Consider the following 230,686-nt stretch of genomic DNA (forward strand, 5'->3'; position numbering starts at 1 on the left):
CTTCCTGCAGGCGTCCGCACAAATTACCTGCGCACACTGTCAAAGAACATTGGGAAGTGGCCTCAGCGCCGTTCCCGTCAGCTTCGTCGTTTCCGTCGAAGCGAGCCGCCCATTATAGCGGACTTTTTCTTGCCGTCAACACCTCATTTCGAGGTGGTTGACGCTGCTTCGTTTCGACCCGAAGGTTTTCTGCGAAGCGAGCCGGCCATATTAGCAGGCTTTTCATCTTCGTCAACCCCTCGTGAAGAGGAAGTTGCCGCCGCTGCACTTCAATCCGCCGTAGCGTCTTTCCGTGTAGCGAGCCGCCCATCATAGCCGGCTTTTCCGTTTCGTCAACACCTTGTGATGTTTCCGATTCGCCCCGTTCGTTGTTGCGATGCTTCGAGAAGCGCCGCCGTCCTGAGCGAGGCCGCGCAGTTTATCGAGACTGTGCAGAAGTGCAAGCACTTTTTGACACTGGCATGACACGGACGTCATCGCGCCCATGCGCCAGGCCTGATTCCACGCACTTTGCGGTGTATCCGGCCTGCTCTCTCTATCAGGGTCATGGGACCGTGCGCCCGCATTGCAGCGACATCGTGCTTTCCAGGCAGGACAACAAGAGCGTTGATAGAGAGCCGACCACGCAAGGTGCTGCGCTATCGATCACCGGCGTGCTCGGTGAGAATGCATGCACTAGATAGAGAGCTCCCAATGTCTCCCTTACGCAGCCTGCTTCGCGATCTGTCCCTGCCTGCGATTGCTGCGGGCTTTGTCACCGTGCTGGTGGGCTTTGCCAGTTCTGCGGTGATCGTGTTCGAGGCGGCGCGTCACCTGGGAGCGGATCAGGCGCAGATCGCCTCGTGGATGTGGGCGCTCGGCATCGGCATGGGCGTGACCTGCATCGGGCTGTCGCTGCGCTACCGGGTGCCGGTGGTGACGGCCTGGTCCACGCCGGGTGCGGCCATGTTGATCGGCAGCGCGGCCGGGGTGCCGTTGCGCGAGGCGATCGGTGCGTTTGTGCTGGCGGCGGTGCTTGGCATGCTGGCCGGCTTCTCGGGGTTATTTGAGAAGGCGATCCGACGCATACCCATCTCGCTGGCCTCGGGCATGCTGGCCGGGGTGTTGTTGCGCTTTGGGCTGGACCTGTTCGTGGCGATGCAGAGCCAGGTGTGGCTGGCGCTGGCGATGCTGGCGGCCTATCTGGCCGGGCGGCGCTGGTTTGTGCGCTATGCGGTGATCGCGACCTTGCTGGTCGGCGTGGCGATTGCGGCCGGCAGCGGGTTGATGCAGTGGAAGAGCGTGCAGCTTGAACTGGCCCGGCCGGTGCTGGTGGTGCCGTCGTTGTCGTGGGCGGCGTTGTTCGGGCTGGCGATTCCGTTGTTCGTGGTCACCATGGCCTCGCAGAACGTGCCGGGCGTGGCGGTGATCCGCGCTTCCGGCTACGCGGTACCGATCTCGCCGACGATCGGCTGGATCGGAGTGGTCAATACGCTGCTGGCACCGTTCGGTGGCTATGCCTTGAACCTGGCGGCCATCACTGCGGCGATCTGCATGGGCCGCGAAGCGCACGAGGATCCGGCGCGGCGTTACACCGCTGCGGTGAGCGCGGGGGTGTTCTATGTGCTGATCGGCGTGTTCGGCGCGACCGTGGCGGCGGTGTTTGCCGCCTTTCCGCGCGAGCTGGTGATGGCCATCGCCGGGATCGCCTTGCTGGGCACGATCGGCAACAGCCTGGCGGCCGCCTTGCAGCAGGACAGCGAGCGCGAAGCGGCCTTGATCACCTTCCTGGTGACCGCATCGGGGCTGACGTTGGGCGGGATCGGCGCCTCGTTCTGGGGCCTGGTGGCCGGAACGATCACCTTGCTGGTGTTGCGACCGCGGGCCTAGGGCAGCGATCAAAACGACGGCGCGCACCGCCAGGCGGGCGGGGCCGGTGCGCGGAGTCCTCAACACTGCGGTATTTCCGCGCCGTCCGCACCCCGCTGGCGACTGCAGGCTACGTTTTGTCAGCCACTGCTGGCCGCGGCAGGCGATTCGGTTGCGGGTTGCGCTTATTCGGGGTCGCGTAGCTGCAGCAGCCAGTGGGCAGTGACGCCATTGGGGCTGGGCAGCGGTTCTAGGTGGAACTGGCGATAGACCGGCGCGCCCCCCTGCGAGCGCAGCGGCAGGGTGACATAGGCGGCGCGCCCTTGCCGCAGCGCGTCTTCGAGCAGCTCCACCTTGGACGGGGCGGCATCGCTGGCCAGCAGGGACAGGATGTCGCAACCGATCAGGTCGGCCACTTCGGTCTGGCTGAGTTCTGCGAAGGCCGGATTGACGAACATCAGCCGGTGCGCGTCCGCGGTGCCGCGTTCGATGATGGCCACACCATCGCGCAGCCGCGAGAGCGAGGCTTCGAGCAAGGTGAAATCCTGCTGGAAGCGCTTGCGCTCCATCAGTTCGATCAGCACGCGCAGGCTGCGCGCCGATTCTAGGTGCAGCGGCGACCAGCGCCGCGCGCGACCGCGCACGGTTTCCTGCCAGAGGTCGAAGCTCTTGCGTGGCGACAAGCGCGAATTGGGAATGTCCTGCAGCTTGGCCAGCTGCGGATTGCCGGCCCATTTGACCTGCTGCACCTGCTCGCGGCGGGTCCACAGCAAGGCGCTGCGCGACTGCGGCATCAGCGGCACGAAAATGAAACCGGCCGCCAGCGGGGCGAGGTCGGCCAGCTCGGGGAACACCTCGCCGATCGCATCCACATGCAGGGCGCCGACTGCATCTTCGCGCAGGGCATCGTGGTGTTCGGATTCGATGTGGTCGCGGATGCGGCGCAGCGCGGCCGCGTCCGGGGTGCTGCCATGCCGGCTGATCTCGCCGCCATGGAAGATCGCCACGCCGTCGGCGTCGACCACGTCCATCAGGTCGGGCGCCATGTCGGCGAGCATTTCCACGGTCATCTGGTCGGCGTCATTGAAGTCGGTGATCAGCTTCTCGCGCACGGTGAGCAGCACCGATTCCATGTGCGCACGCGCCACCGCCTGCAAACCGCCGATGCGCCCGGCCAGCGCGCGGGTCACCGCATCGGTGGCGTCGCGCATGGCGTGGCTGGTGAAGTGCGGGCTGTAGTGGTGGCAGGCGATCAGCCCCCACAGCGCGTCGTTGACAACAATCGAGGAGACCAACGTGGCGGTCACGCCCATGTTGGCCAGGTATTCCAGATGCACCGGGGAGACGCTGCGCAGGCTGACATCGCTCAGGTCCACCGGGGTGCCCAGGCGCGGATGCAGGGTGGGTTCGATCGCCGACGCCCGATAGCCGACGTCGGCGATCTGGCGGACGCGGTTGCGCAGGTACAGCGCGCGCGCCTGGGCCGGGATGTCGGTGGCCGGGTAATGCAGGCCGAGATAGGCATCCAGCTCGGGCTGGCGCGCTTCGGCGATGATGTCGCCATTCCACTCTTCGTCGAAGCGGTACACCATCACCCGGTCGAAGCCGATCATGCTGCGCAGCCCCTTGGCGGCGCGCACGGCGGCTTCGGCGATGCCGGGATCGCGCTCGATGCTGCGCAGCAGCGGCAGCGCTTCGCGCAGGGTGACGTCCATCAGGCGTGCGTCGCGCGGCTCGATTTCCACCAGCCACTGCTCCGGATACAGATGCCAGGCGGCCACCCAGGGGTGGTCGGTGGGTGCTGCACGCAGGGGAAAGCGCACGTCGGCATGCAGCAGATGCTGCGCCTGGTCCTCGACCGCGAATGGCTGCTCGCCGGGCAGTTCCAGCGCTTGCGTGTAGACCATGCCCAGCAGCTCGGCCAGCGGCACACCAAGCAGGTCGGCGGCGGTGGTGCTGGCCTGCACGATGCGGCCGTCGGCCGGCTCGATCACCAGCAGCACGCCGTACGGCTGGATCAGGCCGGGGATATGGATCGGCTCACGTGCACAGACATCCATATCCAGGGGTTCGGTGTGCTGATTCACGGGCGCGGCTCCGCTGCAAGACAGGTATGGAAGTGGGCAAACATGCGCTGCGCACCGTCGATGGCGGACGCGCGCGCGGAAGAGGTGTCCAGGCGTTGATCGAGCATGGCCTGGAACCGGCGCCAGCCAGCCGGGTCGTCGTTGGCCAGTTCGAAATAGCGCAAGGCGTCAGCCAGCGCGGGCTGCTGCTTGCGCAAGGTGCGCGCGATCATCCGCCCGCCGAGCTGCGAGCCTTCGATGACGTAGAGCATGCCCCAGCGCGCGGCATCGTTGCCGGCCGCAGGCGCCGCGATGGGCGCCTGCGGCGGCTGCCCGAGCGTGTGCAGGTCCTCGTGCAGGGCCGGGACGCGGCGGCGGTACTGCCAGCCGGCACCGATCAGGGTGCTGAGCCAGTCGCTCAGCTGGGCTTCGAAACCGGCCAGCAGCGCATGGTGACGGCGCAGGATCAGCGTGTAGGCAGCGCGATCGACCCGCCCCTGCCCCAGCGCCTGCATCAGCGGAACCGTCTCGACCAGGCGGTGGGCGTCCTGCGTGGCGTGGCGCAGCGCGAGCGCGGCCGAGGGCGGAACAGCCAGGGTGTCAGGACACATAATGAGTGGAGGCGGTGCCGCAGCACGGAATGCATCAGCCTAGCAGTGACTGCGCAAATCAGATAAAGCGGGCGCGAGCACAAGCTGAATAGGTTGGCATCATCCCTGTGCCGCGGGGGCCATGCCGGCCCCCCGCCCTGCCCGCCGCCAGGCCATGACCCAGCCTGCGGCAAGCAGAACACCCGCCAGCAACCAGGGTGCGCCGGGCAGATGCAGCGGTGCGCCCGTGCCGATAAACCAGGCGAACACATTGGCAAACAGCAGCGGACCGGCGATACCGGCCAGACTGACCAGGCTGGTCAGCGCGCCCTGCACGCGGCCCTGCGCATCGGCGCCGACCTCGCGGGTGATCAAGGCCTGCGCGGCCGGTGCGGCGATCGCCCAGAACGCACTGATGGGCACGCCGATCAGGAACGCGGTACCGCTGTCGGCCAGCCCGTAGATGACGAAACCGACCACCCCGCAGCCCAGACCCAGCAGCAGCGCACGGCGTTCGCCCAGCCAGCGCACCAGCCGGCCGACCAGCAGCGCATTGACGATGATGCTGCACACGCCGACGCCAGCCAGCACCCAGCTCACCTCGCGCGGGCCCCAGTGGTATTGATAACCGGCGAACAGCACGAAGATGCTGGGATAGACGTAGTGCGCCAGGTTGGCCAGAAACACCACCGAGGCCAAGCCGAACACCTGCGGATAACGGCGCAGCAGCTTGAGTGCGCCGAGCGGGTTGGCATGCGACCAGTCCAGGCGTGGCGTGCGGCGTTCGGCAGGCAAGGATTCGGGCAGCACGAACCAGCCATACAGCACGTTCAGCAGCGCCAGCCCGGCCGCAAACCAGAACGGCCAGCGCAGGCCGATGCTGCCCAGCCAGCCGCCGATCAACGGCCCGGCGACAAAGCCAATACCGAACGCGGCGCCAAGCATGCCGAACGCGCCGGCGCGTTTGTCGGCCGGGGTGACGTCGGCGATGTAGGCATTGGCGGTGGAAAAGCTGGCCGAGCACACCCCGGAGATCACCCGCGCCAGCAGCAGCATCGGCAGGGAATGGGCGACCGCCATCAGGATGAAGTCCAGGCCCAGGCCCAGGCAGGAAAGCAGGATCACCGGGCGACGGCCATAGTGGTCGGACAGGGTGCCCTGCAGCGGCGAGCAGACGAACTGGATGGCGGCGAACAAGAAGCCGAACCAGCCGATCCAGCCGGCGGCGACGGCGTAGTCGCCCCCGGTGAACTGGCGCACCAGATCCGGCAGCACCGGAATGATCACGCCGAATGACAGCACGTCGATCAGCACGGTGATGAAGATGAAGATCAGCGCGGCGCGGCGCCGGCCCGTGGCGGGAGCGGAATCTGCTGGGAGGGACATCGCGCTGCGCAGTGGGGCGAAGCGGCGAGTGTAGCGGTGGACCGGGTGGCGCAGTTGTGGGGATGAGCTGTCGCCTGATACGCCCAAGGTCCCCCTCACTGAAAGCCCCTCTCCTGAGGGGCGAGAAGGCATGGCTTGCGCGCCACTGGCGCGCGTGCCCTGGAGCGCCCGCGCCTCATGCGCGGGCCGGGGCGCCGAGCGCGGGTTGGGATGAGGGTACGGACGAAGCCGCAGGCATTGTGAGGTGACACGAGGCTTCGCCCGCACCCTCGTCCGCCCTCCGGGGCCCCTTCTCCCGGTGGGAGAAGGGAGTCGTCCCTGCCTCCATGTCTGTTCTAGAAAACAGCGTGGGCTTTGCCCGATCGGGAGGCGATTGTCGCACTTACTCGACGCTGATAGTCTGGGTCAGCGTGTGGCTGGCGCCGGGGGCGAGTTCGATGACGTCCGGGCCGGCGTTGGCCGCTTCCAGGCAGACGTAATCGCGCCAGCCCTCGCCCACGTCGGCCATCTTGGCGGCCGCCTCTTGGCCCGGGTTCCAGGCCACCAGCGAGCGGCTGCCCTGGGTGGCGATGACGATGCGGCGGCCGAGCACCGGGTCGGTCAGGGTGTAGCGGCCGCCGGCGTTGGTGTAGATACGGTCGCTGCGGCCGGGGTCGCGTGGGTCGCGCAGGCTCCAATCGCCCTGCTGGCGGTGGGCGGTGGCGTAGTTCTCGTACTTGTCGAGGTAGTCCAGCCCGTCCAGGCCCTGCACGCTGACGGTGAGCGCGTCGCCGACGCGGAAGTAGTTGTGCAGCGCCTGGGTGAAGCGCACCGGGGCCGGGCTGGTGTTTTCGGTGATCAGGCTTTGTTCGAGGGTGCGGCCAATGCGCAGGGTCATGCGCAGGCGCAGCGCCAGGTCGTCGAAGCTGGGCGGGGTCAGCGTGAGCACCAGGGTGCCGTCGTCCTCGCGCCGGCTCTCGGTGAGCTGCCAGGGTACGGTGCGCACGAAGCCATGCGCAGGGACCTCGCCGGTCTGGTCCTGGCGGCCGAAGTACGGCCAGCACACCGGCGCGCCGCCGCGGATCGGGGTGGGCGGCTGCTTGGCGGTGGGCGACAGCCACATCACGTCCTGCCCGCCCTTGGGCACGAACGACAGCAGCTGGCCGCCGAACAGGCTGATGGCGGCAGTGGAGAACGGGGTGTCGATCAACAGCGAGGGAAAGCCGTGGAAGTCGCCTGTGCGCAGGCCGGTGAGGTCGGACATGGGGGGTGCCTTCTGGACGATGGGGGATTGGACGAATGCGGGATAGGCGGCCGGCAGCTTGAACGCCGTGGCGCGGATGGCCGCCGCGCCGGCGACCGGCGGGGCGGCGCGCAGGGCGGTAAGGATGCGTTGGCCGGGGCGGCCGTCGGCCGGCTGCAGGCCCAGGCGGGTCTGCTCGACCTGGATGGCGCGCCGGCTGGCGGTGCCGATCATGCCGTCGGCCTCGCCGATCAGATGGCCGCGCGCCAGCAGCAATTGCTGCAGTTCGCGCCGTTCGGGGCGGCCCAGGCCGGGGTCGTCGGTGGGCCAGGCGGCGACCAGGCCGGCACCACCGCGCAGCCGGTCGGCGAGCAGGGCGATCGACAGCGCGTAGCTTTCGGCGGCGTTGTAGGCGTAGATCGCGTCGTAGTTGCGGAACACCAGGAATGCCGGGCCGGTCGCGCCGGCCGGCAGCAGCAGGGCGGCCGGGGTTTCGGCGGGCAGACCGGCCGGCGCCAGCGCCTTGCCGTCGGTGCCGAGCAGGCCGGCGTCTTGCCAGGCCTGCAGCGGTTGGCGCCGGGTGCGGCCGGCCTTGCTGGCATCGAAGCCGGCGGGCAGGCGGACTTCCATGCCCCAGGGACGGGCGCGCTCCCAGCCGGCCTTGACCAGATAGTTGGCGGTGGAGGCCAGCGCGTCGGGAATGCTGGCGACCAGATCGCGGCGGCCGTCGCCGTCGCCATCCACCGCGATGCGGGCATAGGTCGAGGGCATGAACTGGGTCTGCCCGAAGGCGCCGGCCCAGGAGCCGGTCAAGCCATTCGGCGACAGATCGCCTTGCTGCAGCAGGCCGAGCAAGGCGAGAAATTCGCCACGGAAGAATGGCTGGCGACGGCCCGCGCACGACAGCGTCGCCAGCGAGACCAGCAGCGGGCGCTTGCCGGTGACACGGCCGTAGTCGCTCTCCACGCCCCAGACCGCCACGATGGTGGCCGGATCGACCCCGGTCTGTTCGGACAGGCGGGTAAGCAAATCGCGGTGGGTGGCCAGCATGGCCTGGCCGTCGGCGACACGCTGGCTGTCGACCAGGCTGGCGAGGTAGTCCCAGATCGGGGTGGTGAACTCGGGCTGGGCATCGAGCAGCGGCAACACGCTGGGATCGGGCGCCAGGCCGGCGGTGAAGCGCTGGAAGTCGGCGGCCGCCACGCCCTTGGCGGCGGCCTGGGTCTGCAGGCCGGCCAGGCAGCGGTCGAAGGCCGGATCGGCGCAGGCGATCAGCGGCGCCAGCGCCAACAGCGCAGGCAGGACGCGCCGGGTCGGCATCACGGCGCGATGGCCGGCGTGTGGACGGAGGTCATGCGGTGGAGCGCTCCTGCGGCAGGTCGAGCCGCCGAGGATAGCCAACCTGGCTGGTTGCAGGCGTGCAGGTCGTGATGTTGCGACGGCATCGTGCGCTGCGGTGGTCGGCAGCGACACGCAGGGGTGACTGTGCGGTGCGCACGCTTTTCAGAGGGGTGCGGGGCAGAGGCTATCTAACGCGTGTGGGATGGTGATGATGCGCGCCGATGGAGTGGCATCGGTCCGGCCCGCCTGGCGAAGACACCGCGGCAACCCAGCCGCGCCGATCGCCGCGCCTAGCTGCCGTCGCCGGTGATGCCGGTCAACAGCGACAACGCCGGGCTGGAGGGGCTGGTGTCAGGCATACGTCGGGCGCGCGCGCTGCGCGGGGCGTCGTGGCGGGGGCCGAACCAGATCAGTGCCGTGGCCAGGCACGCCGGCAGCACGATCGCAAATACCACGATGGCCACAAGCACCCACTGCCAGAGATTGAAGGTTGCCATCATCGTGTCCGCCCCGCGGCGAGCTCCGCCGAGGCGGCAAGCTTCCGGGATCGGCTGCGAACGTGGCGTCGAGAAACCGCGCCGGCCCGTGCCGTCCGTCGGGCTGAACAGCTTCATGGTGAGCGTGACCGCTGACCTCGCTCACGCCTGAGCCCGGCTCAGCGCGCGTCGAGGTAATACCAGCGGCCGTCTTCGCGCACGAAGCGGCTGTGTTCGGTCATGCGCACCGCGCTGCCGCCGCCGATACGGTAGCGGGCCAGGAACGCCACCTCGGCGGTGTCGGTGCCGGTCTCGATGGCGCGTTGCACGGTCAGGCCGAGCCAGGTGGTGCGGCCGCCCTCGTCCAGCGACAGCTCGGGTGGGCGCGTGGACGGATGCCAGCTGGCGAGCAGGTACCCCACATCGCGGCGGACGTAGGCGCTGTAGCGCGCACGCATCAAGGTTTCGGCATCGGGCGCAGCGGCGCCGGCATGGTAGTGCCCGCAGCACTGCGCGTAGGTGGCGGCGCGGCCGCAGGGACAGGGATCGTTGGGAGTGGAAGTCGGCATCTGGCGATTGTGCGGGAAGTGGGAAGTGGGAGGCGGGGTTTCTGCGCGTTTATGCTGTCGCCCCGTCGTGCGGAGCACCGCCTTGCTGGAACTGATCCCCACCGAGTTGCCGTGGCTGCTGTGCATCGCTTTTATCGCCGGGCTGGTGGATGCGGCGGTCGGCGGCGGTGGCCTGATCCAGTTGCCGGGATTGTTTGCGACCCTGCCGCAGCAGGCGCCGTCGCTGATTCTGGGCACCAACAAGTTCAGCGCGATGTTCGGCACCGGTGCCTCGGCGTGGCGCTATGCGCGCACTGTGCGCTTTCCGTGGCGACCGGTGCTGTACGCGACGGTGGCGGCGTTTACGTTTTCGTTTCTGGGCGCGACCGCGGTCAGCCTGATGCCCAAGCAGGCAGTGCGGCCGCTGATCCTGGTGCTGCTGATCGCGATGCTGGTCTACACGCTGATCAAGAAGGACTTCGGTGCGCTGCATCGCCCACGCCAGATCGGCCGGCGCGAACTGATCACTGCCTTGGCGATGGGCGCGGCGATCGGGTTCTACGACGGGTTCTTCGGGCCCGGTACCGGCAGTTTCCTGATCTTCCTGTTCATCCGCTTCTTCGGGCTGGACTTTCTGCGCGCCTCGGCCGCGGCCAAGGTGGTGAACCTGGCCACCAACCTGGCGGCGCTGTCGTTCTTCCTGCCCAGCGGCCAGGTGATGCTGGCGATCGGCATCCCGATGGCGGTGGCCAACGTGGCCGGTGCGGTCGCCGGCACGCGGATGGCGCTACGCGGCGGCACGCCGCTGATCCGCACGTTGTTCCTGGTGCTGGTCATCGTGCTGATCGGCAAGATGGGCTGGGATCTGCTGCACGGCGCTTAGAACTCCATACTCAGCGTCGCCGACACGGTGCGCGGTGCGCCGGGAGAGTGGTGGTCTGCTGTCCCCGACCTGCGACGCCTGCGACCGCAGCGCGGTGACGCAGGCATCCAGGTGGCGCGCTCAGCGTTTTCCGCGCGGCTTGCCTGCAGATCCGCGCGTGGGCGCAGGACGCGCCTTGGCCGCGGTTTTGGTTGGCACGGGCTTGGTTAACGCGGGCCTGGCCGCAGTGCGCGCGGCAGTTGTCCTGGTTGCCTTGGTTGCGCCACCCAGCGAAGTGGTGGCGCGCCTGGTCGCTACCGTCGACTTGGCAGCGGGCTTTTTCGGCGCTGCCGCTGTTGTCGCGGCCTTGTTCGGCTGGGGAGTCGGTTTGGCGGACGCGGTCGCGCGCCTGGATGCCGTCCCGGTGTTCGCTGGCGTTTTGGCCGGTTTGGTCGGCGTTGCCGGCTTGCGCGCTGTGCCCGCTGCAGGCGATGCACCCCTGGCTGATGCAGGTTTGGCTGGTGCAGTCTTGGCAGATGCGGCCTTGCCCGCTGCGGTCTTCGCCGCTGCCGACTTGCCTGATCCCGCACGTGCGCTGGCAGCGGCTGTTTTTGATGGCTTCGGCGCGGCTTGAACGGCCGGCGTCGATGCCGGCGCGACCTTGCTGGCGCGCCTGCCCGCCTTGGCCGCCACGTCGTCCTGTGCAGGGACACCCTGAAGTGCCGCGCCCTCAGCGGCAGAGACGGCAGCGGTGCTGTCCATCCGCGTTTCACCCTGCGTCGAAGGCGGTGCATCCTCGGCCTGCGCAGCACTCACCGCCTGTTCCGTCACCGCTGCAGCTACCTCGTCCCCACGCGAGCGCTCGGGCAACTGGAGTCGCTGCGCCTGCTCGTCGTATTCGATCAGCAGCACGCCGGAGTTGTGCCGGCCGCTGATTTCCACAAAGCAGGCACCGCCGATGAACGGCTCCAGCGTCATCACCGATTTCAGCGGCGTGGCCACCACCATCTGGAAACCGAAGTTCTCGAAGATGTTCATCGCCAGCGCGGTGAATTCGTTGTCGGCCTTGTCGAAGGCTTCGTCCAGCACCACCGCGCAGTAGCGCGGCAGTTCGCCGTCTTCGCCACCGAGCTGGTAGCGCAATGCGGCGGCCAGACAGGTAGTTGCCAGCTTCTGGCGCTGACCGCCGGATTTGCCGGCGCCGCTGCGGTAGATCTCCACCTGCGCGCGGGTCTGCGCATCCAGCTCGACACCGATGAATTCCACATGCTGGCGCACGTCCAGCACCTGCTCGCGCCAGCGGCGTGCGTCCGGTTCCTGCGCGCCCAGGCGTGCCACCAACGCGCGCAAGGTGGAAAACTGCGCTTCGGCCAGTGCGCGGTCTTCGGTCTGTTGATGCGACAGCACCGCGCGCAGCTGTTGCTGGAATTCCTGCACCTCGCCCAGGCGACGGTCGCTGACCTCGATGGTCAGCAGCGTGCCGCGATTGAACGGCACCTGCTCCAGACTGGCGTTGACCTCGTCCATGCGCTGCTTGATGCCCTTGTGGGCCTCGGCGGTGTGGCGCTGCAGGGCCAGCAGATTGTTCTTGCTCTGGGTCTGCAGCAGATCGAAGAAGCGGTGCTCGTGGCGCGGCAGGCCATCGCTCTCCAGGCGATCCAGGCGCGCGAGAAAATCGTCGGCACTGGCCAGGCTCACGGTGAAATCGCCGCTGTCCTCCGGCCATTGCTGGCAGTACTTGCGGAAGCAATCGAGTAGCTGCGCGCTGAGTCGGCTGTCGCGGCCCTGGCTCTCGGCCAGTTGCTCGGCCAGGCCACGCTCGACCACGCGGAAATGCGCCTCCAGATTGTCCAGCGACAGCGGTGCCAACGCCGCCAGGCGCTCGCGCAGGCCCTGCAGCTGGGTGGGCGTGAGCGTGGCGGTGCCGGCACGGCTGGCACAGGCAGCGTGCTGCTGTTCGAGCCGGACCCGCTCGCGTGCCAGCTGCGCGCGCTCCAGCCGCACGTCCTCGTAGGTGCGCTTGGCCTGGTCGCGCAAGGTACGTGCGGTCTCGATCGCCTGGCCGAGCGCGCGCAGGCCGCTGTTGCCTTCGCGCAGCTGCTGCAGCTGTTCGTCGATATCGCTCAGGCGCTGCAGCTTGGGGCCGACATCGATCTCGTCCCAGTCGCGCTCCACCAGCGTGTGCGCGGCCAGCTGCCGTTCCTGGTCCTGCTCGCGTTGCTTGCGCAGCGCGGCCACGTCGGCATCGCAGCTGGCGATGCGCTGGGCAAGCGTCTGCGCTTCGCGCTCGAACACCTTGAGCTTGTCGCGGTTGTCGTGGCCCAGCAACCAGCGCTTGCGGTCGTTGACCGCATGGCGGTCGTCCTTTTCGTAACGGTCGCCGGGATGCTTGACCTGCCCTTCGCGGGTGATGGCACGGTCGGCATTACGCAGCGCGGCGGCGTTATCGACGCATTCGTAGTCGAAGCGACGCATCAACTCGTTGCGCAGCCACTCGGTGAAGGCATGCTCGCGCAGCTGCAGCTTGCCCGGCAATGCACGCGCATCCGGCGTGCGCGCATGCAGCGCATCGTTGCGGCGTACCCGGAAATACACCAGCCGCGTGCCGAGCTGGGTGCGGTTGACCCACTCGCTGACCTGCGCGTAATGGCGGTCGTCCACCAGCAGCGACTGCGCAAAACCGCTCAGCACGCGCTCGATCGCGCCGCGCCAGGCAGATTGATCCTCGCGCACCTGCACCAGTTCGCCGACGAACGGCAGCGCCGCTTCGGCAATGCCGGTGTCCTCGCACAGGCGCGCGCGCAAGGCCTGCATCGGTGCCGGCATGCTGGACGGGGCACGCTTCAACGCATCCAGTTCGGCGCGGATCTCGGCAAAGCGCCGCTCATCGTCGCGGCGCACACCCATGCGCTCGGCGATCGCCTCATCCAGCGCGCTGGCGTCGTGCTTGCCGTTCTCGAGCACGGTCTGCGCGTACGCGATCTGCTCGGCAAAGCCGCTGGCGCCTGCGGCCAGGGCGGTGCCGAGCTGGCGGCAGGCCTGTTCGATCTGCACGCGGCGCCGCAGGCGCTCGTCGCGCTCGCGCTCGACCCGGGCGCGCTCGCGTTCGAGTTCCTCGATCTGCTCGCCACCGGCGGCGCGTTGTTCGCGTTCCAGCCCGGCGAGTTTCTGTTCGTGATTGTCCAGCGACTCACGCCGCTGGCCTTCTTCGCCGGCCAGCCCGCGGTCCTGGCTGTCGAGTTCGTGCAGGCGCGTCTCCAGCAAGGCCAGACGCTGCTGTTCGCGATAGCTGTCCACGCCCAGCTGCAGCTCGCGCAACTCGCCGACGCTGTGGCGCAGAGCCATCAGTGCCGCATGGTGCTCGCGTGCCGGGCTGAGCGTTTCCACCTGCCGGCGTGCGGTGACCACCGCATGGTGTGCGCCATCGAGTTCGGCGAAGTCTTCCACCAGCCGGTCGGCCGCCTCGAACGTGCGCGGCTCGTCCAGCATGAAGCCGCGCAGGAACACATTGAGATCGCCCAGGTTCTTGGCCGACTGGGTCTTGTGCAGCAACCGCAACGCCATCTCGTTGCCGATGCCCAGCGCATGCCGAAAGCGCTCTGCGTAGCCGGCGAAACCGTCGAAATGCGCGACCTCCTCGCCAAGACGCGCCTTGAGCCTGCGCAGATCCAGATCGAAGCCATCCAGCTCGCTGGCCACATCGAAGCTGCGCGGCGCGACCATGTAATGGCGGCGCACATCGGCCGCGGCATTGCCGCTGCCGGCGATCCAGAACAGGCGAATCAGGCTGACCGTCTCGCCGTGCGCGTTGCGGTATTCCAGCACCAGCGCCGACCAGGTAGCGCCCTTGCGCAGGTATTGGGTGGCGATCTCGCCCGAGGCGCTGTCCTGCTGATCGGCCCAGGCACCGCGCACATACGACACCAGGCTGCGATCGCGCCCGCTGCGCTCGGCCTCGCGTGCGGCGGCGTTGAAGTCGACGATGCTGGGCGGGGTCAGCAAGGCCGACATCGCATCCAGCAGGGTCGACTTGCCCGACCCGGAGCGCCCGACGAACAGGAAGCCCTTCTCGGCGATCGGCACCTCGGTCAAGCCGTTGAACGTGCCCCAGTTGTGCACCTGCAACCGCCGCATGCGGAACTGCTGCGCGCGCTGCTCGGCAAGCGAATCAGTGAACAGGGACGCGCCCGGCTGCGCCGGCGACAGGTTGGACTGGGAATTCATGGCTCACTCACCAAAACGGGATGACGGGTAACGCTGAAGACGACGTACATCAGGACTGTTTGTAGCGGGGTGTTGCGTGTTGCTGGGCTGGTGGCGGTGCTGTGGTCTGGGAGTGATTCGGTACAGACCCTTCGCGGCCGGGGCCGCTCCTACGGGTGCGGTGGTCTGCGTTGACGTGGGGCGGCGGCGGCCGATAAGGAAGCTGGATGCCTTGCTGCAGCCCGTGGAAAAGTGATCGCGTTCGACCGGGCGTGAGAGCCGATATCCGTCGCACAACGCACGACTACACAAACTCCACGCATCCCGGGCGTCATACATCGGGCATCGCGATCGGCCGTCCGCTCATCCGCCCTTCGGCACCTTCTCCCAATGGGGGAAGGTACTTAGTCGAGCGCAACGTCCCCCTCGCGCAAGCCGCGATACGCCACCACCAGGGCCTGCACGTCTTCGGCCGAGAACAGCAACTTCAGCACCGGCGAGACCTCGTAGCGCTCCTCGCTGCCGCGCAACCGCGACAGCAACTGGTTCTCGCGCATCTTGCCGATCGCCGTCAGCACCCGTCGCGCGAATCCGGCGCGGTCGGTGGACACGTTCTTCTCGTAGACCGACAAGGCCTCCACCAACTGCGCCTCGTCCACCACCGCCCGCTCGCCGCGCGTATCGGCTTCGGCCAGTTGCTGGCGCAGGAACAGCAGCAGCACCGACTCGATAAAGGTCAGCGGCGCGCTGCGCAGCAGGGTCGGCGATTCCAGCTCGGCGGTGTCGGCCTGACGGGTGAAGGCCACCCCGCCCTCGCGGTCCAGCACCAGCTCCAGGAACAGCTCGCACAACACCTGGCGGATCGCCGCCTCGTTGCGCAGCAGCGCAGGCCACAACGCACCGTGGCGTTGCGCATCGATGCTGGGGCCGGCCAGCAGCTGGCACAGCGCGCGCCGCGCGTCGAACGGCAGCGTGCCGGTGTCGCCCAGGAATAGTTCGCCGCGCGGCTGTGCAGGCGATGTCTCCGTCAGCGGCGTGCGGCCGGCATCGACCGACGCGCCACTGTCCTCGTCCGCGTCCAGGCGGGTCTCCTCAGTCCAGTTCATTGCGTTTCTCCCGGGTGAACCACACCAGCGGAATGCGTGCGCGCCGCAGGGCGCCGTCGCCGCCTTCCCATTGCACCGTTTCCATCTGTCCGTCGATCACCACGCCGTGGCGCGTGCCCAGCGACAGGTAACCGATCACGCTGCCCAGGCCCTGCGCGGCCGGGCGCTGCTGCAGCGCATCGCCGATGGTCAGGCGCGGGCGCTGGCCGAGCAGCTCGTGCAGGTCGCGGCGCAGGCTGCGCACGTCGATTTCCGATTGCGCGACCAGATCGCCCACGCTGTCGAGCGAGATGTCTGCCGCGTCGGCAGCCTGCACGCGGCCATCGACCTGGGTCAGGCGCGGGTCGTGCAGGCGCCACTGCGACAGCGAACGCAGGCGGGCAGCGCTCAACGCCTGGGTGTAGCCGGTGGCGGTGGTGGCGTGCAGGCTGTCGCGCAGCTGCAAGGCTTCGCCTTGCGCCTGCTTGAGCAATTGATTGAGCCGGCGCTGCTCCAGATAGCCGCGGCTCTGCACGAAACCGCGCAGGCTGCGGGCGAAGTGCTGCATCACCGTGTGCACCTCACCGCCGCGCTCCAGCAGCGTGCCGGTCAACCCGCGCAGGAAGGCGCGTTCGCGCCGGTCAAGCTTGCGCGCGAAGCCGCGTGCCAGCAGCGCATCCAGCGCCTGATCGAGCTGGCTGCTTTGCTGGGTGTCGTTGAGCAGGCTCCAGAACGCCTCGAAGGTGCGCCCGGCCTCGCTGTCGGCGATCACGTCCACGCCGTTGAACAGCTGCTCCAGCACATCGCCGCGCGCGCCCTCGTCGTCGATGATGCGTTCGCGGAACTGGCGATTGAGCTGTTCGAAATCGTCACGCACGCGATGGAAATCTTCGGCCAGTTCGTCGGAGAGATGGATCAGGTCGCGGGCGCGCTCCAGCGCGCGCTTGCCGTCCAGCGCGGCCACGCGGCCGGAGGCCACGCGTTCGATCTCGGCATCGATGCGCGCGCGTTCTTCGCGCAGGGCGGCCAGGCGCAGCTCCGGGTCGGCTTCGGTCTGGCCCGCCAGCTGCACCAGCTGCTGGATCACCAGCGACAGGCGGCTTTCGGTGGCGCTGCTGCTGCTCTCGCGCAGGCCGACGATGAAGCGGATGGCCTGGGTGGCCGCGCGCGACAACTCGTACTCTTCTTCAGCCGCGCCTTCGGGCAGGCGGCGTTCCAGCCAGCCCTGCGCCAGCCAATGCGCCAGATAGGCCTGCGCGGTACGCGGCAACTCGCGCGAGAGTTCGTCGGCGCGCAGCGCGTCGAGCTGGCGCTGCAGGCGCTCGTGCAGCACGGCCGAGGGCAGGCGGCGTTCGCCGTCCAGCAACACCGTCTGCAGCAGGCCGATCAGCTCCGGCGCGTGGTCGGCGGCCAGCAGTTTCCACACCGGCTGCTCGCGCAATTGGCGATAGCCGGCGATACGTGCCTGGTGCTTCATGGCGACGGCAACGGCTGCCTCAACGCTTGCCGCCCACTTCGATGAACTGCAGGAACTCGGCGCGGGTGCGCGCGTCCTCGCGGAAGCTGCCCAGCATCTTGGAGGTCACCATGCTGACGCCGCGCTTGTGGATGCCGCGGGTGGTCATGCACTCGTGCGAGCCTTCCACCACCACGCCGACGCCGCGCGGTTGCAGCACATCCTGGATGCACTGGGCAATCTGCGCGGTCATCTTTTCCTGCACCTGGAAGCGCCGCGCATAGCTTTCCACCACGCGCGCCAGCTTGCTGATGCCGACCACCTTGCCGCGCGGCAGGTAGCCCACGTGCACCTTGCCGATGATCGGCGCCATGTGGTGCTCGCAGTGGCTTTCATAGGAGATGTCGCGCAGCACGATCAGCTCGTCGTAGCCGGCCACTTCCTCGAAGGTGCGTTCCAGGTATTCGCGCGGTTCCTCGCGGTACCCGCTGAACCAGTCGCCATAGGCTTCGGCAACCCGGCGCGGGGTATCCAGCAGGCCTTCGCGGGCCGGGTCTTCGCCGGCCCAGCGCAGCAGGGTGCGCACGGCATCTTCGGCCTGGGCCTGGGTGACGGGGGAATCGGGCTGGTCGGACTGGCTCATGCGCAGGGTGCACCCAAAGGGGGCGAGCATGGTACCCGAGGACGGGCCGGCGGCCCCAGTGGCGGTTGCGCCGGCTTGCCCGGGTTCAGTGACTATTGATTCATTGTTGAATTGATAGCATCCTATCTATTATGACGAACAGCGTTCTCTCTCCCCGCGCCCAGCTCAGCTCCGGCCTGCTGGTCGCCGCCCGCCAGTGGCAGCGGCTGGCCGACCAGGCATTTGCCGAATTCGGGCTGTCCAGCGCCTGCACCGGGCCGTTGTTGATGATCGGCCGCTCCGGCGGCGGCATCCGCCAGGTGGCGCTGGCCCAGCAACTGGGCATGGAAGGCCCCTCCCTGGTGCGGCTGCTGGACAAGTTGTGCGCGCAGGCGCTGGTGCGCCGCGAGGCCGACAGCAGCGACCGCCGCGCCAACCAGCTGTGGCTCACCGACGCAGGCCAGGCGCTGGTCGGGCGCATCGAGATCCGCCTGGATGCGCTGCGCGCGGAGGTGTTTGGCGCGCTCAGCGAGCCGCAGGTGCAGGTGGTGCTGACCTTGTGGGAGCAGATCGCGCAGGCGCACGCGCGGCTGAGTCAGTCCGACTGAGCCCGCTGTCGGGCGTCGCGCTGCGACGCCGGTTGTGACGTTCCGGATGGCCCGGTGCGCATTGCGAACGGCGCCGGACGTGGTTGTTCCCCCTTGCCCAGGATGTGCCCGATGTACGGCGAATTCAGTCTCTACGGTGTGTTCGTTCCCACCTTGCTGGCGTTGATGACGCTGGCCTACCTGCTCAACAGCGCCATCGGCGCGCTGCTGACCCGGGCCGGTGCGTACCGCCACATCTGGCACCCGGCGCTGTTCAACCTGGCGCTGTACATCGCGCTGCTGGGCGGCCTGTTTTCCCTTACCCGTTGGATGCAATCGTGAAAAAGCTGATCAAGAACGCGGGGCCGGCGCTGTTGACCCTGGCAATGGTGGTGGTGGCAGCCGTGGTGCTGCAGCACCTGTGGCGTTATTACATGGAAGCGCCGTGGACGCGCGATGCGCACGTGGGCGCCGATGTGGTGCAGGTGGCGCCGGATGTGTCCGGGCTGGTGGAGGACGTGGCGGTGGCCGACAACCAGGCGGTGCGGCGCGGGCAGTTGCTGTTCGTGGTGGACCGCGCACGCTATGCGATCGCGCTGGAGCAGGCGCGCGCCGCGCTGGCCGAGCGCCAGGCCACCTTGAGCCAGTTGCGCCGCGAGATCGCGCGCGACCGCAGCCTGCAGGACCTGGTGGCCGCCGAAGATGCCGAGGTACGCCGCTCCAATGTGCAGAAGGCGCAGGCGGCGGTGGCCACCGCGCAATCGGCGGTGGACCTGGCCCAGCTCAACCTGGACCGCACGCAGGTGCGCAGCCCGGCCGACGGCCATGTCAGCGACCGCACCGTACGCGTGGGCGATTACGTCAGCGCCGGGCGCCCGGTGGTGGCGGTGCTGGATACCGGCTCGTTCCGCGTCGATGGCTATTTCGAAGAGACCCGCCTGCAGGGCGTGCATGCCGGCCAGCGCGTGGACGTGCACCTGATGGGCGAGCCGGCCACCTTGCACGGGCATGTGCAGAGCATCGCCGCCGGTATCGAGGACCGTTACCGCAGCGGCAGCGCCGGCGCCTTGCCCAACGTCACGCCGGCGTTCGACTGGGTGCGGCTGGCGCAGCGCATCCCGGTGCGCATCGTGCTGGATCGGGTGCCGGCGCATGTGCAGCTGATCGCCGGGCGCACCGCCACCGTGACCATCCTGCCGGACGCCGTGCGCGACGCCGCCAGCGCGCCTGCCCGCGTGCAGGCCAAGGCCGCGCCATGAACCGCACCGGATTGCGTCCCCTGGGACTGGCCACGCTGCTGGCCGCATTGAGCGCCTGCACCACGGTCGGCCCGAACTACGCGGTGCCGGCGGAGTCGGCCTACCAGCGGCCGGCCGCCAATGCCGCGTTTGGCGACACCGGCAACGACCAGGTGCAGGCCGGCGCGCCGCTGCCGGCACGCTGGTGGGCGTTGTACCAGGACCCGATGCTGGATGGCCTGATCGAACAGGCCTTGCGCGACAACGTCGAGCTGAAGGTGGCCGGTGCCAACCTGCGCCGCGCCGCCGCGGTCTACGAACAGGCGCTGGACGCGGGCGGTTTCGATTACGAGGTGGAGGCCGGCGTCAGCCGCGCGCAGGTCTCGGCCGAGGCCTTCCTGCAGCAGGAAAAGCTGCCGGTGTTCAACCTGGCCGACGGCAAGTTCGGGGTGTCGTATCAGTTCGATCTGTTCGGCAAGCTGCAACGCGGTGCCGAGGCCGCGCAGGCCGACACGCAGGTCGCCCAGGCCGCGATCGACCTGGCGCGCGTCAACGTGGCCGCGCAGGTGGCCGGCAGTTACGTGGAGATCTGCCACGCCAACCACGAGCTGCACGTGGCCGAGCATTCGCTGCAGTTGCAGCAGCGCAGCCGCGACATCACCCAGCGCCTGATCGCTGCCGGCCGAGGCACCCCGCCCGATCTGGCCCGCGCCACCGCGCAGGTGGCGATGCTGGAAGCGGCGCTGCCGCCGCTGCGCGCGCGCCGCCAGGCCGCCGGTTACCAACTGGCCGCGCTGCTCGGCAAGACCCCCGGCGAGGTGCCGGCCGGCGTGGATAGCTGTGCGCACGCGCCGGCCCTGCAGCGCCCGATTCCGATCGGCGACGGCCGCGCGCTGCTGGCGCGTCGCCCGGATGTGCGCCAGGCCGAACGCCGGCTGGCGGCAGCCACCGCGCGCATCGGCGTGGCCACCGCCGAGCTGTATCCGGATATCCGTCTGGGCGGCTCGATCGGTGCCACCGGCCTGCTGGCCGACTTCGGTGAGCCGGCCACGCATGCCTGGTCGTTCGGCCCGCTGATCTCGTGGACGCTGCCATCCGGCGGTGCGCGTGCGCGCGTGCGCGCCACCGAGGCCGGCGCGGACGCGGCGCTGGCGCAGTTCGACAACACCGTGCTGCAGGCGCTGCGCGAGGTGCAGACCGCCTTGTCGCGTTACGCGCAGGATCTGGACCGCCTGCATCTGCTGGAACAGGCGCAGCAACAGGCCGACCTGGCGTCGGCGCAGAACCGGCGCTTGTACCAGGGCGGGCGCACGCCGTATCTGTCCAGCCTGGATGCCGAGCGCACGCTGGCCACCGCCGACATGACGCTGGCCAATGCGCAGGCGCAGGTCTCGCAGGATCAACTGCAGCTGTTCCTGGCGCTGGGCGGCGGCTGGGAAGCGGCCGCCGGCCGCACCGACCCGACTGCCGCGCGATGAGTGCGCTGCTGCGCGATCGCCAGGCCTGGCTGTTTTCGGCCAAGACCTTCGCCGCCTCGATCGCGGCGTTGTACGTGGGGCTGGCCGGCAATCTGTCGCGGCCGTACTGGGCGATGGCCACGGTCTATATCGTCTCCCAGCCGCTGCTCGGCCCCACCCGCGCCAAGGGCGTGTACCGCGTGCTCGGCACCTTGCTGGCCGGCGCGGCCACCCTGGTGATGCTGCCGAACCTGGTGGAGACGCCGCTGCTGCTCAGTGCGGCGATGGCGTTGTGGCTGTCGGCCTGCCTGTTCCTGGCGCTGCTCAATCGCGGCCCGCGCGGTTATGCGTTTTTGCTGGCCGGCTACACCACCGCCTTCATCGGCTTCCCGGCGGTGACCGCGCCGGAGGGCATCTTCGACACCGTGGTGGCGCGCAGCGAGGAGATCATCCTGGGCACGGTGATGGCGGTGCTGTTCGCCGCGCTGGTCTTCCCCGCCTCGGTCAAGCCGATGCTCACCGCGCGCATCGGCAACTGGATGCAGGACGCCGCGCAATGGTGCCGGCAGGTGCTGCAGCGTGGCCCGTCGCAGGCACCGCGCAATCGGCTGGCCGCCGATCTGGTGCAGTTCGAGGCCTTGATCGCCTTCGTGCGCCACGACGACCCACGCCATGCCGGTGCGGTCCCCACGCTGGAACAGCTGCGCGCACGCATGCTGATGCTGCTGCCGGTGCTGTCGTCGATGGCTGATCGGCTGGATGCGTTGCAGCGCGATGGGTCTGCGTTGCCGCTCGCCACCGCCGCGCTGCTGGAGGACGTCGCAGCCTGGGTGGACCAGGGCGAGGACGCACGCAGCGATGCAGACGTCGGCGCCTTGCGCGCGCGCATCGCCGCACTACGCCCGGTGGTGGATCAGGACATCGAGCATCTGCTCCTGGCCAGCCTGCTGCTGCGGCTGGAAGAGCTGCTCGACCTGTGGCAGGACTGCCGCGCGCTGCAGCAGGCGGTGGTGCACGGCACGGCGACGCCGGTGCTGCGCGCGATGCCGGCTGCGGCGAGACCACCTGCAACGGCGGAATCATCCGAACGGGCTGACGCGGCACACGGCGAACCTGCTATGCGTTCGCGCACGCAATCCTCGTTGCTGCAGCGGCTTACCTGGTCACCGCGCAACACAACCGATGCGCCGGCAGCTGCCAGCACCCCCCGCCATATCGATTTCGGTATGGCCGCGTTCTCCGCCCTCAGCGCGGGCTTTGCGCTGATGGCGTACTGCGTGCTGTGGATCGGCATCGGCTGGGAAGGCGGCGGCAACGGCGCGATGATGGCGGCGGTGACTGCCGCATTCTTCGCCGCGCAGGACGACCCGGCGCCGAGCATGCTGTCGTTCCTGACCTGGGCGGTAGTGGCCAGCGTGGTCGCCGGCATCTATCTGTTCGGCATCTTCCCGGCCATCCACGATTTCCCGATGCTGGTGTTGGTGCTGGCGGCGGTGTTCCTGCCGATCGGCGCGTTGCTGCATCGCCCCAAGACCATCCTGATCGCGCTGCCGCTGGTGGTGAACCTCACCGCGCTGCTGAGCCTGCAGAACACCTACAACGCCAATATCCAGAGCTTCGTCAACGCGGCGGTGGCGATGGTGCTGGGGATTGGATTTGCCGTGGTGCTGACGCGCTTGTTCCGCTCGGTGGGCGCCGAATGGAGCGCGCGCCGGCTGGTGCGCCAGGGCTGGCGCACGTTGGCCGATGCCGCCGAGGGCCGCGGCGCGCAGGACCGGCAGCACTTTGCCGCCCGCATGCTGGACCTGCTCGGCCTGCTCGCGCCCCGGCTGGCATTGACGCCGGAAGGCAGCGAGCTGGCCTCGGTGGATATGCTCAACGAAGTGCGCGTGGGCTTGAACATCCTGCAACTGCGCAGCGCGCGGCATGGTTTGCCGCAGCCGAGCGTTGAGGCGGTGAACGCGATCCTGGCCGATGTTGCCGCGCACTACCGGCAACAGATCGCGCACAAGCGCCCGCTGCCTGCGCCGGATGCGCTGCGTGCGCGGCTGGATGCCTCGCTGGCGCGCGTCGGCAAGGTACCGGCGGGTGCGCATCGCGATGAGGCGCTGCTGGGTTTGATCGGCTTGCGTTACAGCGTGTTCGCGCAGACGGCGCTGCATACCCAGGCAAACGCCGGTACTCGTCCGCCCTTGGCCCCTCTCCCTGCGGGGCGATAAGGCACTGCCTGCGCGCCACTGGCCCGCGTGCCCTGGAGCGCCCGCGCTGCTGGCGGGGGTTGGGGTGAGGGGTCGTGTACCAATCCACGACCGCAGGATCGATGCTTCACCTTGCGGCGCGTGGCGACGCGCTCACCACAGTCGACGTGCCAGTCACCGGAGGCGCCCCGCATCCGCCCCTTCGGCGCCCTTCTCCCGACGGGAGAAGGGCAAAGCAGATCAGCGCTTGCGCTGATGCATCGCCGCTTCGTCGTCCAGCCAGTTGCTGCCCTTGTTGGTCAGGAAGAACATGTAGACCACCAACGATACTGCGATCACAGCCGTGGCGTAGATCACGAACTCGCTGACGTGGCCGGTCTTCAACGAGGCCTGGTACAGCAGCGGCGCGGTGCCGCCAAAGGCGGAGTTCGCCAACGCATAGCCCAGGCCCACGCCCAGCGCGCGCACATGGGTGGGGAACAGCTCCGCCTTCACCACCGCATTGATCGAGGTATAGCCGGTCAGGATCACAAAGCCCACGGTGAGGATCGCGAACGCGGTCAGCCAGTCGGTCTGCTTGGGCAGCTCCATCACCAGGAACCAGGTGTAGAGCACCCCGCCGATGCCGAAGAACACCAGCAGGCTCTTGCGCCCGACGATGTCCGACAACCAGCCGCCAACCGGCTGCATCAGCATCAGCACCGTCAGCGCGACCAGGTTGATGATGGTGCCGGCCATCACGTCGCCACCGGCGAACGCGGTCTGGATCATCTTCGGCCCGGTGACCGAATAGGTGTAGAACGCGATCGTGCCGCCGGCGGTGATCAGGAAGCACAGCAGCAGCGGGCGCCACTGGTTGACGAACAGCTCGCGCATCGAGCCCGACGCCTTGGCCTTGCCGGTGCGCGAATCGGCGATGGATTCGGAGCTCAGCGACTCGTCCATGGTCTGGCGCAGCCAGAACACCACCAACGCACCGATGCCGCCCAGGCCGAACGCCACGCGCCAGCCCCACTCGGACACCTGCGGCGCATCGAAGAAATGCAGCATTACCAGCAAGGTGGTCTGCGCCAGCACGTGCCCGCCGACCAGCGTGACGTAATGGAACGAAGACAGGAACCCGCGCCGGCCGGGAATCGCCGCCTCGGACATGTAGGTGGCGCTGGTGCCGTACTCGCCACCGGTGGCAAAGCCCTGCAGCAGGCGCGCCAGCAGCAGGATGATCGGCGCGGCGATGCCGATCGTGGCCACCGTCGGCGTCACCGCGATGACGAACGAGCACAGCGCCATCATCGACACCGAGATGGTCAACGCCAGCCGGCGGCCGTAGCGGTCGGCGAAGCGGCCGAAGTACCACGCACCGATCGGGCGCATCAAAAAGGTCATCGCAAAGATCGCCCACACGAACATCGTGGCGTTCTTGTCTTCCTTGGAGAAGAACTGCGATTCGAAGTAGGTGGCAAACACCGAGTAGACGTAGACGTCGTACCACTCGACCAGATTGCCGGCCGATCCCTTGAGCGTGTTGGACACCGAACGGCGAAGGCTACCGGGGGCTGCGCCAGAACCGGCGGCGATCGGAGACGTTGGGGGTGCGCTCATGCAGTCAGAACCTTGTGGGTGGGACACCCCGGAAGTATAGGTGCGCGCTTGTGTGACGCATGTAAGCATTTCGGCGCATATACAGGCCCGGCAACGGCCGGCAGCGGCGCGCGCTTCAGCCCGCTTCCGACGGTCGTCGGTGTGGTGCTTGCGGCCGCGGGCAACAGCGCAACTGCTGGTTTCTGCCAGTGACGCCCGGCACTCGCTACGGCAGCACCTGCCTGAGCGTCTCGATGAATGCACGCAGCCCGGGGGGAAGCTGTCGATGCCCCGGGTCATACAGCACCAGTCCCGGCACCGCCGGGCACCACGGCTCGCGCACGCGCGTTGACCACCTGGATGCGTCAACATTGCCGGCTTCACTGGCCGCAAGGACGCTTCGGGCGCCGCCGTATGAGCAAGCACCACACCGACATCAGCAAGTTCCTCAGTTTCGTGCTGCGCCACGAACCGCAGGCGATCGGACTCACGCTCGACTCGGAGGGCTGGGCCGAGCTGGACGCGTTGATTGCCGGCGCCCGGGCCCACGGCACCGCGCTCGATCTGGAGCTGATCCAGGCGGTGGTCGCCGGCAGCGACAAGAAACGCTTTGCGCTGTCTGCCGATGGGCAGCAGATCCGCGCAGTGCAGGGGCATTCAACGCCAGCCGTGGACTTGCAGCTCGAAGCCAGGGTGCCGCCCGAGGTGCTGTATCACGGCACCGCCACGCGCTTTCTCGAAGCGATCATGGCCGAGGGCTTGCGCCCCGGCCAGCGCCACCATGTGCATCTGTCCGACAACAGGCAAACCGCCGCATCGGTGGGGCAGCGCTACGGCGAGCCGGTGGTGTTGCAGGTCGACGCCGGGCGCATGCATCGCGACGGCCTGCCGTTCTTCCAGGCCGACAACGGCGTCTGGCTCACCGCGCAGGTTCCGGCAGCGTTCCTGACCCGCCCGCGCTGAGCTAAGGCACGCCGCAGGCCGGCCACCGGCATCGGTGCGCGGTGTCGGCCAGCACCTGGGCCGGCATGGACACGCGCAGACGCCGGACGCATCCCCCTTCACGGCCCCCATGCCGCCCGCCTTGCCAGAATGCCGGCCGCTTGGGGCTGTCGATGGCAGGGGAACCGGAGTTGGATGCATGACATGGATCATCGTGGCCACAGTCGTCACCACGCTGGTGGTGGGGCTGCTGCTGCTCAACTTCGCCACGCCCGAGAAAAAGCTCGAGCACATCCCCAGCCATTGCTACGACGTCGCCGACCCGCAGTTCAAACGCGAGATGTCGGTGTTGCTGGGTCCGGCGATCCTGCCCGGCAACAAGATCCAGGTGCTGCACAACGGCAGCGAGATCTTTCCGGCGATGCTGGCCGCCATCCGCAGCGCGCAGCGCACCATCACCTTCGAAACCTATATCTACTGGTCGGGCGAGATCGGCCGCGAGTTCAGCCAGGCGCTGTCCGAGCGCGCGCGTGCCGGGGTCAAGGTGCGCGTCACCATCGACTGGGGCGGCAGCCTGAAGATGGATGCCTCGCTGGTGCAGGACATGACCGACGCCGGGGTGGAGGTGCATCGCTACCGCCCGCTGACCTGGTACAACCTGCACCGCGTCAATAACCGCACCCATCGCAAGCTGCTGGTGATCGATGGCCGCATCGGCTTCACCGGCGGCGTTGGCGTGGCCGACCAGTGGATGGGCGATGCGCAGGACCCAGAGCACTGGCGCGACTCGCATTACCGCATCGAAGGCCCGGTGGTGGCGCAGGTGCAGGCCGCCTTCAACGACAACTGGATCAAGAGCACCGGCCGCGTGCTCAACGGCGCCGAGTACTACCCCGAGCTGGCACCGGCCGGCGACAGCGACGCGCAGCTGTTCGTGGCTTCGCCGGCCGGCGGCAGCGAGAGCATGCACCTGATGTATCTCATCGCCATCGCCGCGGCGCGCAGCTCCATCGACCTGGCCGCCGCCTACTTCGTGCCGGATGCGCTGATCACCCGCTCGCTGCTGGAAGCGCGTGCGCGCGGCGTGCGCATCCGCGTGCTGCTGCCGGGCAAGCATATCGATGCGGTCTCGGTGCGGCTGGCCTCCAAGGCCAGCTGGGAGCCGCTGCTGCAGGCGGGCATTGCCATCCACGAATTCCTGCCCACCATGCTGCACACCAAGCTGCTGATCATCGACGGCCTGCTGGTCTCGGTGGGCTCGACCAATTTCGACATCCGCTCGTCCCGCCTCAACGACGAGGCCAGCCTGAATGTCTACGACCGTGATCTGGCCGCGCAGATGACCGAGGTGTTCGAGCGCGACCTGCAACGGGCCGAGCTGTACACGCTGGAGCGCTGGCGCACGCGGCCGCTGCGGCAGAAGCTGGGCGAGAAGCTGGTGGTCCCGTTCCGCTCGCAGGTGTAGGCAACGGCCTTCCCCATCTGGCAGTGAGCGCACCCGCGCTCAGCGCTGCACAGCCTGCAGCCGCAGCTGGCGCAGCCGCCACCACAGCCCGCCAACGTGCACCAGCGAGTACAACACCAGCGCCGCGGCAATGCCCAGCGTCAACGGGCTGGCCTGCGAGCCGGCCGCCGCCGCGCCCGCGCTGAAGGCGCCATCGGCCCAGCGCCAGGCCAGGCGCCCGAGCAGCACCAGCGTCAGGCCGCCGCCGATCCACGGATTGGGCGTATACCAGCCGCGCCCTTCCAGCCATTCGGCATGCGTGTAGCGCAGCGACAGCGCGCCCAGCCCAATGCCGATCAGCGTTCCCACGGCGATCCCTGGCCGAACCTGCGGCAAGCCATACACCGCAAACGCCAGCGCTGCTGCCGCAATGAGCAGCACCAACGCACGCACCGCAGTGCCGACCGGTTTCCACGGCTGGCGGCCGAAGCTGCGCCGGATGCGCCGGTAGTAGAGCAAGGCGATGGCCGCCATCGACAGATACGGCGTCAGCGGTGCGATGGCAGCAGCGGGCATGGCGATTCCTTTCCAGGTGAGATGCAGGTGAGGTGACCGACGCAGAATGAAACCGGCCCCCATAACGAACAAGGTGCCAAGTGTCACTTTCTGCGAGCACAGGCGGGTTGCCCGGGCGGCCACCGCCGCGCGCGGCAATCGCGACAGGCGACCGACCTTCGCGCAGGACCGGCCTGCCGGCTACTGCCTGTGAACGCCCCAGCCGCGCGCCAGCCATTGCCACACGCGAAGCGGAGCCGCACGGGTAGACTTGCCGGCAGAGTTCCCCCACCGCAGTGCCATGTCCGCCATCAAGCAAGAAGCCCGCACGCTGATCGACACGCTGCCCGAGACGGCAGGATGGGACGACGTGGTTCGCGTCGTGGACGCCGCCAGCTTCGAGGCCGCCGTGCTGGACGGCATGGCCGCAGCGGATCAGGGCGCCTTTGCCGCGCCGGCAGAGGTGGGCGCACTGTTCGCCAGATGGGGCGTTGATGTTGCGGCGTGACTGGACCGTCCCGGCCGCCAGGCAACTCGCACACGCCCAGGATCACTACCACGCGCTCAACCCGACCGCCGCCGCCGCGATGGCGCGGCAGGTGCTGGAAGCCACCCGCACCCTGGCCGAGCAACCCGGCCGCGGCCGCGCCGGCCGGGTCGCCGGCACCCGCGAATGGGTGGTCAAGCAAACGCCCTATGTGCTGGTCTACCGCGTGCGCGACGACGCGCTGCAGCTGCTGCACGTCCGCCTGCAGACGCAGGACTGGCTGCCGCGCACCGAGCCGCTGATCGAACGCATCGAGCCCTGGATCGCCGCGCTGATCAGCGCCTTGCTGCACGTGCTGATGCTGCTGATCCTGCTGTCGGCCTCCACGCCCACCATGACCCCGCCGCAGGGCTCGGCCAGCGGCGGCCGCACCAAGGTGGATTTTGTCGGCGACACCTCCACGCCCGAACAACCCACGCCCTCGCCGACCCCGACTCCGCCGTCGCAAACGCCCGCGCCCGTGCAACCGCCGCCGGCTGCTTCGCCGGTGCAGTCCACCCTGGTCAAGACCGCCAAGAACCCGATCCCGCCGGCAGGCAACACCCGCCGCGGCGGCCTGGTCGAGCAGCGCCAGACGCAACCGGTGCAGCGCCCCACCCCGCCGCAACCGCCGGCAGAGCCCTCGTCGCCGCCGCAGCGCCGCCCCGAAACCTGGACCGGCCGCCCACCCGGCATGCTCGAAGAACAAGCCGATGCCGCCGAAGACGGCATGTCCAACACGCCCACCATCAGCGAAGGCCGCCGCCGCGACCGCAACAACGCCCAACCCAGCATGGATGTGGGCGGCTACCAGGTCTATTACGAAGTGCGTAGCGAAACCCAGCTGCGCAATTGGCGCGACCAGGGCATGAAGGAAGTGGCCATCATCCTGCCCGGCACCCAGTACCGCATGGTCTGCCCGCTGGAAGTCGCGCTCAAGCGCGGCTCCAGCAAATGCCGCCTGCTGCCGCCGGACTCGCCGGAGCTCAAAGACATCGGCGATGCCCGCGAGGTCATCAACATGATGGAGGTCTACAAGCAAGGCGAGCCGGTATGGCGTGGGCCGGGGCCGTATCGGTGAGTGTTGGGGCCAGGTTGGCCCCTGGTTTCACTTACTGCTTGTGCGGGGATGACTGCTTCGATACCGGGTGACGTTGTGTGAGTGCCTGCACTTTCCTGAAGTGCAAGCAACCTGATTCCTGCGCGAGGGCGACATGCCTTCTTTCACCGTCCGCAATATCCCCGACGACGTGCATCGCGCGATCCGCGCGAGGGCTGCACTGCACGGCCGCAGCACCGAGGCGAACGAGCCGAAGCTGCCTTCGGCGCGTTCGTCGATTACCCGGCGGTTGCAGACATCAGCGCCCCTGGTCTTTGCCCAACTTGGTACCCAGTGCTCCCTTCAACGGCGCCGGATTGCTGGTCACCAGGCAGTTGTAGGTCTTGTCGCTGTTGAGAACCAGCACGGACGACTGCGGCCCCTTGAAGTCCAGCCCGACCGAGAACAGCACATAGGTGTTGGGCAGCGCGCTCGGCCGAAACGCACCGAAGGCATACTCCCCGGACAAGCCCAACGGTGACAGCGGTATCGTCACCGTCATCGGCTGCGTGCCCCCCGGGGATGGCAGCGACGAGGACGCAGACATCATCTTGGACTGCACGTCGATGGAGTACTTGGTGGTGACCGCCGAGCCCAGGTACTTGGAACCCGGTGCGGAAACCTGCTTGCGACAGGCCGCGATGTCTTCGGGCTTCTGATCCTGCTGGCCCGTCTGCAGCGTGGCAAAGACATAGCTCAGCGTGACCGTATCCGCCCCGGTCACCGGTGCGGCAACGGCAGCGTCCATGCACAACGCGGCCACGACGAGTGAGAGGCCGCAGGCCGCAAGCGCACCGCGATAGCTGGTTTTACGTTTCATTTCGGTCGTTCCCTGGTGTGTGATGCAAGGTGTCGGCAGCGGCTGCCGCTTGCGCCTTGAATGGACATTCGCAACGGCACCTGTGCATAACGCCAAGCGGCAGATGATCGATTGCGTACGATGACGACATGCGTCTGTGTGGCAGCACCACACCTACGCCACCCAGCTGGCCACGCCGCTGGTGGGTTCATCGTTGAAGACCAAGGCCTCGCAAACCCGGCAAATCGTCTCAACAACGTCGTTGCGTGATGCAGTTTGGAATTCGGAAGCGAATACGGCGCTGTCCACGGCTCACGTCAAGCATCAGTCGAGGCAAAGCGGCTATTTGAAGCGCTTAGGACTTGTAACTTCCAGTAACGCCAGTAGAAGTGTAGTCGCCTACTTGAAGAGGCGTGGATTGCAGGAATATCTCAATGCATACATTTGGATGTGGCAAAAAATGGATCGCCTGGGCAGCCCTGACGATCCAACTCAGCTATTCATCAACCATGGGAAGCTTGTAGTACGCTGGTATCGTCTGCACGGAGGGAGTGTTGATGTACCAGCCTGCCTGGGAAGGCTCAGGACCGCGCGGACATTCTATTCAAGTGATTGGTTGTATCAGGAGATCGCCATGCCACGCATCGTGCTAAACGGGTGGGCCGCAACGCTTGCACTTACCGGGCTTGCGGTGCTCCCGCTTTCATCCTGCGCCAATGCAGATACTGCACGTACCGCTTCGACACAGGAAGACACCATGAAATCAGGAGCCAGCCCAATGCTTGAAGAGATTTATGCATCAAAAAAGCCCGTTCGATTCGAACAGGTCGACGTTAGTAGCATCGTTTCCAAGTACGTTCCTCTGGGAACAACAAAGTTGGTGGTGCTGGAGACGTTCAGCAAATCTCCAACGTCAAAAATTGTTGAAGACACCCCAGGCAAGGTGGTCGTCAGGGACAATAAGGGGCAGGCAATGCTTGATCCAGATGCACGTTCCGTTGTGATGACTTTTTCTTTGGATGCCGACGGCAAGGTGACACACGTCGACGCCGTCCATATCAAGAATCAGTAAGCCAACGGAGACCATCATGGACGAGAAGATTGAAGTTGGATATCGCAACATCGGGTCTGCGCTGGGCAAGGAGTACCATCACAAATTCCTTCTCTACACAGATAAAGAGGGCAACCAGCACACCATCAGCGGCTGGACCGGCGATGAGCAACCTGGATTGCCGTATGGCCGGATGCACGTTGAGACTAATCTGCCCTACAACCGGGCCAACCCCGATCATCGCGATAATCCGAATGCGGTTGGACAAAAGCAATATCGCGAAGAGATCACACACGGTGCGGACTTGTCGGGAACCTGGGCACGCATGGTCGCCAATGCCAAGAGCAAGGATGACAAGTATCCCTACGATCCCCAGTTGCAAAACTCCAACACGCTGGCCGATAGCGTTCTGCGGGATGTACGCCTTCCGGAACCAAAGAACGATGGCGTTTTCGGCCACTGGGCGCCTGCATCGGGACGACAGCTCGACGAATCGATCCAGCCCTCGGTGCCAGGATTAGGTAACTCAGGACGTACCTCCAGCGCAGGCGGAGCACCCCTCGATCCGCATCAGGAAGCGCGGCTACGCGATGACCCATTGTTCAAGCAAGCCTTGGCGGGGCTCGATAAGCTCGGCCCGGATTCAGGCGTCTACACCAATCAGCAAGACAAGGAACGCATTGCCGGTGCCCTGGCGGTTCAGGCCAAACTCAATCGCCCGCCGCTGCCCGAGATCCAGGACGTTATTCCGAATCACACAAACGGCAATATTTTCGCTACGTACAAGAATCCAGGAAATGACATGGATGTATTACGCACGCACGTAGATAAAGCCGAAGCCGTCAAGCAGCCCTTGGCCGAGAACCTGCAGAAGCTCGAAGTTGCCAATCAACAGACCATGCAAGCGTCTACGCAGGAGGCATCACGCGCAGTGGACCAACCAAGTCATGGTGCGCTTGGAATGCGGTGAACAGAAATTGGGAATGCAGTCGTATCGCCTTGCTCCCGCAGCTCGCCGCCGCGACGCTCTCCGAGCCACAGTTCCAGGCTGCGTGGCGCATCGGCGCTGATCATTTAGATCGCTCATCTACCGGGTCCGGCAGGTCTGGCCGGACTTGGATGCCCAATTGCCTCAACAGCTCGGACATCCGGCCTAGTTGCACAGCGACCTGGCCGCCTGCCGCAAGCCTTCCGCATTGCGGACTGGGCGGATATAGGCGTCGATGTCGGATGCTCGGTCGATTGGGATGCGCATGGCAGTGATCGAATCTAAAGCGGGCTTTAGATTATTCCGGCATTCAACAGGTATAAGCGAAGTCTGAAGCCGACATTAGATTAGCTATCGATTAGGCAGTTACTGGGATGAAACTGACGCTGACTTTCGTTTTGGTTACTTGGGGCTGGCCCAGCTTCACGCTACCGCTCGCGATACCGTGCGGAGTCGGTGTCGCGTCCGGTTGATGATGGGAGCGCTGGAGCGGGCAGATCGGATACGGTGACCAGACCTCGCGTTGGTGGCGCACGGCCGGCCGGGAACTGGCTACAGTCTGCACAGGGCCGTGTGCGCCCAATCCATCCACCTGCGTTCCCAAGGATCTGCATGTCTCTGCATCGTCTTGCCCCCCGCCTGGGTCTGGCCGTTGGCCTGTTGTGCGCCTGCTGCGCGCACGCCGCCGCACCGGCAGCGGCCCATCGCCTGCTGCGCGTCACGCTGGACGGGGCGAGCGACCAGCCCGTGTCCGGGCGCCTGCTGGTCTTCGCCACCCTGGCCAAGGATGCCCAGGCCGCGGCCAAGGATGGCAAGGACGGCAAGGACGGCAAGGTGGAGGAGGTGAGCGTGAACCCGTTCCGCCCGACCGCGGTGGCGGTGGCGGCGCAGGAGGTGACCGCGCTTGCCCCCGGTGCCAGCGTCGAGATCGACCTGGACAACATCGCCTTCCCCAGCGGCTTTTCTGCGTTGCCGGCCGGCGAGTACCTGTTCCAGGCCGTGCTGGATCCGGACCACAGTTACAGCTATGCCGGCCGCGATGGCGGCGACCTGTTGAGCGAGGTCACCGCGGTGACGCAGGGCAAGGGCAAGCCGTTGCCCACGCTGAAGCTCAGCAAGCAGGTGCCCGCGTCGGACGACCCGTGGCAGGTGTCGCCGCGGGCGCCGCAGGCGATCCGCGACGCCATCCCGGAGGCCAGGCTGCATAGCGCGGACGCCTCGCTGGTCAGCCCGTCGCTGAGCGCGTTCTGGGGCCGGCCGGTGTCGCTGCGCGCCCGCGTGCTCACCCCGCCCGGCTACGACGCCAAGGCCGCCACCCGCTATCCCACCGTGTATGTCACCCACGGCTTCGGCGGCAACTACAACCGCTTTGCCGGCAGCATCGCCGCCACCTGGAGCGCGATGGCGGCCAAGCAGATGCCGCCGATGATCTGGGTGTTCCTGGACCAGTCCACGCCCACCGGCACCCACGAGTTCGCCGACTCGGTCAACAACGGCCCCTGGGGCACCGCGCTGACCGAAGAGCTGATCCCCGCGCTCGAACGGCAGTACAAGATGGACGGCAACGCCAAGGGCCGGTTCCTCAACGGGCATTCGTCCGGCGGCTGGGCCACGCTGTGGCTGCAGACGCGCTACCCCAAGCTGTTCGGCGGCACCTGGTCCACCTCGCCCGATTCGAGCGACTTCCACGACTTCACCGGGCCGGATCTGTACGCGCCCAATGCCAACGTCTACCGGCGCCCGGACGGCAGCCAGTTCCCGCTGATCCGCGACCAGGGCAAGGTGGTGGCCGACCTGGAAACCTTCGCCAAGCTCGAACGCGTGTTAGGCCCGTACGGCGGCCAGATGACCTCGTTCGACTGGGTGTTCTCGCCGCGCGGGCCCGACGGCCGCCCGGTGCCGATGTTCGACCGCGACACCGGCAAGGTGGACCCGGCCGTGGTGGCCTACTGGCGCACGCACTACGACATCGCCGCGCGCGTGGCCGCGCAGTGGCCCACGCTCAAGCCGGATCTGGACGGCAAGATCCACCTGATCGTTGGCACCGCCGACACGTTCTATCTGGATGGGGCGGCGCGCAAGTTCCAGGCGGTGCTGGACGGCCTGGGCGCCAAAAGCGACTTCCGCTACCTGGAAGGCCGCACCCACTTCGACCTGTACAAGGAGGGCGAGGACAGCAACGCCTTGATGAAGAAGATTGCCTGGGAGATGTACGCCGTGGCGCGGCCCAAACAGTAAGCGCGCCGGCGCTGCCGATCGGCGTGCCGGCCACCGGCACGCCAGGGCGAGGCGTCACCGGCCCACTGCTCAGGCCGAGCGCTTGGGCAATTCCCACTCCAGCTGCTGCCTGAGCACCAGCAGCAGCACCTTCAGGCTGCCGCTGCGGACCAGGGCGGCCGGCGTCTGGCCGTCAAGCGCGTTCATGGGCTTGCGGAACCAGCCGATCAGCGCCTCGTTGTTGCCGCCGTTCAAGGCCCAGGCATGGCAGACGATCTCGCCCAGGTTCTCGATGCCGGTACTGCCCAGCAGCTTGAGGTGCTCCGGCGTGAAGGCGAACAGCGACAGCACCAGCTCGGCATCGGCGGCCTTGCCGTGGTCGACCGCCATCTGCTGGCTGTGCGCGGTGTTGTAGGCCGCCCCGTGCGCGCGGAAGTCTTCGGCACGCCGCATGCCGGTGAGCAGTGATGCAATGAGGTCGGCGCGTTCCATAAAGCAGTCCAACGGTGTGATAGCGCGCACGCTATCCGCGTCGCCGCCGCTGCTCAATCAGGAGTCTCCTGACAGCGGCGATGGGCGTCAGCGGCCGTTGCATTACGCGCCGGCCGGCCCGTGCGGGGTTGGCGGGCCGGCGGTGGCTTCGGTGGCCGATTCCCGCTTGCGCGCCCGCCTGGAAGCGGCGCCAACTATTGGCAGCGCTTAACGCGGGGATTGCTAGCATCCGGGCGCGTCACTGGCAGCAGCCCGCCTGCAGGGCTGCCGTATTGGAGTGTCATCTCATGAGGAGTTGTCAGATGCCCTGGAAATCCGCCCTCGCCGTGCTTGCCCTGTCCACCGCCGCGCTGCCGGCGCTGGCCCAGTCCGACCGCCAGGTGGTCGAGGACATGCTCACCCGCTCGGCCAATGTCTGCCCCGGCCACAGCACCGACCGCACCGCGCCCACCGTCAAGGCCGTGCCCGTGGGCGCGCTGCGGGTGATGCTGGAACGCGGCCTGGTCATGTGCCCGGACCGCCGCCTGGATGCCGCTGCACCGGCGGTGTTCTACGGCCGCCTGGGCGTGTTCGCCTGGAACCCGGAAGTGCCCGCCGGCAAGACGGTGATCGTCAAGCAGATCGACACCATGACCCGCAACGAGGAATACCCCGCCGAGACGCTGGTGTGGGACGCCAAGGGCACCGCGCTCAAGCAGCAGACCGTGCCGATGTTCGAGCCCAAGCCGGGTGCGGCGGTGTTGTACAAGGTGCGTTGAGGCTGACGCGATTGCACGCGGCGCCCGGTCAAACCCTGGCGCCGCGCTGCCCGCTCGCTTCGGCCGCATCGTCCGGGCCATCGCCACCGAGCCGCTGCTCGTAAATCTCATCGACTACACCGCGCACCGCGCGGGCGGCACTGAAGATGCTTTCGCCCAGAACCGACAGACTGGTGGCGTCCAGCGGCTTGCCGCTGCACACCGCCACCATGTCGCTCTGCGCGGTGATCGTGCGCAGCAGCGTATGGAACTGGTCGATCTGCTGCAGGGTGACGCCGAAGGTGAAGGGCTCTGCGTGCGCTTCTATCTTGGCCGCTGGCCGCACGCGCTGCCGAGTATTGGTCGTAAGGGCTCTCGAAGTGCTCATGCCGTCTGTCCTCGACGTGAGCGGACGGGATGTCCGCAAGGCCACCGTAGCGCGCTTTTTCGGATATCTGAAAACCAGATATTTCGCCTGATTTTTTAGCGCAGCGCAGGTTTGCGTCTCAAGCCGATTTTGTCGGTCCGATCGTCGCGGTGAAGCGCCGAGGCTCGCCGGTGATCGGGTCATCGAATGCCAACGTGTGCGCGAACAACTGCAGCGGCCGCTCCGGATCATCGGGCCGCTGATCTTCCAGCTCTGGATAGAAGCGGTCATGCAGGATCGGCGCGCCCAGCGCGGCCATGTGCACGCGCAACTGGTGCTTGCGCCCAGTGACCGGCTCCAATCGATACGTCCACGTGTCTGCGCCGCGTGCGACCACATCGATCACCGTCTCGCTGTTCGGCTCGCCCACGCCCTCGCGCATGCGGAAGAACGGCTCGCCCGGCTCCAGCCGGCTGCGATGGACATACGGAAACCTCAGCCCCGGCAGCGGTGGCGCGACTGCCAGGTAGTGTTTGCGGATACGTCGCTCGCGGAATAGCGCCTGGTAGATCCCGCGTGTTGCAGGATTCGCCGAGAACAACACCAGTCCGGCAGTGTCACGATCGATGCGGTGCAGCGGCACCAACGCGGGGTTATCGAAATGCCGCACCAGCCGCGTAAGCAACGTCTCGCGCACATACACGCCTGCGGGCACTACCGGCAGAAAGTGCGGCTTGCACGCCACCACCACGTGCGCGTCGGCATGCACCACGGTTTCCGCCGCCGCGACGACGGGCTCATCCGCCACTTCGCGGAAGTAATAGATCTCCGCACCCAATCGATACGGCGCCGACACATCCAGCACCTGCGCATTCGCGTCCAGCACACGCCCACGCGCGAAGCGGTCACGCCACGTGGCCGCATCCACACTCGGGAAACATGCGCATAGCGCCTCCAATACCGTGGCCCAGCTTCCCGTTGGTAGCTGGAACTGGCTGGCGGCCGTGCCATCGAGGATCGGGCGTGTTGAAACCATGGCGACAGCGATGCGCGCTCAAACAGATGGGGTTGGATCGTACCGCCCGCGTGCTTGACTGTTGCACAATCTGCGCAGCGACAGGCGCACTTCATCGGCGAAGAATGACTTTCGGGCGATACGCACAGCGCCGCGTTAGGCAATGCTGCGGCTCTTTGCCAAGAGATGGAACTCGATGCGTCGTCCTACGATCTACGCGGCCGTTGCCTGCCTTGCTGCATTCCTTGCACCGGTTGTCGCCGCGGCGCAGACGCCACCGCCATCATTCACCGCATGTGCCGACGCTGCGGCGCACACACCATTGGCCGGTAGCGAATGCCTGATCACCGACGTGCCGCTGCGTCATGAAGCCGCGGATGCTGGCACGATCGAGCTATTCGTTCGCCGTTTTCCTACGCCGGACCAGAGCAAGCGACGCGGCGAAGTCTGGCTGATTGCGGGCGGGCCGGGCGAAGCCGGCGCATCGCTGTACCCGATGATCAGCACTTACCGGCGCGCCTTTCCCGGCTATGACCTGATCATTCCGGACCATCGCGGCACTGGGCGCTCGGCCCGCCTGTGCCCCGCGCAGGAAGCGCCGCAAAGCGCAGACGGCGTGGGTCTGGCCGGTGCCGAATGGGGCCCGTGCATCGGTGCGCTGTATGCCGATGCGCAACACACCAAGGCCTTCACCATCACCGAAGCGGCGCAAGATCTTGCACTGCTGATCCGCCAGCAACGACGCAAGGGCAAGGTGCTGCTGTACGGCGTGTCCTATGGCACGCAGTTGGCACTGCGCACCCTGCAAGTGGCGCCCATCCCGTTGGATGGGCTGGTGCTGGATGGCCTGGTGCCACCGGAGACTGCCGCGCAATGGGACTTGAGCCACCGCACCGCGGTGGTCGATGCGGTAGGCCGCGCGCTGTTGGACGACGCACACATCGCCACCTATCGCAGCGTGCTCGATCGCAGCGATAGCACCGCATGGCGCACGCAAATCCCCGGCAAAGACCTCAAGCGCTTTCTCGGCATGCTGCTCAACTTCCCCACGCTGCGCGACCGGATCCCCGCGATCATCGACGGCCTTGCCCGTGACGACGCCACGTTGCTCACTGCCACTATCACCGATCTGCAGACATCACTTGCAGCCATGGGCCAAGGCGGCGACAACCAGCCCGCATTGCCGCTGGTCATGCTGATTGCCGCGTCCGAAAACAATGCGCGGCCAACCCTCACCCGCGACACCGTCGCGGCCGAAGCCAAGGACGCCCTGTTCGTCAGCCCCATCCCCGGCCTGCTGGTGGACGCCGGCCTGCCCACCTACCCGCGCGACGCCTGGTTCGGCCGCAGCCCCGCCACCCTGCCACGCACGCTGGTCATTCACGGCACGCTAGATCCCAACACCCCGTACGCCGGCGCGCAGGCGCATGCCGCACTGCTGAAAACGGCAGGCCCGATGACCCTCAGCACCGTTGAGCGTGGCGCGCATCTGCTCGCGTTTGCAGCCCCTGCGTGTTTTGCGAGTGCGGTTGCTGAGTTTGTGGCGGACCGGAACGTTGCTGAGCGCTGTCGTGAGCCTGGGGAATGAGGATGGGCTATAGAACTGCCATCTTATTGCTCAGTATTTAAAGCGCTCCCCGTCTGCGGCCTACGAAGATGCGCTGATAGCGACACAAGCAAACTCAAGCATTGGCACAACGGCGAGCTCTACCGCAACGGAGCACTTAATGCAGCGCAGTTAATGGTAGATAGATAGCAACGCCGGTTGGTTTGCTGACAAACCTTGTTCCAGCGGTTATGTTCGAACCTGGAACGGGGGTTCTTGCATGGGACGCAGAAAGAGGCAGAGCGGGTTCGAAGCGTTGGCCGCATTGCCGTGGCCGGTTGGCTTCGTGATGGGAATCGCTGCATATCTGGTGGTGCGCTATGGCATTGCCTGGTGGTTCTCTCACCAGAGCGGAATGCTGTCGCAGGGCTTCGCCCAGCAATCGAGTGGAATGTTCGCGCCATTGGCGTGGACGCTGCTCGGCGTCTGCTGGCTTGCCGCGCTGTTCTCCTACCTGGGCACACGCAGCCGGCGACGCTTTTTGGAGACGCGCACAACACTGGAGAGCCTGGCCGCTGGCGGCTGGCGCCAGTTCGAACAATTGGTGGGCGAAGCATTTCGCCGCCAGGGCTACAGCGTCGAAGAAACCGGCCTGGGCGGCGCCGACGGCGGCATCGACCTGATCCTGCGCAAGGACGGCCGCCGCACGCTGGTGCAATGCAAACAGTGGAAGCGCCAGCAAGTTGGCGTCAGCGTCGTGCGGGAGATGTACGGCCTGCTCGCTCATCACCAAGCCCACGCAGTAAAGATCGCCTGTATCGGTACCTACACGAAAGATGCGGAGCGCTTTGCCGAAGGCAAGCCGATTGAGTTGATTGGCGGCGAGCAGTTGCTGGAAATGATAGGAGCAGTGCAACAACAAGCCACAGCGCAACCGACCGTCACATCCGCGCGGATTGAGCCTGTCTTTGCTTCACCTGACTCCACTGGCTCCGCGGCCGTTGCCATCCCAAGCTGCCCGCGCTGCAGCAGCGCGCTTGTGCAGGGAACAAATCGGCGCACCGGCGAGAACTTCTTGGGCTGCATCCAGTTCCCGAAGTGCAGGGGAACTTCGTAACTGAATCTGACCCCGTTTTTTCTGTGAGTGCGGAGAATTCCGGCATGAACCGGCGAAACTGGGCAAGTGTTTCCGCGAAGATCACCTCAAAGCTCAGCACCTCTATGAGGTCTGGAGCTTGAAGTTTTGGGTTCAATGCCACGATCCCGCCTTTCTGCATCGATCGACAGGCGACCGCTGACCAAATCGCCTACGTAGTTCTCGTAGTGTTGGTAGTAGCGAGTATCAACTTCCATGTGGACATGAATTGCCTGTGTTGCCTGTTTGCCCTGAACCCCCAACGCCTGCCCATACTCGACTCGATCGCCAGCCTGAACGTGGATCGGGGACATGTGCCGGACACGCAGGATTACGTCGCCACCTTCCCGATCCAGCACATCGACCAAACCCTGACGCGCATCGACAGTACCCACCACACCAGCAACGGGCGACGGGACATCCAAAGCCCTTGAAGCAGGCCCGGGGGACTGCCTGGAGTCTTCAAGGAGGAAGTCCTTCTTTAGCAAAACCTGATCAGGACGAAGGCCATGCGTTTGTCCTGGCTCGGCTACCTCGATTTCTTGGAATTCGCCACCGATCAGCCCCAGCGTTCGACCTCTTTGTCCACCGACAGCGCTACCGTTTTGCAGATTGGCGCCGCGGTTACCGTAAGGATGATGGGTGACCAGATCGTCGAAGTTCTCCACAATCTCGTTGTGGTATTCCTTTTTCTGGTCCCATTCGAGCTGCATGAGTCGATAGGGGATTTGGGGCGTTGCTTCCTGTGCAGCCATGTACCAACTCCTTATCAGTCTCTCAGGTTGATCGCGCGCGTCATGCGCCAACAGCCTTTGCTACGTTTGAACAGGTACGAATCCACTTCATATTCCATGCCGAAAGAGACGGTGTACCCCCCACCCACGCCGGCCTCAATCTTAAAGGGGAATCCGGCGTCGCCTTCCGGCTGCGGATTTGCTTCGCCAGGATCGATGTGATCGAAGACTTTGGCATTCCTGAAATAGCGATATGAGAATAGCTCAAAGCGGGAGGAACCTTTTATTTTCGAGATGTGCGTAAGAGGGGACGAATCAGTCATGTCCTCCACCGTATACGTTGGCACCTCATATTCCAGCGGGTCATCCGTAAAGCGGAGACGCACACTGTCATCTGAAGAATCGGCATAGCGCTCAAGGAACGTTGCGAAATCTTTGGAGGGACAATCAACAGCGACAGATTGCTCGTTATGGCGAGTCTGCTCGCGCTGCGACGCAACCGCCTTGGCGGGCGAAGTGCATCCCGCCATACAAAGACAAAGCACCGCAGCAAAGGCGCTATATGGATTCAAGTGACAGGCACGCATGCTCATCATTCTTCCTTTATTCATGGCCGTGGCATCTGAAAGACTCATCTCGGCAGCTGCTTCAAGACCACCTCAGCTTACCCATAGCTCAAGCCGTTTGGTGATCTTCCATCCTTTCTCGGTGCGCGCGAGCAGATAGAGCATGCCGGTGCCACACCGTCCATGACAACGCTGTTCGGCATATACGAGCGCATGGGATCCATCGACAGGGACTGGCACACTGAGTTGTAGATAGCCGGCCGTTCCTGGGTAGGCTTTATAGAACGCAGGCCAATTGATGTCCGTCAGCACTGCGTTGACATGATCGGTGGATGCCACGTGGACATAGATGCTTTCGGGCAGCCGTACCTGCACCGGAACCGAATTTGCCAGCAATAGGGCCCGTCGCGCCTGTGCTGATACGAACGCGTGTGCAGTCGTGGAGGAAAGTAAGTTTTGATCCAGATTCGAGGCGCACACTTGCCCCGCTGTATCGGCGGCGCAAGTTTGGGTAGATCGATCGAGCAGCACCACCGGTTTACGCTTTGCACGTGCGAGGGGCTCGTCAGACTCTGAGGCAGGAGAATAGACGGGATACCGCTGGTCAGCGACTGCTGCCCAGATCAGGATCACGTCCTGCTTCGATAGAGCTGCAGGCGGCGACGGTGGTGCTGGTTGTTCGGCAGATCGTGCAATGGAGGAAGTGATCGGCTTTGCCAACAGCACGATGGCGAGCAACGGCGCAAAAAGTAAACAAACACGCAGGATGCGAGGCCAGCTTATCCGCCTTGGCGACAGGCCGGCTGATGGCGATGAATGCGCAGCGTGAGTGTCGTTGAAGGAATACTCCTTTGACATTTTTGTACTGTTCCGACTCATGTGGCGGTAGTTGAGAGGTTCAACGGTTGTTCTTCGTCGGGGCTTGGTCGCAACAGGATGTCTTTGCAACGGCTTTGCGAACGTCACCGTGCTCGCGATGGCACCGCTAGCTTCCGCTCGCCCCTGAAGGGTTGGCAAGTCAGATCGGGTTTGACCCGTCATCAGACCGGGCGGAGCGTCGTTGCCAATGACGCATCCGAGACGGCGGCGGTTCTCCCCTTGGAGCATTCCTGGCTCTTGACCCGCCGTACATCCCCCACCCGCCATCCTCGCTCCAGACTCAACTGGAGAACACACGATGATGAAGTGGATGGGTACCGCGCTGGCCGCGGCACTGCTGGTGAGCGGTTGCGCCAAGGAGGAGGGCGAGAAGTTCGTCGGCCACTGGGTCAACGTGCAGACGCAGGAAGAGACGATGGACATCGAGCGCAATGGCGAGACCTTCATGGTCCGCAGCACCACGCCGAAGTTCTTCAGCCGCAAGCCCAAGACCGAGAGCTACCCGGCGGTCTACAAGGACGGCGCGCTGCAGGTCACCAACGATGGCGAGACGGTGAACTTCGCCATCGATGCGACCAACGGCCACCTCAACACTGGTGGCGAGCAGTACCAGCGCGTGCCGGCCAAGTAAGCCCGCCGCTGTCGCCAGCGCCCGCGTGCAGACCTTGCCGGTCGCACGCGGGCGTTTGCGTTTGTGGCCTAGCCGGCCACGCCGAAGGGCTACTGGTGCACGCTGCCTCGCGCAGACGCCGAGCCGGACACACCGCCCGTCGCCCGGCCTTACGCTGCCGCTGCCATTCCACCCCGCGCAAGCCGTACAGTGCGCAGGCACGCCAGGGTCATGGCGCTGCCCGACCGATCAATCCAGCAACTACGAGGGTGTCATGAGCAAGGGGATGGACCAGAAGAAGAGCCAGAAGAAAGAGCCGACCAAGACGCTGAAGGAAAAGCGCGCGGCCAAGCAGGAAAAGAAGGGCAAGTAAGCCGCCCGGCCTGCCAGACGGCAGACGAGGTCAGGCGCAGGCCTGGCCTCGCGGTGTGACGCCGTGCCAACCTCAATGACCCCCCAGGCGTAATGGGTGCTCAGGGTTCTCACGGATGAAGCGATCGACCTCCGACAGCTTGGCTGGGAGAGCAACGCACGGGTGGCTGCGGTAACTGAAGAACCGAAAGCCAGCGCGATACAACCGCTCGACCTTGCGCCATTGCGCCTGGTTGCGGGCCGGGGGTGCCTTGAACGAACGCCCCATCACGCACAGCGCGTTACCGCAGCCAGGACAGGGGGCCACCTGCTCGCGCGGAGCGATCTTGAAACTTCTGCGGCAACCGAAGCAGGCGTGCGCTAGCCGATAGGCGGCGCCGGTGACGGGCGCCTTGGCCACACGCGGCTGACGAGCACCGACGGCATAACGCAATGCGGTGCGATGGGCTTTGTCGGTGGAACTCATTGACGTGCCTCCGGGCCGACCACGGCTGGCTGACGCTGCACGACATACCAAGTACTGCCATCGCATGACGCGGTGCCGGCCCGATGCGTGGCGGGCAGGATCGCTGCGACCTCGGCAGGCAGAGCCAGTTGCCAATCCAGGTTGGGAAAGGCGGCCGGGAAGCTCGTGCCATTCGGATTGGCAGAGTGCGCGTAGATGCCCGTATCCATCGTGTCCTCACTGAGGTCTGCCCACAGTTGCACCGCTGCCCCACGTTGCGCCAGACGTGCTTCCAGGTAGCACAACACGCGCACTGCAACCGCGTTGACCATCTGCCGATGCTCAACACAGGAGTGGCCGCGGCCATTCCAGTCCACATGCGTATGCCACAGGTCGAACCAGCTTTCCGGGTCCAACCGGTCAACCGCTGCACGCGCCTTGGCTTCTGCCCGCACCCAATAGCGCTCCATGCGTTTGCGGCGACGTCGGTCCATCGGTGCGGTCCTGTTTCGGGAGTTGACTCATGCTTCCAACGGCCAGGCGTTGTCGCAAGCAACGCTGCATGCTGCCATGCCGAGCAGCGGCACAGCCAGATCAGATGACGGTCTTGAATTGCCTGCTCAATGCGGCGTGCTGGAAGAAGCCCGGATCAAGCCGCCAACCGCTTGATCCGCGATGGCAGGTCACCCAGCGCGCGGTGTGCTTGTTCGAGCTCGTAATCGGCTTGCAGGCCCAGCCAGAACCGCTCGGTCGTGCCCAGCGCTGCGGCCAGGCGCACGGTGGTGTCGGCGGTGATACCGCGCTTGCCCAGCACGATCTCGTTGATGCGACGCGGCGGTACATCGGTAGCCCGCGCCAGTGCGTTCTGGCTAATGCCCATCGGCTCGAGGAACTCCTCAAGCAGGATTTCGCCAGGGTGGATGTTGGGCAGGACTGTCATGGACAGATGCCTCGTGCTCAGTGGTAATCGACAATGCCGGGACTGGGTTTATGCATCTCCGGCCTTCTTGCCAGCTGCGCCACTGCCCCGCGCACGTGCCATCTTCTTCAACTCTCGCGTAGCGGCGTCGAAATCGCGCTCGACCGCTGAGGGCTCGGCCAGCTTCTGCTGCTTGTGGCGTGCGAATTCAGCCTTACCAAATTCCAGCGCCTGCTCACGGCTGACCCGGCCCGCGTGGGTGAGCACCTCTCGGTCGCTTAGCCGCAAAAAGTCGTCAAGCTTGGCGATCCAGTCGGCCATGGTCATGGGCTTGCGGTTCAGCGCCTGAAGCTCCGCAAATTCCAGATAGGCAGTGACGATGCGATTCAGTACGTCCAGCTCGTCAGGATTTAGATAGCTTTTGGCGACCGTGGCGTCGGACGCACGCGGCGTAGCGCTAACCCAGTTGGTCATCCCGCTATGCGGCTTGCCTGCGTCGGCGCGCTCCATGATCAGCTCGGCGGCAGTGTGTCCGTGCGCAACCCAATGCATCTTGTTCTGCACCGTAGCGAAAAAGCGCTGGCTGGCCTCGGCCGAGGCATCTTAGTCGACGCTGGTGGCGTAGATCTCCAGCACCTTGCGCCAGAACATCTTCTCCGAGGAGCGGATGTCGCGAATCTTGCCGAGCAGGTCTTCAAAGTAGCCGTCATCAGGGCCACGCTTGAGGCGTTCGTCATCGATGGCGAAGCCTTTGACCAGATACTCGGTAAGCCGGGCGGTGGCCCATTGCCGGAACTGCGTACCGCGCGGGGAGCGAACGCGGTAGCCGACGGCCAGGATGGCGTCCAGACTGTAGTGTCTAAGCTACCGGCGAACCTGCCGTTCTCCCTCCTGGCGAACTTGTAAGTAATCCTTACAGGTTGCTGCTTCCTCTAGCTCAGACTCCTCAAAGATCGCTTTAAGGTGCTGAGTGATGTTTTGTGGACTCGTCTGGTAAAGCTCTGCAATCTGCGCCTGGGTCAACCAAACCGAATCGCCTTCCAGACGCACTTGGACGCGCGTTTGCGCATCGTCGGTGCGGTACAGGATCAGCTCAGAGGCAGGGGCATCCTTGTCATCAGTGTTCATGCGATCTCCAAGCGCGTGATGTCATCAGAATAACGAACCCTGCATTGGCGCAAGCGGCGCTGTAGCCATCTTGAGTGCAACTTCAGTGACAGGTACCGCCTGCTGCTGCGCACCCAACCGCCACGCCAGGCCCGAGATGCGCGCGGCGTGCCGGGCCAGTGCGCTGCGGATGACCGCTTCGCTGCCGGCCAGGTGCAGGGCGCGGCGGGCGCGGGTGATGCCGGTGTAGAGCAGTTCGCGGCTGAGCACGCGGGCGTCGCGGGTGGGCAGTTGCAGCCAGACGGTGTCGAATTCGCTGCCCTGGGCCTTGTGCACGGTCATGGCGAAGGCGCTTTCGTGCGCGGGTAGCGCGGCGGGGTGGAAGCCGCGCACCTGGCCGTCGCCGTCGCCTTCGAACCAGGCGACCAACGGGCCTTGGGCACGGCTGGCGGTGCCGCCGGGCTGGCCTGGCCCTGACGAGGGGCCTTCGTCGCTGCGCCCCGAAGAGGGACTCGCGTCGCTTCGCAGGCAGATGCCGACGTCGCCGTTGAACAGGCCGTGGCGGTAGCTGTTTTCGGTGATCAGCAGCAGGCGGCCCTGGAACCAGGGCGAGGCGGCGCCGAGGCGGCGCGCGCCGGAGCCGGTTTCGGCCAGCAGTTGTTCGATACGGGCGTTGAGGCCGCGTGCGCCCTGCGGGCCGGCGCGCACGGCGGTGAGCAGGCGCAGGCGCGCGGCATCGCGCAGAGCGGCGGCCGGGTCTTGCGCGTCGGCCAGTGCGCGCCAGTGCGCGAGCAATGCGTCGCGGCCCAGGGTGAGCGGGTCTTCGCCGTCTTCGTGGAAGTGCACGCCGGCCAGCTCGCCGCTGCGCAGCAGGGCCAGGGCGGTGTCGGCGTCGCCGGCGCGCACGGCGTCGGCCAACGGGGCCAGTGCAAAGTCGTCCGCCTGCCGGTAGCCGCGCAGCAGGTGCACGCGGTGGCCGGCCAGGCCGCCACCCTGGCTGGCGGCGGGCGTGGTGTCGCCGGGCGGGTTGCCGAGCAGCGCTTGCAGCGCCTGTGCGTCCTGCGGCTGCAGGGCATCGCCGGGGCCGGCGGCCTGCAGGATGGCGGCGAGCACGTCGCCGGCTTCCACCGAGGGCAGCTGGTCGGCGTCGCCGAGCAGGATCAGCTGGGTGCCATCGGCCACGGCTTCGACCAGCTTGCACATCAGCGGCAGGTCGACCATGGAGGCTTCGTCTACGACGATCAGGTCCAACGGCAGCGGGTTGTCGGCGTTGTGGCGGAAGTGCGGGGAATCCGGGATGACGCCGAGCAGGCGATGCAGAGTGCTGGCGCCATTGGGCAGCGCATCGGCCAGGGCCGGGTCGATGCCGCCAGCGATGGCGCGCGTGACCGCAAGGCGCAGGCTTTCGGACATGCGCTCGGCGGCACGACCGGTGGGCGCGGCCAGGGCGATGCGCGGGGCCGGGGTGTTGGAGGCGTGTGCCTGGGCGATGCGCAGCAGCAACAGGCGGGCGATGGTGGTGGTCTTACCGGTGCCGGGGCCGCCGGTGACCAGCAGCAGGGTGCGGCGCAGCGCCAGCGCGGCGGCCTGAGCCTGGCTGTCTGGGTGGTGGGATGGAGCCGGTGGGGCCGCACCTTCCTGGTCGACGGATGGCTCGGGCAGGCGCGTGCCCTCACCCGCCCTTCGGGCACCCTCTCCCATGTGGAGAGAGGAAGCCTGGGGGAATAGCTGTGCGAACAGCGGGGCCAGCGTGGCGGCGTCGAAGGGGGGCGGCGACTGGGCGGCGATGCGTTGCAGGCCAAGCGCCAGGCGGCGCTCGTACTCGCGGTAGCGGCGCAGGTAGAGCAGGCCGTGTTCCAGCACCAGCGGGCAGTCGGCGGCGGCGGGATCTTGCGGATTGGGTTGGTCGACCCAGCGCGAGGCGGCCAGGGTGCGTTGCCAATCGCCTGGGTCCGGGAGTGCGGGCGCTGGGCCCTCGCGCGCGTCCAGCAGCATGCCGGCGCGGGCGGGGTCCAGCCCTGCGTGGCCGCTGGTGACGGCCAGCGAGGCGAGTGCGGCGCCGGCCAACACCTGGGGGTCGGTGTCGGGGGCCAAGCGTTGCAGGCTCTGGGCGAAGGCCAGATCCAGCGGGCGCAGGGCGTCGGCCTTGATCAGGGCGTTGAAGAGGGTTGGGTGGTTCATGCGGTGGACGCCTCCCGGGCGCAGGCGCCCTCACCCCACCCTCCGCTACGCGCCCCGGCCCGCGCGGCGTGGCGCAGACACTGCCAGGCACGCGCACCGGTGTGCGCAAGCGGGGTCTGCCCGCCCCGAGGGGAGCCGGGCGTGCGCACAGCGCTGATCGGGCGTGCGGTCTGTTGGGTCATGGCTTGGATGCTTCGGCGGCGGACGTACCCTCACCCCAACCCCCGCTCCGCGCCCCAGCCCGCGCCAGCGGCGCGGGCGCTCCAAGGCACGCGCGCCAGTGGCGCGCAACCAGTGCTTTATCGCCCCGGGGAGAGCGGGGCTTTGGTGCGTCAGCGGTAAGGAGCTGTGCGCTAGCGGGCATCGGGCGTGCCTGGGTTGCTGGATGTCGGCTCCGGGGCGCTGCCGGCGAACAGGGCGTCCAGGGCTTGGACCAGCGCCGGGTCGAAGCGCCAGGCGTGGATGCCGGGCGCGGGCGTGGCGCGGTTGACGGCGTCGGAGTCGAAACCCGAATCGGAGATGGAGCTGGCGCCATTGACGGGGTCGGAATCGGAGGCGGCGCTGGCGCCATTGACGGAGCCGGAGCCGGAGTCGAAACCGGAGTCAGAACCGGAACCGGGGATGGAGCTGGAGTCGGATGCGGGGTTGCGGGTGGCGTCCAGGCCGCGGCAGAACAGGTAGCGCACGCCGCCGAAGTCGCGGGCGTAGTCGTAGCCATCGCCCAGGCGGAAACGCAGCCAGCGGTGCAAGGCGACGGTGTAGATCAGCGCCTGCAATTCGTACTCGCTGTGCGCCATGGCGCGGGCCAGGGCGTCGGCGTCGTAGCTGGGCAGGCGGTTGGACTTGTAGTCGAGCACGTACCAGCGCCCGTCCACGGTGTAGGTGAGGTCGATCAGGCCGGTCATCAGGCCTTCCAGCCGCTGGCGTGCGCCGAAGGCCTGGCGGTCGCTCACCACGCCAAACCGGTGCAGCAACGCGAGCAGCGCATCGACGCGGGTGGGCCGCATGGCGAAGTGGAATTCCATCTCGTTGCGGCGCTGCGGCGCGGGCACGGCGGCCAGGGTGGTGCCTTCGGGCAGGGCCACGGTGAGGGTGTGGCCGATCAGCGCGGTGAGCATGGCCAGGCCGTCGTCCCATTCTTTCTCGACGTAGCCGCCGCGCTGCAGCGCCTCGAGGATGGCGGCGGCCTGGCCCTCGGGTGCGGGCAGGCCGGGGCGCCAGGCCTGCCACGCAGCGAAGTCGCAACGCTCGAACACGTCGTGCATCACCACGCCGAAGCGGTTGCCGGCAAAGCGCGGGTCGAAGGCGTCGACCTCGGCGGCCACCGCAACGGCCTCGCTGCCGGACGGCTCGTCGCTGCCGCCACTGCCGACCACCGTGGCGCTGGCCATCGGGTCGGTGGCGGCGCCGGCATCGGCATTGGCCAGCTGGGTGAAGCTGTAGACCCACCAGTCCGGGGCGATATGCCGCTGTGGCGCGCGCGCGGGCGGCACCTGCGCCTCGACCGGCGGCGGCAGGCGCGGCAGGTTGGTGGGCGGCGTGGACATATCGACCACCACTGCGCCCTCGCCGGCCGTGCCCTGCAGTGCGTCCAGCGCGCGCAGCATGCCGGACAGTGCGGTGCGCTCGTGCTGGTGGAACGGGCCGCTGGCGATCCACAGCGCGTGCTCGGCACGGGTCAGGCCGACGTAGAGCAGGCGTGCGTCTTCGGCGCGTTGTTCCTGCTTCCAGGCCGCTTCGGCGGCGCTCCAGGTCGGGTCGTCTTTATCAGTCTTCCAGTGCAGCTGGCGGCCGAGCTCGGGCGCATGCACCACGCAATGGCGGCCGGCGCCCTTGTCGCTGCGGCCGATGCCGATGTACGGCAGGAACACCAGCGGATATTCCAGGCCCTTGCTCTTGTGCAGGGTGACGATCTGCACGCGGCGCGCGTCCGACTCCAGCCGCAGCTGCTGGGCTTCGTCGTTGTCGTCGGCATTGGCGATGCGGCGCGACAGCCAATCGACCAGGCCGTGCGGGCCGAGTGCGCGGGCGTCGGCCTCCTGCAACAGTTCGGCCAGCTGCAGGTAGTTGGTGAGGCGGCGCTCGCCATCGACCAGGGCGAGCAGGCGTTGCCCGTGCGCGGCGCCCAGGTCGCCGATCAGGGCAAGCGGGCCGCCGCGTTGCCAGCGCTCGCGCCAGTCCAGCGCCTGCTGCTGCCAGCGGCGGTGACGCTCGCCGTCGTGTGCGAGCGCGGCGATGGCGGCGGCGTCCGCGCCGATCAGCACGGTGGCCAGCGCGGCGCGCAGGCGGCTGTCGTCGCCCGGGTCGAGCAAGGCCTGCAACAGGGCCAGCAGCTCCAGCGCTTCGTCGGTGGCGAACAGGCTCTGCTTGCCAGCCGCCACGGCGGGGATGCCCACCGCGCCCAGCGCCTGCTGCATGCGCGTGGCCTCGCCGTGGCTGCGCACCAGCACGGCGATATCGCCGGCCTGCACCAGGCGGCCATTGACGGTGGCGGTGCCATCGCGGCCGCCGGCCAGCCAGCCGCGAATCGCCGCCACGCAGGCGGCGGTGGCCAGCTCGCGGGCGCGGTTGGCGCTCCAGGGTTTGGGCTTTCCTGCTTGCTTGGTTTTTGCCGCTGCCGCGGCAGGTGGCGGCGGCGGGTCCGGGGCGCGCCACAGCGTCAGCGCCGGGGCGGGGCCGCCATCGCGTTGCAGGTCGGCATCCACCCGCTTGGTGCCGGGCCGCACCGGGTGGAAGGCGATGCCATCGGTGAGGAAGGCGTCGGTGTAGCCGGCCTGCGCGTACAGCGCGTCGATGGCCGCCAGCACGCCGGGGCGCGAGCGGAAGTTGTGGCTCAGCGGCGGGGCGAGTTCAGCAGTGACGGCGGCGGCCAGATAGGTGCGCACGTCGCCGCCACGGAAGCCGTAGATGGCCTGCTTGGGGTCGCCGATCAGAAACAGCGCCGGCTCCAGGCCGGTGGCGCGTGCGAGCGCGCCTTCGCCGAACACGTTGGAGAAGATCGCCCACTGGCGGTCGTCGGTGTCCTGGAATTCGTCCACCAGCGCGATGGCGTATTGCGCGCGCAGCCGCGTGACCAGCGCCTGCGCCTGCGCGCCTTCCAGCGCGTGCGCGACGCCATCGACCAGGTCGTCGTAGGTCTGCACGCGGCGCTGGCGCTTGAGCAATGCCAGCCGCGCAATGGCGTCCTCGCGCAGGGCGTGCAGCAGGCAGATGCGGCGACGGCTGCGCCATGCTTCGACACCGGCCAGCGCGGTGAGATAGCCGTCGATCTCGTGGCTCAGCGGCGAGGCCGGGGTGCGATCGACGAACTTCTTGTTGGTGCCGGCGGCCAGTTCCGCGGCGGTGAGTTTGATCAGCTTGGCGTGCGGCGTTGCGTGCATCGATGGTGCGGCGGCGAAGCTGTCGAACCAGTGCCACAACGCTGTTAGCCACTCGGGCTTGTAGCTGACCTTGCTCAGGATGCCGCCGTCGATGGCGGCCATGATGGTGTCGAAAAACGCGCTGCCGTGCGCCTGGAATGCCGCGGCCAGTGCAGTACTGGCGTCCTGCACCGCTTGCAGCAGCGCAGCGGAATCGTCGTTTGTCGTGGCGGCGGCCGGCAGCAGCGTTGGATGGCGCACCAAGGCGCGCAGATCGCTGGCCAATGCATCGGGGCCGCCCGACCACAGCGCGATCAGGTCTTCGGCCATTGCCGCATCGGCGGCGCGCTGGCGCCATAGATCGGCGGCGACTTCGCCGAGCAGTTCGCGGTCGTTTGCGAGCAGTTCCGGTGCGGCGAAAGCCTGGCCGCTTTCCAGCGCATGCTCGCGCAGCACGCGCGCGCAGAAGCCGTGGATGGTGAACACGGCGGCCAGGTCGATTTCTTCCACCGCCTGTTGCAGGCGGCGGCGCAGGGCGGCGGGTGTTTCGGTGCCGGTGGCCAGGTGGGTGGCGAGGATGGCGCGCGTAAGCAGCACATCGGGCGCGTCCTGTAGGAGCGGACCTGGACGCGACGGGTCGTCGGCGAGGTCGGTCGCGGCCTGGGCCGCTTCTACGGGGGCGGTGGGTGTTTCGGTGCCAGGGGCCAGGTGCGTGGCGACAAAGGCGTCGGGCGCGTCCTGTAGGAGCGGCCCTGGCCGCGACGGGTCGTCGGCGAGGTCAGTCGCGGCCGGGGCCGCTCCTACGGGGGCGGTGGGTGTTTCGGTGCCAGGGGCCAGGTGCGTGGCGACAAAGGCGTCGGGCGCGTCCTGTAGGAGCGGACCTGGCCGCGACGGGTCGTCGGTGAGGTCGGTCGCGGCCGGGGCCGCTCCTACGGGGGCGGTGGGTGTTTCGGTGTCAGTGGCCAGGTGCGTGGCGACAAAGGCGTCGGGCGCTTCGTGTAGGAGCGGACCTGGCCGCGACGGGTCGTCGGCGAAGTCAGTCGCGGCCGGGGCCGCTCCTACGGGGGCGTCGGGGACTAGCGTCGCGGCCAGCACCAGGCGCTCGCGGATGCGGCGGCGCAGTTCCTGGGTGGCGGCCTCGGTGAAGGTGACGGCGAGGATCTGGCCGATGCGCAGGCCACGCTCGACCACCAGCCGGGTGAACAGCGTGGCCAGGGTGAAGGTCTTGCCGGTGCCGGCGCTGGCCTCGATCAGGCGTACGCCATGCAGCGGCAGCTGCAGATACGGGTCGGTGACCGGGCTGGCGCTCATTCGGCCTCTTCCTGCGCGCCATGCCAGTGGCGCCAGCTCTCGATCAGACGCTCCGGATCCAGCGTGGCATCGGCGTTGCCGCGCCCGAGCAGGTCGTACACGCGATGGCTGGTGATGGCGAAATCGGCAAAGCGCTGCGCGTCGGCGAACGGGTCGCGGCCGCGGTTGACCAGGCGCAGTTCCGGGCTGTGCGATTCGCTCCAGCCGAAGCTGGACTGCCACTGCCCGGCGGCGTCCTTGATGGCCTTGTCCAGGTCGTCGCTGCGCGCGGCCTGGTGGTATTTCCAGCTGCTGTAGGGCGCGAACGCCAGCGGCGTCTGCAAGCCCTGCCGGTATACCTGCAGCAGCGCAGCCAACGCGCCCTGCGCCTGGGTCTGCGACAGCGGTTCGGCATCGATGGGATGCGGGCCTAAACCGTCTTCGTCTTCGAAGAAGCGCACATACGGCGCGTGCTCGCCGGCGGCGCGCAGCAGGAGCCATTCCAGGCCGTGGCGGATCGCGCTGCGGCCGCTGAGCGCGCCGACCTGCACCCGCCCCACCCCGCTCGCATACCAGCCGGGCACACGGCCGTGCACCTCGGTCTGGCCGATCTGCACCTGCAACCGGCGCGACTGCGCCGGCGCCTCGCCGCGCCAGTGCCGGAATGCCTCGGCATACGGGCGCAGTTGCGCCACCCGCTCATCGAGCTGGCGTCGCCCCAGCGGCCCGGACGGCAGCAACGCGCGCGCGCGCAGACGCTCGTAGAGCCGCTCGGTGTCGCCGGCCAGCGCGGCGTCGAACACATGCTGCTGCAGGCCGTATTGCTCCAGCCCGCGCGTGGGCGCGAGCAGCGGCTCCAGATCGCTGTCTTCGCCGGCCGGATCCGGCAGGCGCATTCCCAGGCGGTGGCGCAGGAACTGCCCGGCCGGGTCGGCGAACAGGCGGCGCAGTTCGTCGATCGACACATTCGTCGGCACTGCGATGTCATCGGCCGGCAACGCACCGGCCACCCAGGGCGCCAGCGGCTGGCGCTGGCCGGTAAGGCTGTCCACCGCAGGGCGCCACTGCCGGCGATAGCTGAAACGGCGCGGGTCGGCGCCGTGATCGCCCGGCGCACCGAAGGCGGCGGCGGCAAACGGCTGCAACGGGTGGTGCACCACCAGCGTGTCGATTGCCGCCGGGTCGGCGTGGTACTGCGCGGCGCTGCCCAGCAACTCGCTGACCAGCACCGACGGTTCGCGCGCGCTGCCGTCGCGCGCATCGGCGCCGAGATAGCTCAGGTAGAACACTTCCTGCGCGGAGGCGAACAACTGCAGGAACAGGAACCTGTCGTCCTCGCGGGTTGAACGGTCGCCGTGCCGGCGACGCTCGGTGCCCAATTCCGCGGTGAGGCGATTGAGCCCGGCGGCCGGGTCGCGGCGCGGGAAGTCGCCATCGTTCATGCCGAGCAGGCAGATCACGCGGAACGGCAGCAAGCGCATCGGCACCATGCGGCCGAAACTGATGCCGCCGGTGAGCAGCGGCGCGCGCGTGTCCGACTCGCCCAGCACTGCAGCAAAATGCGCGCGCACCACTTCGGCCGGCACGCTGCCTGCGTACTCGGCGCGCACCGCATCGCGGGCGAACTGGTCGATCAAGCTACGCAAGCGGTCCAGCGCGCGCTGCGCACGCGGTGCCGAAGGCGCTTTTGGCATCAGCGCCTCCAGCAGGCCGAGCAGCCGCTCGCGCCACTCGACCGGCGTCATCGCCTCGGCCAACACGGATTGGTGGCGTTCGAGCACGCGCAGCAGCTTCAACAAGATATCCAGTGCGGCCAGCGCGCTGCCTTCCAGCTGCGGCCATGGCGCCACACCCTCGATATCGTCGTCGGTGCCGCTGGCATGGCCGAGCAGCAGCCGGTCCAGCGCGAAGCGCCAGGTGTAGGCGTCGTCGCTCGGTGCCTGATGCTGGCGCCGGTGCGCCGCATCCAGCCCCCAGCGCGCGCCGGCCGCATGCAGCCAGCCGCGCAGACGTTCCAGCCCGGCTTCGTCCAGGCCGGCGGCCTCGGCGATCGGCGCACTGGCGAGCAGGTCGAGGATCTCGTGCAGGCCGAAGCGTGCGATCGGCAGGCCGAGCAAGCTCAGGAACACTTCGGCCAGCGGCTCGCTGGCCAACGGGCTGGCGTCGGCCAGCGCGTACGGCAAGGCATCGTCGTTGCCGTGGCTGCCGAACACCGCATCCAGATACGGCACGTACGGGTCGATATTTGGCGACAGCACCGCGATCTCGCGCGGCTGCAGCGGCGGGTCGAAGCGCGCATCGTCGAGCAAGGCGCGCAGCTGGTCGTGCAGCACCTGCAGCTCGCGCAGACGGGTGTGGCAGGCGTGCACCTGCAGGCTGGGGTCGTGCAGATTCACCGCCGGCAACGCGGCAGGCACGCTGGGCGCGCGGCGATGGAACAGGTCGCTCTGCATGCGCCGCAGCAGGCTGTCGCCCAGGCCGCCGTCGGCCAGTGCGCGGCGGCCAGACTCCAATGGGTCGGCGTAGGCGGCGATCTCGGCCAGCGGGTGCACCACCTCGTAGTCGCCGACCAATGCCATGAAGTCACGCCCGGCCGCGCCCCAGGCCTGCAGCAGCGGGTTTTCCTGCACCTGCTCGGCAAACAGCTGCACCGCACCGTCTTCGCGACGGCGCTGCCACAGGGTTTGCAGGTCGCCCCAGTAACCTTGCGTGGGCGTGGGCAGGTAGAAATGCAGCGTGCCCACGCGCGCCTGCGTGGCCAGCACGCGCAGCACGTCGGGCGAAATATTCAAGATGGCGAAGGCGAACAGGCGCCCGGGCAAGCCCTGCGGCAGCGGGCCGTCCGGGCGTGCGTAGCGATCCAGATACTGGCCGATGCGGCGCGCGCGGTATTGCCGGCCGGCGGCGATGCTGCGCCACAGCCGCGCCTGCGGATCATCAGGGTCGGCGCCGCCTTCCCAGCGCAGCAACCAGTCGCGTCGCCAGGCCTGGTACTTCTCGAACACATTGCCCAGCTCGCCGGCCAGCGCCCAGGGCTTGAGCGCATCGCCATCGGACAGATAACCGGCCAGGGGCGCCAACGCCGCGTCGCTGCCCAGATCGGCCTGCAAGGCGGTGTAGAGGCGCCACTGCGTGGTCGCCATGTCCAGGTCGTCGTCGGCCGGGCCAAGATTGCATTCCAGCGCGCGCGCGACGAACTCGCCGGGGGTGAGGAATTCCAGATTGGCCGCCACGCCGTGCTCGGCCGCCAGCGTGGACTGCAGCCAGCGCCGCATCGCCACCTGCGGGATCAGCACCACCTCCGGCTGCAGCAACGGCTGCTCCGGCACCGGCCGGCGCAGCTCCTGTGCGAGCAAGGCAGCCAGCGTATCCAGCGCATTTGAGGGATAGAGGCGGAAATCGGGCGCGGAAGTGGCGTGCATGCGTGTGCGCATTGTGCCGGATGCGGCCGTGCTGCGCTGTTGGCCCAGGGCGGCGCGCAGCGAGTGGCGCCGCTGTTCGGGCCGTACTGGAGTGGGCAGGCGCGCGGCCAACCGTGGCGATGACGGCCGACACGCTGGAGCTACTGCACCCGAATGCAGCAGGCACGAGCGAATTGCCGATTGCCTGCGATGCCGTGCGGCCGCGGCGCTCGGCGATATCGCTGCAAGCCGCCGTCGACCAACGCGCCTCCAGGCGCCGGCACCGCCATGCAATACCCCTGCGGCGGCATCACAAAAAGCGATGGGCCGGGGTCTTCGCCCGGCCCATCGCGTTGGCTTGGAGCATGACGCTGGAGACGATCAGTATTTCTTTTCCAGGTTGATCATCCAGGTCTGATCGTTGTTGCTGTCGCCATCGGTGATGCCGCGGTATTCCAGCCGCGTCGACAGGCCCTGCTCGGTCAGCAACGCCGCGCCGATGCCCACCATCAGGCGGTTGCGATCGAACGCGCTCTGGCCCGCGCGGTAGAACGGCCCACCGTTCAGATCGGCGTAGCTCAGCGTGGCATCGCCGCGGCCCTGGAAGTCGCGCTGATATTCCACGCGCAACTGCGGGGTCAGCCGGCCCCAGGCCACTTCGCGGCGCCATTCCAGGCGCAGGCCCAGGTTGCCGGTGGTGGTGGCCACGTCCATGTCGTCATAGCGCAGCGCGAACGGCGCCACGCCATCTTCGACATAGCCATCCAGCGTGGCGCGCGCCAAATCCACACGCGCATACGGGGTGATCTGCAGCTCGCCGCGTTGCAGGTCCGCACCGGTGGACAGCGAGGCGATCCACTGCTTGCCGTCGCGGTTGCCTTCGGCCATCGAGGCGTCGTCGGTGACATAGCGACGCAGGTCGTAGGACAGCAGCTGGTAGCCGACCAGGGTGTCGAAGAAGAACGCCTTGCCCGGATGGAAGCTGGCATACAACGCCATGGTGTAGGCGGTTGCCTTGGAGTGGCTGCCGTTCCTGCCCACATCGCTGTCGTCGCGGCCCCAACCCAGGCCCGCACCGATCGCCAACGACTGCGCCACCCGGTAATCGGCGCCCACGCTCAGGCCGTCGGTCTGGAAGTCCACGCCGTTGCTGTTGGACTGCTTGTCCAGGCTGCCCGAGCGGATCGCACCACCCACCCACAGCCCCAGATCGCCCTGGCCCTGCGCAGTGCTGGTGCCGCTGCTGGCCACTGCCGGCGCATCGCGGAAGTCGTTGTCGGCCTCCTGCGTGTCCGGGCTGCACGGCTGCGCACTGATGCCGCGGTCGGCCTGGCGGCAATGCGAGGTCGGCTGGAAGCTCACCGCGTTGCTGAAGGTGCTGCCGCCGCGATGGGTGGCTTCCAGACGGCGCTGGAAGTTGTCGATCTGCGCCCGCGCAAAACGCCGCGTGGACTCGGACTGCGCATCGATCAGGCCACGCACTTCCGCATCCACGCTGGGGTCGCGGCGCGGCGCGATGGTAAACACCACGTTGGCCGGCACCGAGGTGGCGAACGCGTTGGACAAGGTGAACTGCACCGTGGCCTGGCCGACGAAGGCCGGGTTCGGGGTGAAGGTCAGCATGAAGGTGGGCGTCTCGGCCATTGCAGCCGCCGCCGGCGACGGGCCCGATGCACGTGCCGCCGCCGCGGTGGCCAGACCACCAACCTGGGTGATGGTGGCGGTACCGGCCGACGCAGGCAGCACCGCAACCACGGCTGCCGCCACGAACGGCCCGCCGGTGGCATTGCGGGTCAGGTCGACCTGCTGCGCCTCGCCCGGCACTGCCGCCGCAGTCACCGACACCGCAACCGGCCGCGCATTGACCGCGATGGTCACGGTGGCCGCCGCCGAGGTGCCGCCGCTGCCGGTGACCGTGTAGCTCACCACATCGGTGCCGACGAAACCGGCGGCCGGCGTGTAGACCAGCTCCAGCCCGTTGACCACGGCGGTGCCGTTGGTCGGCGCAGCGGCAATGGCGATCGTGGTGATGTTGCCGGTGTCGTTGGCGGTCACCGCCACCGTCACCGCAGCATCGGACATGGTGGCCGCCACATCCGCTACCGCCACCGGCGCCGCATCGCTCACCGTGAAGCTGTAGGCCTGGGTGGCGCTGGCATTGCCGGCATCGGCCACCGCGATGGTGAAGGACGAGGTGCCCTGCGTCGTCGGCGTGCCCGACAGCGTGCCGTCGCTGGTCAGCGTCAGGCCGGCCGGCAACGTGCCGCTGGCAATGCTGTAGCGATAGGGCGCAACGCCGCCGCTGGCCGTCAGCACCTGGTTGTACGCGCTGCCGCGCACCGCCGGTGGCAGGGTCGGTTGCGCCAGCACCAGCGTTGCCGCCGCGATCGTGACCGAGTAGTTCTGGCTGGCCTGCACAGCCGGGCTGGGCGTGCTGTCGGTGGCGGTCAGGGTGAAGTTGAAGGTGCCGGACAAGGTCGGCGTGCCACTGAGCGCGCCGGTCGCTGCATCGACAACCACGCCATTGGGCAATGCGCCCGCAGTCAATGCATAGCGGTAAGGCGCGGTGCCGCCGGTGGCCGGCGTGATCGCCGCGGAGTACGCCTGCCCGGCCGTGCCTGCCGGCAAGGTGCTGGCCGGCAACGCCAGGTTCGGGCCGGCCACCGGCAATGCATAGGCCTGCGTGGCGGTGAAGGTGTTCGCGTCGGTCGCGGTCACGGTGACGTTGAAGCTGCCTTCCACCGTGGCGGTGCCCGACAACGTGCCGTTGCTGGCCAGCGTGATGCCGGCCGGCAGGCTGCCCGCGCTGACTGCATAGGTGTACGGCGCGGTGCCGCCGCTGGCGCTCAGGGTCTGGCTGTAGGCGGTGCCGCGGGTGGCGGCCGGCAGCGTGGTGGGCGCGATCACGACCACAGGTGCCGCGATGGTCAGCGTGTAGCTGCGGCTGGCCTGTGCCGCCGGGCTGGGTGTGCTGTCGGACGCGGTCAGGGTGAAGTTGAACGTGCCCGCCACGGTCGGCGTGCCGCTGAGCGCGCCGGTGGCCGCGTCCACCACCACACCTGCCGGCAGGACACCGCCGGTCAATGCATAGCTGTAAGGCGCCGTGCCGCCGGTGGCCGGCGTGATCGCCGCGGAGTACGCCTGCCCGGCCGTGCCTGCCGGCAAGGTGCTGGCCGGCAACGCCAGGTTCGGGCCGGCCACCGTCAATGCATAGGCCTGCGTGGCGGTGAAGGTGTTCGCGTCGGTCGCGGTCACGGTGACGTTGAAGCTGCCTTCCACCGTGGCGGTACCCGACAACGTGCCGTTGCTGGCCAGCGTGATGCCGGCCGGCAGGCTGCCCGCGCTGACTGCATAGGTGTACGGCGCGGTGCCGCCGCTGGCGCTCAGGGTCTGGCTGTAGGCGGTACCGCGGGTGGCGGTCGGCAGCGTAGTGGGCGCGATCACGACCACAGGTGCCGCGATGGTCAGCGTGTAGCTGCGGCTGGCCTGCGCCGCCGGGCTGGGCGTGCTGTCGGACACGGTCAGGGTGAAGTTGAACGTGCCTGCCACGGTCGGCGTGCCGCTGAGCGCGCCGGTGGCCGCGTCCACCACCACACCCGCCGGCAGGACACCGCCGGTCAATGCATAGCTGTAAGGCGCAGTGCCGCCGGTGGCCGGGGTGATCGCCGCGGAGTACACCTGCCCGGCCGTGCCTGCCGGCAAGGTGCTCGCCGGCAAGACCAGATTCGGGCCAGCCACGGTCAGGGTGTAGGCCTGGTTGCCGGTGAAGCTGCCCGCATCGGTCGCGGTCACGGTGACGTTGAAGCTGCCTTCCACCGTGGCGGTACCCGACAGCGTGCCGTTGCTGGCCAGGGTGATGCCTGCCGGCAACGTGCCACTGGCGAGCGCGTAGGTATACGGCGCGGTGCCGCCGCTGGCGCTCAACGTCTGGCTGTAGGCGGTGCCGCGGGTGGCGGCCGGCAGCGCGGACGGCGCGACCACGATCGGCGGCGCAGCGATGGTCAAGGTGTAGCTACGTGTGGCCTGCGACGGCGTGCCTGTGGTGCTGTCGGTGGCGGTTACGCTGAAGCTGAAGCTGCCCACGCTGCTGGGGGTGCCGGTCAGGGCACCGCTGCTGCCGTCGAGCGTGATGCCCGCCGGCAAGGCACCGGCGGTGACGGCGTAGGTGTACGGCGCAACGCCGCCGGTCGCCGGATTGAGCGCACTCGAATAGGCCTGGCCGGCGGTGCCGGCCGGCAGGCTGGTCGCCGGGAAGGTGGTCGTGGCCACGGCCACGGTCAGCGTGTAAGCACGGGCGCCGCTGGTGGGGCTGCCGCCGCTGTCGGTGGCGGTCGCGGTGAAGTTGAAGCCGCCGCTGGCGGTGGGCGTGCCGGACAGCACGCCGCCAGCGCTCAGGCTCAACCCGGCCGGCAACGCACCGGCCGTGATGGCGAAAGTGTGCGGCGCGGTGCCGCCGCTGGCGCTCAGGGTCTGGCTATAGGCGCTGCCCGCGGTCGCCGCCGGCAGCGATGCCGGCCCGACCACCACCACCACATCGTCGTTGACGATGGTGCCGGTACCAGTGGCGCGGGCGATGCTCGCGTTGCTGGCGCCGGACAGGCCGACGCTGAAGGTCTCGTTGGGTTCGACCGCGGTGTCGCCATTGACGGTGATCGCCACGCCCTGCGCGGTAACTCCCGGCGCGAAGGTCAGCGTGCCGGAGCGGGCGGCGTAGTCGCTGCCGGCGGTGGCGGTGCCATCGGCGGTGATGTAATTGACCGACACGGTCTGGCCGCTGGCCGCACTCAGGCTCACCGTGAAGGTGGCCGTGGTGGTGCCGCTGTTGCCTTCATTGACGCTGACGTCGTCGATCGACAGTGCGGGCAGCGCATCGTCGTTGACGATGGTGCCCTGGCCCTGGCCATCGCCCACGCTCGCCCCGGTGACGTTGCTGACGTTGACGAAGAAGGTCTCGTTCGGCTCGCTGAGCGTGTCGCCGTTGACCAGCACGGTGAAGGTGGCGCTGCTGCTGCCGGCGGGAATGGTCTGCCCGGTCAGGCTGGAGGCAACGTAGTCCACGCCGGCAGTGGCGGTGCCGTCGGCGGTGGCGATATCGAAGCTGACGCCGCCGGTGCCCGCCGGCTGGCTGAGCGAGACGGTGAAGGTGGCATTTGTGGTGCCGGCATTGCCCTCGTTCACCGACACGTCGTTGATCGACAGCGTCGGCTGGTCGTCGTTGAGGATGGTGCCGGTGGCGCTATTGGGTGACCCCACGTTATAGCCGGTGCCGCTGGCGAGCGTCAGCACCACGGTCTCGTCCGGTTCGATGGTGGAATCGGCGGTCGGATTGATGGTGATGGTGCCGGTGGTCTGGCCGGCGGCGATCACCAGTGGCGAACTCACGGCCGCGTAATCGGTGCCCGAGGTTGCCGTGCCGCCAACGCTGAAGGCGACCGACACCGCGCTCGGCGCGGCCTGGTCGAGCGTGACGGTGTAGATCAGGTTGGTCGCACCGTCCTCGGCCACGCTGGACGGAGCCACTGCGATCGATGCGTTCGGAAAGTCGTCGTTGACGATGGTGGCGGTGGCGCTGGATGGACTGCCGATGCCATAGCCGCTACCGCTGGCCACGCTGATCACCACCGTCTCGTCGGCCTCAACGGTGGTATCGGCAACCGGGGTGATGGCGAAGCTGGCCGAGGCGGTATTGGCGGGCACCACGATGCTGGCCACCGCGCCCGTGTAGTCGGTGCCGCTGGTGGCGGTGCCGCTGCGGGTAAGGTTGACCGTGGTGGCCGAGCTGCTGGTCTGGCTCAAGGTCACCGTGTAGGTGAACGATGTGCCGCTGTCTTCGTTGGCGCTGGACGGCGAGACCGCGATGCTGGCGCTGATCGCAGGGTTGATGGTGATGTTGAAGACAACCTGGTTGTTGTCCTCGTCCAACAGATAGAACGAGTCCGAGGTCGCACCATCACCGTTGTTGGTATAGGTCACCGTTTGGGTGCCAGGACCAGACTGACCGCTGAGGACGTAGCTGCCATGCGCAGGCGGCACGCCGTCGTCGGTCATACCGGTATTGGACGGACCGTCGCAGTCGCTGACATCGAAGGTCACTGAACCGCCCGCGTTGATGGTGGCGCTTTTCGGGCTTGTGCAATAGGCCGCCAGGGCAACGTGAGAGGTCGCCAACAGCAACAGCGCCAATATCCAGCGCAACAGCGGACGCACGCCACCCACGGCGGCGAAGGTCGTAGACATCATGTTTTCCCCCAAAAAACACGCCACCCCAATGGCATCGGCAACGGTCCTGGTGCCTCGGATCAGCTCAACGCGATGCCTGCGCAGGCATACGGTTGGACTGCGGCGCCATTTAAACAGGAACTGACTGCCAGTTAAAGAATGAAAAATTAATACTTCATCCCAGTTTTGGACGCTGGTGGCTTGTGGTATGCAATCTCGGCAGGTATCAGTACGGCAGTCTCCGACAGTCGGTCGGTGACGTACCTACGTAGGGAGAGCTGCATGAGCGAGTTCTTCATCGGTCAGATCATGCTGACCGGTTTCGCATTTGCGCCGAAGTATTTTGCGCAGTGCAACGGGCAATTGCTGCCGATCAATCAGAACCAGGCCCTGTTCAGTCTGCTCAGCACGCGCTTCGGCGGCGACGGCAAAACCACGTTCGGCTTGCCGGACATGCGTGGGCGCACCCCGATGGGCTATGGGCCGTCGGCGGATCCGAACTGGCAGCCGACCGCCGCTCCCATGGGCCAGGCGGCAGGCGCGGAGACGGTGACGCTGGTGGTGGACAACCTGCCCCCGCACACCCACCTGATGGATTGCAGCAGCGCCAACGGCGACAACCGCACGCCGACCGGCCGCCTGTTCGCGAACAACAGCATGAATGCCGGGACCCCACACGCGTTGTACGGCGCGCCCGGCGCGATGGTGCCGCTGTCGCAGTCCACCGTCGCCAGCAGCGGCGGCAGCCAGGCGCATCCGAATCTGCAGCCGTACACCACGATCAATTTCTGCATCGCGCTGTCCGGCATCTTCCCTTCGCGCAGCTAGGCGCATCCGTATCCGGGGGCGCCGTCGTACGCAGCCTTGCGTACGACGCCCCATCGACCAGGAAGAATTTCATGGGTACTCCCTTCATCGGCGAAATCCGCATGTTCGGCTTCGGCCGCACACCACAGGGTTGGCAGGCGTGCGACGGCTCGCTGTTGCAGATCTCCGACTACGAACCGTTGTATGTCCTGCTCGGCACCGTCTACGGCGGCAATGGCACCAGCACCTTCGCCGTGCCGGATCTGCGCGGCCGCCTGCCGATCCATCAGGGTCAGGGACCGGGCCTGAGCAACTACGTGCTCTCCCAGCGCTCCGGCACCGAGACGGTGACATTGACCGAACCGCAGATGCCGGCGCACACGCACACCGCCCAGGCCACCACCGCGGCAGCGACCGCCACCGCGCCAGCCGGTCTGCTGCCAGGCACAGTCAACGGCAGCCTGTTCTACGCAAGCGACACCACCGGCAGCACCACGCTGGCAATGTCCGCGCAGAGCACCTCGTTCGCCGGCGGCAACCAGCCACACGACAACCTCATGCCGACGCTGACGGTGCAGTACTGCATCGCCACCACAGGCATCTTCCCGCAACAGGCCTGATCCCAGCGCCGCGCCGACATGGCTGCGGCACGCATCCGCTGCATCGAAGGAATCCGCTCATGACCGAACCCTATATCGGCGAAATCCAGTTGTTCGGCTTCGACTACAACCCTTACGGCTGGGCCTTCTGCAACGGCGCCACGCTGCCGATCACGCAGAACACCACGCTGTACTCCCTGCTTGGCGTGGCCTATGGCGGCAACGGCAGCAGCACCTTCCAGTTGCCGAACTTTTCCGCACGCGCCGGTTGCCATCAGGGCGCAGGGCCCGGGCTGACCCCGCACACGCTGGGCAGCAACTTCGGCTCCGTCTCGGAAAGCCTGCTGAGCACGCAGATCCCGATGCACCAACATGGCATCAACGCGTACTCGCAGTCGGACGCGACCAAGAAGACCGGCACGCCGGCCAACGGTGTGGCGCTGTCGTCGCTGAACGTCAACACAGAGCGTCCATTCCTGGCGGTTGCGCCGGACAAACAATTCTCCCCGACCATGTTGCTGCCCACCGGCACCGGCCAGGCGCACGAGAACCGCCAGCCCTATCTGGCAGTGAACTTCTGCATCGCGCTGCAGGGCAACTATCCGGCGTTCAACTGAGCTGCCGTCACCCGGGCGCGTTGCAGAGGCGGCGATGAAGATGCAGTTGGTAACGAGCGCTACCGCTAGTCGGGGCGCGGTGGATCTTGCGCTGCGCCCCGAGCAGCCAGCCGACATCGCGTGGCTGCAGGCGCTTTATGCCAGTACCCGCAGCGACGAGCTGGCACCGGTACCGTGGCCGGAGGCGAGCAAACGTGCCTTTCTTCAGCAGCAGTTTGCGCTGCAGCGCGCGCACTACCAGCAACATTTTGAAGGCGGCGACTTTCTGATCGTCCAGGCCAAGGACCTGCGTATCGGGCGCCTGTATCTGCACCGCGCTGCCACGCAACTTACGCTGGTGGATATCAGCCTGCTGCCGGACTGGCGCGGCCAGGGCATCGGCTCGCAACTGCTCGCCTACGCGCAAGCGATTGCGCGAGAGGCGGGATGCGGACTGTCACTGCATGTGCTGCACTCAAACCCCGCCGCGCAGCGACTGTATGTCCGCCACGGTTTCGTCACGGGCATGAGCAACCAGACGCATCTGCAGATGCACTGGCATTTTCCCCAGCACCGCAGTTGAACGCGCTCAGTTGAAAACGGCCTGATACAGAAACCCGTCGCGCTCGCGCGCCACCGGCACCAGGAAGATGCCGATCTCGCCCAGCCGCGTGTGACGTAACCGATAGGTCTGCTGCGGAAACAGAAATGCCGAGCTGTTGCGGAACAGCAGCGAGAATGGCGCGCGATGCACCGCGTGCGTGGTGGGCAGCGCGCGCGCCTCGACCAGCACGAATGGAACCTCGCCTTCGTTCAATGCAGCCGAGAACGTGTCGTTGACGCTGCCTGCAAAGTGCTCCAGGGTCAGTAAGTCCATTTTGTGCTCATGGTCGGCTGGGAATCCGATCATCCACGTAGGGCATACCTGCGACAACACCTGCGCGTTCGAAGATTGCATTGCGTCATGCATGAGACGGCCTGTTGCATATGCGCCGGCGGTGACGCGTCTGCTGCAGTACAGGCGTCATGCGACAATACTGCACGCGCCGGTTCGGTTATGTTCAGCCGGATGACGGCTACTCTATCGCGTTGGAATTCTGTTAAAGGCTTCGATGACGGCGTCCGCATCCCCTGTCGTGCAGTTGTCCGGTGTCCGCATCGATCGCGGCGGTCGCACGATCCTGCGCGACGTCTCGCTCGATGTGCCGCGCGGCAGCATTACGGCCGTGCTCGGTCCTTCCGGCAGCGGCAAGTCCACCTTGCTGGCCGCACTGACCGGTGAGCTGCGTCCGGTCGCCGGCACGGTCACCCTGTTCGGCAACGCGATCCCGCATGGCAACCGTGCACTGCTGGAGATGCGTCGCAATGTCGGCGTGCTGCTGCAGGGCAATGGCCTGCTGACCGACCTGAGCGTGGCCGACAACGTCGCGCTGCCGCTGCGCACCCACACTCGCCTGCCGGCGCCGGTGCTGCAGCGCCTGGTGCAGATGAAGCTGCATGCGGTGGGCCTGCTGGCCGCCGCCGATGCCTGGCCGCGCGAACTGTCCGGCGGCATGGCGCGGCGTGTGGCGTTGGCGCGGGCGCTGGCACTGGACCCGCCGCTGATGATCTACGACGAACCGCTGACCGGGCTGGACCCGATCGCCTCGGGCGTGATCATGAGCCTGATCCAGCGCCTCAACGACAGCCTTGGCCTGACCAGCATCATCGTCAGTCACCACGTGCACGAAACCCTGCCGATCAGCGACCAGGCCGTGGTCATCGCCAATGGCGGCATTGTGTTCGCCGGCACGCCTGAGCAATTGCAGGACAGCACCGACCCGCTGGTGCAGCAGTTCCTGCATGGCCAGCCGGATGGCCCGATCGCCTTCGATGCGGCGCCGCGGCGCGACCGGAGTGCTGCCTGATGGCCATGGTCGACTCGATCCGCGCCTTCGGCCGCGCCGGGCTGTTCTCGCTGACCGTGCTGCGCGGCTCGGTACCCACGCGCGATTTCATCGCCGAGCTGGTGCGCGAGATCTACAAGGTCGGTGCGCGCTCGCTGCCGATCATCGCCGTCGGCGGCGCCTTCGTCGGCCTGGTGCTGACCCTGCAGGGCTACCGCACGCTGACCACCTATGGTGCGTCGGATGCGCTGTCCACCTTGCTGGGACTGTCGCTGTACCGCGAACTGGCACCGGTGCTGACCGCGCTGTTGTTCATCGGCCGGGCCGGCAGTTCGATCGCGGCCGAACTTGGCCTGATGCGCGCCACCGACCAGATCAAGGCGCTGGAGCTGATGGCCATCGATCCGGTGGCCAAGGCGGTGGCACCGCGCTTCTGGGCGGCGGTGCTGACGGTGCCGTTGCTCACCGGCGTGTTCTGCTCGCTGGCCATCACCGGCGGCTACTTCGAGGCCGTACACGTGTTGGGCATCGACAACGGCACATTCTGGTCGGGGTTGAGCAACAGCGTGGACTTCTGGGACGACTTCGGCGTGGCGATGCTCAAGTCGGCGATCTTCGGCGGCACGGCCGCATTGGTCGCCGCCTATGTGGGCTTCCACGCCGAGCCGACCATCGAAGGCACCTCGATCGCCACCACCCGTGCGGTGGTGAACGCCTCGCTGCTGGTGCTGATGTTCAACTTCGTCCTTTCTGCAATGTTGTTTAGGTGAGTGGAATAACTATGGCCATGCGTGGACCACGACTCGAATTCGCCGTCGGCGCCTTTCTGCTGCTGACCCTGGCCTCGCTGCTGGTGCTGGCGGTGGCCTCGACCAACCAGCGCTGGGGCTTCGGCTCCAGCCAGTACACGCTGACCGCACGCTTCAGCCAGATCGGCCAGCTGCGGGCACAGGCGCCGGTGAAGATCGGCGGCGTGACCATCGGCAAGGTGTCCGACATCAGCCTGGACCCGACCAAGTTCGACTCGGTGGTCACCCTGTCGCTGGACAACAAATACAAGGATCTGCCCGCCGACACCTCCGCCGGCATCTTCACCAGCGGTTTGCTGGGCGAGAGCTATATCGGGCTGCAGCCGGGCGGCGACCCGGAGACGCTCAAGCCGGGCGAAGAAATCGGCTTCACCCAGCCGGCGGTGGATCTGCTGCAGCTGGTCGGCAAGTACATGTTCAGTGGTGGCGGTGGTGGCAGCAATGCCCCGGCCGCCACCGATGGCCAGGCCCCGGCGCCTGCCCAGACCGCTTCTCCCTCTACGGAACCACACCAATGAAGACCACCCTGCTTTCCGCCATCCTGGCCTCGACCCTGCTGGTGTGCGCACCGGCCACCGTGCTGGCGCAGCCGGCTGCCGCCAGCGCGCCTGCGCAGGGCGCGGCGACCAAGACCGTCATCGACAGCAGCACCCGCATCCTGAGCACGCTGGATCAGCGCCGCGCCGAGTTCCGCAGCAACCCGGCCGCCCTGCGCCAGTACATCAATGGCGAATTGAACAAGGCCTTCGACCGCGATTACTCGGCCCGCCTGGTGCTGGGCGTCAACGGCCGTGGCGCCTCCGATGCGGACGTCAAGCTGTTCGCCGATGCGCTGGCCGACAACCTGATGCAGCGTTACGGCACCGCGCTGCTGAACTTCGAAGGCAAGCCGACCTTCCGCGCCAAGTCCGAGAGCGCGCTGCCGGGCAACCGCGGCGTCAAGGTGTCTACCGACCTGCTGCGCGCCGGCAACGACCCGACCCCGGTCGACTACATGATGCGTAACGTCGGTGGCCAGTGGAAGATCTTCGATGTGATGATCGAAGGCATCTCCTACGTGCAGACCTTCAAGACCCAGTTCGACGGCCCGCTGCGCGAGAAGGGCATCGCCAAGGTCGCCGCAGAGCTGCGTAGTGGCAATCTGCAGGTCGGTCCGGCACCGGCCAATGGCAAGTAACAGCTCCGTGCAACGCAATGGCGACACGCTGGTACTCACCGGCGTGCTCGACCGCGACGCGGTCACTGCGGCCTGGCCGCAGGCGATCGCGCAGCTGGACGGCATTCGCACGCTGGACCTGTCGGGTGTACAACGCCTGGACAGTGCCGGCGTGGCGATGCTGGCCGAACTGGCTGCACGTGTGCGCAGCAGCGGTGCCGGTCCTGTCACGGTGGTGGGTGAAGCGTCCGGTCTGGACGAATTGCGTGCCGCCTACCGTTTGTCCCCTACTTTCGATTTCCAGGCCTGAGCGCCACCCCATGACCCAGCTTCGCCCCCTTTCCCTGTTGGCCTGCCTGCTGCTTGGCGCCTGTGCCAGCCATGCTCCAAAGCCCGCACCGCCTGCGGCCGCTGCCGCGCCCGCCCCGGATGCGACGCCCGCGCCGGCACGCGACGATGCCGGTGTGACCGCGCAGCCGGCCGCCGCCGGCTTTGCCGCCCCCGACGCCCTGCCGGCCACCGCGGCGGCGCCTGCCGAGCAGACCAGCGCCGATGCCGGCACGGCCGGTGCCCCTACCTCGGCCGAGGACGACTTCGCTGCGCTCTACGGCCCCACCACCCCGCAGGCCGGCGCCAACGGTGCACCGGCACAGCCCGGTGACGCGCCGTCCTACGATCCGTGGGAGCGCTACAACCGCGGCATGCACCGCTTCAACCTGGCGGTGGACCGCGGCGTGGCGCGTCCGTTGGCCACCGGCTACACCAAGGTGGTGCCGCGTCCGGCCCGCCTGGGCGTGACCAACTTCTTCGACAATCTCGGCACGCCGCTGACCATGGTCAATCAGCTGCTGCAGGGCCACCCGGTGTATGCGGTGCAGTCGCTGGGCCGCTTCGTGATGAATTCCACGCTGGGCGTGGCCGGTCTGTTCGACCCGGCCTCCGCGGCCGGCATTCCGCGCCGCAGCGAGGACTTCGGCCAGACCCTGGGCGTGTGGGGCTGGCGCAATTCGCGCTACTTCGAGTTGCCGCTGTTCGGCCCGCGCACCGTGCGCGATACCTTCGGCCTGGGCGGCGACATTCCGCTGTCGCCGTTGCGCCAGGTCGACGACAGCGGTGCGCGCTTCGCCCTGCAGGGTCTGCAGCTGGTGGATACGCGCTCGCAACTGATGTCGCTGGATTCGCTGCGCGACCAGGCACCGGACGAGTACGCGCTGACCCGCGATGCGTGGATGCAGCGCCGCAACTACCAGATCGTGCGCGATCTGCGCAGCCATCGCGAGAAGGACAACGAGCTGCCCGACTACCTGCGCGAGGACAAGGACAGCACCGTGCCGGTGGATGCGATGCCGATCCCGCAGTGGATCCGTTGATCTGTTGAGCTTGCGGTTTGGATGAATACAAAGCCCGGGAGCGATCCCGGGCTTTTTTGTGCGCTGGTCTTTTACGGCCTTCCGGCTGACGGTGGCGGCTGGGGTAGCTGGAGCACCGTCCGGGCCACGATCTCGCGTGGAGGGAACTCCGCCTGCAAGGCCTTCCCTTAGATGGCGCGGATCACCGGCAATATAAACAGCGATCGCAGCGACGCGGATCAAATCAGTTCGCCACCGCACCAGGTGCTACGCCGCCAGCGCCGCATCCACCGCTGCACGCAGGCGCGCATCGTCTGCCGGCACGTCGGGGGCGAAGCGATCGATGACCTGGCCGTCGCGGCCGATCAGGAATTTCTCGAAGTTCCACAACACGCCCGGTGCCGGGTTGGGTGCGATGCCGTAGCCGGCCAGCTTCTCGCGCATCGGGCCATCGCCGGTGGCTTGCGGGCGGGCGTTGGTCAATGCCTGATACAGCGGATGGGTTTCGGCGCCGGTGACGGCGATCTTGGAGAACATCGGAAAGCTCACGTCGTAGGTGAGCTGGCAGAACTGCGCAATCTCCGCCTCGCTGCCCGGCTCCTGTCCCTTGAAGTCGTTGGCCGGAAAGCCCAGCACTTCCAGCCCCTGTGCCTGCTTGTCGCGATACAGCGCTTGCAGGCCTTCGTACTGCGGGGTCAGTCCGCACTTGGAGGCGACGTTGACCACCAGCAACACCTTGCCGCGATAGTCGGCCAGCGTGGCGGGCTCACCGTCGATGCGGGCCACAGGGATGTCGTACAGCGTCTGGCTCATCGGTGCGTCCTGGACAGGTAGAGCCGAGAGCATAAACCGCCAGGGTGGAGCGAGCGATGCCGCTGGCTCATGGCGCTTGCAGTTATCTGTCGCGACGCGCACGGCCCGATCGGCTGATCGGCCCGTGCGCGCGCTTGACCCTGTTCGCAGCCATCAATCGATGCACAACGCGGCCTGGCCCATGCCGCCGACCACTTCCTGGCGGCAACCGAAGCGGTCGCTGTCGCGCTGGCAGGTGCCGGAGGTCGCGGTGCCGGTCGGCACGATGCTGGTGGCCAGGCAATCGCCGCGGCAGTCGGAGTTGTCACTGCAGGTCTTGCCGGCGTCGGCATACGGCACCACGCAACGCACCGTCTGCATGCGGCCGACCGGACGCAGCTGCCCGCCCTTTGCCGTGCAGTCGGCAGCGTCGGCAGAAACGGCGCGCGGAGCCTGCGGGGCGTCCGCCGCAGCGTCCGACCTGGCCGCCGGGGTATTGCTGCATGCGGTCAACAGCAGCGCGCAGAGCACTGCGTGGATCCATCGGGTTGCCATGTTGAAACTCTCGTCTTGAACCAGGTGGGTACCAGCATCGCGGTGGCGATGTCTGCGCGGCGTGCTCGCTATCGGCGCCGGAGGCCTGCGTTGGTAGGAGCGCACCCGGGCGCGATGAGGCGTTATCGGTAATGCCTGGTCGCGCCCGGGTGCGCTCCTACGTCATGGCGTGTGGCATCGCCTTACGCAACGGATTACTCCTGCTCGTCGTTGCTGTCGTCTTCGCTGCTGCTTCCGGTGTCGTCGCTGCCGGGATCGTCCAGCAACGCTTGGGACTGCTCGCTGGCCAGGGTTTCCACGCCGCGCAGGCGGCGTTCGATGGTGCGGGTCTTGCGGCTGGCTTCGCCCAGGCTCTTGCCGACCGTGCTGATCTGGCGCTCGGCCTTTTCGAGAATGCCGGCGAACTTGCCGAACTCGCTCTTCACCGCGCCCAGCACCTGCCAGACCTCGCTGGAGCGCTTCTCGATCGCCAGCGTGCGGAAGCCCATCTGCAGGCTGTTGAGCAGGGCGGTGAACGTGGTCGGGCCGGCCAGCACCACGCGATGTTCGCGCTGCAGCAGGTCGACCAGGCCGGCGCGACGGATCACTTCGGCGTACAGGCCTTCGGTCGGCAGGAACATCACTGCGAAGTCAGTGGTCTGCGGCGGGCAGACGTACTTGTCGCTGATCGACTTGGCCTGGATGCGGATGGCGCGCTCCAGCTGCGCGGTCGAATTCTTGATCGCGTCCAGGTCGCCCTTTTCCTGCGCATCGATCAGGCGCTCGTAGTCCTCGCGCGGGAACTTGGCATCGACCGGCAGCCACACCACGGTGTCGTCGCCACGCCCCGGCAGGCGGATCGCAAAATCCACCGCTTCGGCGCTGTCGGGCCTGACCCGCACGCTACGCGCGTACTGCTCCATCGTCAGCGTCTGCTCGAGGATGTTCTCCAGCTGCACCTCGCCCCAGCCGCCGCGGTCCTTGACGTTGGTCAGCACGCGCTTGAGATCGCCCACGCCGGTGGCCAGCTGCTGCATTTCGCCCAGGCCGCGCTGCACCTGCTCCAGGCGTTCGGAAACGAGCTTGAAGGAGGCATCCAGGCGCGTATTGAGCGTGGTCTGCAGTTTTTCGTCGACGGTGGCGCGCATCAGTTCGAGCTTGCTGGCGTTGTCGTTCTGCAGGTTGGCCAGCTGTTGTTCCAGCGTGGCGCGCATTTCGCCGATGCGCAGTTCGTTGCGCTGGGTGAGTTCGGTCAGACGTTGGCCCAAGGCCTCGGTGAAGCGCTGCTGCGACTCGCCGGCCTCTTGCCGGCCCTTGCGGGAATCTTCGGCCAGCGCATCGCGCAGGGCGGCCATGTGGGTGTCGGTGCGTGCGATCAGCTCGGTCAGTTGCTGGCCGAACACCTGGATGCGGGTTTCCTGCTGCTGGCCGAAGCCGTCGAGCTGGGTGCGCAATTCGGTCAGCCGCAGCGTCAGCAATTCGCCGGTGCGTTGTTGCGCCAGGGCGCTTTCTTCGCGGGCCTTGCGGGCGTCTTCGCCGAGCGCATCGCGCAACAGGTCCAGGCGCTGGTCGGTGCGCGTGGACAGTTCGGTGAGATTGCGCGCGAAGGTTTCCAGGCGGCTGTCCTGCTGCCGCGCCAGGCCTTCGAGTTGTTCGCGCAATTCGCCGCGGCCGTCGCGCTGCTCGGCGCGCAGCGCCAGCTCCAGGCCGCTGGTGGAAGGACGTCGCAGCAGCGCGATCAGCTGCAACACCAGGACTGCGACGAGCAGTCCGAGAAGGATCAGGGATTCGGATGACATGTGCGCAGTGTAGCCGGGCCGGTCGCAGGGGCTGCGTCAGTGGCTTGCCGGCCGGCGGCGGCTGCAGGGCGCAGTTGGGGGCGCGCGCACTGCGCCAACGCAGCACGTCGGGGCCACTTCGCGCAGATGCCTGCAACCGCTGCGCGAAGCGGGCCAGACACCGCCACGGTGATGGAGTTGCAGGCTGCTCGCAGCGCATTGACCTCAACGTGACCTGCGCATGGCTAGGGTGGGGCTTCGTTCCTGCCAGGCCAGCTGATGACCACTGCCACCAACCAAACCCGTCTGTTCGCGCTGGGCCTGTTCGCGTTTCTCGGCAGCTTTGCGGCAATCGTGTGGTACCTGATGCGGCCGTATGGCACGGCGTATTTCTTCCCGGTGCACTTTTTGATCGGTGCGGCGTTGCCGTTCGGGTTCTATGCGATCGGCGGCACGCGGCTGTGGTTCTGGATCGGGATCGGGGTTACCGCATTGGTGCTGCTGTGGTTCAACTTCTGGGGGCATGATGCCAACGGGGCGGCGCCACGCCTGCTCGACTGGACCCACTTTGCCGCCGGTGCGGTGGGTCTGGTGGGCGCGTGGGCGGTGCAGTTGGTCTATCGCCATGTGCGTCCACCGCATCGCCCGTCGGTTGAGTGAGCGGGATTGTGCGGGGCGGTCGCGTTTGACCAGGGAACGGCGAGGTGTGGCGCGCGCTCACAGCAGGCGGTGGGCGTGCCTGCGCTGCCCTGCCCGCACCGACGCATGACCTCGGACCGATAGCTTTGCTGCAGCGCGTTGGGCGACACTCGGGAATTCTTTGATTCCCGCGAGGTCCGCATGTCGTCTTGGCTCAGGCGCAAATCCATCGATCAGGTCACCGTGCACGAGGCCGGTCGGCAACTGGTCCGCAGCCTGAGTTGGCCGCATCTGATCGCGCTGGGTATCGGCGCGATCGTCGGCACCGGCATCTACACGTTGATCGGGGTGGGCGCGGACAAGGCCGGCCCGGCGGTGCTGCTGTCGTTTGTGGCCGCCGGCATCGTGTGCGCCTGCGCGGCACTGGCGTATGCGGAGATGGCCACGATGATGCCGGCCGCCGGCAGCGCCTACACCTACAGCTACACCGCGCTCGGCGAGAGCATCGCCTGGGTGGTGGGCTGGAGCCTGGTGCTGGAGTACTCGCTGGTGGTGAGTACGGTGGCGGTGGGCTGGTCGGGCTATTTCGTCGGCTTCCTGCAGTGGTTGGGGGTCAACCTGCCGCATGCCCTGGTGGCCGGGCCGCACGCCGGCGGCATCGTCAATCTGCCGGCGGTGGTGATCACCTTCCTGGTGGCCGGCATGCTGATGGCCGGCACCAAGGAAAGCGCCACGCTCAATGCGGTGCTGGTGGTGCTGAAGATCGTGGCGCTGGGTGTGTTCGTGGCGATCGCGTTGCCGGCCTTCGACAGTGCCAACCTGCAGCCGTTCATGCCGTATGGCTTCCCCAAGACCGCGGGCCCGGATGGCGTGGAGCGCGGGGTGATGGCGGCGGCGGCGATCATCTTCTTCGCGTTCTATGGCTTCGATGCGATTTCCACCGCGGCCGAGGAAACCAAGAACCCGGGCCGCGATCTGTCGATCGGCATCGTCGGTTCGATGATCGGCTGCACGCTGATCTATGTGCTGGTGGCGTTGTCGGCGGTGGGCGCGATGAGCTTCACCGTGTTTGGCAAGAGCCCCGAGCCGTTGGCACTGATCATGCGCGAACTCGGCCACGGCAAGGCGGCGTTGGTGATCGGCGCGGTGGCGATCATCGCGCTGCCGACGGTGCTGCTGGCGTTTCTGTACGGGCAGAGCCGCATCTTCTTCGTGATGTCGCGCGATGGCCTGTTGCCGCGCGGCTTGTCCAAGGTCAACGCGCGCACCGGCACACCGGTGGCGATCACCTTGTTCACGGCGGTGCTGGTGGCCGCGTTGGCCGGTGTGGCACGCCTGGATGAAATTGCCGCATTGGCCAACGCCGGCACCCTGGCTGCGTTCACCGCAGTGGCGGCGTGCCTGCTGGTGCTGCGCGTGCGCGAGCCGACGCGTGCGCGGGCTTTCCGCACGCCGCTGGCGTGGGTTGTGGGGCCGGTGGCGATCCTGGGCTGCCTGTACCTGTTCTGGAGCCTGCCCAGCACCACGCAGGGCTGGTTCCTGGTCTGGAACGTATTGGGCGTGGTGGTGTATGTGGCCTATGGGCGGCGGAATAGCCGGTTGGCGAAGGTTGGCTAGTTCCATCTCCCATCGGGAGAAGGTGGCCCGAGGGGCCGGATGAGGGGCGCCCCAGATATCTTTCAGTGCCATGCCTGACGAACGCGTCGCCACGCGCCTTCAAGCTTGAATCGTCGATGGGAAAGTCCTGGCGGTAGCCGTCCCGTGCTGCACGACGGCTTGCGGATGCACGCTGACCACTGCCTTCTCCCATCGGGAGAAGGTGGCCCGAGGGGCTGGATGAGGGGACGGGCGACGCCTGGTGTTATCCAACTTGGTCAGGGGCTCCGCTCCCTACCCTCACCCCACCCACGCTCCGCGCCCCGGCCCACGCATGCGGCGCGGGCGCTCCCAGGCACGCGCGCCAGTGGCGCGCAAGCTGTGCCTTATCGCCCCGCAGGAGAGGGGCTTTAGCTCATGCTCCGGCGACGTCAGGGCTTTCCCTCGCACTCCCCGCAACCCGGGGAGGAGCGTTGGCTCAAGGCGTGGCTGCAGGCGTGGCGCAGAACGAGGTTGGGAGTGCATCCGCCTGCGTGCCCCAGCCCTGGGTCGGGGGCTGCCTGGTCAGCGCGAACGACAGCGTGCCGCCCTGCTGCAGCTGGGCCCAGTCCAGGAACACCTGCCGCTGCGGTGTGCCGTTGAAACGCACGCTGTCCACGTATTGCAGCGCGCGGCCGTCGGCGCCGGGGGCGTCGATGCGCAGGCGCTTGCCGTTGCCCAGGTCCAGCGTGGCCCGCTTGAAGCGTGGGGCATGCAGCAGGAACTGCCCGCTGCCCGGCACCGCCGGATACAGGCCCAGGGCACTGAACAGGTACCAGGCCGACATCGTGCCGAGGTCGTCGTTGCCGGTGACGCCGTTGGGCGCATTGGTGAACAGCTGCTGGGCGGCGCGCACCACGGTGGCGGTCTTCCACGGCTGGCCGATCAACGTGTACATCCACGGGGCGTGCAGGTCCGGCTCGTTGTTGGGGTTGTAGCGGTACTGGTTGTAGTAGCTGTACGGGCCGACCACCCAGTGCGTGCGCGCGGCGTTGAGCGGGTCCTTCAGCAGGTCGTCGTAGGCGAAGAAGGCATCCAGGCGTTGGCCGGCCTGCTCGCTGCCGTGCATGGCCTGCAGCATGCCGGGGATGTCCTGCTGCACCAGCCACTGGTATTGCCAGGCGGTGCCTTCGTGGAAGCCGTGCTGCGAACGCGGGCTGTAGCGATCGTCCGAGGGGGCGTACCAGCTGCCGTCTTCCAGCCGCGGCCGTGGAAAGCCGCTGAAGCCGGTGTCGGCATCGCGCACGCCGGCGTCCCAGACGTTGTGCCAGTTGCCGCCGCGTTTGCGCAGCAGCGCGCTGTCGTCGGGGTGGCCGAGTGCCTGCGCCATCTGTGCCAGCGCGCAGTCGGCCAGCGCGTATTCCAGCGTGGCCGAGCCGCCGTGGTGCGGGTCCACGTCCATGCCCTTGGACGGAAACGCGCGGTCGTACTGCACGAAGCCGTTGGACAGGTAGCTGGCGTTGCCGGAGCGGCCGGCGTGGCGCGAGTTGATTGGCGGTTGTTCGAAGGCGTTCTGGCGCAGCGCTGCGTACGCCTGCGCCTGGTTGTCCTGCAGCGCGCCGAAGCGCCACAGGTCGACCAGGAACGGGGTCACCGGGTCGCCGGTCATGATGTTGGTATCGAAGTTGGCATAGCCCCAGCGCGGCAGCCAGCCGCCTTGCTGATGGATCGCCAGCAGCGAGCGGCCGATGTCGCGCGCGCGCGCCGGCTGCAGCAAGGCGAGCAGCTGGTTCTGCGAACGATAGGTGTCCCACAGCGAGAAATACTCGTAGTAGGTCCAGCCATCGGCGCGGTGGATCGCATCGTCGAAGCCGCGATAGCGGCCATCGGCATCGCTGCCGGTCAGCGGCTGCAGCAGGGCGTGATACAGCGCGGTGTAGGCCACGCTGCGATCGTCGTTGCTGGCGCCATCCAGCTGCAGGCTGGCCAGCTGCTTGCGCCAGGCCTGTTGCGCGCGCTGGCGCATCTGCTCCAGGCCCAGCAGCTTGCCGCCGAGCATGCCGTCGGCGCGCAGGTTGTTGCGGGCACCTTCGGCATCCACGTGCGAGATGGCGCTGACCACGGTCACTGCGCGCGCGTTCTTGTCGTTGCCCAGCGGGAAACTGAGCCAGGCACCATTGGGCTTGAGTTCGCCGCCCATGCCGTGGCGCGCGTCGGGCACGCCGCCGTCTTCGCCCCAGACCCCGTGCGCGGTGAACGGGCGGTCGAATTCCAGCCGGAACCAGGTGGTGTATTCGTGGCCGCCGCAGAAACTTTGCGTGGTCAGTTTGCCTTCGACCACGCGGTCGCCGACCACCTGCAGCTGGCTGCCGATCACCACGTGGCGGTCGTTGGCCTGGCCCAGGTTGACCAGCACATGGCCGGTGTCGGCGCCGGGGGCGAATGTGTAGCGCTCGGCGGCGGCGCGGGTGAGCGCAGTGGCTTCGGCGTCGATGCCGCCGTAGTCGGTCAGCCGCACCTTGTAGTAGCCGGCCTGGCCGACTTCGCCGTCATGGGTGTAGCGGGCGGCGTAGCGCTTCTGGTCGAAGGCCTTGGCGTCACCGGTGTCGAAATCGCCGCCCGGGCCGATGCGGCCGGTGACCGGCAGCACCGAGACCTGCCCGCCCTGCTCCCAGCAGCCGGCCCCGGATAGGAACGAGTGGCCGAAGCCGCGGATGCTGGGGTCGTCGTAGCGCCAGCCGGCGTAGTGCGCGCCGATCGGGCTGACCTGGACCAGGCCGAACGGCGCCGAGGCACCGGGGAAGGTGTTGCCGTCGTCCTTGCTGCCGATGAAGGTGTTGACCTGCGCCGGGTCCTGCGCGGCCAGCGGCGCGCACACCGCCATGCCGAGCAGGCACAGGCCGGCGGCGGCGCGGCGCCACCGCGGCGTTGATGGGAAATGCGACGAAGAGCGATCGGATGCAACGGCGAAGGGCATGCAGGACACCTCGGGGGAGAGAGCGGCCGAGGCCGCAGGTGGATGACGCGTGCCGACGCCCCAGACGCGGCGACCGGTCGATAGCCACCTGGCGGCGGCTTGCGACAGGTGGGCAGCGGCTCAGAAATCGAACACGTATTCTGCCGCGATCTCGCGTCCGACCGGGCTGAACAGGCGGCTGCGGATCTCCTCGGACCCGATGATCTGCACCGGCGCCGGCCCTTCGGCCTGGACGCGCTTGATGCGCGAACCGGTCACGGTGACGGCATCGAGTTGTTGCGGGGCACCGGCCTGCTGGGCCAGGGCGGACAGGGGCGACAGCAATGCGAGCAGCACGGCACGGGACAGCAGCTGCGGGCGACAACGGCGGTAATCGGTCATTGAAGCGTCTCGTCGAGGGCGGTGGTACGACGGAAAGACTTTCTCTTTTTCAAACACTTGCGGGGAATGGCGTACTTGGATCGATCTAAATCCGGTACCACTTTGTGTCATCGGTTGGCAAAGATTAAGCATTCCCGACCTGCGGCTGCACACCGCGGCGCAGCAAAGTGTGCGGGGTCTGGCAGTTTTTCGGCGTTTTAGGCGTTTTGAATCAGGCTGTTGCGCGTGGCCGGGTGCAGCAGTTTTGAAGCGTGTCAGTTGTGCTGACGGATGAGTCGGCTTGGGGTGATCTGGCTGCGTCGCACGCGGTTGGCTGAGAGAGGTGCGCCTGGGCGTGTCGCGTATCAGGGGGCCGGACCCTCACCTCATCCCCCCGCTCTGCGCCCCGGCCCGCGCTGGCAGCGCGGGCGCTCCCAAGCGCGCGCCAGTGGCGCGCACGCTGTGCCTTATCGCCCCGGGGGAGAGGGGCTTGGTTCCCGGGGCTTGGTTGGCCCATAAAAAAAGCCCGGTCAGTGACCGGGCTTGGCGACGCTGGCGTGGCGGCGGGAGGGGCCGACGCACCGGTGACGCAGTTGCTTCAGATCCAGCGCATGCCTTCGAACGGGTTCCAGCTGGTGCTGCCCTTCACCTTGTCCAGGTAATAGGCGTAGTTGGCGATCATGCCGGTCAACAACGACAGCGGCAGCCACAGCACATTCTGAAACGCGGCCGGCAGGAACGAGGCCACGATGCTCACCACGACGCTGATGCCGATCAGGCTCAACGCCTTGCGCCACAGGCCGATGATGAAGAAGTAGATGACGCCGAAGAAGAAGGCATAGAAGTTCATGCCGACCTTGACCTTCTCACCAAAGCTCAAGGTCTTCAGTGCGTTCTTGTAACTGGGGTCCTTGGGGCCACCGTGCCGGTCGAAGAAATCGAAACGGAACTGCCACTTGGGGCTGAGCTGGGTGCGATCGAAGGTGTCCATTCCAAACCATGTAGTTGAAAACGGTTACATGATAGGCGATCGCGTATTCACCTGACACGTCTGCGGGCGCCGGACGGAAGACGGGGTCAGCCGCCGATCAGCTTCGGCAGTGGCCGCTTGCAGCAGCAAAGCGCGCGTTATTCGCGCTGGTCGCTGAGGCCGGTGCCGCGGCGCGCCCGGCGCAGCGCATACAGCGAGTGGTCGGCGCGGTCGACCACTGCCGCCAGCGCCTCGCCGTCGTTGCGCAGGGCGGTACCCAGGGTGAACCGGATTGGCGCCTCGTCGATGGCGGCCATGTAGTCGCGCACCAGGGCCGCCAGCTGCGGCTGGGTGGGTTGATGCAGCAGCACCAGGAATTCGTCGCCGCCCAGGCGGACCAGACGGTCCTGGGTGCGCAGCGGCTGGTTGAGGAACCAGGCCATCTGCACCAGCACCTCGTCCCCGCGCTGGTGGCCATGGGTGTCGTTGACCAGCTTGAACTTGTCCAGATCCACCACGATGCAGCCCCAGCGCACGCTGGGGTCGCGCTTGTCGAGCTCGTCCAGGAAGCGGCGGTTGTAGCAGTTGGTGAGCGGGTCGGTGAACGACCATTCCAGCAGTTGCTTCTCCTGCTGGTACTGGTTGGTGATGTCCTGGGCGTGCGCCAGCACGATGGTGGCGTCGGCCTCCACGTCCAGCACGTTGCGGTACTGCCAGTGGCGCAGGCTGCCATCGCTGGCGACCAGCTCGATCACGCCGGCGTCCTGGCCGTCGAGCACCATCCGCGACAGATAGCCGTGCAGGGCGGCATGCAGCTCGGGGCGGACGAATTCCAGCAACGAGCGGCCTTCCATGCCCTCCACGCTGCGGCCCAGCGAGCGTGCGGCGGCCGGATTGACGCTGATCAGGCGGCCATCCATGTCGTGGGTGCAGATCAGGCCCAGGCTGTACTGGAACATGTTGCGGAACTTGCGTTCGCTGGCGGCCAGCGCATCCACCGCGCGATGGCGGTCGGTGACGTCCTGGATCGCGCCGATCAGACGGGTGCGTCCGTCCACATGCTCCATCGAGCCGGTGCTGTGCACCCACAGCTGCCGGCCGGTGGCGCTGACCAGCGGCAGTTCCAGATCCCAGGGCGTGCCATCGCGCACGCAGGCCTCGACCGCTTCGGTGATCACCGCGCGCGCATCGAGCGGGTAGAAGCCGATCCCTTCGGCCAGGGTCGGCCGGTAGCCGGCCGGCAGATCGTGCAGGCGGCAGGTCTGGTCCGACCAGGTCAGGGTGCCGCTGGCCACGTCCACTTCCCAGCCGCCGACGCCGGCAACCCGGCCGGTGCGCTCCAGGAACGCCTCGCTCTCGCGCAGGCGTTGCTGCAGCTGTTCGTTGGCGGCCTGGCGTTCCAGCATCAGCCGGCGCTGCTCCAGGCCTTCGGCGGCAACCCGGGCCAGCTGCTGCAAGGCGGCCAGTTGCGCCGGTTCCAGCGCGCGCGGGCGCTGGTCGATCACGCACACCGTGCCCATGCGCAAGCCGTCGGACAACACGATCGGCGCACCGGCGTAGTAACGGATCCCCGGCGCATCGGTGACCAGCGTATTGTCGCGAAAGCGCGGATCGGCCGGCGCATCGCGTACTTCCATCACCGCATCGTCCTGGATGGTGTAGGCGCAGAACGCGAGTTCGCGTGGGGTTTCGCTGGCATCGGGCAGGCCGATATTGGCCTTCCACCATTGGCGATGTTCGTCCACCAGCGACACCAGCGCGATCGGCGTGCCGGCGATCGCCTGCGCGGCGGCGGCCAGCGCATCGAAGAACGGCTCGGCATCGGTATCGACGACCTGCAACAGCGCCAGACGCGACAGCCGCTCGGCCTCGCGGGAGGTGGATGACACGACGGCGTCGCAGTGGCTCAATGAAATGCTCGCTTGGTCCCCCGGGCAATCCGCTCAGTCTAGCGGACCGAACATACCTGCTAACGCAGCGTTGCGTGCGCCATCGCACAGAAGATGCCTTGTGCGCAGCCCACACGCTCCGTCACTGGATGGGCTCGGTCCCGCTTGCCGCGCTGTCGTCGCGCATCTGCAGGGCCAGATACAGGCGCACGCAGTCGTCGGTATTGCGCAGGTCCACGCCGCAGAGTTCCGCGATGCGCTGCATGCGGTAATCCAGCGTATTGCGGTGGATGGCCAGTGCCTTGGCGGTGGGCGCCATGCGCATGCCGGCGCCGAACCACACCGACAGCGTCTGCACCAGGTCGCCGCGGCGGTCCTGGGCCAGCAGCGCCTGCAGCGGCTTGCGCAGTTCCTCGGCCTGCCAGGCCTGGCGCAGGTCGTCCACCAGCACCGGCAGGCGATGGTCGTCGTAGAAGAACGCATCGGCCTGCGGCGCGCGCGCCTTGCCGATGCGCATGGTGGTGCGCGCGATCTGGTGCGACAGCGCCAGCCCGCCGGGCTGCGGGAAGTACTGCCCCAGCGCGAGGCGGATCCGCAGCGGGCTGCTGGCGCGCATGCGCTCGAGCAAGGTGTGGGCGCGGCGGCGTTGTTCGTCCACATCCCAGTGGCCGCGGCGGTCCAGTGCGGGCTTGAGCACCACCAGTTCGTTGAGCGCGGTGGCGGCGATCAGGTTGCCGCGTTCGGGCGTGGACAGCAGTGTGTGCAGGCGCTGCAGTTCCACCAGCATCGCGTCCAGGTCGAGGGTGTCGCTTTCCACTTCGATCACCGCCGCCACGCGCGGCAGGTCGAGCGCGATGCCGAGCCGTTCGGCCCAGCCGGCCAGTGCCGGGGTCGGCCCGTCGGCGCGGATCAGGCCGAGCGTGACTTCCTCGCGCAGGCGCGCATCGCGGGCCAGCAGGCGCAGCAGGCCGGCCTGTTCCAGCATCGCTTCGGCGGCCATGCGCACCAGTTCGGCCTGTTGCCCGATCCGCTGCGGGTCGCCGGTCAGCCCGACGCAGCCGACGATGCGGCCATCGGCGATCAGCGGCAGGTTGACGCCCGGGCGAACCGCATCCAGCTGCTGGGCCAGCGCCGCGTCGATCTCCACCCGGCCCTGCCTGGACAGTACCAGCAGCGCACCCTCGTGCAGCTGACCGATGCGCGCCGGCTCGCCGCTGGCGATGATGACGCCGGTGTGGTCCATCACATTGACGTTGCCGTCGATGATGGTCATCGCGCGGTCGACGATGGACTGCGCCAGGGTGCGGTCGAGCGTGAGCATGGGCGTGGGGTCTGTTGGCGCGATCGGGGAGGACACGGTGGCATGTTCGGTGCTGCATGGCGGTGCCCCGTCCTGTGCTGCGCGCATGCATCAGGCAGGCAGGCAGGCAGGCAGGCAGGCAGCATCAGTGGATCACGTGGCGACCGCGTGGCACAGCCTGCGCACGGCATCCCGCGCGCTGCCGTCAGCGCGTGGCTGCACGCGCAGGCAACTGCGCCAAGGCCTGGCCCAGCTGCAGCGCCGCGGCCACATTGTGGGCGGCGATGCGCACGTTGCTGGCGGCTTCGGCCAGCGCCTGCTCCACCGTGCAGGCGCGATGCACCACCGCAAACATCGCGTCGATGCCGTGCCCATGCAGCAGCGCGGCGCCGTTGCCCAGGCAACCGGCGATGGCGATCACCGGCTTGCCGTGTCGTTGCGCCAGCCGCGCCACGCCCACCGGGGTCTTGCCGTGCAGGCTCTGGCTGTCCAGGCGGCCTTCGCCGGTGATGACCAGATCGGCCTGGGCGACCAGGGCATCCAGCCCGAGCGCCTGCGCGACGATCTCCACCCCGGGCCGCAACTGCGCACCCAGGTAGGCCACCAGCGCCGCGCCCAGGCCGCCGGCCGCACCGCCGCCGGGCAGGTCGTGCAGGCGCAGTCCCAGGTCGCGTTGCAGCACATCGGCGTAGCGCTGCAGGTTGCTGTCGAGCTGGCGCACCATGCTGGGGGTGGCACCCTTCTGCGGGCCGAATACCGCCGAAGCGCCGGTCGGGCCGATCAGCGGGTTGTCCACATCGCAGGCCACTTCGAACTGGCAGTCCTGCAGCCGCCGGTCCAGGTCCTGGGTATCGATCCGCGCCAGCGTCGCCAGCGCGCCGCCACCGGGGCCGATCGCCTCGCCCTGCGCATCCAGCAGCCGCACGCCCAACGCCTGCGCCAGGCCGGCGCCGCCGTCGTTGGTGGCGCTGCCGCCGATGCCGATGATGAAGCGCCGCGCGCCGGCATCCAGCGCGGCCAGGATCAACTCGCCCACGCCCGCGGTACTGGTGCGCAGCGGCGCGCGCTCGGCCGGCGGCACCAGTGCCAGGCCGCTGGCGGCGGCCATTTCGATCACCGCGGTGCGGCCGTCGCCGGTCAGGCCGAAGAACGCCTGCACCGGGGTGCCGAGCGGGCCGCTGACCTTGCAGTCGATCACCCGCCCGCCGGTGGCGGCCACCAGCGCATCGACCGTGCCTTCGCCGCCATCGGCCACCGGCACCTTGCGGTACTGCCAGTCGGGGAACACCTCGCGGAAGCCGGCCTCGATCTGGGTGGCCACCTCCAGCGCGGACAGGCTTTCCTTGTAGGAATCGGGGGCGATGACGATCTTCATGGGCACACTCGCTGGGACGGACGCATCACTGGTTCACCGCGCGTGCCGGCACCCGCAGCACCAGCGCGGCGCCCAGCAGCATGGCCCCGGCCAGCACGTACAGCGCCAGCTCGGTGCTGTGGGTGGCGTCCTTGATCCAGCCCACCAGGTACGGGCTGACGAAGCCGGCGACCTGGCCGGTGGAGTTGATCAGCGCCAGCCCACCGGCCGCGGCGGCGGCGGTGAGAAAGCCGTTGGTCAGCGGCCAGAACAACGGCAGCCCACTGACCGCGCCCATCGTGGCCAGGGTCATGCCGAACAGGGCCAGAGCCAGGTTGTCGGTGACGCTGGCGGCGATGCACAGCCCGGCCGCCCCCATCAGCAACGGGATCACCAGATGCCAGCGGCGCTCGCGGCGGCGGTCGGCCGAGCGCCCCATCAGCAGCATGAACACCGCTGCGGCCAGGTACGGGATGGCGCTCATCAGGCCGATCCGAGTCGGGTCGGTGACGCCGCTGCCCTGGATGATCGAAGGCAGCCAGAAGTTGATCGCATACACCCCGCTCTGGATGCAGAAGTACACCGTGCCCAGCATCCATACCGCCGGGCTGCGCAGCACCGCGCCCAGCGAGCTGGAGGCGCCGGCCGGCTTGCCGGCTTCGTCGGCGGCCAGCGCGCGGGTCAGTGCCTGCTTCTCCTGCGGGTCCAGCCAGGTCGCCTGCTGCACGCCATCGCTGAGCAGGAACCACACCCCGATGCCCAACAGCACGGTCGGCAGGCCCTGCAGCAGGAACATCCATTGCCAGCCGGCCAGGCCACCCTGCCCGGCCGAGAAATGGCCGAGGATCCAGCCCGACAACGGCCCGCCCAGCACGCCGGAGATCGGGATGGCCGACATGAAGACGGTCATGACCCGGCCATGCTGGGCGCGCGGGAACCAGCGCGTCAGGTACAGCACGATGCCGGGGAAGAAGCCAGCCTCGGCCGCGCCGGTGAGCAGGCGCAGGGTGTAGAAGCCGGCAGGCGTGCGCACGAACATCAGGCAGGTCGACAGCAGGCCCCAGCTGACCATCATGATCGCCACCCAGCGGCGCGCACCGATGCGCTGCAGGATCAGATTGCTCGGCACCCCACAGGCCAGGTAGCCGATGAAGAAGATGCCCGCACCCAGCCCGTACACGGTCTCGCTCATGCCCAGATCGCCGAGCATCTGCAGCTTGGCGAAGCCCACGTTGACCCGGTCCAGGTAGTTGAACAGGTAGCAGACGAACAGGAACGGGATCAGCCGCCACAGGATCTTGCGGTAGGTCGGGGCCATGCCATCGGTGGGCGGCAGTGGCCGGGTGGCTTGGGTCATCGCACGCTCCAGCAGTCGGTGGGCCCACCGGCGCGCAGTGCTGGCACCGGCACCACACAGGGGTCGGCGCATTCTAGTTGGAGCTTTTTCCCGGAAGCATCGTCAGCCTGCCGCCTGTCTGCGGGCAGGCACACACCGGTTTTTGTGCAACTGCCCAAATCCACATCAGGTGTCCCGAGCGTGTGCGAGGCTCGGAACGCTGCAGCAACCATGCTGGTGCAGAGCTGGCCGACCCGATACCGCGCGGTCACCCGGCCAAGTAACTACCGGGCCGACAGCCAGCGCCGACGCAGCACCCAGCCCCGCACGACAGACCGCCTCGGCCTTGCGAATCCCGAATCCCGACTCCCCAATCCCAGCACTACCTCCCCACTCCCGATTCCCGATTCCCCACCGCATACGCCTGCGCCTGCCCCATCACCCGCAGCAGGTTGCCGCCCCAGATGCCGGCGATCTGCTGCTCGGTGTAGCCCTTGCGCAGCAGCCAGGCGGTGATGCGCGGCAGGTCGGAGACGTCTTCCAGGCCGACCACGCCACCGCCGCCGTCCCAGTCCATGCCGATGCCCACGTGCTCGGGCCCGACCACCTTGAGCACATGCTCCAGATGGGCGAAGAAATCCTCCTCGGTGGCGCGCTTGATCGGGTAGCGCGCATCCAGCTCCTTGAGCGCGGCGCTCAGGGCCGTGCCGTCGGCGATCTTGATGTGCTCCCAGCCGCCGTATTGCTCGGTCAGCGCCTTCTCGGCGGCCTTGCGCTCGGGGCTGGCGCCGCTATCGACCAGATAGCCGCCGTAGGAATTCACCTGGATCACCCCGCCGTGCTCGGCCAGCACCTTCAGCCGCGCGTCGTCGATATTGCGCGGATGGTTAAACACCGCACGCGCGCCGCTGTGCGAGAGCACGATCGGCACCGGCGACAGTGCGATCAACTGGTCGAACACCGCATCGGAGGCATGCGATTGATCGATCACGATGCCCAGCGCCTGCGCCTGTTGCACCAGTTGCTTGCCGGCCGGGCTCAGGCCCTTCCACTCCGGCCCCTTGGGGTCGGTGGCCGAGTCGGCGAACTCGTTGTTGAGAAAATGCACGGTGCTCATCAGGCGCAGGCCCTGCGCGTAATAGAAGCGCAGCAGCGTGGGGTCGGCCACCAGCGGGCTGGCGTTTTCCATGCTGATGTACACCACGCGCTTGCGATCGGCCTTGATGCGCGCGGCATCGGCGGGCGTGGTGGCGAAGGCGAAGCGCTGCGGTTGCGCGGCCAGCAGCGTGTGGATCTTCAACAGCCGCTGCAGACCGGCATCGCGATCGTCCAGGTGCGCGGCCGCACTGCGATTGCCCTGCGCGGTGTAGACCGCCCAGAAGCCGCCATCCAGCGCGCCTTCGACCATGCGCGGATAATCCACCTGCGACAGCCGGTTGCCGGCATGCGCCTGCAACACGTCGAAATCGGGACGCTCCAGGTTGGCCGGCGTGTCCAGATGCGAATCCAGCGTGACCAGGCGCTGTTGCAGCGCCGTGGCGCGCGCCAGTTCGGCCTTGGAAAACTCCAGCGCGTGGGCAGGCAGCGCGGTGGCGAGCAACAGCGAGACAGACAGAGACAGCGTGTGCAGGTGCATGCGATCTCACAGCCAGGTGGGGGTCACCGGATCATAACGGCTTGCGGCACGCGTACTGCACGCGCCACGGCGCAGGCGATGCGCACATTGCGGCTCTGAAAAAATACACACGGAACCACATTGCGCGCAGTGCCAACGTCTGTACGCCGCGCCCAGCTTGCAGCCGCACGCAGGGATCCATGCGTGGCCCACCGTGACCGCTCGCCTGGCGATGGCGTGCGGGGCCAGGTGTGGGTTCAATCGCCCAGTTCGGCCAGGCGCGCGCGCACGCTCTCGACATCGACGTGCTCGCGCACGTGCAGCCACTGCCGCGCCCATACCGAGCGCAGCACGATCCAGGCACCGAGCACGCCCAGGCAGGTCGAGCCCAGCGCCAGCAGCAACGGATGCAACGGCGAGCCGCTACCGGTCTGGAACAGGTACATGAAGGCGCCGGCGAACAGCAGCCACACGCCGAACACCGGCCAGTTGCTGGCCAACAGACTGGCATGGGGCCGCTCGATCTCGCGCAGCAACCGGCTCAGCGCCTTGCGTTCCTCATCGTCCGCTGTCATCGACTGGCCGCTCCAGGGGTTGATCGCCGCGCTAGATCACGCGGCAGAAAACAGCCTTCAGATAGCGCGATTCCTGCACGTGCGCCATGAACGGGTGGTCCGGACCGGCACCGGCCACCTTCAGGATCTGGATGGTGCGACCGGAGAAATACGAGGCGCGCCGCAGCATGTCCAGGAATTCCTGCTCGGCCACCAGCCCGGTGCACGAGAAGGTGGCGAACAGGCCACCGGGCTTGACCACGCCCAGCGCCAGCTTGTTCATGTCCAGGTACTTCTTCAGCGCCGGAATCACCTGCTCGCGGTCGCGGGTCATCTTGGCCGGGTCCAGGATCACCACATCGAACTGCTCGCCGCGGTTGGAGGCATCGCGCAGCCAGGGGAAGATGTCGGCCTGCACGAACTTCGGCCGCACGTTGTTGAGCTTGGCGTTGCCCTTGGCGATGGCGATCACGTCCTCGTCGATGTCCACGCCCAGCACCTCGGACGCGCCGCGCGCAGCCGCATACACCGCAAAGCCGCCGGTGTTGCAGCACAGGTCCAGCACGCTCTTGCCTTCGACCTGCTCGCTCAGCCACTGGCGGTTCTCGCGCTGGTCGGCAAAGAAGCCGGTCTTGTGCGCACCGGCCGGGTCGGCACGGAACTTGATGCCGTACTCGGTGATCACCGACGCTTCGGTGGTGGTGTTGCCGTGGAAATCGAAGCTTTCCTGCTTTTGCACGTGTTCGTCGGCGAAGCTGTGGAAACGGCAGCCCGGGAACTGCTCGCGCAGCGCCTCGTAGATCCATTCGCGGTGGCGGAACATGCCGGCGGCGAAGAACTCCACCACCACCAGATCGCCATAGCGGTCCACCACCAGGCCGGACAGGCCGTCGCCTTCGCTATGCACCACGCGCCAGGCATCGGACACCGCGTCGAGCTTGAGCCAGTCGCGGCGCAGGCTCACTGCCGCGGCGATCTTGCGCGAGAACCAGCCCGCATCCACCGGCACCGCCTGGTCGGTCTCCAGGATGCGCACGGCGATGCGCGAGTGGCCGTTGTAGAAGCCGCGGCCGACCCACTCCCCGTCCACGCCGACCACATCGACGATGGTGCCGGGTTTGGGCTTGGCGGCGGGCTTTTCCACCAGCTTCTGGAAGATCCACGGGTGGCTGGAGCGCCACGCATTCTTGAGTCGGACGACGGGGACAGGAGTATTCATCCGCCCATTGTATCCGGCTGGATTGACGTGCCTGCCCCGGGCACGCAGAATCGGGCATAGAAGGGGAGTAGCTCCCAGCGTTGTCGCCGTCATGACGAGCCCTGCCAACAGGCGCTCCGGTGCAACGGCAACCGGCCCGGCCGGTTGTGAGCGAGACCTTCGCCGCGCAGGCGAAGGTCCGTCACCCGGAATCCACGATTTCCGTGTCACAAGGCCTCAGCCCACCGGCTGTCCAGGTCGTTTCACTTTCGGGATTCTTGTATGCAAACCATTGGCAATGTCTGGTTATGGGGCGGCTTCGCGATCGTGGTGATCGTGGCGCTGTTGGTCGATCTGGTGCTGATGCGCCACGGCGGTGCCCACAAGGTCACCTTCAAGGAAGCCACCTGGTGGAGCATCGGTTGGGTGCTGCTGGCGCTGGCCTTCAACGCCGGGCTGTGGTGGTACCTGCAGGGCAGCATGGGCGATGCGGCGGCCGACCGCATCGGGCTGGAGTTCCTGACCGGCTACCTGGTCGAGAAATCGCTGGCGGTCGACAACATCTTCGTGTTCCTGATGGTGATGACCTACTTCGGCGTGCCCGAGGAGCAGCGCCAGCGCGTGCTGATCATCGGCGTGCTGGGCGCGATCGTGCTGCGCGCGATCATGATCTTCGCCGGCTCGGTGCTGCTGACCAAGTTCCATTGGCTGCTGTACGCGTTCGGCGCCTTCCTGCTGCTGACCGGCATCAAGATGTGGTTCTCCGCCGGCAAGGAGCCGGACCTGGAAGCCAACCCGGTGCTGCGCTGGATGCGCGGCCATCTGCGCCTGAGCCCGCAATACCACGGCCATGCGCTGAGCGTGATCAAGGACGGCAAGCGCTGGTTTACCCCGCTGTTCGTGGTGCTGATCCTGATTGCGGTGATCGATGTGATCTTCGCGGTGGACAGCATCCCGGCGATCTTCGCGATCACCACCGACCCGTTCATCGTGCTGACCTCCAACGTATTCGCGGTGCTGGGTCTGCGCGCGATGTTCTTCCTGCTGGCCGGCATGGCCGACCGCTTCCACCTGCTGCCGTACGGGCTGGCGGTGATCCTGGTGTTCATCGGCACCAAGATGATGATCATCGATCTGTACAAGATCCCGGTGCTGGTCTCGCTGGCGGTGGTGATCGTGATCCTGGTCTTCACCATCGTGCTGAGCCTGCTGCGGCCGCCCAAGCCGGCTCGGCACTGACCGGCCGGGATTCGGGATTCGGGATTCGGGATTCGGGAATCGGGAATCGGGAATCGGGAATCGGGAATCGGGAATCGGGAATCTGGAATCTGGGTTGTGCTTGGCTGCAGATGATGGTGCAAAGGATGCCGCGGTTTCGCTTCGGCTCTCGCCACTGGGGCCGGTCGTGGTCTTCGGCCGTGATCGTCGGCTCCGTCGCCCATTACGCGACTCGGCTGCAGCGCACCACAGGCGGTACCGGAGCATTGGGACCGCGCCCTGGTTGCCACCACACCTAACTGCGGTGAGGTATTGGCCGCCGCGGCCTGCCTGCCGGGCTTCGTATCAGCCCGGCGGGCAGCAGGATTGTCCCGCCGCCGGATCCGGTTATCCCGCGCAAATAGGGCTTGCAAAGGCAAAACCACGCCGCCATCCGTGAATGCATGACAACGCATTCCCTTGCCCCCGATCCCACCACCCAGAGCCGCCTGGATCGTTCCCGGGTCTTGCGTGCCTTCAACTTCAGCCTGGCTGCCGTGTTGCTGCTGGTGGCGGTATTCACCGCCCAGGGCATGTTCGACTGGCGCGCCTGGGCGGTGGCACCGCTGCAGGCCGACGGCCTGCTCGGCATCCTCACCGCGCCGCTGCTGCACGGCTCGCTCGCGCATCTGGGCGCCAACGCCGCCGCACTGCTGATCCTGGGCACACTGGCCGGCAGCGTATATCCGCGTGCCACCGCCCTGGCGCTGCCGTTGCTGTGGCTGGGTTCGGGGCTGGGCGCGTGGTTGCTGGGCGAGCCCGGCAGCCGGCATCTGGGCGCCAGTGGCGTCACCCACGGGCTGATGTTCCTGGTGTTCGTGCTGGGCCTGCTGCGCCGCGACCGCCCGGCGATTGCCACCAGCATGATCGCCTTCCTGTTCTACGGCGGCATGTTGCTGACCATCCTGCCGCACGAGGCCGGCGTATCCTGGCAATCGCATCTGGGCGGCGCAGTGGCCGGCCTGATCGCTGCACTGCTGCTGCGCCTGCGCGACCCGCAACAGGCCAGGCCGCGCTACAGCTGGGAAGACGAGGACGAGGACGCTGCCTGGGAGATCAGCAACGCCGAACGCGACGTGCTGGAACCGCCGCCGCCACGCCAGGTGCCAGTGCTGTGGCAGCGCCAGGAAGACGGCTCGCAGAACGTGGTGCTGCACTTCCCGCCACGCGAACGGCCACCTGGGACGTAGGAGCGTGCTGGCGCGCGACGGGGCGTTATCGGGAACGCCCCATCGCGCGCCAGCGCGCTCCTACAGACCGCATATGCGTCCAACGTTTAACGCGTCGCACGCTCGCTCAACGCACGCCGCGCCAAGCCGGGATCATCGGCAAAGAATGCATCGATACCGGCATCCAGATACGCCTTCAACTCGGCCAATGCGCCGGCCTCGTTGCGCTCGGTCACCGCAGCACTGCTGCGGTTGTTGGCGGCCAGGAAATAATTCTCCGGGCGGAAGGTATACGGCTGCACCTGCAGTCCTGCCGCATGCGCGTCGTGCACCAGGCTGGTCGGCGTGCCCAGGCGCTGCTGCGCATCCAGCGGAATGATGCTGCGGATGTCCGGGCCGATCGCATCGGCATAGCCGGCAACCTGCTTCAGCCCTTCTGGCGTGATCATCTGCGCGTAGGTGCGCGGCGCGTTGCCCACGCCCGCATCGGGCAGCGCCATCTGCGCGCCGCCCAGCAGCTGCAGCAAGCGAATAGTGCTGTTGCGCCCGATCTTGCCGCGCAAGTAACGCAGGTTGCCGGTCTCGAACGACTGGATCACCACCGGCGCGGTCTGCGTGTAGGCATGCGCACGCAGGCTCGCCAGCACCTTGTCTTCCATCGCCAGATTCAGCGCACTGAAATAGCTCGGGTGCTTGATCTCCGGAATCAGCCCGATCGTGCGCCCGGTCGCTGCCGATTCGGCTGCGACGAAATCGATGATCTCATCGAAGGTGACGATCTGAAACTGCCCGTCCCAACGCGTGCCGCGCAACTGCGGCAACCGCTCGCGCGCGCGCAAGGTCTTCAATTCGGCAAGAGTGAAGTCTTCGGTGAACCAGCCTTCCATCGCCTGGCCATCGATGGTCTTGCGGGTCTTGCGCGCGGCGAACTCCGGGTGGCTGGCCACATCGGTGGTGCCGCCGATCTCGTTCTCATGACGCGCCACCAGCACACCATCCTTGGTGGACACCAGGTCCGGCTCGACAAAATCGGCGCCATCGACGATCGCCCTGGCATACGAGGCCAGGGTGTGTTCCGGGCGCAACGCGCTGGCGCCACGGTGCGCAAAGATCTGCACCGTCTTCGCCAACGGCGCCTCTGCCAACGCGGGCCCGCTCATGCCGACCATCATCGCTCCCAACACCAACGCACGGTGGAACTGCATCATGCCTTTCTCCAACAAAAAAGCAGCCATCAACACCACGGCACAACCGCCAGACGAGCGCGGCCGATGAGCGAGGCGGGATGCACGATGTGTACATCCCGCTTTCTCCGCATCGTCCGCACTAGCCTGACAACCACTCCCTAAGTCTTGCCAGCCACTCTAAAACCATCCACGTCGATCGCCACCGGAAATCAGTCAGCAGCCACAAGACCCGCTGTTACCAATCCCCAATCCCGACTCCCAAATCCCTAACTCAGAACTTGGCATCCAAGGTCAAAAACACCTGCCGCGGCGCGCTGGCATGGAATGCCAGCTGACGGCCATTCGGATCGCTGTTGGCGAACGCGGTGAGGTTGGACGCATAGCGCTTGTCGGTGAGGTTGGTCACGTTGAGCGAGAGCTTGAGCCCCTGCAGCACGCCGGCCTGGCCAAAGTCGTACCCGGCGCCCGCATCGAACGAGGTGTAACCGCCGAAGCCCTGGTCGTTGGTGTAGGTGTAATAACGCTGGCCGGTGTACTTGCCGCGCAGGTTGATGTTCCAGTTGGCGTAGTTGAAGGCGATTTCGCTGGCGAACATACGCTTGGGCGTATCCACCGTGGTCTTGCCGGCAGTCGGAATGATCACCCCGTTCTGCACGTAGTTGTCGTCGTAGGTCGAGCGGTTGATCGAGGCCGAGTTGTACCACTGCAGGTAGCTGGTCGGCTTCCAGATCACGGTCAGTTCGCCGCCGCGGCTGCTCACCGAGCCCACGTTGAAGAAGCGCGTGGTGCAGGCCGGCGTGGTGCCCTGCTGGATGCTGGCGCAGGGATTGAGCGAGAGCAGGCGGTTGTCGAAGGTCACGTCGTAACCCACCAGCGAGGCTTCGAAGCGGTCACGCACGAAGCGGTAACCGGCTTCCACGGTGCGCGACTTTTCCGGCTCCAGGGCGCCGACGCTGGCATCGAAGGAGGCCTGCGTCACCAGCAACGGACCACCGGCGCCGCCGCCCTGGAACGCGGCGATGTTTTCCGCGTACGAGGCGAACACTTCCTGCCCGTCTGCGATGCGATAGCCCAGACCGACCTGCGGCAGCACCGACTCGCTGGCCTTGATCGAACCGGTCGCCACCGGCGCTTCCACCGCCAGCCCCGGCGTTTCGCGCGCGGTCATTTCGGTGCTCGGGCTCTTGATGCCCAGATCCACGCTCAGGCGCTCGTCGAGGAACTTGAAGTTGCCCTGCACGTAGAACTGCCGCGTGGTGATGATGTAGTTCTGCGAGAACAGCCTGCGGTCGGGATCCTGCAGGAACTTGTCGTCGCTGACCGGCCCGTCTATCCAGTAGAAATTGCGCTCCACATCGTGGTGATTGCGCTCGTACCACAGCCCGGCTTCGAGGTGATGCGGGCCCAGGTTCCAGCCGAGCGAGGCGATGCCGCCGGTGCGGTTGATCCAGTAATTGGTGCTGCGGATGGAGATCGGCAATGCCTGCGGCGTGCCCGGGTTGGACGCCTGGCCCGGCGACCACCAGTGGCCCTGACCCTTGTTTTCGTGGTGGTAGACCTGGGTGTGCAGGCTGATCGCATCGTTGGGCTGGAAGTCGCCGGCCACATAGAACAGATCGTCGTCGCGCAACGCGCGGCTCTGGTAGTACGCATCGTCGATGTTGTCCACGCCGCCGCTGAAACCGCAGCGCGCCGCATTGCGCGTGGCCGGTGCGCAGTACGCCGCGGCCAACGCCCGGTTCCAGTCCGGTGCGTACAGGTTCCAGTCCCAGCCCAGGCCACGCGCCATGCCGCTCTTGGACAGATACGAATAATCGGCCTGCGAGGTCCGCGAGGTGTCGGCGAACGCGGTCAGCTTGCCGCCATCGAACTGGTACACGCCCTTGGCATTGAACTGGCGCGTGGTGGTCGGCGACTCCGGGCGCGCCCACATGTCGGCTTCGGCATTGATGCCGGACAGATACGCCGAAAACCCGTTGTAGTCGCCGGTGTCCACGCGCAGGAAGGTGCGCCGGTTGGCATCGGAGCCCACCGTCTGCGACAGCTGCCCGCCGAACACGCTGGACGGATCGGCCGAGTAGTACTGGATGGTGCCGCCCAGGTTGCTGGTGGACGCGGTGCCCAGTGCGCCGATGCCCGATGCCAGCTCCACGCCGCCGAAGTTTTCCGCAATCAGGGCGCGGCTGATATTGAGGCCGTTGTAGTTGCCGTAGGCGTTGTCACCCAGCGGCAGGCCGTCGAGCGTATAGCCCAGGCGCGTGCCGTTGAAGCCACGCAGGCTGATCGTCTGCGACTCCTCGTTGGCACCGAAGGCATCGTTGGATTGCACGTTGACGCCCGGCATGCGGTTGAGCAGCTTCTGGATGCTGGTGCCCGGCGGCAACACCGGAATGTCCTGCTGGGTGATGCGCTGCACCTGACGCGTTTCGCCCTGGCCGATCACCGAGACCGCGTCGAGTTGCTGCACGGTCGTGCCGGTGTCGGCAGTCACCTCGGGATCGGCGGCGTAGGCGGCCGGCGACAGCACGAGCGCGGTAAGGACGGCGGCACTTAACAGATGGGTCTTGGGCATGAGCGGCAGGGGGGACGAGTCAAAAGATGACGGCAAGCGTGCGACAGCTGTCTTGCGCCGATGCGACCGGGACATGACAGTGCTGCGACAGCGGCTGCGCATTCCGCGCCGCAACTGCGTTGCGCTGGCATGCAGATGTCATCTGCGCGTCGTAATCTGCGCCCTCATCCATCCGTGTTGTCCGAGGGTTGCTGCATGTCCGATCGCATTGCTCGCGCTTGTTTCCGGACGCTGACCAGCGTCGCCATCGCGGTGCTGGCATGGGGATGCGGCAGTGCGAGCGCCCGCGACAAGGCGGCTCCGGCGGGCTCGGTGATCGCCACCGATGCACACGGCTACCTGGAAAAAGCACAGGTGCCCGACAGCCTGCGCCTGGTACCGCCACCGCCACAGGACGGCAGCGCCGCGCTCGCCAACGATCAGGCCATCGCCACATCCATGCTTGCCCTGCGCGGCACACCACGCTGGGACCTGGCCACACAGGATGCTGCACTGACGTTCCCGGCGGCCGCCAATCACTTCAGTTGCGCGCTCGGCATCCAGATCGACCAGGCCCACACCCCGCACCTGCTGCGTCTGCTCGAACGCAGCATGCGCGACGCCAGCACCAGCACCAGCGCGGCGAAGGCACGCTATCAGCGGCCACGCCCGTTCATGCGCAACGACCAGCCGATGTGCACGCCCGACGATGACGCGGCGCTGCGCAAGAACGGCTCCTACCCCTCCGGCCACACCGCCATCGGCTGGAGCTGGGGCCTGATCCTGGCCGAGCTGGCACCCGCCCAGCGCGACGCCCTGCTCGCCCGCGGCCGCGCCTTCGGCGACAGCCGCCTGGTCTGCAACGTGCACTGGCAGAGCGATGTCCTGCAGGGCCGCATCATGGGCGCCGCCACCGTCGCCGCCCTGCACGACAACCCCGAGTTCCAGAAGGATCTAGCCGCTGCGCGCCGCGAGATCGACAAGTCACGTGCAAAGCAACCTGCCACAGCCGCGGCATCGCCAGCATGCGATGCCGAGAACGCGGCATTGCAGACGGTGCTGCCGGGTGTGATGTGACGCGTTTTGCAGCGCAGTTGCGGGCGCTCGTTTCGAGTTTCGGTATCGGCATGTGACCCGCTGTAAAAGCGTTGCGCTTGTCGCCGTCCCTGATCCCTGATCCCTGATCCTTGATGCAGAACACCAACAGCCAGCGTCTGCATCGGCTCATCATGCGTCGCGGCAGGTAAGCGGTTTACTTGCCGATACAAAAACTCGAAAAGATCTTGCCCAGCAATTCGTCGGCGCTCAGCTTGCCGGTGATCTCGCCGAGTGCTTCCTGTGCCAGGCGCAATTCTTCGGCGGCCAGTTCGAGCTGTTCGAAGCCCAGCTCCAGATCCGCTGCGTCTGCATGCTGTTCGGCGCGGCGCAATGCCTCGACATGCCGCGTGCGTGCGGAGAATTCGCCTTCCACGCTGTCCACTCCGTCGCCCAGCGCAAGCTCGCGCAACCGGGCGTGCAACTGCTCCAGTCCCTGCCCGGTCACCGCCGAGACCGCGACCGCGTCGCGATCGAGCGCTGTGGCTTCGGCCAGCAGATCGCATTTGTTGTGGATCCACAGCTGACGCGGCACCGTATCGATGGCATCGCCGATCGCATCGCGCGCGGCTTGCGGGTCGCGTGCATCCAGTACCACCAGCGCCAGGTCTGCGCGCTGCAACTCCGCACGCGCGCGCCGCATGCCCTCGCGCTCGATCGCATCACCGCCTTCGCGCAGGCCGGCGGTGTCGACCAACACGAGTTCGAAACCATCGAGCTGGATGGCTTCCTGCAAGGTATCGCGCGTGGTGCCGGCGACATCGGTGACGATGGCGCGCTCGCTACCGGCCAATGCATTGAGCAAGGAACTCTTGCCGGCATTGGGCGGGCCGATCAGCACCGCGTGCAGGCCGTCGCGCAGCTTGCGCCCGCGCTCGGCATCGCGCAGCAGTTGCGCCAGCAATGCGCGCGCCTGCTGTAGCCCGTCGCGCACCTGCGCCCCTCCCAGGGTGTCGAGCGGCTCGTCGGCAAAGTCGATTGCCGCTTCCACATGGATGCGTAGCCGGGTGAGGCTGTCGCTGAGCGCATCGACCCGTTGCGAAAACACACCGTCCAAGGATCTGCGCGCAGCGCGTGCCGCGCGCAGATCGCCGGCGGCGATCAGATCGGCGATGGCTTCGGCCTGCGCCAGATCGAGTTTGCCATTGAGAAAGGCGCGCTCGCTGAACTCGCCCGCGCGTGCCTGCCGCGCGCCCAGCGCAATGCAACGCGCCACCAGCTGCCGCAACAGCACCGGGCTGCCGTGTCCCTGCAGTTCCACCACCGCCTCGCCGGTGAAGCTGTGCGGCGCCGGAAACCACAAGGCAATGCCATCGTCGATCACCCCGCCCTGCGCATCGCGAAAGCGCGCGTAGCGTGCCTGCCGTGGCTGCAGATTCGGGACACCCAGCTCGGCGGCGATCTGCGCCGCCTGCGGCCCGGACAGGCGCACGATGCCGATGCCTCCGGTTCCGGCGGCGCTGGCGATGGCAACAATGGTCGATGGCGAAGAAGACATAGGCAGACAGGTTGCGCGGATCAGAGACGTTGCAGTTGCGTGCGTGCCTGCTCGGCGCCGCTGCCTTGCGGCTGCAGTTCCAGATAGGTGGCGTAGGCCTTGCGTGCCTTGTCGCGATCGCCGGCTTTTGCGTAGGCATCGCCGAGATTGAGATAGGCCACCGCACGCGACGGATCGATTTTCAAGGTATTTTCCAGCCAGCGCGCCGATTCGGCAAAGCGTTCCTGGCGGTAGTACACAAAGCCCAGGTTGTTGGCGGCCAAGGCGAAATCCGGGCGCAGCTTCAAGGCTTCGGCAAACTGCTCGGCCGCTTCGGCGTAGCGTTTTTCCTTGTACAACTGCAGGCCGCGCTCGTTGGCCAGCTGCGCACGTTGGCGGTCGCTGCTCTTCACCGCGGTCGGCAAGACCAGCCTGGCTTCGCCGCCTTGCAGCGTCTTGACCGTCACCGGCGCCGCAGCTGTTGCAGCACCGCTGGTGGTGGCGGCAGGACGCGCCGCATCCACGCGGCCGTTGAGTGCGATCGCATCGGCAGACAACTGCGCGGTACCGGCGGTCAGGAACTCCTCGCCACTCGGTACCTGGAACACGAACTCCCCGCCCTGCGAGCCGGGCAGGCTGCCGAATGCCGGGGTCTGCGCCGACACTGCCGACACTGCCGGTGCGACATAGGCCGCCAGTTCGGTCCCGGTGATCAGGCCATCGCCATTGAGGTCGCCCTTGCCCGCCAGCGCCTGCAGCAGCACCCAGGTAAATACCGAATGCCCGTTCGGGCCGCTGTCGGCCACCTGCTGATCGGCACCGCCGGCAGTGAGCATCTGGCGGGCGATGCGTCGCGCGTTCTCGCGCAGGTAGGCGCCGGACGTCGGCCCGCCGCGCGTCAGCCCCAATCCGCTATAGCAGGCATCCATCACGAACAGCACATGCTTGGCCTGCAGGCTTTCGGCAATGTTCTGCAGGTCGCTCATCGCGATCGCATCGCTGGCCAGTTGCTGCGGATCCGAGTCGACCGGAATGATGTAGCCCAGGTCGCGCCCGGATGCCAGCCGGCGCGTGGCGCCATGCCCGGCGAAGAACACGAACACGCGGTCGTTGGTCTGCGCGCGTCCCTCGCCGAGGCGATCGTGGAATGCCGCAAGAATATTGTTGCGCGTGGCCTGCCCGTTCTTGAGCACGATCACCTGCGAGGACGGAAACCCCAACGGGCCGGTCAAGGTGCTGGCGATGGCCTGCGCGTCGTTGGCGGCATATTCGAGCTTGGGCCAGTGCGCGTAGTCGTCGATCCCGATCACGATCGCCCAGGAGTTGGCGTAGCCGGTGGTCACGGTTGCCTCGGCCGCCGCACTGGGCGCGTGCGCCACCGAAAACTCGCGGCCATTCCAGCCGGCGAACTGGTAGCCATCGGCGATCAGGCGATCCATGACCTGCGGCAGCGCCTTCACTGCACGGTCGTGGATGTCATGGAACAACACGATGCCGCGCTGCTCCTTGTTCACCTGGTCGAGCACGCGCTGCACGATCGACTCGGGCACCGGGTCGGCCCAGTCCATCGAGTCGATGTTCCACATGATCGACTTCAGGCCTGCCTCGCCCAGCAGCTGCAAGCCTTCGGCATTGCGCGCCCCATATGGAAACCGGAACAACGGCGCACGCTTGTCGTCCACCGCGCGCAACAACGTGTCGGTGTCCAGCACCTGGCTGCGCAACGCATCGCCGGTGGTCTTGGACAACTGCGCATGGGTCAGGCTGTGGTTGCCCACCGCATAACCTTCTTCCATCAGCGTGTGGCTGATCTTGGATAACGGCGCGAGTGTCGGCTTGCCCTGCGCGTCCAGGCTACCCAGGTTGCGGCCCACTTCGAAGAACACGCCCGGCACGTCGTAGCGTTTGAGGATGGCCACGATCTCCTCGGTATAGGCTTTGTGCGGGCCATCGTCGAAGGTCAGCACCACCGTCTTGGGCGGCAGGTCGCGGCCGAAGATCTCGCTGTCGCTATCGCGCGCGGAGAACGGGTACGGCTCCACCACGCCATGATCGCGCAGGATCTTTTCGCGCGTGTACAGGCTGCGCAGATGCGCCACGTAGTCGTCCCACTTCTCGCGCTTGGGCACGATCGCGCGGCTGCGATCGAAGCGGCTGAAAATCTGCGTCAGTTCCTTGTTATAGCTGCGCTCGATCTCGTCCAGCGCTTCCAGATCCTCGCCGATGCGCTGATGCAGCTTCACTGCCGGCAGTGCCGAGTCGCGGCCAATGCGTGCGTGCAGGTCGCGCAACACTTCGGCAAACGCCAGGCGGTCGGCATCGTAGAGATCCGGTGCCGATTCGATCTCGTCCAGCACCGTGGCGATCGTTGCGAAGCGGCGCGCTGCATTCGACGTCAACACCGTCTCGAATCGCGCAGCGATGCGTTCGCGCTGTTGGAGGTTTTCATGGAACAGCTGCTGCCCCACGCTGCTGGAGGTGGCGCGATCGCGTGGCGTCTGGGCATCCGCGTCGGCCAGCAACACGATGATGCGGCGATGCCGGTCCAGTTGCTCGCGCAGCTGCGCGACCAGTGCGCGTGCGTCGTCGTTGTCGGTTTCGGCTGGCGCACCAGCGGCGGCCGGCGCAGCGGTGCTGGCAGCAGACGCTGCCTCGCCGGCGGTCTGCTTGCCGCAGCCGGCCATCGCCAGCATTCCGGCGCAAGCGGCGCACAGCAACAGGCGATACAGCGGCGATGACATCACGACGGCGTCCTTGGCGATGAAGACAACAGGGCAGACAGCAACTGCGGCGACATGCAGAAAGCCCGCCTTGCGGCGGGCTCTGTGCAACTGCGCTTACTTGGCGTTGGCCTGGATGATCTTGCTCGGCTTCTCGCCGTGCTGGCGGATCATCCACCACTGGATCAGCAGACCCAGGCCGCCGTTGACCACCCAGTACAGCACCAGGCCGGCCGGCATGAAGGCCATCATGACGCCGAACACCAGCGGCATGAACTGCATCATCTTGGCCTGCATCGGGTCCATGCCCGGGGTCGGGGTCAGCTTCTGCGTGGCCCACATGATGGCGATGTTGAGCACCGGCAGGATGAAGTACGGGTCGCGCGCGGTCAGATCCTGGATCCAGCCCAGCCACGGTGCCTGGCGCAGTTCCACCGATTCCACCAGCACCCAGTACAGCGCGAAGAAGATCGGCATCTGGATCAGCAGCGGCAGGCAGCCACCCATCGGGTTGATCTTTTCCTTCTTGAACAGCTCCATCGTCGCCTGCTGGTACTTGACGCGATCGTCGCCGTAACGCTCCTTCAGCTGCGCCAGGCGCGGCTGGAAGCGGCGCATCTTGGCACCGGACTTGTACTGCGCGGCCGACAGCGGATACAGCGCCAGACGCAGCAGCACCACCAGGCCGATGATGGACCAGCCCCAGTTGTGCAGGAAGCTGTGCAGATGGCTCAGCACCCAGAACAGGCCCTGGCCGATGATTGCCATGATCGAGAAGCGGCTGTAGTCGACCACGCGGTCCAGCCCCTTCACGTCTTCCTTGGCGATCAGGCTGACCAGCTTCGGGCCCACCCACAGGCGCGCTTCGGTGGTCGCGGTCTGGCCCGGCGCCACGGTGAAGGCCGGGCCACGCAGTTCGGCCACGTCACGCGGGCCGTCCTGGTTCAGCACGTATAGCGAGGCCTGGTCCTTCTGCGGAATCCACGCGGTAAAGAAGTGGTGCTGCAGCAACGCCACCCAACCGCCGGTGATCTGGCGATTGAGGCCGCCGTCGTCCATGTAGTCCTTGAACGCGCGACGCTCGTAGCCTTCCTGCGGGCTGTACCAGGTCGCCCCGTTGAAGCTGAAGGAATCCGGATTGGTCATGCCGCGGCTGAGGATGGTCGGCACCCGGCTCAGCTTGCGGAACACGTAGCCGTTCCACGGCGCGCCACTCTTGTTGATCACCTCGTCCTTGATCGAGATCGCATAGCGACCGCGCTCCAGGGTGAAGGTGCGGCGGATCGACACGCCGTTGGGGCCATTCCACACGAACGGCACCACCAGGGTGTTCTGGCCCTTGGCCAGTTCGAACGCGGTGCCCGGCTGTTCGGCGCGGAAGCCGCCCACGCCCGGTACCGGCGAATGCTCGCTGGCCCAACCGCTGGTGGCGTTATAGGGATGCGCGGCATCTTCGGTCAGCAGGCTGACCGGCGCGGTGCCGTCCTTGGTCTGCGGAAACTGCAGCAGTTCGGCATCGAGCACGCTGCGGCCGTCCAGCTTCAGGCGCAGCACGTCCGAGGTCAGGGTGATCACCGGCGCAGCACCGGCAGCAGCCGGCGTCGCGGCAGTCGTGCTGGTCGCCGGTACGGCGCCCGGCACACCCGCCTGCGGAATGGCCTGGGCCGCCGGCACATTGGCCGACGGTGCCGCAGCGTCCAGATCGCGCGCAGCCGGCACCGACTGCGTCGCCGCAACCACCGGCGCATTGGCGGCGGCCTTGTCCTTGCCCCACTCCATCCACAGCAGCGCCGCGACCATCAGCCAGGCAAAAATCAGGAAAACACGGGTCTGGTTCATCGGGCAGCAACTCGCTCAGTCGGAACTGGGTTCCGGCTCTGTCGGGGAAAGGGAGGATGGGTGCATCGTCCTGGCGGGCGGCATTGTGCCGGGCGCAGCAGGCAGGGGCAATGCGCCGGCACGGCGCAGCAGACGCAGGAAGGCGTCGCGAATCTGTGGATTGGTCGCTTTTGCGGCTGCGGAGCGCGCCACAATCACGTAATCGCCGCCGGCAAGCTCGGGCAGCAGATGCCGCATGGCATCACGCAATACGCGTTTGATCCGGTTGCGTCCCACCGCACGCGTGTCGACCTTGCGCGACACCGCCATGCCCAGGCGCGGCGGCGTATCGCCGGTCCGCCAGTGCAGGCTGAGCAACGGGTCCGAGGTACGACGTGCAGTATCGAAAACGACCGTATATTGCGCACGCGTACGAACCCGCGCAGAGCGAGGAAATCGCCTGCACGGGTTCGATGCGTTCACGTTAGGGACTGCCTCGGCCGCAGGGAGCGGCGCGGCAATCAAGCGCTCAGGCGCTTGCGGCCCTTGGCGCGGCGGCGAGCCAGGATCTTGCGGCCGTCGGCAGTTGCCATACGTGCGCGGAAGCCATGGTCGCGTGCTCGCTTGAGGTTGCTGGGTTGGAAAGTACGCTTGGTGGCCATGGGGCCCTCTGCATGAATGGAGACGAATAGAACCGGCAATTCTATAGGGCCATCAGAGGCCGGGTCAACTCCCCGCAGACGTCAGGGGAGGTGATGGCGGTCAAGCCCTGTGGATGGACCTGTGAATAAGTCTGGGAAAACCCTGTCCTCGGTGCTAGTCTGGCGCATCCTCTTTTCACTACCGGGCTGCGAGCACGGCGCTTTTCTGCGCGCCGCAGCCAGCAACAGATGATCATACTTTGATGGATGCTTGGCCCCGCTGTCTGGAACGTCTCGAAGCCGAATTCCCGCCCGAGGACGTCCACACCTGGTTGAAACCCCTGCAAGCCGAAGACCGCGGCGACAGCATCGTGCTGTATGCGCCGAACGCCTTCATCGTCGACCAGGTCCGCGAGCGCTACCTGCCGCGGATCCGCGAGCTGGTGGCGTATTTCGTCGGCAACGGCGAAGTGGCGCTGGCGGTCGGCTCCCGCCCGCGTGCGCCGGAACCGCAGCCGGCACCGATGGCCACGCCCAGCGCACCGGTTGCCGCGCCGATCGTGCCGTTCGCCGGCAATCTGGATTCGCACTACACCTTCGCCAACTTCGTCGAGGGTCGCAGCAACCAGCTTGGTCTGGCCGCCGCGATCCAGGCAGCGCAGAAGCCGGGTGACCGCGCCCACAACCCGCTGCTGCTGTACGGCAGCACCGGCCTGGGCAAGACCCACCTGATGTTTGCCGCCGGCAACGCGCTGCGCCAGGCCAATCCGGCCGCCAAGGTGATGTATCTGCGCTCGGAACAGTTCTTCAGCGCGATGATCCGGGCGCTGCAGGACAAGGCGATGGACCAGTTCAAGCGCCAGTTCCAGCAGATCGATGCGCTGCTGATCGACGACATCCAGTTCTTCGCCGGCAAGGACCGTACGCAGGAGGAGTTCTTCCACACCTTCAACGCGCTGTTCGATGGCCGCCAGCAGATCATCCTGACCTGCGACCGCTATCCGCGTGAGGTCGAAGGCCTGGAGCCGCGGCTGAAGTCGCGCCTGGCCTGGGGCCTGTCGGTGGCGATCGACCCGCCCGATTTCGAGACCCGCGCGGCGATCGTGCTGGCCAAGGCGCGCGAGCGCGGCGCCGAGATTCCGGACGACGTGGCGTTTTTGATCGCCAAGAAGATGCGCTCCAACGTGCGCGACCTCGAAGGTGCGCTCAACACGCTGGTGGCACGCGCCAACTTCACCGGCCGCTCGATCACGGTGGAATTTGCCCAGGAGACGCTGCGCGACCTGTTACGCGCCCAGCAGCAGGCGATCGGCATCCCCAACATCCAGAAGACCGTGGCGGACTACTACGGCCTGCAGATGAAGGACCTGCTCTCCAAGCGACGCACCCGCTCGCTGGCGCGTCCGCGCCAGGTGGCGATGGCGCTGGCCAAGGAACTCACAGAACACAGCCTGCCCGAGATCGGCGACGCCTTCGCCGGCCGCGACCACACGACCGTGCTGCATGCCTGCCGGCAGATCCGCACGCTGATGGAGGCCGACGGCAAGCTGCGCGAGGACTGGGAAAAGCTGATTCGCAAGCTCAGCGAGTAAGCCGGCAACGGTCTTGACCGCCCGCTTGGAGAAAAGCGTGGAAACGTTGGGGTCAAATGCGGGAGAATCTGTGGATAACGTTGCCTCGCAGGTCGGGCGGAAAACTATCCACAGGTTTTACCGCCAGACCAGGGGCACTAGTCCAACGACTTTCAGGCGCTAATTTGTCTTTGGAAACAAACAGTTATGGTGGTTATCCGCTGAAAACGGCCCTACCATCACCACCAAGCTTTTGATTTATTCCATTATCTTTTAAAGCATAGGGGCACGGAACCACATGCGTTTTACACTGCAGCGCGAAGCCTTCCTCAAACCATTGGCCCAGGTGGTCAATGTGGTCGAACGCCGTCAAACCCTGCCGGTTCTGGCCAATCTGCTGGTGCAGGTCAAGGACGGGCAGGTCTCCTTGACCGGTACCGATCTGGAAGTGGAAATGATCTCGCGCACGATGGTGGAAGACGCGCAGGACGGCGAAACCACGATTCCGGCGCGCAAGTTGTTCGACATCCTGCGTGCCCTGCCCGACGGCAGCCGCGTCACCATCTCGCAGACCGGCGACAAGGTCACGGTGCAGGCCGGGCGTAGCCGCTTCACCCTGGCCACGCTGCCTGCCAACGATTTCCCGTCGGTGGACGAAGTCGAAGCCACCGAACGGGTTGCGGTGCCGGAGGCGGCGTTGAAGGAGCTGATCGAGCGCACTGCGTTCGCCATGGCCCAGCAGGACGTGCGTTATTACCTCAACGGTTTGCTGTTCGACCTGCGCGAGGGCTTGCTGCGTTGCGTGGCCACTGACGGCCACCGTCTGGCGCTGTGCGAGACCGAGCTGGAAAAATCCGGCGGTGCCAAGCGTCAGATCATCGTGCCGCGCAAGGGCGTAACCGAGTTGCTGCGGTTGCTGGAAGCGGCGGACCGCGAAGTGGAGCTGGAAGTCGGTCGTAGCCATATCCGCGTCAAGCGTGGCGATGTGACCTTCACCTCCAAGCTGATCGACGGCCGCTTCCCGGATTACGAGGCGGTGATTCCGATCGGCGCCGATCGCGAGGTCAAGGTGGACCGTGAGGCACTGCGCGCATCGCTGCAGCGTGCGGCGATTCTGTCGAACGAGAAGTACCGTGGCGTGCGGGTGGAAGTGTCACCGGGTCAGCTGAAGATCAGCGCACACAACCCGGAGCAGGAAGAAGCTCAGGAAGAAATCGAGGCCGACACCAAGGTCGACGATCTGGCCATCGGCTTCAACGTCAACTATCTGCTCGACGCGCTGTCTGCACTGCGCGATGAGCACGTGGTCATTCAGCTGCGCGATGCGAACTCGTCGGCACTGGTCCGTGAGGCTAGCAGCGAGAAGTCGCGTCATGTGGTGATGCCGCTGCGTCTCTGACGCCGCGTTCCACGTGGAACACGAAGAGCCCGGCGAAAGCCGGGCTTTTTCGTTTTCAAGATTGAGAGTGCTGAAGTCGTTCGGTGTAAGGCTTTGGGAGGCTTGAGCGTTTTTGGGCATCCGCTCTGCGCTGGTTAGGTGCCCAGATGTCTTGGTGCCTTAGCCGGAGTTACGTTGGCTTTCGGGCATGATCCTCGGAGTAGCAACGCCGCACGTTCACCAGGCCAATAACGGTTCGATAGACGCCACTCACGGATAGTCAAACTTCGACGACCGGACAAGGGCACTGGTTCGTTTGCTTGGCTTGACGGGTGTGAGTTGGAACACGAGCGATATCAAAAAACTGGCATCAGCCCGGTGCGCTGCTGTCGTCAGCACGGATACTTTGCCCATCTGTGTTTCAGACATGCCCAAGGATCAGTGAGCTGTCTTGCCTAGGGAACGCGCCGCGTGCGATCGCTGCGCTCTGGGCAAGCAGCCAAACCCAACCGCGACCTGTCGAGTTACGAAGGCGTTGTTGGCAGGTCCACGGGATACACGTGGAACAACGTGCTTTCTCCTCGTGTCACTCACCGCATTGGGGCAAGCTTGTTTTGTCGCAGCTCCCGTGAGATTAATTGGTCATACACGTTGCGGTTTGTCGTCCAGCGAAGTCGCACTGACTGGAGTCAGCCTGAATCAGTTCATAAAAGACAAGGTGGTCCGCTCCGACCGAGTACGTACAGCTGCGTCTGGCGTGAGCGTCCTTGAGCCGGTTTTTGAGTTATGCACATCGCGCTTTGCTTTTAAATCTATAAATAATTTAAGAGCTTGGTGGTGATGGTAGGGCCAGATTTCGCCGGAAACTACCCTATGTGTTTGTTTTTAAATTACTTTTAGACCTCGAAACCCTGTGTCTAGACCCGTGTAGAGAGGTCGGCAACCTGTGGATAAGCGGGAGCGGCTGCTCGGGCCTGGTTTTTATCCACAGGTTGTCCCCTGCCTGTCCCCTCGGGTCGCCTCACGTCTGCACGGGCAGGATCCGCATCGATCACGTATCCTCCGCTCCGACCGGGATGCCGGATCACAGCGCAGAGCAGACCGATCGATGCACGTAGTGCGGTTGTCCATCCATCGACTTCGTCGTTTCGAGACCGTCGACCTCCACCCCGCCAGTTCCTTGAACCTGCTCACCGGCGATAACGGCGCGGGCAAGACCAGCGTGCTGGAAGCGTTGCATCTGATGGCCTATGGCCGCAGCTTTCGTGGCCGTGTGCGCGACGGGCTGATCCAGCAAGGCGCTGGCGATCTGGAAGTTTTTGTGGAGTGGCGCGAAGGAACCGCCGCGACCGGGGAACGCACGCGGCGGGCGGGGCTGCGCCATAGCGGCCAGGAATGGACGGGTCGGCTGGATGGCGAAGATGTCGCCCAGCTGGGCGCCTTATGTGCCGCTCTGGCTGTCGTGACCTTCGAGCCCGGCAGCCACGTGTTGATCAGTGGCGGCGGCGAGCCGCGGCGGCGCTTCCTGGACTGGGGGCTGTTCCACGTGGAACCTGACTTCCTGGCGCTGTGGCGGCGCTATGCGCGAGCGCTCAAACAGCGCAATGCCTTGCTCAAGCAGGGCGCGCAGCCGCGCATGCTCGATGCCTGGGATCATGAACTCGCCGAATCCGGCGAAACGCTCACATCGCGTCGTCTTCGCTACCTGGAGCGCCTGCAGGAGCGACTGATTCCGGTCGCCACCGCAATCGCTCCGTCGCTCGGGCTATCCGCGCTGACGTTCGCACCGGGCTGGAAGCGCCATGAGGTGTCGTTGGCCGACGCGCTGCTATTGGCACGCGAGCGTGATCGCCAGAACGGCTACACCTCGCAGGGACCGCACCGAGCCGATTGGGCGCCAGCCTTCGATGCATTGCCGGGCAAGGATGCGCTCTCCCGCGGCCAGGCAAAGCTCACCGCCCTCGCCTGCCTGCTGGCGCAGGCCGAAGACTTCGCCCATGAGCGCGGCGAATGGCCAGTGATCGCTCTGGACGACCTGGGTTCGGAGCTGGACCGCCACCACCAGGCACGCGTGTTGCAGCGCCTGGCGTCCGCGCCAGCGCAGGTGTTGATCACCGCAACCGAAATGCCGCCCGGTCTGGCCGAATCCGGCAAGCTGCTGCATCGGTTCCACGTGGAACACGGCAATGTGGCCGTGCTGACGCCCTCCGCGTAACCGTCGGCGGCGCAGGTGGGCCGACTGGTATAATTTCCGGGCTATCCCCCTTTTCCCACGGTGCGATGCGGCTCCTGCCGCCTGCGCCCGTGTTGTGGAGCTAACGGCACACGCATGACCGACGAACAAAACACCTCGCCCACCCCCAACGGCACCTACGACTCCAGCAAGATCACTGTGCTGCGTGGCCTGGAAGCCGTCCGCAAGCGCCCCGGCATGTACATCGGCGATGTCCATGACGGCACCGGCCTGCATCACATGGTGTTCGAGGTGGTCGACAACTCGGTCGACGAAGCCCTGGCCGGCCATGCCGACGACATCGTGGTCAAGATCCTGGTCGATGGATCGGTTGCGGTGTCCGACAACGGCCGTGGCGTGCCGGTCGACATTCATAAGGAAGAAGGCGTCTCGGCGGCGGAGGTGATCCTCACCGTGCTGCACGCCGGCGGCAAGTTCGACGACAACAGCTACAAGGTATCCGGCGGCCTGCACGGCGTGGGCGTGTCGGTGGTCAATGCGCTGTCCGAGCACCTGTGGCTGGACATCTGGCGCGACGGCTTCCACTACCAGCAGGAATACGCGCTGGGCGAGCCGCAGTACCCGCTCAAGCAGCTGGAAGCCTCGACCAAGCGCGGTACCACGCTGCGCTTCAAGCCATCCGTGGCGATCTTCAGCGACGTCGAGTTCCATTACGACATCCTGGCGCGCCGCCTGCGCGAGCTGTCGTTCCTCAATTCGGGCGTCAAGATCACCCTGATCGACGAGCGCGGCGACGGCCGTCGCGACGATTTCCACTACGAAGGAGGCATCCGCAGCTTCGTCGAGCATCTGGCGCAGCTCAAGTCGCCGTTGCACCCGAACGTGATCTCGGTGACCGGCGAGCACAATGGCATCGTGGTGGACGTGGCCCTGCAGTGGACCGACGCCTACCAGGAAACCATGTACTGCTTCACCAACAACATCCCGCAGAAGGATGGCGGCACCCACCTGGCCGGCTTCCGCGCCGCGCTGACGCGTGTGCTGAGCACCTACATCGAGCAGAACGGCATCGCCAAGCAGGCCAAGGTCGCGCTCACCGGCGACGACATGCGCGAAGGCATGATCGCGGTGCTCTCAGTCAAGGTGCCCGACCCCAGCTTCTCCTCGCAGACCAAGGAAAAGCTGGTCAGCTCGGATGTGCGTCCGGCGGTGGAAAACGCCTTCGGTGCGCGCCTGCAGGAATTCCTGCAGGAGAATCCGAACGAAGCCAAGGCCATCACCGGCAAGATCGTCGACGCCGCCCGTGCGCGCGAAGCCGCCCGCAAGGCGCGCGACCTGACCCGCCGCAAGGGCGCGCTGGACATCGCCGGCCTGCCCGGCAAGCTGGCCGACTGCCAGGAAAAAGACCCGGCGCTGTCCGAACTGTTCATCGTCGAGGGTGACTCGGCAGGTGGCTCGGCCAAGCAAGGCCGCAACCGCAAGAATCAGGCGGTGCTGCCGCTGCGCGGCAAGATCCTCAATGTTGAACGCGCGCGTTTTGACCGCATGCTGGCCTCCGACCAGGTCGGCACCCTGATCACCGCGCTGGGCACCGGCATCGGCCGCGACGAGTACAACCCGGACAAGCTGCGTTACCACCGCATCATCCTGATGACCGACGCCGACGTCGACGGCTCGCACATCCGGACCCTGCTGCTGACCTTCTTCTACCGGCAGATGCCGGAGCTGATCGAGCGCGGCTACATCTACATTGGCCTGCCGCCGCTGTACAAGCTCAAGCAGGGCAAGAGCGAGCTGTATCTGAAGGACGACGCGGCGCTCAACGCCTACCTGGCCAGCAACGCGGTCGAAGGCGCGGCGCTGATCCCCGCCACCGACGAGCCGCCGATCACCGGCGAGGCGCTGGAAAAGCTGTTGATGCTGTTCACCAGCGCCAACGAGGCGATCGCGCGCAACGCACACCGCTACGACCCGGCGCTGCTCACCGCGCTGATCGACCTGCCGCCGCTGGACGTGGACAAGCTGCAGGCCGAAGGCGAGGTGCATCCCACCCTGGATGCGCTGCAGGCGGTGCTCAACCGCGGCACCCTCGGCACGGCGCGCTACCAGCTGCGCTTCGACCCGGCCACCGATGGCGCCTCGGCGTCGCTGGTGGCGGTGCGCAGGCACATGGGTGAGGAATTCACCCAGGTATTGCCGATGGGCGCGTTCGAAAGCGGCGAGCTGCGTCCGCTGCGCGAGGTCTCGCTGGCCCTGCACGACCTGGTGCGCGAAGGCGCGCAGATCGTGCGCGGCAACAAGACCCACCCGATCACCAGCTTCGCCCAGGCGCATGCCTGGCTGCTGGAAGAGGCCAAGCGCGGCCGCCAGGTACAGCGCTTCAAGGGCCTGGGCGAAATGAACGCCGAACAGCTGTGGGAAACCACGGTCAATCCGGACACGCGTCGCCTGTTGCAGGTGCGTATCGAAGATGCCGTGGCCGCCGATCAGATCTTCAGCACCTTGATGGGCGATGTGGTCGAGCCACGCCGCGACTTCATCGAGGACAACGCGCTGAAGGTGTCCAACCTGGACATCTGAGCCACCGTTGCCCGTCGGCGCACCGCTCAGGCGTTGCGTCGACGCCTGCGGTTTTTTCAGGACGACGATGAGCGCAGATCCTTCCCCGCGGCCGGTACCGACGCCGGCCGCCGGCACCGCCCCGCTGTTGCCGCCATTGCTCGGCTTCGGCATCGATGTGCTGATCGCCACCGGCCTGCTGCTGTCGCTGAGCGTGGCCGGGTTCGCGCTCTGGGGCGTGTTCCGCGGCGTCAGTGCCGTGCAGGCTGCCAAGGCGCAGGGCCTGACGCTGTCCTCGAGCGAGATCATGGCCACCATCGGCCAACCCGGCGTGCTGGTGCAATTGCTCACCGCGTTGGTCAGCACCGCCTCGCCGGCGCTGCTGCTGTATTACTGGCGCCGCCGTGCGACCGCAGACGAACACCGGGCCTCGCGCGCCGCCGCGAGGCGTGCCTCCACCTGGGGTTGGACCGCGCTGATCGCGGTTGGCGTGTTCCTGCTCAGCAATCTGGTCAGCGTCGCGGCGTCGGCGTTGGGCATCAAACCGGTGCCGACCAACCTGCCGCTGATGGAAGAAGCCATCAGGCAATGGCCGCTGGCGCTGGTGGTGTTTGCCGTGGCGATCGCCCCGGCGTACGAAGAATTGCTGTTCCGTCGCGTCTTGTTCGGCCGCCTGCTCGCCGCCGGCCGGCCCTGGCTGGGCATCGCGCTGAGCAGCGCGATCTTTGCGCTGGTGCACGAAGTGCCCGGCGTCAGCGGCAACGGACCGGCTGCCATCGTGCAGCTGTGGCTGGTGTACGGCGGCATGGGGGCGGCGTTCGCATGGCTGTACTGGCGCACCGGCACGCTGTGGGCACCGATCGTGGCGCATGGCGTCAACAACGCCACCGCCCTGGCGGCACTGTACTTTTTTGGCATCGGCTGAGCCGTTTGACGAAAAGTTAAGACGAGCCTGCCAAAATGCCCCCAGGGTTCAAGGGGGATTGAATGAAAGCCAGGCTGTTGATCGTTGTCGCCGTCTTTGCACTGACGGCATGTGCCACCACAACCTCGCCGACCGGCCGCCGACAGGTGGTGGGAGGCGTCACGCAGGACCAGCTCGACAAGCTTGGCGCCGAATCGTTCGCGCAGACCAAGGCCAAGGAAAAAGTCAGTACCGACGGCAAGCAGAACGCCTACGTGCAGTGCGTGGTCAATGCGCTGGTGGCGCAGCTGCCGCCGCAGTGGCGCGAAACCCGCTGGGAAACCGCGCTATTTGTCGATAACGAAGCCAACGCCTTTGCGCTGCCCGGTGGCAAGGTGGGCGTGAACACCGGCATCTTCACTGTCGCCAAGACGCAGGATCAGCTGGCCGCCGTGCTCGGGCACGAAATCGGGCATGTGATCTCCCGCCATCACGAAGAGCGCATCACCCGCCAGCTCGGCGCGCAGACCGGTCTGGGCATCATCGGCGCGCTGGCCGGTGCGGCCTACGGCGACGGTGCCGCCAGTGCGGTCAACCAGGTCGGCGGGATGACCGCCCAGACCGTGTTCCTGCTGCCCGGCTCGCGTACCCAGGAGAGCGAGGCCGATGTGGTCGGCCAGCGGCTGATGGCCCAGGCCGGCTTCGACCCTGCCCAGGCCGTGACGCTGTGGCAGAACATGATGGCCGCCAGCGGCAATCGCCAGCCGCAGTGGCTGTCCACCCACCCCGACCCCGCCAATCGCATCCGCGAACTGCAGGCAGACGTCAATCAACTCGAACCGGTTTACCAGCAGGCGCGACAGGACGGGCGCGTGCCGCGTTGCGGCTGATTTCGCAGCGCTCACGTACCGAATGTCGCAACACAGCATGGAAACCGTTTTCGGGAACTGAGACTTTCTGCTAAGTTTGCCGGCTCAGATTTTTCGTACAGCGTTTATTCCGCTTTTCGTACCGCCCGACGGCGGCTCGTCCGAGGTGAAACATGAAACTGCTCAACCGCAAGCAAGCCCTGTTGTCCCTGTTCATCGCCGCGTCCCTGGGCGGGGCTGTCGTCACCGACGCGGTTGCGCAGTCGGATCGGTCGTCCGAGCGCGCCAGCCGCAAGTCCAAGAACAGCGGCAAGGCCGAAGAGTTGTATCCGCAGTCCACCCGTGCCGCGCCGACGATCAAGCCCTCCTCCAAGATGGGCAGCAAGCTGCAGAAGCTGATCGAAACCTTCAACAAGGGCGAAGACTTCCCGGCCGTGCGCAGCCAGGCCGACGAGATCCTCGCCAACAGCTCGGCCAACGAAGCTGACAAGGCGCTGGCCTCGCAGCTGGCCGCCCAGGCGGCGTACAACATGGACGACACCGCCGCTGCCAAGAAGTACCTGCAGCAGGCGATCGGCCTCAATGCGCTGGACAACAACGGCCAGTTCCAGTCGATGCTGATGCTGGCGCAGTTGCAGATGCAGGACGACCAGCAGGCCGAAGGCCTGGCCACGCTGGACAAGTATCTGGAAGAGAGCAAGTCGCAGCGTCCGGAAGACCTGATCCTCAAGGGCCAGGCGCTGTACCAGGCCGAGCGCTACAAGGAAGCCATTCCGGTGCTGAAGCAGGCCATCGCCGCCTCGCCCGAGCCGAAGGACACCTGGAACCAGTTGCTGATGGCGTCCTACGCCGAAGCCGGCCAGACCGGTGAAGCGGTGGCCGCTGCCGAAGCGCTCGCCGCCAAGACCCCGAACGACAAGAAGGCCCAACTCAACCTGGCCAGCATGTATATGCAGGCCGACCAGATGGACAAGGCCGCCGCAGTGATGGACAAGCTGCGCGCTGCCGGGCAGTTGACCGAAGAAAAGGAGTACAAGCAGTTGTATTCCATCTACGCCAACACCGAGAACAAGGAAAAGGACGTCATCGCGGTCATCAATGAAGGTATGCAAAAAGGCATCCTTAAACCCGATTATCAGACATACCTTGCGCTGGCACAGTCGTATTACTACAGCGACGACGTGCCCAAGGCGATCGAGAATTGGCAAAAGGCCGCACCGCTTTCCAAGGACGGCGAGACCTATCTGAATCTGGCCAAGGTGCTGCATTCGGAAGGTCGCATCCCGGAGGCCAAGCAGGCCGCGCAGCAGGCAATCGCCAAGGGTGTCAAAAAACCTGATGACGCCAAGAAGATCATCAATCTGAAGTAAAAAAGAAAATAAACCCCCGAAATCCCTGTGTTTTTAGTGGTTACAGGACTCGGGATTGGTATAAGCTTGGGGGTTCCTGCGGTGTCAAAGCCGTCCGAAAACCTGGGGATCATCACAGTGATCCGGGGCCCCCACTGAAAGAGCCATTGGCGCATGACGGAACAACTCGTTATCCACAGGCATGACTATGATGCCGGGAACCAGGGTCTGAGCTGGGCCCGCATTATCGGCATTGCTTTCGTAATTGCCTTGCACCTCACTGCACTGATGATGTTGCTGATCCCTGCAGTGGCGCCGAAGGCTCCGGCAGAGAAGGAGCGCACCACCATGGTCACCTTGGTGGATGCACCGCCTCCTCCCCCGCCGCCGCCGCCGCCGCCGCCGCCGGAAGACAAGCCGCCACCGCCGGTCAAGAATCTGTCGCCGCCGAAGCCGTCACCGGTTCCGCCGCCGCCGGAAGCTCCGGTTGTCGATGTTCCCGAACCGCGTCCCAGCGATATCGTCACGCCGCCGAGCCCGCCGGCTCCGCCGCAACCGCCGAGTGACATCGGCGCCAGTGTCGATATCTCGTCCAAGAACATGAACCCGCCGAAGTACCCGCCGGCTGCATTCCGTGCCGGTGTCCAAGGTGAGGTCATCCTGATCGTGGATGTGGATGCCAACGGCAACGTGACCAATGTGTCGGTCGAAAAGTCCAGCCGCAACCGCGACCTTGACCGTGCCGCGATGGACGCAGCACGCAAGTGGAAGTTCAACGCCTCCACTGTCAACGGGCAGAAAGCCGCCGGACGTGTCCGCGTCCCGGTCAACTTTGCTCTGAACTGATCCCACGGGCCGGCCACGGTCGGCCCAGGATCCTGTCTTCCTTTCGCTCCACCCTTCATCACCACACACAACAAAGGTAAGCGTCATGCTGCAGGAATTCTTTATCGCCGCCGCTGCAGGGGGCTCCAATCCGTCGGCCGCCCTGTCGCAGATGGGCTTCGAGCACTTGATCACTGAAATGACGTCCAGCCCCGGCGATTTCGCCGTGTCCTGGGTCGTTCTGATCACCCTGATCGCCATGTCCGCTGCCTCCTGGTACTGGACTGTCATCAACATCTTCCGTGCCACCCGTCTGAAGAGCGCGGCTGACCGCGTCACCACCGCGTTCTGGGATGCCCCGAATGCACAGGACGCCATCCGCGCCATGGAAGAGCAGCCGGCTTCCGAGCCGTTCTCCAAGATCGCACTGGACGCAGCGCAGGCTGCTGCTCACCACCAGCGCGCCGAAGGCAGCACCGGTGGTCTGGGCGAGAGCCTGAGCCGTTCGGAATTCGTCGATCGCGCCCTGCGTCAGGCCGTGACCCGCGAAAGCACCAAGCTGCAGTCGGGCATGACCCTGCTGGCCACCGTCGGTGCGACCGCGCCGTTCGTCGGTCTGCTCGGTACGGTGTGGGGCATCTACGGCGCGCTGATCAAGATCGGTGCAACCGGTTCGGCCTCCATCGACGCCGTTGCCGGCCCGGTGGGTGAAGCGCTGATCATGACCGCGATCGGTCTGTTCGTCGCAATCCCGGCCGTGTTCGCGTTCAACTTCTTCTCCAAGGTCAACAGCTCGGTGATTGCCAAGTTCGACACCTTTGCCCACGACCTGCACGACTTCTTCGCCACTGGTTCGCGCGTTCGCTAATCCGTAGTAAAGAACGACTTCGCAACGATTTAGACGGAGCCCGTTATGGCCTTCAGTAGTGGAAACAGCGGTGGCCCGATGGCCGACATCAACGTGACGCCCCTCGTGGACGTGATGTTGGTGCTGCTGATCATCTTCATCATTACGGCACCGCTGATGTCCCATAAGGTCAAGGTGGAGCTGCCAGAGGCCAACCTGATCCAGAAGGAAGATGCGGAGAAACGCGCCGCGCCGATCACCCTGGCCGTCAAGGAAGACGGGTCGCTGTACTGGAACGACGAGCCGATTTCCAAGGAAGCCTTGGAATCGCGCCTGTCCACCGCCGCACAGCAGACACCGCAGCCGCCGCTCAATTTGCGTGGCGACCGCACGACTAAGATGCGTACGATCAACGAGATCACCAAGATCGCGCAGGGTCAGGGCATGTTGGACGTCGGCTTCGTCGCAACCAAAGAGAAGGGGCAGTAAGCCATGGCATTCAGTACCGGTGGAAACCGCGGCCCAATGGCCGACATCAATGTCACGCCCCTGGTGGACGTGATGTTGGTGCTGCTGATCATCTTCATCGTGACCGCGCCGATCATGACCTACCCGATCGCCGTGGATCTGCCGCAGCGGGTGCTCAACCCGCCACCGCAGACGACCGAACCGCCGCCGCCGATCGAGTTGCGGATCGACGCCAGCAACCAGGTGTTCTGGAACAACAGCCCGACCCCGGTCGCGCAGTTGCAGCAGAAGATGGAAGAAGTGGTGCAGGCCGATCCGACCAATCAGCCGGAACTGCGCATCGACGCCAATGAAGATGCGGAGTACGAAGTGATGGCCAAGGTCCTCGCTGCGGCGAAGAACTCGCAGATGAAGAAAATCGGCTTCATGCAGTAAGACATCGCAAGACCGCAACACAACAGTCATGACGCGACTGCAACGCCACCGGAAACGGTGGCGTTTTTTTATGCTCGATCAATGGGGTGGTTGCTGCCGCTATGTTCGACGCGCATGCATGCGGCCGGCTGTTTGCCAGGACGTGATATCCGTTTCCCGGGCACCGGGCGAGTGATGCATGCAGTGACCCTCAGGTCGTCCGCGCAAGCAAACCGCCGGAGGTGCAGCGGCAAGTCGCAACGGCAAGCTTCGGGGCTCGGCCTGCCAGAGGCGTCTGCCCTGCCCTTCCCTCACTGCCAACCAGGTGTATGCTCGAGCGCGCAGCACCCACGCTCATAGCACAGGAGGCAGTCATGGCTTTCAGTACGGCAGGCAATCGGGGACCGCTGGCGGAGATCAATGTCACGCCGCTGGTGGATGTCATGTTGGTGTTGTTGATCATCTTCATCGTCACCGCTCCGATGCTGGCGCGGCCAATCACGGTGGACCTGCCACAGCGCAGCGAGCACGCCCAGTCACGCATGGAGCCGCCTGCACCGATCGGGTTGCGTGTGGACGCCAGCGGGCAAGTGTTCTGGAATGCCAGCCCGATAACGCTGCAGCAATTGCAGCCCAGGTTGATCGAACAGATGCGCCAGGCAGCCGGCAATCAGCCAGAGCTGCGCATCGCCGCCAGTGCGGATGCCGAATACGCGGTGATGGCCAAGGTGCTGGCTGCAGCCAAGAATGCGCAGGTGGATCGCATCAGTTTTGTGCAGTAAATGGGTGATTAACCAGCCTGGTAAATCAGCCGCAAGTCATCGATAACGATTGCATCGGGGCAGAAGCCCTGCCCCGATTCAATATCCGGTAACCAAGCAACGCAACCATATAATCGACTTGATTATCTCAAGCGCTGATCGATGCGCCGCGCAGTATGTCCAGATAGGCGCGCACGGTCGCATCCAGGCCTTGATACAAGGCTTCGCTGATCAATGCATGGCCGATCGAGACTTCGAGCACGCCCGGGACAGCGCCCAGAAAGTCGCCGAGATTGGCCTGCGACAAATCGTGGCCGGCATTGATGCCCAGACCTGCGGCCGCGGCGCGCTGCGCTGCGTGGGAAAACAGCTTGAATGCAGCATCCGGCTGGCCGCTCAGATGCGCGTGCGCATATGGGCCGGTGTACAACTCGATCCGGTCTGCACCGAGTGCTGCCGCCTGCGCGATAGCGGGATTTTCGGCATCGACAAACAGACTGACGCGAGCACCGATGGCCTTGAACGAGGTGATCAGCGTGGCCAGTTGGGCGGTGTCCTGGGCAAAATCGAAACCGTGGTCGGACGTCAGTTGTCCATCGCCATCCGGTACCAGGGTGACCTGTTCGGGGCGGGTGGCACGACATAAGTCCAGCAGGCCCGGATAACCGTCGCGCGGCGGCGCGAACGGGTTGCCTTCGATATTGAATTCGACACCGTGCTCGCGTGTCAGCGCGCTCAGCGCCAGCACATCGTCGGCGCGGATATGCCGCTGGTCCGGGCGCGGGTGCACGGTGATGCCGTGCGCACCGGCGGCAATGCAGGTGCGTGCGGCCTGCACCACATCCGGATCGTGGCCGCCGCGCGAATTGCGCAACACCGCGATCTTGTTGACGTTGACGCTGAGCTGGGTGGTCACTGCGTCGGTCTCAGGCCTGCGGCTCGCCGTCGCGCGTGGCGTTGAGGGCGGCCGCCTTGCGGGCTTCGGCGATCTCGCGCAGACGGCGCAGCTCGGCCGGGTCGATCAGGCTACTGGTGTCGCGCTGGGTATCGCCCATGCGCGAGGCGAACCAGCCGCGCGTCCACAGCAACAGCAACAGCAGTGCCACCAGCAGCGAGGCCACCAGCAACCACACGTGCGGCGTGCTGAACGCCAGCACCAGCGCACCCAATGCCATAAGCAGAAACAGCCAGTGCATGACGAGCTCCCCGATCAGTGGCGGCAGTGTAGCGCCGCGCCCGGCATGGTTCCACGTGGGCGCGGCGATGCGGCTCAGAGCAGCGGTGACAGCAGCCGTGCGCAGGCTTCGGGCAGCCGCGATCGCCACAATGGCCGGTGGCGGGCGAAGCGCACTTCCTGCGCCTGCTGCAGGTCGGCGTCGATCAAACCGGCCAGCTCGGCGGCCACCGCCTGGTCGCGGAACAGCATCGACAGCTCGAAATTCAGGCGAAAGCTGCGGCTGTCGAAATTGGCGCTGCCGACGATGCAGACCTCGTCGTCGGCCAGCAACGCCTTGGTGTGCAGCATGCGCGGGCCGTATTCGTAGATGCGCACGCCGGCCTCGAGCAGCTCGTCGAAATACGAACGCGCCGCGTAGGTGACCAGACGCGAGTCGCTGACGCGCGGCACCAGCAGGCGCACGTCCAGGCCGCCCAGTGCGGCCGAGGTCAGCGCCATGCGCGCGGCCTCGCCGGGCACGAAATACGGCGTGACCAGCCAGACCCGATGCCGGGCTTCGTGAATCGCAGCGACCATCAGCCGGTGGATGGACTCCCACGACGAATCCGGGCCGGAGACCAGCACCTGCGCGTCGACATCGCCCTGCGCACGGCTCGGCACGTCTTCGGGCCATAGTTGCTGGCCGTGGAAGGCAGCGCGGCCCTGCCCGGTGGCGTACAGCCAGTCTTCCAGGAACACCAGCTGCAGGCTGCGCACCACGTGGCCCTGCAGGCGCATGTGCAGGTCGCGGTAAGCATCGCTGCGGACCTGCTCGTTCTCTTCGTCGGTGACGTTGATGCCGCCCGTGAAGCCGATCCTGCCGTCGACCACGACCACTTTGCGGTGGGTGCGCAGGTTCAACCACGGCCGCTTGAACGGCTTGAGCAGCTGGGATGGATGGAACCAGGCGGTCTCCACCCCGGCCGCGCGCAGCGTGCGCAAGCTGCGCCGGGTCATCGCCGACGAACCCACCGCATCCATCAGCAGGCGCACCTTGACCCCGGCGCGTGCGCGCTCCATCAGCGCATCGCAGATCGCGGTGCCGCTGTGGTCGGGCTGGAAGATGTAGTACTGCAGATGGATATGGTCGCGCGCACCGCGGATGGCCTCGATGATGGCCGCATAGGTGGCCGCGCCATCGACCAGCCAGTGCACCTCGGTGGCGCTGCTGGGGGCCAGCCCGGTAGTGGACTGGGCGATCTTGGCCAGCTCGGTGCAGTCTGCATCCGGCGGGCAGACGCTGCTATAGCTCTCCATGCCCGAGCGCGAACGGCCGCGCCGCAGTCGCTGGCGTTTGACCTTCTGCGGGCCGAGCCAGTAATAGATCAACAGGCCCAGGTACGGCAGCGCCGCCAGCGACAGCACCCAGCTGAGCGTGGCCACCGGCTCGCGCTTCTGCAGCACGATCCAGCTGGCGATCCACAGCAGGTACAGCACGTAGGCGGCGAGGAGAAGCGCTTCGAGGTGGGGAATGGTGGCCAGCCACTCCCACGCGCCCTGTACGGATGCGAGCATGCGCGGATTCTACGGGGCGCACGTACCACTGCGGTGAGCGTGGGGACGATGCGATCGCCGCGCCGGGTCTGAAAGCTTCATCGTGGCGCGCCCCTGGTCGCATCGATTGAGACCCGCCGGCCGTACGATGACGCGATGGCAACAGCGATCAAGGGCCGTGGGGCGACCGGCCATCTGCCCGGACGCTTCGAAACCACCACCCAACAACCGGTGGACGATGGCTGGTACGCCGACGACGGCGAGGAGTTCGCCGCGCCGGCGCTGCGCACCCAGGTCACCGAGGAAACCGCGCGCAGCATCATCAGCCGCAATCAATCGCCGGACATCGGCTTTTCGCAATCGGTCAATCCGTATCGTGGGTGCGAGCATGGCTGCAGCTACTGCTTTGCGCGGCCCTCGCATGCCTATCTCAATCTGTCGCCCGGGCTGGATTTCGAGACCAAGCTGTTCGCCAAGACCAACGCGCCGGAGCTGTTGCGCCGCGAATTGTCGCGCCCGGGCTATGTGCCCAGCCCGATCGCACTGGGCATCAACACCGATGCCTACCAGCCGATCGAGCGCAAACGCGCACTGACGCGGCGCCTGATCGAGGTGCTGTGGGAAACCCGGCACCCGTTCACGCTGATCACCAAGAATGCGCTGGTCACGCGCGATCTGGACCTGCTTGCACCGTTGGCACGCGAGGGCCTGGTCAACGTGCATTTTTCGGTGACCACGCTGGACCCGCATCTGTCGGCCAGGCTGGAACCGCGCGCATCCGCACCGCATGCCCGCCTGCGCGCGATGCGGGCACTGCACGAGGCCGGCGTGCCGGTCGGGGTGATGGCCGCGCCGGTGATCCCGTGGATCAACGACCATGAGCTGGAAGCGATCCTGCAGGCCGCGTCCGCCGCCGGCGCGCACAGTGCCGGCTATGTGTTGTTGCGGCTGCCGCACGAAGTGGCGCCGCTGTTCCGCGACTGGTTGCAGACCCATCACCCGCAACGCGCCGGGCACGTGATGAGCACGATCCAGCAACTGCGCGGCGGCAAGGATTACGACAGCGCCTTCGGCACACGCCTGCGCGGCCAGGGTGTCTATGCAGAGTTGCTCGCACGCCGCTTTGCGCTAGCCCACCGCCGCAGCGGTTTCGACGCACGCGACATGCCGGCATTGGACACGACCAAGTTCCGCCGCCCCGCTCCGCCGGCCAAGCCGGTGCCGCAGTCGCCGCAAGGCAGTCTGTTCTAGGGGCGGGGATTGGGGATTTGGGATTGGGGATTCGTAACAGCCGACGCACTGCAATGACCGGCCCTTACCAATCCCCAATCACGAATCCCCGCCGTACAAGGCACTCGCCGACTGGAACAGGATCCAGCTGGTGGCGATGAACTTGTCGCCGCCGACCGGGCGGTTGCCGCGGTGGGTGTGGGTGAAGGCGGTGGGGGCGATCAGCAGGCTGCCGGTGCGCGGGCGGGCCTTGCGCTGCTGGAACAGGAATTCGGTTTCGCCCTGTTCGAACTCGTCGTTGAGGTACAGCGTCCACAGCAGATGCCGGTGCAATGTGTCGGCGCTGGCATCGCGTGGATACAGCTCGCAATGCCAGTAGGGATAGCCGCCCTGGTCGGCGGTGTACCACTGCAGGTTGATCGCGCCCGGACGCAGGCAGGTACGGGCCAGGTCGCCCAGCGCCTGGTCGCTCATCTGCGCGATGTCCTCGGCCACCAGCCGGTGCGGGCTACCGTCGGCAGTGGTGACCTGCAGCATCAGCGGTGAGATCAGGGCTTGTGGATAATGCCGCAGATAGGTCAGCACGCCTTCGAACACCGCTTGCTGCAGGCGGTTTTCCACCGCCGCCCACTCGGCTACGCTGCTGATGCGCAGGTCGCGGCTGTGTTTGAGTTCGGGAAACACGCCGCCACCGATACGGCCGGGATGCAGCTGCTGGCTGTCGCGCATGCGTTGCACGATGGCGGCGCAATCCTCGCGCGAGACGGCGTTGTCGGTGATCTGGATGAAGTCGGGTTGGCTCATGCGCACGACCATAGCAACCTGCGCTACCGCCTGCACAGCGCGCCCGGCGGCGCGCGCAAGGCAGCAAAGAAAAACCCCGCCGAAGCGGGGTTTTTCGTTACACGCGTTGGGCTACGACGATCAGAACTTGTAGTTGACCGAAGCGGCCAGCACGTCGCCCTTCACCTTGTAGCTGCCCGCCAGGCGGTCGCCGGTGGCACTGCGGGTGTCGCTGGTCGGGTCGCTGGTGAACAGGTGGGTGTAACCGAAGTTATATTCGGCCTGCTGCGACGGACGCCAGCTCAGACCCAGCGAGACCCACTTGCGGCTCGCATCCGGCACGCGCACGTCGCGGTGCTCGGCGGTGGTCGGGGTCTGGTCGTACGCCAGGCCGCCACGCAGGGTCAGCGTCTCGCTCATGCGGTAGTCGGCACCGATCGAGGCGAAGGTGGTGTCGCGGTAGGAGAAGTCCAGCACGCTGTCGGGCTGGTTGGAGGCGAAGTCCACCGTCACCTGGTCGAACTTGCTCCAGGCGGTGCGGGTGACGTCGGCCATGATCGACCACTGCTCGTTCACGTTGTGGGTGAAGCTGGCGGTGGCGCTGGCCGGCAGCTTGACGGTGGCGCGGCCCTTGGTGTCGACGAAGGTGCCCGGCGCGGCAACGCCCAGGACTGCCGCAGCCGGACCCGGCACGGTGAAGTCGGCATCGCCGTCGGTGATCTTGTGTTCCACTTCCGAGCGGTAGCTAAAGCCGATGTGGGTGTTCTCGTCGATGCTGAACAAGCCGCCGAGGGTGAAGCCCACTTCGGTGCTGTCGCCCTTGATGCGCGAGTAGCCATCGGCATTGCCCGGCGCGAAGCCCGGCACGCGGCGCGCGGCCAGCACGCTGCCGAAATCGACCGCATTGGCCAGGTCGATATCCAGACGCTCGGCGAACACCGAGGCACCGAAGGACACGTACGGGTTCACGTCATAGGAGAACGCGACATTGAAGTCGATCGCCTGCAGCTCGGTCTTGGTGCCGTGGTAGCGGCCGACCCAGTCGCGGTCGTATTCGGTCTTGAAGCCGAACGGCACGGTCAGCGAGGTACCCAGGTGCATGTTGTCGTTCTCGCCGAACGGCACGTGGAAGTACATCGCCGGGACCGGCGCGATCATGCCGGCGTCGCCGCCATTGCCGCCGGAGACCGGGGCGCCGTTGGCGTAGGTGGCGGTGTCGGGCTGGAACTTGGCCGAGAAGCTGATGGCGCTGACGTCGGCCTGGAACAGGCGACCGTCCAGCTGGCGCATGCCGGCCGGGTTGTTGGCGATGATCGAGGCATCGTCCGGGGCGCTGCCCGAACCGGCGAAGGCACGGCCAAGACCCTTGGCGCTGTTTTCCTTCAGCTGGAAGGCGGCGCCGTGGGCCTGGCCAACGGCGAGTACGCCGGCAATACCGACGGCCAACAGGGTGGCGCGGCTGAGAGTGGAAGCGGTAGACATAAGGTGGTGCTCTCCGGATAAAGACTGCAGTGGTCGGTACAGCGCCCGCGCCCAGCGCCAAGTGGCTGCTGGAGCGCGCCGGAGACCCCCCCCCGACATACGACGCCGTACGCAGTATACCCACCACAATTAACCGAACAATAACGAAGCACGTTTTGATCGTCTGGACAGGTTAGGGATGGGTTCAGGAGCGTGAACCCGCTAGAGTGCCACTCCGATGTTCGTCTCTCTCCCTTCCCGCAAGAAACCCACCCCGCGCTGGGCAGTGCCGTTGCTGTTCGCAGCCGTCTGGCTGGCCTACCTGTGGTCGATCAGCCGGCCCGGCGAGGCGCGCAATACGCTGTGGCTGGACTGGGGCGCGCTGTCCAGCGGCGTGTCCAACCTGGGCGACTGGTGGGCGACACTGCGCGACGGTAGCGTGCTGCGGCTGTTCACCGCGTTGTTCCTGCATGCGGACTGGTCGCACCTGCTCGGCAACCTGGTGTTCCTGCTGATCTTCGGGCTGCCGGCCGAGCGCATCCTCGGGCCGTGGCGCCTGCTGTTGCTGTTCCTGGTCGGCGGCGCGGCCTCCAATCTGGCGGCGATCTTCGCGATCGGCACCCCGGACCGGGTGATCATCGGCGCCTCGGGCGCGGTGTCGGCGTTGATCGGCACCTATCTGGCACTGTTTCCCGGCGCCAAGCTGGGCGTGGTGCTGCCGCTGGGGCTGTTTCTGGAATTCATCCGGGTACCGGCGCCGTTGCTGATCGGCGCCTGGGCGCTGCTGCAGGTGGTGTTCGCCTATATCGGCCCGGCCTTCGGCATGGTGGCGTGGTCGGCGCATATCGCCGGGTTCGTGTTCGGCATCGTGTACGGGCTGTATGTGCGCGCGGCGATCGCGCGGCGGCTGCGCAAGCGCCACGGGTTCTAGCGCGGCGGCAATCGTGCAGGGGCACCGGAGCGCCGTGTTGCGCCGGCTGCGCGCTGCGTCGCTGCGCGGTGGCGCGCCTATAATCGCCGCATGTCCAAGCCTCTGTACAAAGTCACCTTCCTCAATCACGGCAAGGTCTACGAGCTCTACGCCCGCCAGGTCACCGGCAGCCATCTGTGGGGCTTCAACCAGATCGGCGAGCTGGTGTTCGACGTGCACGACGGGCTGGTGGTCGACCCCACCGAAGAGCGCCTGCGCGAAGAGTTCGGCAACACCAAGACGCTGCACCTGCCGATGCAGAGCATCGTGCGCATCGAGGAAGTCGAGAAGAAGGGCCAGTCGGTGATCCGCGATGCCACCACCGGCGACAAGGTGGTCACGCCGTTCCCGTTGCCGACCAAGCCGCGCTGATGCGCATCCTGGTGCCCGACGATTACCAGGGCGCCGTGCGTCACCTGCCCTGCCTGCAGCGCCTGCACGGCCACGATGTGCAGGTGCTGGGCGCGCTGGCCACCGACCCCAACGAATGGGCCGAGCGGCTGGTCGAAGCCGATGCGCTGGTACTGATCCGCGAACGCACCCGCGTGGACGCCACGCTGTTGCGGCGACTGCCGCGACTCAAGTTGATCAGCCAGACCGGCCGGATCGGCGCGCATGTGGATGTGGCCGCGTGCACCGAGTTCGGAGTGGCGGTGGCCGAAGGCGTCGGCTCGCCGGTGGCACCGGCCGAACTGACCTGGGCCTTGATCCTGTCGGCCAGCCGGCGCCTGGGCGAGTACCAGCGCGCGCTGCACCAGGGCCGCTGGCAGGCGCTGGGCGATCCCGGTCTGGGGCGCGCGTTGCATGGGCGCACGTTGGGCATCTGGAGTTACGGGCGCATCGGCCAGCGCGTGGCCGGCTTCGGGCGTGCATTCGGCATGCAGGTGCTGGTGTGGGGCGGCGAGGCCTCGTGCGCACAGGCCACGCGCGATGGCTTCGAAATCGCCGCCAGCCGGCAGGACCTGTTCGAACGCAGCGATGTGCTGTCGCTGCATCGGCGCCTGACCGCGCAGACCCGCCACCAGATCAACGCGCAGGATCTGGCCTGGATGCGTCCGGATGCGTTGCTGGTCAACACCAGCCGCGCCGAGCTGATCGCGCCCGGCGCCTTGCTGGCCGCGCTGGATGCGGGCCGGCCGGCACAGGCGGCGGTGGATGTATTCGAACGCGAGCCGGTGCTGGATCCGCGCGACCCGCTGCAGCAGCATCCGCGCGTGCTGGCGACGCCGCATCTGGGCTACGTGGAAAGCGACAGCTATGCGCTGTACTTCGAAGCAGCGTTCGACAATGTGCTGGCATTTGCCGCCGGTGCGCCGCGCAACCTGGTCAACCCCGAGGCATTGGCGATTACGCGATAGCGCGTGGTTGACGCGGTGATCGTGCGCTTGGGGAGGCTTGTCGCGACAGGGGTCGCTCCTACAAGCGCCTTGGGATCCAAACCCGCCGGCGCTGTGGCGGCCGGGTGATCCAGGGATGCTTGCAGGTGGCGTGGCAGTGCCGATGCGTAGCGATCGGGCCTGGCGCGCAGCGGGTGATTCACCCGCTGCGCTGTGGCCGGATTACTTGACCGGTTCGGCCGGCGCAGGCGCGGCAGGTTCCACCGGCGGCGCGGGCTTGGCCTTGTCGGCCGATTCGCTCGGCTTGTCGGCAGGCTTGGGCTTGTCGGCTGCTGCCGGGCGCGCGGCGGCCGGCCTGGGCTCGGCTGCGGTCTTGGCGGCCTTGGCCTTCTGCGCTGCCTGTGCCTTGGCCTTGAGCGCGGCTTGCGCCTTGGCCGCCGACCCGGGCTGCTTGAGCTCGGCCAGCGCGGAAGCGATCGGGCCATCGCCCGGCAGCACGTCGCCGGCTGTGTAGCCCTCCTCGCCTTCGGCATCGCCACGCAGATGGCCCGGCAGCGTGGCTTCGCTGAAGTCGGCCAGGCTGGCCGGCACGTCGGCATCGCCGGGCTGCGGTTCGGGGGTGAGCAGCACTTCCGGCACGATGCCGCTGGCCTGGATCGACTTGCCACTGGGGGTGTAATAGCGCGCGGTGGTCAGCTTGACCGAGTCGCCGTTGTCCAGCGGCAGCACGGTCTGCACCGAGCCCTTGCCGAAGGTGCGGCTGCCGATGATGCGCGCGCGCTGGTTGTCGCGCAGCGCGCCGGCCAGCACTTCCGAGGCACTGGCCGAGCCGGCGTCCACCAGCACCACCACCGGCGCGCCGCCGAGCAGATCGCCCGGGGTGGCGTCGAACTTGGCATCGCTGATGGAGATGCGCCCGCGCGTGCTGACGATGTTGCCCTTGTCGAGCAGGTCGTCGGCCACCTGCACCGCCGAGGTCAGCAGACCGCCCGGGTTGCTGCGCAGGTCCAGCACCAGGCCGCGCAACTTGCCGCCGGCCTGCAGCTGCTTGAGGTTCTTCTGGAAGTCGGCACCGGTGTCGGCCTGGAAGGTGCTGATGCGGATATAGCCATAGCCCGGCTCCAGCAGCTTGCTGCGCACGCTGGCCACGCGGATGGTCTGCCGCTGCAGGGTCACGTCGAACGGCTTGGGCGCCTTGTCGCGCACGATGGTCAGCACGACCTTGCTGCCGGATTCGCCGCGCAGCGGCTCCATCGCCTTGCTGGCGTCGATCGGCTTGCCGTCGATGGCCACGATGACGTCGCCGGCGCGGATGCCGGCACGTGCGGCCGGGGTGTCGTCGATCGGCGCGATCACCTTGAGCGTGTTGTCCTGCTGCTGCAGCAATTCCACGCCGATGCCGTCGTAGGCGCCGGTGGCCTGCTCGTCGAAGGCTTCGGCATCTTCCTTGTCGAAATAGGTGCTGTGCGGGTCCAGGTCCGAGAGCAGGCCGCGCACCGCGGCGTGCATCAGCTTCTTGTCCTCGACCGGGTCGACGTAGGCCTGCTTGACCGCGTTGTACACCGCCACGAAGCGGCGGATCTCATCCAGCGGCACCTTGGAGACGGCGGCTTCGTTGGCTTCCGGATCGTCCGCAGTGGCCTGGGCGGCGGCGGGACTGGCTTTCTGCGCCCAACCGGGTGAGGCGAACAACGCCAGCGACAGGGCAACGGACAGGACGGCTACGCGCATGAAGCACTCCGACAAAGAGACAAGACGCCCCGCAACGGAGCAGCCTGGATTATGCGCGAAGCCGCGGTAAATCCGCGTTGACTTGGCGGGGCCAGGTATGGCGGCGGTCATGCACCGGCACGCGCGCGGCGTGCGCGCCACTCAGCGGCGCTGCAACCAGCTCGACGGATCCACCGGCTGCCCGTTGCGACGCAGTTCGAAGTACAGCGCCGGCACGCCCTGCCCGCCCGAGCTGCCGACCTTGGCCACCGCTTCGCCGCGCTTGATCGACGCGCCGGCATCGCGCAACAGCGTGTCGTTGTGCGCGTACAGGCTCATGTAGCCGTTGCCGTGGTCCACGATCAGGATCATGCCGTAACCGGTCATCCAGTCGGAGAACACCACCGTGCCATCGGCCACCGCGGTGACGGTGCTGCCCTTGGGCGCGCCGATCAGCACGCCCTTGCTGGTATGGCCATCGGGCAAGGTGGCATTGAAGCGCGCCAGCAGGTTGCCCGCCACCGGCCAGCTCAGGCCGCCGACCTTGGGCGCCGGCGCACTGGCGATGACCTTGGGCGGGGTCTTGCCGGGACGCTCGGGGCGCTCGGTCTTGCTGCGTTTGGCCTGCGCGGCGGCTTCGGCGGCGGCGCGTCTGGCGGCGGCACGCCGTTCGGCCTCGGCCTTGGCAGCGGCCGCGCGCAGGTTGGCGAGCAGCTGCTCCAGCGACCTGGCGTCTTGGCCCAGGGCTTTTTCGCGTTCGGCGCGCTGTTTGTAGCGGTCGTCCAGCTGCGCGACCGTCGCCGCCTGCTGCGAGCGATCCTTCTGCAGCAATGCGGCCTGCGCCTTTTGCTGCGCACGCGCCGCATCCAGTGCCTGGCGACGGTTGGCGATGTCCTGCTCCACCTTGGTCAGCGCATCCAGCTGCGTGGTCAGTGCCTGGATGCGCTGCGCACGCGCGTTCTGCACGTAGCGATGATCGGCCAGCATGCGCGTGGCATCGCCCACGGTGTCCTGCGACAACAACACCTTCAACGGCGCGTTGCGGCCGACCTGGTCGGCGGCGCGCAATAGCGCAGCCAGCTGCACGCGCTGGTTCTGCAGGCCGCGCTGCAGCTGCGCACGCTCCTGCTGCAGCTTGCCCAGATGCTGTTCCTGCTCGCGCATCGCCGTTTCGGTCTCGCTCAACGCACGCGAGGTCCTGGCCACCTTCTCATCGGCCTGGCGCAGTTGCTGGGCGGCAGTGCCGCGCTTGCCTTCCAGCTCGCGGCGGTCGGCGCTGATGGTCTTGAGTTCGTCGCGCAGCTGCTGCAGTTTGCGCTCGGTTTCGCGCTGGCTTTGCGCACCGGCCGCGGTGCTGCCCAGCAGCGTGCAGGCCAGTACGGTCACCGTCAGCCACGCGCGGCAGCGGCCGGTGGCGGGGGCGGACGGCAGGCGCGAGCGCGGGGCGGGCGACAGGGGCAACGAAAGGTCCAGTGACTTCAGGCAGGTGCGCGATTGTAGCCAAGCATGGTGTGATCACCGCCACGCCCAAGACAGCCGCCGCCGCGCAAGGTTCAGCATGAAGCCCCAGCATCTTCTTCTGGCATTGTCCCTGGTCTGCGCAAGCGCCTGGGCCGACGAGGACATCAGCAAGGTCAACGGTCGCATCAGCGCCGAGGCCGGCAAGGTCTATGGCGGGCTGGACACCGTCAATGGCTCCATCGAGGTCGGCGCCGGCGCGCAGACCCGGAGCGTGGAAACGGTCAACGGCAGTATCCAGATCGGCGACAACGCTCGCACCGGCGATGTCTCCACGGTCAATGGCGCGATCACGCTGGGGCAGAAGGTGGTGGTATCCGGCGGGCTGGAGACGGTCAACGGCAGCGTGCTGGTGGAGCGCGGCAGCCGTATCAGCGGCGGTGTGGAAACCGTCAACGGCAGTATCGGCCTGGTGGAAACCGAGCTCGGCAAGGGCATCGAGACCGTCAACGGCGACATTACCGTCGGGGTGCGCTCGCATGTGCATGGCGGGATCGAGGTCACCAAGCCGAACTTCAGCTTTTCGTTCAAGCCTGCGCGCAAGCCGCGCGTGGTGATCGGCCCGGATGCGGTGGTCGATGGCCCGCTGGAGTTCGAGCGCGAGGTCAGCCTGTACGTGCACCGCACTGCGAAGATCGGTGCCGTCACCGGCGCCACCGCGCGCAGCTTCGACAGCGACGTGGCACCCAAGGACTGACGCGCTCACCACGGGGCCAGCGCCTAGAATCGGGGGACCTTCGCCGCACGAGGAGTCCCGATGCCCCGCAAGATCCTGTTGTGCCTGGCCGCGACGCTGGCCCTGGCCGGCTGCAAGCGCGAATCCGCCGACGCACCAAGCGCGCCCGCCGCACAGGCGCCGGTGGACACGGCGGCCAGCGCACCGGTCAGCCGCCACACCTTTTCGCCGGAGCTGACCGGCGACGACTTTGCCGAGTTGGTCAAGACGCTGGCCTCGGACGAATTCGAAGGACGCGGCCCCGGCACGCCGGGCGAAGAGAAGACCGTCACCTACATCCGCGACCAGATGCAGCGCATCGGCCTGCAGCCGGGCAACGGCGACAGCTGGTTCCAGGACGTGCCGATGGTGGAAACCACCGCCGATGCAGCCACCGCACCCAGCCTGCGCAGCGGCGAGCAGACCCGCACCCTGGCCTTCGGCACCGACATCGTGGTCGGCACCCGCACCGGCCAGGCCGAGGTCAAGCTGGACAACAGCGAGCTGGTATTCGTCGGCTACGGCGTGGATGCGCCCGAACAGCAGTGGAACGATTACGCCGGCCAGGACTGGAAGGGCAAGACGGTGGTGATGTTCGTCAACGACCCGGGCTTCCATACCGGCGATGCCAAGCTGTTCGACGGCAAGCGCATGACTTACTACGGCCGCTGGACCTACAAATTCGAGGAAGCCGCCCGCAAGGGCGCGGCCGCCGCGCTGATCGTGCACGACACCCCGGGCGCCAGCTATGGCTGGGACGTGGTCAAAAATTCCTGGGCCGGCCCGCAATACGACCTGCCGGCCAAGGACGATCCCGATCCGCGCCTGCCGGTACAGGGCTGGATCAGCGCCGAGACCGCCAAGCAGCTGTTCGCCAATGCCGGGCTGGATCTGGCGCAGGCCTACAAGGACGCCAGCAAGCGTGGCTTCAAGCCGGTGCCGTTGAAGGCCAGCTGGTCGGTGGACCTGAAGAGCACGATCGCGGAGAAATCCTCGCGCAACGTGGTCGGCGTGCTGCCGGGCAGCAGCCATGCCGACGAGGCGGTGCTGTACATGGCGCACTGGGATCACCTGGGCAAACACCCGGGCGAGAGCGGCGACAACATCTATAACGGCGCGGTGGACAACGCCACCGGCGTGGCCGGCATTCTCGAGATTGCCGACGCGTTTGCGCATCAGGATCCCAAGCCGGCGCGGTCGGTGGTGTTCGTTGCGGTGACGCTGGAAGAATCCGGCCTGCTCGGTTCCAAGTACTACGTGGCCAACCCGAGCTTTCCGCTAGACAAGATCGCGGCGGTGATCAACCTGGATGCGATGTCGGTGGCCGGGCGCGCACGCGATGTCACCGTGGTGGGCATGGGCAGTTCGGAGCTGGAAGACATCCTCAAGCCGATCGCCGCGATGCAGGGCCGCACCCTGCATGCCGAAGCCACGCCGCAAAGCGGCTCGTATTTCCGCTCGGATCATTTCAACTTCGCCAAGGCCGGTGTGCCGGCGCTGTATGCCGATGGCGGCGAAGACCTGCGCGAGGGCGGTACTGCGGCCGGGCGCGCGGCCGCCGAAGACTATGGGCGCAATCGCTATCACGCCCCGGGCGACGAATACGATGCGGCCAGCTGGAAGCTCGATGGCACCATCGAAGACCTGCAGGCGGTGTATGGCGTGGGCAAGGAGGTGGCCGCCGGCCAGCGCTGGCCCAACTGGTATGCCGGCAACCCGTTCAAGGCTGCGCGCGATCGCATGATGGCCGGCAAGCCCGCTGCGGGCGCCGCGGCAGCGGCGCCTGACGCCGAAAAGGACGCAGCTGCCGAGGGCAAGAAGGCGGCGCCGGTACGTTGAACGACGCCAGCACCGCATGCGATGTCATGCAGCTACTGCATGGCGTCGTGATGCGGCCTGCAAGGGGAGCGGTAGCGCCGCGCGCGCGTATCGCGATCAACGTAAAGGGCCTCCTGTTGGAGGCCCTTTGTGTTGGTTCGTCCTGGTCGTGACGGTTGCGGACGAGGTCACGATCCGTGTCGATGCAGTGCATCGATGCGTCAGATCACGTGCCGCCTCCCACTGAAGTATGTCTGTTCGTCGGTGCTCTTCTGAGAGAGGATGCCACCGGTCTGGGAGAGGCCTTCAATCGTGCTGCCGACAACGCGTTGCCATCAACGCGGCGCATTGTCGGCGCGCCGCCGACTCCGGGGTGCGTTGGTCAATCGTTATCCACGCTCACCACGTGACCGTCATCCGGATCGACATGCAGATCCACCTTCTGCCCACCGCGTTGCTCGGCATCGGCCTTCCACAAGCCGTCTTCGAACTTGAGGTCGTGCACGTTGGAATAGCCGCCGGCCGACAGCGCGGCGCGGATATCGGCCTCGCTCAGTTTGGAAGTGGTCTGGTCGCCGTACACGCGGCCGGTCACCGGATCGATACGCACATCCACGTCCTTGCCGTCGCCGCTGCGTGCGTCGGCGGTCCACACGCCATGTTCGAACTTGACGTCGTGCACCTTGGTATAGCCCTTGTCGGTCAGCATGCTGGTGACCTCGCGGGAGGTCAGCGCCTTGGCCGGCTTGTCGGCGGCGGCCTGCGCAAACGCGCCCTGCGCTGCCAATGCGAGTGCGCCGATCAGCGCGGTCTTCATCAGTCGATGTGCCATGTGATGCTCCTGCAGTGAAGTGCGCCCATGCTGGACGCGGTCTTATCGCTGCCAGGTGAATGGCCGTCAAAAGCCGCAGCAAGAGTTCAGTGAGCTCAAGCTTCGGTGATGAAGCGCTCGGGGTGCGTCCGATGGCGCACGCACGTTCGCACGTTCATCAGCCAGTGGTTTGCGGCATTGCGGCGCAATGGGCGCGTAGTGTGCTGGGAGCGACGTAAACGGTGTCACATCGAAACCGTCCTGCCCGGCCTGTCATCCAATAGATAGCCAGTGCGAAGATGCAAAAGAAGCGAGCCGCCTTGCGGCGGCTCGCTCGACTCAACCCACCTGCCTCACGTCACGGAATGGCGCGTGTGGCGCGCACCGCCTGCGGCGAGAGGATGGACATCTGCGGCTTGTCGGTGCCGTCCTTGTTAGGATGCACGCTGTACTGATAACTGACATTCCACCACGAACCGGCGGCCCACCAGGTCCAGCCCGACCAGACATCTGCATTGGCATCGATATAGCGGAGCATGCCGCGCAGTGCCTCATTGCAGACGGGATTGTTGGCGGTGCCGAATTCGCCCAGAAACCCGCGCCTGTGGTTGGTGCGCAGCCACTCGGTGAAACTACGCAGACGCTCGACACCGATGGTGGCACTGACGCAGACATTGGTGGTGCCGCTGGAATCGGCATCCAGGTATTGATGCACTTCGAACGCGTAGCGATCGAGCGGATCGTAGATCGAAACCAATGCGGTTGCGTTGGAATAGCCATCGTTGGTGGGCGAATACCAGCTGTGCGCACCGGTCCATAATGCGCCCGGCACCAGAATCAGGTTGTTCGCACCGGTGGCACGAATCGCATTGATGCCTGCCTGTGCAGTGGCAGCCCAGGCGCTGGCCGAGACGCCATTGGGCTCATTCATCAGCCCGAAGATCACCGCATTGTCGCTGGGAAACGCCAGCGCAAGGCGGCGCCACAAATCGGCGAATGTGGCGATCGGCACTTCGTCGCCACCGATCTTGTAACCGTAGTATTTGCCGTAATTGTGGATGTCCAGCACCAGATACATGCCCGACGCCTTTGCGCGTGCCACGGCTTGCTGCACCAGGGCCAGTTGGGTCGGATCCAGTTCACCGCGTGCACTGGGCTGCAGACGTTCCCACAGCACCGGCAGGCGGATCGTGTTCATACCGACGCCGGCGAAATAGGTGTAATCGCTGGCCGAGGCATACATATAGTCCTTATTGAGGACGCCGGGTTTTTTGGACGATGCGAATTCGGCGCCGGATAAATTGACGCCGGCATACGTCAGTGCGCGTGTTTGTGCGTAGACGGGTGCGAATGTGCCGAACAGAATGCAGAGCAGGGCGCAGCGGAAAACGGTGCGCAGCGTTTGAGAGACAGCAGACATGAAACAACTCCTTCGACGACGGGGATGGTGTGTCGCAGCGGTTTGCGTGCGATCTGCGCGAGGTGCGCCACACCTGTCGTAACCAATGCATCTGCCGTGCCTAAACGCTCACCACATCGAATGTGAATTAAATGTGTAGGCTGGGTCGCAGTCACTTACCGCAAGGGTCACGTTCTGGAACAGCACGCTGTGACGCGCCGCGCTGAAAAGCGGTCGCGCACGCTTGTCGACACCGCCATCGCATGCATGGCGCTGTCGAAAAATCGGCGGATGGATACGCTCGCCGTCAACGGCGCGGCGCCGGATCACCGACGCTGCACTGCTGTTGCGCACGCACACGCAGCGAGCGCTAGAGCGCGTGCTGAGTGCTGGCGTTTTGCTGCGTGACGACTGTGCTCACCGCGACTGGGCACGGCTGTTGCCGGGCATCGGCATATACCGGGTGTACATGCGTGAGCTGGGTGCTTGCTGCGCAGCGTGCGACGGTTGCCCATCGCACGCTGCTTGCTCCGACTACTGGGTGATGCGTTTTGCGCGCGCGCTCAGGATCGACATCTGCGGCTTGTCGCGGCCCTGCGCATCGGGCTGCACGTTGAAGGGGTAGCTGCGGTTCCACCACGCGCCGGCGGCCCACCAGGTCCAGCCCACCCATACGTCGCGGTTGGTTTCCAGATAGCCCAGCATGCCGTTGAGTGCGCTATTGCAGGTGGCGTTGTTGCCGGTACCGAACTCGCCGAGAAAGCCCTGCTTGTGATTCAGACGCAGCCATTGGGTGAAACTGCGCAGGCGGTCGGCACCGGCGGTGCTGCTGACGCAGCCGGCGCTGGTGCCGCTGGAGTCCGTATCCAGATACTGATGCACTTCGATGGCGTAGCGATTGAGCGGGTCGCGAATGGAGGCCAGCGCCACCGCGTTGGACTGGCCGGCAACGGTGGAATACCAGCTGTGCGCGCCACTCCATAGCGCGCCGGGCACCAGGATCAGATTGTTGGCACCGGTCTTGCGGATGGTGTCGATCGATGCCTGCGCGGCATTGGCCCATGATTGCGGATTGATGTCGTAAGGCTCGTTCATCAGCCCGAAGATCACGCTGTTGTCGTTCTTGAAGGCGATCGCCAGGCGTCGCCACAGATCGTTGAAGGTGCTGATCGGCACGCGCGCGCTGCCGATCTTGTTGCCGTAATACCGGGCGTAGTTGTGGATATCCAGGATCAGGTACACCTTGGCCGCCTTTGCGTTGGCCACGGCCTGGCGGATCAGTGCCAGCTGCGCCGCATCCAGCTCGCCTCCGGCCTTGGGTTGCAGGCGCTCCCACAGGATGGGCAGCCGGACGATGTTCATGTGTTTGCCGGCGAAGTAGCGGTAATCGCTGGCGGCTGGATACAGGTAGTCGACGTTGAGCACCCCGGGCTTTTGCGAGGATTTGATTTCGGCACCGGAAAGATTGACGCCTGCGTACTTCAGGCGGTTCTGTGCCTGTGCGAACGGCACACCTGCAAGCAGCACGATGACAAGCAGCAGCAATGACAACGCACGGCTGGACAGCCGGCGCGTCGGCGTGGGGGAGGGCAGCATGGGTGACTCCTGAAACATTCGCGGGGGAGATGCATTGCCCTGGCGTGGACCTGCCGCGTGCATGACGACACTGCATCGCGTTTCACCCTAAGCGCATCGAGACATTCAAACTACGAATGCGAGCTATCACTTAATTGGAGCTGTGAGCGACTTCGCGTTTATTGCCAAACATGCGCACGCTTTGTTGTGGTAAGGCGACACCGCACGGTCACGCGCATTGCATGCCGATTGCAATCTGCGCCGAATGGCTGCGGAACGCCGCCTCCCGCATCGCTGGACCGCCATGGTGCGATCGCAACGTTGCAGGTCGATGGCGCCGTGCGCCTGGCAGTGGTGCGCATCGCAATTGCGACGTACGCCGCATTGCGCGGGGAATTATCAGAACGCAACGCGCAACGCGCGGCGCAGCACCTGCCATCGCCACCGTGCTGCTGCGCGATCAACGCGCACGCACATGCAAAAGTCACCTAGTGCGGTCGCGCAACCTCGGCACTTGCCATGTGCACCGCGCACTAGGTGTGGGCGGCGTCATGCTTTTGGCAGCGGGCAGCCAGTGCACCTGCTGCAATAAGAAGATCGGATTGCGGCTGAGATGGATGCAGCGCGCGGTCTGCAATCGTTGGTGGATGTCATCGGTGACGCGTGGCAGGACAGGGCGCATGGCGCGCAAAAAAAAACGGTGGCCGCAGCAACCGCTGCGACCACCGTGATCGACCTTCCCGCGCGGCTTACTTGGTCGCGCGGCGGGCGTACTTGCTCAGAATCGACATCTGCGGCTTGTCGCTGCCGTCCTTGCCCGGCTGCACGGTGAAGAAATACTCCGGCTTCCACCAGGCGCCAGCGGCCCACCAGGTCCAGCCCAGCCACACGTCGCTGTTCTTTTCCATGTAGGTCAGCATGCCTTCCAGCGCCTGGTCGCAGACCGGATTGTTGGCGGTGCCGAACTCGCCCAGAAAGCCCTTCTGCTTGTTCTCGCGCAGCCATGCGGTAAAGCCGCGCAGCTTTTCCTCGCCGACCGTGGCGCTGGTGCACACCGGCTTGGTGCCGCTGTAGTCGTTGTCCAGATATTGGTGCGCTTCGAAGGCCAGGTTATTGGCCGGGTCCTTGAGGATTTCCAGCGCCTTGGCATTGGAGACGCCATAGTTGGAGCTGCGCCAGCTGTGCGCGCCGCTGTAGGCGGTGCCCGGCACCAGGATCAGGTTTCTGGCGCCGGTCTTGCGGATCGCGTTGATCGCACCTTGCGCCGCACTCGCCCAATCGGTGGCGGAAATGCCGTTGGGCTCGTTCATCAGCCCGAAGATCACCGACTTGTCGTCCTTGAATTCGAGCGCCAGCCGGCGCCACAGATCTGCCACCGCCCCGGTGGGCACCTCGCTGCTGCCGATGCGCTTGCCGTTGTACTTGGCGTAGTTGTGCACATCCAGGATCAGGTACTGCTTGTTGGCCTTGGCCGCATCCACCGATTTCTTCAGCAGCGCCAGTTGCGCCGAATCCAGATCGCCGTTGAGCTGTGGTTGCAGGCGTTCCCACAGGAACGGCAGGCGAATCGTATTCATGCCCTTGCCGGCGAAATAACTGAAGTCCGACGCGGCCGGGTAGGTGTAGTCCTTGAACAGCGTGCCGGGCTTCTTGCGTGAGTTGAACTCGGCGCCGGACAGATTGACGCCGACATACTTCAGGCCGCTGGATTCCTTTCCGGGGCGCGCATGCTCCTTGGCGTGCGCCAGCGGCAGTACGGCCAGCAAGGTCAGTGCGAGTGCGGCACTGCGCAAGGATGGGAGGTTGGGGGGAGAGCGGAACATGGAAGCCTCCTTCGGCATCGACGTAGGCGGCCGCAGGGGGAGGGCACGGCCAGCAGGGATGGTGCAGCGCAGGACGGTGGTTGGTCAGCGTAGAAGCTCCGGCGTTAGCGCGCCATTCACGCCGGCGAACGCCGATTTGATCGCGCGCAAACACCCGCAGGGCGCACCATGCCGCTGCGGTCGCGTCCGCAACCCGCCAGGCAAGACGCACTGTCGCATGAGTGCGACAGGCGCCTGTCTTAAGCTAGCGCCACCCTTTTTTAGTCTCCCGCACTGTCGCGGGGGACGTCACATCTGGAGTCTCCCCCATGAGCCAAGCCCACGCGTACGCCGCCCAAACTGCCGATCAGCCGCTTGCACCGTTCGTGTTCGAACGGCGTGCGCCCGGCCCCAACGATGTGCAGATCGATATCGCCTACTGCGGCGTGTGTCACTCGGACCTGCACACCGCACGCAACGAATGGCACAACACGCGTTATCCGTCGGTGCCCGGCCACGAGATCGTCGGCCGCGTCACCGCGGTCGGCGATGCGGTCACCGGCTTCAAGGTCGGCGATCTGGCCGGCGTCGGTTGCATGGTCGACAGCTGCCGCAGCTGCGCGTCCTGTCAGGAAGGCGAAGAACAGTATTGCGAGCAGGGCTTCACCGGCACCTATAACGGCCCGATGTTCGGTGGCGGCGAGAACACCTACGGCGGCTATTCGGACCACATCGTGGTCGACCAGAAATACGTGCTGCGCATCTCGCACAGCGACAACCTGGCCGCAGTGGCGCCGCTGCTGTGCGCCGGCATCACCACGTATTCGCCGCTGGCGCACTGGAAGGTCGGTCCCGGTCAGAAGGTGGGCGTGGTCGGTCTGGGCGGCCTGGGCCACATGGCGGTGAAGATCGCCAAGGCGATGGGCGCCACCGTGGTGCTGTTCACCACCTCCGAGAGCAAGCGCGCCGATGCGCTGCGCCTGGGCGCCAGCGAAGTGGTGGTGTCCAAGGACGAGGCGCAGATGGCCGCACAGGCCAACACGCTGGACTTCATCCTCAACACCGTGGCCGCGCCGCACAACCTGGACCCGTTCCTCAATGCGCTCAAGCGCGACGGCGCGATGGTGCTGGTGGGCGTGCCCGAGGAGTCGCATCCTTCGCCGAGCGTGTTCAATCTGGTGATGAAGCGCCGTACTCTGGCAGGCTCGTTGATCGGCGGCATCCGCCAGACCCAGGAAATGCTGGATTTCTGCGCCAAGCACAACATCGTTTCGGACATCGAAACCATCCGCGCCGACCAGATCAACGAGGCCTACGAGCGCATGCTCAAGAGCGACGTGAAGTACCGCTTCGTGATCGACATGGCCACGCTGGACAAGGCGGCCTGATCGCCTGGCCTGCAGCCCTGCCACAGGGCTGCGGGTCGGTTGCCTGCGCTACGGTGGCCCAGGTGATGCGGCATGGAATGCATCACCCGGGTTAGGACGGCGGTGTGTGTTCGTATGACCGCACGAAATCAGCCGTACCAGTCGGATCGGCAGCGCCGCTGGGCGGCACTGCCGGCATGGACTCCGGCTATGCGGACACCGGCGAGGCATGCAGCTTGCCGGCGACAGGCAAGCTGCGTGGGCGACGCACCGGCAGCGGTGCGGAGAACAGCAGATTCAGCGCGGGCAGGCGGCCCGGTGCACGCAGCAGGCACAGCACCGCCGGCGCCAGCACGCCGACACTCAATAAGGCGAAAAACAGCACCGTCCCCTCATCGATCCAGCGCGGCAGCAGGTAGGCCAGCACGATGAACGGCGGAAAGTGGCTCAGGTAGAACACCACCGAGTTGCGGCCCACATAACGGATTGCCTGCGCGGCCGGTTGCCGGTTCGCCCACATCGCCGCGGTGATCAGCAGCGGCAGCGCGACCAGCACCAGCGGCAGGTAGCCGATCCAGATGCTGTGCAGCGCGGTGAGATTGGCGATCAGCACGATGGCGCACAGGCTCAGGCACGACAGCGGCCAGATCCAGCGCGGTGCCTGCCGCAGCAGGGCCGGCACCCGGCCGGCCAGCAGCGTGCCGATGTAGAAGAACGCAAAGTAATAGAACGGATCGGCACCCTGACGCAGCAGCGGACCCAGGCAAACCGAGCCCAGCACGGTCGCGGCCAGGACCAACGGCGCCGGCAGCCGGCGCAGCAAGGGCATCAGCACCAGAAACACGAACAGGTAGAACAGGAACCAGGTCAGTGCCACGTTGCCGACTGCGATCTTGCCCAGGTCCACCCAGGCGATGGGTTCGGCCTTGGCCAGCACCGATCCGGCCTCGCGCAGGGCGAAGATCAGCACCGACCAGAGCAGGTAGGGATACAGCACGTGCCGCAGCTTGCCGCCGAGGTAGGGCGCGATGCCCTTGTCCAGCCCACGCGCCACGAACAGGCCCGAGAGCAGAAACATCAGCTGCATGCGCAGCGGCGCCAGCGAGCGGTTGAGGCGCTCGATCGACAGCATCAGTGCGCTGCTTTCTTCAGCAGCGCCGCCGCGCAGTTCCGGGTAGGCATCGAAGGCAAAGCCGTAGGCGTGCAGCACGATCACCATCAACACGCTGGCACCGCGGAGCCAGTCCACCCAGTCGTCGCGTCCGTATTGGCCGGTAGTGAGTTGCTGTGTCATGAGGTTGCTTCCTTGGTGGGGCCCACGGCTTCGCCGCCGCGGGGCGCGGCGACAGATGAATGAGGTCTGGGGTCCGCGGCGGCGGTATCGCGCACCGGGATGGGACCGACTGCCGTCATTGCCGAGGACATCCGGCTCGACGCAGGGCGTGCTGCGCGTCGCTGGTGAGTCGGCAGCATCGCGTTGGACGGCGACAGCAGATATGTGACTTAAATCACACTTCTAGAGTGGGTGCAATCGTCGAGGCTGCAGATCGATGCGGGCCCGGGCGCATGCCGATGGCAGGCTCAAGCGTGTGTGCGAAAGGCTGCATGGCGGCTGCGCGCTTGCGTTTTGCTGGCACTCCCGTCCGGCGCGCCGTGTGTCCAGCGAGATGCCGATCGCGGAATGCGATATCGGCGTTGCGCCACGAGGCGTGTGGCCTGCGTGGCAAGCAGGTGGAACCCTGGGGCATGAGTCAGGCGAGAGTCTGGTCGCCTACAGGAGCGTTTTCCGCGCGGTAGGTCGCGGTGGATGCGCTGCATCGAGCAGCGTCATGCGGCCTGGCCGCCAACGCAGCGTGCGGGTTGCCCGCACGCGAGCCGGTAACCAGCGGTGGGCGCTGAGCCCACGCGCTGGTCGGCACTCAGGCCGCGGCCGGTTCCTTGACCTGCGCCTTGACGCCCAGCAGCTGCACGATGCTGCCGGCCGCATCGCGGCCTTCGGCCACCGCGGTGACCACCAGGTCGGCGCCGCGCACGCAGTCGCCACCGGCGAACAGGCGCGGGTTGCTGGTCTGGTAGGGCAGGCGGCCGTTGTCGTCGGCCGGTGCGACGATGCGGCCGTTGCTGCCGGCTTCCACGCCCTGCGCTGCCAGCCAGTCGGGCAGGGTCGGCGAGAAGCCGAAGGCGATGATCACCACGTCCGCCTCCAGCAGCGATTCGCTGCCTTCCACCGGTACCGCGTTGCGCCGCCCGCTGGCATCGGGCTCGCCGAGCCGGGTTTCCACCACGGTCACGCCGATCGCCTCGTCGTCGGCGCCGGATTCGATCGACAGCGGCTGACGGTTGAACAAAAAGCGCACGCCTTCCTCGCGCGCGTTGGCGACCTCGCGTGCCGAACCCGGCATGCTGGCCTCGTCTCGCCGGTACGCGCAGGTGACCTTGGCCGCACCCAGGCGGATGGCGCTGCGCACGCAGTCCATGCCGGTGTCGCCGCCGCCCAGCACCACCACGCGCTTGCCGTTGAGATCGGGCAGCGCCATCTGGTCTTCCCAGCCGGCGATCGGCCGGCCGTGCGGGTCGTTGCCGCTGACGATGCGGCTGTTCTGCACCAGGAACGGCAATGCCGGCAGCACGTTCTTCAGGTCCTGCCCGGGCAGCCCGCCATCGGTGTAGCGGTAGGCACCGGTACCCAGGAACACCGCATCGAACTCGCTCAGCAACTGCTCGATGCTGACGTCGCGGCCCACTTCCACGCCCAGGCGGAACTGCACGCCCATGCCTTCGAGGATCTCGCGGCGCTTGCCGATCACCGACTTGTCCAGCTTGAAGCTGGGAATGCCGAACTGCAGCAGGCCGCCGATCTGCTCGTAGCGGTCGTAGACCACCGCCTCGATGCCGGCACGCACCAGGCGGTCCGCGCAGGACAGGCCGGCCGGGCCGGCGCCGATCACCGCCACCCGCCAGCCGCTCGGCTGCACGTTGCCCAGGTCCGGGCGCCAGCCCATCTTGAAGGCGGTATCGACGATGTATTTTTCCACCGCGCCGATGGTGACCGCGCCGAATTCCTCCAGCGTGCAGCTGCCTTCGCACAGGCGGTCCTGCGGACACACCCGCCCGCACACTTCCGGCAGCGGATTGGTGGAGTGGCACAGCGCGGCGGCTTCTTCGATGCGGTTTTCCTGCACCAGCTGCAGCCACTGCGGGATCGCGTTGTGCACCGGGCATTTCCAGCTGCAGTACGGATTGCCGCAGTCCAGGCAACGGCCGGACTGGTACTGCGCGTCGGCCTTGTCGAACTTGCCGTACAGCTCGCCCCAGTCACCGGACGTACGCAGCTCCACCGGAATGCGCGTGGGCATGGTCCGGGGCAGGTCGAGGAATTGGAAGGCTTGCTTGCGGCTCATAGGGCTGGGATTCGGGAGTTGGGATTGGGGATTTGCAACAGCGGGCGACGGGGGGCGGACGCGGTGCGAATCTCGAACAAACAATCACGACGCTGGAAGGCCGGGAGTGGAGATTCGGGAATCGGGATTCGCATAGCTTGAGCGAATCCCCAATCCCGATTCACCAATCCCGTCACTCAGGCGGCACGCCTGAGCGACTCTGTCAGCGACTCGATGCTGGCGGCCTTGGGTTTGACCAGCCAGAACTTGCCGATGTAGTCGCGGAACTCGTCCAGGATCTGCTGCGCCCAGATGCTGCCGGTCAGCTCGCGGTGGCGGCTGATCAGGGTGTGCAGGTGCTGGCGATGGTTCTCGAAGCCCTCGGCGGAGACGCGGTGGATGTCGATCAGTTCGTGGTTGTAGCGGTCCACGAAGTCGCGTTCGATATCCAGCACGTAGGCCAGCCCGCCGGTGAAACCGGCGCCGAAGTTCAGGCCGACCTTGCCCAGCACCAGCACCACGCCGTCGGTCATGTACTCGCAGCAGTGGTCGCCGGCACCTTCCACCACCGCCAGCGCGCCGGAGTTGCGCACCGCAAAGCGCTCGCCCGCCCGCCCGGCCGCGAACAGCTCGCCACCGGTGGCGCCGTACAGGCAGGTGTTGCCCACGATCGGCGTGCTGCGCGCCTCGAAGCGCGCCCCGCGCGGCGGGCGCACCACCAGCCGGCCGCCGGCCATGCCCTTGCCGACGTAGTCGTTGGCTTCGCCTTCCAGCTCCAGCTGCAGGCCACCGGCGTTGAACGCGCCGAAGCTCTGCCCGGCGGTGCCGCGGAAGCGCAGGTTCAACGGCGCATCGCTCATGCCGTGATTGCCGTGCACGCGTGCGATGGCGCCGGACAGGCGCGCGCCGATCGAGCGGTCGGTGTTGTGGATCAGGAAGCGGTGGTCGCCGCCGCGCTTGTTGGCGATCGCATCGGCGAGCAGGCCGTCCATCTGCGTGGCCAGGCTATCGGGCGATTCGTACAGGCGCTGGGCGGCGCAGTGGCTGCCGTCGTAGCGGGCATGCGTCAGCAGGCGCGACAGGTCGACCTTGACGCCGGCACGCGGGGAGACCTCCAGCTGTTCGAGCAGGTCGGTGCGGCCGACGATGTCGTCCAGCGAACGCACGCCCAGGTAGGACAGCCACTGACGCACTTCCTCGGCCAGCAGGCGGAAGAAATGCTCCACGCGCTCCGGCAGGCCGGTGAAGTAGTTCGCGCGCAGGCGCTCGTCCTGGGTGGCCACGCCGGTGGCGCAGTTGTTGAGGTGGCAGATGCGCAGGTACTTGCAGCCCAGCACGATCATCGGCGCGGTGCCGAAGCCGAAGCTGTCGGCGCCCAGCAACGCGGCCTTGACCACGTCCAGGCCGGTCTTCAGGCCGCCGTCGGTCTGCAGGATGGTGCGCTCGCGCAGGTCGTTGGCCACCAGCGCCTGGTGCGACTCGGCCACGCCCAGTTCCCACGGCACGCCGGCATAGCGGATCGAGCTGACCGGGCTGGCCCCGGTGCCGCCGTCGTGGCCGGACACGGTGATCAGGTCGGCACCCGCCTTGACCACGCCGGCGGCAATGGTGCCGACGCCGGCATGGGCCACCAGCTTCACCGACACCAGCGCGGTCGGGTTGACCTGCTTGAGGTCGTAGATCAGCTGGGCCAGATCCTCGATCGAATAGATGTCGTGGTGCGGCGGCGGGCTGATCAGGCCGATGCCGGGCTTGGCGTAGCGCAGCCGCGCGATCAGCTCGTTGACCTTGTGGCCGGGTAGCTGGCCGCCTTCGCCGGGCTTGGCGCCCTGGGCGACCTTGATCTGCAGCACTTCGGCGTTGACCAGGTATTCCGGGGTCACGCCGAAGCGGCCGGAGGCCACCTGCTTGATCTTGGAGCGCTTCTCGGTGCCATAGCGCGCCGGGTCTTCGCCGCCTTCGCCCGAATTGCTGCGCCCGCCCAGGCGGTTCATCGCGATGGCCAGCGCCTCATGCGCTTCGGGCGACAACGCGCCCAGGCTGATCGCGGCGGTGTCGAAGCGACGCAACACATCTTCGGCCGGGGCCACCTCGTCCAGCGGGGTCGGGGTGTCGGCACGCTTGAGCTGGACCAGATCGCGCAGCGTGGAGGCCGGGCGCGCATGCACCGCGTCGACGTACTTCTGCCAGTCGCCGGCATCGCCGGTGCGGGTGGCGCGCTGCAGCGTCATGACCACGTCGGGGTTGTACATGTGGTACTCGCCGCCGTGCACGTACTTGAGCAGGCCGCCCACTTCCGGCTTGAGCTGGTCGTTCCAGGCGCGTGCGGTGAGCTCGCGCGCCTCGGTATCCAGCCGTGACAGGCCCACGCCGCCGATGCGTGCGGGCGTCTCGGCAAAGCACAGCTCCACCACGTCCGGGTCCAGCCCGACGATCTCGAACAACTGCGCGCCGCGGTAGCTGGCGATGGTGCAGATGCCCATCTTGGAGATGATCTTGGACAGGCCCTTGTAGATGCCCTTGCGGTAGCGGCGGCCGATCTGCGACTGCTCGCCGCCCTTGCTCAGCTGCAGGATGCCGCGCCGGCCCAGGTCGAACAGCGTCTGGTAGGCCAGGTACGGATACACCGCGGTGGCGCCGAAGCCGAGCAGGCAGGCCATGTGGTGCGCATCGCGCGCGGTGCCGGTTTCGATGATCAGGTTGACGTCGCAGCGCAGGCCCACCTTGCACAGGTGGTGGTGCACCGCGCCGGTGGCCAGCAGCGCATGCGCCATCGGCCGGTCCGGGACCGGGTAGCGGTCCGATAGCAACAGCATGACGGCGCCGGCGCGCGCGGCCGCTTCCACTTCCTGGCAGATGCGTTCCAGGCCGGCCTTGAGGCCTTCCTCCACGCTGTAGGACAGGTCGATCAGGCGGTTGCGCTCGACGTACTGCTCCATCTTCAGCAGCTGGCGCAGCTTGCGCTGGCTGAGCACCGGCGAGTTGAGGATGACGTGGTTCACCGTCTCCGCGCCGGCGTGGAAGATGTTGGTCTCCTTGCCGAGCTGGGTGGTGAGCGACATCGCGATGCCTTCGCGCAGCGGGTCGATCGGCGGGTTGGTGACCTGCGCGAAGGCCTGGCGGAAGTAGTCGTACAGCGGCCGGGTCTGGCGGCTGAGCACCGCCATCGGGGTGTCGTCGCCCATCGAGCCGGTGGCTTCCTGCTCGGTCTCGGCCAGCGGGCGCAGGATCTGCTCCACTTCTTCGGTGCTGAGCTGGAACAGCTTGTGGTAACTGCGCAAGGTCTGTTCGCTGAAGGGTTCTTCCACCAGCGAGGGGTCGATCAGTTCGGTCTGCAGATAGGTCACGCCCTGCTGCAGCCATTGCTTGTACGGCGCGCGCGCACGGTTGATGCGGTCGATGGCGTCCGAGTCCAGCAGGTCGCCGCGCTTGAGGTCGATCGCCATCATCTCGCCCGGGCCGAGCTTGCCCTTGCGGGTGATGCGCTCAGCCGGCAGTTCCCACACGCCGGCCTCGGAGGCCACCAGGAAATGGCGGTCGGAGGTCAGCATCCAGCGCGCCGGGCGCAGGCCGTTGCGGTCGAGCATGCAGGCGGCATAGCGGCCGTCGCAGGCGACGATGCCGGCCGGGCCGTCCCACGGCTCGGTGTTGAGGCCGTAGAACTCGTAGAACGCGGCCAGGTCGGCGTCCTTGAACTCCAGCGACTGGGTCGCCGGCGGCACCAGGATGCGCAGCGCCTGCAGCAGGTCCATGCCACCGGCGATCAGCAGCTCGAGCATGTTGTCCAGGCTCTGCGAGTCCGAGCCGTGCATGGAGATCACCGGGTCGAACTCGGCGATGTCGAAACGCGGGGTCTGCCACACCTTGCTGCGCGCCTGCGCCCAGCGGCGGTTGCCTTCGATGGTGTTGATCTCGCCGTTGTGGGCGAGCAGGCGGAACGGATGCGCCAGCGGCCAGCGCGGCAGCGTGTTGGTGGAAAAGCGCTGGTGAAAGACGATCGCGCTGGAGGACAGGTCGCTGCGCTGCAGGTCCGGGTAGAACGTGCTCAGCTTGTCCGGCAGCACCATGCCCTTGTAGCTGATGCCGTTGGGCGAGAGCGTGGTGACGTAGAAGTTTTCCACCTCGCGCAGCGCCTGCTCGGCGCGGCGGCGCGCCAGGAACAGCGCCAGGGTGAAGCCGTCTTCGCTCTGCTCGGCACCGGCATCGACGAATACCTGTTCGATGCGCGGCAAGGTGTCGCGTGCCAGCTGGCCGCAGACGCTGTCGTCGGTGGGCACCACGCGCCAGCCGCGGAACTGCACGCCGGCGCTGTGCAACTGGGTTTCCAGTTCGGTGCGACAGCGTGCGGCATCGGCTTCGTCCAGCGGCAGGAACACCACACCGGCCGCGTAACGCGTGCCCAGGGCGATGCCGGCATCGCGCGCCAGCCCGCGCAGGAACGCATCGGGCTGGCGGATCAGCAGGCCGCAGCCATCGCCGGTGAGGCCGTCGGCCGCCACGCCGCCGCGGTGGGTCATGCGAGAGAGCGCCGCAATTGCGGTGTCCACCAGCGAGCGGGAAGGTTGGTCGTCCAACTGGGCGACCATGCCAAAACCACAGGCGTCGCGCTCATCGCGCGCGCTGTTGTAGAGACCGTGGTCGTTGAGCCCTTGGCGAGTGCGGGGGGCCATGTCTGCCTCTTTGCGATCTGGGAGAGCGGCGACGACGTTGCAGCGCTCGATCCGTGGAGCGTTTCGAAGAGGTCACCGGATGATCGACTAGACCACAGTTGATGCGGTGCCGCAATACACCGTTACAGCTGCAACGAGGGCGGCTGCAAGGCCTTGTGCCAGCTGGCTTGGCGCCTGTTCGTCAACAGGCGCCAACCTGTGCTCAGCCGCAACGCACCGAGGCGATCACGTTCTTGGCATCGACTTCCAGATTGAGCCGTTCGCCGTTGAACTCCATCGTGGTCATCTGGCCGGGTTTGAGCACGCGCACCGACTTGGCGCCTGCGTCTGTGCGGGCCTGGTCGCTCACCGCATCGGTCAGCGCCTGGCCCACCAGCGATTGCACCTGGGTGGCATCGCAGCTGCCGATCGGCGGCGCTTCGGGCGCGGCCGCCGGTGCCGGTGCGGCGGCCTGTTCGGCGGCTTGCTGCGCCTTGGCGGAGACGGCTTCCTGCTCGTCCGGTTGCGGCGAACCGCAGGCAGTCAATGCCGCCAGCACGACCAGGGTACAGGCCAGACGGGCGGTAGGCAGGACAGCGCGCATCGATGACTCCAGCACAGTAGGGGAGGCCCAAGCATAAGCAGAAAACCCGCTCGCGGGCATCGCTTGCCCACATGGCGTTGTCGCAGCGTTGACGCGGCCTAGTCCTGACCGGCTCAACAATCGGCGCCTGTCCTTCGATCCGTGCGCAATGAAAGCCAAACGTGTTCTTCGCAATGCCGCCGCCACCGCCAGCGCGGCCGGCAAGCTGGCCACCGTTGCCGCTGGCGCGGTGGCCGCCACCGCCGCGGTGGCGAGCGTGGCCGCGGTTGCACAGGCCAAGGCCACCGCGCGCGCGGCCGGGCTCACCTACGTCAACGATCAGCAGCCCGGCATCAGCCGCCGCAAGGCCGGCAAGAGCTTCAGTTACCGCAGCGCGGATGGACAACGCGTGGCCGATGCCGACACCTTGCAGCGCATCCGCGCGCTGGCGATTCCGCCGGCGTATACCGAGGTGTGGATCTGCGCCAAGCCCAACGGCCATCTGCAGGCCACCGGCCGCGATGCGCGCAGGCGCAAGCAGTACCGCTACCACGCCGATTGGGCGCAGGTGCGCGGCGAAGGCAAGTTCGAACGGGTGATCGCCTTCGGCCAGGCGCTGCCCAAGCTGCGCCGACGGCTGCGCCGCGATCTGGTCTTGCCGGGATTTCCGCGTGAGAAAGTGCTGGCGATCGTGGTGGCGTTGCTGGCCGACACGCTGGTGCGCGTGGGCAACGCCGAATATGCGCGCAGCAACCGGTCCTACGGGCTGACCACGTTGCGCAACCGGCACATGGAATTCCTGCGCGGGGGACGTGCGCGGCTGAAGTTCCGCGGCAAGAGTGGCCAGGATCACGATATCGAGGTGGACGACAAGCAACTGGTCAAACTGATCCGCGAGTGCCAGCAATTGCCGGGGCAATCGCTGTTCCAGTACCGCGATGACGACGGCCAGCTGCAGCCGGTGGACTCGGGCGAGGTCAACGACTACCTGCGCGAGGCGATGGGCGAGGATTTCACCGCCAAGGATTTCCGTACCTGGGGCGGCACGCTGGCGGCATTGCAACGCCTGGCACGGTTGCCGCTGCCCGAGCGCATGAGCGAGCGCGCGCTGACCCAGGTGCAGAACGATGTCATCCGCGAAGTGGCCGATGCGCTGGGCAATACACCCTCGGTGTGTCGCAAGGCGTATATCGACCCGTGCGTGTTCGAAGGCTGGCGCGCCGGTCACTTGCAGGCCATGGCCACCGGCGTGCGCGGCGAGCGCCAATGGGAGGCGGCCACGCTGAAGTTCTTGAGCGCTTCACGTAACAAGCCCAAGGCACGGGCAAGGCCTGCATCAAAACGGAAGTCCGCTTGAAAACGGCGACAAAAACGACTGCGCTGACCCCCAGGCGGGCGCGGCAGGTGCCACAAGGACAGTGCGGTTGCTGCTCGCCGTCCACGCTTACGTGAAGCCGACGCGCTAGATTTTGTCAGCCACTCCAAGTGGAGGACTGGGAGCCGGATAGCAACAGTGCCTTACCGAATCCCGAATCTCCAATCCCGAATCCCAAACGACTCAGCCGCAGTAGATCGCGGTGATGTTGTTGTTCGGGCCGGTCTCGACGGTGAGGTGATCGCCACCGCTTTCGCTGGCGCCCTGGGCCGGGTCGGCCAGCCCGCTGGCAGTGGTGCCACCGGTGGCGCGCTCGCCGCGGCGCACGCTGACCTGCAGGCTGTCGCTGTCCACGCGCGCGCGTTCGATGGTCTGTGCCGCTGCGGCCAAGCCGACTGCGCCGCGCACCTTGTCGATATGGCACTGCCCGGAAATGGCCCCGTCGATGGGCTGCACCTGCACGACCTGGTTGGAGGCACAGGCCGAGAGCAACAACACGGCAGCGAGCGGAGCAAGGGTGCGGATCATCGGAGATCTCCAGCGGAAGAATGGCGCAAGCGTGAAGAAAGCGTTGTTGGCGTGGCATGAAGACTGCCCGCGCACACGCCAGCTGACGCTGTCGGGCGTGGCGCCCCAGTCGGCGCGCGGCCCCGGCAAAACTGGCGCTGCGTACCATCTGCACGTACAGCGCAATGTCACCGAGATCGACCACCAGCGGCCTTGGCGCGTGCGGAGGCTGCCTGCGTGCTTACTGCGTCCGCGTCAGTCCGTGACGGCGCAGCAGCTGCCGCAGGCGGCATTGCACCCGCTGCAGATCGGCTGCAGCCGCCTCATCCAGAATGCCTTTGGCCAAGGCATCGAATTGCGGCCAGAACTGGCTGGGGTCGCGCACCCGCTGCGGCCAGACCGACAACATCTTGCCCAGATCGGAAAGCTGGTGATTGGTGTGGGTGCGTATGCGTGTGCTCATGTCGCGTCTCCCGGCCAGTCCAGGGCGACAGCGTGGACCGCACCGTCGTCGACCAGAGTGAAAGCAAGCTCGGCTTGCGCTATGCCGTCGACTTCCAGCCGTGGCTCGACACCGGGGCGCTGGGTGACGTCGATGACGTAGGTGCTGGTGCCGAAGCGATAGCGCAGCTGGTACTGGGGCCAGCTGGCCGGGATGCACGGCACGAGGTGCAGGCGCTCGCCATGGCGTTGCAGGCCGAGCAGCGATTCGGTCAGCAAGCGGTACATCCAGCCGGCGGCGCCGGTATACCAGCTCCAGCCGCCGCGGCCGGCGTGCGGCGCCACCGCGTAGACATCGGCCGCCAGCACATAGGGTTCGGCCTTGTAGCGCTGCACGCCCGCCGCGTCGCGGGCGTGGTGGATCGGGTTGATCAGGCCGGCCAGTTGCCAGGCCCGCGCGCTGTCGCCCAGATGCGCGAAGGCCATCGTCGCCCACACCGCCGCATGCGTGTACTGGCCGCCGTTTTCGCGCACGCCGGGGACGTAACCGCGGATATAGCCGGGGTCGTGCCCGGTGCGATCGAACGGCGGCACCAGCAGCTTGACGATGCCGGCGTCGGGATCCACCAGCTGCTGGTGCATCGCGTCCATCGCCTGTGCGCTGCGTGCCGGGTCCATCGCACCGGACAGCACCGCCCAACTCTGCGACAGCGAATCGATGCGGCATTCGTCCGAATCGCTCGAACCGAGCGGTGTGCCGTCGTCGAACCAGGCCCGCCGGTACCACCGCCCATCCCAGGCATGCTGTTCCAGCGCGGTGCGCAAGGCCTGCGCATGCGTACGGCAGGTCGCCGCGAATGCCGCATCGTCGTGCTGCACGGCCACCTCTGCGAACCTTAGCAGCGTGTCGTAGAGGAAGAACCCCAGCCACACGCTCTCGCCCTTGCCGTCCTTGCCGACCCGGTTCATGCCGTCGTTCCAGTCGCCGCTCCCGATCAACGGCAGGCCGCGTTCGCCCAGCCGTGCCATGCCGCGTTGCAGGGCGAGCACGCCGTGCGCGTACAGCGACTGCATGTTGGCGGTGATCTGCGGCAGGTCGTAATACGATTCCTCGTCGGGCTTGAGGGCGCGCCCGTCGATAAAGCTCACGCGCTCGTCCAGCACACTGGCGTCGTTGGTGACATCCAGATAGCGGCATAGCGCCTGCGGCAACCACAGAAAATCGTCCGAGCACTGCGTGCGCACGCCGCGGTCCTGTGGCGGGTGCCACCAATGCTGCACATCGCCCTGCACGAACTGATGCGCGGCGCAGCGCAGCAGATGCGCGCGTGCCAGCGCTGGCTGCGCGTGCACCATCGCCATGCTGTCCTGCAACTGGTCCCGGAAGCCGTACGCGCCACCGGACTGGTAGTAGCCGCTGCGTGCCAGGAACCGGCAGGCGATGGTCTGGTAGAGCAGCCAGCCGTTGGCCAGCAGATCCACCGCCGGATCGGGCGTGGTCACCTGCACGGTGCCCAGAATCTGCTGCCAATGCGCGCGCACCGCCAGCAAGGCGGTGTGCGCGGCGGCCACGCCACGGCTCTGGCGGGCCAGTGTCAGTGCGGTGTCGCGATCCACCGCCGCGCCCAGGCGGAATACCGTTTCGAAGCTCTGTTCGGCCGCCAGCGTGACCGGGATCTGGATCGCCGCGCACGGGTCCAGGCCGGCACCCACGCGCCCGGACAGACGTTGCCGGCTGAGTGCGGCGGGCGCGGCCAGGCTGCCATTGCGCCCGATGAATTCGCTGCGGTCGGCAGTGATGCTGCGGCTGGGTGCATCGGCATCGAAGAACGCCACGCGCCCGTCGAACTCGGTGTTGTACGGGTTGCGCGCGGTCAGCACGCTGCTGCCCAGATCCACCTCGCTGACCACGTGCAACTGCGAGCGGGTGCGGATGTCGCCCAGCACCCATTCCACGTACCCGGTGACGCTGAGCCGGCGTGGGCGGCCGGAAAGATTCTTCAACCGCAGATGGCTGAACTTGATCGGGCGCTCCACATCCACGAACACCCACAGCTCGCTGCCGATGCCGTGTTCGATATGGCTGTAGACGCTGTAACCGAAGCCGTGGCGCACCGTGTAGCGACCGCTGCCGCGGCATGGCAGCGCCATCGGCGACCACACCTGGCCGGTGTCTTCGTCGCGCAGGTAGAACGCTTCGCTGGAGGCATCGCCGACCGGGTCGTTGTGCCACGGCGTGAGGCGGAATTCGTGCGCGTTTTCGGCCCAGCTGTAGCCGGGGCTGCTGTCGCTGACCACGCTGCCGAACTGCGCGTTGGCCATCACGTTGCACCACGGCGCCGGTGTGGCGGTGCCTTCGTCCAGGGTGATGCGGTATTCGCGGCCGTCGGCGGCGAAGGCGCCCAGGCCGTTGTCGAACAACACCGGTTCTTCGGCGGCGGCCTGCAGGGTTCGGTCCAGGTAGGCGGCGTGGGTGCTGCTGAGGTAATCGGCGCTGTCCAGTTGCTTGATGGGCTCCAGCAACGGCGGATGCGCACGCGCGCTGGGGTGGCGCTGCAATTGCGCGTCCAGGCTGCCGTTGGCATCGCTGAGGATCGCGCGCGCCACGGTCTGCAGCAGCACGCGGTCTTCCTGCGAGATGTGTTCGATGGCGCGCACGAAGATGCCGCCGGGGCGGTCGAGCACATTGGCCTCGGGGTCTGCGGCGATCAGGCCCAGGATGGCGTCCTGCAGTGATTGCCGATAGCCGGCCTGGCTTTCGTTCCAGATCACCAGATCCGCGCGCAAGCCTTTCAGGCGCCAGTACGCGTGTGCCTGCACCAGCTGGCGCACCAGCTCCAGATTGTCCGGGTCGGCGATGCGCAACAGCACGATCGGCAGATCGCCGGAGATGGCGTGACTCCACAGCGCCGACTGGCCGCGATGGTTGTGCAGCAGCACCTCGCTGTCGGCGCGCAATTGCGGGTCGACGAACAGCACGCGTGCGGCCAGCCGTTCGTAGAGCATCGCGTCTTCCAGCGAGGCGTTGATCTGCCGGCGGATGACCTGGCTCTGGGTCAGCGCCAGGTCGAACACGCGGTCGGCCAGACGGCGGTCGCGGTACTTGTCGATCAACGCGGTGCAGGCCGCGCGCTGGGTGCCGACGCCGTAGACCATGTCCACCTGCGCCTGTTGATCCGGCGCCAGCGAAATGCGGCAGCGGATCGCCACGATCGGATCCAGCACCGAGCCGGCCGCGCCGGACAGGCTGGCCTGATCGCGCAGGGCCAGCGGATTGCGGGTGCTGCGCCCGCGCCCGACAAATGCAGCCCGATCGGTCTCGTAGTAGATCGACGCCACGTCGGCATCGTGCACTGCCACCAAATGCAGCATCCACGGCTGCGCCTCGTCGTGCCCGCGCGGGCGACGCGTGCACAGCAACGCCTGTTTGTCGGCCAGGATCTCGGTCTGCACGAACAGGTTGCTGAAGGCCGGATGCGCCTCGTCGGCCTGTGCCGGTGCCAGCACCACTTCGGCGTAGGTGGTGATTTCGATCACCCGCGTCTGCCGCGAGCGGTTGCGGATACGCAAGCGGCGCAGTTCCACATCGTCTTCGGCGGAAATGGCGATTTCCAGATGGCTATCGTAACGCTGGTGGCTGCCCTTGAACTCGGCCTTGGCATCGGAAAAGATCGCCTCGTACCGCTCCACCGGCACGCAGGTGGGCTGATGCGCGGCCGACCACACCGCGCCGCTGTCCACATCGCGCAGATAGCAGAACGTGCCCCAGTGATCGCGGGTGCCGTCTTCGCGCCAACGCGTCACCGCCATGTCGCGCGCGCGGCTGTAGCCGCCACCGGCCGACGTCAGCATGCCGTGGTAACGCCCGTTGGAGAGCAATTGCAGCGCCGGCTGCTGCAGATTGGGGTCGCGATGGATGCGCAAGGCCATGCCGGCTTCGGTGGCCACCGGGCGCTCGGCGGCGTCGGCCAGGCCTTTGACATACACGCCAGCGCGTGGTGCACGCTCCTGCAACAGCAACAGCGTGGCCTGGAATTGCGGGTCGGCGACAAAGCGCTTCTGCATCGGCGCATCGCGCAACACGTGGTCCAGCGCCAGCAGCGCCATGCCCTGGTGATGCGACATGAACGAGCGCACCAGCGCATGCTGTTCGCCACGCGGCACGCGCGACGGGGTGTAGTCGATCGCCTCGTACAAGCCGAAACGCCCGCCAAATCCCAGCGCCTGCAGTTGCTGCAGATTGCGGCAGGCTGCATCCGGCTCGACCATCAGCGCCATCGCGCTGGCGTAGGGGGCGATCACCAGATCCTGGCCCAGGCCACGCTTGAGCCCCAGGCCGGGCACACCGAACGCGCGGTATTGATAATTGCGCTGCGTATCGACGGTGTTGTAGCCCGATTCGGACACGCCCCACGGCACATCGCGTGCGGTGCCATAGTGGATCTGCGCCTGTACCGCACCGCGCATCGAACGGCTCAGCAGCGTCTGCGGGTAGCTGGGCATGACCAGATCGGGCATCAGGTACTCGAACATCGAGCCGCTCCACGACAGCAGCGTGGGCTCGGCGCCGGTGTCGGTCAGCGTGCGCCCGAGTGCGAACCAGCTCTCCTGCGGCAACTTGCCCTGGGCGATCGCCACGAAGATGCCCAGGCGGGCCTCGGAGGCGAGCAGATCGTAATGGCCGCTATCCAGGCGCTGGTCGTCGACGTTGTAGCCGATCGATAGCAACTGCTGGGCGGGGTTGTAGAGGAAGTCGTAGTCCAGCTGCGCCAGCTGCCCGGCGATATGCGCTAGCCGTTGCAGCTCCTGCACGCGTCCGGCGGCCCAGGTCTGCACGCCGGGTGCGTGGTCGCTGGCGGCGAGTTGCCGCAGCGTGGCGACCGCATCGCCGGGTTGTTCGGTCGCCTGCGCAGCGCTGCCGGCAGGCGCCGCCGTACAGTGGCCCACTTCGGCCAGGGCCGCCTCGCAGCTGTCGATCAAGCGTTGCGGCCACGGCTCGTCATTGTCGCTGTCCGGCATCAGCGCCAGGATCGTGTGGCTCTGCGCCAGCAGCAGGCGCAGCGCTTGGTCGGCCTGGTGCAGGCTCGGCGCGGGCTGGCTGCGGATGCTCTGCAAGCTCTGCGACATTGCGTCCAGCGCATTGGCGGCGTCGTCGCTGCGTGTCTGCGCTCGCGATGCCAGCACGCCCAGGGTGTCGGCCAGCCCATCGAACACCGCCATCGACACCGCCGACGCATCCACCAGTGCCAGCAGGCCTTGCCGCAGCGTCAGCAGATGCCCGACCAGGTTGCCGCTGTCCACGGTGGAGACGTAGCGCGGCAACAACGGCACCAGCGTTTCGGTGTCGTACCAGTTGTAGAAGTGGCCGCGATAACGCGGCAGCGTTTCCAGCGTGGTCAAGGTATCGGCCACGCGGGTCATCACGCCGGCCACCGTCAGGTAGCCCAGATCGTAGGCGGCCAGATTGGCCAGCAGGCCCAGCCCGATATTGGTCGGCGAGGTGCGGTTGGCCACCACCGTGACCGGGTATTCCTGCACGTTGTCCGGTGGCAGCCAGTGGTGCTGCGCAGTGCAATGGCTTTCGAAGAACGCCCAGGTGCGCCGCGACAATCCACCGAGGAAAGCGCATTGTTCCTGCGACAACTGCGCCACCGGTGCGGCGGGTTGTTCGCCCAGCCAGGCCATCAGCCAGGGCGCGGCCATCCATGCCAGCCCCAGCGGCAATGCCGCCCACAGCGCCAACGGCGACCACCATGCCACCGCGGCGATCGCCAATGCCGCGCTGCACGCGGCGCCGGCCATCAGCTGTTGCTCGGCATTGCCGCTGCGCGCACTGCGTTCCACTTCGCTGGATGGCGCCCACTGCAGCAGATGGCGCCGGGTGATCGACATCCGCACCAGCGTGCGGGCGATGGCGGCCAGCTGCATCCCTGCTTCGAACGGCAGGCAGGCCAGCACCACGCCGGTGCGCAGAAGATGCTGACGCAGCCCCACACCGACCTGGCGCGCGTGATGACGCAGCCCCAGGCCCTCGGGCGGATGCGCCAGCGCATACAGCGCCGAACACAGCCCCGGCAGCAGCCATAGCACCAGCAGCCACAGCGTCCAGCGCAATGGCGTGGGTGAGCACAACCAGCCGATCAGCAACAGACTCAGCGCGGCCGGGGCCACCAGGCTGCGGCGCAGGTTGTCCAGCAGCTTGCCGCGCGACAGCCACGACAAGGGATTGCGCGCACGCCGGCCACCCCGGTCGGGCACCCACGGCAGCAACCACGGCAGCAACTGCCAGTCGCCACGCACCCAGCGCGCGCGGCGCTTGGCATCGGTGGCATAGCGTTGCGGGTGGCGCTCATACAGACGCACGTCGCTGAGCAGCCCGGCGCGCACGTAACAGCCTTCCAGCAGGTCATGGCTGAGCACGCGATTATCGGGAAAGCGGCCGGCCAGCACCTGCTCGAAGGTGGCCACGGCATAGATGCCCTTGCCGATGAAGGAGCCTTCGCCGAACAGATCCTGATACACGTCCGACACCACACGCGTGTACGGGTCGATGCCCGGCTCGATGCCGAACATGCGCGCAAACCGCGACTCGCCGCCCTCGCTCATGCCGGTGCCCAGGCCCGGCTGCAGAATGCCGTAACCGGCCTCGACGATCTGCCCGGCCGCATCCATGCGCGGCACATTCAACGGATGCGACATCGCCCCGACCAGCGCGCGTGCCGCATCGCGCGGCAGGTGGGTGTCGCTATCGAGCGTGATCACATAGCGCACCTGCACCAGCGCGGCGACATCGCCTTGCACCTGCAGGAATTCGCTGGCCGCCTGCAGCCGCGCGTCGTCGGCGCAGAGCAGGCGGTTGAGCGCCTCGAGCTTGCCGCGCTTGCGTTCTGCGCCCATCCAGCAGCCTTCGCCCGCGCTCCACTGGCGTGCGCGATGCAGCAGGAAGAAGCGATCGCCGTGCGCATCGGCATAGGCCGCGTTAAGCCGGTCAATATGCTGCGCCGCATGTGCCACCAATGCCATGTCGCCAGGCAACAGCGCTTGCGTGGCATCGAGAAAATCGGTGAGCAGCGCGAAGTACAACTGTGCGTCGCGGTTGGCCAGGTAATGCACCTCCAAGGCGCCGACCAGCTCGTCGATGGCCTCGTGACTGGCGAGCATGCTCGGCATTACCACCAGCGTGCGGCAGTCGGGCGTGATGCCGGCACGCAGGTCCATGCGCGGCAACGGACGTGGGCGCACCCATAGCGTTGCCACCCAGTTGACCAGGGCAATGCCCAGCTCGCTGGCGGCCAGCAGCGCGATGCCGGCGGTGATCCACCACAGCGCCGGCGGCAGTGCGCTCACGCCCTGCAGCAGCACGCCGGTCCACAGCAACGCGATGGCTGCGATCGGCAACAGGTAGAGCGGCAGCGCAACGCGATGCGCGCGCGGGCGAGGGGGGGGCGGCGTATCTGGCGCAGCTGGGTCGCGAAGCGCGGCACGCAGCCGCGGCAATCCCTCATCCACAAGGTAATAGCCCACGTGGCCGGCCACCGGCATCGCGGCATCTGCGTGCGCCGCCAGCTGCAGCACGGCCTCGGCCACGTCCAGCTCGTCGCGGTCCAGGCGCTGCGCCAGCTGTTCCACCACATGCCGGTAGCTATCGCGGGTGTGGAAATCCATGCGTGCGTAGACGTCTGCCGGATCCTTGCGCAAGGTCTGCTCGACCACGCTCATGGCCTCGACGAAATCGCGCCAATCCATGTCATCCAGGAACCGCAGGCTGCCGATGCTGTTGCTGATCGAGACCTGCTCGGCTGCCTGGCGCTGGCTTTCGGCGTGCACCAGCGCTTCCACACTGTGGCCCTCGCTTGCCAGCCATTGCTCCACCCAGGCGCTGGCCATCGACAACACCGGCCCACGGCCCTGGATGCCGCGCGTCAGCTCGGCCACGAATGCACCGGTCGCCGGCGGCTGCGAGCGCGCCAAGTCGGCCACCACCACCACCACATCCTTGGGTTGGGTGGCGGCAGTGGCGTTGAGCAATGCCGCCCACTGCGCCGCCAGGCTACTGTCGCGTCCATCGTGCATGATGTCGTCGGCAACGCGGCGCAGGTTATCGATCAGCGCCAGCCGCAACATGATCGGAATCGCCCACAGCTCGCCGAGCTTGAGCGGCGCCACCTGTTGGTAGGCCGCGATGAAACGGCTCAGCGTGATGACATCCACGCGCCCGTCGCCATGCGCCACCACCTGCAAGCCCAGCTCGTAGACGCGCGGCAGGCCCACCGACGTTGGCGTGCGCAGACGCGGTAATTGCCGGCTATACCCGGGCGGAAGATGCTGACGCGCCAGGCGCATCTGCTCTTCCACCAGATAATAGTTGTCCAATAACCACTCGCCGGCCGGATGCAGGCGCAAGCCATCGGCAGACATTTCGGCCAATCGCGCTGCGGCCGTGCCGAGCGAGCGCTCGTTGAATTTGAGTTGCGACAGCAGCAGCTCGCGGGTTGGCCCGGTATAGAGCACATGCGCCTGTGCCAGGCTGTGCCCCAGCGCCTCCATCTGCTCGTCGCCAAGCAAGGCCACGCCTTCAGGCACGGCATCGCGCACCGACGGATGCTGCAGGGTTGCTGCTGGCTGGGTAATCGACTGCCACCAGAGAGAAAATGCAGAAGCCTTCCGCTGTGGCGGCATCGAGACATGACCTGTGCAGCATATGCGCCGCTAGAGGTTGTGATCATGCGCGCCGGCATGGTGGCGCACGTGAAGGCCGCCCGCTTCATCGCGATGGTTTCTCCCTGGCACGCGCTAGTGGCAGCGGCGCTGGCTAGTTCTCCGCACAGGAGGCTCCATCTGCCGCACACATCACGTCATCGATCCAGGTGACATATCGCGAGATGCGGACGTTATAGACCATTTGCCCATAGAAACCGGCCTCTAGCGCGTGTTCCGGAACTGCCGTGATCCAAGATCCCAGTCCAATGAGTTGCCAGGCGCCCTGACCTTGCACCACGAGCGGGCCGCCGCTGTCACCGCTTCCCAATACACCTTCGAGGGGAAGCCCCTGTGCAGGGGGATCGAATCGATACCAGAGATAGCGGTCGTTCGCTCCAGTAATGGCGTTGTAAGCCCGCCTCAGCGCGCCACGATGTGGAGAGCCGGGAATCTGCCCCTCAATGCCATTGCCGGTTGCCCCCTTTCCTACAAACATGGCGACGTCCGTGACCTCATCGCCACCTCGATAAAGAGCGACCGGTACAACCTGCTCAACAGGTGCATCCAATTCGATCAAAGCAATGTCATCCGAACCTGCCAGAAAGGCATGAATTCTGGACGGATCGCCCGACTTCAACGCTTCTTGGCCCAGTGCGTCGGGCATGCGCTTGTAGCCAGGGTGGACGAAGACCCGAGCAACTTTGTAGGCATTCCCGTTGATGACCACCTCCGCGTCCATGCCGTCCATGGGAGCCGCGTGTGCGGCGGTGAGGACCCACTTCCGCGCGATGAGGACGCCGTGCCCTTCGCCTGGCATGTCCGCCAGAGCTGGAAACGCGGATCGATCGATTCGATAATTTGAGTCGTCAACATCGGCACGAATGACAACGCCGTTCGCCCCGAATGAAAGGGTGAGCAAAGCAACAAACAGCCAGCGTTTCATGTGTCCGCACGTCCTTGTAGGTATTGATCTGAGCCCCATCTGCAATGTGCTTGCAGATCCCGGCGCAACATAGCTGAGCAGGCTCAAGATAGGGCACACAATCTGACGAAACGCGCTGGTGAACGACGAACTCCAGGAAACGATGTCTGAAGCCGGTAGCAGCCTTTGACTCCATCGCCAACCTTGAGATGCATGCATGCGCGGCAGCAAGTTCGAGTCGGCTGTCCGCTGAGGAGCGATAACTGACGCAGCCCTGATGCCCCGGTTGGCTCCGTCAGGTTGGTAAATCTTGCAGTGGGGAACGGTCCGTCGGAGGCGCCAATCTTGGCGAACCTCTTCGTCACGGCTTTCCGTCTGATTCTTCATCTGTACCGTCCCCCTTCCATCCGACCTATTGACTACAGTTGTCGTCACGCTTACGGTAGCGACAACTGTAGTCATGGAGAGCGGCATGCGTGGCAAGACCATCGGGGACCAGGAGCTGGCCCTGCTGCAACACATCGAAGAACAACGGCAGGCCAGTGTCGGCGAAGTGGCGGCCGCGTTCGGTGAGCCGCGCGGGCTGGCGCGCTCGACCGTGCTGACCATGATGGAGCGCCTGCGCGCCAAGGGCTTCCTGCGCCGTGAGCAGGTGGATGGCATGTATCGCTACAGCGCCACCAGCGGGCAGGACGCGGTGGTGCGCTCGGCGGTGGGGCAGTTCGTGGAAAAGACCTTGCAGGGCTCGGTGTCGCCGTTCGTGGCGTGGATGTCGCAGCGCGCCGAGGTCAGCGACAGCGAGCTGGCCGAGCTCGAAGCCCTGGTCGCCAAGCTGCAGTCGCAGCGCAAGGAGGATTGAGCATGTCGCCGATGATCGAAGCCTTGCTTTGGAAACTGGGCGCCACCAGCGTGCAGACCGCCGTGCTGGCGTTGGCGGTGTGGGCGCTGTGCCGCAGCGTGCGGCGGCTGCCGGCCACCACGCAGACCTGGTTGTGGTGGCTGGTGGGAGTGCAGGCCGTGGTCGGCCTGCTGTGGAACGCGCCGCTGCAGTTGCCGGTGTTGCCCGCAGCCACGCCCACGCCTGCCTTGATTGCCGGCGACAGCCTGGCGCCGATGGTGATGGCCAATGCCAGTGCATCCGGCGCCGGCGCGGTCGCCAGTGCGGGCGCGGCTGACGTGCTGCAGGGTGCAAGCGGTCCGTCCTGGGCGCTGTGGCTGGCCGCGTTATGGGTTGCCGGCGTTGCAGTGATGGCGCTCGGCACAGTGCGCGCATACCGACGCAGCCGCGCCCTGGTACGCGCTGCCGCACCGTGTACCGATCGCGCCCTGGTCGCCGCACTGCGCATGGCCGCAGAAGCGCATGGCCTGTCGCAGCCGCCGGAAATACGTCTATCGCAGCAGATCGCCTCGCCGCAGTTGATCGGGCCCTGGCGCCCGGTGTTGCTGCTGCCCGCCGCACGCCTGCCGCACATGGCCGACGACGATCTGGATATGGCGCTGACCCATGAACTGATCCATCTGCGCCGGCGCGATCTGTGGTGGGGCTTGCTGCCGTCGCTGGCCCAGCACCTGTTCTTCTTCCACCCGCTGGTGCATCTGGCCGCGCGCGAATACGCCACTGCCCGCGAGGCCGCCTGCGATGCCGCGGTGGTCGCAGGCCACCGTCATTGCCGCCACGACTATGGCCGGCTGTTGCTGCAACTGGGCGTGGCACCGCGCCCGCACGGCGGCGTGGCCAGCGCCTCGCCGTCCTTCCTCAGCCTCAAACGGAGATTGCTCATGTTGCAGAACCCGACCTCGTTCCCGCGGTTTGGCGCGGCCCTGATCCTGGGCGCGGTGGCCATCACCGGCGTGCTGCCGCTGCGCCTGGTGGCGATGCCCGCGGCGCCGGCTGTTGCTGCCGCATCAGCGGCAGCAACAGCCAAGCCAGCTGCCGGCGTGTCCAGCACCGTGGCACCGGCCACTGCCGCCGCTGCAGCCGCACCGGCAACTGCGGCAGCGAACGCCGCACCGGCAAACGCCGCCGCACCGGCTGCAGCGGCGTCATCCACCAGCCAGACCTTCACCACCACCTCCACGCACGGCCAGATCAACCTGTCGCATGACCCCGACCGCGATGCCTACGTGCTGCTGCAGGGCAACGACAGCGTCATGAATGGCTCGGTGGACGATCTCAAGCATGTGCGTCGCCTGGCCGGCAAGGATGGTCAGCTGATGTGGTTCCGCAAGGATGGCAAGCAGTACGTCGTGCGCGATCCCGACACCTTCAAGCGCTTGAATGCGGTGTATGCGCCAGTCACCAAACTGGGCCAGGCGCAGGGCGCGCTGGGCGAGCGCCAGGGCAAGCTCGGCGAACAGCAGGGCGAGTTGGGTGCGCAGATGGCCGAGCTGGGTGCACGTGCTGCCGACGCGGCCGCAAAGCACGTCAATGCATCCTTGCTCGACACTGATGCACTGACACAACAGGCCGCCGAGCGTGCGGCACGGGAAGCAGAACGCGCAGTACGCCAGGCCGAACAGGCCATGCAGCGCAGCGGCGCCGACCAGCGGATGCAGGCGCTGGCCAGGCAGCAGGCGGCGCTCGCCACCGAGCAGGCAGACCTGTCTAGCCAGCAGGCCGCCGCCAGCGTGCGCGCCGACAAGGAAGCCCAGCGCATCATGCGCGAGGCGATCGCACAGGGGCTGGCCACACAGATCGAGGGCTGATCGCCGCAGGCCGCTGCTCGCCGGGACTGTGCAGCACGCGCAGACGGCGAGCAGCTGGCGCCCTCTCGGCCGGAGGCAGTGACGGGCGTCAAACCGGCTCGGCGCCGCACGCGCCGTGCAGGCACGCGCGGCAGGCGACACACAGCGCTGGTGACTCGGTGACGCCGCGACTCGCCGATACTGCGCAACAGGCGCAGACGGCGAGCAGACAATGACGTACCGGGTGGTGGTGTTGGGGGGCTTCGGGCATTTCGGCGCGCGCATCGTGCGGGCGCTGGCGGCAACGGCGCAACTGCAGGTGATCGCGGCCGGGCGGCATCCCGGCGATGTGGCGGCCAGGTGGCCGGATGTCGCGCCTGGTCGCATTGCATGCTGTCGCCTGGATATCGACGCAAGCGATTTTGCCGCGCAACTGGCGGCCACTGCCGCCGATGCGGTGGTGCACACCGCAGGCCCGTTCCAGGGCCAGGATTACGCCGTGGCGCACACCTGCCTGCAGGCCGGCATGCACTACATCGACCTGGCCGACGGCCGCGCGTTCGTCCGCGATTTCCCCGCGGCAGTGGATGCAGCGGCAAGGCAAGCGCAGCGTGTGGCCATCAGCGGCGCCAGCACCTTGCCCGCGCTGTCGAGTGCGGTCATCGATGCCTTGCTGCCGCGTTTTTCAGCGTTGCATGACATCCGCATGGTCATCGCACCCGCGCAAGGCACACCGCTTGGCCTGGCGACCGTGCGTGCGGTGTTGTCGTACTGCGGCACGCCGTTCGCATGGCTGCATGAGGGCCGCTGGCAAACGGTGGTGGGCTGGGCCAGACCCACGCAGGTGGAGTTCGCGCAGCTCGCGCCGCGGCTTGCGTCGCCCTGCGATGTGCCCGATCACGATCTGCTGCCACAGCGCTATCCAGGCGTGCAGAGCGTGCAGTTTCGCGCCGCGTTGGAGGTGCCGTTCCTGCAGCGCTGCCTGGCCGGTGTCGCCTGGCTGCGTCAGCACGGCGTGCCATTGCCGATGGCGCGCCTGGCCGAGGTGTTTGCACGTGCGGCACGCTGGTTTGACCGCTTCGGCACCGACCTCGGTGGCATGCGCGTGGAGCTGCGAGGCATGAGCCATCCCCAGGCTGGCGATCCCCGGCCGCTGCGACTGCAGTGGGACCTCACCGCTGCAATGCTGCACGGCCCGGAGATTCCCTGCTTCGCCGCCATCCTGCTGGTGCGCAAGCTTGCCGCAGGGCAGGCGTTACCGATCGGCGCGCATGCCTGCATGGGCTTGTTGACCCTGGCCGAATTCGAGCAGGAGTTTGCGGCGTGGCAGATGGTGACCGAGCTGTTGGAAGTGCCTGTGTGAGTGCGCTGGCGCCACGGCCGATGACGGCCTGTTGTCAGGGCGTCTCCAGCATCGGAATCACGTCACGGTCCTGCGCTTCCACCGCCACCAGGCGCTGCATCAGCAGCGACAAGGTCACCACGTCCTGGTGATTGTGCTCGGCCACGCGGCGCAGGTTGCGCGCGCTGCCGCCGCGCAGGTAGCTCAGCCAGGCGGCCGGCGCTTCGGAGCCGGGCAGGTCGTCTTCGCGCACCACGCGCAGCAGCTGCCGTTCGATGGTGGCCAGCTTGCAGTTCTCCCAGGTGCCGCGATAGCGGCGCCGGGTGGGGAACAGCAGGTCCACATGGTCCAGTGCAGAGATCGGGTCGCCGCGGCGCGCCAGGCGGTAGCGCGTCTTCAACAACGGCGCGTCGTAGCAGCGGCCGTTGTAGCTGGACAGCACCGTCTGCGGCGACAGCCAGCTGCGGAACAGATCCAGCATCGCGCTTTCGGCCGCCATCGTGGACATCATCAACTGGCGCACGCGCAGCCCGCTGCCCTGCGTAGCGTCGGTGTACCAATCGGCCACGCCGATCATGAAGGCGCGCGTGCCGGTGCCGCCGGCCAGGCCGGTGGTTTCGGTATCGAAGAACAGCAGGTCCATCGGGTCCACCGCGTCCTCGCGCTTGGCGAACGCCAGCGACAGCGCCTGGCGCGGGATCGCCTGCGGCAGGAACGCTTCGATCAGGTGCAGGCCGGGCGCGATCTCGTTGCCGGGCAGATGCCGGTCGGTGGACGCCGCGCGTACCGGCGCGTGCATCGAGACCGCGCGCTCGCGCAGGCCGATCATCTTGCGCAGGCCGGCGATATCGGTGCGTCGCTGCGGTGCCGGCAGTGATGTGGGCGCAGCCGGTGTCGCGCGCACAGCCGGCAAGCGCGCTGCCGCATCGGCCGCTGCACCTGCCGGCTTGTGGCGCACATCGTGGTCCACCCAGGCAAACGCCGAGCTATCGCGCGCAGGCGCTGCAGCAACCGGTGCCTGCAGGGCGCGGCGCGTCATGGCCGGTGCACCGGCCGCCTCTGCGCTGCCGGGCTGCGCGCTTCGTACAGCCGCATCGCGCGGCAAAGCGCGTGACCCAGACGCAGCAGCACCCGGCGCAGGCTGGCGTTGCGCGCGCGTGGGCATCACCGCATCGTCCTTGCGCGCCGTGGGTGTCAGCCCGCCGACCTGGCGGCGCAGCAGGCGCAAGCGTTCTGCGCTCACCCCAGGATCGCTGCCAGGCACCGGCGCTGCCGGCGCACGCATCGGCTGCGCCGCCGCAGGCATGTCACCTGCGGCACGCGTGTGCGCATCGCCCGGCACTGCATCCGCACCGACTGCATCACCCGAGGTGCGCGCCACCGCTGCCGCGCGCAGTGGGTGGGCATCGGCCTGCGCATCGGCCGCAGCGGAAACATCCGCACCATCCACTGCAGCGCCATCTGCAAGCGCCGCCGGCGCCGGCACATCGGCGTGTCCGGCCTGACGCCGCAACAAGCGCAACCGGTCCGCACTCACGCTCATGCAAGCACGTCCAGCGCCAGGTCGTCGTCCACCTGGGTGGCATGCGGCAACGGCGCATCCGCATCGAACAACAGCGCCAGCACCGTCAAGGCCAACGACTTGGGCGACTCGCCCTTGCCTTCCTCATGCGCGGCCAGCACCGGGCCCACGCAGGCCGGGCAGCCGGCGCTGCAGTCGCAACGCCGCACCAGCTCGTCGGCGCGCTGCAGCAGCTCGGCCTGGCGCAGCCACAGCGGCTCGCTCAGGCCCACCCCGCCGGGGAAGTTGTCGTACAGATACACCGTGGGCACGAAGGCCTGCTGCAATTCCACCGCGCCTTCTTCGCCTTCGTCCACGCCACGCAGCTGGCCGCGCCCGGTCTGGTCGGCCACCGCAAACCACGCGCCGTCGCCATTGCCCACCGCTTTTTGCAGGTCGCGCGCATCGGCCATCACCGCCACCGTGGCCACCACGTGCAGCGCATAGGCCGCACCCAGGAACCCATCCAGCGCATCCTGCTTGGAGGCGAACGCCTTGCCCAACGTGGCCTGCGGCAACTGCCACCACACCGCGGTGGTGTGCAGTTCCTGGTCGGGCAGATTGACCGGACCGTAGCCGATGTTCTCGTGCGTGTAATAGCGGATCTTCTTGTAGCCGGACACGCGCCGCACCACATGCACCTCGCCGTGATGCGAGTCGCCGCGCCCGGCCACGCCGCCGTCGAAGCGGTCCAGCACCTTCAGCTTGGTGTAGTCGATGCTGTCGGTGTAGTAGTCCACATGGGTGCGCGTGACATAGGCCTTGCGGCCTTCCCAGTCCAGCCGCTCCACTTGGTATGGCGTGCTCTGCACCATGTGGATGGCGCCTTCGTACAAGGTCAGCGCCGCGGCCGAATAATCCACCTCGGCAATGATCTGCTGCTTGCCGTCGCTCTTGTCCACCACCACGAAGTTGCCGTCGGCCACCGAGCGCAGGCTCACCGCATTGGCCGGGTAGCTGTCGGCGATCCACTCCCAGCGGTCGCCTTCCTGGTGGATCACGTCGCTCTCGGCCAGCGCTTCCAGGAACACCAGCGGGTCGATCGGCCCGAACGGCTCGCTGGCAATGAACGGCAGCTCGAACGCGGCGCAGCGGATGTGGTCGAACAGGATCAGCGGCTGGTCCGGCGCAATGCGCGCATGTTCGGGCGAGGCATCGGCAAAGAAATCCGGATGCCGCACCACGTATTGATCCAGCGGTTGCGAGCTGGCCACCAGCACGCCCAGCGCCGGTTGCTGGCGGCGCCCGGCGCGGCCGAAGCGCTGCCAGGTCGCCGCCACGCTGCCGGGGTAGCCGTTGAGGATCACCACATCCAGCGCGCCGATATCCACACCCAGCTCCAGCGCCGAGGTGGACACGATGCCGTCGATATTGCCGGCGCGCATCGCGCGCTCCACCTCGCGCCGCTCGGTGGGCAGGTAGCCGCCGCGGTACGCGCGGATGCGTGGCGGCTTGCGCGGGTCGTGGTCGAAGATGTCCTTCAGGTATTTGGTCAGCACCTCCACCATCAGGCGCGTCTGCGCGAACACCAGCGTCTTCAGGCCGCTCTTGATCGCAATGCGCGCAATGCGGTTGCTCTGCGAGCGTGCCGATGCGCGCAGCCCCAGATCGGCGTTGACCACCGGCGGGTTCCACAGCAGCACGTGCTTGTCGCCGGTGGGCGCGCCGGATTCGGTGATCGCATGCACCTGTTCTTCGATCAGGGCCTGCGCGTGCGCGTGCGGGTTGCCGATGGTGGCCGAGCACAGGATGAACTGCGGGTTGGCGCCATAGAACGCGCAGATACGCTTGAGCCGGCGCAACACGTTGGTGACGTGGCTGCCGAACACGCCGCGGTAGGTGTGGATCTCGTCGATCACCACATAGCGCAGGTTCTCGAAGAACTGCGCCCACTTGGTGTGATGCGGCAGGATCGCCTGGTGCAGCATGTCCGGGTTGCTCACCACGATGTCGCCATGCAGGCGGATCGCCTGGCGCGCATCGCCGGGCGTATCGCCGTCGAAGGTGAAGGCCTTCACTCCCAGCTCGCCGGCGCGGTTCAACTCCAGCAGCTCGGCCACCTGGTCCTGCGCCAGCGCCTTGGTCGGGAACAGGTACAGTGCCTTGGCCCCGGAGCGCATCGCCGCGCTCACCACCGGCAACGTGTAGCACAGCGATTTGCCCGACGCGGTGGGCGTCACGATCGCCACATGGTCGCCGCGTTGGGTGGCCGCCCAGGCATCGGCCTGGTGGCTGTAGAGCTGGCTGATGCCACGCGCGCGCAAGGCGTCGGCCAGCGCGGCCGGCACGTCGGCGGGAATCGGCGCATAACGGCCGTCGCGTCCGGGCAGGGTAAAGCTGCCGGTGATGCGGTCGTGGTAGCGCCGTTCCAGGCGTTCGGTGAGCAGTGCGCCATCGCGGCTGGGCCGGCCATCGGTGGTGGCCAGCGCGCGTTCGGCGGTTTCGGTGCGGGGAGCGAGGGCAAACGGAGGCATACGGCGGCTCCCAAAGAGGGGCATGAGACAGGGGAGGTGTCTCAGGGTATGAGACCAGCGCCGAACCGGCGAGCCTGTGTCACTGAGCGGATTCAGCAAGCCGGGTATTCTGTTGCCCCCACCGCGTCACCGTTGCCTTGCACGCTGTGGCTCCCCCATCTCGAAGAACTGCCGTGCCCGTTTCCCCCAGCCTCACCGCGCCGCACTACAAGACCCGTTCCGCCCGCCGTGCCGATGTGATCGTGCATGCCGCCGGCCTGTTCCTGGCCATCGTCGGCGGCGCCTGGATGGTCTGGCGCGCGCATGCCAACCAGACCATGCTGCTGGCCACCTGCGTCTACGCGATGGGGCTGCTGGTGATGTTCGGCTGCTCGGCGGCGTACAACTTCGCCCCGCCGCAACGCCAGCCGATGCTGCGCAAGTTCGACCACGCCGGCATCTTCGTGATGATTGCCGGCTCCTACACCCCGTTCCTGCTGGTCGCCCTCGACGGCACCTGGCGCTGGGCGATGATCCTGGGCGTGTGGAGCGTGGCCTTGTTCGGCGTGTTCGCCAAGCTGTTCCTGCCCGGCATCGCCAAGGGCTTCTGGGTGGTGATCTACCTGTTGCTGGGCTGGGCCGGCATCGTGGTGATCAAGCCGCTGCTCGCCGGCCTGGACAGCACCGTGCTGTGGCTGATCGCCGCCGGCGGCGCGTTCTACACCGTGGGTGTCACCTTCTACGTGCGCAAGTCGCTGGTCTACAACCGCGCCATCTGGCACGCCCACGTGCTTGGCGGCGCGCTCTCGCACTGGTGCGCAATCTGGTTGTGCCTGCAGCCGTTGGGTGGGATGTAGCGCGCTGTCGATGTCGTCGAGCAGTCGCGTATGCCCATCGCTCGGTAGCATCGACGCGTCATGGATCTATTGATCGCCTGACTGCGTCGGCTTCCAATCAGAGCGCGCAGATACGAGGGCAAGGATCAGCACATCGTCGCCGTCGCGTGTGTAGATCAGGAGATATCTGCCGTCCTGGCAGGTGTACAAACGCGTTCCCGGCAATGGCCCAGAGTGATAGGTGGCGGCACCATCCAGCGCGTCGCCCTCGGTTTCGATCCGCTCGTCCTGTTCACATGCGGCGAAATAAATCTGCGGGTCGGAGATTTCGATCGCGCGCGCCAATGCTGAAGCGAGCAACGCGGTGCGCGCATCCAGCGCGCTCTGCTTCCAGGCCACGCTCACGCACGCGTGCCCTTTGCAGCCAGGGCTGCCTCAAGCGCCGCACGGTGTTGCGTCTTGAGCGTCTCCATCTGCTGCTTCGACTGCGCGCTGGAGAGTGCGGGGCGGGGGTCGGCCAGGGCATGCTCGGTCTGGGTGCGTAGCGACACCGCATAGCGTGCATCCAACTCCTTGACCTTCATCGCCTCGGAGCGGTCAGGCCGGCGCTTCGCATTGCCGCCCTCGGCGTCCCACTGCGCAGCGTCCACGTGAAGCACGTCCAATGGCATGCCCATCTCGCGCAAGACCTTTAACGCACTTTCGAAGCTGCCAAACCGGCGCGGCGCATTCGCCTTGGTGGCCAGCACACGGGTCTGGTCATGGGTCTGCAATTGCACGGTCCAGGCACCGGCTTCCCCGATGACCGACGCGTGCCTGACCGCACTGGCGTCGACCAGAGCACGTGCGGTCGCCAGCTTGACCAGATTCGTCATGGCGTTATCCAGTTAACCATTAGGTGGTAGCCACTTTATCATTGATCTGGCGCGCCAGCTAACGGTTGTCAGTCAGGCTCACACCCTCACAGCTTGGTCTTCATCACCGCCTCGAACGCCGCATCCGGCGCGATGCTGTCGGAGAGCACGACCACCGAATGCAACGTGCCCTTTGCCTGCACGTTGTATTCAAAGCCCACCGGCTTGCCGCCGCGGCTGAACACCTCGATCTCGCTGTACTCGCCGAGCCGGCCTTCATAACTCTCGCGCTCCAGCCCGTGCTCTTTGGCAAAGGTGCCGGCGGCGCTGCGTGCACCCTCCCACACCGCGTCCTCGTAGCTCATCGGCTGCAGCAGGCTGATCATGTGGGTGGCGCAGGCGTTGGTGCTGGTCACGCCATAGCCATCGACCTCGCCCAGCAACGGGATCTTGCGGACATCGCGTTTGGGTGTGGCGGTGACGGTGCAGCCAAGCTGCTGCAGCTCGGCAAGGGTGAAGTGCTCGGACTCCGGGCGCGGCGCGCTGGGGGTGGCCGTGCCACCGTTGCAGGCAGACAGCAGACCTAGACAGGCGAGCGGCAGGAAGCGGCGTAGGGAAACGTGCGACAACGGTGACGTCCTTGTAGGGAATGGAAGAGCGGCGCGGCTGTCCTAGACATCGGTGCGCAACATGACGCCAACGCGTCACGCAGTCGCCCAGGTCGAGGCAGCCAGGGCGCGGGAGGGTAGCGCGCCAGGCGTCAACGCATGCTGAGAGCCATCAACCACGCCGCCGCGCTCATTCCGGCATCACCATGCGAATCGCGCGTGTGCCGATCTCTGCACCGGTGACTGCATCGATGGCAACCGGCTGCAGCTCGGTGCCGGTTTCCGCATCCAGAAAACGCAGCAGCTTGCCCTCGCCACGGTGTTTGCTGCCCCACGCGCCAATCATGAACAGCACCGGCAGGTAATCGCGCCCTGCCTGGGTCAGCACGTACTCCTCGCGCGGCGGGCGGGTGGAGTACAGGCGCTTTTCCAGCAGCCGCTCCTCGGTCAGCGTCGCCAGCCGCTTGGTCAGCATGGTCGGGGCAATCCCCAGGCTCTGCCGGAACTGATCGAAGCGGGTCAGCCCGGAATTGGCGTCACGCAGGATCAGCATCGTCCACGCATCGCCCAGGAAGGTCAGGCTGCGCGCGATCGGGCACAGGCTGTCCGACGCATTTTTTGAGTTCATATCATTTCCGTATTGACTCACTATCAAATCGATACTAGCATGCGGCGCATGGGCAGTCCAACCACGCGTTTCAGGCAAGTGATGGCGCCCAGGCCGCGGCGGCAACCGCGGCGGCAGTCCGCATCAACGCACACCGCAATGCAGGTCAGCGTCAGGCACCGCGCAGCTGCACGCCGATGGCTGGCGATGTTTCTCCACCTTCCCTAAACCGCATTCCTTCAGAGACACCACGATGAAAAAGACAGTGCTGATCACCGGCGCATCCTCAGGGTTTGGCCTGTTGCTGGCCACCAACCTGCACAAGCAGGGCTTCAACGTCATCGGCACCAGCCGCGAGCCGGAAAAGCACCAGGCCAAGCTGCCGTTCAAGCTGCTGCGCCTGGATATCGACGATGACGCCTCGATCCAGTCGTTTGCCACAACGCTGTTTCAATCGGTCGACCGCCTGGATGTGCTGGTCAACAATGCCGGCTACATGGTCACCGGTATCGCCGAAGAAACCGCCATCAACGTGGGCCGCCAGCAGTTCGAAACCAACTTCTGGGGCACGGTCAAAACCACCAATGCGCTGCTGCCGTATTTCCGCAAGCAACGGAGCGGGCAGATCATCACCGTCAGCTCCATCGTGGCGCTGATCGGGCCGCCGAACCTGTCGTATTACGCGGCCTCCAAACATGCGGTGCAGGGGTACTTCAAATCGCTGCGGTTCGAACTTGCCCAGTTCAATATCAAGGTCAACATGGTGGAGCCGGTCTGGTTCAAGACCAATCTGGGCCACAACGCAGTGCCTGCCGCCGGCAACCCCATTGCCGACTACAACGCTTACCGCACGCAGGCCAACGCGTCGACCCAGAAGGGAATCGACACCGCAGAAGCACCGGATGCCGTGGTGGACACCATCCAGAAGCTGATCCAGGCCAAGGACCCCAAGTTCAGCAACCCGGTCGGAAAGATGACCGGCATGATCCTGTTCCTGCAGAGTTACCTGCCAAAGATGTTTGAAGGCGCGATTTTCAAAAGCATCAAAACAGCCTGAGTGCTGTGCGTTACATACAGCGCCGATCCAGCTGCTGATTCAATCAAGTAAACCGCGCAAAACCCCGTGTTATCACCCGATCAACGGCTTTGCTAAAGCCGTGACGCATCCCCTTTGCCACGAGTACACGAGAATGAAAGCGTATTTCTGCAAATTCATCCCGCCGCGCGCGGACTTTCTGGCCACCATGTCGGATCAGGAAAAAGCCCTGATGCAGCAGCATGCCGCGTTTCTCGACCAGCGCCTGGCCGAGGGAATCCTGCTGGCGCATGGCCCGGTCATCGATGAAACCGGCGGCTTTGGTCTGTCTCTGTATCAGATTGCCGACGACCAGGACATTGCCGCCATCACCGCACAGGACCCGATCATCAAACACGGCGCCGGCCAGTATGCGCATTACCCCATGCTGCATCTGAAGGCGCGCGGATAAACGCCGCGCTGCAGGCGGCACGCGTGGATCGTCATCGCAGCCGCGCGTTGCGGTGACGGGAGCGCGCCGCGCATGCAGCAAGCCATGGCGGCCGCAGGCGTGCTGCGCTCAGGCCACGCTGTCAGTTGCCTGCCGCCCGGACGGGCCGGGCAAGCGCTCTCACCGCACCGGCACCCGCACGCTGGCGCCCAAACCCTGGGTGGGAAACGCCGCCTCCACCGGCGCACGCCGCTGCACCCACATGTCGCCCATCATCCGGTCCAGCCCGCGGTCCAGGCCGGTGACCAGCCCCGCACCCGGGGTAAAGGTCAGCTCGCCGAAATAGACCTGCCCATGCTGGATATACCAATCCACCCGCACGTAATCGAAGTCGCTTGCCAGCTGCTTGCTCAACTCCAGCGCCTGTTCCAGCAGCGCCGGCGCGCAGGGCGGTGCGCGCCCGTCGTCGCGGATGCGGTGAAAGGCCTCGTGCAGGTTGCCCACAAAGAAGGTCATGCCCAACTTCGGCGTGTCGAAGCGCCCGTAGATCACCTGCAGCACGTACTGAAAACTGCCGTCCACCTGCCGGAACATGTGGAACTTGTAGTCCACCGGCACCTGCTGCGCATCGCCGATGTACTGCTCCACCAAAATGCGCGGCGGAATATCGCGGTAATGGATCTCGCGCACCTTGTCGGAGAAGTCGGTGCGCAGCCATTGGCCGCAGCGCTCGATGATGCGGCGCTTCTGCTGCGCATCGGGCTCATCGCGCACCACCTCTACCATCGCCGCGCCATGGTTGGCCTTGATCACGGTCTGCCGCCACTGCGGCAGGCGCAGCAGCTCCTGCGGGTCGGTGCTGTCCAGCAGCAGCGGGATCAGGTGCGCCTCGCCGATCCTGGCCGCCACATACGGGCGCACCGCAAACTTGTCCGCCAGCCGCCGGTACAGCGGGTAATCGCCGTGCACGCACTTGCGGTAGAGGATCTTCTCGTTGAAGCACTTGGGCGCGTACAGATCCGGCAGCCGGCCGAAGGTGTGCAGGTAGTACAGCCGGTCCTGGTGCCGCCAGGGCAGGGTGCGCAGCAGGCCGCGCGCACCCTTGCGCAGCAGGCGCTTGAGGCCGGCCACGTCGGTGCCCGTGGGCGTGGCGCGGCCGTCGCCCGGAGACGTCGTCAACGCCGGCAGTAGCGCAGCCCACGGCTGACCTGCCCCACCGTGCGCGCCCAGCGGCTGCGCCTGCAGCCCCATCCCGTTGTCGGCCATCGCCAGATCCCTCGTCCGTAGTGAAGTGAGACTTGCATCACATTTGAGTGTGATGTGTGTCACGGTATACGGAAAGACGCAGACCAGGGTTGCGAATCGTCTCAAGCGACCCGATTGCGCAAAGATCGCGTCGCTTTGGGCATAAAGGCCGGCGCCCGGGCCCGCGCTAGCGCCCGCTTTTGTGCGCCGCGCAAACCTGCGCAGGCCAGGGCCTGCGACCGGCCGCCTGGCGCGTGCGGCACCAGCAACCGGCACAACGCCGCGCCGGGTGCGCCCGCCCGGGCTGCGGGGCAGGCGCGCAATGGCGCACGCATGCGCCGCCACCTGGGCGGCAGTGCGTGGGAGCAACTGCCGGCGCGGCCGGCAAGGGGAGGCAGTCGCATCGCAGGCCGGCATCGCGCAACATCACGCACCGGCACTGCAGCCCGCAACGGATGGCCCATGCACGTCACCAAACTCCTGTCCATGGCAGCGCTGTGCCTTGCGCTTGCAGCCTGCGCAGACAAAGACCAAGCCGCGCAAACCGATAAGGCGCCCACATCGGCGCAGGCAGCAGCCAGCCCCGCCACCGCAGATGGCAACGCCACCGCACTGCCGCCCGCCCAGGCGGCCAACAGCCATCCGCCTTCGGTCAGCCAGCAGGCAAGGCGCTATCTCTGCCCGCGGGGCCCCAATGCCTGCCCGGCCGGCGGACCGTTGATCGCCAATTCCGATGCAGAGGCGCAGTGGCTGCTGCGCCACGGCTACCCGACGGAACACGAACTGGCCCGCTTGGAAACCCTGACGCTGGACCAGCTCAAGGCCGAGTCGCAGGCAGGCAACCAGCCCGCAACGGTGATCTACGGCAAAAAGACCGCACTGGCGGGCCGTTTTTATCAGGGCATCGGCATCCTGCGGCGGGCCGCGGTGGCGGGGAACCTGTATGCGTACTACGGGTTGTCGGACGTGTACGTCAGCGACACCGCAAACAAGAACCTGGTCGACAGCCTGGCCTACCTGCGCCTGGCCTACCTGTTGGGAGATGCAAAAGCCTCGGCCGTCATCGCATCGCGTGGCCTGAGCAGTGTTGAAAACGTCGTTGCCGACGAGCGCGCCGCGTCACTGCACAAGACGTTTTCCAAGGACCAGCGCCCCTCGCCACGGCCGCTGGAATAATGCCGGGCGATCAGCCTCCCACATTCAGTTGCGGAATCTTGGCAAACGCCTCGGCAATAAAATCCATAAACACGATCGCCCGCTTCGGCACCAGCCGGTTGGCCGCATACAGGATGTGCATGGGCACCGCAGGTGCGGAGAATGCGCCCAGCACGATCTGCAGCTGCCCGGCTTTGAGCCCCTGCTCGAACAACCACTCCGGCCCCTGCCCGATGCCCAGGCCCGCGCTCACCGACTCGCGCGCGGCTTCCGGCGAATTGACCCGGATCCGGCCGGACACCGGCACTTCCACATCCTTGAAACGCCACGTCGCCCCGGAGGCCAGCAGGGTGTACAGCACGCAATCGTGCTGGCGCAGGTCCTCGGGCACGCGGGGCACGCCGCGCTCGGCAAGATAGGCATTGCTTGCCACGCACACGCGCTTGAACGCGCCGATCCGCCGTGCGCGTAGCGCGCTGTTTTCCAGGTGGCCAATGCGGATGGCAAGCTCCGCGCCCTCGTCGAGCAGATTGACGAAGCGGTCGTTGATCTGCAGGTCCAGCTCCAGGCCCGGAAAGCGCCGCAAAAACTCCGGCACCAGCGGCATCACATAGTGGTGCGACAAGGCCGTGGGGCAGGCCACCCGCAACAAGCCGGACGGTTGCACGTTGTCGTGCAGCGCCATCTCCGACTCACCCACCGCATCCAGGATGCGGCGCACCTCCGCGTAGTAGCGCTCTCCTTCCGGCGTCAGCACCAGCTTGCGGGTGGAGCGGTTGAGCAGCCGCGTGTGCAGGTGCTCTTCCAGCGCTGCCACGTGGCGGCTGACATTGGGCTGGCCCAGGCCCAGGTCGCGCCCGGCCGCTGAAAAGCTGCCGGTTTCCACCGCACGCGCAAAGCAGGTCATCAGCAGAAACCGGTCCATTACCCACTCCCATTCATGCGCATATCGCATGAATGGTATGTGCCGGCGCGGTCTTCCGCCACATTCGGCATGGGCCCAAGCTGCACCCCATCGAAGGCCAGCCACACGCGGCGGGCCTGCCACCTCCCAGGAGCACCCCATGTCCCGTCTAGCAGGCAAACGCACCCTCATCACCGGCGGCACCAGCGGTATCGGCCTGGAAACCGCCCGCCAGTTCCTGGCCGAAGGCGCCCGCGTCATCGTCACCGGCAACAACCCCGAGTCCATCGCCAATGCCAAGGCCGCGCTGGGTGCCGAGGTGCTGGTGCTGCGGGCCGATTCGGCCAGCGTCGCCGCGCAGCAGCAGCTGGCGCAGGCGGTGCAGGCGCATTACGGCCAGCTCGACATCGCCTTCCTCAACGCCGGCGTGTCGGTGTGGGCACCGATCGAAGACTGGACCGAGCAGGCCTTCGACGCCTCCTTCGCCATCAACGTCAAAGGCCCGTACTTCCTCATGCAGGCGCTGCTGCCGGTGTTCGCCAACCCCGCCGCGGTGGTGCTCAACACCTCCATCAACGCGCATGTGGGCGCGGCCCGCTCATCGGTGTATGCGGCCACCAAGGCGGCGTTCCTGAGCATGGCCAAGACCCTGTCCAGCGAACTGCTGGCACGCGGCATCCGCCTCAACGCGGTCAGCCCCGGCCCGGTGGAAACCCCGCTGTACGACAAGCTCGGCATCCCCGCCGCATACCGCGACCAGGTCAACCAGGACATCGCCGCCACCATCCCGCTAGGCCGCTTCGGCACCCCGGACGAAGTGGCCAAGGCCGTGCTGTACCTGGCCTCGGACGAATCCCGTTGGACGGTGGGCTCAGAACTCATCGTCGACGGCGGCCGCACGCTCAACGGCTGAGTGTTTCGGAGGCAGTAGCAGGCGAACGAGCATGTCCATGCTGATCGAGAGCGTCACCGAGTTCTCGCGGGTCTTTGAGCGGGACCACGGCAGCACCGCACAGCGTCAGGCCCGGTTGACATGTCTGTCAGTCCTGGCTAATTTACTCCCTAACAACTAACCCTCATTGCTACGGGCTCGCACCTTAGGAGTCAGGGAGAAAAAGCCGGCCTTGAGCCGGTTTTTTCATTTCAGGGAAGCGGAAATGGCAGCGTTAAGGACGCGGGTCTATATAGACGGCTATAACCTGTATTACGGGTGTCTGCGCAAAACACCCTACAAGTGGCTGGATCTGATCGAGCTGTTTGGAAAGCATATTTTGCCTTCGATTCTGCATCGGACCGCGCCAGACGCACCTGCTTCGCAGATGGTCCTGGACCACTGCGCAATCCGTTATTTCACCGCTCCCATCGTGCCCCGTGCTGCAAAAGGTACTGACTCGGTTTCTTCACAACTTCAGTACCATCGTGCCTTGGCTGCAAACGACCGAATCTCGATCACTTCGGGTTATTACTCGCTCAGCAAATCGAACCAGTACGTCGTAGATGCAGCGAATCCTGACAAAGATCCACGTGAGTGCGGAAAGGTCACGGTGTGGAAACTGGAGGAGAAGCAATCAGACGTAAATCTGGCGCTTTCCTTATATGACGACGCAATCAGCTGCAGCGAGCTTGATCAATTAGTTGTCGTCACCAACGATACCGACATAGCACCCGCACTGGAGCTGGTTCGAAAGAAGAAGCCGCACATGGTCATCGGTTTGGTGATTCCAACTAGGCTTGATGACAAAAACCCACCTAAGAAAGAGCGCCAGCCCAACGGCGAACTGCGTAAGCACGCGCACTGGACGCGCAAGCACATATCGCTGGAAGAGCTCGCTGCCTCTCAGCTGCCACGCGTGATTCCTGGAAAGAGCAAGGATGCAGTCAAACCCATCTCTTGGTACACACGGCCCGATCTTCTACAGGCGGCCATGATCGTTGCCAAGCCGATCAAGCCAAAGCCCAGGGATTTCTTCCAGTGGGCAGAAGCGCGGAACCAGTACCTAGGCAATCAGCGGCCAATCGACCTGCTAGAACACGACCACAGTGCGGCGCTTGTGATGGCGTATATCGAGCAGTACATCCGCGATCACAGGCCGCCAGACGCCGGCCTTGCTTAGGTAAACAGGCTGCCATGCCCACGCCATGCTCCCACCGCCGACGAATCACGGGACCTAGGGCATTGAAGGATCTGACATTGCATCCACCGCCTTGCGATAGCGTTCGCCACGTTACAGCACAGAGATGCACGCTATCGCTGCAGTACATCCAGTACGTGCGGCCTTCACTTCATGCCAGCACGCCCAGTCAATGAATCTCCAACGCCGCAATCTTGCCGTCCACCAGTTGGAACACATGCTCCAGCTGCAGCGGGCTCTGCGGGAAATCGCCAGACACCTGCGCGGTGACACTCACCTGCTCGCCCTGGGTGTGCACGCCAATTGGCACCGCACGATACGGCGTGGTGGCTTGCGCCTGTGCCAGCCAAGCCGCAATGGCGGCAGCGCCACGGTGCTGGCGGTGCTCGTCGTGCACCACCGCATCGTCGGCCAGATGCGGCAGCAGTTCCGTGGCATCGCCGGCGTTGCTGGCGGTAAAAAAGCAGGCAATGGCGGCGGGCAGGGCAAGCGACATGGCGGCGGTCCGGTAGAAACGGTATGCCATGATCGGCAGCGGCATCGCCTGCCGCAAGAACGCACGCAAAGGTAAGTCACGCACCCATGGGAAAGCCGCACACCCCGGACACCGCCGCGTGCGATGTCGAAGCCCTGCTCAAACTCATCGAAGGCCGCTGGAAACTGCTGCTGCTGTTCCACCTGTTCGACGGCAAGGTGCAGCGCTACTCGGACCTGGAGCGGCTGATTCCCGCCATCTCGCAAAAGATGCTGGCCCAACAGCTGCGCCAGCTAGAACGCGACGGACTGGTGCTGCGCACCGTCTACGCGCAGGTGCCGCCGCAGGTGGATTACCGCCTCACGCCGTGGGGCCAGGCCCTGTGCCCTGCGCTGGATGCAATGCTCACCTGGGGCCAGGCGCGGCAGCCGTTGCCCGAACCATCGCCGCAGTGCTGACTCGGCACGCTGCTGTGGCACGCCGGCCTTAAAACAGCAGGCACACAGCGCCACGCATGTCGCCAAAGAACTGACCCAGATAACACACCGGCGGTCTTGCAGTATCTGCCGTATCGCGCCCTGCAACCAGACTTGCGCGGCCAACATAATCGGCCTAGTTTCGCCTCGCCACCATTGGGGTGGCGAGGAGGTCACACGTATGGCGACCAACGAGAAAACCGGCCCCAAAGCGGCCAAGGCCGCAAGCAAGGTCTTGCGTAGCGGCAGCACCGGCAAGGCATCGAAAACAGCAGCTGCGTCCGCTTTGAGCCAAGCACCGGACAAGAAAAGCAAAAAGAAGTAAGCAAGCGCTGCAGTAAATGAGTAGAGGCGTTCGCACAACGGTGAGCATCTCTAATCATGCAATTTAGTGCGTCCAATCACAGCGGATGACACCGCTGATACAAAATGTCGCGTACCCCGCTGACAAAACCACTACACAACGGTAGTGTGCAGGTTGGAACGGGGGTTTCATGCATGGGATGCAAACGGGGAAGTACAGGGTTTACCGCAGTGCTGTCATTACCATGGCCGCTTGAGCTCGCTGTGGAAGTTGGTACTTTTCTTATTACCCGCACCAGCGTTCGATGGCTGCCGCCGCATCATAGTGTCCTACGCGCACAAGGCTTCAACCAAAGCTTCAGCACAGCGCTCGTACATGTCGCATGGGTAGTGCTGGGCATGTGCTGGCTGGCCGCGCTCGTTTCATTTGTCGACAGCAACCAGCGCGGCATACCGCTAGACACCCGCAATACGCTAGAGGGTGTGGACACCAATCGCTCGAGCCAGTTCGAATTGATGGTGGGCCCAGCCTTAGGCTACTACCAGGACTATGTCGGGGTGGAAATCGGCCTGCGTGGCGCTGATGGCGGCATCGACCTGATTTTGGTTAAAAACGGGCACCCAATGCTGCTGCGATGTAAGGAATGTAAATGCCAGCAAGCGGGCACCAGTGTCGCGCGCGATATACATGAACTGCTCACATGCCACAACGCTAGTGCGATAAAGATAGTTTGCGTTGGCACTTACAAAAAAGCGTCCAATCAGTTTGCTCAAGGCAAGCCTATTGTGCTGACGAGTAGTACGCAGCCGCTGGGCATGATTCGAGCAGTGTTGTTGCCAAAGATGATCCACGCTACTCCTTTAGTGCGTAGCGGATCTAGGCCTGCAAAGGTATGAGCCGCAATCATGCCCTTGAGGCTATCTGCCTTATGAAATGAGGCTTATCGAACGTTGTGGGAGAGGAAAGACATAAAATTAACTCGGTTCGTATTTTCAAATGCAGCAAGTAAGAAAAAAAGCGAGAAATTGATTTTTTAAATAAATAGAGAGGTCATAGTGGATTTGACGTTTAAAATAAAATATTCAAATGGTTCAAAGAAATTTAATGGCTTGGATATGTATTATGGAAGCCATTCGTTGGCTGCTATTTCAGAAATACTTTTGCTTTCATTGCATGCTGGAATTCACGGAGAGGTGGTAGTACAAGCTCCTGCCGCAAAGGGGTTCAGGTTAGTACTTAAGAAGTCTCAAGAAGGCTCACTTGAGCAGCTGATCCAGCTTTTGGTGACTGATCCAGCTACGGTTGAGTTACTAGCAGATCTTACAAAAGACGGAATCTATGACGTCTTAAAGTTTCTAATGTCCAGTTGCTTAGGAATTCCATTCGTCATCAAGAATAGGAAAGCAAGAAAAAGAATTCAGCAATTAATGCGTGCTAACGAGGACCTGCATGGTAGGCTCGAGCGAGCCCTTGCCCAGGCCCATCTTCCCGTTAAACATCAGGGTCTGTCAGTGTGTTTGTCGATGGGTCGAACGGCGATAATCACACTCGACGATGAAACGCTAAACTATCTTGAAACAGAGGTTGTTGAAACTGATTCCGAAATTATCCGTGTAGGCGTTAGCAGATTTAATGCGCGAACGGGAACGGGCAGGTTTATAACCGACATCGAATCAATATCACATAGCTTTAGCCCTTCTATTGATCTGGATGATCATCAAAAAACAATAATGGCCGATAATCTTGGGAAGGTTGCACGAGGCGAGTTCGAACCGCTCAATGCGCTGGTGTGTCGAATTAACTCGACAAATGGCAGATTGAAGAGATACCAGCTTCAAGGGATCAGCGATGCTTGAGTTGGCCTGGCAGAAGGAAGCTAGCAAGTCCGTAAATGCGCGTTCAGCAATCGAATGACGTAAAAGCAGTGCGGGATTAAGTTAAGGGCGGGCTATGAAGATTATTCACGGAAATTATCTGATCGAAACGTTAGATGAGCTTGGTAGCGGAGGGTTCGGTCGTGTAGAGAGAGTGGATCTGTATAACCATAGTAAACATTTCTGCGGAAAGTACGCCATAAAAATATATTCTCCTAGTGATCCATCTTTTGCAAATGATTATCTGCCGAGATTTGCCCGAGAAGTAAAATATCAAGCGGAGTGCAGTCACGAAAACATTGTGCAAATTTACATGTACAAAATCGGCGAAATACCTTGGTTTTTGATGGATTTAGCTGAATGTGATTTACAGAAGGAGATGGATGCGGGGTCATTAAATGATGACGATAAGCTTGAGATAATGAAGTCGATTTTGCGTGGCGTAGCTTACCTGCATGCTAAAAAATTGCTACATCGTGATATTAAGCCAAAAAACATATTAAAATTTCTAACTCCTTTTGGATATGTTTATAAGTTGTCAGATTTTGGCTTGGCTAAAAACGTCGACCCGAAGAAGAACAGCGAAGTCTTAACAAATATTGCCACGGCAATGGGGACAAAAGAATATATGGCGCCGGAATCTTCGGCGGCGGGAGAATATTCAGAGAGGAGTGATATATACTCTCTGGGTGTTGTCTTCGATAAGCTGGGTCATTCGGAGGCTAAATGGCTAGGAAAAATAATAGATAAGTGCACTCACCACCGACCTGTATCACGCTATGAAAATGTCAATGCGATCTATCAGGATCTCACTGCCGTCTCAGGAATTAAAGAATGATCTATCTAACAGAATGCGGTGGTTTTAGCAGGCCAAAGAGAGAAAATAGCGTTAACCAAGACTCTTGGTTGCTTCCGAGACGATTCGGTAACGGTTACATGATGGCAGTGGCAGATGGCGTTGGCTCTTATATTGGTTCAGAAATAGCATCTTCTGTCGTAGTGGATTTTATCGCTGGGCAAGAATTCTCCGAGAGTGTTGACATTAACTCTATAATGAATGGGGCATGGAAGGCTGTCATCAACGCGGGTGAAAGTAACCCTAGCATTATAAATGCTGCCACCACTCTCACATTTTGTTATATTTCATCGTTTGGGATTCAGATAGGACATGTTGGAGATTGCCGCGCTTACCTTTTTGAGAAGGGCCGCCTAGTCCAGCTTACGGTTGATCATACCCAGCATCAAAGGCTATTTGATGAGGGCATTTACACAAAGAAAGAGCTCAAAAGCCATGCTGGCGAAAGCACTTTGACAAGTGCAATATCGAGAAATGTCGAGCCGATGTACCAAGAGTTATTGATTCCTCTAAATCAGGTTGAAATGACTGACGGAAAAATAAGAATATACATTATGTCTGACGGCGCGCATAAATTCTGGAGTGTTCGTCCACGACTGGCAGTTTCCAGTTTAACATCGCCGACTAGATTTGCATCAAGCCTGAAAAACAGAATTAATAGAATTGGCCCTAACGATGACAACACGTTAATAGGCGCTGAATTTTCGTTTATTCCGAATCCATCTCAAAAAGAGCTATTTCAAGCTTCTTGAATATGATGGGGAAAAGTGAAGATATCTCGTAGTAGATATCATGCTTAGGGGCTGATCGCGCTGACGCCGTAGTATTTCCGGTAATCGGAATCGCCATGCGGGCCAAGAGTGCCTCTGCTGTCGTAGAAGCATTGCTCCACGGCACGGGTGAGCGGTTTTCCTCGCGCTTGGTCGTGTGTGGTCAGCGCTTCATAGCTAAGACCCTGGGCAAATGCTGGGGGTATCACGTGCTTGTCGACGCAGCGCGTGACTGAGCGGTCCAGCAGCATGCCCTCGGCATCCTGTGTGGAGATGCCAGGGTTCTCGTGCTTGATGCGGCTGTTGAGTGCTCTTAGCGCTGAGATTTCCGCCAGAGCCTCGTCTTGTCGCGTCTTGTCCAGATAGACACGCGTCGGCTCTGTAAGGTCTACCTGACTCTCTCGCTGTGCGTGGGCGTCCTGCATCTTGTCGCCCATGGTCCTGCCGAACGCTGCCAACGCGTTGGCGCGATGCTCTGCCAGCACGCCATGCATGGTTTCGTGACCCAATACTTCTGTGAGGTGATCGATCCGCGCACGGCCCTGCCAATCCTGAAACAGCGATCCACTGACGTTGAGCGTGCCCGCTTTTCCATCCTTGCCGTCCTGAAAGTGACCAGCGTTGTGCTGGCCATGCGAGACGGCGATGGCACCAATCTGCCCGTTCGCTATCGCATTCACCAATAAGTTGGACAGGTACGGCGATTCGGAGATGGCTTGTCTGAGGGATGCCTCAGCCCCTTCGGGAAGGTTGGGGTCTTTGCGCATCTGCAAGAGCAATGGCTCAATCCGTGGGTCAACTGGCGTCACGCATCACCTCCATCGATCTGGGCACCATATACGCACTCGCGTCTTGTGCCACCGGCGGTGGTCTCGTAGATCAGCAAGGCAACCGAAAAGCCTTGCGCTCCGTTCTGGACGGCGCGCCAGTGCTGCCGCTGGGTGCCGCCCTGGAACGGCCGTTGCCCGCCACGCTTGTAACCCATGGCCTCAAGCTTGGCCGAGAGGTCGGCCGCATCCCAAACACATGCGGCATCGGGTACGCGCGTCGGGTCGTGTTTGTCTGGCAATCCGATCAGCATGTTGATAAAGCTAAATCCTTTTTTCTCCGGGCTATGCGATACATACAACGTATAGCCGTTCGCCAGAGGAAGGTTTCTCAGCACACGCCGTGACACCGCAAGATCCTTCGGCGGGTCGAATGTGATGCCTAGCATCTCCTCCATCCGCTTATGGCTCATGTCGCCGGGTTGTTCCAGTGACGCTGCAAATCTCAAAAGCCCGGCTTCAATCTGTTGGATGCTGAGGGTGGCTTCCTGCGTCATGGCGGTTTGCGCAGAACGCGCTGCGGGTGTGGGCGATGTTGCAGCGGGCAGATCACCCGCTTTCTCAGACGGCCGGGTGCACGCGCTGGGCAGCACCGAGGTTAGTGCCAAGCAAGGCAGCAGCGTGAATAAGCGAAAGCGTGTCATTATTGTCTTGTATGCCGGCGCGGCGCGTCGATACAAAGCAAGGTACTCGCCCACGTCCAAACCGGCCAGCCCATCGATTGCAGGGCTGACACGCTGACAGAGACAGGCAGCGCTAGGGGGCGGTACTCAAATCCCCAAGCACATCATCCACCTGCTCGACCAGGTTCTGCAGGCAATGGGCCCATTGCTGCAGTGGAATCGTTGGCGTCTCCAGCGTGGCTTCGTCGCGGGTACGTGGTGTGGCGAGGGTAGCGAGCAGGCGCAGTTGGTCGCGTACGCGCAGCAGGTGGTACTGCGCGCCTTCGGACATCCAGTAACCGGGTTCGTTGTGCATGCCGCTCTCCTTGCCGTGAGGCAGCTCCCGCTGCACAACGCAGCGGGATGCCGGGAGGCTAGAAACCGCACACAGCCGGCGGGCTTATTCCCCTTGCGGGTGTTGTATTCGCCGCCCTCCCGGCGTAGGAACGCCGAGCAGTGCCAGGCCAGATGGCCGAGCACAAAAAACCCACCAAAACTCGGAGGTGGGTACCGCTGTGTGGGGAGTTTCTAGGCTCCGGCTGGAAGTGTGCGGGTGGCGCAGGGCAGGGTCAAGCTGAGGTGACTGTCGGAGTGCGGACAAACCGCCTGCATAAAAGAATTTTTTGGCTAAGCGCAGCATTGCAATGAGTCGCTCCAACCAGTTGACACACCACCCAACGCGTAGCAATCTCGCTGCAAGGAGCCTAGAAACTCCTCACACAGCGGCACCCACCTCCGTCAAACCGGTGGGTTTTTTGTGCCTGCAGTTTCTTGCATGCGTAATCGGCGTGACACTTGCGTCGGAAAGCGGCTAATGCGAATCCCTTTGGGAAAACGCCTGCCGTCTGTGTGCGGTTTCTAGCCTCCCGACATCCCGTCGCGTCGTGCGACGGGGCCTGTTCGTCAAGGAGGGCTTTGCCATGCGTCGATCCCCATCCCGTTCCACGCCTGCGCGCAAGCGCGCCACGGTGCCGCCGCCTACCGAAGTCGTCTGGCGCTCGCTGGATCCCTCGATCCAGCCGCGGCGCTACCTCGAGCGCACGCCCGTCCCCGAACCCCGCGCCGAACCCCGCACACCGCGGCGGCCGGGCCGCCCACGTGCGCCGCAGCAGTGCACCGTCGGCTATGGGTACTATCCCGACAGTCACCAGCGCATTCCCACCCTGCGCCTGCGCGGCCGCTGGCTGGAACAATTGGGCTTTGCCATCGGCAGCAAGCTGCACATCCGCCAGCGCGATGGCGAGCTGGTCATCAGCCTTGTAGACCCACATTGATCACGCCGCAGCGCATGTGCGCACCACATGTGCCCGGCCCGTTGCTGGAGACGTCGCATGATGAGTGAGGGCATGACCGGCGCGTCGCGTACAGACCGCCACGGTGTCATCGGTCAGGCGGTGGCGGCACGCGCGCATGTGGCAAGCGCGGTGCCGGTTGAGCGCTACGGCAGTCACCCGTGGCGCCACCGCAGCGCCTACGCCGTGCGCGAGTTGCCGGCCCGCGCGCCCATGGCGGGCATCTACGCGCTTGGCCGCTTCACCACGCGCTGGCAGGTGCGTGAAGAGCGCGCGCCTGTCAGGGAGCGCTTCGACCAGGCCGTGGTGCAGCTGCAGGCAGAGCTGCTCACCTACATGCGGCGGCGCCTGCGCGACCCGCACACCGCCGCCGACCTCGCCCAGGAAGCGCTGCTGCGCCTGCTGGCCTACCGCGACACGCCAGACATCCACAGCTACAAGCTGCTGCTGTACCGCATCGCCCACAACGTGGTGCTGGAGCATTGGCGCACGCGCCACCGCAGGCACGCCTCCCGCCATGTGCCGCTGGAGGGCAGCGAACCGCTCGCCGCCGCCGGCACGGCGGTGGACCAGCTGGTGGACGCCCGCCGCACCCTGCAGCACCTGCACACCCACACGCTGCCCGCGCTGCCACCCAAATGCCGCCAGGCCTTCATGCTCAACCGCTTCGACGGCCTCACCTACCCGGAAGTCGCCGCCGTCATGGGCATCTCGGTCAAGATGGTGGAAAAGCACATCAGCCGCGCCCTGGCCGCCTGCCGCGCGGCAGTGGACGAGTAATATTGGGTCGCTGCACAGGTCGGCGTCGGCCGCGAGTTCCGCTTTGACCCCCAATCTTTTTGCAGGATCGGAAAGTGGCGCAGCGAAAAGAAGACAGCGATCGATGACTAAGTGCGGCCTATGCTAGGCCGCATTCCAACCAGCGCAACAGCAGTTAGGGTTCAAGAGACATATTATGGATGAGCGCAAATTCTTATCAGCACTTCTAGCACGCATGGATCGTCCGAATCCCCGGCTGCTTGCAACACGCTGGCCGTTACTGTTGCTCAATCTGGCTTTTGTAGCGTTTATTATGCTTGTCTTTCAAATTGCTCAGGGCTACACAGTCCATCCAGTTGCTCTTGCACTAGGTTCTCTATCCTTGGGCCTTGTTGGCGCATGGGTAGGCTACGCTGCCTGCTGGGCGAGACAGTGGCCCCTGGTTCGTGGTCATCTCGATCGCCAAAGTTTACGCGCCCGGCTGGACGAGCTTAAGCCCAAAAAAGTCAATCAATCCGATGCCGCGCCGTGACACTTCACCCAAGCCAAGTCAGCTTCTTGCCTAGGCTTAACTTGCCAGGTGGGCACGGGCCAGGTTCAACATCGTGGACTAGCATGTTGAACGACTTAGTCGAAAATAGCCGCTTCGCATCACTGCACAACTAATCAGGTAGCCGTGAAAGTTATTGACTCAGTGATGGATGGGCTGGATCGCATCAGTTCCTTTGCGATGCTCTGCATAAACTCTGCGTTATGCGCGTTCGTACTCCTCGCGCATGGGGGTGCCTTGCTGCTGGTGAGCACCGGCAAGGTGCCCGAGATGGCGCAACGCGTTGCCATTGCCTGTGTCTCTGTGCCCGCTGTGATCATTGCCTTGGCATTCTCGGTGCTTGCGTTCATTCGCCGGGAAAAGCTTGGCACCACCCTCAAAGTCCATGCTGCGATACTCATCGGCCTTGCTGCCTACATGCTTTATGTTGGCCTTGAGGTAGTCTTCAATGGCGTGCCACATGGCGCCGGATTCAGTTGGAATCCGATCCTGTTCGCCTTTGTACTGGGATATCCGCTCTTGCTGACCAAGCGAGCATTCTCGTGGCCAAGCTTCAACCGTGCGCCACTTCGCTTCGCTCCGCTGCTAGCGGTGGGGATTTCCTTGTTGATCAGTGCCGCCATTTATTGGCGTCTATTAGCCTCGTTTAGAGCCAGCGCAGCGTAGGCTTACTTACCCACCCTGACACCGCTGCCATCCACCCGCAGCGGCCGACACCTGCTCCCATCCATTGCGCAGCCGCTTCATCGCCTGCCCGCCCACACACGCATAGCCCAGCTGTTTGGCCTCTGCAGTCCCCAGCCCCGGCAGCGCGATGATGGAATCGGAAGGAGCGGGGCGCCCCTGGCTGCGCGCCTCGTTACGCAGCATCATGTTCTCGATGCCCTGGCAGTAACGCACCATGCCCGGGTGCGGGTGCGCGCGGTATTGCTCGCAATTGAAGGGCGTGGTGTCGCGCGCCATGGAGTTGTACGGCTGCCGCGTTGGCGGGATGTACTTGCTGTTCGTCTTACCTGTGGCCGAGCGCATGCTCTGCGCCGACACGCCTTGTGCGCACGCAAGCAAGCACAGCGTTGTTAGTGCCAGCGCGACACGGCGCGCGGTGATGATCCTGTCCATGGTGTTCCCCCTGTACGCACCGATCCTAGACTACGCGCCGCGCAAGCGGGTGGTTCAGCCCGCTTGGTGCCGAGCCGGGAGAACTGCCGCTGCACCATCCAGCGGGATGCGGGAGGAGGGTGCCGTTTCGGAACATATGACCGTACACGCGTAGCAGCGCGCAGGGGGCTCAGCTATCGGGCAGAGCCACCCCATGCTTCGCGCCTTGCCGTGCCTGCCGGTGCCGAGCAGATCGATGGCCTCACCGATGCATTGAAGACGCATACGCAGGCGATCCGGAACTAGCGTGCGGGTGAGGGTGCCGGCTGGGAGTTGGTGCGGTATAGCCGCCCAGCTGGCAGCGTCCACCCTGTGTCGCGTTACTGCAGCGTTGCATGGATGGCCGCTGCAGTTGGTGCATAGGGCGAGGGCGGCTGGCGCGCGGCGTTTTGCGTACCGAACGAAGCGAGCAGGAAGAGCAGCCCCAACACGGCCGGTACCGTGTCCTTGGGCTTGCGCACACCCAGGTGCGCCATGCCCGACAACAGCAGGTGGTAGAACATGCCGGCGTAGGCCAGATCGCTCAGCGCGGTGTTGAAGCGCCACACAATCGCTTCCGGGCCCAGGATCTTGATGACGATCATCCACGGCACCAGCAACGGTGCCGAATACCCCAGCTCGGCCTGCGCCTTGCGCACGAACTCGCCCTTGGCCAGATACATGCCGGCAGAGGCCAGATACAACAGGCACAGCAGCGCGGTACTGATCCAGTAAATAGAAATGCTCATGGTGTTTGCCAGCCACTATGTCAATGCAACCGGCCATCAGAATGTCGCCTAAGATACCGATTGAAAAGTAGGGTGAATCACCAGGGCTTAGTATGAAAAAGCAGACCATTGAGGACGGCGAGCACAACATGCACGAACAGATGCGTCGCGCATTTGCGTTGCTGTCTGGCAAATGGAAGCTGGAAATCATGTGGCTGCTCAATCAGCGCGTGTATCGCTTCGGCGAGCTGCGCAAGGCCATCCCCGGTGTTACCCAACACATGCTCACCGCCCAATTGCGCGAGCTGGAAGCAGATGGCCTGGTCACGCGCACCGTGTTCGCGCAGGTGCCACCGCGCGTGGAATACGCCATCACGCCAAAGGCGCGCGGACTGGGCCCAACGATGGAAGCGCTGACCGCGTGGTGGCAGCAACATGGCGACAGCGTTGCGAAGCGGCCCGCTGCACGCGGGCGCAAGGCCGGCGTTTAGGACGCAGCCCAGGGAGTGCGTTGTGTGCGTGCACGTGGCTAGATCATCGTTGCGGCGACGTGCAAACACTCCTGGCCGTCAGCCCGGTAAATCAAGAACCATTTCCAAACCCCAAAAACGCCAACGCCCCGATCATGTCGGGGCGTTGGTGCGATCTCTCGCCGAAGTGGGGTATAGCGTCTGCATCGTCAAACCTGACGCCTGACGGCCAATCCACTGCTTCAGCGCGGCGGGCGTAATGCCTGCCTATAGTGTTGACTTGCCAGCGTTACTTGGCGGCGTCGCGCACTTTGTCGGCGACCTGGCCAGCCTTGTTCTGCACCTTGCCGACATTCTTTTCGGCAGCGCCTTCCAGCTCGGTGCTCTTGTCGCCGGTGACACGGCCAACGGTTTCCTTGATGGAACCCTTGACCTGCTTGGCGGTACCTTCGATACGGTTCTTGTCCACGGGGTGCCTCATACGGTTGGGGATGTTGCGGCCCAGTCTGTACCCGCAGGACGTGAGTGCGACGTGGGCATGCCGTCATCCCCGCGTCAGCACGCCCAGCTGGCGCGCGCAGCGCCACCACGGGGCACGCGCGCGTCTGCACGGCTTGCTGAGGTCGCTGCGTGCCACAATGCGCGCACTTTCCGCCAGGCAATGCCGTCACGTGAGCACACAGCGCCCCGCCACCGAGTCCGCCGGCCTGGAGTTTCTTGCGGGGGGCGGCGAGATGGGCGCGTTGATGCGCGCACACGACTGGGCCGCCACGCCGCTGGGGGCGCCGGAGACCTGGCCGCAGTCGCTGCGCTCGTCGTTGTCGGTGGTGCTCAACTCCACCCTGCTCGGTGCGGTGCTGTGGGGGCCGGAGCTGCGCCTGCTCTACAACGACGTGTACGTGCAATCGATGGGCGACCGTCATCCACAGGCGCTGGGCCAGCCGGTGACCGAGGTGTGGAAGGAAACCTACGCGCCCATCGCACAGGACTTCGCCCGGGTGATGCAAACCGGTGAGGGCTTCGGCCAGGGGGTCATCGCCTTGCCGATGCTGCGCAACGGCGTCAACGAGATGACCTACTGGAATGCCACCGCCTCGCCGATCCGCGGCGAAGACGGCAGCATCGTGGGGCTGATGAATATCGCCATCGAAACCACCGCGCAGGTGGCGGCCGACCGCAACCGCGACATCCAGCACGCGATGTTGAGCAACGAGAACACCCATCTGGTGCACGAGGTGGTCAACCGCACCAGCGAGCGCGATCGCGCGCTGGAGGCCGAAACCGTGGCGCGCCGCAATGCCGAGCGCGTGCAGCTGGCGCTGGCGGCCGGGGCGATCATCGGCACCTGGATCTGGGACCTGCCCACCGACGCGTTTTCGGTGGACGAGGCGTTTGCACAGAACTTCGGCTTCGATCCGTCCACCAGCCGCAGCGGCCTGTCGCTGGAGCAGGTGATCCAGACCGTGCACCCGGACGACCGCGAGGGGCTGCGCGTGGCCATTGGCGAAGCGCTCGCCCGCGGTGGTGCCTACGCGCACCAGTACCGGGTCAAGCGGCGCGACGGAAAGTACTACTGGCTGGAGGCCAATGGCCGGGTCGAAAAGGGCGCCGACGGCACGCCGCTGCGCTTTCCCGGCGTGCTGCTGGACATCGAGGCGCGCCACGCGCTGTCGGAAGAGCGCGACCGCGCGCTGGCGGCACTGCGCGAGCTGAGCGACACGCTGGAGCAGCGGGTCACTGAGCGCACGCGCGAGTTGATGACGGTGGAAGAGGCGCTGCGCCAATCGCAGAAGATGGAAGCGGTGGGGCAGCTCACCGGCGGGCTGGCGCACGACTTCAACAATCTATTGGCGGGCATTTCCGGCGCGCTGGAGCTGATGAGCCTACGCATCGAACAAGGCCGCTTCCGCGACCTGGAGCGTTACGTGGCCACCGCGCAGGGCGCCACCACGCGCGCGGCCGCGCTGACCCACCGGCTGCTGGCATTTGCGCGGCGGCAGACGCTGTTGCCCAAGCCGACCAACGTCAACCGGCTGGTGGTGGACATGCTGGAGCTGATCCAGCGCACCGTGGGCCCGGGGATCTGCGTGGAAAACCTTGCCGCAGCCGAGCTGTGGCTGGCACTGGTGGATGCGCCGCAGCTGGAGAACGCGCTGCTCAACCTGTGCATCAATGCGCGCGATGCGATGCCCGACGGCGGGCGCCTGTGCGTGCAGACCAGCAACCGCCGGATCGACCGCGAGATGGGCCAGCAGCTGGGCATGCCGGAAGGCCACTACCTGTCGCTGTGCGTGAGCGATACCGGCACCGGCATGCCGCCGGATGTGGTGGCGCGCGCGTTCGATCCGTTCTTCACCACCAAGCCGATCGGCGAGGGCACCGGCCTGGGCCTGTCGATGATTTACGGGTTTGCCAAGCAATCCGGCGGGCAGGTGCGCATCCATTCGGAAGTGGGCAAGGGTTCGACGGTGTGCATCTACCTGCCGCGGCATGCCGGTGCCGACGACAGCAGCGACGGCGGTGCCGCCACGCTGGAACTGGCACCCTCGCTGGCCGGCGAAACCGTATTGATCGTCGATGACGAACCCTCCATCCGCCTGCTGTTCACCGAGGTGCTGGAAGAACTGGGCTACACCGTGCTGGAAGCCGGCGACAGCGCCACCGGGCTGGGCATCCTGCAGTCGCCGGCGCGGATCGACCTGCTGATCAGCGACGTGGGCCTGCCCGGCGGCATGAACGGCCGGCAGATGGCCGATGCCGCGCGTGTGGGCCGGCCCAGGCTCAAGGTGTTGTTCATCACCGGCTTTGCCGAACACGCGCAGTTGAACGACCGCCACCTGGAACCGGGTATGGCGGTGCTGGCCAAGCCGTTCAGCGTCAGCCTGCTGGCGACGCGGGTCAAGGAGATGATTGCGAGCGAGTGCTGAGCGGTGGCGCTGCGCATGCGCCTGTCAGGGCAGGTGCGTGTGCCCGGCCTGCGGCAACCGGGCCGGCCTCACTCCACGCTGGCGGCGACCAGCCGTTGCCAGAGCGCGGCGTTGGCCGCGTGGTCCGGCTCCAGCGAGGACAGCACGCTGAGCGCATGCTCCTCCTGCTCGGCGCCGTGGCGGGCGAGCATGGCCAGCGCGGCGGCCAGCCGGCCGTAACGCAGCGCCATGCCGAGCGAGCTGGTGAGCAGGGTGGTGTCGTGCTGGGGGCGTTGCTCGTCCAGGGCGGTGCCCAGCGCGGCGGGCAGGTCCCAGGTGGTGGCAATGGTCTTGGCGACGGCGGCGGTGTGGCGCTCGACCAGCGCGGCGGCCACTTCCAGGCTGTAGGGCAGGCTCGGGCGCTCGGCATAGGCATCGCGCAGCACGCGCAGGATCACCACCGCGCCCAGGCCTTGCAGCAGGCCGGCCAGCTGCGCCGACAAGGTGTCGCCACCGCGCTCGCGCATGTAGGCGGCCGCAGCGGCGGCAGTCCGCAGGGCGTAGTCCCACACCGCGGCCGGCAGGCGTGCGTACAGGCCGCCCTCCAGGCTCAGCACCGGCTGCATCACCGCGGCGGCGACGATCTGGCGCACGCCCTCGGTGCCGATATGCACCACGGCCCGCTCCAGGCTTTCCAGCGGGCCGCCCTGCGGGCGATACAGCGCGCTGTTGGCGATGCGCAGCAGGTTGGCGGCCAGCGCCGGGTCCTGCGCGATGATCGCGGCGATGCCGCGGCCGGAAGCATCCGGGTCGTTGACCGCGCGCATCAGCTGCGGCAACAACTGCGGGCGGCGCGGCAACAGTTGCGGGCGCAGGTCCACGTGGTCGAGCGCAGCGCCCACCGCCGCCAGTACCGCGGCCTGGGCCGGGTCGGTCGGCAGGTGGCCGTCGGCCAGCGCTGGGGTGGACATCACCGCGGCATACATGCGGCGCAGCAGCGGCTGCATCGGTGGCGGCCCGGACGGCAGAGGCTGTGCTGCAGCGGCGGCATGCGCCTGGGCCTGCGGCGGCGCCGGCACCTGCTCAGCCGCCGGCTGCGGCACGTGCGGCGCCGCTGCGGCATGCGTGACGGTGGCAGACGCGGCAGAGGCAGCCGTAGTGCGCGCGCGCTGGCGCAGCAGCAGCCAGGCGACGACGCCGGCGAGTCCCAGGCCGGCAAGCAGTCCGGCAGCAAGCAGCAACACAATCACAAAGGTCCAGGAGTCGTCCGATCGGTGCAGCGACTATCCGCGAAGCCGGTGTTGACGGCAATGCAGGCGTGCGTCGGCGGGCGATGCCAATGGCGCCCGCCACGCGCGCGCGCCAGGGCCGGATACCGGCAATGACCTGCTGCACTGCAGCGATGAGTGGGGTGTCTTCAAGTTGACTGCTGCGCTGCACGTGGCGCTAACGCCGCAGGCCGCACTATGCGTCACCAGCTGTGCAGCCCTAGAGCATCTAGGCAGCTTAAAGGGTGCAGGCATCCGCAGTTGGACCACTTTCGATACGAAGACACCGCGCACTGCGCGGTGTCTTCGTTTGTGGATGGCGATGGGCACGCGCGCGGCATTGCTTGCGGCGGCATCGCGGCACAGGCGCGCTACAGCGTGCCCTGTTTCCACAGCCGCACGATCGCGGCCGGTGCATGTTCTTCGGGGATGCGCAGCGGTTCGCTGGCACCGTCCCAGGCAATGCTGAAATAACGGCGGTCGCCGCCACCGGCCTGCGGGCGCGGTAGCGCATGCACCAGGCACTGGTCCAGCAAGGTGCGCAGCTGCAGGCGCTGCGCATCGTCCAGGTCATCCATCACCAGCTGGCGTTCGCGCCGCATGGCGGGGAAGGCGGCCACCCCGCCCTCGCGTGCCAGCCGCAAGGTCACGCCTGCATCCACCGGTGGACGCTGTGGACTCATGCCAGCACGCCCACGTCGCGCCAGGCCTGTTGCACCGCGGTTGCCTCGGCACTGCCGGCGCCGTAGTCCGTACCGGCAATGCTGACGGTGAGCGCGGCAAAGGTGGCGAAATCCGCACCGGCGGCAAGGTTGCCGCCGCTGAGCGCGCGGTACCAGATGCGCCCGGCCTTCTCCCAGGCGTAGCCACCGATGGCCACGGCCGCGCGATAGAACGCGTGATTGGGAATGCCGGAGTTGTAGTGCACGCCGCCATCGTCCTCTTGTGTGTCGACGTAGCCGGCCATGCTGGCCGGTTGCGGATCCTTGCCCAGGGCCGGGTCATCGTACGCCGTGCCGGGCGCGCGCATCGAGCGCAGGCCCACGCCGTTGATGCCGGGCATCAACAAGCCGGCGCCGATGATCCAGTCTGCCTCGCTTGCCTGCTGCTGCAACGTGTACTGCTTGATCAATACGCCGAACACATCCGACAGCGACTCGTTCAGGGCACCGGACTGGCCCTGGTAGATCAGGTTGGCGGTGCGCTCGGTCACGCCGTGGGTCAGCTCGTGGCCCACCACGTCGATGGCGATGGTGAAGCGGTTGAAGACCTCGCCATCGCCATCGCCGAACACCATCTGCTCGCCGTTCCAGAAGGCGTTGTCGTAACCACGCTCGTAATGCACGGTGCCGATCAACGGCATGCCGTCGCCGTCGATGGAATTGCGCCCGTACACCGTCTGGAAGAAGTCGTGCGTGGCGCCGAGATAATCGTAGGCCTCGGTCACCGCCACATCCTCGGTGGCGGCAGCGCCTTCGGCACGGACCAGGGTGCCGGGCAGCGCGGTGCCTTGTTGGGCGTCGTAGATCTGCCGCTGCACCGCTTGCGCGGTGGGCGTGCTGGCAGCATCGGCGGCCAGCGCCTGGGCGCGTGCAAGCAGGCCGAGCGCGCGCTGCTGGCGCAGCTGCGCGGTGATCTGCCGCGACAACAGCGCGCACTGGCGCGCACGCTCGGGCGCGGCCTGGGCCACATGGTCCAGCATGTACGGCGGCAGGATGCCGGCACGGCGTGGCGTGACGAATGCAGACATAAGCGACCTCCACAATGGGCTGCGCCCGCGACTATGCCGAGGCCGGCTTTAGGAATTCGTTAGGCGGGTGCACGGTGCACCGCGCGCAGGCATCGCGATAGGCCTGGCGTTCATTCCAGCTGCGACAAGGCCTGCTGGATCGGCGTCTGCCCGTCGATGAAGCCCACCGTCTTGCCGATGGTGGCCGGCATGGCCAACGCTGCGGCGATGACCTGCGCCACGTTGGCGCGCGACACGCCGCCATCGGCATCGCTGCCCGGATCGCGGGTGATGCGGCCGCTTGGCGGCTCCTGCGTGAGCCGCCCCGGCCCCAGCACGGTCCAGTCCAGCGGGGTGGTGCGCAGCTGCGCATCGGCGGCGGCCTTGGCCTGCGCGTAGGCGAAGAAGCCATCGTCCGGGCCGATGCCGTGTTCCAGCCCGGCACCGAGATAGGACACCATCACGTAGCGGCGCACGCGTGCCTGTGCGGCGGCATGCATCGACCGGATCGCCGCATCGCGGTCCACCGCATAGGTGCGCGCCGCATCGCCGCCACCGGCGCCGGCCGACCACACCACCGCATCGTGGCCGGCCAGTTGCGCGGCGATCGCATCGGTGTCGGCATGTTCGATATCGAACACCTGCGGGGTGGCGCCGTCGGCAATCACATCGTCTGCGTGTGCAGGATTGCGAAACAGTGCGGTGACCGAGTGCCCACCGCGCACCAGCAACGGCGTCAGCAGACGCGCGACCTTGCCATGGCCACCGATCACGACGATACGCGACATTCCAACCTCCAAGACGGTGCGCCATGACGGCGCGGGCTGCACGCATCCTCGCCAACCTGGCGCTAAGGCAGCGTGGATGGGCGTGGAGAGGCGCTCCGTATGCGCATGCACTTGCAGGTGCGTGGATTCGATCCAGCGGGTGCTTGCGTAGTGCGGCGCCATGGCGATTGCCCTGCGCATCACGCGAGCAGGCGCGTGCGATGCACCGCATCGACTTGCGGCATCGCGCAGCCTTGCCGGCATCCTCGCCACCGGCATGCAAGACGCAGATGCACCACCTGCCTGCCGCACATCTGGGACACTAACGCGCCACACCGTCCGGAATGCCTATGTCCAACTCAATCGATACCGACCTACGTCCACGCGTTGGCTGCGGCGCGTTCATCCGCCGCGCCGATGGCCGCCTGCTGCTGGTGCAGCGCGGGCGTGCGCCCGAGCAAGGCCATTGGGGCCTGCCCGGCGGCAAGGTGGACTGGATGGAAACGGTGGAACACGCGGTGGTGCGCGAAGTGCTGGAAGAAACCGGCCTGCACGTGCAACTGCAAGGCGTGCTGTGCATCGTCAGCTACTTCGAGCCGGACCTGACGCCGCCGCAGCATTGGGTTGCGCCGGTGTATCTGGCCGCGATCCAGGGCAGCGAGCACGCCGAGCGCCGCGAGCCCGAGGCGATCGCCGACATCGGCTGGTTCGCACTGGACGCACTGCCGTCGCCACTGACCACCTCCACGCTGCAGGCATTGCATCATCTGCCACCAACCGCGGCGTCGACACCTGCCGCCTGAGCGCATGACTTCAGTGCATGCGTCGATGCACCGGCGCACGCCGTGGCGATGCCGGTGACCGCGATATCGATGTCCGCCGGATGCACAGCAATGCATGACGTGCTTACGACGTTGAACGCTCGCGCACGCTTGATGCGATGCTCCGATTGCACGCTGTGGTGTGCGTAGTTGCAGCATTTGCGTTACATCGCGTCGTTACATGCAGCGCCATTATCTGCACGCGATGCAAGCCGGCCGCTGACGGTATCCTTGGCGGTTCGACTTGCCTGGGAGGGCACTGCATGACACGTCATTGGTTGAACAAGACGCTGGCACTCACGTTGATCTGTACCGCGTGCAGCGTGCACGCAACCGCCGCCGAGCCGGCACCACCGGCGACCGCATCGGCCCCCGATGGCATCCGGCATGTGCCCGCGTTCGACCTGCCGGTGTCGGAGTATCTGAGCCCGGCCGCGCGTGCGCATATGGCCGCCGGGGTGGCCCGCGCCGACCCGTTGGACAAGGCCGACAACGCCACCTTGCTCAAGCAATTGCCGAGCATCCGCGCCGACACCGAGCGTTGGGCCAAAGGCGTGATTGCGCAGCTGCGCACGCGCTACGCGGTGGAGATCACGCCCGAAACCTGGAACGGCGTGCCGGTGCTGCGGGTGGAGCCGCGCACGCGCACACCCGAGCAGGCCAAGCGCATGTTGATCGAACTGCATGGCGGCAGCTTCGTGATGGGCAGCGCGGCATCGTTCGGCTTGATGGAAGCCATTCCGCTGGCGGCGATGACCGGCATGACCGTGGTTGCGGTGGATTACCGCATGGGGCCCGAGCACCATTTCCCGGCCGCCAGCGAGGATGTGGCGGCGGTGTATCGTGCCGCGCTCAAGAGCTATGCGCCAGAGCGCATCGGCCTGTTCGGTTGTTCGGCCGGCGGCGTGCTCACCGGTGAATCGCTGGCGTGGTTCGCCAAGGAAAAGTTGCCGATGCCGGCGGCGGCCGGGCTGTTCTGCGCCGCAGGCGATGCGCGCTACCGCGGCGATTCGCGCATTGTGGTGGCGGCAGTCAACGATGCCTTGCTGCCGGACAAGGCCGGTGCGTTGCCGATCTGGGAAGACCTGTACTACGGCGACAACGTGGACTTCCACGACCCGCTGGTGTCGCCGGTGTTTTCCGATGCGGTACTGCAGCAGTTCCCACCGACGCTGTTTCTGACCGCCACGCGTGCTGCCGAGCTGAGCAATGCCGCCTACACGCATGCGCGCCTGGTGGATCTGGGCCGCGAATCGGACCTGCATGTGTGGGATGGCCTGGGGCACGCCTTCCACCTCACCAATGCACTGCCGGAAAGCCAGCAGGCGCTGCGGGTGGCGGCGCGTTTCTTCAGCAAGCACCTGGGCCTGCCGCCTCCGCCGCTGGCCGCACCACGCTAACGCCACGCTGACACCGGCTAGGCGCGGCGCTTACATCCTCTCACCTAGGTTGAGGCCGACTGGCGTTGCACATGCAGCGCCGTTCTATCAGGAGAATCGAATGAGTCTGCAAATTCCTCAGGGTGCGTTGGTGGTGGTGGCCGATGGCGGCGAAGCGCGCTGGTTCACCAACACCGGGAACGAAGCCAAGGTGGTGCTGCGCCAGCACGCGCGCACCGATGTGCAGAACGTCGACGACGATGGCCCGGCCGGCAAGGCGCCGCAGGATCTCAGCGAGGCGGACATGGACGAAATGACCTTCGCCAAGCAGCTGTCGCATGCGCTGAACGATGGCGCGCTGAAGCACGAGTACACGCATCTGGTGCTGGTCGCCGACCCGACCACGCTGGGCCGCGTGCGCCCGCTGCTGCACAAGGAAACCCAGCAGCGCCTGGTCGGCGACCTGGCCAAGGACCTGACCAACCTGCCGCTGGAAGAGATCCAGCGCGCGTTGTCGTAAGCACACCGGAGCGGCTAGACGATGGGGTTTGTTCGCGACTACGCCACCCAGGCGCCCGAACGCAGCGAGGTGGATGCACAGGCCGGTCTGCAGGTACTGGAGTTCGGCACCGACTGGTGCGGCCACTGTATTGCCGCGCAACCGCTGCTGCAGAAACTGCTGGGTGGCGTGGCGGCGCTCGACTACCGCAAGATCGAAGATGGAAAAGGGCGGCCCCTGGGCCGCTCGTTCCGCGTCAGGTTATGGCCGACCATCATCCTGCTGCGCGACGGTGTGGAAGTGGCGCGCGCGGTGCGCCCGCAGACGCGCGAGGATCTGCAGCCGCTGCTGTCGCAGCTGGGTGAGGCGCTGGTGTAAGCATGCACCGCGCCTGATCGATGGCGCGCACTATGGCAGGACATGCACAGTGCACCGAGGGCGCAAAGTACGCGCCCAACACGCCAACTGCCTTGAAACAAGCAGTTTTCCGCGCTGCTGCCGTAGCGCGGCTGCAGCGATCTGCGCGCTGTAGTACCATAACGGGCTGATCAAGCCCTTGGGCATTGCCCATCCCTTGGTCGTCTGTCCCGCAGCGTCGCTGAGTCCACGCGGCCGTCCGGGAATGCCTCCGGCGTCATCTTGTGCATGTGCCATTGCCATGCCTGCGTGATGCGCCGTGTCCTGTGCGTTGCCAGGGCGAGCGGGCAGCGATGGCCGCACATGGAGACACAACACATGCACGACACGCGCGCGATTGCCTCGCACTTCGGTTGGTTCAAGCGCCGCCGCCAACTGCAACTGGACGAAGTCACCGTGGTGGACCGCGGCATGCTGCGCAAGGCAGTAGGCGCCGCCGCGCTGGGCAATGCGATGGAGTGGTTCGACTTCGGCGTGTACGGCTACCTGGCGGTGACGTTGGGGCAGGTGTTCTTCCCGGCCAGCAATCCCACCGCGCAGTTGATTGCCACCTTTGCCACTTTCACCGTCGCCTTCCTGGTGCGGCCGATCGGCGGGCTGGTGTTCGGCCCGCTCGGCGACCGCTACGGGCGGCAGAAGGTGCTGGCCGCGACCATGATCCTGATGGCCCTGGGCACCTTCAGCATCGGCTTGATTCCGTCCTACGCCAAGATCGGCCTGTGGGCGCCGGCGCTGCTGTTGCTGGCGCGGCTGTTGCAGGGGTTTTCCACCGGTGGCGAATACGGCGGCGCGGCGACCTTCATCGCCGAATACGCTACCGACCGCAATCGCGGATTGATGGGCAGCTGGCTGGAATTCGGCACCCTGGGCGGCTACATCGCCGGCGCCGCCACGGTGACGGTGTTGCACATGACGGTGACCCAGGCGCAGATGCTCGACTGGGGCTGGCGCGTGCCGTTCCTGATTGCCGGCCCGCTGGGCCTGCTGGGCCTGTACATGCGCATGAAGCTGGAAGAAACCCCGGCATTTCGCGCCTATACCGAGCAATCCGAACAGCGCGAGCGCGAAACCGCCGCGCAGGGCCTGCTGACGATGCTGCGCCTGCACTGGCCGCAGTTGCTCAAGTGCGTGGGGCTGGTGCTGGTGTTCAACGTCACCGACTACATGCTGCTGACCTACATGCCCAGCTATCTCAGCGTGACCATGGGCTATGCCGAGAGCAAGGGCCTGTTGCTGATCATTCTGGTGATGCTGGTGATGATGCCGCTCAATATCGTCGGCGGCCTGTTCAGCGACAGGCTGGGCCGCCGGCCGATGATCATCGGCGCCTGCATTGCGTTGTTCGCGCTGGCCATCCCCTGCCTGCTGCTGATCGGCAGCGGCCACGACGGCTTGATCTTCGCCGGCCTGATGCTGCTCGGCCTGGCGCTGGTGTGCTTCACCAGTTCGATGCCGTCCACGCTGCCGGCGCTGTTCTACACCCCGGTGCGCTACAGCGCGTTGTCGATCGCCTTCAACGTGTCGGTGTCGTTGTTCGGCGGCACCACGCCGCTGGTGACCGCCTGGCTGGTGGAGCGCAGCGGCGACCCGCTGGTGCCGGCGTACTACCTGATGGGCGCGGCGGCGATCGGCCTGGTGACCATGCTGTTCGTGCGCGAAACCGCCGGCCTGCCGCTGCGCGGCTCGCCGCCGGCGGTGGCCACCGATGCCGAGGCGCGCGCATTGCTGCGCAGCGACAGCCCGGTGACGGTGGATGCGCAGCTGCCTGGCAGCACGGCGCCTGCCATGGGCCAGCCGCATACGGCGTAAGCGGACCCGGCGCGATCGGCCTTGTGTGCCAACGCGGGCACACAAGGCCGGTTGGATTCACACAGGGGCGGGCGAGCGTGCACGCCGCTATGCCAATGGATCCCTGCAGTCGCCGCCCCTAGCGTGGTAGGCGACCGCCGCTGTCGGGCAGCTCAGGGCTGCGCATATCGGCCGACGGCATGCCTTCGCCGGTTTCCACATAGCGCTTGAGACTGCTGCCCAGAAAGAAGCGCCAGCCGCGTGCGCAGGCCTCTTTGCAGGGCGAGTCGCGATAGCCGGAGTGTTCGAACTCCACCTGCGTGCCCTGGCTGGTGGAATGCAGGTCAAAGCGCATCACCGTGCCCTTCCAGGCGTCGGTGTCGAGCATGTTGGAGGCGTGGCAGCGCCAGCGCACCAGGCGGTAGTCGGCGCCGTCGTCGATGCTCAGCTCCACCCGCCAGCCCTGCCGGCTCCAGTCCAGCCGCACCCGGTTCTCGACCAGGCTCACCTCGCGTGTCCACCAGCGCGCCAGCTGCATGGGCTCGGACAAAGCGGCGCAGACCACTTCCGGCGCGGCCGCAATGACGATGCTGTGGCGGATCTCACGATTCATGTGATCGGCATTGGCTGCTTGAACCCCGATGATCGCGCATTTTGCCAGCCATTTGCAGGATGGTGTTTTTCGCTTGCCGAGTTCGCTCGTCCGGCGCTCACATGGCGCTGGGTACCATCGCCGCAAGCCCCCAACGACGAAGAGCAGGCATGACGACGCTTCCGATCCCGGTGATGGACGTTGCCGCGCAACGCGATCTGGCCACCGCGCACGCGCTGTTGGAAAACCCCGGCGTGGCCGCCCGACTGGCCAATGCAATGGGCGCGCCGATCGAGAGCCTGATCACCCGACGGCTGCCGAAGCTGGTCACCCGCAGCATCGACGGCGTGACCCGCCGCGCGCTGCAGGTGGCGATGAAATCGGCATTACTGAGCCTGCGCGGCAAGACCGATCTGCAGCAGCCTGCGTCCACCGCACGCCACACCATGGCGGTGGCTGTCGCCGGTGGTGCCGGCGGATTCTTCGGCCTGCCCGGGCTGTTGGTGGAGCTGCCGGTGACCACTACGGTGATGTTGCGCTCCATCGCCGATATCGCCCGTTCCGAAGGCGAATCGCTGCAGGATCCGGACACCGCGCTGGCCTGCCTGGAAGTGTTGGCGCATGGCGGGCGCAGTGTCAGCGACGACGGCGCCGAATCGGGCTACTTCGCGGTGCGCGCGGCAATGGCGCAACAACTCAGCGCTGCGGCGCATTACGTCACCGCGCACGGGTTTGCCAGCAAGGGCGCGCCGGTGCTGGTGTCGCTGGTGTCGCGCGTTGCGGCCAAGTTCTCGGTCAATGTCGGCGAAAAACTCGCCGTGCAGGCGGTGCCGCTGGTCGGTGCGGTGAGCGGCGCAACCCTCAATACCGTGTTCATGCGCCACTTCCAGGCGATGGCGCGCGGGCACTTCATCGTGCGCCGGCTGGAGCGGCGCTATGGCGAGGAAGCGGTGCGACGTGCGTATGACGCATTGCCGGCGGCGCGTTGAACCTAACGCCCCGCGGTGCCGCGCATCTGCCGCAGGCAAGCTGCAAGCTCCATCCAGGCAACCTGCAAGCATCCACGGAATTTGCGGGCCTGCGTTGATGCACGCGCACTCGCATGCGGGCGCGGCGCCGCATCGATGCCCTCGTGCGCACTGCGCAACGCCGCCGCCGCGCGCGACAATCGGCTTCGCTCTTCCTGGATATCTTCCATGACCAAACCCTTTTCGCCAGCCTCCGCGCGCAACCGCGACCCGATCCTGGAGGTGTTGCAACGGCACTTTGCCGACCGCCGCAATGTGCTGGAAATCGGTGCCGGGACCGGGCAGCACGCGGTGCATTTTGCGGCGGCGATGCCGTGGTTGCGCTGGCAGGCCAGCGATCATGCCGACCATCTGCCGGGCATGACGCAGTGGCTGGACGAGGCGGCACTGCCGAATACGCCGCCACCGATTGCATTGCAGGCGGCGCTGACGCCGACACCGGGCCTGGCGCCCACGCCGCCATTGCCGCCTGCGCAGGCGGGCGAGCCTGCCGGCTACGACGCGGTCTACAGCGCCAATACCTTGCACATCATGGGCTGGCCGCAGGTGCAGGCGTTGTTTGCGGGGTTGCCGGCGGTGATGGCGCCGGATGCGCTGCTGGTGGTGTATGGGCCGTTCAACCGCGATGGCCAATTCACCAGCCAGAGCAATCGCGCGTTCGATGCGATGCTGCGCGAACGCGATGCCGCATCGGGCATTCGCGATGCCGAAGCGGTGGATGCACTGGCGGCGTCGGTGGGCTTGCAGTTGATCGACGATGTGGCGTTGCCGGCGAACAACTGTTGCCGGGTGTGGGCGCGTCAGTCGCGTTGAGTGTGTCGCCGAGAGATTGCTGATATTGCAGCGCCGCTGTTTTCCAGTGAAGTGCAAAGGCCCTGGAAAGCGCGCCGCACGCGGGCCTGCGCTGATGAAGTGGCCGTGCACTGCCGCAGTCAGCGCCGGCGTCGTTCCAGCCACCACAGTGCTGCGGCCAGCGTGAGCCAGGCCAGCAGCCAGGGCCAGCGGGCGCCGGGCTGTGCTGTTGGCGCGCCGACGCTTGCGGGCGTGTCGATGGCGGCCATCGCAACGGTGGCGTCGCGGATCTGCTGGGTGTGCAGCGCGGGGGCATCGCCGGGCGCGCGGACATAGAGCCAGCGCTGTTCGGTGCCGGTCTGCAGACGATGCCAGCCTGCGGCGGCCGGCCAGTAGGCGGCGCAGGCCCGCGCGCCGCTGATGGGATCGATCAGCAGCGCTTGAGATGTGCCCGTAGGGTCGATGACTGCTGCGTCCGCGGCGACGCCACACAGCGTCATGCGGTGGTGCGACCAGCCAGTCTGCACCGCAGCCGGCGCGCTGCCGCCTGCGCGGGCGACAGCGCTCACCAGCTGCGCCCACAGCGCGGCATGCAGGTCGCTGCGGCCGGCCAGGACCAGGGCGAAGCTGTCTTCGATCAGGCCGATGCCGATGCGGCCGCGGCCTTGCGGCCGCCACCAGCCCAACGCGCTGCCGTCGTCTGCGCGTGCGGCGATCACGGCGTCGGCCTGTTGCGGCTGCAGGGTGCGGCGTTGCAGGGGCGGCAGTGGCGTGGCGTCGGCCGGCGTTGCGGCTGGGTCGCTGGCGCCGGGCGATGCCACCAGCGAGCGCGGCGCGGGGACCGCTGCGCCGGTGCTGCCGCCTGTCACGGCCAGGCCCAACTCGCCGAGCGCGGCGCGGGCGGCAGCATCCAGGGGGCCGTCGGTGCGCACCAGCACGCCCAGGCCGCGGCCGATCGCGGCGCGCATGCCCTGGCGCTGCGCGTTGCCCAGGGCGACCAGGCGGCGCTGGTCGATGACAAGCAGGTCCAGCGCATCCAGGCTGGCGGCATCCAGTGCAGCGCCCTCGCCCAGTTGCACGCCCGGGCCGACGGCGATCTGGCTGCGCACCTGCATGCCGGCATCGCTGGCCCAGCGGCGCAGGTATTTCAGTTCCGGCTGCGGCGCGCCGGCCAGCAACAGCACGCGTGCGGACGGCACTGCGGCGATCAGCACCGGCACCGGCACGCGGCTGCGTTCGGCGCCTGCGCCATCGCGCAGGCGCAGCGCGAACAGCACCTGCCCCGGTGCGCGCGCCTGGCCACGCAGCTGCACCTGGCCGGCCGCATCGGCGGCGGCGGTGTCGGCCACCTGCCCGGCCGGGTCCAGCAGCTCCACCCGCGCGCCCTGCAGGCCCTGCACGCGCGCGCTGATGGCGATGCGTTCGCCCGGTGCGGCCGGCGGCGGCGTGGAGACGGCGACCAGACCGGTCGGCGCGGGAGCCAGCGCCAGCCGCACAGGGACGCGCAGGCCGTCGCGGTCGCGCGCCGGCAGGCCGCTGCCATGCACAAACAGCGCGGTGGTGCCGGGCGCGCGCCGCAACGCGGTGGCCAGGTCCGGCACGCGTGCCACGCCGGGCAAGGCGGGTGCCTCGGGCAGGGCGACCCACGGCGCAGCAGTCGGGCGAACCTGGTCTGCCGGGGTGCCTGCGGTGGCGACATGCAGTTCGCTCGCACTGCCGGCGCGCGGCGGCGGCAGCAGCACCGGGTAGAGCAGGCCGGCCAGGAGCGGTTGGGCGGCGAGCAACAGCCACAGCCGCGCGCGTGGTTGCCGGGCATGTGCGCGCAGCAGCCGGAACCAGCTCAGCATCACCAGCAGCAGCAAGGCACTGCCGACCAGCCAGGGCAGCGCGAGCGTCATGCCTGCGGCTCCGCTTGCGTGCATCCAGCCCGCCGTGGCCCCACGCGGCGGGTCGCCGCGCGCGCATGCAGCAGGCGCACGCTGCCGCGTGCGGTCAACCGGGGTGGTGGTGGCATCATGGTTGCGGCTCCTGGCGCAGGGCATCCAGATAGCGCTGGCCGCGCGCGTCGGCAGGGGCGCGGCGGTGCAGCGGGGCCGGCGGGGCGACGAGGGTGCGCCAGACCTGGGCGCGCAGCTGGGCGCGGCAGCTGGCGCAAGCGGGTTCGGCGCGCAGGGTTTCCACCGCCGCGGCCAGGCCCAGCGGATCCTGCAGGCGCTCCTGCTGGGTCTGCAGCCACTGCGCGTAGCGGGCCAGGGTGGCGTCGGGTACCGGGGCCTGCTCGCCGAGGGCGTCCCACAACTGCAGCGCCGACGGGTCCGGATCCGGGCGGCTGTCCAGGCCGGCGGCACGGTCGCCCAGGCCGGCGCGGTCGCCGCTCAGGCGGCGGCCGGGGTCGATCGGCGGCAACTGCGTGCCGACCCGCGCCAGGTAGATGCGTTCGGCCTGCTGCACCTGCTTGATGAAACCCAGCGCCTTGTTGGCAAACGGCAACGCACGCTCCGGGTGGCCCTGGCGCAGCTCGCCCTCGGACTGCCACATCTGGTCCAGCGCGGCGCGCAGCAGCGCGCGGGTCTGCGGGTCGAGCAGGGTGGCGGCTTCGGCATGGTCGTGGGTGTGCCCGAACTCGGACAGCACGTCCTGCGCCTGGCCGAAGCCGCCGCGCTCCGGCCCGCCGTTGCCATGCGCATGGTCGTGGTCGTCCAGCGCGGCAGCGCCGGACTCGGCGGCATGGCCGTGCGCATCGTGCCCGTGTTCGTCCCGGGCGGGCGCGGGCGCCGCAGGCGTTGCCGGCGCATCCGCGGTGGGCATGTCGGCGGTGGGCAGATCCTCGGCCGGGGCGTCGCTGGTCGGCGCTTCGTCGGCGGTCGGCGGGCCCTTGGGCGCGCCTTCGCTCTCTTCGCCCAGGAACTGGCCGTAGCGCAGCCGCAGCAGGCGCTGGTCCACGCCGATGGCGTCGGCGCGCTTGAGGTAGGTGGCCGGGTCCAGGCGCGGCTTTTCCTTCAGCAGCGCCTCGGCGTCGATGATGATCTGGCGCTGGCTGCGGAAGTAGGCCGGCAAGGTCTGCTTGACGCTGGCCTCCAGGCCGGCGGCCATGGTCTGCTCCGGCGGTGGCCAGCGCAGGATCACACTGGCGCTGCGCCCTTCCTGCGGGCCGGGCTGGCGGGTGTCGTGCACGATGAGCTGGGCGATCAGGTCGTCGCCGGCGGCCATGCCCAGCGCCTGCGGCTGCAGCGTGGTGGAAAAGCCGCGCAGCCGGGCCGGGCCGCTGCCGCCGAGCGTGCGGCGCTGGGTCTTGAAGGTGATGTTCTCGCCGCTGCCCTGGGCCAGGGTCAGGCGCAGCTCGGCGCTGGCGGCGACCGCGTAGTCGTCGCTGGCTTCGAAGCGCAGCGTCCAGCCTCGATTGCCGGTCTGGGACGGCGTCCACAGCACCAGGCTCTGTTCGGGCGCCAGCACGCGCACCTGCGGCGGGCGGTCGGGCAGCACGTCGAGGCGATGCAGCTGGCGGTCGGCCGGCGCGCCGTCGATGAGGATGCGGTACAGGCTGGCGCGCTCGGCGACCCACTGACCCTGCCATTGATCGGTGCTGCCTTGCCGGGCCAGCGCGATGTTGCGGCCGTCACTGAGCCGCAGCCCCACGCTGCGCGGGGCCGGGTTGACCTGCAGCTGCCAGTGCAGCCGGGTGCCGGTGGGCACACGCGCATCCAGGCCGGGCAGGCGTGCGGGCGGCAGGCCGGTGTAGGCGGGCGGAGTGCTGTGCAGCCGCGCCTGACCCAGGGTGGGGGCGTCGGTGCCGGCGCGTGCGGCGGCGATCCGGTCGTTGCCTGCGGTGGGCCGGTGAGCGGGGTGCGGCCACAGCAGCACCGCGGCGCAGGCGAGCAGGCCGGGCAGGCCCCATGCCCAGGCGCACCGCCAGGGCCAGGCCGGGCGCAGATCACGCGGGGTGCTGCGCAGGCGTTGTTCCAGGCGCTGGCGTTGCAGGGCCTGCAACGGGCCGAGCTGCCCGGCCGGGGCGAACAGCAGGTCGCTGCTGTCTTCCAGATCCGCGTCGCGATCCAGCCGGCGGATCAGCCAGGTCTGGTCGAGCCGGCGTGCCGCCAGCAGCGCCACGCCGATCAGCGCCAGCAGGCCCAGGAGCAGCAACGGCAGGATCGCCGGCTGCGGACCGGTGCGCCACACCAGCAGCGCCGGCAGCACGGCCAGCGGCAGCCCGCACAGCAGCACGCCTGCGGCCTGCCGCCGCCGCGCGGCCTGCCAGGCGTGGTGCAGGGCCGGCGTGCTCATGCCGCGCGGCTCCGGCGGGGCGCGGTGGCCAGCCAGCGTTCGATCGCAAACAGCAGCAGCACCAGTCCGATCAGCCACGGCGCCAGCGGCCAGGGGGCACTGGCCAGGCGGATGGCGGGGCCGCGCTGCGGCTGCTGGGTCTGCGCCAGCGCGCGCTGTGGTGCAGGTGTCGACTGCAGGGCGTCGTGCAGGCGGGTGGGGAAGTCGGCATCCAGCAGCCCCGGCAGCCGCTGCGGCTGCAATGGCGCGGCCCAGCGCAGCAGGCGGCCGCGGCCAACCGTTGCGGCATCGATCAGCGCGGCGCCGTGTGCGTCCTGCAGCAGCGCTTGCAGCGGGCCCGCCAGTGCGGGCGGGGCCGGCGTCTGCGCATCGAGCAGCAACTGCCCGCCGGCCGCGACCCAGGCGATGACCGGCGCCGGTGGTGGGCGCTGCGACAGCCAGGCCACCACCGTGCCGGCTGGCCAGCGTGCCGGCTCGGCCGCGCCGGGGGTGCTTACCGGCAATGCGCCGGGCAGTGCCCAGGCGGCATGTACGGCGCGCAGATAGCGCAGGGCCGGCTCGGTGGGGGCATCGGCGATTGCCTGCAGCCGCAACGGTGGGACGGGCGCCACGGCGGCCGCCGGCGACTGGCCGGGCAGCACCTGCCAGCGCACCTCGCGCGACAGCTGCAGGCGTTGCGCATCCAGCGGCCCCCACTGGCTGGGCACGATCACGCGCAGCGCGGTCTCCGGCGGCAGGCTGGCATCGAGTTCGCGCAGCAGGCTGCCGACCGGCGGCGCTGTGCCGGCGGGCGTGGCGGGTGGGTGTGTCGCATCGGCAGCGATCGGCGGGAAGCCTGGGGCCAGCCACACCCACTGCGCGTTGGCCGCGTGGCCGAGCGCCCGGGCCGCGGCCAGATCCACGCCGGGGCTGACCGCGATGCGCGGGCGCGCCTGCTGGTGGTCGCGCAAGGCCGGCTCGGCCAGCAGCAGTGCCACTGCGGCGAGCAGCAGCAGGCGCACCAGCAGCAGCGGCCATTCGTCGAAACGCAGCCGGTGCCGGGGCCGCGGCTGCGCGCGCAGCCAGCGCAATGCGGCAAAGTCGGTGGGCCGGTGTTCGCTGCGTCGGGCCAGATGGATCAGCAACGGCAGCAGCAGTGCGGCCAATGCGGCCAGGCCGGCGGGGAACAGCAGGAGCAGGTTCACTGCTGCGCTCCCTCAGCTGCGGCGCTGGCGCCGGTGCGCTGGCTCATCGCCGCGCACCGTGTGCAAACAGCTCGCGCAATGCCGCATCCGGTGGCGCATCCAGGTAATGCACCGCGTGCGCGATGCCGGCCGCCTGCCAGCGCGCCTGCAGCGCGCGCTGGGCAGCGCCGAAGCGTTGCAGATACGCAGCGCGCATCGCGGCGCCGTCGCCGAGCAGTTCTTCGCCGGTTTCCGGGTCGCGGAAGCGGTGCCCGCCGCTGAAGGGAAAATCGCGTTCGTCGCAGGTCAGCACCTGCAGCTGCATCACCTCGCGGCGTGCGGCGGCGAGTTTTTCCAGCGCGCCGAGCAGGTCCTGGTCGAAGCCGTCGCCGATCGACAGCACCAGCGCATGGGCGGCGATGCGTTCCCACAGCGGACGCAGCGCGTCCATGCCCGGCCAGCGGCCACCGGCGCGCAGCCCGTGCAGGGCCAGCCAGAGCCGGTCGCGCTGGCGCGGCCCGCCACCGGCCGGCACGGCCACCAGGCCATCGCCATGCACCGCGAACAGGCCGACCTGGTCGCCTTGCCGCAGCGCGACCTCGGCAGCGCACGCGGCCAGGGTCGCCATCGCCTGCAGGCGGGTGACCTGCGGGCGCGCCTGGTCGGCCTGGCCGGCGGAGGCGGTGGCGTCGAGCAACACCCACAGCGTCAGCGGGCTTTCGCGCTCGGCCTCGCGCACGAAGAACCGGTCCGAGCGGGCGTAGAGCTTCCAGTCGATCTGGCGCAAGGCATCGCCGGGCTCGTAGGCGCGGTATTGCGAGAATTCCAGCCCGGCGCCGCGGCTGCGGCTGGCGTGCTGGCCGATCCCTTGCGCGCCCTGCGCCTGCCGCGCACGCAGCTGCAGGCCGCGCAGGCGGCTGCGCAGCTCGGCGGGAATCAGTGCCGGCACGTCCATGCTCACGCCGCAACGCGCCTCACGCCGGGAACGGCACGGCGCGCAGCAGCGCGGCGACCACATCGTCGGCGCTGCGTTGCTCAGCCTCGGCGGCGAACGACAGCAACAGGCGGTGGCGCATCACCGGCGCGGCCAGCGCGACGACATCCTCGCGGGTGGCGGCAAGGCGGCCATGCAACAGCGCACGCGCCTTGGCCGCCAGCACCAGCGATTGCCCGGCGCGCGGGCCGGCGCCCCATTTGATCCACTGGCGCACGTCCTCGCTGGCCTGCGGGCCTGGGCGGCTGGCGCGTACCAGGCGATTGATCCAGGTCAGCAGATCCGCGCCCACATGCACGTGCCGCACCTGCTGCTGCAGCGCCAGCACGCTGTCGGCATCCATCACCCTGGGCACCTGCGCGCTGCTGGTGCCGGTGGTCTGGCTGAGGATGTCGCGCTCTTCCTGCTCGCTGGGATAGTCCACCCGCACATGCAGCAGGAAGCGGTCCAGCTGCGCTTCCGGCAACGGATAGGTACCGGCCTGTTCGATCGGGTTCTGCGTGGCCAGCACGAAAAACGGTGCCGGCAACGCATAGGTGGTGCCGGCGTAGCTCACCGTGCGCTCGCTCATCGCCTCCAGCAGCGCGGCCTGGGTCTTGGGCGGGGTGCGATTGAGCTCGTCGGCCAGCAGCAGGTTGGTGAAGATCGGCCCCTGCTGGAACCGGAACTGGCGATGTCCGGTGCCGTGATCCTCTTCCAGCAGCTCGGTGCCGAGAATGTCGCTGGGCATCAGGTCCGGGGTGAACTGCACGCGGCGGAACTGCAGCTCCAGCGCCTGCCCCAGCGAGCGCACCAGCAGCGTCTTGCCCAGGCCGGGCGCGCCTTCCAGCAGGCAGTGGCCGCCGGCGAGCAGGCCGATCAGCAGTTGCTCCACCACCGCGTCCTGGCCCACCACCGCCTGCGCCAGGGCCGCACGCAACGCGCCGAGTTGGGAGAGCTGCCGGGTGAGGGTGTCGTCGTTGGGGGAAGTCATGGGAACCGTCTCGTTGTGGGACTGCTGGCGTAGGAGCGTGCGATGCGGCGTTAGCGCTAAGGCATCGCGCGCAAGCGCGCTCCTACAAAGGCGTGCGGGACTCGCGGGTGCGATGGCGGTGGTTGGCGGTGGATGCCGTGCCCGTGCCTGCAAAACATCTCACGCGATGTGTGCAGGAGCGCGCTGGCGCGCGATGCTGCGTTACCGGTACGGCATCGCGCGCCAGCGCGCCCCACAGGGTGGTTTCAGTTGGTCAATGCATACATCACGATGTTCACTGCGAACTTGGTGTTGTCTTCGGCCAGGAAGCGTTTGTTGCGCCAGTCGTAGTCCCATTCGCAGCCGTAATCCTTGTTGCTGTACAACACGCCGAGCCGGCCGTCGATGCTGATGCCCCTGAGATAATCGTGCACCAGGTCGTCGCCCCAGCCATTGAGCTCGAAACTGGTGGCCGGCGGGCCGTCGGGGAAATTGAAGAATGCGCTGTAAAGGCGGTGGTTCTTGGGCAATTTCTGCAGCGCGGTCTTGCCGAAGATGGAGGTCATCTGCGCTTCGAACGAGGTGGCGAACAGCCCGTCGATATCGTGGTTGCAATCGTCCACGAACACGAAGCCGCCATTGCGCACATAGCGCTCGAAGTTGCGCCGCTCGGCGGGATTGAACTCCACCAGCTTGTGACCGGACAGATAGCAGAACGGCGCCTGCAGCATGCGCAGATCGGCCAGGTCCAGCACATGTTCCTGCGGGTCCACGCGCAGCTGGGTGTAGTCGATCAGCGAGGTGATCAGGTTGGACGGCATGCGCGCATCCACATCCCAATCGCCCGAGTCATACCGCAGCCGGGTAAACCAGAAATCGTAATTGCCCGCCGCCCGCGCGCGCTGCGGCAACGCCAACGCAGCGACGCTACCGAGCAGCAACCCAAGGAAATGACGGCGCGATGTCGGGGCCATGAAGAAACAGGGAACCGGAAGCGCTGGTAAACAATCCGGTTGGGAAGAGCGGCTCTTGCTCTCCCATTCCCGATTCCCCAATCCCGATTCCCGGCTCCTCCTCACACCGCATCCGACAACGAGGTAAACGTAAAGTCGCGCAGCCGCATCGGCGGGATCATCATCACGTAGCTGGATTCATCGCCGGCCACGCGTACCGGCCTGCCCAGCTCGTCGATGTTGTTGAGCATGATGATCGGCGATTCGTTGAAGCGGAAATTCTTCACCGGGTACTTGATCTGCCCGTTCTCGATGTAGAAGGTGCCGTCGCGGGTCAGCCCGGTCAGCAGCACGGTCTGCGGGTCGACCATGCGGATGTACCAGGTGCGCGTGACCAGGATGCCCTTCTCGGTGCCGCGCACCAGCTCGGCAATGTTCTTGTCGCCACCGGCCATCAGCAGGTTGCCCGGCTCGCCGACCGCGCGCTTGCCGTTCTTCTGCGCCCAGAACCGCGAATACTGCAGGTTGGCGATCTTGCCGTTCTCCACGATCGGCATCTTCTCGCGCGGCAGGCCTTCCTCGTCCCACGGCAGCACGGCGGCACGTGCATCCCACGGGTCGGCGGTGATGTTCACGCGCGGATCGTAGACCTGCTCGCCCAGCTTGTTGCCGCCGCCCTTCTTGGACAGGAAGCTGCGGCCCTCGTCGGCCATGCGCGCATCGAAGTAGCGCATCATGAAAGAAATCAGGCCTGCCGCCGCTGCCGGCTCCAGGATCACCGTGTACTTGCCCGGTTCCAGCGCCTTGGCTTCGGACGAGTCGCTGGCCTTGCGCATGGCGATGCGGATGTCCTGCTCGGCCTTGAAGTCGGCGGCATCCTTGAGGTTGCGGCCCACCCAACCCGAGCCGCGACCGTCTTCGGTACGCACGGTGCAGGTGTAGTCGAAACGCGCGCCACGCTGGTAGCCGAAGTTGCCCTTGCTGTTGGCGAACGCGGTAAAGCTCTGGCCATCTTCCAGGAAGCCGGCCGCGATCAATCCCTTGCCCTTGCACGGGGCGATCGAATCGGCGGCCACCTGCGCGCGGAATGCCGGGTCGATGGCGGCAGTGGATTCGCTGAAGGTGGGGCTGGGCCTGTAGGTCTGCTTGTCCACCGCCGGCATGAACTCCGGATTTTCAGGCGCCAGCCGCGCCAGGTCTTCGGCACGCCGCACCACGCGCTCCAGCGCGGCGTCGTCGAACTCGTTGATGGTGGCGATGCCCACGCGCTTGCCGAACGCCACCTGCACCTGCAGGTCGGTGTTGTCGACGATGCCGCTGGTGGACACGTTGTTGAGTGCGAAACGGATATTGCCGTCGATCGAGCCGCTGAGCGTGGCGGTGCACTCGTCGGCCCTGGACAGCTTGATGACCTTGTCCAGGATGGCCTTGGCCTGCGCTTCGGTAAGGATGCTCATGTGGGTTTCTCCTGTCAGCCGAGCGAGCGGGCGGTGTTGATGACGTTGATGCCGTCGAAACGGGCGGTGGACGAGCCATGCGAGACCGCCGAGGACTGGCTCGGCTGGCCCTTGCCGTCGAAGAACGAGCCGCCCAGGCGGTAGTCGCGTTGATCGGCCACCGCGCTGCAGGCGTTCCAGAATTCCGGCGTGCGGATCTGGTAGGCCACGTCCTCGAGCATGCGGGTGATCGCGCCGTTCTTGATCTCGTAGAACAGCTGGCCGCCGAACTGCGCGTTGTAGCGCTGCTGGTCGATGGAGAACGAGCCGTCGCCGATGATGTAGATGCCGTTTTCCACGTTCTTGATCAGATCGCTCACGCTCAACGGTGTCTTGCCGGCGGCCAGCGACACATTGGCCATGCGCTGGAACTGCACGCTCGACCACGAGTCGGCGTAGCAGCACCCATCGGAGGCGGTCTTGCCGAGGATATGCGCCTGGTCGCGGATGGCCTGGTAGTCCACCAGCTTGCCATCGCGGATCAGGTCCCACTGCTTGGTCTTGACGCCTTCATCGTCGTAGCCCACCGCGCCCAGGCTGCCGGGCTGGGTCTTGTCGGCCAGGATGTGCACCTTGTCGCTGCCGTACTGGAAACCGGCCTTGAGCTTGTCCAGCGTGGCGAAACTGGTGCCGGCGAAATTGGCCTCGTAGCCGAGCACGCGATCCAGCTCCAGCGGGTGGCCGACCGACTCGTGGATGGTGAGCCAGGTGTGCGAGGGGTCCAGCACCAGATCGTACTTGCCCGGCTTCACCGACGGCGCCTTGAGCTTTTCCTGCGCCTGTTTGGCCGCGGCAATCGCGTCCTCCTTCATGTCGTAGGACAGGCCGTAATTCACCACGCCATTGGGCGAGACGAACTTGCCCGAGGCGGCGCCATCCAGATATTCGTAGCCCAGGCCCATCGGCGCGGACAAGCCGTCGCGGGTGCGGAACTTGCCGCTGGCCTTGTCGATGGCGGTCACGCTCAGCGGCGCCCAGATGCGGTGCACGTCCTGGTCGATATACGAGCCGTCGGTGCTGGCAAAGTACTTCTGCTCGTTGACCACGAACAGCATCGAATTGACGAAGTTGGCGCCGGCAGCGGTGGCGGCAGCGTTGACGCCCAGCAGCAGGTCCACCTTGTCCTTGATCGGCACTTCCATCGCGTTTTTCTTGATCGGCGTCTTCCAGCTGACCTCGCCCACGCCCGGCGTGGGCGCCAGCTGCACCGGCGTGCCCTGCACCTTGGCATTGGCCTTGGCGATCGCGGCAGCCTGCGAGGCGGCCTTGGCCACGCCCTGTTCGGTGAGCTCGTTGGTGGCGGCAAATCCCCAGGCGCCCGCCACCAGGACGCGCACGCCCGCACCGATGGATTCGGTGTTGACCACGTTCTGCACCTTGTCCTCGCGGGTGATGACGAACTGGCGCAGATAACGGCCGATGCGCACATCGCAATAGCTCGCACCGGCCTGGCGCGCGGCGTTGAGGCCGGCATCGGCCAGGCGCTTCTTGCGGCCCACATCCAGCTGCGTCACCAACTGCTCGGCGGCGATCGCCTTGCCGAAGTAGGCGGGCACGATCAGGCCGCCCATGGTCAGCCCGGTCAGGGCCAGGAAATCACGTCGCTGCACGGCAACTCCCCAATGATCCCGCGCGGCGCGCAGGTAGTGTGGTGACGCACAGATCGCTATCTGCGCGGTATCGCCGATTCTTGCCGGGCGATGAACGCTGCGTCAAATGACTTTCGGCAGGGGTCGTTGCGCAAACGCTATACCTGCATGAAGCGAGTAGCGCAGCAGGCCTGCGCGTGTGGCGAGCGCTGCTGACCGGCTGCGATGGATGTGGCTGTGCGTTAAGAGCTCTGGATGTCGGGCATGCGTGGTTTGTCTGCGATCGTGCATGTGCGATCCGCAGGTCGCCGGCGGCGGTGTTTGCTTCATGGGGGTCTGGCTGAAAAGCGTTTGATCTGCGGCTTGGTTGCATGGTCCTTGCCCGCCCACCATCGCAGGACACGCCGCAAGTACGTCCGTGTAGGCGCTTACGCGGCATCCATGCCGCGTAAGGTCCCGCGAGGGTGGGCGGGCAAGGACCAGTCACGATGGTCGGGGTGCATGGTTTTAAACAAGGCAACCAATCAACTGTTTGGTGAGGGCACCACGCCCTCTACCGACCAGGTTCTCTCAACCCAAGGCGCGCGCGGTGTTGATCACGTTGATCCCATCGAAGCGCGCCGTGGACGACCCGTGCGAGACCGCTGATACCTGGCTGGGTTGGCCCTTGCCATCGAAGAACGAGCCGCCCAGGCGGAAATCGCGTTGATCGCAGACCGCGCTGCAGGCATTCCAGAATTCCGGCGTGCGGATCTGGTAGGCGCCATCTTCCACCAGGCGTGTGACCTGGCCGTTCTCGATTTCGTAGAACAATTGCCCGCCGAACTGCGCGTTGTAGCGCTGCTGATCGATCGAATACGAGCCGCGCCCGTGGATGTACAGCCCACGCTCGACGTTCTTGATCATGTCGGCAACAGCCAGCGGCGTCTTGCCTGCCGCCAGCGAGACGTTGGGCATGCGCTGGAACTGCACGCTGGACCACGAGTCGGCATAGCTGCAGCCATCGGACGCGGTCTTGCCGAGCAGATGCGCCTGATCGCGCGTGCATTGGTAATCGACCAGGATGCCGTCCTTCACCAGCTCCCACTGCTTGCCCTTGACGCCTTCATCGTCGTACCCCACTGCGCCCAGGCTGCCGGGCTGGGTGCGGTCGGCGACGAAGGTCACCGCATCGCTGCCCCAGCGGAAACCGGCATCGCGCTTGTCCAGCGTGGCGAAACTGGTGCCGGCGTAATTGGCCTCGTAACCGAGCACGCGATCGAGCTCGAGCGGGTGGCCCACCGACTCGTGGATGGTGAGGAACAGGTTGCTCGGGTCGATCACCAGATCGTATTTGCCGGCCTTCACCGACGGTGCGGTGAGTTTGGCGCGTGCCTGCTTGGCGGCGGCGGTCGCATCCTCGCGCGCGTCGTAACTGTGGCCGTAGCCGATGAGTCCGCCAGGCAACCGATGCTTCTGGCTGGCATCGCCGTCCAGGTATTCGTAGCCCATGCCCATTGGCGAAGACAGCCCGTCGCGGGTGCGGAACTTGCCGCTGGCCTTGTCCACCGCGGTGACGGTGAACGGTAGCCACAACCGGTGCACATCCTGATCGATGTAGGAGCCATCGCTGCTGGCGAAGTACTTCTGCTCGTTGATCGCAAACAGGCGCGAGGCCACGAACGTGGCGCCGGCATTGAGTGCGGCCGCGTTGACGTCCATCAGCAGCGCCACCTTGTCCTGCAGCGGCACCTCCATTGCGTTCTTCCTGATCGGCGTCTTCCAGCTGACCTGTCCGGCCGGCGTCACCGGCGCCAGCTGCACCGGCGAGCCGCCCAGCCGCGCGTTGGCCTTGGCGATCGCCACCGCCTGGCGCGTGGCGGTGGCCACGCCATCGCTGGTGAGCGTGTTGGTGGCCGCAAACCCCCACGCGCCATCGGCCAGCACGCGCACGCCCACGCCGCTGGATTCGGCATTGACCACGTTCTCCACCTGCGCCTCGCGGGTGATCACGAACTGGCGCAGATAACGGCCCACGCGCACATCGCAGTAACTGGCACCAGCGGCCTTGGCGGTGCTGAGCGCGGTATCGGACAAGCGACGGCTGCGCGCGGCATCGTTGGGCGTAAGCAACTGCTCGGCCGCGATCAGGCGCGTGTTCGGCAGCAGCAGCCCGGCAGCACCGATGCCGGACAGGGTGAGGAAGGTACGACGGTCCACGGCGGTTCTCCGTTGAAGGCCAGCGGCACGACTCCCCGCCGCGCCAGCCCCCGAGACTGGCCCGTGCAGGCGACGGCGGTCAAGGGGGCAGTGCCGGCCTGGCGTCAGGCAGCTCCAACTGCAAAGCGGAGACATCGGCATCGTCGGCAGGGCCGTGGCGCGAAGGCAATGCGGGCATGCCAGGCGCGGCCGCCGTCACCGCAGAGACCGAAAGGTCGTTCGCAGATGATCGACAAACACCGGCGGATTCTCCATTGCCGCAAAATGTCCGCCCCGCTCCGCTTCGCCGAAAAAGCGGAGGTCGGCAAAGCGTCGCTCTGCCCAGCGCCGGGAAACGCGCACCTGCTCGCCGGGAAACATGCTGATGCCGGTGGGCGTGGGCATTGGATGCGAAGGCATCTCCGCCATCGCCTCATGCGCGGCTTCCCAATACAGGCGTGCAGAGCTGGGCCCTGCGTTCGGGAGCCAGTACAGCATGATGTCATCGATGAGGTGGTCCAGGGCGAACACGTTCTCCGGCTCGCCGTCGCTTTGTGAGACGTCCTGAAAGAGTGCATAGATCCATGCAGCCAGGCCCACCGGGGAGTCAGCCAAACTGAAGCCCACCGACTGCGGCCGTGTGCTTTGCAGCTTCATGTAGCCGGAAAATTCCGCGTAGTAGCGCTGGGCGTCTTCCAGCATCTTCTGCTCGGCCGGTGTGGCTTCGGCGATTTCCTGGGTGCTGGGTTCGAACATCACCATGTTCAGATGGAGACCCCGCAAGCCGGGTGGCTGCATGAATCCAAGCGCGGTGGTGATCGCACTGCCCCAATCGCCGCCCTGTGCGGCCCAACGCTCGCCATAACCCAGACGGCGCATCAGTTCGACCCATGCGGCAGCCGTGCGCCCGACGCCCCAGCCACGGGCGGTTGGCTTTGCAGAGAAACCAAAGCCAGGCAAGGATGGGATGATGAGATGAAACGCGTCCGACGCCTGCCCGCCATGGGCCACCGGGTCACTCAAGGGGCCGATCACCTCGCGGAATTCGAGCACCGATCCGGGCCACCCGTGCGTCAGCAGCAACGGAAGCGCGTCTGGCTCCGGCGAGCGGACATGCAGGAACTGGATCTCCAGTCCATCGATCGTGGTGCGACTGCTGTTCCAGCCGTTCAATAACCGCTCGGTCGCACGCCAGTCGTAGCCAGACTGCCAGCGGTCCACCAGGCGCCGGATGCGCTCGCTCTGCGGGCCTTGGCTGTGGTCCTCCACGGTTTCCCTACTTGGCCACCGCGTTTGCCTGAGCCGGTGTGCGAGGTCATCCAGCTCCGCCTGTGCAACCTGGATGTGGAACGCTGCAATGCCATCGCGCATCTCAAGACTCCCGTACATAGGTATTGGCCAGTGTCTGGCGGGCTGTTTGCCAGGCGCGCGCACCGTAGCGATCGTTATCCAGTGGGACCAGTTTGCCGCGCCCGCTCATCATGTCGCGCAGATATTGCATGCCCTGCCAGGGAGGGAAGGGGTCATCGCTTGCGGGCGTGAGTGCACGCACCGCACTGATGATTGCCGACATCGTCCCGAGCCCACCTGGCCTGAGCGTGCGATAGCGCTGCCCGGTGAGTTGGGTGAGCAGTTGCGCGATGTCGTTGGGCGAAATGCTGTTGCCGGCAATGCGCAGGTCCCGTGGGGCCGTGGAATCCAGTGCGGCCGCCGCCGTGTAGCTGGCAACGTCGTCTTTGGCGGTGAAATCGAGCTGCTGGTTGGCGTCGCCAAAATGCATCACACGACGGCCTGGGAACACGAGGCGCGCACTGCCCTCGAGAAGCTCCAGAAAACCGCCGCACAGAACCGACGTGGCCGCGATCGGCGCGGCATCGAGTTGGTCTCTGAATCGGCGCCGCAAATCCAGGTTTCGATTGTCGCCCGGCCGTGTCTTCGTATAGTCCAGCGAGAAATCAGACGGGATGAAGCGAGGCACGCCGGCGCTGACCGCTGCATGCAACAGCTTTCCCTGTTGACCCAGCATGACGTCTTCCAGGCCGTTGAGCGCGGAAACGACGCATGCCGCATTCCCGACCGCTTCACGCAACGAGTTGGCGTCTTCCATCTCGACGTAGCGGATCGTGATGTTCCTGCGTTGCAGGGCCGCAATACGGTCCTTGCCTGCGCCTTGCCGAACAAGCGCAACCACCGCGGCGCCCTGGTCCTGCAGGGCAAAGGCGATGCGGCAACCCAGGTCGCCGGTGGCGCCTGCAACAACGATTGGGGATCTCACATCTGACGTCATGACTTGCCTCTCGCTTGGGTCTTTTGCGCCAACGACGGCAACGGGAACTGCAACAGAAGATGCAGGCTGTCTGTCACGCAGCACCCAGGCCATTCGCCGGCTTGGCAGACCACGCAGCGAATAACTGAACGATAACGTTCAGTTGATGGCAATGCAAGCGGCGTGTAAGTTTTCGTGCATGAAAGCGGTCAAGCAAAAATCAAAAGGCGGACGGCCGCCACTCGATAAGGCGGGCGATGTCGAACGGCGCTTACTCGATGCGGCACTGCAACTCTTCCTGGAACGCGGGTTCGAGCACACGTCGTGCGAGGACATCGCGCGGCTGGCAGGCGCGGGCAAGGCAAGCCTTTACGCGCGCTACGCCAACAAAGACGCCATCTTCGAGGCGGTGGTCCGTCGCGATGTCGACACCCAGCCGCAGCCTGCCGCAGCCAGCGTCCCCATGGATCTGGAGGGGCGCCTGAGACACGCAGGACAAGGGATACTTGCGCACGCATTACAGCCCCAGACGGTGGCCATGATGCGCCTGGTCGTCGGCACCTCCATCCGCGCGCCGGCGCTTGCCGCTGAAGTCAACCGCATCGGCTGGGAGGGCGGGCTACGACGCGTGCAGATGACGATCCTGGACGGCCCAGATCAACCGGCCAATCCGTCTGCGTTGGCAAGCCACTTCGTCGACCTGGTGTTCGCGCCGCATCAACTGCGCGCGCTGCTGGGCGAACACCCGGACGATCTGATCGCCACCGCATCGGCGCGTGTGGAGTGGGCGCTTGCACTTCTCAAGGATGCTGGCCAGCTGCAGACCGGAAGTGCGCAGTGACGCCCCTGAGTTGCAGGAATCCTTGAACAACGCAGCGGAACGACGCGACAGTCCCCACGCATGGCGATGGGGCTCCATGGAACCGGCATCCGGAATCAGGTCTCGGATGCCGCGCCCGTAGGGCCGCTAAAAAGACCTGAAATATCAGCCTTGTGCGTTATCAAACGCAACGTGATAGCGCGTGGCCTCATTCACTTCGTTCTTCGACCCCAAGAACACCGGCACACGCTGATGCAGCTGCGTCGGCTGGAGGTCCAGGATGCGCTCGCGCCCGGTGGTGGCTGCGCCGCCGGCCTGTTCCACCAGCATGCTCATCGGGTTGGCTTCGTACATCAGGCGCAGCTTGCCCGGCTTGGACGCGTCCTTCTTGTCCCAGGGGTAGATGAAGATGCCGCCGCGGGTGAGGATGCGGTGCACGTCGGCGACCATGCTGGCGATCCAGCGCATGTTGAAATCCTTGCCGCGGGTGCCGTCCTTGCCGGCCAGCAGGTCGCTGACATAGGACTGCATGGCCGGTTCCCAGTGGCGCTGGTTGGACATGTTGATGGCGTATTCGGCGGTGTCTTCGGGCACGCGCATGTTGGCTTGGGTCAGCAGGAAGCTGCCTTCCTCGCGCTCCAGGGTGAAGGCATGGGTCCCGTGGCCGAGCGTGAGCACCAGCATCGTGCTGGGGCCGTAGATGCAGTAACCGGCGGCAACCTGCTGGGTGCCCGGCTGCAGGAAGTGCTCGTCGCCGGGCTTCTCGGTGCCCTTGGGCGCGCGCAGCACCGAGAAGATGGTGCCCACCGAGACGTTGACGTCGATGTTGGAGCTGCCATCCAGCGGATCGAACAGCAGCAGGAAATCGCCGCTGGGGTACTGGTCGGGCACCGGCTGGCTGTGATCCATTTCTTCCGACGCGCACGCAGCCAGGTGGCCGCCCCAGGCATTGGCTTCGAGCAGGATGTCGTTGCTGAGCACGTCGAGCTTCTTCTGCGCCTCGCCCTGCACGTTGCCGGTGCCGGCATCGCCAAGCACGCCACCCAGGGCGCCCTTGCTCACGGCGATGGAAATGCGCTTGCAGGCGCGCGAGACGATGGTGATCAGCTGGCGCAATTCCGGGTCGATACGGCCGGCGTGTTGCTCTTCGATCAGGAAGCGGGTCAGCGAGGGACGCGACATGGGAGCGGGCAGCCTGTGTAGGAAGTGGTCCGCCATTGTCGCCATTGCGCCGTTAGATTTCGATCACTGGATGCGCGTTTTGCAGCAAACCTGATCGAACATGCGCGAATGTGGTGCCCAAGACTAGGGTTGCCGACATGTACCACGCGGTCTTGGCGCAGCTCTGCACATGCGCAGAGGCGGTGAATCACCCACAAAAAAAACCGGGAGGCTGGCGCGCTCCCGGTTTGCCGGCGTCGGCCGCGGTGGCCGATCGCGATGCGCTCGCTTACATGCGGCTGACGGTGGCCACGGCCTGTGCCACGTAGTCCAGGTTGCGCTGGCTCAGCGCGGCCACGCAGATACGGCCGGTGCCGACGGCGTAGATCGCGAACTCCTCGCGCAGGCGGTCCACCTGGGTCCTGGTCAGGCCCGAGTACGAGAACATGCCGGCCTGGCGCTGGATGAACGCAAACTCCGGCGCGCCCAATGTGTCCAGCTTGGCCACCAGGCCCGCGCGCAGGGCGTGGATGCGCTCGCGCATCTCGGTCAGCTCCTGCTCCCACAGATCGCGCAGCTCCGGGCTGGTCAGCACACCGGCCACCAGGGCGGCGCCGTGCGTGGACGGGCTGGAGTAGATCGTGCGGATGATGCGCTTGACCTGCGACTGCACGGCCTTGGCTTCGGCCGCGGTGGCCGAGACCACCGACAGCGCGCCCACGCGCTCGCCATACAGCGAGAACGACTTGGAGTACGAGCTGGCGACCACGTAGCTGTCGATGCCTTCGGCAGCGAGCAGGCGCACCGCGTACGCATCGGCCTCGATGCCCTTGTCAAAGCCCTGGTAGGCGATGTCGACGAACGGGAACAGGTTGCGTTCCTTCAACAGCCCGGCAACCTGCTTCCACTGTTCCTTGCTCAGGTCCGCGCCGGTCGGGTTGTGGCAGCAGGCGTGCAGCAGCACCACCGTGCCCGGTTCGAGTTTTGCCAGGTCGGCGAGCATGCCGTCGAAGTTCAGCCCATGGCTGGCGGCATCGAAATAGGTGTAGTCCACGACCTCGAAGCCGGCCGCGCCGAACACTGCGCGATGGTTTTCCCAGCTCGGGTTGCTGATGGCGATGGTGGAGGTGGGCAGCAGCTTCTTGAGCAGGTCCGCGCCCACGCGCAAGGCGCCGCTGCCGCCGACGGTCTGCGAGGTCGCCACGCGGCCGGAGGCCACCAGCGCCGACTCGGCGCCGAACAGCAGCTCCTGGGTGGCCTTGTCGTAGGCGGCCAGGCCGTCGATGGGCAGGTAGCCGCGCGGTTTGGCGTCCAGCGCGAGCTGCTGCTCGATCTTGTGCACGGCGCGCAACAGCGGGATGCGCCCGTTCTCGTCGTAATAGATGCCCACGCCCAGGTTGACCTTGTTGGGGCGGCTGTCGGCGTTGTAGGCCTCGGTCAGGCCCAGGATGGGGTCGCCTGGAACCTGTTCCACGTTTGCAAAGAAGGACACGGCATGACTCGCTGAAGGACGAAAGAGTGAGGGACTTCCGGGATGCTCGGCCGCGGCTGGGCCAAACCACTTCATCGTAGCAGCCCATGGCCGGCGTAGCATGCTTCGTTCCGTACGCAACGATGCGGCCACAGTACGGATGAGGGACACTACGCCCATGCCCAGACTTACCTTGTTGGCCGCCGCCTGCGGCCTGTTCGCCACGAGCGCCGCGCCGCCCGTCCTGGCTGCCGATCCGGCGCCGCCCGCCTCCACACCGATCCAGCGATTGCCCACCGTGCAGGTGGACGCCGCACGCGTGCGCGGGGTGGACGACTTCGACCTGCCGGCCTCCTTCACCGTGGTGGCGGCCGATGCCGACAACCGCCGCGGCGCGCAGGTGTCCGAGCTGCTGGACGGCATCCCCGGCCTGGTGGCGCGCGATCGCCAGAACTACGCGCAGGACACCCAGCTGTCGATCCGCGGCTTCGGCGCGCGCTCCACCTTCGGCGTGCGCGGCGTGCGCCTGCTGGTCGACGGCATCCCGGCCAGCATGCCCGATGGCCAGGGCCAGCTCTCGCACTTCAACGTGCTGGGCGCCGAGCGGGTGGAAGTGCTGCGCGGGCCGTTTTCGGCGCTGTACGGCAACTCCTCCGGCGGCGTGCTGCAGCTGTGGAGCGCCGACGGCGCGCCGGGCGACCCATGGCGGCTGCGCGCCACCTATGGCAGCAATGCCACCGTCAACACGGGCGCGCAATTGCTCGGCCAGCAGGGCGCGGTGCACTACAACCTGGCGGCCAATCATTTCGAAACCGACGGCTTCCGCGCCCATAGCCGCGCAAAGCGCGATTCGGTCAATGCCAAGCTCGGCTTCGATCTGGCCGAGGGGCGCCGGCTGGACCTGGTGCTCAACTATCTGGACGCACCCGACGCGCAGGACCCGCTCGGCCTGACCCGCGCGCAGTTCAATGCCGACCCGGCGCAGGCCACGGCGGTGGCCACCCAGTTCAACACCCGCAAGTCGGTGCGCCAGTCGCAGGCCGGCGCCATCTTCACCCAGCAGTTCGACAGCCAGACGCTGCGGCTGATGGCCTACGGCGGGCAGCGCAGCGTGGAGCAGTTCCTGGCGATCCCGGTGGCGGTGCAGCGCAACCCGCTGCATTCGGGCGGGGTGATCGATCTGGACAGCAATTACGAAGGCGCCGATGCGCGCTGGGCCTGGCAGGGCGAGGCGCTGGGCCGGCCGTTGCAGCTGACCGTGGGCGCGAACGTCGATCGCCAGCGTCAGCACCGCACCGGTTACGAAAACTTCGTCGGCGACACGCTCGGCGTCAAGGGCGCGCTGCGCCGCAACCAGCGCGACCAGGTCGAGAACGTGGACCAGTTTGCGCAGGCGTGGTGGCAGTGGAGCGCGCGCTGGTCCGCCTTGTTGGGCGTGCGGCATAGCCAGGTGCGCTTCGACTCGGACGATCACTACATCCTCGGGCGCAACCCCGACGACAGCGGCCGGCGCGATTATTCGGCAACCACGCCGGTGGCCGGCATCGTGTTCCGTGCCGCCGAAGACCTGCGTTTCTACGCCTCGGTCGGGCGCGGTTTCGAAACGCCCACCTTCAACGAGCTGGGTTATCGCAGCGATGGCGGCGCCGGCCTGGCGCTGGATCTGGGCGCGGCGACCAGCCGCAATTATGAGATCGGCAGCAAGTGGCGCGCGCAGAGCGGCGCAGCGGTGGAAGTGGCGCTGTTCCGCGCCGACACCGACGACGAACTGGCCGTGGCCAGCAACACCAATGGCCGCAGCACCTATCGCAACATCGGCGCCACCCGCCGCCAGGGCGCGGAGCTGAGCTGGAATCAACCGGTGGGCACCACCCAGCAGCTGCAGCTGGCCTACACCTTCGTCGATGCCACCGTGCGCGATGGCTACCTCACCTGCGCCAGCAGCGGCTGCGCCACGCCCACCGCGCCGGTGGCCAGCGGCGCGCGCCTGCCGGGTGTGCCGCGCCAGCAGCTGTTCGCGCGCTGGCAGTGGCAGCCGGCGCAATGGCAGTTCGCCGCCGAAACGGTGGCCTCCGACGCCACCGTGGTCAACGACCTTGCCAGCGAGCGTGCGCCCGGCTACGCGCTGGTCAACCTGGAAGCCTCCCGGCGCTGGACCACTACGCTGGGCGGGCTACGCACCTTTGCCCGCATCGACAATGCGCTGGACCGGCACTACATCGGCTCGGTGATCGTCAACGACGGCAACGGGCGCTATTACGAACCCGGTCCGGACCGCACCTACACGGTCGGCCTGCAATGGGATTTCGGCGGCTGAGCTACCCGCAGGCGGTGCGCATTCAACAACGCGCACCGCCCGTAGAAGCGCCCCCGGGCGCGACAAAGCCGTCCCGCCAATGCGCGCGTCGCCACGGCGATGCGCTCCAACAAACGGTCGGCCTGCAGCGTGATTTCGGCGACTGATCCGGCCGCAGGCGGTGCGCATTCAACAACGCGCACCGCCCGTAGGAGCGCCCCCGGGCGCGACAAAGCCATCCCGCCAACGCACGGTCTGCCATCGACACGCCACTGACCACCACACCAGGCCCCACCATGATCGTCATCGATCACGCCCCCGCAGACTGGTTTCTCCTGCGCGAGGACAACCGCTACTGGCTGGACATCAACTGCACGATCTCGGCCACCGGCTTCTCGCTTCTGCTGGCGTTGAACGCAAAAGAGCAGGCCGACGTGCTGGCAGACGGGCATGCCGCCTGCGCACGGCTGGCCGCACAGGTGCAATGGCGGCCGCATGATTTTGCCGCGCGTGATGCCAGCGCCAGTCACGGTGCGCAGGTCATCGCAGCGGTGCGGGCGTGGCGCGCGGCAGACGCCCGCACCGCGCGCGCATGAACCCATCGCGCCGGGCAAACCGCTTGCGCTGTTCGCCACGCGCGGCTGCAATGCGCCGCATTGATGCAGCGGTGACTGCCGGTGATGCGATGCACTAAGCTTGCAAGCGCACTCCCCGCACAAGGATGTTTCCGTTGAACACGCGCTACGCCCCGATCGATTTCAGCGACAAGCTCGCCCTGCTGTCGCAGCACTGGTCCCCGCGTGTCGTCGCGGAAATGAACGACTACCAGTTCAAACTGGTCAAGCTGCAGGGTGCGTTCGTGTGGCATCAGCATGCGGACACGGACGAGGTGTTCATCGTGCTGGACGGCAACATGACCATCGAGTTTCGCGACGGCGTGGTGGCGCTGTCGGCCGGGCAGATGCACGTGGTGCCCAAGGGGGTCGAACACCGCCCGGCGGCGGAGCACGAATGCAGCGTGCTGCTGGTCGAGCCGCGCGGTGTGGTCAATACCGGCGATGCGGGCGGTGCATACACCGCAGACAACGACGTCTGGATTTGATGGTTGTGCAATGCGTGCTGGTGCACGGCGGCCGATCCGGCGCCTGGTTGCGGAGCCCTTGCCGCGTGCACGCAATGATGCGCTGCAGCGCAACGTCCACCACGGCGCGGGGAAACACGGCTGCGCTGCAATGACGCAGCGCAACAGCGCATGACATGACATTGCGCTAGCGCTCGCGCGGGTATACACGTGCGCATCGGACCACCTCCGCAGGAGACCATGATGAACGCGCTTGCCTCTGCAAAACCGCTCAACACCGACCCGCAGTCCATCTTCAAACCGCGTTATGACAACTTCATCGGCGGCCAGTGGGTGGCGCCGCACAGCGGCCAGTACTTCGACAACACCACGCCGATCAACGGCAAGGTGTTCACCTCGATCGCGCGCTCCAACGCGCAGGACATCGAAGCCGCACTGGATGCGGCGCATGCGGCCAAGGATGCCTGGGGCAAGACTTCCACCACCGAGCGCTCCAATGTGCTGCTCAGGATCGCCGACCGCATCGAACAGAATCTGGAGCTGCTTGCCTATGCCGAGACCTGGGACAACGGCAAGCCGGTGCGCGAGACGCTCAATGCCGATGTGCCGCTGTGCGTGGATCACTTCCGCTATTTCGCCGGCGCCATCCGCGCGCAGGAAGGTGGCATCTCCGAGATCGACAGCGACACCATCGCCTATCACTTCCACGAACCGCTCGGCGTGGTCGGACAGATCATTCCGTGGAACTTCCCGCTGCTGATGGCGTGCTGGAAGCTGGCACCGGCGCTGGCCGCCGGCAACTGCGTGGTGATGAAGCCGGCCGAGCAGACCCCGGCCTCGATCCTGGTGTTGATGGAGGTGATCGGCGACCTGTTGCCGCCGGGCGTGCTCAACGTGGTCAACGGCTTCGGGCTCGAGGCCGGCAAGCCGCTGGCCAGCAACCCGCGTATCGCCAAGATCGCCTTCACCGGCGAAACCACCACCGGCCGGCTGATCATGCAATACGCCAGCCAGAACTTGATCCCGGTGACGCTGGAGCTGGGCGGCAAGTCGCCCAACATCTTCTTTGCCGATGTCATGGCCGAAGACGACGATTTTCTCGACAAGGCGGTGGAAGGCTTCGTGCTGTTCGCCTTCAACCAGGGCGAGGTGTGCACCTGCCCCTCGCGCGCGCTGATCCAGGAATCGATCTACGACAGGTTCATGGAAAAGGCGCTGGCACGCGTGGCCGCGATCAAGCAGGGCAACCCGCTCGATCCCAACACCATGGTCGGCGCGCAGGCCTCCAGCGAGCAGCTGGAAAAGATCCTGTCCTATATCGACATCGGCAAGCAGGAGGGCGCGCAGGTGTTGATCGGCGGCGAACGCAACACACTCGATGGCGAGCTGGCCGAGGGCTTCTACGTCAAGCCGACGGTGTTCAAGGGCCACAACAAGATGCGCGTGTTCCAGGAAGAGATCTTCGGGCCGGTGGTGTCGGTGACCACCTTCAAGGACGAGGCCGAGGCGCTGGCGATCGCCAACGACACGTTGTACGGCCTGGGTGCCGGTGTGTGGAGCCGCGATGCGTCGCGCCTGTACCGCATGGGCCGCGCGATCCAGGCCGGGCGCGTGTGGACCAACTGCTACCACGCCTATCCGGCGCATGCCGCGTTCGGCGGCTACAAGCAGTCGGGCATCGGCCGCGAGAATCACAAGATGATGCTCGACCATTACCAGCAGACCAAGAACCTGTTGGTGAGCTACTCGCCCAAGGCGCTAGGGTTTTTCTGATGCGTAGGCCTGCTACTGCTCGACTGCAATGCGTGATGGATCGGGCACAGGAACGCCGGGCCGCTGCACCGGCTGTTCATGAACCGCGCACGCGCGAATTGACCTCGATCAAGGCACGGCGTCCTCAAGGCGCCTAGAGTGGGCCGCACTATCAGTGCGGAGTGCAGCATGGACACGACGATGAAAGCCGCAGTGGTGCGCCAGTTCGGCGCACCACTGGTGATCGAGGAAGTGCAGGTGCCGCGGCCCCAGGCCGGCGATCTGCTGGTCAAAATCCAGGCCTGCGGGGTCTGCCACACCGATCTGCACGCCGCGCAGGGGGACTGGCCGGTCAAGCCGAATCCTCCGTTCATCCCCGGCCATGAAGGCGTGGGCTATGTGGTGGCGGTGGGTGCGGGCGTGCGCCACGTCAAGGAAGGCGACCGCGTCGGCATCCCGTGGCTGTACTCGGCCTGTGGGCATTGCGAGCACTGCCTGGGCGGCTGGGAAACCCTGTGCGAGGCGCAGCAGAACAGCGGCTACTCGGTCAACGGCGGCTTCGCGCAGTACGCGCTGGCCAATGCCGATTACGTCGGGCATCTGCCCGCCACCCTGGGGTTTGTCGAGGTCGCGCCGATCCTGTGCGCAGGCGTCACCGTCTACAAGGGATTGAAGGTCACTGATACCAAGCCGGGCCAGTGGGTGGTGATTTCCGGCATCGGCGGGCTCGGCCACATGGCAGTGCAATATGCCAAGGCGATGGGACTGAACGTGGCCGCCGTGGATGTGGACGACGCCAAGCTGGCGCTGGCCAGGCGCCTGGGCGCCACGGTGACGGTCAATGCGCGCACCACCGATCCGGTGGCCTACCTCAAGAAGGAAATCGGCGGCGCACACGGCGCGTTGGTCACCGCGGTATCGCCCAAGGCGTTCGAGCAGGCGATCGGCATGGTGCGGCGTGGCGGCACGGTGTCGCTCAACGGCCTGCCACCGGGCCAGTTCCCGCTGGACATCTTCGGCATGGTGCTCAATGGCGTGACCGTGCGCGGCTCGATCGTCGGCACCCGGCTGGACCTGCAGGAGTCGCTGGCCTTCGCCGAGCAGGGCAAGGTCGCGGCGACCGTGGCCACCGATACCCTGGACAACATCAACGAGGTGTTCGCGCGCATGCACGCCGGAACGATCGAGGGGCGTATCGTGCTCGACATGGCGGCCTGACCGCGCCGCAGGAGGCAGACGATGCAGGACACCACCACGCAGACAGACCCGCCGTTGCAGGTGATGGCCACGCTGGCGGCGTTGCAGCTGATCGATACGCTGCGCGCACGCCACGGCGATGTGCTGTTCCATCAATCCGGTGGCTGCTGCGATGGCTCCTCGCCGATGTGTTTCCCGGTGGGCGACTTCATCGTCGGCGACCGCGACGTGCTGCTGGGCGAGATCGGCGGCGCGCCGTTCTACATCAGCCCCTCGCAGTTCGAATACTGGAAGCACACCCAGCTGATCATCGATGTGGTGCCGGGGCGCGGTGGCATGTTCTCGCTGGAAAACGGCGAGGGCGTGCGCTTTCTGGTGCGCTCGCGTCTGTTTGCCGATGAGGAATTTGCCCAGCTGCAGCGGGCAGGCCGGGCCTAACCCTCGCCCGCCTGGCGGTGCTGCCGGGCGGGGAATCAGCCGGCTGGTTTCAGCGGTCTGCCACGGTCGACGGTGCGGTGCCGGGCGTCTTGGCCGGGGTGTCGCCATCGGCAGGAACCAGCGTGTCGGGCGCATCGCCGGCGCCGCGGTCTTCATAGTGTTCGGCATCGCGCTTGCCGTGCTGTTCGCCCGGCTGGGTCGGTTGGTCGCGCATTGGGTCGCGGGACATGCGGTGCTCCTGGTCATGGGATGGATGCGCAGTTCACCGCGCGCGTAGTGAAGGGGACGCAGTGGCTGCTGCAGACGCACGGCTCACGCATGGATCACGGTGGCCGCGCTACAGCTATGGGTCAACTCATACAACACCCGGAGTCACACGCCGATGGCACGACCGATCTGGACCGGAACGCTCTCGTTCGGCTTGCTCAATGTGCCGGTGTCGTTGATGTCGGGCGAGCGCAAGGTGGATCTGCATTTCCGCATGCTCGATTCGCGCGACAAGAAGCCGATCCGCTTCGAGCGCGTCAACGCCGACACCGGCGATGAGGTGCCGTGGAAGGAGATCGTCAAGGCGTTCGAGTACGACAAGGGCAGCTATGTGATCGTCGAAGAGCAGGACATCCGCTCGGCATCGCCGGAAAGCCACGAGACGGTGGAGGTGGAGACCTTCGTCGACGCTGCCGATATCGACCCACGCTATTTCGAGAAGCCCTACATCCTGGTGCCGGGCAAGAAGGCCGAAAAAGGCTATGTGCTGCTGCGCGAGACGCTGCGCGACACCGGCAAGGTGGGCATTGCCAAGGTGGTCATCCGCACGCGCGAATACCTGGCCGCGGTGATGCCGCAGGGCGATGCGTTGATCCTGCTGCTGCTGCGCTACCAGCAGGAAGTGGTGGACCCGCAGGACTTCAAGCTGCCGGCCGGCGCGGTGGGCGAGTACCGCATCACGCCCAAGGAACAGGAGATGGCCAAGCAGCTGATCGAGTCGATGTCCGGCACCTGGCAGCCGGAGGATTACCACGACGAGTTCCGCGGCAAGCTCGAGCAGATCCTGCGCAAGCGCATCCAGGCCAAGGGCGGCACCACCACCGTGGATGTCGAGCCACCGCAGCACGAAGACGCCAGCACCAACGTGGTCGACTTCATGTCGCTGTTGCAGAAGAGCCTGCAGGCCAATACGCGCACGCCGGCCAAGAAGAGCAGCACGCCGGCAACCGGGTCGGCCAAAAAGACCGCCACCAAGAAAGTGGCCAAGAAGGCCACCAAGAAGACCGCGGCCAAGGCCACCAAGGCCACCAAAGCCAACGCCAGCAAGGCGGCGCCGCGCCGCAAGGCCGGCTAGGCCCCGCCCATGTCATTGCACGATTACAACGCCAAGCGCCGCTTCGACCAGACCCCGGAACCGGCCGGCGACACGCCGGCGCGCGCCAGCAAGCAGCCGATCTTCGTCGTGCAGTTGCACCACGCCAGCTCGCGCCATTACGACTTCCGGCTGGAAGCCGACGGCGTGCTCAAGAGTTGGGCCGTGCCGAAGGGCCCATCGTTGCGCGTGGGCGAAAAGCGCCTGGCGGTTCAGGTGGAGGACCACCCGCTGTCGTATGCCAGCTTCCAGGGCGATATTCCGCAGGGCCATTACGGCGCCGGGCATGTGGATGTGTTCGACCACGGGCATTGGCAGTGCGAAGGCGATGCGTTGGCGGCACTGGAAGCCGGCAAGCTGGAGTTCGAACTGCAGGGCACGTTGCTGCGCGGCGGTTTTGCATTGGTGCGCACGCAGATGCGCGGCGGCAAACCGCAATGGCTGCTGTTCAAGCGCAGCGATGCGTACGCGGCCGATCTGGATGCCGATGCGCTGGTGGCGCAGCAGGCCGCCGGCGCATCGGCTGCAGTGACGCCGGCAACCCGTGCCAAGGCCAGCCGGGCGCGGCGCGCGCCGGCAGCAACGGCGAGCGCCGAGACAACTGCAGCCGGCAAACGCGCGCGCCCGGCGCGTGCGGACGCCCGGCAATGGCGTACCCGCGCCCTGGCGCTGGACGGCGCGCGCGATGCGCCATGTCCAACCGAGCTGCGCGCGCAACTGACCTTGCTGCGCGAGCAGGCGCCGGATGGCGAGCGCTGGTTGCACGAGATCAAATGGGACGGCTACCGCCTGCTGGCCGACATGGTCGATGGCCAGGTGCAGCTGCGCTCGCGCAACGACCAGGCCTGGACGCAGCGCTTCCCGGACGTGGTGCGCGCAGTGCAGGCCCTGCCGGTGCGCGATGCGCGCCTGGATGGCGAGCTGGTGGTGCTGGATGCGCAGGGGCGCAGCGACTTCTCGGCATTGCAACGCGCGCTCGATGGCAGCGTCACGCAGCCGCTGCGCTACATCGTGTTCGACCTGCTCGGCGTGGCCGGAGTGGATCTGCGCGACACCCCGCTGCTGCAACGCAAGCAGTTGCTGCACGACGTGCTGGGCGATGTGCCGGGCACGCTGGCGTTTAGCGACCATGTGATCGGCCACGGCCCGGAGGTCTTTGCGGCCAGCGCCGGCACCGGCTGGGAAGGCATCGTCAGCAAGCTCGCCGATGCGCGGTATCGCGAAGGGCGCAGTGCCGATTGGGTCAAGACCAAGCACGAAGACAGCGACGAGTTCGTGGTGGTGGGCTACACCGACCCCAAGGGCGCGCGCAGCGGCTTCGGCGCCTTGCTGATGGCGCAACGCGAGGGCAAGACGCTGCGTTATGTCGGGCGTGTGGGCACCGGCTTCGACGATGCCTTGCTCGGCAAGATCACCGCGCTGTTGCAGGCGCTGCACAGCGACACTGCCACGCTGGAATTGCCGACGCACATCCCCGGGCAGCCACGCGATGTGCATTGGGTACGGCCGGTCTTGATCGCCGAGGTCGCCTTCCGCGGCTGGGCGAAGGAAGGCCTGCTGCGGCAGGCCGCATTCAAGCGTCTGCGCGAGGACAAACCCATGAGCGAGTTGGGCGGTGACCGCGCCGCGCCGGGCAAGGCGCGTGCTGCAGGTAAAGGCAGTGCTGCGACCACGGCCGCTGCGCCTGCGCGCAAGACAGCGACCAAGAAGACCTCCAGAACGACGGTCGACCCATCCACCAGCACCGCCAGCAAGCGCGCGCGGTCGACGGCATCGAAGACGACTGCGGCCACGACATCCAGAAAGGCTGCAGCGTCCACGTCCACGACCTCCAAATCCACGGCGTCCAAGTCCACAACATCGAAATCCACGTCTACGTCGACGGACGGCATCACCATCACCCATCCCGAGCGGGTGGTGTTTCCCGCAGCGGGCCTAAGCAAGGGCGATGTGGCCGACTATTACCGCGCAGTGGCGCCGCTGGTGCTGGCAGAGATCGCGCGCCGTCCCTTGTCGCTGCTGCGCTGCCCCGATGGCGCCGGTGGCGACTGCTTTTTTCAGAAGCACGAAGGCCGCCACCTGGGCACGCATATCAAGGCGATTCCGCTGCAGCAGAAGAGCGGCACCGAGGACTACATCTACGTCGAAGATGCCGCCGGCCTGCTCGAGCTGGTGCAGATGAACACGCTGGAGCTGCATCCCTGGGGCGCGCAGGTCGACGATGCGGAGCATCCGGATCGGCTGGTGTTCGACCTGGACCCGGGCGACGGGGTGTCCTGGGCCGACGTGGTGGCGGCCGCGCGCGACATCCGCGCCAAGCTGCGCAGTGCCGGCCTGGAGAGCGCGGTGCGCCTGTCCGGCGGCAAGGGCCTGCATGTGGTGGTGCCGATCGTGCCGGAAGCGGACTGGGAACAGGCGCGCGATTTCTGCGAGGCCTTCGCCCAGGCGCTGGCCACGCACGCCCCGGACCGCTACGTGGCCACCATGAGCAAGGCCAAGCGCCACGGCGTGATCTTCGTCGACTGGCTGCGCAATGGGCGCGGCAATACCAGCGTGTGTTCGTGGTCGCTGCG

General features: G+C 66.3%; 190 protein-coding genes, 1 other RNA gene and 4 pseudogenes (1 of these 195 cut by a window edge). 92 read left to right on the forward strand and 103 right to left on the reverse strand.

Annotated elements, in window-relative coordinates:
* Nucleotides 1–693: 693 nt before the first annotated feature.
* Both GGR73_RS14095 and GGR73_RS14100 read left to right on the forward strand, forming a co-directional pair.
* Entirely contained in the window at nt 694–1,869 is a 1,176-nt protein-coding gene (locus GGR73_RS14095; protein ID WP_184457500.1) for a benzoate/H(+) symporter BenE family transporter, read from the forward strand.
* 54 nt (nt 1,870–1,923) lie between these two features.
* Nucleotides 1,924–1,994: non-coding RNA, sX9 sRNA (locus tag GGR73_RS14100), on the forward strand.
* Nucleotides 1,995–2,033: 39 nt separating this feature from the next.
* Here GGR73_RS14100 and bphP read toward each other — a convergent pair.
* The 6 genes from bphP to GGR73_RS14130 all read right to left on the reverse strand — a co-directional run bounded on the left by bphP (nt 2,034) and on the right by GGR73_RS14130 (nt 9,498).
* The gene (gene bphP, locus GGR73_RS14105; RefSeq protein ID WP_184457502.1) at nt 2,034–3,935 is read right to left on the reverse strand and encodes a bacteriophytochrome BphP; all 1,902 of its coding nucleotides are present in this window, start codon (nt 3,933–3,935) and stop codon (nt 2,034–2,036) included.
* On the reverse strand, nt 3,932–4,525 hold the full coding sequence (locus GGR73_RS14110; protein ID WP_154832946.1) for a biliverdin-producing heme oxygenase: 594 nt from the start codon (nt 4,523–4,525) through the stop codon (nt 3,932–3,934). Before GGR73_RS14110 ends, bphP begins: the two co-directional genes overlap by 4 nt.
* Nucleotides 4,526–4,624: 99 nt before the next feature.
* Nucleotides 4,625–5,890, reverse strand: a complete 1,266-nt coding sequence (locus GGR73_RS14115) for a TCR/Tet family MFS transporter (RefSeq protein ID WP_184457504.1) — start codon at nt 5,888–5,890, stop codon at nt 4,625–4,627.
* 382 nt (nt 5,891–6,272) lie between these two features.
* On the reverse strand, nt 6,273–8,432 hold the full coding sequence (locus GGR73_RS14120; RefSeq protein WP_221234164.1) for a lytic murein transglycosylase: 2,160 nt from the start codon (nt 8,430–8,432) through the stop codon (nt 6,273–6,275).
* Nucleotides 8,433–8,743: 311 nt separating this feature from the next.
* Entirely contained in the window at nt 8,744–8,950 is a 207-nt protein-coding gene (locus tag GGR73_RS14125; RefSeq protein WP_024939646.1) for a hypothetical protein, read from the reverse strand.
* A gap of 158 nt (nt 8,951–9,108) precedes the next feature.
* Nucleotides 9,109–9,498 carry a YchJ family protein gene (locus GGR73_RS14130; RefSeq protein WP_184457508.1) on the reverse strand — a complete coding sequence of 130 codons (390 nt, stop codon included), beginning with the start codon at nt 9,496–9,498 and terminating at the stop codon, nt 9,109–9,111.
* Between the two features lie 82 nt (nt 9,499–9,580).
* On the opposite strand from GGR73_RS14130, the gene GGR73_RS14135 reads away from it, so the two are divergent.
* Nucleotides 9,581–10,360 (forward strand): sulfite exporter TauE/SafE family protein, encoded by a 780-nt coding sequence (locus tag GGR73_RS14135; protein ID WP_184380536.1) that lies wholly within the window; start codon nt 9,581–9,583, stop codon nt 10,358–10,360.
* Between the two features lie 681 nt (nt 10,361–11,041).
* On the opposite strand, the pseudogene GGR73_RS14140 reads toward GGR73_RS14135, so the two are convergent.
* The 4 genes and pseudogenes from GGR73_RS14140 to folE form a co-directional block, all read right to left on the reverse strand.
* A pseudogene (locus tag GGR73_RS14140) lies at nt 11,042–14,563 on the reverse strand (ATP-binding protein); the annotation flags it as partial.
* 383 nt (nt 14,564–14,946) lie between these two features.
* Nucleotides 14,947–15,648 (reverse strand): DUF4194 domain-containing protein, encoded by a 702-nt coding sequence (locus tag GGR73_RS14145; protein WP_184457512.1) that lies wholly within the window; start codon nt 15,646–15,648, stop codon nt 14,947–14,949.
* Nucleotides 15,635–17,104, reverse strand: coding sequence for a DUF3375 domain-containing protein (locus GGR73_RS14150; RefSeq protein ID WP_016902174.1), 1,470 nt, complete (start codon nt 17,102–17,104; stop codon nt 15,635–15,637). The genes GGR73_RS14145 and GGR73_RS14150 overlap by 14 nt, the downstream gene beginning before the upstream one ends.
* A gap of 19 nt (nt 17,105–17,123) precedes the next feature.
* Nucleotides 17,124–17,726, reverse strand: a complete 603-nt coding sequence (gene folE / locus GGR73_RS14155; protein ID WP_016902173.1) for a GTP cyclohydrolase I FolE — start codon at nt 17,724–17,726, stop codon at nt 17,124–17,126.
* Between the two features lie 131 nt (nt 17,727–17,857).
* Between folE and GGR73_RS14160 the strand changes: the two genes are divergently transcribed.
* From GGR73_RS14160 to GGR73_RS14180, 5 genes are all read left to right on the forward strand, one after another.
* Nucleotides 17,858–18,313, forward strand: a complete 456-nt coding sequence (locus tag GGR73_RS14160) for a MarR family winged helix-turn-helix transcriptional regulator (RefSeq protein WP_184457514.1) — start codon at nt 17,858–17,860, stop codon at nt 18,311–18,313.
* 102 nt (nt 18,314–18,415) lie between these two features.
* Entirely contained in the window at nt 18,416–18,634 is a 219-nt protein-coding gene (locus GGR73_RS14165) for a DUF1656 domain-containing protein (RefSeq protein ID WP_024939640.1), read from the forward strand.
* Nucleotides 18,631–19,551, forward strand: a complete 921-nt coding sequence (locus GGR73_RS14170) for an efflux RND transporter periplasmic adaptor subunit (RefSeq protein ID WP_184457516.1) — start codon at nt 18,631–18,633, stop codon at nt 19,549–19,551. Before GGR73_RS14165 ends, GGR73_RS14170 begins: the two co-directional genes overlap by 4 nt.
* Complete coding sequence (locus tag GGR73_RS14175) at nt 19,548–21,008, forward strand: efflux transporter outer membrane subunit (RefSeq protein WP_126966931.1); 1,461 nt, start codon at nt 19,548–19,550, stop codon at nt 21,006–21,008. Before GGR73_RS14170 ends, GGR73_RS14175 begins: the two co-directional genes overlap by 4 nt.
* The gene (locus GGR73_RS14180) at nt 21,005–23,206 is read left to right on the forward strand and encodes an FUSC family protein (RefSeq protein WP_184457518.1); all 2,202 of its coding nucleotides are present in this window, start codon (nt 21,005–21,007) and stop codon (nt 23,204–23,206) included. Before GGR73_RS14175 ends, GGR73_RS14180 begins: the two co-directional genes overlap by 4 nt.
* A gap of 219 nt (nt 23,207–23,425) precedes the next feature.
* On the opposite strand, the gene GGR73_RS14185 is transcribed toward GGR73_RS14180, so the two are convergent.
* Together GGR73_RS14185 and GGR73_RS14190 are read right to left on the reverse strand one after the other, a co-directional pair.
* Nucleotides 23,426–24,787 (reverse strand): MFS transporter, encoded by a 1,362-nt coding sequence (locus tag GGR73_RS14185; RefSeq protein WP_024939637.1) that lies wholly within the window; start codon nt 24,785–24,787, stop codon nt 23,426–23,428.
* 205 nt (nt 24,788–24,992) lie between these two features.
* Nucleotides 24,993–25,109: pseudogene (locus GGR73_RS14190) on the reverse strand (LysR family transcriptional regulator); the annotation flags it as partial.
* A gap of 71 nt (nt 25,110–25,180) precedes the next feature.
* Between GGR73_RS14190 and GGR73_RS14195 the strand changes: the two are divergent.
* Complete coding sequence (locus GGR73_RS14195; protein WP_184457520.1) at nt 25,181–25,729, forward strand: RNA 2'-phosphotransferase; 549 nt, start codon at nt 25,181–25,183, stop codon at nt 25,727–25,729.
* Between the two features lie 178 nt (nt 25,730–25,907).
* Nucleotides 25,908–27,173, forward strand: a complete 1,266-nt coding sequence (locus tag GGR73_RS14200) for a phospholipase D-like domain-containing protein (RefSeq protein WP_184457522.1) — start codon at nt 25,908–25,910, stop codon at nt 27,171–27,173.
* 39 nt (nt 27,174–27,212) lie between these two features.
* On the opposite strand, the gene GGR73_RS14205 is transcribed toward GGR73_RS14200, so the two are convergent.
* Nucleotides 27,213–27,728: a hypothetical protein gene (locus tag GGR73_RS14205; protein WP_184457524.1), complete on the reverse strand. Its 516-nt coding sequence runs from the start codon at nt 27,726–27,728 to the stop codon at nt 27,213–27,215.
* Between the two features lie 280 nt (nt 27,729–28,008).
* Between GGR73_RS14205 and GGR73_RS14210 the strand changes: the two genes are divergently transcribed.
* The 3 genes and pseudogenes from GGR73_RS14210 to GGR73_RS20340 form a co-directional block, all read left to right on the forward strand.
* The gene (locus tag GGR73_RS14210; protein WP_065046733.1) at nt 28,009–28,215 is read left to right on the forward strand and encodes a hypothetical protein; all 207 of its coding nucleotides are present in this window, start codon (nt 28,009–28,011) and stop codon (nt 28,213–28,215) included.
* Complete coding sequence (locus GGR73_RS14215; RefSeq protein WP_167705120.1) at nt 28,202–29,314, forward strand: type II toxin-antitoxin system RelE/ParE family toxin; 1,113 nt, start codon at nt 28,202–28,204, stop codon at nt 29,312–29,314. Before GGR73_RS14210 ends, GGR73_RS14215 begins: the two co-directional genes overlap by 14 nt.
* A 133-nt stretch (nt 29,315–29,447) precedes the next feature.
* Nucleotides 29,448–29,498 (forward strand): annotated as a pseudogene (locus GGR73_RS20340) (FitA-like ribbon-helix-helix domain-containing protein); the annotation flags it as partial.
* 93 nt (nt 29,499–29,591) lie between these two features.
* Here the strand turns inward: GGR73_RS20340 and GGR73_RS14220 are convergent.
* The gene (locus tag GGR73_RS14220; protein WP_184457526.1) at nt 29,592–30,152 is read right to left on the reverse strand and encodes a hypothetical protein; all 561 of its coding nucleotides are present in this window, start codon (nt 30,150–30,152) and stop codon (nt 29,592–29,594) included.
* A 136-nt stretch (nt 30,153–30,288) separates the two neighbouring features.
* Here GGR73_RS14220 and GGR73_RS20345 point away from each other — a divergent pair, with 136 nt between their 5' ends.
* From GGR73_RS20345 to GGR73_RS14240, 3 genes are all read left to right on the forward strand, one after another.
* Nucleotides 30,289–31,203 (forward strand): DUF6393 family protein, encoded by a 915-nt coding sequence (locus GGR73_RS20345; protein ID WP_456362975.1) that lies wholly within the window; start codon nt 30,289–30,291, stop codon nt 31,201–31,203.
* A 16-nt stretch (nt 31,204–31,219) separates the two neighbouring features.
* On the forward strand, nt 31,220–32,152 hold the full coding sequence (locus GGR73_RS20350; RefSeq protein ID WP_024939630.1) for an XVIPCD domain-containing protein: 933 nt from the start codon (nt 31,220–31,222) through the stop codon (nt 32,150–32,152).
* Between the two features lie 630 nt (nt 32,153–32,782).
* Complete coding sequence (locus GGR73_RS14240; RefSeq protein WP_184457528.1) at nt 32,783–34,408, forward strand: alpha/beta hydrolase-fold protein; 1,626 nt, start codon at nt 32,783–32,785, stop codon at nt 34,406–34,408.
* Between the two features lie 69 nt (nt 34,409–34,477).
* Here GGR73_RS14240 and GGR73_RS14245 read toward each other — a convergent pair whose 3' ends face one another.
* Nucleotides 34,478–34,879: an antitoxin Xre/MbcA/ParS toxin-binding domain-containing protein gene (locus GGR73_RS14245; protein WP_065033331.1), complete on the reverse strand. Its 402-nt coding sequence runs from the start codon at nt 34,877–34,879 to the stop codon at nt 34,478–34,480.
* Nucleotides 34,880–35,181: 302 nt separating this feature from the next.
* Between GGR73_RS14245 and GGR73_RS14250 the strand changes: the two genes are divergently transcribed.
* Complete coding sequence (locus GGR73_RS14250) at nt 35,182–35,637, forward strand: hypothetical protein (protein WP_024939627.1); 456 nt, start codon at nt 35,182–35,184, stop codon at nt 35,635–35,637.
* A 28-nt stretch (nt 35,638–35,665) separates the two neighbouring features.
* On the opposite strand, the gene GGR73_RS14255 is transcribed toward GGR73_RS14250, so the two are convergent.
* Nucleotides 35,666–36,004, reverse strand: coding sequence for a hypothetical protein (locus GGR73_RS14255; RefSeq protein ID WP_184457530.1), 339 nt, complete (start codon nt 36,002–36,004; stop codon nt 35,666–35,668).
* Nucleotides 36,005–36,122: 118 nt separating this feature from the next.
* Nucleotides 36,123–37,019, reverse strand: a complete 897-nt coding sequence (locus GGR73_RS14260; protein WP_184457532.1) for a pseudouridine synthase — start codon at nt 37,017–37,019, stop codon at nt 36,123–36,125.
* A 175-nt stretch (nt 37,020–37,194) separates the two neighbouring features.
* Here GGR73_RS14260 and GGR73_RS14265 point away from each other — a divergent pair, with 175 nt between their 5' ends.
* A complete protein-coding gene (locus tag GGR73_RS14265) occupies nt 37,195–38,586 on the forward strand; it encodes an alpha/beta fold hydrolase (protein ID WP_184457534.1) in 1,392 nt (463 codons plus the stop codon).
* A 238-nt stretch (nt 38,587–38,824) separates the two neighbouring features.
* Nucleotides 38,825–39,661: a restriction endonuclease gene (locus tag GGR73_RS14270; RefSeq protein ID WP_184457536.1), complete on the forward strand. Its 837-nt coding sequence runs from the start codon at nt 38,825–38,827 to the stop codon at nt 39,659–39,661.
* 86 nt (nt 39,662–39,747) lie between these two features.
* Here the strand turns inward: GGR73_RS14270 and GGR73_RS14275 are convergent, their stop codons facing one another.
* From GGR73_RS14275 to GGR73_RS14285, 3 genes are read right to left on the reverse strand one after another with little or no spacing between them, the layout of a single operon-like run.
* Nucleotides 39,748–40,434, reverse strand: coding sequence for a peptidoglycan DD-metalloendopeptidase family protein (locus tag GGR73_RS14275; RefSeq protein ID WP_184457538.1), 687 nt, complete (start codon nt 40,432–40,434; stop codon nt 39,748–39,750).
* A gap of 14 nt (nt 40,435–40,448) precedes the next feature.
* On the reverse strand, nt 40,449–41,048 hold the full coding sequence (locus GGR73_RS14280) for a hypothetical protein (RefSeq protein WP_456362976.1): 600 nt from the start codon (nt 41,046–41,048) through the stop codon (nt 40,449–40,451).
* A gap of 24 nt (nt 41,049–41,072) precedes the next feature.
* Nucleotides 41,073–41,837: a hypothetical protein gene (locus GGR73_RS14285; protein WP_184457539.1), complete on the reverse strand. Its 765-nt coding sequence runs from the start codon at nt 41,835–41,837 to the stop codon at nt 41,073–41,075.
* A 319-nt stretch (nt 41,838–42,156) separates the two neighbouring features.
* Between GGR73_RS14285 and GGR73_RS14290 the strand changes: the two genes are divergently transcribed.
* Nucleotides 42,157–42,489, forward strand: coding sequence for a hypothetical protein (locus GGR73_RS14290; RefSeq protein WP_102252942.1), 333 nt, complete (start codon nt 42,157–42,159; stop codon nt 42,487–42,489).
* Between the two features lie 424 nt (nt 42,490–42,913).
* Here GGR73_RS14290 and GGR73_RS14295 read toward each other — a convergent pair whose 3' ends face one another.
* The 9 genes and pseudogenes from GGR73_RS14295 to GGR73_RS14330 form a co-directional block, all read right to left on the reverse strand.
* Nucleotides 42,914–43,306 (reverse strand): hypothetical protein, encoded by a 393-nt coding sequence (locus GGR73_RS14295; protein ID WP_144410888.1) that lies wholly within the window; start codon nt 43,304–43,306, stop codon nt 42,914–42,916.
* Nucleotides 43,303–43,779: a hypothetical protein gene (locus GGR73_RS14300; protein ID WP_456362977.1), complete on the reverse strand. Its 477-nt coding sequence runs from the start codon at nt 43,777–43,779 to the stop codon at nt 43,303–43,305. Before GGR73_RS14300 ends, GGR73_RS14295 begins: the two co-directional genes overlap by 4 nt.
* A 155-nt stretch (nt 43,780–43,934) precedes the next feature.
* The gene (locus GGR73_RS14305) at nt 43,935–44,225 is read right to left on the reverse strand and encodes a HigA family addiction module antitoxin (protein ID WP_184457540.1); all 291 of its coding nucleotides are present in this window, start codon (nt 44,223–44,225) and stop codon (nt 43,935–43,937) included.
* Between the two features lie 48 nt (nt 44,226–44,273).
* Nucleotides 44,274–45,053: pseudogene (locus GGR73_RS14310) on the reverse strand (virulence RhuM family protein).
* Nucleotides 45,054–45,068: 15 nt separating this feature from the next.
* Nucleotides 45,069–45,332 (reverse strand): hypothetical protein, encoded by a 264-nt coding sequence (locus GGR73_RS20220; RefSeq protein WP_221234166.1) that lies wholly within the window; start codon nt 45,330–45,332, stop codon nt 45,069–45,071.
* A gap of 24 nt (nt 45,333–45,356) precedes the next feature.
* Nucleotides 45,357–47,492 (reverse strand): exodeoxyribonuclease V subunit alpha, encoded by a 2,136-nt coding sequence (gene recD / locus GGR73_RS14315; RefSeq protein ID WP_184457541.1) that lies wholly within the window; start codon nt 47,490–47,492, stop codon nt 45,357–45,359.
* Nucleotides 47,493–47,845: 353 nt separating this feature from the next.
* Nucleotides 47,846–52,162 (reverse strand): UvrD-helicase domain-containing protein, encoded by a 4,317-nt coding sequence (locus tag GGR73_RS14320; RefSeq protein WP_184457542.1) that lies wholly within the window; start codon nt 52,160–52,162, stop codon nt 47,846–47,848.
* A complete protein-coding gene (recC, locus tag GGR73_RS14325; protein ID WP_184457543.1) occupies nt 52,159–55,563 on the reverse strand; it encodes an exodeoxyribonuclease V subunit gamma in 3,405 nt (1,134 codons plus the stop codon). Before recC ends, GGR73_RS14320 begins: the two co-directional genes overlap by 4 nt.
* Before the next feature lie 360 nt (nt 55,564–55,923).
* A complete protein-coding gene (locus GGR73_RS14330; RefSeq protein WP_184457544.1) occupies nt 55,924–61,779 on the reverse strand; it encodes a putative Ig domain-containing protein in 5,856 nt (1,951 codons plus the stop codon).
* A 264-nt stretch (nt 61,780–62,043) separates the two neighbouring features.
* On the opposite strand from GGR73_RS14330, the gene GGR73_RS14335 reads away from it, so the two are divergent.
* The 4 genes from GGR73_RS14335 to GGR73_RS14350 all read left to right on the forward strand — a co-directional run bounded on the left by GGR73_RS14335 (nt 62,044) and on the right by GGR73_RS14350 (nt 64,346).
* The gene (locus tag GGR73_RS14335) at nt 62,044–62,589 is read left to right on the forward strand and encodes a phage tail protein (protein ID WP_046345173.1); all 546 of its coding nucleotides are present in this window, start codon (nt 62,044–62,046) and stop codon (nt 62,587–62,589) included.
* Nucleotides 62,590–62,660: 71 nt separating this feature from the next.
* Nucleotides 62,661–63,188, forward strand: a complete 528-nt coding sequence (locus GGR73_RS14340; RefSeq protein WP_046345174.1) for a phage tail protein — start codon at nt 62,661–62,663, stop codon at nt 63,186–63,188.
* A 59-nt stretch (nt 63,189–63,247) separates the two neighbouring features.
* The gene (locus GGR73_RS14345; RefSeq protein ID WP_184457547.1) at nt 63,248–63,784 is read left to right on the forward strand and encodes a phage tail protein; all 537 of its coding nucleotides are present in this window, start codon (nt 63,248–63,250) and stop codon (nt 63,782–63,784) included.
* A 34-nt stretch (nt 63,785–63,818) separates the two neighbouring features.
* Nucleotides 63,819–64,346, forward strand: coding sequence for a GNAT family N-acetyltransferase (locus tag GGR73_RS14350; protein WP_184457549.1), 528 nt, complete (start codon nt 63,819–63,821; stop codon nt 64,344–64,346).
* A gap of 6 nt (nt 64,347–64,352) precedes the next feature.
* Here the strand turns inward: GGR73_RS14350 and GGR73_RS14355 are convergent, their stop codons facing one another.
* Nucleotides 64,353–64,640 carry a DUF6916 family protein gene (locus GGR73_RS14355; RefSeq protein ID WP_016902133.1) on the reverse strand — a complete coding sequence of 96 codons (288 nt, stop codon included), beginning with the start codon at nt 64,638–64,640 and terminating at the stop codon, nt 64,353–64,355.
* A gap of 235 nt (nt 64,641–64,875) precedes the next feature.
* On the opposite strand from GGR73_RS14355, the gene GGR73_RS14360 reads away from it, so the two are divergent.
* The 6 genes from GGR73_RS14360 to GGR73_RS14385 are packed head-to-tail and all read left to right on the forward strand — an operon-like array spanning nt 64,876 to nt 68,984.
* The gene (locus GGR73_RS14360) at nt 64,876–65,670 is read left to right on the forward strand and encodes an ABC transporter ATP-binding protein (RefSeq protein ID WP_024940544.1); all 795 of its coding nucleotides are present in this window, start codon (nt 64,876–64,878) and stop codon (nt 65,668–65,670) included.
* The gene (locus tag GGR73_RS14365; protein ID WP_016902129.1) at nt 65,670–66,419 is read left to right on the forward strand and encodes an MlaE family lipid ABC transporter permease subunit; all 750 of its coding nucleotides are present in this window, start codon (nt 65,670–65,672) and stop codon (nt 66,417–66,419) included. The genes GGR73_RS14360 and GGR73_RS14365 overlap by 1 nt, the downstream gene beginning before the upstream one ends.
* Nucleotides 66,420–66,430: 11 nt before the next feature.
* Nucleotides 66,431–66,976: an outer membrane lipid asymmetry maintenance protein MlaD gene (mlaD, locus tag GGR73_RS14370; RefSeq protein ID WP_016902127.1), complete on the forward strand. Its 546-nt coding sequence runs from the start codon at nt 66,431–66,433 to the stop codon at nt 66,974–66,976.
* On the forward strand, nt 66,973–67,635 hold the full coding sequence (locus tag GGR73_RS14375) for an MlaC/ttg2D family ABC transporter substrate-binding protein (protein WP_024940545.1): 663 nt from the start codon (nt 66,973–66,975) through the stop codon (nt 67,633–67,635). The genes mlaD and GGR73_RS14375 overlap by 4 nt, the downstream gene beginning before the upstream one ends.
* Nucleotides 67,625–67,924 (forward strand): STAS domain-containing protein, encoded by a 300-nt coding sequence (locus GGR73_RS14380; RefSeq protein WP_016902122.1) that lies wholly within the window; start codon nt 67,625–67,627, stop codon nt 67,922–67,924. Before GGR73_RS14375 ends, GGR73_RS14380 begins: the two co-directional genes overlap by 11 nt.
* A gap of 10 nt (nt 67,925–67,934) precedes the next feature.
* A complete protein-coding gene (locus tag GGR73_RS14385; protein WP_047129784.1) occupies nt 67,935–68,984 on the forward strand; it encodes an MlaA family lipoprotein in 1,050 nt (349 codons plus the stop codon).
* 246 nt (nt 68,985–69,230) lie between these two features.
* Here GGR73_RS14385 and GGR73_RS14390 read toward each other — a convergent pair whose 3' ends face one another.
* The 3 genes from GGR73_RS14390 to rmuC form a co-directional block, all read right to left on the reverse strand.
* Nucleotides 69,231–69,776: a glutathione peroxidase gene (locus GGR73_RS14390; RefSeq protein ID WP_126966914.1), complete on the reverse strand. Its 546-nt coding sequence runs from the start codon at nt 69,774–69,776 to the stop codon at nt 69,231–69,233.
* Nucleotides 69,777–69,929: 153 nt separating this feature from the next.
* Entirely contained in the window at nt 69,930–70,334 is a 405-nt protein-coding gene (locus GGR73_RS14395) for a hypothetical protein (RefSeq protein ID WP_184457939.1), read from the reverse strand.
* A gap of 170 nt (nt 70,335–70,504) precedes the next feature.
* The gene (gene rmuC, locus GGR73_RS14400) at nt 70,505–72,040 is read right to left on the reverse strand and encodes a DNA recombination protein RmuC (protein ID WP_184457941.1); all 1,536 of its coding nucleotides are present in this window, start codon (nt 72,038–72,040) and stop codon (nt 70,505–70,507) included.
* Between the two features lie 306 nt (nt 72,041–72,346).
* Between rmuC and GGR73_RS14405 the strand changes: the two genes are divergently transcribed.
* Together GGR73_RS14405 and GGR73_RS14410 are read left to right on the forward strand one after the other, a co-directional pair.
* Nucleotides 72,347–72,727: a hypothetical protein gene (locus tag GGR73_RS14405; RefSeq protein ID WP_104591313.1), complete on the forward strand. Its 381-nt coding sequence runs from the start codon at nt 72,347–72,349 to the stop codon at nt 72,725–72,727.
* 180 nt (nt 72,728–72,907) lie between these two features.
* Entirely contained in the window at nt 72,908–74,323 is a 1,416-nt protein-coding gene (locus GGR73_RS14410) for an amino acid permease (protein WP_039518183.1), read from the forward strand.
* Nucleotides 74,324–74,780: 457 nt separating this feature from the next.
* Here the strand turns inward: GGR73_RS14410 and GGR73_RS14415 are convergent, their stop codons facing one another.
* The 10 genes from GGR73_RS14415 to GGR73_RS14460 all read right to left on the reverse strand — a co-directional run bounded on the left by GGR73_RS14415 (nt 74,781) and on the right by GGR73_RS14460 (nt 87,855).
* A complete protein-coding gene (locus tag GGR73_RS14415; protein ID WP_184457551.1) occupies nt 74,781–77,258 on the reverse strand; it encodes a GH92 family glycosyl hydrolase in 2,478 nt (825 codons plus the stop codon).
* Nucleotides 77,259–77,378: 120 nt separating this feature from the next.
* Nucleotides 77,379–77,639, reverse strand: a complete 261-nt coding sequence (locus GGR73_RS14420; protein WP_238601112.1) for a hypothetical protein — start codon at nt 77,637–77,639, stop codon at nt 77,379–77,381.
* Nucleotides 77,640–78,216: 577 nt separating this feature from the next.
* Nucleotides 78,217–78,609 carry a DUF2628 domain-containing protein gene (locus tag GGR73_RS14425; RefSeq protein WP_016902101.1) on the reverse strand — a complete coding sequence of 131 codons (393 nt, stop codon included), beginning with the start codon at nt 78,607–78,609 and terminating at the stop codon, nt 78,217–78,219.
* 137 nt (nt 78,610–78,746) lie between these two features.
* Nucleotides 78,747–80,477 (reverse strand): sensor domain-containing diguanylate cyclase, encoded by a 1,731-nt coding sequence (locus tag GGR73_RS14430; RefSeq protein ID WP_372469989.1) that lies wholly within the window; start codon nt 80,475–80,477, stop codon nt 78,747–78,749.
* A gap of 142 nt (nt 80,478–80,619) precedes the next feature.
* The gene (locus GGR73_RS14435) at nt 80,620–81,798 is read right to left on the reverse strand and encodes a sugar diacid recognition domain-containing protein (RefSeq protein ID WP_102252987.1); all 1,179 of its coding nucleotides are present in this window, start codon (nt 81,796–81,798) and stop codon (nt 80,620–80,622) included.
* Between the two features lie 184 nt (nt 81,799–81,982).
* Nucleotides 81,983–83,152: a glycerate kinase family protein gene (locus GGR73_RS14440; RefSeq protein WP_184457553.1), complete on the reverse strand. Its 1,170-nt coding sequence runs from the start codon at nt 83,150–83,152 to the stop codon at nt 81,983–81,985.
* A gap of 25 nt (nt 83,153–83,177) precedes the next feature.
* A complete protein-coding gene (locus GGR73_RS14445) occupies nt 83,178–84,488 on the reverse strand; it encodes an MFS transporter (protein ID WP_184457555.1) in 1,311 nt (436 codons plus the stop codon).
* A 361-nt stretch (nt 84,489–84,849) separates the two neighbouring features.
* Nucleotides 84,850–86,103: a dipeptidase gene (locus GGR73_RS14450; protein WP_102582256.1), complete on the reverse strand. Its 1,254-nt coding sequence runs from the start codon at nt 86,101–86,103 to the stop codon at nt 84,850–84,852.
* Between the two features lie 236 nt (nt 86,104–86,339).
* Nucleotides 86,340–86,657 (reverse strand): membrane protein, encoded by a 318-nt coding sequence (locus GGR73_RS14455; RefSeq protein ID WP_039816449.1) that lies wholly within the window; start codon nt 86,655–86,657, stop codon nt 86,340–86,342.
* Nucleotides 86,658–86,688: 31 nt separating this feature from the next.
* On the reverse strand, nt 86,689–87,855 hold the full coding sequence (locus GGR73_RS14460; RefSeq protein WP_024939159.1) for a class I SAM-dependent rRNA methyltransferase: 1,167 nt from the start codon (nt 87,853–87,855) through the stop codon (nt 86,689–86,691).
* A gap of 261 nt (nt 87,856–88,116) precedes the next feature.
* Here GGR73_RS14460 and GGR73_RS14465 point away from each other — a divergent pair, with 261 nt between their 5' ends.
* Together GGR73_RS14465 and GGR73_RS14470 are read left to right on the forward strand one after the other, a co-directional pair.
* Nucleotides 88,117–89,073, forward strand: a complete 957-nt coding sequence (locus GGR73_RS14465; RefSeq protein ID WP_184457557.1) for a TerC family protein — start codon at nt 88,117–88,119, stop codon at nt 89,071–89,073.
* A gap of 422 nt (nt 89,074–89,495) precedes the next feature.
* Nucleotides 89,496–90,281, forward strand: a complete 786-nt coding sequence (locus GGR73_RS14470) for a rhomboid family intramembrane serine protease (protein ID WP_104569400.1) — start codon at nt 89,496–89,498, stop codon at nt 90,279–90,281.
* Between the two features lie 86 nt (nt 90,282–90,367).
* Here GGR73_RS14470 and GGR73_RS14475 read toward each other — a convergent pair whose 3' ends face one another.
* Nucleotides 90,368–91,468: a glycerophosphodiester phosphodiesterase gene (locus GGR73_RS14475; RefSeq protein ID WP_184457559.1), complete on the reverse strand. Its 1,101-nt coding sequence runs from the start codon at nt 91,466–91,468 to the stop codon at nt 90,368–90,370.
* 250 nt (nt 91,469–91,718) lie between these two features.
* Nucleotides 91,719–94,019, reverse strand: a complete 2,301-nt coding sequence (locus GGR73_RS14480) for a TonB-dependent receptor (RefSeq protein WP_046345190.1) — start codon at nt 94,017–94,019, stop codon at nt 91,719–91,721.
* Nucleotides 94,020–94,214: 195 nt separating this feature from the next.
* On the opposite strand from GGR73_RS14480, the gene GGR73_RS14485 reads away from it, so the two are divergent.
* Entirely contained in the window at nt 94,215–95,075 is an 861-nt protein-coding gene (locus tag GGR73_RS14485) for an acid phosphatase (protein ID WP_184457562.1), read from the forward strand.
* Nucleotides 95,076–95,250: 175 nt separating this feature from the next.
* Here the strand turns inward: GGR73_RS14485 and mnmE are convergent, their stop codons facing one another.
* From mnmE to rpmH, 5 genes are all read right to left on the reverse strand, one after another.
* Nucleotides 95,251–96,591, reverse strand: coding sequence for a tRNA uridine-5-carboxymethylaminomethyl(34) synthesis GTPase MnmE (gene mnmE / locus GGR73_RS14490; RefSeq protein ID WP_184457564.1), 1,341 nt, complete (start codon nt 96,589–96,591; stop codon nt 95,251–95,253).
* Nucleotides 96,592–96,611: 20 nt separating this feature from the next.
* Nucleotides 96,612–99,314 (reverse strand): polysaccharide deacetylase family protein, encoded by a 2,703-nt coding sequence (locus tag GGR73_RS14495; protein WP_184457566.1) that lies wholly within the window; start codon nt 99,312–99,314, stop codon nt 96,612–96,614.
* A 93-nt stretch (nt 99,315–99,407) separates the two neighbouring features.
* The gene (gene yidC / locus GGR73_RS14500) at nt 99,408–101,129 is read right to left on the reverse strand and encodes a membrane protein insertase YidC (protein WP_024939151.1); all 1,722 of its coding nucleotides are present in this window, start codon (nt 101,127–101,129) and stop codon (nt 99,408–99,410) included.
* Between the two features lie 15 nt (nt 101,130–101,144).
* Nucleotides 101,145–101,591, reverse strand: a complete 447-nt coding sequence (gene rnpA, locus GGR73_RS14505) for a ribonuclease P protein component (RefSeq protein ID WP_039512801.1) — start codon at nt 101,589–101,591, stop codon at nt 101,145–101,147.
* 38 nt (nt 101,592–101,629) lie between these two features.
* Nucleotides 101,630–101,770: a 50S ribosomal protein L34 gene (gene rpmH / locus GGR73_RS14510; protein WP_002805908.1), complete on the reverse strand. Its 141-nt coding sequence runs from the start codon at nt 101,768–101,770 to the stop codon at nt 101,630–101,632.
* A gap of 242 nt (nt 101,771–102,012) precedes the next feature.
* Between rpmH and dnaA the strand changes: the two genes are divergently transcribed.
* From dnaA to GGR73_RS14570, 12 genes are all read left to right on the forward strand, one after another.
* Nucleotides 102,013–103,341 (forward strand): chromosomal replication initiator protein DnaA, encoded by a 1,329-nt coding sequence (gene dnaA, locus GGR73_RS14515; protein WP_024939149.1) that lies wholly within the window; start codon nt 102,013–102,015, stop codon nt 103,339–103,341.
* 277 nt (nt 103,342–103,618) lie between these two features.
* Nucleotides 103,619–104,719 carry a DNA polymerase III subunit beta gene (gene dnaN / locus GGR73_RS14520; protein ID WP_016901842.1) on the forward strand — a complete coding sequence of 367 codons (1,101 nt, stop codon included), beginning with the start codon at nt 103,619–103,621 and terminating at the stop codon, nt 104,717–104,719.
* A 1,087-nt stretch (nt 104,720–105,806) separates the two neighbouring features.
* Entirely contained in the window at nt 105,807–106,913 is a 1,107-nt protein-coding gene (gene recF / locus GGR73_RS14525; RefSeq protein ID WP_046345195.1) for a DNA replication/repair protein RecF, read from the forward strand.
* 114 nt (nt 106,914–107,027) lie between these two features.
* On the forward strand, nt 107,028–109,472 hold the full coding sequence (gyrB, locus tag GGR73_RS14530; RefSeq protein WP_016901840.1) for a DNA topoisomerase (ATP-hydrolyzing) subunit B: 2,445 nt from the start codon (nt 107,028–107,030) through the stop codon (nt 109,470–109,472).
* A gap of 67 nt (nt 109,473–109,539) precedes the next feature.
* A complete protein-coding gene (locus GGR73_RS14535) occupies nt 109,540–110,376 on the forward strand; it encodes a CPBP family intramembrane glutamic endopeptidase (RefSeq protein ID WP_104577397.1) in 837 nt (278 codons plus the stop codon).
* A 62-nt stretch (nt 110,377–110,438) separates the two neighbouring features.
* Nucleotides 110,439–111,245, forward strand: coding sequence for a M48 family metallopeptidase (locus GGR73_RS14540; RefSeq protein WP_016901838.1), 807 nt, complete (start codon nt 110,439–110,441; stop codon nt 111,243–111,245).
* Between the two features lie 152 nt (nt 111,246–111,397).
* Nucleotides 111,398–112,594 carry a tetratricopeptide repeat protein gene (locus tag GGR73_RS14545; RefSeq protein ID WP_065033262.1) on the forward strand — a complete coding sequence of 399 codons (1,197 nt, stop codon included), beginning with the start codon at nt 111,398–111,400 and terminating at the stop codon, nt 112,592–112,594.
* 153 nt (nt 112,595–112,747) lie between these two features.
* Nucleotides 112,748–113,419, forward strand: a complete 672-nt coding sequence (locus GGR73_RS14550; protein ID WP_046345197.1) for an energy transducer TonB — start codon at nt 112,748–112,750, stop codon at nt 113,417–113,419.
* A gap of 85 nt (nt 113,420–113,504) precedes the next feature.
* Complete coding sequence (exbB, locus tag GGR73_RS14555; RefSeq protein ID WP_005912445.1) at nt 113,505–114,266, forward strand: TonB-system energizer ExbB; 762 nt, start codon at nt 113,505–113,507, stop codon at nt 114,264–114,266.
* Between the two features lie 45 nt (nt 114,267–114,311).
* Nucleotides 114,312–114,734, forward strand: a complete 423-nt coding sequence (locus GGR73_RS14560) for an ExbD/TolR family protein (RefSeq protein ID WP_011035268.1) — start codon at nt 114,312–114,314, stop codon at nt 114,732–114,734.
* Between the two features lie 3 nt (nt 114,735–114,737).
* Nucleotides 114,738–115,148 carry an ExbD/TolR family protein gene (locus GGR73_RS14565; protein ID WP_011035269.1) on the forward strand — a complete coding sequence of 137 codons (411 nt, stop codon included), beginning with the start codon at nt 114,738–114,740 and terminating at the stop codon, nt 115,146–115,148.
* A 353-nt stretch (nt 115,149–115,501) separates the two neighbouring features.
* Nucleotides 115,502–115,909, forward strand: coding sequence for an ExbD/TolR family protein (locus GGR73_RS14570; RefSeq protein WP_184457569.1), 408 nt, complete (start codon nt 115,502–115,504; stop codon nt 115,907–115,909).
* 127 nt (nt 115,910–116,036) lie between these two features.
* Here GGR73_RS14570 and GGR73_RS14575 read toward each other — a convergent pair whose 3' ends face one another.
* The 3 genes from GGR73_RS14575 to cls form a co-directional block, all read right to left on the reverse strand.
* Complete coding sequence (locus GGR73_RS14575) at nt 116,037–116,804, reverse strand: pyridoxine 5'-phosphate synthase (RefSeq protein WP_184457572.1); 768 nt, start codon at nt 116,802–116,804, stop codon at nt 116,037–116,039.
* Between the two features lie 10 nt (nt 116,805–116,814).
* Nucleotides 116,815–117,084 carry a hypothetical protein gene (locus GGR73_RS14580; protein ID WP_024939143.1) on the reverse strand — a complete coding sequence of 90 codons (270 nt, stop codon included), beginning with the start codon at nt 117,082–117,084 and terminating at the stop codon, nt 116,815–116,817.
* Between the two features lie 74 nt (nt 117,085–117,158).
* Entirely contained in the window at nt 117,159–118,619 is a 1,461-nt protein-coding gene (gene cls, locus GGR73_RS14585; RefSeq protein WP_046345200.1) for a cardiolipin synthase, read from the reverse strand.
* Nucleotides 118,620–118,754: 135 nt separating this feature from the next.
* Here cls and GGR73_RS14590 point away from each other — a divergent pair, with 135 nt between their 5' ends.
* The gene (locus GGR73_RS14590; protein ID WP_046345201.1) at nt 118,755–119,849 is read left to right on the forward strand and encodes a PA0069 family radical SAM protein; all 1,095 of its coding nucleotides are present in this window, start codon (nt 118,755–118,757) and stop codon (nt 119,847–119,849) included.
* A gap of 78 nt (nt 119,850–119,927) precedes the next feature.
* On the opposite strand, the gene GGR73_RS14595 is transcribed toward GGR73_RS14590, so the two are convergent.
* Together GGR73_RS14595 and GGR73_RS14600 are read right to left on the reverse strand one after the other, a co-directional pair.
* Nucleotides 119,928–120,632 (reverse strand): 2OG-Fe(II) oxygenase, encoded by a 705-nt coding sequence (locus tag GGR73_RS14595; RefSeq protein ID WP_184457574.1) that lies wholly within the window; start codon nt 120,630–120,632, stop codon nt 119,928–119,930.
* Between the two features lie 120 nt (nt 120,633–120,752).
* A complete protein-coding gene (locus GGR73_RS14600) occupies nt 120,753–122,093 on the reverse strand; it encodes an outer membrane protein transport protein (RefSeq protein ID WP_024939140.1) in 1,341 nt (446 codons plus the stop codon).
* Between the two features lie 217 nt (nt 122,094–122,310).
* On the opposite strand from GGR73_RS14600, the gene GGR73_RS14605 reads away from it, so the two are divergent.
* The 3 genes from GGR73_RS14605 (at nt 122,311) to GGR73_RS14615 (ending at nt 124,400) form a co-directional block, all read left to right on the forward strand.
* The gene (locus GGR73_RS14605; protein ID WP_024939139.1) at nt 122,311–123,003 is read left to right on the forward strand and encodes a rhomboid family intramembrane serine protease; all 693 of its coding nucleotides are present in this window, start codon (nt 122,311–122,313) and stop codon (nt 123,001–123,003) included.
* Nucleotides 123,004–123,093: 90 nt separating this feature from the next.
* Nucleotides 123,094–123,414: a DUF1820 family protein gene (locus tag GGR73_RS14610; protein WP_016901574.1), complete on the forward strand. Its 321-nt coding sequence runs from the start codon at nt 123,094–123,096 to the stop codon at nt 123,412–123,414.
* The gene (locus tag GGR73_RS14615) at nt 123,414–124,400 is read left to right on the forward strand and encodes a D-2-hydroxyacid dehydrogenase family protein (RefSeq protein WP_184457576.1); all 987 of its coding nucleotides are present in this window, start codon (nt 123,414–123,416) and stop codon (nt 124,398–124,400) included. Before GGR73_RS14610 ends, GGR73_RS14615 begins: the two co-directional genes overlap by 1 nt.
* 201 nt (nt 124,401–124,601) lie before the next feature.
* Here the strand turns inward: GGR73_RS14615 and GGR73_RS14620 are convergent, their stop codons facing one another.
* Both GGR73_RS14620 and GGR73_RS14625 read right to left on the reverse strand, forming a co-directional pair.
* Nucleotides 124,602–126,110 (reverse strand): S41 family peptidase, encoded by a 1,509-nt coding sequence (locus GGR73_RS14620; protein ID WP_184457579.1) that lies wholly within the window; start codon nt 126,108–126,110, stop codon nt 124,602–124,604.
* Between the two features lie 141 nt (nt 126,111–126,251).
* On the reverse strand, nt 126,252–127,550 hold the full coding sequence (locus GGR73_RS14625; RefSeq protein ID WP_184380621.1) for a murein hydrolase activator EnvC family protein: 1,299 nt from the start codon (nt 127,548–127,550) through the stop codon (nt 126,252–126,254).
* Between the two features lie 97 nt (nt 127,551–127,647).
* Here GGR73_RS14625 and GGR73_RS14630 point away from each other — a divergent pair, with 97 nt between their 5' ends.
* On the forward strand, nt 127,648–128,304 hold the full coding sequence (locus tag GGR73_RS14630; protein WP_046345204.1) for a DUF4097 family beta strand repeat-containing protein: 657 nt from the start codon (nt 127,648–127,650) through the stop codon (nt 128,302–128,304).
* Nucleotides 128,305–128,364: 60 nt separating this feature from the next.
* Complete coding sequence (locus GGR73_RS14635) at nt 128,365–130,161, forward strand: M28 family metallopeptidase (protein WP_104553579.1); 1,797 nt, start codon at nt 128,365–128,367, stop codon at nt 130,159–130,161.
* A 361-nt stretch (nt 130,162–130,522) separates the two neighbouring features.
* Here GGR73_RS14635 and GGR73_RS14640 read toward each other — a convergent pair whose 3' ends face one another.
* The 4 genes from GGR73_RS14640 to GGR73_RS14655 form a co-directional block, all read right to left on the reverse strand.
* Nucleotides 130,523–130,972, reverse strand: coding sequence for a PepSY domain-containing protein (locus tag GGR73_RS14640; RefSeq protein WP_046345206.1), 450 nt, complete (start codon nt 130,970–130,972; stop codon nt 130,523–130,525).
* A 337-nt stretch (nt 130,973–131,309) separates the two neighbouring features.
* Complete coding sequence (locus tag GGR73_RS14645) at nt 131,310–132,371, reverse strand: glycoside hydrolase family 5 protein (protein WP_054591745.1); 1,062 nt, start codon at nt 132,369–132,371, stop codon at nt 131,310–131,312.
* A gap of 513 nt (nt 132,372–132,884) precedes the next feature.
* Entirely contained in the window at nt 132,885–133,874 is a 990-nt protein-coding gene (locus GGR73_RS14650; protein WP_184457943.1) for a glycoside hydrolase family 5 protein, read from the reverse strand.
* Nucleotides 133,875–134,674: 800 nt separating this feature from the next.
* Nucleotides 134,675–135,748: a glycoside hydrolase family 5 protein gene (locus tag GGR73_RS14655; RefSeq protein WP_184457581.1), complete on the reverse strand. Its 1,074-nt coding sequence runs from the start codon at nt 135,746–135,748 to the stop codon at nt 134,675–134,677.
* A 308-nt stretch (nt 135,749–136,056) separates the two neighbouring features.
* Here GGR73_RS14655 and GGR73_RS14660 point away from each other — a divergent pair, with 308 nt between their 5' ends.
* Nucleotides 136,057–137,115, forward strand: coding sequence for an NAD(P)-dependent alcohol dehydrogenase (locus GGR73_RS14660; protein ID WP_016901586.1), 1,059 nt, complete (start codon nt 136,057–136,059; stop codon nt 137,113–137,115).
* Nucleotides 137,116–137,302: 187 nt separating this feature from the next.
* Here GGR73_RS14660 and GGR73_RS14665 read toward each other — a convergent pair whose 3' ends face one another.
* From GGR73_RS14665 to GGR73_RS14680, 4 genes are all read right to left on the reverse strand, one after another.
* The gene (locus GGR73_RS14665) at nt 137,303–138,388 is read right to left on the reverse strand and encodes an acyltransferase family protein (protein WP_184457583.1); all 1,086 of its coding nucleotides are present in this window, start codon (nt 138,386–138,388) and stop codon (nt 137,303–137,305) included.
* Nucleotides 138,389–139,013: 625 nt separating this feature from the next.
* Complete coding sequence (locus GGR73_RS14670; protein ID WP_104608601.1) at nt 139,014–140,495, reverse strand: FAD-dependent oxidoreductase; 1,482 nt, start codon at nt 140,493–140,495, stop codon at nt 139,014–139,016.
* 176 nt (nt 140,496–140,671) lie between these two features.
* Nucleotides 140,672–145,144: a glutamate synthase large subunit gene (gene gltB / locus GGR73_RS14675; protein WP_184457584.1), complete on the reverse strand. Its 4,473-nt coding sequence runs from the start codon at nt 145,142–145,144 to the stop codon at nt 140,672–140,674.
* 202 nt (nt 145,145–145,346) lie between these two features.
* A complete protein-coding gene (locus GGR73_RS14680) occupies nt 145,347–145,727 on the reverse strand; it encodes an I78 family peptidase inhibitor (RefSeq protein ID WP_016901590.1) in 381 nt (126 codons plus the stop codon).
* 58 nt (nt 145,728–145,785) lie between these two features.
* Between GGR73_RS14680 and GGR73_RS14685 the strand changes: the two genes are divergently transcribed.
* On the forward strand, nt 145,786–147,063 hold the full coding sequence (locus GGR73_RS14685; protein WP_179464965.1) for a DNA topoisomerase IB: 1,278 nt from the start codon (nt 145,786–145,788) through the stop codon (nt 147,061–147,063).
* A 201-nt stretch (nt 147,064–147,264) separates the two neighbouring features.
* Here the strand turns inward: GGR73_RS14685 and GGR73_RS14690 are convergent, their stop codons facing one another.
* The 4 genes from GGR73_RS14690 to GGR73_RS14705 all read right to left on the reverse strand — a co-directional run bounded on the left by GGR73_RS14690 (nt 147,265) and on the right by GGR73_RS14705 (nt 157,672).
* Nucleotides 147,265–147,609 carry a hypothetical protein gene (locus GGR73_RS14690; RefSeq protein WP_024940425.1) on the reverse strand — a complete coding sequence of 115 codons (345 nt, stop codon included), beginning with the start codon at nt 147,607–147,609 and terminating at the stop codon, nt 147,265–147,267.
* 220 nt (nt 147,610–147,829) lie between these two features.
* Nucleotides 147,830–148,051 (reverse strand): hypothetical protein, encoded by a 222-nt coding sequence (locus GGR73_RS14695; protein WP_046345213.1) that lies wholly within the window; start codon nt 148,049–148,051, stop codon nt 147,830–147,832.
* Nucleotides 148,048–156,708: a GH36-type glycosyl hydrolase domain-containing protein gene (locus GGR73_RS14700; protein WP_456362978.1), complete on the reverse strand. Its 8,661-nt coding sequence runs from the start codon at nt 156,706–156,708 to the stop codon at nt 148,048–148,050. The genes GGR73_RS14695 and GGR73_RS14700 overlap by 4 nt, the downstream gene beginning before the upstream one ends.
* 133 nt (nt 156,709–156,841) lie before the next feature.
* Nucleotides 156,842–157,672: a trypsin-like serine protease gene (locus GGR73_RS14705; RefSeq protein ID WP_184457586.1), complete on the reverse strand. Its 831-nt coding sequence runs from the start codon at nt 157,670–157,672 to the stop codon at nt 156,842–156,844.
* Between the two features lie 439 nt (nt 157,673–158,111).
* Here GGR73_RS14705 and GGR73_RS14710 point away from each other — a divergent pair, with 439 nt between their 5' ends.
* From GGR73_RS14710 to GGR73_RS14720, 3 genes are all read left to right on the forward strand, one after another.
* The gene (locus GGR73_RS14710; RefSeq protein WP_024940429.1) at nt 158,112–158,510 is read left to right on the forward strand and encodes a BlaI/MecI/CopY family transcriptional regulator; all 399 of its coding nucleotides are present in this window, start codon (nt 158,112–158,114) and stop codon (nt 158,508–158,510) included.
* Nucleotides 158,511–158,512: 2 nt separating this feature from the next.
* Entirely contained in the window at nt 158,513–160,357 is a 1,845-nt protein-coding gene (locus GGR73_RS14715; protein ID WP_184457588.1) for a M56 family metallopeptidase, read from the forward strand.
* Nucleotides 160,358–160,568: 211 nt separating this feature from the next.
* On the forward strand, nt 160,569–161,699 hold the full coding sequence (locus GGR73_RS14720; RefSeq protein ID WP_184457590.1) for a saccharopine dehydrogenase NADP-binding domain-containing protein: 1,131 nt from the start codon (nt 160,569–160,571) through the stop codon (nt 161,697–161,699).
* A 34-nt stretch (nt 161,700–161,733) separates the two neighbouring features.
* Here the strand turns inward: GGR73_RS14720 and GGR73_RS14725 are convergent, their stop codons facing one another.
* Nucleotides 161,734–163,221, reverse strand: a complete 1,488-nt coding sequence (locus tag GGR73_RS14725; RefSeq protein ID WP_184457592.1) for a ribonuclease H-like domain-containing protein — start codon at nt 163,219–163,221, stop codon at nt 161,734–161,736.
* A complete protein-coding gene (locus GGR73_RS14730) occupies nt 163,218–165,713 on the reverse strand; it encodes a DEAD/DEAH box helicase (RefSeq protein WP_184457595.1) in 2,496 nt (831 codons plus the stop codon). Before GGR73_RS14730 ends, GGR73_RS14725 begins: the two co-directional genes overlap by 4 nt.
* A 173-nt stretch (nt 165,714–165,886) precedes the next feature.
* On the opposite strand from GGR73_RS14730, the gene trhA reads away from it, so the two are divergent.
* Nucleotides 165,887–166,549: a PAQR family membrane homeostasis protein TrhA gene (gene trhA, locus GGR73_RS14735; protein WP_184457597.1), complete on the forward strand. Its 663-nt coding sequence runs from the start codon at nt 165,887–165,889 to the stop codon at nt 166,547–166,549.
* 66 nt (nt 166,550–166,615) lie between these two features.
* On the opposite strand, the gene GGR73_RS14740 is transcribed toward trhA, so the two are convergent.
* The 4 genes from GGR73_RS14740 to GGR73_RS14755 all read right to left on the reverse strand — a co-directional run bounded on the left by GGR73_RS14740 (nt 166,616) and on the right by GGR73_RS14755 (nt 168,618).
* On the reverse strand, nt 166,616–166,933 hold the full coding sequence (locus tag GGR73_RS14740) for a type II toxin-antitoxin system RelE/ParE family toxin (RefSeq protein WP_184457600.1): 318 nt from the start codon (nt 166,931–166,933) through the stop codon (nt 166,616–166,618).
* Nucleotides 166,930–167,403, reverse strand: a complete 474-nt coding sequence (locus GGR73_RS14745; RefSeq protein ID WP_456362979.1) for a hypothetical protein — start codon at nt 167,401–167,403, stop codon at nt 166,930–166,932. Before GGR73_RS14745 ends, GGR73_RS14740 begins: the two co-directional genes overlap by 4 nt.
* A gap of 86 nt (nt 167,404–167,489) precedes the next feature.
* Complete coding sequence (locus tag GGR73_RS14750; protein ID WP_016902924.1) at nt 167,490–168,011, reverse strand: hypothetical protein; 522 nt, start codon at nt 168,009–168,011, stop codon at nt 167,490–167,492.
* A gap of 169 nt (nt 168,012–168,180) precedes the next feature.
* Nucleotides 168,181–168,618: a winged helix-turn-helix transcriptional regulator gene (locus tag GGR73_RS14755; RefSeq protein ID WP_126966826.1), complete on the reverse strand. Its 438-nt coding sequence runs from the start codon at nt 168,616–168,618 to the stop codon at nt 168,181–168,183.
* 232 nt (nt 168,619–168,850) lie between these two features.
* Between GGR73_RS14755 and GGR73_RS14760 the strand changes: the two genes are divergently transcribed.
* Entirely contained in the window at nt 168,851–169,654 is an 804-nt protein-coding gene (locus GGR73_RS14760; RefSeq protein WP_184457601.1) for an SDR family NAD(P)-dependent oxidoreductase, read from the forward strand.
* A complete protein-coding gene (locus GGR73_RS20355) occupies nt 169,617–170,084 on the forward strand; it encodes a YciI family protein (protein WP_456362980.1) in 468 nt (155 codons plus the stop codon). Before GGR73_RS14760 ends, GGR73_RS20355 begins: the two co-directional genes overlap by 38 nt.
* 159 nt (nt 170,085–170,243) lie before the next feature.
* Here GGR73_RS20355 and GGR73_RS14770 read toward each other — a convergent pair whose 3' ends face one another.
* Entirely contained in the window at nt 170,244–171,314 is a 1,071-nt protein-coding gene (locus GGR73_RS14770) for an ATP-grasp fold amidoligase family protein (RefSeq protein WP_184457951.1), read from the reverse strand.
* A gap of 456 nt (nt 171,315–171,770) precedes the next feature.
* On the opposite strand from GGR73_RS14770, the gene GGR73_RS14775 reads away from it, so the two are divergent.
* A complete protein-coding gene (locus GGR73_RS14775; RefSeq protein WP_456362981.1) occupies nt 171,771–172,484 on the forward strand; it encodes a hypothetical protein in 714 nt (237 codons plus the stop codon).
* Between the two features lie 10 nt (nt 172,485–172,494).
* On the opposite strand, the gene GGR73_RS14780 is transcribed toward GGR73_RS14775, so the two are convergent.
* The gene (locus GGR73_RS14780) at nt 172,495–173,388 is read right to left on the reverse strand and encodes a LysR family transcriptional regulator (protein ID WP_065046361.1); all 894 of its coding nucleotides are present in this window, start codon (nt 173,386–173,388) and stop codon (nt 172,495–172,497) included.
* Nucleotides 173,389–173,527: 139 nt separating this feature from the next.
* On the opposite strand from GGR73_RS14780, the gene GGR73_RS14785 reads away from it, so the two are divergent.
* Nucleotides 173,528–174,280, forward strand: a complete 753-nt coding sequence (locus tag GGR73_RS14785; protein WP_039529390.1) for an SDR family oxidoreductase — start codon at nt 173,528–173,530, stop codon at nt 174,278–174,280.
* A 211-nt stretch (nt 174,281–174,491) separates the two neighbouring features.
* Complete coding sequence (locus tag GGR73_RS14790) at nt 174,492–175,481, forward strand: NYN domain-containing protein (RefSeq protein ID WP_221234173.1); 990 nt, start codon at nt 174,492–174,494, stop codon at nt 175,479–175,481.
* 187 nt (nt 175,482–175,668) lie between these two features.
* Here GGR73_RS14790 and GGR73_RS14795 read toward each other — a convergent pair whose 3' ends face one another.
* Complete coding sequence (locus tag GGR73_RS14795) at nt 175,669–175,995, reverse strand: nuclear transport factor 2 family protein (protein ID WP_184457603.1); 327 nt, start codon at nt 175,993–175,995, stop codon at nt 175,669–175,671.
* Between the two features lie 86 nt (nt 175,996–176,081).
* Here GGR73_RS14795 and GGR73_RS14800 point away from each other — a divergent pair, with 86 nt between their 5' ends.
* The 6 genes from GGR73_RS14800 to GGR73_RS14825 all read left to right on the forward strand — a co-directional run bounded on the left by GGR73_RS14800 (nt 176,082) and on the right by GGR73_RS14825 (nt 180,236).
* Nucleotides 176,082–176,432 carry a winged helix-turn-helix transcriptional regulator gene (locus GGR73_RS14800; RefSeq protein ID WP_184457606.1) on the forward strand — a complete coding sequence of 117 codons (351 nt, stop codon included), beginning with the start codon at nt 176,082–176,084 and terminating at the stop codon, nt 176,430–176,432.
* A 199-nt stretch (nt 176,433–176,631) separates the two neighbouring features.
* Entirely contained in the window at nt 176,632–176,775 is a 144-nt protein-coding gene (locus GGR73_RS14805) for a hypothetical protein (protein ID WP_184457608.1), read from the forward strand.
* Between the two features lie 242 nt (nt 176,776–177,017).
* Nucleotides 177,018–177,650, forward strand: a complete 633-nt coding sequence (locus GGR73_RS14810) for a restriction endonuclease (protein ID WP_184457610.1) — start codon at nt 177,018–177,020, stop codon at nt 177,648–177,650.
* A 159-nt stretch (nt 177,651–177,809) separates the two neighbouring features.
* On the forward strand, nt 177,810–178,610 hold the full coding sequence (locus tag GGR73_RS14815; protein ID WP_184457612.1) for a DUF7946 domain-containing protein: 801 nt from the start codon (nt 177,810–177,812) through the stop codon (nt 178,608–178,610).
* 94 nt (nt 178,611–178,704) lie between these two features.
* Nucleotides 178,705–179,466, forward strand: a complete 762-nt coding sequence (locus GGR73_RS14820) for a serine/threonine-protein kinase (protein ID WP_184457615.1) — start codon at nt 178,705–178,707, stop codon at nt 179,464–179,466.
* Nucleotides 179,463–180,236, forward strand: a complete 774-nt coding sequence (locus tag GGR73_RS14825) for a PP2C family protein-serine/threonine phosphatase (protein ID WP_184457618.1) — start codon at nt 179,463–179,465, stop codon at nt 180,234–180,236. Before GGR73_RS14820 ends, GGR73_RS14825 begins: the two co-directional genes overlap by 4 nt.
* Before the next feature lie 44 nt (nt 180,237–180,280).
* Here the strand turns inward: GGR73_RS14825 and GGR73_RS14830 are convergent, their stop codons facing one another.
* From GGR73_RS14830 to GGR73_RS14840, 3 genes are all read right to left on the reverse strand, one after another.
* Nucleotides 180,281–181,063: a hypothetical protein gene (locus GGR73_RS14830; protein ID WP_456362982.1), complete on the reverse strand. Its 783-nt coding sequence runs from the start codon at nt 181,061–181,063 to the stop codon at nt 180,281–180,283.
* Nucleotides 181,060–181,578, reverse strand: a complete 519-nt coding sequence (locus GGR73_RS14835; protein ID WP_456362983.1) for a hypothetical protein — start codon at nt 181,576–181,578, stop codon at nt 181,060–181,062. The genes GGR73_RS14830 and GGR73_RS14835 overlap by 4 nt, the downstream gene beginning before the upstream one ends.
* Before the next feature lie 259 nt (nt 181,579–181,837).
* The gene (locus GGR73_RS14840; RefSeq protein WP_184457623.1) at nt 181,838–182,059 is read right to left on the reverse strand and encodes an XAC0095 family protein; all 222 of its coding nucleotides are present in this window, start codon (nt 182,057–182,059) and stop codon (nt 181,838–181,840) included.
* Between the two features lie 604 nt (nt 182,060–182,663).
* Between GGR73_RS14840 and GGR73_RS14845 the strand changes: the two genes are divergently transcribed.
* From GGR73_RS14845 to GGR73_RS14860, 4 genes are all read left to right on the forward strand, one after another.
* Entirely contained in the window at nt 182,664–183,017 is a 354-nt protein-coding gene (locus GGR73_RS14845) for a SymE family type I addiction module toxin (RefSeq protein ID WP_184457625.1), read from the forward strand.
* 60 nt (nt 183,018–183,077) lie between these two features.
* Complete coding sequence (locus tag GGR73_RS14850; protein WP_456362984.1) at nt 183,078–183,815, forward strand: RNA polymerase sigma factor; 738 nt, start codon at nt 183,078–183,080, stop codon at nt 183,813–183,815.
* Between the two features lie 175 nt (nt 183,816–183,990).
* Nucleotides 183,991–184,326, forward strand: a complete 336-nt coding sequence (locus GGR73_RS14855; RefSeq protein WP_184457627.1) for a hypothetical protein — start codon at nt 183,991–183,993, stop codon at nt 184,324–184,326.
* Nucleotides 184,327–184,470: 144 nt separating this feature from the next.
* Complete coding sequence (locus tag GGR73_RS14860) at nt 184,471–185,010, forward strand: hypothetical protein (RefSeq protein WP_184457629.1); 540 nt, start codon at nt 184,471–184,473, stop codon at nt 185,008–185,010.
* 6 nt (nt 185,011–185,016) lie between these two features.
* On the opposite strand, the gene GGR73_RS14865 is transcribed toward GGR73_RS14860, so the two are convergent.
* Nucleotides 185,017–185,463: a hypothetical protein gene (locus tag GGR73_RS14865; protein WP_184457631.1), complete on the reverse strand. Its 447-nt coding sequence runs from the start codon at nt 185,461–185,463 to the stop codon at nt 185,017–185,019.
* 359 nt (nt 185,464–185,822) lie between these two features.
* Nucleotides 185,823–186,230 (reverse strand): DoxX family protein, encoded by a 408-nt coding sequence (locus GGR73_RS14870; protein WP_184457633.1) that lies wholly within the window; start codon nt 186,228–186,230, stop codon nt 185,823–185,825.
* Between the two features lie 92 nt (nt 186,231–186,322).
* Between GGR73_RS14870 and GGR73_RS14875 the strand changes: the two genes are divergently transcribed.
* Nucleotides 186,323–186,700, forward strand: coding sequence for a winged helix-turn-helix transcriptional regulator (locus tag GGR73_RS14875; protein WP_039517994.1), 378 nt, complete (start codon nt 186,323–186,325; stop codon nt 186,698–186,700).
* Nucleotides 186,701–186,968: 268 nt separating this feature from the next.
* Here the strand turns inward: GGR73_RS14875 and GGR73_RS14880 are convergent, their stop codons facing one another.
* Nucleotides 186,969–187,148: a CsbD family protein gene (locus GGR73_RS14880; protein ID WP_016902944.1), complete on the reverse strand. Its 180-nt coding sequence runs from the start codon at nt 187,146–187,148 to the stop codon at nt 186,969–186,971.
* Between the two features lie 169 nt (nt 187,149–187,317).
* Between GGR73_RS14880 and GGR73_RS14885 the strand changes: the two genes are divergently transcribed.
* Nucleotides 187,318–189,606, forward strand: coding sequence for a hybrid sensor histidine kinase/response regulator (locus GGR73_RS14885; protein ID WP_184457635.1), 2,289 nt, complete (start codon nt 187,318–187,320; stop codon nt 189,604–189,606).
* A gap of 68 nt (nt 189,607–189,674) precedes the next feature.
* Here the strand turns inward: GGR73_RS14885 and GGR73_RS14890 are convergent, their stop codons facing one another.
* From GGR73_RS14890 to GGR73_RS14905, 4 genes are all read right to left on the reverse strand, one after another.
* Nucleotides 189,675–190,835: an HDOD domain-containing protein gene (locus GGR73_RS14890; protein WP_184457637.1), complete on the reverse strand. Its 1,161-nt coding sequence runs from the start codon at nt 190,833–190,835 to the stop codon at nt 189,675–189,677.
* A 389-nt stretch (nt 190,836–191,224) separates the two neighbouring features.
* A complete protein-coding gene (locus tag GGR73_RS14895) occupies nt 191,225–191,536 on the reverse strand; it encodes a protealysin inhibitor emfourin (protein ID WP_024940041.1) in 312 nt (103 codons plus the stop codon).
* Nucleotides 191,533–192,603 carry a M4 family metallopeptidase gene (locus GGR73_RS14900; RefSeq protein WP_184457639.1) on the reverse strand — a complete coding sequence of 357 codons (1,071 nt, stop codon included), beginning with the start codon at nt 192,601–192,603 and terminating at the stop codon, nt 191,533–191,535. Before GGR73_RS14900 ends, GGR73_RS14895 begins: the two co-directional genes overlap by 4 nt.
* 110 nt (nt 192,604–192,713) lie before the next feature.
* On the reverse strand, nt 192,714–193,370 hold the full coding sequence (locus GGR73_RS14905; RefSeq protein WP_154831149.1) for an SDR family oxidoreductase: 657 nt from the start codon (nt 193,368–193,370) through the stop codon (nt 192,714–192,716).
* 323 nt (nt 193,371–193,693) lie between these two features.
* On the opposite strand from GGR73_RS14905, the gene GGR73_RS14910 reads away from it, so the two are divergent.
* The 5 genes from GGR73_RS14910 to proP all read left to right on the forward strand — a co-directional run bounded on the left by GGR73_RS14910 (nt 193,694) and on the right by proP (nt 198,274).
* Nucleotides 193,694–194,152: an NUDIX domain-containing protein gene (locus GGR73_RS14910; RefSeq protein ID WP_184457641.1), complete on the forward strand. Its 459-nt coding sequence runs from the start codon at nt 193,694–193,696 to the stop codon at nt 194,150–194,152.
* A gap of 281 nt (nt 194,153–194,433) precedes the next feature.
* Nucleotides 194,434–195,570 (forward strand): alpha/beta hydrolase, encoded by a 1,137-nt coding sequence (locus GGR73_RS14915; RefSeq protein ID WP_228608236.1) that lies wholly within the window; start codon nt 194,434–194,436, stop codon nt 195,568–195,570.
* 100 nt (nt 195,571–195,670) lie between these two features.
* Nucleotides 195,671–196,069, forward strand: a complete 399-nt coding sequence (locus GGR73_RS14920) for a host attachment family protein (protein WP_016902952.1) — start codon at nt 195,671–195,673, stop codon at nt 196,067–196,069.
* 21 nt (nt 196,070–196,090) lie between these two features.
* Nucleotides 196,091–196,426 (forward strand): thioredoxin family protein, encoded by a 336-nt coding sequence (locus GGR73_RS14925; RefSeq protein ID WP_046345236.1) that lies wholly within the window; start codon nt 196,091–196,093, stop codon nt 196,424–196,426.
* Nucleotides 196,427–196,783: 357 nt separating this feature from the next.
* Nucleotides 196,784–198,274, forward strand: coding sequence for a glycine betaine/L-proline transporter ProP (gene proP / locus GGR73_RS14930; protein ID WP_024940035.1), 1,491 nt, complete (start codon nt 196,784–196,786; stop codon nt 198,272–198,274).
* A gap of 118 nt (nt 198,275–198,392) precedes the next feature.
* Here proP and GGR73_RS14935 read toward each other — a convergent pair whose 3' ends face one another.
* Nucleotides 198,393–198,866 (reverse strand): SRPBCC family protein, encoded by a 474-nt coding sequence (locus GGR73_RS14935; RefSeq protein WP_184457643.1) that lies wholly within the window; start codon nt 198,864–198,866, stop codon nt 198,393–198,395.
* A gap of 173 nt (nt 198,867–199,039) precedes the next feature.
* Here GGR73_RS14935 and GGR73_RS14940 point away from each other — a divergent pair, with 173 nt between their 5' ends.
* Nucleotides 199,040–199,834, forward strand: a complete 795-nt coding sequence (locus GGR73_RS14940; protein WP_184457960.1) for an EcsC family protein — start codon at nt 199,040–199,042, stop codon at nt 199,832–199,834.
* Nucleotides 199,835–200,041: 207 nt separating this feature from the next.
* Entirely contained in the window at nt 200,042–200,686 is a 645-nt protein-coding gene (locus tag GGR73_RS14945; protein WP_184457645.1) for a DUF938 domain-containing protein, read from the forward strand.
* A 119-nt stretch (nt 200,687–200,805) separates the two neighbouring features.
* Here the strand turns inward: GGR73_RS14945 and GGR73_RS14950 are convergent, their stop codons facing one another.
* The 11 genes from GGR73_RS14950 to GGR73_RS15000 all read right to left on the reverse strand — a co-directional run bounded on the left by GGR73_RS14950 (nt 200,806) and on the right by GGR73_RS15000 (nt 216,558).
* Nucleotides 200,806–202,707: a carboxypeptidase regulatory-like domain-containing protein gene (locus GGR73_RS14950; RefSeq protein WP_184457647.1), complete on the reverse strand. Its 1,902-nt coding sequence runs from the start codon at nt 202,705–202,707 to the stop codon at nt 200,806–200,808.
* Nucleotides 202,679–204,946, reverse strand: coding sequence for a hypothetical protein (locus GGR73_RS14955; protein WP_184457649.1), 2,268 nt, complete (start codon nt 204,944–204,946; stop codon nt 202,679–202,681). The genes GGR73_RS14950 and GGR73_RS14955 overlap by 29 nt, the downstream gene beginning before the upstream one ends.
* Nucleotides 204,943–206,130 carry a BatA domain-containing protein gene (locus tag GGR73_RS14960; protein ID WP_184457651.1) on the reverse strand — a complete coding sequence of 396 codons (1,188 nt, stop codon included), beginning with the start codon at nt 206,128–206,130 and terminating at the stop codon, nt 204,943–204,945. Before GGR73_RS14960 ends, GGR73_RS14955 begins: the two co-directional genes overlap by 4 nt.
* A gap of 43 nt (nt 206,131–206,173) precedes the next feature.
* Complete coding sequence (locus tag GGR73_RS14965; RefSeq protein ID WP_039517961.1) at nt 206,174–207,070, reverse strand: DUF58 domain-containing protein; 897 nt, start codon at nt 207,068–207,070, stop codon at nt 206,174–206,176.
* 13 nt (nt 207,071–207,083) lie between these two features.
* Entirely contained in the window at nt 207,084–208,076 is a 993-nt protein-coding gene (locus GGR73_RS14970) for an AAA family ATPase (protein WP_024940482.1), read from the reverse strand.
* A 245-nt stretch (nt 208,077–208,321) separates the two neighbouring features.
* Nucleotides 208,322–209,029, reverse strand: a complete 708-nt coding sequence (locus tag GGR73_RS14975) for a DUF4159 domain-containing protein (protein ID WP_456362985.1) — start codon at nt 209,027–209,029, stop codon at nt 208,322–208,324.
* A gap of 101 nt (nt 209,030–209,130) precedes the next feature.
* On the reverse strand, nt 209,131–210,465 hold the full coding sequence (locus GGR73_RS14980; protein WP_184457656.1) for a TldD/PmbA family protein: 1,335 nt from the start codon (nt 210,463–210,465) through the stop codon (nt 209,131–209,133).
* Nucleotides 210,466–210,479: 14 nt separating this feature from the next.
* Nucleotides 210,480–212,114, reverse strand: coding sequence for a TldD/PmbA family protein (locus GGR73_RS14985; protein ID WP_024940479.1), 1,635 nt, complete (start codon nt 212,112–212,114; stop codon nt 210,480–210,482).
* A 549-nt stretch (nt 212,115–212,663) separates the two neighbouring features.
* A complete protein-coding gene (locus tag GGR73_RS14990; RefSeq protein ID WP_184457657.1) occupies nt 212,664–214,292 on the reverse strand; it encodes a TldD/PmbA family protein in 1,629 nt (542 codons plus the stop codon).
* A gap of 195 nt (nt 214,293–214,487) precedes the next feature.
* Nucleotides 214,488–215,642, reverse strand: coding sequence for an epoxide hydrolase (locus GGR73_RS14995; protein WP_184457659.1), 1,155 nt, complete (start codon nt 215,640–215,642; stop codon nt 214,488–214,490).
* A 1-nt stretch (nt 215,643) separates the two neighbouring features.
* Nucleotides 215,644–216,558, reverse strand: a complete 915-nt coding sequence (locus GGR73_RS15000; RefSeq protein ID WP_184457661.1) for an NmrA family NAD(P)-binding protein — start codon at nt 216,556–216,558, stop codon at nt 215,644–215,646.
* Nucleotides 216,559–216,736: 178 nt separating this feature from the next.
* On the opposite strand from GGR73_RS15000, the gene GGR73_RS15005 reads away from it, so the two are divergent.
* The gene (locus GGR73_RS15005; RefSeq protein ID WP_184457663.1) at nt 216,737–217,378 is read left to right on the forward strand and encodes a TetR/AcrR family transcriptional regulator; all 642 of its coding nucleotides are present in this window, start codon (nt 216,737–216,739) and stop codon (nt 217,376–217,378) included.
* 144 nt (nt 217,379–217,522) lie between these two features.
* Here GGR73_RS15005 and GGR73_RS15010 read toward each other — a convergent pair whose 3' ends face one another.
* Together GGR73_RS15010 and GGR73_RS15015 are read right to left on the reverse strand one after the other, a co-directional pair.
* The gene (locus GGR73_RS15010) at nt 217,523–218,539 is read right to left on the reverse strand and encodes a class 1 fructose-bisphosphatase (protein WP_184457666.1); all 1,017 of its coding nucleotides are present in this window, start codon (nt 218,537–218,539) and stop codon (nt 217,523–217,525) included.
* 268 nt (nt 218,540–218,807) lie between these two features.
* Nucleotides 218,808–220,010, reverse strand: a complete 1,203-nt coding sequence (locus GGR73_RS15015) for an amino acid aminotransferase (protein WP_024940473.1) — start codon at nt 220,008–220,010, stop codon at nt 218,808–218,810.
* Nucleotides 220,011–220,167: 157 nt separating this feature from the next.
* Here GGR73_RS15015 and GGR73_RS15020 point away from each other — a divergent pair, with 157 nt between their 5' ends.
* The 6 genes from GGR73_RS15020 (at nt 220,168) to GGR73_RS15045 (ending at nt 226,753) form a co-directional block, all read left to right on the forward strand.
* Nucleotides 220,168–222,306, forward strand: a complete 2,139-nt coding sequence (locus tag GGR73_RS15020; RefSeq protein ID WP_181142542.1) for a TonB-dependent receptor family protein — start codon at nt 220,168–220,170, stop codon at nt 222,304–222,306.
* 275 nt (nt 222,307–222,581) lie between these two features.
* Nucleotides 222,582–222,881 carry a hypothetical protein gene (locus tag GGR73_RS15025; protein ID WP_184457668.1) on the forward strand — a complete coding sequence of 100 codons (300 nt, stop codon included), beginning with the start codon at nt 222,582–222,584 and terminating at the stop codon, nt 222,879–222,881.
* A 125-nt stretch (nt 222,882–223,006) separates the two neighbouring features.
* Entirely contained in the window at nt 223,007–223,387 is a 381-nt protein-coding gene (locus GGR73_RS15030) for a cupin domain-containing protein (protein WP_039517928.1), read from the forward strand.
* 222 nt (nt 223,388–223,609) lie between these two features.
* Complete coding sequence (gene adh / locus GGR73_RS15035) at nt 223,610–225,139, forward strand: aldehyde dehydrogenase (protein ID WP_102580204.1); 1,530 nt, start codon at nt 223,610–223,612, stop codon at nt 225,137–225,139.
* Nucleotides 225,140–225,307: 168 nt separating this feature from the next.
* Nucleotides 225,308–226,336, forward strand: coding sequence for an alcohol dehydrogenase AdhP (gene adhP, locus GGR73_RS15040; protein ID WP_184457670.1), 1,029 nt, complete (start codon nt 225,308–225,310; stop codon nt 226,334–226,336).
* Between the two features lie 21 nt (nt 226,337–226,357).
* Nucleotides 226,358–226,753 carry a DUF779 domain-containing protein gene (locus GGR73_RS15045; protein ID WP_184457672.1) on the forward strand — a complete coding sequence of 132 codons (396 nt, stop codon included), beginning with the start codon at nt 226,358–226,360 and terminating at the stop codon, nt 226,751–226,753.
* A 49-nt stretch (nt 226,754–226,802) separates the two neighbouring features.
* Here the strand turns inward: GGR73_RS15045 and GGR73_RS15050 are convergent, their stop codons facing one another.
* Nucleotides 226,803–226,982 carry a hypothetical protein gene (locus tag GGR73_RS15050; protein WP_184457673.1) on the reverse strand — a complete coding sequence of 60 codons (180 nt, stop codon included), beginning with the start codon at nt 226,980–226,982 and terminating at the stop codon, nt 226,803–226,805.
* A 153-nt stretch (nt 226,983–227,135) separates the two neighbouring features.
* Here GGR73_RS15050 and ku point away from each other — a divergent pair, with 153 nt between their 5' ends.
* Nucleotides 227,136–228,095, forward strand: coding sequence for a non-homologous end joining protein Ku (ku, locus tag GGR73_RS15055; RefSeq protein ID WP_104569349.1), 960 nt, complete (start codon nt 227,136–227,138; stop codon nt 228,093–228,095).
* Nucleotides 228,096–228,104: 9 nt separating this feature from the next.
* On the forward strand, nt 228,105–230,686 hold the 5' portion of the coding sequence (ligD, locus tag GGR73_RS15060) for a DNA ligase D (RefSeq protein WP_184457675.1). The gene runs 181 nt beyond the window's last position; the window shows 2,582 of its 2,763 coding nt (coding positions 1–2,582); the start codon lies at nt 228,105–228,107; its stop codon lies off the right edge, out of view.

The organism is Xanthomonas sp. F14, assembly GCF_014199865.1.

Coding starts and splice junctions, on each gene's coding strand:
- GGR73_RS14095 (WP_184457500.1), top strand. CDS start 694: ATGTCTCCCTTACGCAGCCTGCTTCGCGATCTGTCCCTGCCTGCGATT.
- GGR73_RS14110 (WP_154832946.1), bottom strand. CDS start 4,525: ATGTGTCCTGACACCCTGGCTGTTCCGCCCTCGGCCGCGCTCGCGCTG.
- GGR73_RS14115 (WP_184457504.1), bottom strand. CDS start 5,890: ATGTCCCTCCCAGCAGATTCCGCTCCCGCCACGGGCCGGCGCCGCGCC.
- GGR73_RS14120 (WP_221234164.1), bottom strand. CDS start 8,432: ATGCCGACCCGGCGCGTCCTGCCTGCGCTGTTGGCGCTGGCGCCGCTG.
- GGR73_RS14125 (WP_024939646.1), bottom strand. CDS start 8,950: ATGGCAACCTTCAATCTCTGGCAGTGGGTGCTTGTGGCCATCGTGGTA.
- GGR73_RS14130 (WP_184457508.1), bottom strand. CDS start 9,498: ATGCCGACTTCCACTCCCAACGATCCCTGTCCCTGCGGCCGCGCCGCC.
- GGR73_RS14145 (WP_184457512.1), bottom strand. CDS start 15,648: ATGAACTGGACTGAGGAGACCCGCCTGGACGCGGACGAGGACAGTGGC.
- GGR73_RS14150 (WP_016902174.1), bottom strand. CDS start 17,104: ATGAAGCACCAGGCACGTATCGCCGGCTATCGCCAATTGCGCGAGCAG.
- folE (WP_016902173.1), bottom strand. CDS start 17,726: ATGAGCCAGTCCGACCAGCCCGATTCCCCCGTCACCCAGGCCCAGGCC.
- GGR73_RS14160 (WP_184457514.1), top strand. CDS start 17,858: ATGACGAACAGCGTTCTCTCTCCCCGCGCCCAGCTCAGCTCCGGCCTG.
- GGR73_RS14165 (WP_024939640.1), top strand. CDS start 18,416: ATGTGCCCGATGTACGGCGAATTCAGTCTCTACGGTGTGTTCGTTCCC.
- GGR73_RS14175 (WP_126966931.1), top strand. CDS start 19,548: ATGAACCGCACCGGATTGCGTCCCCTGGGACTGGCCACGCTGCTGGCC.
- GGR73_RS14180 (WP_184457518.1), top strand. CDS start 21,005: ATGAGTGCGCTGCTGCGCGATCGCCAGGCCTGGCTGTTTTCGGCCAAG.
- GGR73_RS14185 (WP_024939637.1), bottom strand. CDS start 24,787: ATGAGCGCACCCCCAACGTCTCCGATCGCCGCCGGTTCTGGCGCAGCC.
- GGR73_RS14195 (WP_184457520.1), top strand. CDS start 25,181: ATGAGCAAGCACCACACCGACATCAGCAAGTTCCTCAGTTTCGTGCTG.
- GGR73_RS14200 (WP_184457522.1), top strand. CDS start 25,908: ATGACATGGATCATCGTGGCCACAGTCGTCACCACGCTGGTGGTGGGG.
- GGR73_RS14205 (WP_184457524.1), bottom strand. CDS start 27,728: ATGCCCGCTGCTGCCATCGCACCGCTGACGCCGTATCTGTCGATGGCG.
- GGR73_RS14210 (WP_065046733.1), top strand. CDS start 28,009: ATGTCCGCCATCAAGCAAGAAGCCCGCACGCTGATCGACACGCTGCCC.
- GGR73_RS14215 (WP_167705120.1), top strand. CDS start 28,202: ATGTTGCGGCGTGACTGGACCGTCCCGGCCGCCAGGCAACTCGCACAC.
- GGR73_RS14220 (WP_184457526.1), bottom strand. CDS start 30,152: ATGAAACGTAAAACCAGCTATCGCGGTGCGCTTGCGGCCTGCGGCCTC.
- GGR73_RS20350 (WP_024939630.1), top strand. CDS start 31,220: ATGGACGAGAAGATTGAAGTTGGATATCGCAACATCGGGTCTGCGCTG.
- GGR73_RS14240 (WP_184457528.1), top strand. CDS start 32,783: ATGTCTCTGCATCGTCTTGCCCCCCGCCTGGGTCTGGCCGTTGGCCTG.
- GGR73_RS14245 (WP_065033331.1), bottom strand. CDS start 34,879: ATGGAACGCGCCGACCTCATTGCATCACTGCTCACCGGCATGCGGCGT.
- GGR73_RS14250 (WP_024939627.1), top strand. CDS start 35,182: ATGCCCTGGAAATCCGCCCTCGCCGTGCTTGCCCTGTCCACCGCCGCG.
- GGR73_RS14255 (WP_184457530.1), bottom strand. CDS start 36,004: ATGAGCACTTCGAGAGCCCTTACGACCAATACTCGGCAGCGCGTGCGG.
- GGR73_RS14260 (WP_184457532.1), bottom strand. CDS start 37,019: ATGGTTTCAACACGCCCGATCCTCGATGGCACGGCCGCCAGCCAGTTC.
- GGR73_RS14265 (WP_184457534.1), top strand. CDS start 37,195: ATGCGTCGTCCTACGATCTACGCGGCCGTTGCCTGCCTTGCTGCATTC.
- GGR73_RS14270 (WP_184457536.1), top strand. CDS start 38,825: ATGGGACGCAGAAAGAGGCAGAGCGGGTTCGAAGCGTTGGCCGCATTG.
- GGR73_RS14275 (WP_184457538.1), bottom strand. CDS start 40,434: ATGGCTGCACAGGAAGCAACGCCCCAAATCCCCTATCGACTCATGCAG.
- GGR73_RS14280 (WP_456362976.1), bottom strand. CDS start 41,048: ATGAGTCTTTCAGATGCCACGGCCATGAATAAAGGAAGAATGATGAGC.
- GGR73_RS14285 (WP_184457539.1), bottom strand. CDS start 41,837: ATGTCAAAGGAGTATTCCTTCAACGACACTCACGCTGCGCATTCATCG.
- GGR73_RS14290 (WP_102252942.1), top strand. CDS start 42,157: ATGATGAAGTGGATGGGTACCGCGCTGGCCGCGGCACTGCTGGTGAGC.
- GGR73_RS14295 (WP_144410888.1), bottom strand. CDS start 43,306: ATGAGTTCCACCGACAAAGCCCATCGCACCGCATTGCGTTATGCCGTC.
- GGR73_RS14300 (WP_456362977.1), bottom strand. CDS start 43,779: ATGGACCGACGTCGCCGCAAACGCATGGAGCGCTATTGGGTGCGGGCA.
- GGR73_RS14305 (WP_184457540.1), bottom strand. CDS start 44,225: ATGACAGTCCTGCCCAACATCCACCCTGGCGAAATCCTGCTTGAGGAG.
- GGR73_RS20220 (WP_221234166.1), bottom strand. CDS start 45,332: ATGAACACTGATGACAAGGATGCCCCTGCCTCTGAGCTGATCCTGTAC.
- recD (WP_184457541.1), bottom strand. CDS start 47,492: ATGAACCACCCAACCCTCTTCAACGCCCTGATCAAGGCCGACGCCCTG.
- GGR73_RS14320 (WP_184457542.1), bottom strand. CDS start 52,162: ATGAGCGCCAGCCCGGTCACCGACCCGTATCTGCAGCTGCCGCTGCAT.
- recC (WP_184457543.1), bottom strand. CDS start 55,563: ATGCACGCCACTTCCGCGCCCGATTTCCGCCTCTATCCCTCAAATGCG.
- GGR73_RS14330 (WP_184457544.1), bottom strand. CDS start 61,779: ATGTCTACGACCTTCGCCGCCGTGGGTGGCGTGCGTCCGCTGTTGCGC.
- GGR73_RS14335 (WP_046345173.1), top strand. CDS start 62,044: ATGAGCGAGTTCTTCATCGGTCAGATCATGCTGACCGGTTTCGCATTT.
- GGR73_RS14340 (WP_046345174.1), top strand. CDS start 62,661: ATGGGTACTCCCTTCATCGGCGAAATCCGCATGTTCGGCTTCGGCCGC.
- GGR73_RS14345 (WP_184457547.1), top strand. CDS start 63,248: ATGACCGAACCCTATATCGGCGAAATCCAGTTGTTCGGCTTCGACTAC.
- GGR73_RS14350 (WP_184457549.1), top strand. CDS start 63,819: ATGAAGATGCAGTTGGTAACGAGCGCTACCGCTAGTCGGGGCGCGGTG.
- GGR73_RS14355 (WP_016902133.1), bottom strand. CDS start 64,640: ATGGACTTACTGACCCTGGAGCACTTTGCAGGCAGCGTCAACGACACG.
- GGR73_RS14360 (WP_024940544.1), top strand. CDS start 64,876: ATGACGGCGTCCGCATCCCCTGTCGTGCAGTTGTCCGGTGTCCGCATC.
- GGR73_RS14365 (WP_016902129.1), top strand. CDS start 65,670: ATGGCCATGGTCGACTCGATCCGCGCCTTCGGCCGCGCCGGGCTGTTC.
- mlaD (WP_016902127.1), top strand. CDS start 66,431: ATGGCCATGCGTGGACCACGACTCGAATTCGCCGTCGGCGCCTTTCTG.
- GGR73_RS14375 (WP_024940545.1), top strand. CDS start 66,973: ATGAAGACCACCCTGCTTTCCGCCATCCTGGCCTCGACCCTGCTGGTG.
- GGR73_RS14380 (WP_016902122.1), top strand. CDS start 67,625: ATGGCAAGTAACAGCTCCGTGCAACGCAATGGCGACACGCTGGTACTC.
- GGR73_RS14385 (WP_047129784.1), top strand. CDS start 67,935: ATGACCCAGCTTCGCCCCCTTTCCCTGTTGGCCTGCCTGCTGCTTGGC.
- GGR73_RS14390 (WP_126966914.1), bottom strand. CDS start 69,776: ATGAGCCAGACGCTGTACGACATCCCTGTGGCCCGCATCGACGGTGAG.
- GGR73_RS14405 (WP_104591313.1), top strand. CDS start 72,347: ATGACCACTGCCACCAACCAAACCCGTCTGTTCGCGCTGGGCCTGTTC.
- GGR73_RS14410 (WP_039518183.1), top strand. CDS start 72,908: ATGTCGTCTTGGCTCAGGCGCAAATCCATCGATCAGGTCACCGTGCAC.
- GGR73_RS14415 (WP_184457551.1), bottom strand. CDS start 77,258: ATGCCCTTCGCCGTTGCATCCGATCGCTCTTCGTCGCATTTCCCATCA.
- GGR73_RS14420 (WP_238601112.1), bottom strand. CDS start 77,639: ATGACCGATTACCGCCGTTGTCGCCCGCAGCTGCTGTCCCGTGCCGTG.
- GGR73_RS14425 (WP_016902101.1), bottom strand. CDS start 78,609: ATGGACACCTTCGATCGCACCCAGCTCAGCCCCAAGTGGCAGTTCCGT.
- GGR73_RS14435 (WP_102252987.1), bottom strand. CDS start 81,798: ATGCTCACGCTCGACCGCACCCTGGCGCAGTCCATCGTCGACCGCGCG.
- GGR73_RS14440 (WP_184457553.1), bottom strand. CDS start 83,152: ATGAAGATCGTCATCGCCCCCGATTCCTACAAGGAAAGCCTGTCCGCG.
- GGR73_RS14445 (WP_184457555.1), bottom strand. CDS start 84,488: ATGACCCAAGCCACCCGGCCACTGCCGCCCACCGATGGCATGGCCCCG.
- GGR73_RS14450 (WP_102582256.1), bottom strand. CDS start 86,103: ATGCACCTGCACACGCTGTCTCTGTCTGTCTCGCTGTTGCTCGCCACC.
- GGR73_RS14455 (WP_039816449.1), bottom strand. CDS start 86,657: ATGACAGCGGACGATGAGGAACGCAAGGCGCTGAGCCGGTTGCTGCGC.
- GGR73_RS14460 (WP_024939159.1), bottom strand. CDS start 87,855: ATGAATACTCCTGTCCCCGTCGTCCGACTCAAGAATGCGTGGCGCTCC.
- GGR73_RS14465 (WP_184457557.1), top strand. CDS start 88,117: ATGCAAACCATTGGCAATGTCTGGTTATGGGGCGGCTTCGCGATCGTG.
- GGR73_RS14470 (WP_104569400.1), top strand. CDS start 89,496: ATGACAACGCATTCCCTTGCCCCCGATCCCACCACCCAGAGCCGCCTG.
- GGR73_RS14475 (WP_184457559.1), bottom strand. CDS start 91,468: ATGATGCAGTTCCACCGTGCGTTGGTGTTGGGAGCGATGATGGTCGGC.
- GGR73_RS14480 (WP_046345190.1), bottom strand. CDS start 94,019: ATGCCCAAGACCCATCTGTTAAGTGCCGCCGTCCTTACCGCGCTCGTG.
- GGR73_RS14485 (WP_184457562.1), top strand. CDS start 94,215: ATGTCCGATCGCATTGCTCGCGCTTGTTTCCGGACGCTGACCAGCGTC.
- mnmE (WP_184457564.1), bottom strand. CDS start 96,591: ATGTCTTCTTCGCCATCGACCATTGTTGCCATCGCCAGCGCCGCCGGA.
- yidC (WP_024939151.1), bottom strand. CDS start 101,129: ATGAACCAGACCCGTGTTTTCCTGATTTTTGCCTGGCTGATGGTCGCG.
- rpmH (WP_002805908.1), bottom strand. CDS start 101,770: ATGGCCACCAAGCGTACTTTCCAACCCAGCAACCTCAAGCGAGCACGC.
- dnaA (WP_024939149.1), top strand. CDS start 102,013: ATGGATGCTTGGCCCCGCTGTCTGGAACGTCTCGAAGCCGAATTCCCG.
- dnaN (WP_016901842.1), top strand. CDS start 103,619: ATGCGTTTTACACTGCAGCGCGAAGCCTTCCTCAAACCATTGGCCCAG.
- recF (WP_046345195.1), top strand. CDS start 105,807: ATGCACGTAGTGCGGTTGTCCATCCATCGACTTCGTCGTTTCGAGACC.
- gyrB (WP_016901840.1), top strand. CDS start 107,028: ATGACCGACGAACAAAACACCTCGCCCACCCCCAACGGCACCTACGAC.
- GGR73_RS14535 (WP_104577397.1), top strand. CDS start 109,540: ATGAGCGCAGATCCTTCCCCGCGGCCGGTACCGACGCCGGCCGCCGGC.
- GGR73_RS14540 (WP_016901838.1), top strand. CDS start 110,439: ATGAAAGCCAGGCTGTTGATCGTTGTCGCCGTCTTTGCACTGACGGCA.
- GGR73_RS14545 (WP_065033262.1), top strand. CDS start 111,398: ATGAAACTGCTCAACCGCAAGCAAGCCCTGTTGTCCCTGTTCATCGCC.
- GGR73_RS14550 (WP_046345197.1), top strand. CDS start 112,748: ATGACGGAACAACTCGTTATCCACAGGCATGACTATGATGCCGGGAAC.
- exbB (WP_005912445.1), top strand. CDS start 113,505: ATGCTGCAGGAATTCTTTATCGCCGCCGCTGCAGGGGGCTCCAATCCG.
- GGR73_RS14560 (WP_011035268.1), top strand. CDS start 114,312: ATGGCCTTCAGTAGTGGAAACAGCGGTGGCCCGATGGCCGACATCAAC.
- GGR73_RS14565 (WP_011035269.1), top strand. CDS start 114,738: ATGGCATTCAGTACCGGTGGAAACCGCGGCCCAATGGCCGACATCAAT.
- GGR73_RS14570 (WP_184457569.1), top strand. CDS start 115,502: ATGGCTTTCAGTACGGCAGGCAATCGGGGACCGCTGGCGGAGATCAAT.
- GGR73_RS14580 (WP_024939143.1), bottom strand. CDS start 117,084: ATGCACTGGCTGTTTCTGCTTATGGCATTGGGTGCGCTGGTGCTGGCG.
- cls (WP_046345200.1), bottom strand. CDS start 118,619: ATGCTCGCATCCGTACAGGGCGCGTGGGAGTGGCTGGCCACCATTCCC.
- GGR73_RS14590 (WP_046345201.1), top strand. CDS start 118,755: ATGGCAACAGCGATCAAGGGCCGTGGGGCGACCGGCCATCTGCCCGGA.
- GGR73_RS14595 (WP_184457574.1), bottom strand. CDS start 120,632: ATGAGCCAACCCGACTTCATCCAGATCACCGACAACGCCGTCTCGCGC.
- GGR73_RS14600 (WP_024939140.1), bottom strand. CDS start 122,093: ATGTCTACCGCTTCCACTCTCAGCCGCGCCACCCTGTTGGCCGTCGGT.
- GGR73_RS14605 (WP_024939139.1), top strand. CDS start 122,311: ATGTTCGTCTCTCTCCCTTCCCGCAAGAAACCCACCCCGCGCTGGGCA.
- GGR73_RS14610 (WP_016901574.1), top strand. CDS start 123,094: ATGTCCAAGCCTCTGTACAAAGTCACCTTCCTCAATCACGGCAAGGTC.
- GGR73_RS14615 (WP_184457576.1), top strand. CDS start 123,414: ATGCGCATCCTGGTGCCCGACGATTACCAGGGCGCCGTGCGTCACCTG.
- GGR73_RS14620 (WP_184457579.1), bottom strand. CDS start 126,110: ATGCGCGTAGCCGTCCTGTCCGTTGCCCTGTCGCTGGCGTTGTTCGCC.
- GGR73_RS14630 (WP_046345204.1), top strand. CDS start 127,648: ATGAAGCCCCAGCATCTTCTTCTGGCATTGTCCCTGGTCTGCGCAAGC.
- GGR73_RS14635 (WP_104553579.1), top strand. CDS start 128,365: ATGCCCCGCAAGATCCTGTTGTGCCTGGCCGCGACGCTGGCCCTGGCC.
- GGR73_RS14640 (WP_046345206.1), bottom strand. CDS start 130,972: ATGGCACATCGACTGATGAAGACCGCGCTGATCGGCGCACTCGCATTG.
- GGR73_RS14645 (WP_054591745.1), bottom strand. CDS start 132,371: ATGTCTGCTGTCTCTCAAACGCTGCGCACCGTTTTCCGCTGCGCCCTG.
- GGR73_RS14655 (WP_184457581.1), bottom strand. CDS start 135,748: ATGTTCCGCTCTCCCCCCAACCTCCCATCCTTGCGCAGTGCCGCACTC.
- GGR73_RS14660 (WP_016901586.1), top strand. CDS start 136,057: ATGAGCCAAGCCCACGCGTACGCCGCCCAAACTGCCGATCAGCCGCTT.
- GGR73_RS14665 (WP_184457583.1), bottom strand. CDS start 138,388: ATGACACAGCAACTCACTACCGGCCAATACGGACGCGACGACTGGGTG.
- GGR73_RS14670 (WP_104608601.1), bottom strand. CDS start 140,495: ATGAGCCGCAAGCAAGCCTTCCAATTCCTCGACCTGCCCCGGACCATG.
- gltB (WP_184457584.1), bottom strand. CDS start 145,144: ATGGCCCCCCGCACTCGCCAAGGGCTCAACGACCACGGTCTCTACAAC.
- GGR73_RS14680 (WP_016901590.1), bottom strand. CDS start 145,727: ATGCGCGCTGTCCTGCCTACCGCCCGTCTGGCCTGTACCCTGGTCGTG.
- GGR73_RS14690 (WP_024940425.1), bottom strand. CDS start 147,609: ATGATCCGCACCCTTGCTCCGCTCGCTGCCGTGTTGTTGCTCTCGGCC.
- GGR73_RS14695 (WP_046345213.1), bottom strand. CDS start 148,051: ATGAGCACACGCATACGCACCCACACCAATCACCAGCTTTCCGATCTG.
- GGR73_RS14700 (WP_456362978.1), bottom strand. CDS start 156,708: ATGCCGCCACAGCGGAAGGCTTCTGCATTTTCTCTCTGGTGGCAGTCG.
- GGR73_RS14705 (WP_184457586.1), bottom strand. CDS start 157,672: ATGAAACGCTGGCTGTTTGTTGCTTTGCTCACCCTTTCATTCGGGGCG.
- GGR73_RS14710 (WP_024940429.1), top strand. CDS start 158,112: ATGGAGAGCGGCATGCGTGGCAAGACCATCGGGGACCAGGAGCTGGCC.
- GGR73_RS14715 (WP_184457588.1), top strand. CDS start 158,513: ATGTCGCCGATGATCGAAGCCTTGCTTTGGAAACTGGGCGCCACCAGC.
- GGR73_RS14720 (WP_184457590.1), top strand. CDS start 160,569: ATGACGTACCGGGTGGTGGTGTTGGGGGGCTTCGGGCATTTCGGCGCG.
- GGR73_RS14725 (WP_184457592.1), bottom strand. CDS start 163,221: ATGAGCGTGAGTGCGGACCGGTTGCGCTTGTTGCGGCGTCAGGCCGGA.
- GGR73_RS14730 (WP_184457595.1), bottom strand. CDS start 165,713: ATGCCTCCGTTTGCCCTCGCTCCCCGCACCGAAACCGCCGAACGCGCG.
- GGR73_RS14745 (WP_456362979.1), bottom strand. CDS start 167,403: ATGACGAATCTGGTCAAGCTGGCGACCGCACGTGCTCTGGTCGACGCC.
- GGR73_RS14755 (WP_126966826.1), bottom strand. CDS start 168,618: ATGAACTCAAAAAATGCGTCGGACAGCCTGTGCCCGATCGCGCGCAGC.
- GGR73_RS14760 (WP_184457601.1), top strand. CDS start 168,851: ATGAAAAAGACAGTGCTGATCACCGGCGCATCCTCAGGGTTTGGCCTG.
- GGR73_RS14770 (WP_184457951.1), bottom strand. CDS start 171,314: ATGGGGCTGCAGGCGCAGCCGCTGGGCGCGCACGGTGGGGCAGGTCAG.
- GGR73_RS14775 (WP_456362981.1), top strand. CDS start 171,771: ATGCACGTCACCAAACTCCTGTCCATGGCAGCGCTGTGCCTTGCGCTT.
- GGR73_RS14780 (WP_065046361.1), bottom strand. CDS start 173,388: ATGGACCGGTTTCTGCTGATGACCTGCTTTGCGCGTGCGGTGGAAACC.
- GGR73_RS14785 (WP_039529390.1), top strand. CDS start 173,528: ATGTCCCGTCTAGCAGGCAAACGCACCCTCATCACCGGCGGCACCAGC.
- GGR73_RS14795 (WP_184457603.1), bottom strand. CDS start 175,995: ATGTCGCTTGCCCTGCCCGCCGCCATTGCCTGCTTTTTTACCGCCAGC.
- GGR73_RS14800 (WP_184457606.1), top strand. CDS start 176,082: ATGGGAAAGCCGCACACCCCGGACACCGCCGCGTGCGATGTCGAAGCC.
- GGR73_RS14805 (WP_184457608.1), top strand. CDS start 176,632: ATGGCGACCAACGAGAAAACCGGCCCCAAAGCGGCCAAGGCCGCAAGC.
- GGR73_RS14820 (WP_184457615.1), top strand. CDS start 178,705: ATGAAGATTATTCACGGAAATTATCTGATCGAAACGTTAGATGAGCTT.
- GGR73_RS14825 (WP_184457618.1), top strand. CDS start 179,463: ATGATCTATCTAACAGAATGCGGTGGTTTTAGCAGGCCAAAGAGAGAA.
- GGR73_RS14835 (WP_456362983.1), bottom strand. CDS start 181,578: ATGACGCAGGAAGCCACCCTCAGCATCCAACAGATTGAAGCCGGGCTT.
- GGR73_RS14840 (WP_184457623.1), bottom strand. CDS start 182,059: ATGCACAACGAACCCGGTTACTGGATGTCCGAAGGCGCGCAGTACCAC.
- GGR73_RS14845 (WP_184457625.1), top strand. CDS start 182,664: ATGCGTCGATCCCCATCCCGTTCCACGCCTGCGCGCAAGCGCGCCACG.
- GGR73_RS14850 (WP_456362984.1), top strand. CDS start 183,078: ATGAGTGAGGGCATGACCGGCGCGTCGCGTACAGACCGCCACGGTGTC.
- GGR73_RS14855 (WP_184457627.1), top strand. CDS start 183,991: ATGGATGAGCGCAAATTCTTATCAGCACTTCTAGCACGCATGGATCGT.
- GGR73_RS14865 (WP_184457631.1), bottom strand. CDS start 185,463: ATGGACAGGATCATCACCGCGCGCCGTGTCGCGCTGGCACTAACAACG.
- GGR73_RS14870 (WP_184457633.1), bottom strand. CDS start 186,230: ATGAGCATTTCTATTTACTGGATCAGTACCGCGCTGCTGTGCCTGTTG.
- GGR73_RS14875 (WP_039517994.1), top strand. CDS start 186,323: ATGAAAAAGCAGACCATTGAGGACGGCGAGCACAACATGCACGAACAG.
- GGR73_RS14885 (WP_184457635.1), top strand. CDS start 187,318: ATGCGCGCACTTTCCGCCAGGCAATGCCGTCACGTGAGCACACAGCGC.
- GGR73_RS14895 (WP_024940041.1), bottom strand. CDS start 191,536: ATGAGTCCACAGCGTCCACCGGTGGATGCAGGCGTGACCTTGCGGCTG.
- GGR73_RS14900 (WP_184457639.1), bottom strand. CDS start 192,603: ATGTCTGCATTCGTCACGCCACGCCGTGCCGGCATCCTGCCGCCGTAC.
- GGR73_RS14905 (WP_154831149.1), bottom strand. CDS start 193,370: ATGTCGCGTATCGTCGTGATCGGTGGCCATGGCAAGGTCGCGCGTCTG.
- GGR73_RS14910 (WP_184457641.1), top strand. CDS start 193,694: ATGCCTATGTCCAACTCAATCGATACCGACCTACGTCCACGCGTTGGC.
- GGR73_RS14915 (WP_228608236.1), top strand. CDS start 194,434: ATGACACGTCATTGGTTGAACAAGACGCTGGCACTCACGTTGATCTGT.
- GGR73_RS14920 (WP_016902952.1), top strand. CDS start 195,671: ATGAGTCTGCAAATTCCTCAGGGTGCGTTGGTGGTGGTGGCCGATGGC.
- GGR73_RS14925 (WP_046345236.1), top strand. CDS start 196,091: ATGGGGTTTGTTCGCGACTACGCCACCCAGGCGCCCGAACGCAGCGAG.
- proP (WP_024940035.1), top strand. CDS start 196,784: ATGCACGACACGCGCGCGATTGCCTCGCACTTCGGTTGGTTCAAGCGC.
- GGR73_RS14935 (WP_184457643.1), bottom strand. CDS start 198,866: ATGAATCGTGAGATCCGCCACAGCATCGTCATTGCGGCCGCGCCGGAA.
- GGR73_RS14940 (WP_184457960.1), top strand. CDS start 199,040: ATGGACGTTGCCGCGCAACGCGATCTGGCCACCGCGCACGCGCTGTTG.
- GGR73_RS14945 (WP_184457645.1), top strand. CDS start 200,042: ATGACCAAACCCTTTTCGCCAGCCTCCGCGCGCAACCGCGACCCGATC.
- GGR73_RS14950 (WP_184457647.1), bottom strand. CDS start 202,707: ATGCCCTGCGCCAGGAGCCGCAACCATGATGCCACCACCACCCCGGTT.
- GGR73_RS14955 (WP_184457649.1), bottom strand. CDS start 204,946: ATGAGCACGCCGGCCCTGCACCACGCCTGGCAGGCCGCGCGGCGGCGG.
- GGR73_RS14970 (WP_024940482.1), bottom strand. CDS start 208,076: ATGACTTCCCCCAACGACGACACCCTCACCCGGCAGCTCTCCCAACTC.
- GGR73_RS14975 (WP_456362985.1), bottom strand. CDS start 209,029: ATGGCCCCGACATCGCGCCGTCATTTCCTTGGGTTGCTGCTCGGTAGC.
- GGR73_RS14980 (WP_184457656.1), bottom strand. CDS start 210,465: ATGAGCATCCTTACCGAAGCGCAGGCCAAGGCCATCCTGGACAAGGTC.
- GGR73_RS14995 (WP_184457659.1), bottom strand. CDS start 215,642: ATGCGCGATGGCATTGCAGCGTTCCACATCCAGGTTGCACAGGCGGAG.
- GGR73_RS15000 (WP_184457661.1), bottom strand. CDS start 216,558: ATGACGTCAGATGTGAGATCCCCAATCGTTGTTGCAGGCGCCACCGGC.
- GGR73_RS15005 (WP_184457663.1), top strand. CDS start 216,737: ATGAAAGCGGTCAAGCAAAAATCAAAAGGCGGACGGCCGCCACTCGAT.
- GGR73_RS15010 (WP_184457666.1), bottom strand. CDS start 218,539: ATGTCGCGTCCCTCGCTGACCCGCTTCCTGATCGAAGAGCAACACGCC.
- GGR73_RS15020 (WP_181142542.1), top strand. CDS start 220,168: ATGCCCAGACTTACCTTGTTGGCCGCCGCCTGCGGCCTGTTCGCCACG.
- GGR73_RS15025 (WP_184457668.1), top strand. CDS start 222,582: ATGATCGTCATCGATCACGCCCCCGCAGACTGGTTTCTCCTGCGCGAG.
- GGR73_RS15030 (WP_039517928.1), top strand. CDS start 223,007: ATGTTTCCGTTGAACACGCGCTACGCCCCGATCGATTTCAGCGACAAG.
- adh (WP_102580204.1), top strand. CDS start 223,610: ATGAACGCGCTTGCCTCTGCAAAACCGCTCAACACCGACCCGCAGTCC.
- adhP (WP_184457670.1), top strand. CDS start 225,308: ATGGACACGACGATGAAAGCCGCAGTGGTGCGCCAGTTCGGCGCACCA.
- GGR73_RS15045 (WP_184457672.1), top strand. CDS start 226,358: ATGCAGGACACCACCACGCAGACAGACCCGCCGTTGCAGGTGATGGCC.
- GGR73_RS15050 (WP_184457673.1), bottom strand. CDS start 226,982: ATGTCCCGCGACCCAATGCGCGACCAACCGACCCAGCCGGGCGAACAG.
- ku (WP_104569349.1), top strand. CDS start 227,136: ATGGCACGACCGATCTGGACCGGAACGCTCTCGTTCGGCTTGCTCAAT.